Annotated in this window: 217 protein-coding genes, 3 tRNA genes, 1 other RNA gene, 2 pseudogenes and 1 riboswitch (1 of these 224 only partly in view); of the genes and pseudogenes, 108 read left to right on the top strand and 115 right to left on the bottom strand. The window is 70.8% G+C overall.

The genetic code is table 11. The features are described 5' to 3' along the window. Positions 1-553 carry the 3' portion of a TetR/AcrR family transcriptional regulator C-terminal domain-containing protein gene (locus tag IL992_RS15120; RefSeq protein ID WP_319018553.1) on the top strand. Its footprint begins 443 nt before the window's first position, so 553 of the gene's 996 nt are visible here — the last part of the coding sequence; its start codon lies off the left edge, out of view; the stop codon is at positions 551-553. On the opposite strand, the gene IL992_RS15115 is transcribed toward IL992_RS15120, so the two are convergent. The 9 genes from IL992_RS15115 to IL992_RS15075 all read right to left on the bottom strand — a co-directional run bounded on the left by IL992_RS15115 (position 499) and on the right by IL992_RS15075 (position 8,562). Beyond that, positions 499-1,266, bottom strand: coding sequence for an ABC transporter ATP-binding protein (locus IL992_RS15115; protein ID WP_193203975.1), 768 nt, complete (start codon positions 1,264-1,266; stop codon positions 499-501). The two genes, IL992_RS15120 and IL992_RS15115, sit on opposite strands and share 55 nt — an antisense overlap. Further along, on the bottom strand, positions 1,263-2,099 hold the full coding sequence (locus IL992_RS15110; RefSeq protein ID WP_193203974.1) for an ATP-binding cassette domain-containing protein: 837 nt from the start codon (positions 2,097-2,099) through the stop codon (positions 1,263-1,265). Before IL992_RS15110 ends, IL992_RS15115 begins: the two co-directional genes overlap by 4 nt. After that, complete coding sequence (locus tag IL992_RS15105; RefSeq protein ID WP_193203973.1) at positions 2,096-2,926, bottom strand: ABC transporter permease; 831 nt, start codon at positions 2,924-2,926, stop codon at positions 2,096-2,098. Before IL992_RS15105 ends, IL992_RS15110 begins: the two co-directional genes overlap by 4 nt. After that, positions 2,923-3,900: an ABC transporter permease gene (locus IL992_RS15100; protein WP_193203972.1), complete on the bottom strand. Its 978-nt coding sequence runs from the start codon at positions 3,898-3,900 to the stop codon at positions 2,923-2,925. Before IL992_RS15100 ends, IL992_RS15105 begins: the two co-directional genes overlap by 4 nt. 22 nt (positions 3,901-3,922) lie before the next feature. Then, positions 3,923-5,473, bottom strand: coding sequence for an ABC transporter substrate-binding protein (locus IL992_RS15095; RefSeq protein WP_193203971.1), 1,551 nt, complete (start codon positions 5,471-5,473; stop codon positions 3,923-3,925). A 24-nt stretch (positions 5,474-5,497) separates the two neighbouring features. After that, the gene (locus IL992_RS15090) at positions 5,498-6,220 is read right to left on the bottom strand and encodes a DUF1684 domain-containing protein (RefSeq protein WP_193203970.1); all 723 of its coding nucleotides are present in this window, start codon (positions 6,218-6,220) and stop codon (positions 5,498-5,500) included. A gap of 95 nt (positions 6,221-6,315) precedes the next feature. Then, on the bottom strand, positions 6,316-6,651 hold the full coding sequence (locus tag IL992_RS15085; protein ID WP_193203969.1) for a YkvA family protein: 336 nt from the start codon (positions 6,649-6,651) through the stop codon (positions 6,316-6,318). 247 nt (positions 6,652-6,898) lie between these two features. Next, the gene (locus IL992_RS15080; protein ID WP_226872967.1) at positions 6,899-7,888 is read right to left on the bottom strand and encodes an LLM class F420-dependent oxidoreductase; all 990 of its coding nucleotides are present in this window, start codon (positions 7,886-7,888) and stop codon (positions 6,899-6,901) included. Between the two features lie 26 nt (positions 7,889-7,914). Further along, positions 7,915-8,562 carry a TetR/AcrR family transcriptional regulator gene (locus IL992_RS15075; RefSeq protein WP_319018552.1) on the bottom strand — a complete coding sequence of 216 codons (648 nt, stop codon included), beginning with the start codon at positions 8,560-8,562 and terminating at the stop codon, positions 7,915-7,917. 154 nt (positions 8,563-8,716) lie between these two features. On the opposite strand from IL992_RS15075, the gene IL992_RS15070 reads away from it, so the two are divergent. Further along, positions 8,717-9,361, top strand: coding sequence for a hypothetical protein (locus IL992_RS15070; RefSeq protein ID WP_193203967.1), 645 nt, complete (start codon positions 8,717-8,719; stop codon positions 9,359-9,361). 3 nt (positions 9,362-9,364) lie between these two features. Here IL992_RS15070 and IL992_RS15065 read toward each other — a convergent pair whose 3' ends face one another. From IL992_RS15065 to ffs, 7 genes are all read right to left on the bottom strand, one after another. Then, on the bottom strand, positions 9,365-10,432 hold the full coding sequence (locus tag IL992_RS15065) for an aspartate-semialdehyde dehydrogenase (RefSeq protein ID WP_193203966.1): 1,068 nt from the start codon (positions 10,430-10,432) through the stop codon (positions 9,365-9,367). Beyond that, a complete protein-coding gene (locus IL992_RS15060; RefSeq protein ID WP_142652216.1) occupies positions 10,429-11,703 on the bottom strand; it encodes an aspartate kinase in 1,275 nt (424 codons plus the stop codon). Before IL992_RS15060 ends, IL992_RS15065 begins: the two co-directional genes overlap by 4 nt. Positions 11,704-11,801: 98 nt before the next feature. Next, on the bottom strand, positions 11,802-12,332 hold the full coding sequence (locus tag IL992_RS15055; protein WP_142573480.1) for a DUF5063 domain-containing protein: 531 nt from the start codon (positions 12,330-12,332) through the stop codon (positions 11,802-11,804). Continuing rightward, entirely contained in the window at positions 12,325-12,924 is a 600-nt protein-coding gene (gene recR, locus IL992_RS15050; RefSeq protein WP_076439806.1) for a recombination mediator RecR, read from the bottom strand. Before recR ends, IL992_RS15055 begins: the two co-directional genes overlap by 8 nt. A gap of 3 nt (positions 12,925-12,927) precedes the next feature. Further along, entirely contained in the window at positions 12,928-13,278 is a 351-nt protein-coding gene (locus tag IL992_RS15045; protein ID WP_079320096.1) for a YbaB/EbfC family nucleoid-associated protein, read from the bottom strand. Between the two features lie 177 nt (positions 13,279-13,455). Continuing rightward, the gene (locus IL992_RS15040) at positions 13,456-15,624 is read right to left on the bottom strand and encodes a DNA polymerase III subunit gamma and tau (protein WP_193203965.1); all 2,169 of its coding nucleotides are present in this window, start codon (positions 15,622-15,624) and stop codon (positions 13,456-13,458) included. A gap of 42 nt (positions 15,625-15,666) precedes the next feature. Then, an RNA gene (gene ffs, locus IL992_RS15035) (signal recognition particle sRNA small type) lies at positions 15,667-15,762 on the bottom strand. Positions 15,763-15,848: 86 nt separating this feature from the next. On the opposite strand from ffs, the gene IL992_RS15030 reads away from it, so the two are divergent. After that, positions 15,849-15,934, top strand: a tRNA-Ser gene (locus IL992_RS15030). 68 nt (positions 15,935-16,002) lie between these two features. Here the strand turns inward: IL992_RS15030 and IL992_RS15025 are convergent. Continuing rightward, entirely contained in the window at positions 16,003-16,953 is a 951-nt protein-coding gene (locus IL992_RS15025) for a helix-turn-helix transcriptional regulator (RefSeq protein WP_319018551.1), read from the bottom strand. A gap of 63 nt (positions 16,954-17,016) precedes the next feature. Between IL992_RS15025 and IL992_RS15020 the strand changes: the two genes are divergently transcribed. Both IL992_RS15020 and IL992_RS15015 read left to right on the top strand, forming a co-directional pair. Beyond that, on the top strand, positions 17,017-17,397 hold the full coding sequence (locus IL992_RS15020) for a VOC family protein (protein ID WP_193203963.1): 381 nt from the start codon (positions 17,017-17,019) through the stop codon (positions 17,395-17,397). 29 nt (positions 17,398-17,426) lie between these two features. Further along, the gene (locus IL992_RS15015) at positions 17,427-18,083 is read left to right on the top strand and encodes a CatB-related O-acetyltransferase (protein ID WP_193203962.1); all 657 of its coding nucleotides are present in this window, start codon (positions 17,427-17,429) and stop codon (positions 18,081-18,083) included. Between the two features lie 21 nt (positions 18,084-18,104). Here IL992_RS15015 and IL992_RS15010 read toward each other — a convergent pair whose 3' ends face one another. Beyond that, positions 18,105-18,830, bottom strand: coding sequence for an SDR family oxidoreductase (locus IL992_RS15010; protein WP_193203961.1), 726 nt, complete (start codon positions 18,828-18,830; stop codon positions 18,105-18,107). Between the two features lie 105 nt (positions 18,831-18,935). Between IL992_RS15010 and IL992_RS15005 the strand changes: the two genes are divergently transcribed. Beyond that, positions 18,936-19,784, top strand: coding sequence for a LysR family transcriptional regulator (locus IL992_RS15005; protein ID WP_193203960.1), 849 nt, complete (start codon positions 18,936-18,938; stop codon positions 19,782-19,784). Between the two features lie 39 nt (positions 19,785-19,823). Beyond that, entirely contained in the window at positions 19,824-20,681 is an 858-nt protein-coding gene (locus tag IL992_RS15000) for an MBL fold metallo-hydrolase (RefSeq protein ID WP_193203959.1), read from the top strand. A gap of 8 nt (positions 20,682-20,689) precedes the next feature. Here the strand turns inward: IL992_RS15000 and IL992_RS14995 are convergent, their stop codons facing one another. Then, positions 20,690-22,228: a dolichyl-phosphate-mannose--protein mannosyltransferase gene (locus tag IL992_RS14995; protein WP_319018550.1), complete on the bottom strand. Its 1,539-nt coding sequence runs from the start codon at positions 22,226-22,228 to the stop codon at positions 20,690-20,692. Between the two features lie 287 nt (positions 22,229-22,515). Here IL992_RS14995 and ypfJ point away from each other — a divergent pair, with 287 nt between their 5' ends. The 4 genes from ypfJ (at position 22,516) to IL992_RS14975 (ending at position 26,398) form a co-directional block, all read left to right on the top strand. Beyond that, on the top strand, positions 22,516-23,376 hold the full coding sequence (gene ypfJ / locus IL992_RS14990) for a KPN_02809 family neutral zinc metallopeptidase (RefSeq protein WP_079320147.1): 861 nt from the start codon (positions 22,516-22,518) through the stop codon (positions 23,374-23,376). A 56-nt stretch (positions 23,377-23,432) separates the two neighbouring features. Further along, positions 23,433-23,729 carry a type II toxin-antitoxin system VapB family antitoxin gene (locus IL992_RS14985; protein ID WP_142564099.1) on the top strand — a complete coding sequence of 99 codons (297 nt, stop codon included), beginning with the start codon at positions 23,433-23,435 and terminating at the stop codon, positions 23,727-23,729. Between the two features lie 90 nt (positions 23,730-23,819). Continuing rightward, positions 23,820-25,202 (top strand): AAA family ATPase, encoded by a 1,383-nt coding sequence (locus tag IL992_RS14980; RefSeq protein ID WP_193203958.1) that lies wholly within the window; start codon positions 23,820-23,822, stop codon positions 25,200-25,202. Then, positions 25,196-26,398 carry a tetratricopeptide repeat protein gene (locus tag IL992_RS14975; protein WP_193203957.1) on the top strand — a complete coding sequence of 401 codons (1,203 nt, stop codon included), beginning with the start codon at positions 25,196-25,198 and terminating at the stop codon, positions 26,396-26,398. The genes IL992_RS14980 and IL992_RS14975 overlap by 7 nt, the downstream gene beginning before the upstream one ends. Positions 26,399-26,478: 80 nt before the next feature. Here the strand turns inward: IL992_RS14975 and IL992_RS14970 are convergent. From IL992_RS14970 to IL992_RS14955, 4 genes are all read right to left on the bottom strand, one after another. Further along, positions 26,479-26,563: transfer RNA gene (locus IL992_RS14970), tRNA-Ser, on the bottom strand. A gap of 61 nt (positions 26,564-26,624) precedes the next feature. Further along, complete coding sequence (locus IL992_RS14965) at positions 26,625-27,131, bottom strand: nucleoside deaminase (protein ID WP_319018549.1); 507 nt, start codon at positions 27,129-27,131, stop codon at positions 26,625-26,627. Then, positions 27,128-27,610, bottom strand: a complete 483-nt coding sequence (locus IL992_RS14960) for a tRNA adenosine deaminase-associated protein (protein ID WP_079314257.1) — start codon at positions 27,608-27,610, stop codon at positions 27,128-27,130. The genes IL992_RS14965 and IL992_RS14960 overlap by 4 nt, the downstream gene beginning before the upstream one ends. Before the next feature lie 15 nt (positions 27,611-27,625). Beyond that, a complete protein-coding gene (locus IL992_RS14955) occupies positions 27,626-28,114 on the bottom strand; it encodes a tRNA adenosine deaminase-associated protein (protein WP_193203956.1) in 489 nt (162 codons plus the stop codon). A gap of 138 nt (positions 28,115-28,252) precedes the next feature. Between IL992_RS14955 and upp the strand changes: the two genes are divergently transcribed. The 6 genes from upp to IL992_RS14925 all read left to right on the top strand — a co-directional run bounded on the left by upp (position 28,253) and on the right by IL992_RS14925 (position 32,310). Continuing rightward, entirely contained in the window at positions 28,253-28,891 is a 639-nt protein-coding gene (gene upp / locus IL992_RS14950; RefSeq protein ID WP_193203955.1) for a uracil phosphoribosyltransferase, read from the top strand. Between the two features lie 175 nt (positions 28,892-29,066). Continuing rightward, entirely contained in the window at positions 29,067-29,285 is a 219-nt protein-coding gene (locus IL992_RS14945) for a hypothetical protein (RefSeq protein WP_079314255.1), read from the top strand. 73 nt (positions 29,286-29,358) lie between these two features. Continuing rightward, positions 29,359-29,535 (top strand): hypothetical protein, encoded by a 177-nt coding sequence (locus IL992_RS14940; RefSeq protein WP_167748364.1) that lies wholly within the window; start codon positions 29,359-29,361, stop codon positions 29,533-29,535. After that, positions 29,532-30,062, top strand: coding sequence for a PH domain-containing protein (locus tag IL992_RS14935; protein WP_079314254.1), 531 nt, complete (start codon positions 29,532-29,534; stop codon positions 30,060-30,062). Before IL992_RS14940 ends, IL992_RS14935 begins: the two co-directional genes overlap by 4 nt. Before the next feature lie 138 nt (positions 30,063-30,200). Next, positions 30,201-31,523: a helix-turn-helix domain-containing protein gene (locus tag IL992_RS14930; RefSeq protein ID WP_193203954.1), complete on the top strand. Its 1,323-nt coding sequence runs from the start codon at positions 30,201-30,203 to the stop codon at positions 31,521-31,523. Between the two features lie 97 nt (positions 31,524-31,620). After that, on the top strand, positions 31,621-32,310 hold the full coding sequence (locus IL992_RS14925) for a FadR/GntR family transcriptional regulator (protein ID WP_193203953.1): 690 nt from the start codon (positions 31,621-31,623) through the stop codon (positions 32,308-32,310). An 86-nt stretch (positions 32,311-32,396) separates the two neighbouring features. On the opposite strand, the gene dnaN (IL992_RS14920) is transcribed toward IL992_RS14925, so the two are convergent. The 3 genes from dnaN (IL992_RS14920) to IL992_RS14910 all read right to left on the bottom strand — a co-directional run bounded on the left by dnaN (IL992_RS14920) (position 32,397) and on the right by IL992_RS14910 (position 35,691). Further along, positions 32,397-33,488 (bottom strand): DNA polymerase III subunit beta, encoded by a 1,092-nt coding sequence (gene dnaN, locus IL992_RS14920; protein ID WP_193203952.1) that lies wholly within the window; start codon positions 33,486-33,488, stop codon positions 32,397-32,399. Between the two features lie 68 nt (positions 33,489-33,556). Then, positions 33,557-34,204 carry a response regulator transcription factor gene (locus IL992_RS14915; protein WP_193203951.1) on the bottom strand — a complete coding sequence of 216 codons (648 nt, stop codon included), beginning with the start codon at positions 34,202-34,204 and terminating at the stop codon, positions 33,557-33,559. After that, the gene (locus IL992_RS14910; RefSeq protein WP_193203950.1) at positions 34,195-35,691 is read right to left on the bottom strand and encodes a sensor histidine kinase; all 1,497 of its coding nucleotides are present in this window, start codon (positions 35,689-35,691) and stop codon (positions 34,195-34,197) included. The genes IL992_RS14915 and IL992_RS14910 overlap by 10 nt, the downstream gene beginning before the upstream one ends. 132 nt (positions 35,692-35,823) lie before the next feature. Here IL992_RS14910 and IL992_RS14905 point away from each other — a divergent pair, with 132 nt between their 5' ends. The 4 genes from IL992_RS14905 to IL992_RS14890 all read left to right on the top strand — a co-directional run bounded on the left by IL992_RS14905 (position 35,824) and on the right by IL992_RS14890 (position 38,885). Beyond that, complete coding sequence (locus IL992_RS14905; protein WP_193203949.1) at positions 35,824-36,726, top strand: ABC transporter ATP-binding protein; 903 nt, start codon at positions 35,824-35,826, stop codon at positions 36,724-36,726. Beyond that, entirely contained in the window at positions 36,723-37,472 is a 750-nt protein-coding gene (locus tag IL992_RS14900; RefSeq protein WP_193203948.1) for an ABC transporter permease, read from the top strand. Before IL992_RS14905 ends, IL992_RS14900 begins: the two co-directional genes overlap by 4 nt. A gap of 78 nt (positions 37,473-37,550) precedes the next feature. Then, positions 37,551-38,342, top strand: a complete 792-nt coding sequence (locus IL992_RS14895) for a helix-turn-helix domain-containing protein (protein ID WP_319018548.1) — start codon at positions 37,551-37,553, stop codon at positions 38,340-38,342. Positions 38,343-38,420: 78 nt separating this feature from the next. Beyond that, a complete protein-coding gene (locus IL992_RS14890) occupies positions 38,421-38,885 on the top strand; it encodes an SRPBCC family protein (protein ID WP_193203946.1) in 465 nt (154 codons plus the stop codon). On the opposite strand, the gene IL992_RS14885 is transcribed toward IL992_RS14890, so the two are convergent. Together IL992_RS14885 and IL992_RS14880 are read right to left on the bottom strand one after the other, a co-directional pair. Next, positions 38,869-39,582: a helix-turn-helix transcriptional regulator gene (locus IL992_RS14885; RefSeq protein ID WP_193203945.1), complete on the bottom strand. Its 714-nt coding sequence runs from the start codon at positions 39,580-39,582 to the stop codon at positions 38,869-38,871. The genes IL992_RS14890 and IL992_RS14885 overlap by 17 nt on opposite strands. Then, positions 39,579-40,544, bottom strand: a complete 966-nt coding sequence (locus tag IL992_RS14880) for an alpha/beta hydrolase fold domain-containing protein (RefSeq protein WP_193203944.1) — start codon at positions 40,542-40,544, stop codon at positions 39,579-39,581. The genes IL992_RS14885 and IL992_RS14880 overlap by 4 nt, the downstream gene beginning before the upstream one ends. A gap of 140 nt (positions 40,545-40,684) precedes the next feature. Here IL992_RS14880 and IL992_RS14875 point away from each other — a divergent pair, with 140 nt between their 5' ends. Next, positions 40,685-41,419: a metallophosphoesterase gene (locus tag IL992_RS14875; protein ID WP_193203943.1), complete on the top strand. Its 735-nt coding sequence runs from the start codon at positions 40,685-40,687 to the stop codon at positions 41,417-41,419. Here the strand turns inward: IL992_RS14875 and IL992_RS14870 are convergent. Next, positions 41,416-43,350, bottom strand: coding sequence for a family 10 glycosylhydrolase (locus tag IL992_RS14870; RefSeq protein ID WP_193203942.1), 1,935 nt, complete (start codon positions 43,348-43,350; stop codon positions 41,416-41,418). The genes IL992_RS14875 and IL992_RS14870 overlap by 4 nt on opposite strands. Before the next feature lie 189 nt (positions 43,351-43,539). On the opposite strand from IL992_RS14870, the gene IL992_RS14865 reads away from it, so the two are divergent. Beyond that, complete coding sequence (locus IL992_RS14865) at positions 43,540-45,051, top strand: golvesin C-terminal-like domain-containing protein (protein WP_193203941.1); 1,512 nt, start codon at positions 43,540-43,542, stop codon at positions 45,049-45,051. A gap of 22 nt (positions 45,052-45,073) precedes the next feature. On the opposite strand, the gene IL992_RS14860 is transcribed toward IL992_RS14865, so the two are convergent. Both IL992_RS14860 and IL992_RS14855 read right to left on the bottom strand, forming a co-directional pair. After that, complete coding sequence (locus tag IL992_RS14860) at positions 45,074-46,381, bottom strand: carotenoid oxygenase family protein (protein ID WP_193203940.1); 1,308 nt, start codon at positions 46,379-46,381, stop codon at positions 45,074-45,076. Positions 46,382-46,395: 14 nt separating this feature from the next. Then, a complete protein-coding gene (locus IL992_RS14855) occupies positions 46,396-46,953 on the bottom strand; it encodes a hypothetical protein (RefSeq protein ID WP_226872966.1) in 558 nt (185 codons plus the stop codon). A gap of 95 nt (positions 46,954-47,048) precedes the next feature. Between IL992_RS14855 and IL992_RS14850 the strand changes: the two genes are divergently transcribed. Then, the gene (locus IL992_RS14850; protein WP_193203938.1) at positions 47,049-47,603 is read left to right on the top strand and encodes a PadR family transcriptional regulator; all 555 of its coding nucleotides are present in this window, start codon (positions 47,049-47,051) and stop codon (positions 47,601-47,603) included. A 68-nt stretch (positions 47,604-47,671) separates the two neighbouring features. On the opposite strand, the gene IL992_RS14845 is transcribed toward IL992_RS14850, so the two are convergent. The 3 genes from IL992_RS14845 to IL992_RS14835 form a co-directional block, all read right to left on the bottom strand. Beyond that, entirely contained in the window at positions 47,672-48,736 is a 1,065-nt protein-coding gene (locus IL992_RS14845; protein WP_193203937.1) for a serine hydrolase domain-containing protein, read from the bottom strand. Positions 48,737-48,814: 78 nt separating this feature from the next. Next, complete coding sequence (locus tag IL992_RS14840) at positions 48,815-49,459, bottom strand: response regulator (RefSeq protein ID WP_193203936.1); 645 nt, start codon at positions 49,457-49,459, stop codon at positions 48,815-48,817. A gap of 164 nt (positions 49,460-49,623) precedes the next feature. Next, positions 49,624-50,253: a TetR/AcrR family transcriptional regulator C-terminal domain-containing protein gene (locus tag IL992_RS14835; protein ID WP_193203935.1), complete on the bottom strand. Its 630-nt coding sequence runs from the start codon at positions 50,251-50,253 to the stop codon at positions 49,624-49,626. Positions 50,254-50,328: 75 nt separating this feature from the next. Between IL992_RS14835 and IL992_RS14830 the strand changes: the two genes are divergently transcribed. Beyond that, positions 50,329-50,754: an ester cyclase gene (locus tag IL992_RS14830; protein ID WP_193203934.1), complete on the top strand. Its 426-nt coding sequence runs from the start codon at positions 50,329-50,331 to the stop codon at positions 50,752-50,754. A 26-nt stretch (positions 50,755-50,780) separates the two neighbouring features. Here the strand turns inward: IL992_RS14830 and IL992_RS14825 are convergent, their stop codons facing one another. Together IL992_RS14825 and dnaB are read right to left on the bottom strand one after the other, a co-directional pair. Next, entirely contained in the window at positions 50,781-51,980 is a 1,200-nt protein-coding gene (locus IL992_RS14825) for an amidohydrolase family protein (RefSeq protein ID WP_193203933.1), read from the bottom strand. A 43-nt stretch (positions 51,981-52,023) separates the two neighbouring features. Beyond that, positions 52,024-53,346: a replicative DNA helicase gene (dnaB, locus tag IL992_RS14820; RefSeq protein ID WP_143737165.1), complete on the bottom strand. Its 1,323-nt coding sequence runs from the start codon at positions 53,344-53,346 to the stop codon at positions 52,024-52,026. Positions 53,347-53,682: 336 nt separating this feature from the next. Between dnaB and IL992_RS14815 the strand changes: the two genes are divergently transcribed. Further along, complete coding sequence (locus IL992_RS14815) at positions 53,683-55,005, top strand: MATE family efflux transporter (RefSeq protein ID WP_193203932.1); 1,323 nt, start codon at positions 53,683-53,685, stop codon at positions 55,003-55,005. A 1-nt stretch (position 55,006) separates the two neighbouring features. On the opposite strand, the gene IL992_RS14810 is transcribed toward IL992_RS14815, so the two are convergent. From IL992_RS14810 to rpsF, 7 genes are all read right to left on the bottom strand, one after another. Beyond that, positions 55,007-55,750 (bottom strand): amino acid ABC transporter ATP-binding protein, encoded by a 744-nt coding sequence (locus IL992_RS14810; protein ID WP_193203931.1) that lies wholly within the window; start codon positions 55,748-55,750, stop codon positions 55,007-55,009. Continuing rightward, positions 55,747-56,643 (bottom strand): amino acid ABC transporter permease, encoded by an 897-nt coding sequence (locus IL992_RS14805; protein ID WP_319018547.1) that lies wholly within the window; start codon positions 56,641-56,643, stop codon positions 55,747-55,749. Before IL992_RS14805 ends, IL992_RS14810 begins: the two co-directional genes overlap by 4 nt. After that, complete coding sequence (locus tag IL992_RS14800) at positions 56,640-57,518, bottom strand: ABC transporter substrate-binding protein (RefSeq protein ID WP_193203929.1); 879 nt, start codon at positions 57,516-57,518, stop codon at positions 56,640-56,642. The genes IL992_RS14805 and IL992_RS14800 overlap by 4 nt, the downstream gene beginning before the upstream one ends. Before the next feature lie 179 nt (positions 57,519-57,697). Next, entirely contained in the window at positions 57,698-58,144 is a 447-nt protein-coding gene (rplI, locus tag IL992_RS14795; protein WP_079314233.1) for a 50S ribosomal protein L9, read from the bottom strand. Between the two features lie 19 nt (positions 58,145-58,163). Continuing rightward, positions 58,164-58,400: a 30S ribosomal protein S18 gene (gene rpsR / locus IL992_RS14790; protein ID WP_076439843.1), complete on the bottom strand. Its 237-nt coding sequence runs from the start codon at positions 58,398-58,400 to the stop codon at positions 58,164-58,166. Positions 58,401-58,485: 85 nt separating this feature from the next. Continuing rightward, a complete protein-coding gene (locus IL992_RS14785; RefSeq protein WP_193203928.1) occupies positions 58,486-59,022 on the bottom strand; it encodes a single-stranded DNA-binding protein in 537 nt (178 codons plus the stop codon). Positions 59,023-59,123: 101 nt separating this feature from the next. Further along, on the bottom strand, positions 59,124-59,414 hold the full coding sequence (rpsF, locus tag IL992_RS14780; protein WP_030508619.1) for a 30S ribosomal protein S6: 291 nt from the start codon (positions 59,412-59,414) through the stop codon (positions 59,124-59,126). Positions 59,415-59,599: 185 nt separating this feature from the next. Here rpsF and IL992_RS14775 point away from each other — a divergent pair, with 185 nt between their 5' ends. Then, complete coding sequence (locus tag IL992_RS14775; protein ID WP_193203927.1) at positions 59,600-59,932, top strand: hypothetical protein; 333 nt, start codon at positions 59,600-59,602, stop codon at positions 59,930-59,932. A gap of 11 nt (positions 59,933-59,943) precedes the next feature. Here the strand turns inward: IL992_RS14775 and IL992_RS14770 are convergent, their stop codons facing one another. Beyond that, positions 59,944-60,120: a hypothetical protein gene (locus tag IL992_RS14770; RefSeq protein WP_193203926.1), complete on the bottom strand. Its 177-nt coding sequence runs from the start codon at positions 60,118-60,120 to the stop codon at positions 59,944-59,946. Positions 60,121-60,300: 180 nt separating this feature from the next. Between IL992_RS14770 and IL992_RS14765 the strand changes: the two genes are divergently transcribed. Then, positions 60,301-61,092, top strand: a complete 792-nt coding sequence (locus IL992_RS14765; protein WP_193203925.1) for a deoxyribonuclease IV — start codon at positions 60,301-60,303, stop codon at positions 61,090-61,092. A 43-nt stretch (positions 61,093-61,135) separates the two neighbouring features. Here the strand turns inward: IL992_RS14765 and IL992_RS14760 are convergent, their stop codons facing one another. The 4 genes from IL992_RS14760 to IL992_RS14745 form a co-directional block, all read right to left on the bottom strand. Then, a complete protein-coding gene (locus tag IL992_RS14760) occupies positions 61,136-62,371 on the bottom strand; it encodes a glycosyltransferase 87 family protein (RefSeq protein ID WP_193203924.1) in 1,236 nt (411 codons plus the stop codon). Positions 62,372-62,485: 114 nt separating this feature from the next. Beyond that, a complete protein-coding gene (locus IL992_RS14755; protein WP_193203923.1) occupies positions 62,486-63,853 on the bottom strand; it encodes a glycosyltransferase family 87 protein in 1,368 nt (455 codons plus the stop codon). A gap of 103 nt (positions 63,854-63,956) precedes the next feature. Further along, positions 63,957-66,464, bottom strand: a complete 2,508-nt coding sequence (locus IL992_RS14750) for a transglycosylase domain-containing protein (RefSeq protein ID WP_193203922.1) — start codon at positions 66,462-66,464, stop codon at positions 63,957-63,959. 547 nt (positions 66,465-67,011) lie between these two features. Beyond that, positions 67,012-67,395: a DUF5318 family protein gene (locus IL992_RS14745; protein WP_079314225.1), complete on the bottom strand. Its 384-nt coding sequence runs from the start codon at positions 67,393-67,395 to the stop codon at positions 67,012-67,014. 125 nt (positions 67,396-67,520) lie between these two features. On the opposite strand from IL992_RS14745, the gene IL992_RS14740 reads away from it, so the two are divergent. Beyond that, entirely contained in the window at positions 67,521-68,159 is a 639-nt protein-coding gene (locus IL992_RS14740; RefSeq protein WP_030508612.1) for a PadR family transcriptional regulator, read from the top strand. A gap of 13 nt (positions 68,160-68,172) precedes the next feature. Beyond that, complete coding sequence (locus tag IL992_RS14735) at positions 68,173-69,252, top strand: inositol-3-phosphate synthase (protein WP_193203921.1); 1,080 nt, start codon at positions 68,173-68,175, stop codon at positions 69,250-69,252. A gap of 75 nt (positions 69,253-69,327) precedes the next feature. On the opposite strand, the gene idi is transcribed toward IL992_RS14735, so the two are convergent. Further along, the gene (idi, locus tag IL992_RS14730) at positions 69,328-69,924 is read right to left on the bottom strand and encodes an isopentenyl-diphosphate Delta-isomerase (RefSeq protein WP_193203920.1); all 597 of its coding nucleotides are present in this window, start codon (positions 69,922-69,924) and stop codon (positions 69,328-69,330) included. A gap of 101 nt (positions 69,925-70,025) precedes the next feature. Here idi and IL992_RS14725 point away from each other — a divergent pair, with 101 nt between their 5' ends. Continuing rightward, positions 70,026-71,324 (top strand): MFS transporter, encoded by a 1,299-nt coding sequence (locus IL992_RS14725; protein ID WP_193203919.1) that lies wholly within the window; start codon positions 70,026-70,028, stop codon positions 71,322-71,324. A 40-nt stretch (positions 71,325-71,364) separates the two neighbouring features. Here IL992_RS14725 and IL992_RS14720 read toward each other — a convergent pair whose 3' ends face one another. Next, on the bottom strand, positions 71,365-72,636 hold the full coding sequence (locus IL992_RS14720) for an adenosylmethionine--8-amino-7-oxononanoate transaminase (protein WP_193203918.1): 1,272 nt from the start codon (positions 72,634-72,636) through the stop codon (positions 71,365-71,367). Beyond that, positions 72,637-74,073: a CCA tRNA nucleotidyltransferase gene (locus IL992_RS14715; RefSeq protein ID WP_193203917.1), complete on the bottom strand. Its 1,437-nt coding sequence runs from the start codon at positions 74,071-74,073 to the stop codon at positions 72,637-72,639. 142 nt (positions 74,074-74,215) lie between these two features. Here IL992_RS14715 and IL992_RS14710 point away from each other — a divergent pair, with 142 nt between their 5' ends. From IL992_RS14710 to trxA, 8 genes are all read left to right on the top strand, one after another. Continuing rightward, positions 74,216-74,752, top strand: coding sequence for an aminoacyl-tRNA deacylase (locus IL992_RS14710; RefSeq protein ID WP_193203916.1), 537 nt, complete (start codon positions 74,216-74,218; stop codon positions 74,750-74,752). A 46-nt stretch (positions 74,753-74,798) separates the two neighbouring features. Beyond that, a complete protein-coding gene (locus IL992_RS14705) occupies positions 74,799-77,054 on the top strand; it encodes a hypothetical protein (RefSeq protein WP_193203915.1) in 2,256 nt (751 codons plus the stop codon). A gap of 93 nt (positions 77,055-77,147) precedes the next feature. After that, positions 77,148-78,746, top strand: a complete 1,599-nt coding sequence (gene murJ / locus IL992_RS14700) for a murein biosynthesis integral membrane protein MurJ (protein ID WP_193203914.1) — start codon at positions 77,148-77,150, stop codon at positions 78,744-78,746. Positions 78,747-79,160: 414 nt separating this feature from the next. Continuing rightward, complete coding sequence (locus IL992_RS14695) at positions 79,161-80,675, top strand: protein kinase family protein (RefSeq protein ID WP_193203913.1); 1,515 nt, start codon at positions 79,161-79,163, stop codon at positions 80,673-80,675. Positions 80,676-80,735: 60 nt separating this feature from the next. Beyond that, a complete protein-coding gene (gene sigM / locus IL992_RS14690) occupies positions 80,736-81,326 on the top strand; it encodes an RNA polymerase sigma factor SigM (RefSeq protein WP_193203912.1) in 591 nt (196 codons plus the stop codon). Further along, entirely contained in the window at positions 81,316-82,302 is a 987-nt protein-coding gene (locus IL992_RS14685; RefSeq protein ID WP_193203911.1) for an anti-sigma factor family protein, read from the top strand. The genes sigM and IL992_RS14685 overlap by 11 nt, the downstream gene beginning before the upstream one ends. Before the next feature lie 151 nt (positions 82,303-82,453). Beyond that, on the top strand, positions 82,454-83,383 hold the full coding sequence (gene trxB / locus IL992_RS14680; protein WP_193203910.1) for a thioredoxin-disulfide reductase: 930 nt from the start codon (positions 82,454-82,456) through the stop codon (positions 83,381-83,383). Between the two features lie 78 nt (positions 83,384-83,461). Beyond that, a complete protein-coding gene (trxA, locus tag IL992_RS14675; RefSeq protein ID WP_030508599.1) occupies positions 83,462-83,785 on the top strand; it encodes a thioredoxin in 324 nt (107 codons plus the stop codon). Between the two features lie 95 nt (positions 83,786-83,880). Here the strand turns inward: trxA and IL992_RS14670 are convergent, their stop codons facing one another. Continuing rightward, the gene (locus IL992_RS14670) at positions 83,881-84,501 is read right to left on the bottom strand and encodes a GNAT family N-acetyltransferase (protein WP_142573380.1); all 621 of its coding nucleotides are present in this window, start codon (positions 84,499-84,501) and stop codon (positions 83,881-83,883) included. 352 nt (positions 84,502-84,853) lie between these two features. Between IL992_RS14670 and IL992_RS14665 the strand changes: the two genes are divergently transcribed. Further along, on the top strand, positions 84,854-86,086 hold the full coding sequence (locus tag IL992_RS14665) for an aminotransferase-like domain-containing protein (protein ID WP_193204108.1): 1,233 nt from the start codon (positions 84,854-84,856) through the stop codon (positions 86,084-86,086). Positions 86,087-86,372: 286 nt separating this feature from the next. Further along, complete coding sequence (locus IL992_RS14660) at positions 86,373-87,323, top strand: D-alanine--D-alanine ligase family protein (RefSeq protein ID WP_193203909.1); 951 nt, start codon at positions 86,373-86,375, stop codon at positions 87,321-87,323. Positions 87,324-88,766: 1,443 nt separating this feature from the next. Here the strand turns inward: IL992_RS14660 and IL992_RS14655 are convergent. From IL992_RS14655 to rpmH, 8 genes are all read right to left on the bottom strand, one after another. Continuing rightward, positions 88,767-89,753, bottom strand: coding sequence for a ParB/RepB/Spo0J family partition protein (locus tag IL992_RS14655; protein WP_193203908.1), 987 nt, complete (start codon positions 89,751-89,753; stop codon positions 88,767-88,769). Positions 89,754-90,187: 434 nt separating this feature from the next. Continuing rightward, the gene (locus IL992_RS14650; RefSeq protein ID WP_204051130.1) at positions 90,188-90,961 is read right to left on the bottom strand and encodes a ParA family protein; all 774 of its coding nucleotides are present in this window, start codon (positions 90,959-90,961) and stop codon (positions 90,188-90,190) included. Between the two features lie 322 nt (positions 90,962-91,283). Further along, positions 91,284-91,964 carry a 16S rRNA (guanine(527)-N(7))-methyltransferase RsmG gene (rsmG, locus tag IL992_RS14645; RefSeq protein ID WP_193203906.1) on the bottom strand — a complete coding sequence of 227 codons (681 nt, stop codon included), beginning with the start codon at positions 91,962-91,964 and terminating at the stop codon, positions 91,284-91,286. 200 nt (positions 91,965-92,164) lie between these two features. After that, positions 92,165-92,659 carry a Jag family protein gene (locus tag IL992_RS14640; protein ID WP_193203905.1) on the bottom strand — a complete coding sequence of 165 codons (495 nt, stop codon included), beginning with the start codon at positions 92,657-92,659 and terminating at the stop codon, positions 92,165-92,167. A gap of 18 nt (positions 92,660-92,677) precedes the next feature. Continuing rightward, a complete protein-coding gene (yidC, locus tag IL992_RS14635) occupies positions 92,678-93,628 on the bottom strand; it encodes a membrane protein insertase YidC (protein WP_193203904.1) in 951 nt (316 codons plus the stop codon). A 4-nt stretch (positions 93,629-93,632) separates the two neighbouring features. Beyond that, the gene (yidD, locus tag IL992_RS14630; RefSeq protein ID WP_079314210.1) at positions 93,633-93,947 is read right to left on the bottom strand and encodes a membrane protein insertion efficiency factor YidD; all 315 of its coding nucleotides are present in this window, start codon (positions 93,945-93,947) and stop codon (positions 93,633-93,635) included. Next, entirely contained in the window at positions 93,944-94,321 is a 378-nt protein-coding gene (gene rnpA / locus IL992_RS14625) for a ribonuclease P protein component (RefSeq protein ID WP_079314209.1), read from the bottom strand. The genes yidD and rnpA overlap by 4 nt, the downstream gene beginning before the upstream one ends. 61 nt (positions 94,322-94,382) lie before the next feature. Further along, positions 94,383-94,520 (bottom strand): 50S ribosomal protein L34, encoded by a 138-nt coding sequence (gene rpmH / locus IL992_RS14620; protein WP_015772801.1) that lies wholly within the window; start codon positions 94,518-94,520, stop codon positions 94,383-94,385. A gap of 435 nt (positions 94,521-94,955) precedes the next feature. Between rpmH and dnaA the strand changes: the two genes are divergently transcribed. The 9 genes from dnaA (at position 94,956) to IL992_RS14575 (ending at position 107,132) form a co-directional block, all read left to right on the top strand. Then, entirely contained in the window at positions 94,956-96,605 is a 1,650-nt protein-coding gene (dnaA, locus tag IL992_RS14615) for a chromosomal replication initiator protein DnaA (RefSeq protein WP_193203903.1), read from the top strand. A 524-nt stretch (positions 96,606-97,129) separates the two neighbouring features. After that, positions 97,130-98,269 carry a DNA polymerase III subunit beta gene (gene dnaN / locus IL992_RS14610; RefSeq protein WP_193203902.1) on the top strand — a complete coding sequence of 380 codons (1,140 nt, stop codon included), beginning with the start codon at positions 97,130-97,132 and terminating at the stop codon, positions 98,267-98,269. A gap of 104 nt (positions 98,270-98,373) precedes the next feature. Then, the gene (gnd, locus tag IL992_RS14605) at positions 98,374-99,318 is read left to right on the top strand and encodes a phosphogluconate dehydrogenase (NAD(+)-dependent, decarboxylating) (RefSeq protein WP_193204107.1); all 945 of its coding nucleotides are present in this window, start codon (positions 98,374-98,376) and stop codon (positions 99,316-99,318) included. Between the two features lie 136 nt (positions 99,319-99,454). Further along, on the top strand, positions 99,455-100,642 hold the full coding sequence (gene recF, locus IL992_RS14600) for a DNA replication/repair protein RecF (protein ID WP_193203901.1): 1,188 nt from the start codon (positions 99,455-99,457) through the stop codon (positions 100,640-100,642). Further along, the gene (locus IL992_RS14595; RefSeq protein ID WP_319018545.1) at positions 100,632-101,165 is read left to right on the top strand and encodes a DUF721 domain-containing protein; all 534 of its coding nucleotides are present in this window, start codon (positions 100,632-100,634) and stop codon (positions 101,163-101,165) included. The genes recF and IL992_RS14595 overlap by 11 nt, the downstream gene beginning before the upstream one ends. Positions 101,166-101,531: 366 nt before the next feature. Next, on the top strand, positions 101,532-103,478 hold the full coding sequence (gene gyrB, locus IL992_RS14590) for a DNA topoisomerase (ATP-hydrolyzing) subunit B (RefSeq protein ID WP_193203900.1): 1,947 nt from the start codon (positions 101,532-101,534) through the stop codon (positions 103,476-103,478). Between the two features lie 28 nt (positions 103,479-103,506). Further along, complete coding sequence (gyrA, locus tag IL992_RS14585; RefSeq protein ID WP_193203899.1) at positions 103,507-106,008, top strand: DNA gyrase subunit A; 2,502 nt, start codon at positions 103,507-103,509, stop codon at positions 106,006-106,008. A gap of 187 nt (positions 106,009-106,195) precedes the next feature. Further along, positions 106,196-106,903 carry a DUF3566 domain-containing protein gene (locus IL992_RS14580; protein WP_319018544.1) on the top strand — a complete coding sequence of 236 codons (708 nt, stop codon included), beginning with the start codon at positions 106,196-106,198 and terminating at the stop codon, positions 106,901-106,903. A gap of 155 nt (positions 106,904-107,058) precedes the next feature. Continuing rightward, positions 107,059-107,132: transfer RNA gene (locus IL992_RS14575), tRNA-Ile, on the top strand. Positions 107,133-107,198: 66 nt separating this feature from the next. On the opposite strand, the gene IL992_RS46210 is transcribed toward IL992_RS14575, so the two are convergent. The 3 genes and pseudogenes from IL992_RS46210 to IL992_RS14565 all read right to left on the bottom strand — a co-directional run bounded on the left by IL992_RS46210 (position 107,199) and on the right by IL992_RS14565 (position 109,197). Then, complete coding sequence (locus tag IL992_RS46210; RefSeq protein ID WP_319018543.1) at positions 107,199-107,555, bottom strand: tyrosine-type recombinase/integrase; 357 nt, start codon at positions 107,553-107,555, stop codon at positions 107,199-107,201. A 412-nt stretch (positions 107,556-107,967) separates the two neighbouring features. Further along, positions 107,968-108,177 (bottom strand): annotated as a pseudogene (locus IL992_RS48930) (N-terminal phage integrase SAM-like domain-containing protein); the annotation flags it as partial. Between the two features lie 471 nt (positions 108,178-108,648). Continuing rightward, the gene (locus tag IL992_RS14565) at positions 108,649-109,197 is read right to left on the bottom strand and encodes a hypothetical protein (protein WP_193203897.1); all 549 of its coding nucleotides are present in this window, start codon (positions 109,195-109,197) and stop codon (positions 108,649-108,651) included. A gap of 255 nt (positions 109,198-109,452) precedes the next feature. Here IL992_RS14565 and IL992_RS14560 point away from each other — a divergent pair, with 255 nt between their 5' ends. Then, on the top strand, positions 109,453-110,007 hold the full coding sequence (locus IL992_RS14560) for a profilin (protein ID WP_193203896.1): 555 nt from the start codon (positions 109,453-109,455) through the stop codon (positions 110,005-110,007). 915 nt (positions 110,008-110,922) lie between these two features. On the opposite strand, the gene IL992_RS14555 is transcribed toward IL992_RS14560, so the two are convergent. Continuing rightward, entirely contained in the window at positions 110,923-111,495 is a 573-nt protein-coding gene (locus IL992_RS14555; RefSeq protein WP_193203895.1) for a TetR/AcrR family transcriptional regulator, read from the bottom strand. Between the two features lie 81 nt (positions 111,496-111,576). Between IL992_RS14555 and IL992_RS14550 the strand changes: the two genes are divergently transcribed. Together IL992_RS14550 and IL992_RS14545 are read left to right on the top strand one after the other, a co-directional pair. Further along, positions 111,577-112,350 (top strand): oxidoreductase, encoded by a 774-nt coding sequence (locus tag IL992_RS14550; RefSeq protein WP_193203894.1) that lies wholly within the window; start codon positions 111,577-111,579, stop codon positions 112,348-112,350. Positions 112,351-112,385: 35 nt separating this feature from the next. Then, entirely contained in the window at positions 112,386-112,754 is a 369-nt protein-coding gene (locus IL992_RS14545; RefSeq protein ID WP_193203893.1) for a VOC family protein, read from the top strand. 343 nt (positions 112,755-113,097) lie between these two features. On the opposite strand, the gene IL992_RS14540 is transcribed toward IL992_RS14545, so the two are convergent. Together IL992_RS14540 and IL992_RS14535 are read right to left on the bottom strand one after the other, a co-directional pair. Continuing rightward, complete coding sequence (locus tag IL992_RS14540; RefSeq protein WP_193203892.1) at positions 113,098-114,549, bottom strand: dihydrolipoyl dehydrogenase family protein; 1,452 nt, start codon at positions 114,547-114,549, stop codon at positions 113,098-113,100. A gap of 1 nt (position 114,550) precedes the next feature. Continuing rightward, positions 114,551-115,111: a hypothetical protein gene (locus tag IL992_RS14535; protein WP_193203891.1), complete on the bottom strand. Its 561-nt coding sequence runs from the start codon at positions 115,109-115,111 to the stop codon at positions 114,551-114,553. Between the two features lie 358 nt (positions 115,112-115,469). Here IL992_RS14535 and IL992_RS14530 point away from each other — a divergent pair, with 358 nt between their 5' ends. Next, the gene (locus IL992_RS14530) at positions 115,470-116,078 is read left to right on the top strand and encodes a TetR/AcrR family transcriptional regulator (protein WP_193203890.1); all 609 of its coding nucleotides are present in this window, start codon (positions 115,470-115,472) and stop codon (positions 116,076-116,078) included. A 166-nt stretch (positions 116,079-116,244) separates the two neighbouring features. Then, the gene (locus IL992_RS14525) at positions 116,245-116,463 is read left to right on the top strand and encodes a hypothetical protein (protein WP_193203889.1); all 219 of its coding nucleotides are present in this window, start codon (positions 116,245-116,247) and stop codon (positions 116,461-116,463) included. A 205-nt stretch (positions 116,464-116,668) separates the two neighbouring features. Here IL992_RS14525 and IL992_RS14520 read toward each other — a convergent pair. From IL992_RS14520 to IL992_RS14510, 3 genes and pseudogenes are all read right to left on the bottom strand, one after another. Beyond that, a pseudogene (locus IL992_RS14520) lies at positions 116,669-116,821 on the bottom strand (ricin-type beta-trefoil lectin domain protein); the annotation flags it as partial. A 63-nt stretch (positions 116,822-116,884) separates the two neighbouring features. Beyond that, positions 116,885-118,147 carry a COG4705 family protein gene (locus tag IL992_RS14515; protein WP_226872962.1) on the bottom strand — a complete coding sequence of 421 codons (1,263 nt, stop codon included), beginning with the start codon at positions 118,145-118,147 and terminating at the stop codon, positions 116,885-116,887. A 455-nt stretch (positions 118,148-118,602) separates the two neighbouring features. Beyond that, a complete protein-coding gene (locus tag IL992_RS14510; protein ID WP_226872961.1) occupies positions 118,603-119,814 on the bottom strand; it encodes an MFS transporter in 1,212 nt (403 codons plus the stop codon). A 67-nt stretch (positions 119,815-119,881) separates the two neighbouring features. Here IL992_RS14510 and IL992_RS14505 point away from each other — a divergent pair, with 67 nt between their 5' ends. After that, positions 119,882-121,147 (top strand): HAMP domain-containing sensor histidine kinase, encoded by a 1,266-nt coding sequence (locus IL992_RS14505; protein WP_193203886.1) that lies wholly within the window; start codon positions 119,882-119,884, stop codon positions 121,145-121,147. Here IL992_RS14505 and IL992_RS14500 read toward each other — a convergent pair. The 3 genes from IL992_RS14500 to IL992_RS14490 form a co-directional block, all read right to left on the bottom strand. After that, positions 121,092-121,790, bottom strand: a complete 699-nt coding sequence (locus IL992_RS14500; RefSeq protein WP_193203885.1) for a response regulator transcription factor — start codon at positions 121,788-121,790, stop codon at positions 121,092-121,094. The two genes, IL992_RS14505 and IL992_RS14500, sit on opposite strands and share 56 nt — an antisense overlap. Before the next feature lie 10 nt (positions 121,791-121,800). Continuing rightward, positions 121,801-122,010 (bottom strand): hypothetical protein, encoded by a 210-nt coding sequence (locus tag IL992_RS14495; RefSeq protein WP_193203884.1) that lies wholly within the window; start codon positions 122,008-122,010, stop codon positions 121,801-121,803. A gap of 427 nt (positions 122,011-122,437) precedes the next feature. Beyond that, on the bottom strand, positions 122,438-123,400 hold the full coding sequence (locus tag IL992_RS14490) for a GlxA family transcriptional regulator (protein ID WP_193203883.1): 963 nt from the start codon (positions 123,398-123,400) through the stop codon (positions 122,438-122,440). A 180-nt stretch (positions 123,401-123,580) separates the two neighbouring features. Here IL992_RS14490 and IL992_RS14485 point away from each other — a divergent pair, with 180 nt between their 5' ends. After that, positions 123,581-124,210 carry a hypothetical protein gene (locus IL992_RS14485; RefSeq protein WP_193203882.1) on the top strand — a complete coding sequence of 210 codons (630 nt, stop codon included), beginning with the start codon at positions 123,581-123,583 and terminating at the stop codon, positions 124,208-124,210. A 428-nt stretch (positions 124,211-124,638) separates the two neighbouring features. Here the strand turns inward: IL992_RS14485 and IL992_RS14480 are convergent, their stop codons facing one another. Then, positions 124,639-125,457: a helix-turn-helix domain-containing protein gene (locus tag IL992_RS14480; protein WP_193203881.1), complete on the bottom strand. Its 819-nt coding sequence runs from the start codon at positions 125,455-125,457 to the stop codon at positions 124,639-124,641. Positions 125,458-125,617: 160 nt separating this feature from the next. Between IL992_RS14480 and IL992_RS14475 the strand changes: the two genes are divergently transcribed. Continuing rightward, positions 125,618-126,343: an alpha/beta fold hydrolase gene (locus tag IL992_RS14475; RefSeq protein ID WP_193203880.1), complete on the top strand. Its 726-nt coding sequence runs from the start codon at positions 125,618-125,620 to the stop codon at positions 126,341-126,343. A 57-nt stretch (positions 126,344-126,400) separates the two neighbouring features. Here IL992_RS14475 and IL992_RS14470 read toward each other — a convergent pair whose 3' ends face one another. Continuing rightward, positions 126,401-127,360, bottom strand: a complete 960-nt coding sequence (locus IL992_RS14470; RefSeq protein ID WP_319018542.1) for an alpha/beta fold hydrolase — start codon at positions 127,358-127,360, stop codon at positions 126,401-126,403. A gap of 225 nt (positions 127,361-127,585) precedes the next feature. Further along, positions 127,586-127,812: riboswitch (cobalamin riboswitch) on the top strand. A gap of 134 nt (positions 127,813-127,946) precedes the next feature. Between IL992_RS14470 and IL992_RS14465 the strand changes: the two genes are divergently transcribed. From IL992_RS14465 to IL992_RS14430, 8 genes are all read left to right on the top strand, one after another. Further along, positions 127,947-130,391 carry a ribonucleoside-diphosphate reductase subunit alpha gene (locus IL992_RS14465; RefSeq protein ID WP_319018541.1) on the top strand — a complete coding sequence of 815 codons (2,445 nt, stop codon included), beginning with the start codon at positions 127,947-127,949 and terminating at the stop codon, positions 130,389-130,391. 53 nt (positions 130,392-130,444) lie between these two features. Then, positions 130,445-131,464, top strand: a complete 1,020-nt coding sequence (locus IL992_RS14460; RefSeq protein ID WP_226872960.1) for a ribonucleotide-diphosphate reductase subunit beta — start codon at positions 130,445-130,447, stop codon at positions 131,462-131,464. A gap of 125 nt (positions 131,465-131,589) precedes the next feature. Continuing rightward, complete coding sequence (locus IL992_RS14455) at positions 131,590-132,123, top strand: toxin-antitoxin system HicB family antitoxin (RefSeq protein WP_193203879.1); 534 nt, start codon at positions 131,590-131,592, stop codon at positions 132,121-132,123. Between the two features lie 23 nt (positions 132,124-132,146). Next, a complete protein-coding gene (locus IL992_RS14450) occupies positions 132,147-133,052 on the top strand; it encodes a DUF4097 family beta strand repeat-containing protein (protein ID WP_193203878.1) in 906 nt (301 codons plus the stop codon). A 17-nt stretch (positions 133,053-133,069) separates the two neighbouring features. Beyond that, positions 133,070-134,035: an ATP-binding cassette domain-containing protein gene (locus IL992_RS14445; protein WP_193203877.1), complete on the top strand. Its 966-nt coding sequence runs from the start codon at positions 133,070-133,072 to the stop codon at positions 134,033-134,035. Then, a complete protein-coding gene (locus IL992_RS14440) occupies positions 134,032-134,835 on the top strand; it encodes an ABC transporter permease (RefSeq protein ID WP_193203876.1) in 804 nt (267 codons plus the stop codon). The genes IL992_RS14445 and IL992_RS14440 overlap by 4 nt, the downstream gene beginning before the upstream one ends. An 8-nt stretch (positions 134,836-134,843) precedes the next feature. Further along, positions 134,844-135,350, top strand: a complete 507-nt coding sequence (locus tag IL992_RS14435; RefSeq protein WP_226872959.1) for a DUF1707 SHOCT-like domain-containing protein — start codon at positions 134,844-134,846, stop codon at positions 135,348-135,350. Between the two features lie 248 nt (positions 135,351-135,598). Continuing rightward, complete coding sequence (locus IL992_RS14430; RefSeq protein WP_193203874.1) at positions 135,599-137,956, top strand: HAD-IC family P-type ATPase; 2,358 nt, start codon at positions 135,599-135,601, stop codon at positions 137,954-137,956. Between the two features lie 87 nt (positions 137,957-138,043). Here IL992_RS14430 and IL992_RS14425 read toward each other — a convergent pair whose 3' ends face one another. Continuing rightward, positions 138,044-139,066 (bottom strand): zinc-dependent alcohol dehydrogenase family protein, encoded by a 1,023-nt coding sequence (locus tag IL992_RS14425; protein ID WP_193203873.1) that lies wholly within the window; start codon positions 139,064-139,066, stop codon positions 138,044-138,046. A gap of 201 nt (positions 139,067-139,267) precedes the next feature. On the opposite strand from IL992_RS14425, the gene IL992_RS14420 reads away from it, so the two are divergent. Beyond that, on the top strand, positions 139,268-140,158 hold the full coding sequence (locus IL992_RS14420) for a helix-turn-helix transcriptional regulator (protein WP_193203872.1): 891 nt from the start codon (positions 139,268-139,270) through the stop codon (positions 140,156-140,158). 30 nt (positions 140,159-140,188) lie between these two features. On the opposite strand, the gene IL992_RS14415 is transcribed toward IL992_RS14420, so the two are convergent. Then, positions 140,189-140,809: a DUF4240 domain-containing protein gene (locus IL992_RS14415; RefSeq protein ID WP_193203871.1), complete on the bottom strand. Its 621-nt coding sequence runs from the start codon at positions 140,807-140,809 to the stop codon at positions 140,189-140,191. 166 nt (positions 140,810-140,975) lie between these two features. Here IL992_RS14415 and IL992_RS14410 point away from each other — a divergent pair, with 166 nt between their 5' ends. The 4 genes from IL992_RS14410 (at position 140,976) to IL992_RS14395 (ending at position 147,491) form a co-directional block, all read left to right on the top strand. Next, positions 140,976-145,148, top strand: a complete 4,173-nt coding sequence (locus IL992_RS14410; protein ID WP_319018540.1) for a SpoIIE family protein phosphatase — start codon at positions 140,976-140,978, stop codon at positions 145,146-145,148. Beyond that, positions 145,148-145,450 carry an STAS domain-containing protein gene (locus IL992_RS14405; protein ID WP_193203869.1) on the top strand — a complete coding sequence of 101 codons (303 nt, stop codon included), beginning with the start codon at positions 145,148-145,150 and terminating at the stop codon, positions 145,448-145,450. The genes IL992_RS14410 and IL992_RS14405 overlap by 1 nt, the downstream gene beginning before the upstream one ends. Before the next feature lie 153 nt (positions 145,451-145,603). Continuing rightward, positions 145,604-146,809, top strand: coding sequence for a cytochrome P450 (locus IL992_RS14400; RefSeq protein WP_193203868.1), 1,206 nt, complete (start codon positions 145,604-145,606; stop codon positions 146,807-146,809). A gap of 49 nt (positions 146,810-146,858) precedes the next feature. After that, complete coding sequence (locus IL992_RS14395) at positions 146,859-147,491, top strand: TetR/AcrR family transcriptional regulator (RefSeq protein WP_193203867.1); 633 nt, start codon at positions 146,859-146,861, stop codon at positions 147,489-147,491. A 117-nt stretch (positions 147,492-147,608) separates the two neighbouring features. Here IL992_RS14395 and IL992_RS14390 read toward each other — a convergent pair whose 3' ends face one another. Both IL992_RS14390 and IL992_RS14385 read right to left on the bottom strand, forming a co-directional pair. Then, positions 147,609-148,214, bottom strand: coding sequence for a superoxide dismutase (locus tag IL992_RS14390; protein ID WP_193203866.1), 606 nt, complete (start codon positions 148,212-148,214; stop codon positions 147,609-147,611). Between the two features lie 10 nt (positions 148,215-148,224). Beyond that, entirely contained in the window at positions 148,225-149,082 is an 858-nt protein-coding gene (locus IL992_RS14385) for a helix-turn-helix domain-containing protein (RefSeq protein ID WP_193203865.1), read from the bottom strand. Positions 149,083-149,172: 90 nt separating this feature from the next. Here IL992_RS14385 and IL992_RS14380 point away from each other — a divergent pair, with 90 nt between their 5' ends. Continuing rightward, positions 149,173-150,000, top strand: a complete 828-nt coding sequence (locus IL992_RS14380; RefSeq protein WP_226872958.1) for an SDR family NAD(P)-dependent oxidoreductase — start codon at positions 149,173-149,175, stop codon at positions 149,998-150,000. Positions 150,001-150,110: 110 nt separating this feature from the next. Here IL992_RS14380 and IL992_RS14375 read toward each other — a convergent pair whose 3' ends face one another. After that, entirely contained in the window at positions 150,111-151,274 is a 1,164-nt protein-coding gene (locus IL992_RS14375; RefSeq protein WP_193203864.1) for a glycosyltransferase family 4 protein, read from the bottom strand. Continuing rightward, the gene (locus tag IL992_RS14370) at positions 151,271-151,723 is read right to left on the bottom strand and encodes a hypothetical protein (RefSeq protein ID WP_193203863.1); all 453 of its coding nucleotides are present in this window, start codon (positions 151,721-151,723) and stop codon (positions 151,271-151,273) included. Before IL992_RS14370 ends, IL992_RS14375 begins: the two co-directional genes overlap by 4 nt. Positions 151,724-151,825: 102 nt before the next feature. Between IL992_RS14370 and IL992_RS14365 the strand changes: the two genes are divergently transcribed. The 4 genes from IL992_RS14365 (at position 151,826) to IL992_RS14350 (ending at position 156,641) form a co-directional block, all read left to right on the top strand. Continuing rightward, positions 151,826-152,200 carry a BlaI/MecI/CopY family transcriptional regulator gene (locus tag IL992_RS14365; protein ID WP_226872957.1) on the top strand — a complete coding sequence of 125 codons (375 nt, stop codon included), beginning with the start codon at positions 151,826-151,828 and terminating at the stop codon, positions 152,198-152,200. 1 nt (position 152,201) lies between these two features. Then, positions 152,202-153,287 carry a M56 family metallopeptidase gene (locus IL992_RS14360; protein WP_193203862.1) on the top strand — a complete coding sequence of 362 codons (1,086 nt, stop codon included), beginning with the start codon at positions 152,202-152,204 and terminating at the stop codon, positions 153,285-153,287. Beyond that, positions 153,284-153,940 (top strand): phosphatase PAP2 family protein, encoded by a 657-nt coding sequence (locus IL992_RS14355; RefSeq protein ID WP_193203861.1) that lies wholly within the window; start codon positions 153,284-153,286, stop codon positions 153,938-153,940. The genes IL992_RS14360 and IL992_RS14355 overlap by 4 nt, the downstream gene beginning before the upstream one ends. 373 nt (positions 153,941-154,313) lie before the next feature. Beyond that, positions 154,314-156,641: a ThuA domain-containing protein gene (locus IL992_RS14350; RefSeq protein WP_193203860.1), complete on the top strand. Its 2,328-nt coding sequence runs from the start codon at positions 154,314-154,316 to the stop codon at positions 156,639-156,641. Between the two features lie 156 nt (positions 156,642-156,797). Here the strand turns inward: IL992_RS14350 and IL992_RS14345 are convergent, their stop codons facing one another. Next, a complete protein-coding gene (locus tag IL992_RS14345; RefSeq protein ID WP_193203859.1) occupies positions 156,798-157,088 on the bottom strand; it encodes a hypothetical protein in 291 nt (96 codons plus the stop codon). Here IL992_RS14345 and IL992_RS14340 point away from each other — a divergent pair. The 3 genes from IL992_RS14340 to argG all read left to right on the top strand — a co-directional run bounded on the left by IL992_RS14340 (position 157,063) and on the right by argG (position 160,375). Next, complete coding sequence (locus tag IL992_RS14340) at positions 157,063-157,452, top strand: hypothetical protein (protein WP_193203858.1); 390 nt, start codon at positions 157,063-157,065, stop codon at positions 157,450-157,452. The two genes, IL992_RS14345 and IL992_RS14340, sit on opposite strands and share 26 nt — an antisense overlap. 188 nt (positions 157,453-157,640) lie before the next feature. Next, positions 157,641-158,837 (top strand): ROK family transcriptional regulator, encoded by a 1,197-nt coding sequence (locus IL992_RS14335; RefSeq protein ID WP_193203857.1) that lies wholly within the window; start codon positions 157,641-157,643, stop codon positions 158,835-158,837. 89 nt (positions 158,838-158,926) lie between these two features. Next, the gene (gene argG, locus IL992_RS14330; protein WP_193203856.1) at positions 158,927-160,375 is read left to right on the top strand and encodes an argininosuccinate synthase; all 1,449 of its coding nucleotides are present in this window, start codon (positions 158,927-158,929) and stop codon (positions 160,373-160,375) included. 172 nt (positions 160,376-160,547) lie between these two features. On the opposite strand, the gene IL992_RS14325 is transcribed toward argG, so the two are convergent. The 4 genes from IL992_RS14325 to IL992_RS14310 all read right to left on the bottom strand — a co-directional run bounded on the left by IL992_RS14325 (position 160,548) and on the right by IL992_RS14310 (position 163,004). Next, the gene (locus tag IL992_RS14325; RefSeq protein ID WP_193203855.1) at positions 160,548-161,624 is read right to left on the bottom strand and encodes a TIGR04500 family putative peptide maturation system protein; all 1,077 of its coding nucleotides are present in this window, start codon (positions 161,622-161,624) and stop codon (positions 160,548-160,550) included. 1 nt (position 161,625) lies between these two features. Further along, complete coding sequence (locus IL992_RS14320) at positions 161,626-162,612, bottom strand: MvdC/MvdD family ATP grasp protein (RefSeq protein WP_193203854.1); 987 nt, start codon at positions 162,610-162,612, stop codon at positions 161,626-161,628. 65 nt (positions 162,613-162,677) lie between these two features. Next, complete coding sequence (locus IL992_RS14315; RefSeq protein ID WP_193203853.1) at positions 162,678-162,830, bottom strand: hypothetical protein; 153 nt, start codon at positions 162,828-162,830, stop codon at positions 162,678-162,680. An 18-nt stretch (positions 162,831-162,848) separates the two neighbouring features. Beyond that, positions 162,849-163,004 carry a hypothetical protein gene (locus tag IL992_RS14310; protein WP_193203852.1) on the bottom strand — a complete coding sequence of 52 codons (156 nt, stop codon included), beginning with the start codon at positions 163,002-163,004 and terminating at the stop codon, positions 162,849-162,851. Positions 163,005-163,237: 233 nt separating this feature from the next. Here IL992_RS14310 and IL992_RS14305 point away from each other — a divergent pair, with 233 nt between their 5' ends. Next, positions 163,238-165,427 (top strand): peptidase domain-containing ABC transporter, encoded by a 2,190-nt coding sequence (locus IL992_RS14305; protein WP_193203851.1) that lies wholly within the window; start codon positions 163,238-163,240, stop codon positions 165,425-165,427. Between the two features lie 95 nt (positions 165,428-165,522). Here IL992_RS14305 and IL992_RS14300 read toward each other — a convergent pair whose 3' ends face one another. Beyond that, a complete protein-coding gene (locus IL992_RS14300) occupies positions 165,523-166,419 on the bottom strand; it encodes an NAD(P)-dependent oxidoreductase (RefSeq protein WP_193203850.1) in 897 nt (298 codons plus the stop codon). 49 nt (positions 166,420-166,468) lie between these two features. Between IL992_RS14300 and IL992_RS14295 the strand changes: the two genes are divergently transcribed. The 3 genes from IL992_RS14295 (at position 166,469) to IL992_RS14285 (ending at position 169,942) form a co-directional block, all read left to right on the top strand. Next, a complete protein-coding gene (locus IL992_RS14295; protein WP_226872955.1) occupies positions 166,469-166,864 on the top strand; it encodes a winged helix-turn-helix transcriptional regulator in 396 nt (131 codons plus the stop codon). A gap of 214 nt (positions 166,865-167,078) precedes the next feature. Continuing rightward, positions 167,079-168,896: a glycoside hydrolase family 15 protein gene (locus tag IL992_RS14290; RefSeq protein WP_193203849.1), complete on the top strand. Its 1,818-nt coding sequence runs from the start codon at positions 167,079-167,081 to the stop codon at positions 168,894-168,896. Continuing rightward, positions 168,896-169,942, top strand: coding sequence for a glucose 1-dehydrogenase (locus IL992_RS14285; RefSeq protein WP_193203848.1), 1,047 nt, complete (start codon positions 168,896-168,898; stop codon positions 169,940-169,942). The genes IL992_RS14290 and IL992_RS14285 overlap by 1 nt, the downstream gene beginning before the upstream one ends. A gap of 12 nt (positions 169,943-169,954) precedes the next feature. Here IL992_RS14285 and IL992_RS14280 read toward each other — a convergent pair whose 3' ends face one another. From IL992_RS14280 to IL992_RS14255, 6 genes are all read right to left on the bottom strand, one after another. Continuing rightward, on the bottom strand, positions 169,955-170,497 hold the full coding sequence (locus tag IL992_RS14280) for a hypothetical protein (RefSeq protein ID WP_193203847.1): 543 nt from the start codon (positions 170,495-170,497) through the stop codon (positions 169,955-169,957). Between the two features lie 27 nt (positions 170,498-170,524). Continuing rightward, entirely contained in the window at positions 170,525-171,328 is an 804-nt protein-coding gene (locus IL992_RS14275) for an ATP-binding protein (protein WP_193203846.1), read from the bottom strand. Next, positions 171,318-172,187, bottom strand: a complete 870-nt coding sequence (locus tag IL992_RS14270) for an MEDS domain-containing protein (protein ID WP_193203845.1) — start codon at positions 172,185-172,187, stop codon at positions 171,318-171,320. Before IL992_RS14270 ends, IL992_RS14275 begins: the two co-directional genes overlap by 11 nt. A 103-nt stretch (positions 172,188-172,290) precedes the next feature. Next, positions 172,291-173,304 (bottom strand): cytochrome d ubiquinol oxidase subunit II, encoded by a 1,014-nt coding sequence (cydB, locus tag IL992_RS14265; protein WP_193203844.1) that lies wholly within the window; start codon positions 173,302-173,304, stop codon positions 172,291-172,293. Between the two features lie 13 nt (positions 173,305-173,317). After that, a complete protein-coding gene (locus IL992_RS14260; protein ID WP_193203843.1) occupies positions 173,318-174,592 on the bottom strand; it encodes a cytochrome ubiquinol oxidase subunit I in 1,275 nt (424 codons plus the stop codon). 148 nt (positions 174,593-174,740) lie between these two features. Continuing rightward, entirely contained in the window at positions 174,741-175,373 is a 633-nt protein-coding gene (locus IL992_RS14255) for a TetR/AcrR family transcriptional regulator (protein ID WP_193203842.1), read from the bottom strand. 94 nt (positions 175,374-175,467) lie between these two features. Between IL992_RS14255 and IL992_RS14250 the strand changes: the two genes are divergently transcribed. After that, positions 175,468-176,112, top strand: a complete 645-nt coding sequence (locus IL992_RS14250) for an isochorismatase family protein (RefSeq protein WP_193203841.1) — start codon at positions 175,468-175,470, stop codon at positions 176,110-176,112. Here the strand turns inward: IL992_RS14250 and IL992_RS48925 are convergent. Further along, positions 176,042-176,404: an RICIN domain-containing protein gene (locus IL992_RS48925; protein ID WP_226872988.1), complete on the bottom strand. Its 363-nt coding sequence runs from the start codon at positions 176,402-176,404 to the stop codon at positions 176,042-176,044. The two genes, IL992_RS14250 and IL992_RS48925, sit on opposite strands and share 71 nt — an antisense overlap. A gap of 533 nt (positions 176,405-176,937) precedes the next feature. Between IL992_RS48925 and IL992_RS46200 the strand changes: the two genes are divergently transcribed. Beyond that, entirely contained in the window at positions 176,938-177,129 is a 192-nt protein-coding gene (locus IL992_RS46200; RefSeq protein WP_226872954.1) for a hypothetical protein, read from the top strand. Between the two features lie 49 nt (positions 177,130-177,178). Here IL992_RS46200 and IL992_RS14235 read toward each other — a convergent pair whose 3' ends face one another. Then, positions 177,179-177,604, bottom strand: a complete 426-nt coding sequence (locus IL992_RS14235) for a DUF3147 family protein (protein WP_193203839.1) — start codon at positions 177,602-177,604, stop codon at positions 177,179-177,181. Then, positions 177,601-178,047 carry a hypothetical protein gene (locus tag IL992_RS14230; protein ID WP_193203838.1) on the bottom strand — a complete coding sequence of 149 codons (447 nt, stop codon included), beginning with the start codon at positions 178,045-178,047 and terminating at the stop codon, positions 177,601-177,603. The genes IL992_RS14235 and IL992_RS14230 overlap by 4 nt, the downstream gene beginning before the upstream one ends. Before the next feature lie 323 nt (positions 178,048-178,370). On the opposite strand from IL992_RS14230, the gene IL992_RS14220 reads away from it, so the two are divergent. The 9 genes from IL992_RS14220 (at position 178,371) to IL992_RS14180 (ending at position 189,068) form a co-directional block, all read left to right on the top strand. Continuing rightward, complete coding sequence (locus tag IL992_RS14220; protein WP_051762707.1) at positions 178,371-178,460, top strand: potassium-transporting ATPase subunit F; 90 nt, start codon at positions 178,371-178,373, stop codon at positions 178,458-178,460. Then, positions 178,460-180,121, top strand: coding sequence for a potassium-transporting ATPase subunit KdpA (kdpA, locus tag IL992_RS14215; RefSeq protein WP_193203837.1), 1,662 nt, complete (start codon positions 178,460-178,462; stop codon positions 180,119-180,121). Before IL992_RS14220 ends, kdpA begins: the two co-directional genes overlap by 1 nt. A gap of 2 nt (positions 180,122-180,123) precedes the next feature. Beyond that, the gene (gene kdpB / locus IL992_RS14210) at positions 180,124-182,235 is read left to right on the top strand and encodes a potassium-transporting ATPase subunit KdpB (protein ID WP_193203836.1); all 2,112 of its coding nucleotides are present in this window, start codon (positions 180,124-180,126) and stop codon (positions 182,233-182,235) included. Positions 182,236-182,249: 14 nt separating this feature from the next. Continuing rightward, complete coding sequence (locus IL992_RS14205) at positions 182,250-183,113, top strand: potassium-transporting ATPase subunit C (RefSeq protein WP_193204099.1); 864 nt, start codon at positions 182,250-182,252, stop codon at positions 183,111-183,113. A gap of 6 nt (positions 183,114-183,119) precedes the next feature. After that, entirely contained in the window at positions 183,120-185,720 is a 2,601-nt protein-coding gene (locus IL992_RS14200) for a sensor histidine kinase (RefSeq protein ID WP_193203835.1), read from the top strand. Next, positions 185,717-186,385 (top strand): response regulator, encoded by a 669-nt coding sequence (locus tag IL992_RS14195; protein ID WP_193203834.1) that lies wholly within the window; start codon positions 185,717-185,719, stop codon positions 186,383-186,385. Before IL992_RS14200 ends, IL992_RS14195 begins: the two co-directional genes overlap by 4 nt. A gap of 160 nt (positions 186,386-186,545) precedes the next feature. Further along, on the top strand, positions 186,546-186,740 hold the full coding sequence (locus IL992_RS14190; RefSeq protein ID WP_193203833.1) for a hypothetical protein: 195 nt from the start codon (positions 186,546-186,548) through the stop codon (positions 186,738-186,740). Between the two features lie 208 nt (positions 186,741-186,948). Next, on the top strand, positions 186,949-188,151 hold the full coding sequence (locus IL992_RS14185) for an NAD(P)/FAD-dependent oxidoreductase (protein WP_193203832.1): 1,203 nt from the start codon (positions 186,949-186,951) through the stop codon (positions 188,149-188,151). After that, positions 188,151-189,068 carry an RNA polymerase sigma-70 factor gene (locus IL992_RS14180; RefSeq protein WP_193203831.1) on the top strand — a complete coding sequence of 306 codons (918 nt, stop codon included), beginning with the start codon at positions 188,151-188,153 and terminating at the stop codon, positions 189,066-189,068. The genes IL992_RS14185 and IL992_RS14180 overlap by 1 nt, the downstream gene beginning before the upstream one ends. A gap of 59 nt (positions 189,069-189,127) precedes the next feature. On the opposite strand, the gene IL992_RS14175 is transcribed toward IL992_RS14180, so the two are convergent. The 7 genes from IL992_RS14175 to IL992_RS14145 form a co-directional block, all read right to left on the bottom strand. Further along, the gene (locus tag IL992_RS14175; RefSeq protein ID WP_226872952.1) at positions 189,128-190,969 is read right to left on the bottom strand and encodes a right-handed parallel beta-helix repeat-containing protein; all 1,842 of its coding nucleotides are present in this window, start codon (positions 190,967-190,969) and stop codon (positions 189,128-189,130) included. Positions 190,970-191,161: 192 nt separating this feature from the next. Then, on the bottom strand, positions 191,162-191,869 hold the full coding sequence (locus IL992_RS14170) for a (2Fe-2S)-binding protein (protein ID WP_193203830.1): 708 nt from the start codon (positions 191,867-191,869) through the stop codon (positions 191,162-191,164). Between the two features lie 16 nt (positions 191,870-191,885). Then, the gene (locus tag IL992_RS14165) at positions 191,886-192,467 is read right to left on the bottom strand and encodes a GNAT family N-acetyltransferase (protein ID WP_193203829.1); all 582 of its coding nucleotides are present in this window, start codon (positions 192,465-192,467) and stop codon (positions 191,886-191,888) included. Beyond that, the gene (locus IL992_RS14160; RefSeq protein WP_193203828.1) at positions 192,457-194,703 is read right to left on the bottom strand and encodes a penicillin acylase family protein; all 2,247 of its coding nucleotides are present in this window, start codon (positions 194,701-194,703) and stop codon (positions 192,457-192,459) included. Before IL992_RS14160 ends, IL992_RS14165 begins: the two co-directional genes overlap by 11 nt. Before the next feature lie 114 nt (positions 194,704-194,817). Continuing rightward, positions 194,818-195,633, bottom strand: coding sequence for an ABC transporter ATP-binding protein (locus tag IL992_RS14155; RefSeq protein WP_226872985.1), 816 nt, complete (start codon positions 195,631-195,633; stop codon positions 194,818-194,820). Positions 195,634-195,683: 50 nt separating this feature from the next. Further along, a complete protein-coding gene (locus IL992_RS14150; protein WP_226872951.1) occupies positions 195,684-196,679 on the bottom strand; it encodes a FecCD family ABC transporter permease in 996 nt (331 codons plus the stop codon). 41 nt (positions 196,680-196,720) lie between these two features. Then, on the bottom strand, positions 196,721-197,761 hold the full coding sequence (locus IL992_RS14145; protein ID WP_319018539.1) for a FecCD family ABC transporter permease: 1,041 nt from the start codon (positions 197,759-197,761) through the stop codon (positions 196,721-196,723). Between the two features lie 120 nt (positions 197,762-197,881). Here IL992_RS14145 and IL992_RS14140 point away from each other — a divergent pair, with 120 nt between their 5' ends. The 5 genes from IL992_RS14140 to IL992_RS14120 all read left to right on the top strand — a co-directional run bounded on the left by IL992_RS14140 (position 197,882) and on the right by IL992_RS14120 (position 204,153). Further along, positions 197,882-198,907, top strand: a complete 1,026-nt coding sequence (locus IL992_RS14140) for an ABC transporter substrate-binding protein (protein WP_319018538.1) — start codon at positions 197,882-197,884, stop codon at positions 198,905-198,907. Between the two features lie 87 nt (positions 198,908-198,994). Next, a complete protein-coding gene (locus IL992_RS14135; RefSeq protein ID WP_193203825.1) occupies positions 198,995-200,494 on the top strand; it encodes a pyridoxal phosphate-dependent decarboxylase family protein in 1,500 nt (499 codons plus the stop codon). Beyond that, positions 200,481-201,776, top strand: coding sequence for a lysine N(6)-hydroxylase/L-ornithine N(5)-oxygenase family protein (locus IL992_RS14130; RefSeq protein ID WP_193203824.1), 1,296 nt, complete (start codon positions 200,481-200,483; stop codon positions 201,774-201,776). The genes IL992_RS14135 and IL992_RS14130 overlap by 14 nt, the downstream gene beginning before the upstream one ends. Continuing rightward, positions 201,773-202,366, top strand: a complete 594-nt coding sequence (locus IL992_RS14125) for a GNAT family N-acetyltransferase (protein WP_319018537.1) — start codon at positions 201,773-201,775, stop codon at positions 202,364-202,366. The genes IL992_RS14130 and IL992_RS14125 overlap by 4 nt, the downstream gene beginning before the upstream one ends. Continuing rightward, a complete protein-coding gene (locus tag IL992_RS14120; protein ID WP_193203823.1) occupies positions 202,363-204,153 on the top strand; it encodes an IucA/IucC family protein in 1,791 nt (596 codons plus the stop codon). Before IL992_RS14125 ends, IL992_RS14120 begins: the two co-directional genes overlap by 4 nt. A gap of 52 nt (positions 204,154-204,205) precedes the next feature. Here the strand turns inward: IL992_RS14120 and IL992_RS14115 are convergent, their stop codons facing one another. Beyond that, positions 204,206-205,147: an aminoglycoside phosphotransferase family protein gene (locus tag IL992_RS14115; protein WP_193203822.1), complete on the bottom strand. Its 942-nt coding sequence runs from the start codon at positions 205,145-205,147 to the stop codon at positions 204,206-204,208. Positions 205,148-205,308: 161 nt separating this feature from the next. Continuing rightward, positions 205,309-206,460, bottom strand: coding sequence for a LacI family DNA-binding transcriptional regulator (locus IL992_RS14110; RefSeq protein WP_193203821.1), 1,152 nt, complete (start codon positions 206,458-206,460; stop codon positions 205,309-205,311). A gap of 117 nt (positions 206,461-206,577) precedes the next feature. Between IL992_RS14110 and IL992_RS14105 the strand changes: the two genes are divergently transcribed. From IL992_RS14105 to IL992_RS14095, 3 genes are read left to right on the top strand one after another with little or no spacing between them, the layout of a single operon-like run. Next, positions 206,578-206,811, top strand: a complete 234-nt coding sequence (locus IL992_RS14105) for a hypothetical protein (RefSeq protein ID WP_193203820.1) — start codon at positions 206,578-206,580, stop codon at positions 206,809-206,811. Positions 206,812-206,813: 2 nt separating this feature from the next. Then, complete coding sequence (locus IL992_RS14100; RefSeq protein ID WP_193204094.1) at positions 206,814-208,313, top strand: sodium:solute symporter family protein; 1,500 nt, start codon at positions 206,814-206,816, stop codon at positions 208,311-208,313. A gap of 14 nt (positions 208,314-208,327) precedes the next feature. Then, a complete protein-coding gene (locus IL992_RS14095) occupies positions 208,328-209,464 on the top strand; it encodes a class II histone deacetylase (protein ID WP_193203819.1) in 1,137 nt (378 codons plus the stop codon). Here the strand turns inward: IL992_RS14095 and IL992_RS14090 are convergent. The 5 genes from IL992_RS14090 to IL992_RS14070 all read right to left on the bottom strand — a co-directional run bounded on the left by IL992_RS14090 (position 209,445) and on the right by IL992_RS14070 (position 215,069). Beyond that, entirely contained in the window at positions 209,445-209,729 is a 285-nt protein-coding gene (locus IL992_RS14090) for a DUF1540 domain-containing protein (protein ID WP_193203818.1), read from the bottom strand. The two genes, IL992_RS14095 and IL992_RS14090, sit on opposite strands and share 20 nt — an antisense overlap. A 424-nt stretch (positions 209,730-210,153) precedes the next feature. Further along, the gene (locus tag IL992_RS14085; protein WP_193203817.1) at positions 210,154-210,795 is read right to left on the bottom strand and encodes a GAF domain-containing protein; all 642 of its coding nucleotides are present in this window, start codon (positions 210,793-210,795) and stop codon (positions 210,154-210,156) included. Further along, a complete protein-coding gene (locus IL992_RS14080) occupies positions 210,782-211,759 on the bottom strand; it encodes a S8 family serine peptidase (protein WP_193203816.1) in 978 nt (325 codons plus the stop codon). The genes IL992_RS14085 and IL992_RS14080 overlap by 14 nt, the downstream gene beginning before the upstream one ends. Further along, positions 211,756-214,860 (bottom strand): AAA family ATPase, encoded by a 3,105-nt coding sequence (locus IL992_RS14075; RefSeq protein WP_193203815.1) that lies wholly within the window; start codon positions 214,858-214,860, stop codon positions 211,756-211,758. Before IL992_RS14075 ends, IL992_RS14080 begins: the two co-directional genes overlap by 4 nt. Beyond that, complete coding sequence (locus IL992_RS14070; protein ID WP_036409041.1) at positions 214,857-215,069, bottom strand: aroma-sacti cluster domain-containing protein; 213 nt, start codon at positions 215,067-215,069, stop codon at positions 214,857-214,859. Before IL992_RS14070 ends, IL992_RS14075 begins: the two co-directional genes overlap by 4 nt. A 307-nt stretch (positions 215,070-215,376) precedes the next feature. On the opposite strand from IL992_RS14070, the gene IL992_RS14065 reads away from it, so the two are divergent. After that, positions 215,377-216,696 carry an MFS transporter gene (locus IL992_RS14065; RefSeq protein WP_193203814.1) on the top strand — a complete coding sequence of 440 codons (1,320 nt, stop codon included), beginning with the start codon at positions 215,377-215,379 and terminating at the stop codon, positions 216,694-216,696. On the opposite strand, the gene IL992_RS14060 is transcribed toward IL992_RS14065, so the two are convergent. Together IL992_RS14060 and IL992_RS14055 are read right to left on the bottom strand one after the other, a co-directional pair. Further along, a complete protein-coding gene (locus IL992_RS14060) occupies positions 216,643-218,448 on the bottom strand; it encodes an AfsR/SARP family transcriptional regulator (RefSeq protein WP_193203813.1) in 1,806 nt (601 codons plus the stop codon). The genes IL992_RS14065 and IL992_RS14060 overlap by 54 nt on opposite strands. A 38-nt stretch (positions 218,449-218,486) precedes the next feature. Continuing rightward, entirely contained in the window at positions 218,487-219,653 is a 1,167-nt protein-coding gene (locus IL992_RS14055; RefSeq protein ID WP_193203812.1) for an ATP-grasp domain-containing protein, read from the bottom strand. A gap of 467 nt (positions 219,654-220,120) precedes the next feature. On the opposite strand from IL992_RS14055, the gene crcB (IL992_RS14050) reads away from it, so the two are divergent. The 3 genes from crcB (IL992_RS14050) to crcB (IL992_RS14040) are packed head-to-tail and all read left to right on the top strand — an operon-like array spanning position 220,121 to position 221,369. Next, positions 220,121-220,651, top strand: coding sequence for a fluoride efflux transporter CrcB (crcB, locus tag IL992_RS14050; protein WP_193203811.1), 531 nt, complete (start codon positions 220,121-220,123; stop codon positions 220,649-220,651). Further along, positions 220,648-221,001: a DUF190 domain-containing protein gene (locus IL992_RS14045; RefSeq protein ID WP_193203810.1), complete on the top strand. Its 354-nt coding sequence runs from the start codon at positions 220,648-220,650 to the stop codon at positions 220,999-221,001. Before crcB (IL992_RS14050) ends, IL992_RS14045 begins: the two co-directional genes overlap by 4 nt. Continuing rightward, positions 220,998-221,369 (top strand): fluoride efflux transporter CrcB, encoded by a 372-nt coding sequence (crcB, locus tag IL992_RS14040; protein ID WP_193203809.1) that lies wholly within the window; start codon positions 220,998-221,000, stop codon positions 221,367-221,369. The genes IL992_RS14045 and crcB (IL992_RS14040) overlap by 4 nt, the downstream gene beginning before the upstream one ends. A gap of 54 nt (positions 221,370-221,423) precedes the next feature. Here the strand turns inward: crcB (IL992_RS14040) and IL992_RS14035 are convergent, their stop codons facing one another. Next, positions 221,424-222,845 carry an alkaline phosphatase PhoX gene (locus IL992_RS14035; RefSeq protein WP_319018536.1) on the bottom strand — a complete coding sequence of 474 codons (1,422 nt, stop codon included), beginning with the start codon at positions 222,843-222,845 and terminating at the stop codon, positions 221,424-221,426. A gap of 130 nt (positions 222,846-222,975) precedes the next feature. Further along, complete coding sequence (locus tag IL992_RS14030) at positions 222,976-223,809, bottom strand: alpha/beta fold hydrolase (protein WP_193203807.1); 834 nt, start codon at positions 223,807-223,809, stop codon at positions 222,976-222,978. Positions 223,810-224,088: 279 nt separating this feature from the next. Here IL992_RS14030 and IL992_RS14025 point away from each other — a divergent pair, with 279 nt between their 5' ends. Then, a complete protein-coding gene (locus IL992_RS14025) occupies positions 224,089-224,427 on the top strand; it encodes a DUF4260 family protein (protein ID WP_226872950.1) in 339 nt (112 codons plus the stop codon). An 8-nt stretch (positions 224,428-224,435) separates the two neighbouring features. On the opposite strand, the gene IL992_RS14020 is transcribed toward IL992_RS14025, so the two are convergent. Next, the gene (locus tag IL992_RS14020; RefSeq protein WP_193203805.1) at positions 224,436-224,909 is read right to left on the bottom strand and encodes a MarR family winged helix-turn-helix transcriptional regulator; all 474 of its coding nucleotides are present in this window, start codon (positions 224,907-224,909) and stop codon (positions 224,436-224,438) included. Between the two features lie 108 nt (positions 224,910-225,017). Beyond that, a complete protein-coding gene (locus tag IL992_RS14015) occupies positions 225,018-225,308 on the bottom strand; it encodes a hypothetical protein (protein ID WP_193203804.1) in 291 nt (96 codons plus the stop codon). A 170-nt stretch (positions 225,309-225,478) separates the two neighbouring features. Between IL992_RS14015 and IL992_RS14010 the strand changes: the two genes are divergently transcribed. Further along, the gene (locus IL992_RS14010; protein WP_193203803.1) at positions 225,479-225,799 is read left to right on the top strand and encodes a hypothetical protein; all 321 of its coding nucleotides are present in this window, start codon (positions 225,479-225,481) and stop codon (positions 225,797-225,799) included. The last annotated feature ends 203 nt before the right edge of the window (positions 225,800-226,002 follow it).

The following is a 226,002-nucleotide window of genomic DNA, read 5'->3' as shown; positions in this document are numbered from 1 at the left end:
GCAGATGACAGATGAGGTGTTCGGCGAGGCGGAACTGCCGGACCCGGGGCCGGACGGCTGGCGGGCCAAGCTCGAACTGATCTCCCGCCGACAGTGGGAGCTGTGCCGCAGGCACCTCTGGCTGCCTCGGGCGGTCTCGTTCACCCGCCCGCTGCTGGCGCCCAACATGATGGAGCATACGGAGTGGACACTGCGCGCCCTCGACGGACTCGGGCTGCCCATGACGACCCGGATCCGCGAGGCGCTCGCCCTGCACGCGCTGGTCGTCTCCGCCGCGCTGTCGATGGCGCAGGAAGCCGAAGCCGAGCAGGAGACCGGCGTGACGCTCGACCGGTGGTGGCTGGCCCAGCAGGAGCGAGCCGACGCGCTCCTCGGCACCGGGCGGTTCCCTCTGCTGGCCGCCATCGCGGAGGAGACGGTGGCGGACGTGGACGGACTGTTCGAATACAGCCTGGCCCGCCACCTCGACGGGTTCGCCGCCATGCTTCGAAACAGTCCTCAGGGCGCGGGCGGGGGCAGCCGGGGGACGCTGTCGATCAGCCGTCGCGTGTAGGCGTGGCGGGGAGCGCCGAGCACCTGGGCGGTGTCGCCCCGCTCGACGATCCGGCCCCGCTCCAGCACGGCCACCTCCTGGCAGAGGGCGGCCACCACGGCCAGGTCGTGCGACACCATCACGACCGTCAGCGCGCGGGTCTCCCGAAGCTCGTGCAGCAGGTCGACGACGCGTACGCGGGTGGAGACGTCGAGCGCGCTGACCGGCTCGTCCGCGAGCAGCACGCGGGGCTCGCACACGATCGCCCGCGCGATGGCGATGCGCTGCCGCTGCCCTCCCGAGAACTCCTGCGGATAGCGGCTCGCGGCGTCCTCGGGCAGCCCGACCGCGTCCAGGGCCGCCGTGACGCGGGCGGCCATGTCCTCCCTGAGGCCCAGCGATCGAAGGGGTTCCGACACGATCCTGCCCACCCGCTGCCGGGGGTCGAGCGACGAGTACGGGTCCTGGAACACCGTCTGCACGCCGCGCCGGAACTCCCGCATCAGGGCCCGGTCACGCGGCGCGAGATCCCTGCCCTCGTAGAGGACTTGTCCGCTCGTCGGCCTGGCCAGCCCAAGCAGCAGGCGCAGCAGCGTGGTCTTGCCCGCGCCCGACTCTCCCACCAGCGCGAGGCTGCGTCCGGGAGTGACGGCGACCGAGACGTCCGTGAGCACGGGGGCCGAGCGGCCGTAGGCGAAGCCGGCGTCCCGCACCTCCAGGATGGGCCGGGTCATGGCGTCCTCCAGTCGAGCGCACCGTCGAGTGGGCCGTCGAGGACACTGTCGAGCCGCCGCGCGCTGCCCACCAGCTGCCTCGTGTACGGGTGGCTCGGCGCGTTGACGACCTCGTCGATGTTCCCGGACTCCACCGCGGCACCGTTCTTCAGGACGATGACGCGCTCGGCGATGCGCGAGACGACCGCCAGGTCGTGGCTGATGAACAGCAGTGCCATCCCCCGTTCCCGCACCAGGCCGTCGAGCAGCGCGAGGACCTCGGCCTGCACGGTGACGTCCAGGGCGGTCGTGGGCTCGTCCGCGATGAGCAGGGCGGGGTCGCAGGCGAGGGCCATGGCGATCGCCACCCGCTGACGCTGGCCGCCGGAGATCTCGTGGGGGTACGCCCGGGCGATCCGCTGGGGATCGGGCAGCCGCACCTCCTCGAGCGCGGCCGTGACCGCCGCGTCCAGGGCCCGTCCGCGCAGGCCCCTCCTGCGCCGGAGCGGCTCGGCCACCTGACGGCCCACGCGCATGAGCGGGTCGAGGGCGGTGAGCGGCTCCTGGAAGACCGTGCTCGTCGCCCGGCCGCGCAGCGAGGTGAGCCGCCGCTCCCCCGCTCCCACGACCTCGGTGCGGCCAAGCCCGGGCGCGTCGAACACGACACTGCCCGAGACGGTCATCCCGGGAGGCGTGAGGCCCATGATCGCCAGGGCGGTCATGGACTTGCCCGACCCCGACTCCCCGATCAGGCCCAGCCGCTCGCCCGCGTCGAGCGTGAACGACACGTCCGAGACGAGGTCGCGGCCCTCGGGGCTCCGCACGCGCAGCCCCGCCACAGTGAGAAGGGTCACCTCGTCCTCCTCCGGGTCGGGTCCGCCACGTCGCGCACGCCGTCGGCGATGAGGTTGACGCCGACGACGAGGACGACGAGCAGGACGCCGGGGGCGATCACCCCCGCCGGGGCGATGAACACGCTCGCCTGGGCCTCCTGGAGCATCCGCCCCCAGGAGGCGTTCGGGGGCGGTGCGCCCAGGCCGAGATAGGACAGGCTCGCCTCCGCCAGGACGGCCAGCCCGAACTGCAGCGCCAGGTTGACCGACAGCGTCGGCCAGATGTTCGGCAGCACGTGTTCGAGGATGATCCGGGGCCAGGACGTCCCCGAGGTGCGCGAGGCCGTGATGAAGTCCTGGGCCAGGACGCGCTTGACCAGCACCCGGGTGAGCCGGGCCACGATTGCCGACATCGCCAGCCCGATCGCGATGACCGCCGAGCCGAGCGACGCCTCTCGCGCGGCGGTCACGAGCATGGCCAGGAGCACGGTCGGGAAGGCGATGAGGATGTCCAGGAGGGCCGAGATCGTGTCGTCGAGCCAGCGGGTGGCGAAGCCGGCGGCGAGGCCGCCCGCGAGGCCCACGAGCCCGCCGATCAGCACCGACCCCGCTCCCGCCTCCAGGGCGACCCTCGCGCCGATCATGAGCTGGGTGAGCAGGTCCCTGCCGAGCTTGTCGGTCCCGAGCAGGTGGGGCAGGCCCGGGGGCATCAGCCGGTCGCCCGAGGTGTCGTCCGGCGAATAGGGCAGCCAGAAGAACGACAGGACGGCCACGGCGAGGACGAGACCGGCGAGGACGCAGCCGGCGACCAGCGTCGCCGACCGGGGGACGCGGCGGCGCGTGGTCATGCCCTGTCCCCGGAGAGGTTCCCGCCGAGCGAGCGGCGCAGCCGCGGATCGATGAGCCGCTGGACGAGGTCGGCCGCGAACCCGATGAGCAGCACGGCGAACGTGCTCACCACCAGGATCCCCTGGATGACCGGGTAGTCGTGCTGCGCGAAGCCCTTCACGAGCATGCCGCCGAGCCCCGGCAGCGCGAACACGCTCTCCACCACGACCGCGCCGAGGAAGGTGGTGGCGAGCTCGATGCCCAGGATCGAGACGACCGGGACCACCGCGTTGCGCAGGCCGTGCCGCCACATCGCTCCGATGAACGACGAGCCGAGGGCCCGCGCCGTACGCAGGTAGTCGCTGCCCAGCACGTCGAGGGTGGCCGACCGGACGTAGCGGATCAGGGAGGCCGACATGACGAGGGCGATCGTGACGACCGGCAGCGTCAGCGAGGTGAGCGCGTCGCCCGGGTTCGCCCAGTCGTCCTGGGGGAACCCTCCGGCCGGCAGCACGCCGAGGTGGAGCGAGAACACCGTGATCAGCAGCATGCCGACCCAGAAGACGGGCACCGCGATGCCGAGTTGCGACAGCGCGCTGAGCACCGAGCCATACCAGGTGCCCGCCCGGTAGGCCGCGACGAAACCGACCGGTACGGCGATCACGACGGCCAGGAGGAAGGCGAGCAGGGTCAGCGGAACCGTCACGACGAGGCGGGCGGCGATCTCGGGGCCCACGGGAAGCGTGCTGACGAACGAGGTGCCGAGGTCCAGCCTCGACATCTCGCCGAGCCACGAGACGAACTGCACGGGCAGCGGCCGATCCGTCCCGATCTGGTGACGGGCGGCCGCGACCTGCTCCGGGCTCGCCCCGACCGACAGCAGCGCGTTGGTGGGGTCGCCCGGAAGCAGGCGCAGCAGCAGGAACAGCACCACGGCGGCCAGGAACAGCGAGACGACGAGGAACGCCGTCCGGCGCAGCAGGTAGACGGTCATGAGGACGTCACAGACGAGGGCGTCAGCCCCGGCCGCCGCTCTTCTTGATGCCGTACGCGTAGAACTGCGAGTTCAGGCCGTTCACGGGGTAGCCCGACAGCGACGAGGACGCCACGACGATCTGCGGGTAGAGGTAGAGCCAGTCGCTGGCCGCGTCGGCGGCGATCTGCTGGTTGACCTTCTTGAGCAGCTCCGTCTGCCCGTCGGCCGTGTCGGACTGCTCGGCCTGCTCGACCCACTTGGTGACCTGCGGGTTGTCGTAGCCCCAGTAGAAGTCGGGGTTGCCGTACCAGACCACGTCGCGGTCGTTGACGTGCTCCTGCAGCGTCGCCGCGAAGTCGTGGTTCTTGTAGACCTTGGTGTACCACTCGTCGGCCGTGATGACGTTGATGTTCACGGTGATCCCGACCTTCGCCAGCTCCGACTTCACGAACGTCGCGACGGTCGGGTGGGGGTCGTAGTTCGGCGTGTCCAGCGTGAAGGAGAAGCCGTTCGGGTAACCCGCCTCGGCGAGCTCCTTCTTCGCCAGGTTCGGGTCGTACGGGTTGACCGTGGTGAGGTCCTCATACCAGGGGTCGGTGGGCGGCACCATCGAGCCGATCAGCGTGCCGTACTTGCCCCAGATCGAGCTGAGCAGCTTCTTGTTGTCGATCGCCGACGTGATCGCCTTGCGGACGGGCACCTTGTCGAACGGCGCCTTGCGGTCGTTGAACGCCAGCAGCAGCTTGGTCGTCGACTGGCCGTTGCTGACCTTGTAGTCCCCGTTGTTCTCGAAGTTCGCCAGCGCGTCGGGGCTCTGCTCGCTGGTCACGACGTCGACCGCCTTGGTCAGCAGGGCGTTGTTCAGCGCGGTCGCGTCGGTGAAGTAGTGGAACACGACCTGCTTGTTGGTCGCCGGGGTGCCCCAGTAGCCGGGGAAGCGCTCAAGGGTGAGCGAGGAGCCGCGCTTCCACGTCCCCAGTGTGTAGGGGCCGGTGCCGTCCTCCGTGGTCGTCAGGCTCTTGGCCTGGGAGTTGACGATCCACACGTAGCTGAGGTTGTAGACGAGCGAGATCGACTTGCCGGAGAGCTTCACCGTGACCGTGGAGTCGTCCGGCGTGTCGATGCTCTTGATCACGCTGAGGCTGCTCTTGCGGGCCGACTGGGAGTCGGGGCCGGTGACCTTCTCGATGCTGTACTTGACGTCGGCCGAGGTGAGCGGCTTGCCCGAGTGGAACTTCACGCCGCTCCTCAGCGTGAAGGTGTACGTGAGCCCGTCCTTGCTCACCGTGTGGTCCTTCGCCAGCAGGCTCTCGACCTTGCCGTCGTCGGTGAGCCTGAACAGACCCTCGTAGACGTTGCCGTTGAACGCCTCCGTCACGCCCTGTCCGCCCCCGGCCGTGTTGTCGAGGTTCTGCGGCTCGTAGAGCGACCCGATCTCGATCGTCGCGTCCGGGTTGTACGCCGCCGTCGCCCCGGCGCCGCCCGTGGAGCCGGAGGACCCGGCCGAGCCGGAGGAGCCCGACCCGCACCCGGCGAGGGCGAGCGCGAGCACGAGTGCGGCGCCGATCAGCGACGTCGTCTTGCTGTTCACTGTTTCTCCTGGTCGGCGGGGTGATCAGTACGGCCGGAAGCCGTCGCGGAAGACGGGGAGCTTCTCCCCCGCCTCGACGGGCACGTCCAGCCGGTTCCGCGGCGGGGGCAGCGGACAGTTGTAGAAGGGCGAGAAGGCGCACGGCGGCGCGAAGGCGCGGTTGAAGTCGAGGACGATCCGGCCGCCGGGCTCGGGCTCCACCGTCAGGAAACGCCCGCCGCCGTACGTCGCCGAGCCGTTGGTGCGGTCGCCCACGACCAGGAGCAGCGTCCCCTCGTCGTCGAAGGCGGCGAGGTTGTACGGCGTGCCGTCGAGCGTGAAGGTGATGTCGCCGGGAACGGCCTTGTCACGGGTGCCGCCGGCGTCGCGGACGTGCTCGAAGGGCAGCAGCCGCGCATCGGACACCGGTGTGAAGACGGCCTCGATCACCCACTCGGGGGCGAACGGGAAGACGTCGATGGTCTCGAAGTGGCGGATGGCGGGCGCGTCCGCGTCCCACAACCGGATGCCGTGCTCGGGCTCGCCGGTCGCGATGTGGGTCCGCTCGATCCGCGTGGCCGTGACGCTCGGCGGCCGGCCGGCGAGGGCCTCCTCGAGGGAGACCTCCTCGCCCGGGGCCGGCCACAGGGTCTCCACCAGAGCGAGGTTGCCCCGCGGGGCCCGTACGGAGGCCAGCCGCTCCGCCCGCCATGCCTCCCACCCGGCGCGGGCGGTTTCGATCGTGGCTGCGGAGGCGCGTGAAGACATGGCGGTAATGCTCGTTTCGGTCGGTCGTTAAGATCAGCACCGTTGGTGATGTTTGAGCATTACCCTACAGATTAGGTAGGATTTGCGCCAATTGATCACTTGACGGTCGCCCGGGGGTTCCTCTCCCACTCGACGAACTGGCCGCTCTCGCCGAGCAGCGCGGTCGCCAGCCACAGGAACACGCCGAAGTCGTCGACCACACCGATGCCGAGGAGGAAGTCGGGGACCACGTCGATGGGCGACACGATGTACGCCACGGCCATGCCGAGCATCGCGATCTTGCCCTTGGTCAGGCCGGGGTAGTCGCCCTTCACCGCGGCGCGGACCATCCGTGGCACGGCCCGCAGCCGGGCCCCGAGCCCCGGCGAGCCGGGCTTGGAGACCTCGCGGTAGGCGCGCCAGGTGGCCGCCGCACGTCCTGCCTTCACCATGAGGACACCTCCAGGGGGAGACCTCTGCCCGCTTTGCCCTCCGGTTAACGTACGGCGGCGCCCGGCCGGTTCCTCAGCCGCCCGCCATGGGGTGCTCGAACGGCTGCGCCGCCTCGATCTGCGACGCCACCCGGATCAGCAGGTCCTCCCGGCCGGCCCGCCGGTGGAGTCGAAGGCCGAGCGCCGGCCTGCCGCGCTCGGCCGCGAGGGCCTCCAGTTCGGCGGTGTCCCGGTCAGCGGAACGGCGTCAGGCGCCGGGCGCGAGCGCCCGTACGGTGTCGGCGAGCGGCAGGTCCCCACCCGGTAGCGGGGCCAGCACGGGCGTGTCCAGCCCGGCGGCCACGTACTCCCGCACCCGGTCCCGGCAGGTCGCCGCGTCGCCGTGCACGACGAGATCGTCCACGACCTCGTCGGGGATCGCCTTCAGCGCGGCCTTCCGGTCTCCGGCGGCCCACGCCTCCTGCATGGGCCGCAGCAGTTCTCCCCGGCCCAGCCACGCGTGGAACGCCGCGTACACCGGCACGGTGAGGTATGCGGCCAGCAGCCGACGGCCGATCTCGCGCGCCTTCGCCGCGTCCTCGGTCACCACGACGAACAGCCGCGCGATCAGCTCGGTCTCCGGCCCCAGCTCGCCCCGCACCTTCCGTACGTCCCCGGGCGACAGCCAGTTGGTGATGGCGCCGTCGGCCTCGCGGGCGGCCAGGCGGAGCATCCCGGGCCGCAGCGCGGCGAGCACGATCCTCGGCGGCGTCGCGGGGGCCTTCTCCAGCCGGAAGCCCTTCACGGCGAAGGTCTCGTAACTCTCGGTGACCTTCTCCCCGGCCAGCGCCGGCCGCAGGAAACGCAGGGTGTCGCGGACCCGCGCGTACGGCTTGTCGAACTCGCCGGCGTTCCAGTTGCCCACGATAACCGGGGACGACGCGCCGATGCCCAGCACGAACCGGCCGGGGGCGAGGTCCGCCAGCGTGGCCGCCGACATGGCCAGCAGGGCCGGGCCGCGGGTGTAGACGGGGACGATCGCGGTGCCCAGGCGCAGGGACGGCGCCCACTCGGCCGCCAGGGCCAGCGGGACGAACCCGTCCGCGCCGCCCACCTCGGCCGACCACGCGTCGGTGTAGCCCAGCGCGGGCAGCTCGGTGACGAGCTCCCTCGACTCGACCGGCGTCTGCCCGAAGAACGGAATCGTCATGCCCCAGCGGTCCACGGCCACCCCTTCCAAGGTCTCGACCCTGACCATACCAACCGGACGGTATGGAGTCGCGGTCACGCCCGAAGTTCGTGGACCACCTCGATGACCTCCCTGGCCACGCCCTTGATGCCGGGCAGATGCGACAGGCCGACCAGCCGGTCGACGAGCGGGACGACCCGGTCGATCAGCCGGTAGGTGCGCGCGCAGCCGGGCGAGTTGTCGTGGACCCAGAACAACACGACCCCCATCCACAGCAGCCACAGCAGCTCGGGAAGCTCCTCGCGCAGTTCGTCGTCCATGCGCCCGGCCGATCCCTCGACCACCTCCCGGTAAAGCGCGATGGCCGACTCACGGGCGGGCGCCGACTCGGCGCTGAAGGGGCTCAGGGGATTGCTGGGCTCCGCCGCGTGCTTGAAGAACTTCACCGCGAACTCGTGGTAGGGCTCGGAGATCCGCACCCATTCCCGCAGCACACCCCCGAGCCGTCCGGCGAACGACCGCTCGGCGGCGAACACCTCACGGCACGCCGCCTCGTGCGTCGCCTGCGCCCGGTCGTAGTACGCCTGGATCAGTTGCTCTTTGGACCTGAAGTAGTAGTAGGCGTTGCCCACCGACACGCCCGCCTCGGCGGCGATGGCACGCATCGTGGTCGCCTCGTACCCCCGATCCCTGAACAACCGGAGGGCCGTCTCGACGATCAGCTCCCGTGTACTCTCGGCCACGCTCGTCACTGTACGGCTCGGGCCCTCTCCCGGTCATGAACCGACAAGATGATCCACGGGTCGCGGCAAACCGCCTCGTGGCAACGGGCAGGCCGGCCCCCGCGTGTGGCATTGAAGACCTCAGCCCCCGTCGTCGACCGAGGAAACGAGGCACGTGGACGTCCGTCCGTCATGGCGGGGGCTGGCCGGCATCGGCACCGCCGTCCTGATCTCCCTGCCCATGCAGAACGACAGGGACCCCGCCCCACCGCCGTCACCGCCGCCCACGGCCGGTCCCGGCGTCCAGGCGAGCGGGGAGGTCTCCCTCCCGCCGCTGCTGGCCGGCACGTTCATCGCCACGGTGAAGACCTGGGACACCACGGCGGCCGACGAGCGGATCGGCCAGGCGCGGGCGGCCGGCCTGCTGCTCGACGCCGGGGTGCGGTGGAAGTCGACCGGAGACTGCGCCGAACGCCGCCGCCCGTACTGCACGTCGCTGGAGGCCATCCGCTACGGCACGCTGATGCGCACCATCGACCTGCGGAGGGACAGCGGCTGCCCGGTGACGGTCACCGGCGGCACCGAGACCGGGCACGCCGACGGCCGCTACAGCCACGGCAACGGCTACAAGGTGGACCTCGCGCACAACCGGTGCCTCGACACGTACGTCACCCGGACCTACCGCTACTGGCGCACGCGCGGGGACGGAGTCGCGCTGTATCGCCCACCGTCGCCGGACCCGGACCCGGAGGCCGGGCCCGACGCGCGGTTCGCCGTGTGGGCGAACGAGCCCACCCACTGGGACGTGCTGTTCAGGTGACCCTTACGCGAACTCGGTCGCGACCAGCGCGGCGATCTCGGCGGTGTTGAGCGCGGCGCCCTTGCGCAGGTTGTCGCCGCACAGGAACAGGTCGAGCGTGTTCGGGAAGTCGAGCGCCTGGCGGATCCGGCCGACGTAGGTCGGGTCGGTGCCCACGACGTCCGCCGGGGTGGGGAACACGCCGTTCGCGGGGTCGTCGAGCACCACGACGGTCGGCGCGGCGTCCAGGATCGCCCGGGCGCCCTCGACCGTGACCTCCCGCTCGAACGTCGCGTGGACGGCCAGCGAGTGGGTGGTCACCACCGGGACGCGCACGCAGGTCGCCGAGACCTTCAGGTCGGGGATGCCGAGGATCTTGCGCGACTCGTTGCGGACCTTCAGCTCCTCGGACGTCCAGCCGCCGTCCTTGAGCGAGCCCGCCAGCGGCACCACGTTGAGCGCCAGCGGGGCAGGGAAGGGCGAGTCGGCCAGGTCGGGCACGGCCTTGCGCACGTCGCCCGCCACGGTGCCCATCGTCCGGTCGCCGGCGACGGCCTCGATCTCGGCGTACAGCCGCTCGGGACCGGCCACCCCGGCGCCGGACACCGCCTGATAGGAGGCGACGACCAGCTCGCGCAGGCCCCACTCGCGGTGCAGGGCGCCCATCGCGGCCATCATCGACAGCGTGGTGCAGTTGGGGTTCGAGATGATCCCCTTGGGCCGGTTGCGGGCCTGCTCGGGGTTGCACTCGGGCACCACGAGCGGCACGTCCGGGTCCATCCGGAAGGCGCCGGAGTTGTCCACGGCCACCGCGCCGCGCGAGGCGGCGATCGGCGCCCACTCGGCGGAGACCTCGTCCGGCACGTCGAACATGGCGATGTCGACGCCGTCGAACGCCTCGGGCGACAGCGCCTGGACGACGACGTCCTCGCCGCGCACGCTCAGCACCTTGCCCGCCGAGCGCGGCGAGGCGATCAGCCGGATCTCGCCGTACGCGTCGGACAGGTCGGTGCGGTTGGTCAGGATCTCGAGCATGACGGTGCCGACGGCACCGGTCGCGCCGACGACGGCGAGGGTGGGCTTGCGGCTCATCGTCCGGTACCTCCGTACACAACGGCCTCGACCTGGTCGGCGTCGAGGTCGAACGCGCGGTGGGCGGCGGCGACCGCGGTGTCCACCTCGTTCTGCCCCACGACGACGGAGATGCGGATCTCCGAGGTCGAGATCATCTCGATGTTCACCCCGGCGTCGGCCAGCGCGCCGAAGAACTTGGCGGTGACACCCGGGTGCGAGCGCATGCCCGCGCCGATCAGGGAGACCTTGCCGATCTGGTCGTCGTACAGCAGCGACTCGAAGGCGACCTGGTTCTGGATCTTCTTCAGCGCCGTGAGGGCCGTCTGGCTGTCGTTGGCCGGGAGCGTGAAGGAGATGTCGGTGCGCCCGGTCGCCGCGGCCGACACGTTCTGCACGATCATGTCGATGTTGATCTCCGCGTCCGCCAGCGTGCGGAAGATGGCGGCGGCCTCGCCGACCTTGTCGGGCACCCCGACCACAGTGATCTTGGCCTCGCTCCGGTCGTGCGCGACCCCGGAGATGATGGGCTGCTCCACTTCGGTTCCTTCGCTGTAGGGGTCGGAGACGACCCAGGTGCCTTCCCTCGTGCTGAACGAGCTTCTGACGTGGATGGGCAGGTCGAACCTGCGGGCGTACTCCACGCAGCGCAGATGCAGGATCTTGGCGCCGCAGGCCGCCATCTCCATGGCCTCCTCGTAGGAGATCCGCGGGATCTGCCGTGCCGTACGGACGATGCGGGGATCGGCGGTATAGATGCCGTCCACGTCGGTGTAGATCTCGCAGACGTCCGCGCCGAGCGCCGCCGCGAGAGCGACGGCCGTGGTGTCCGAACCACCCCGGCCCAGCGTCGTGATGTCCTTGCTGTCCTGGGAGACGCCCTGGAACCCGGCCACGATCGCGATCTGGCCGGAGGCGACGGCCTCCTGGATGCGGCCGGGCGTCACGTCGATGATGCGCGCCTTGCCGTGCGTCGAGTCGGTGATGACACCGGCCTGCGAGCCGGTGAAGCTGCGCGCCTCGTGGCCGAGGTTGGCGATCGCCATCGCGAGCAGCGCCATCGAGATCCGCTCACCCGAGGTCAGCAGCATGTCGAGCTCGCGGCCGGGCGGCAGCGGCGACACCTGCTGGGCCAGGTCGAGCAGTTCGTCGGTGGTGTCGCCCATCGCGGAGACCACCACGACGACGTCGTTGCCCGCTTTTTTCGTCGCGACGATCCGCTGGGCGACCCGCTTGATGCAGGACGCGTCGGCTACGGAGGAACCACCGTACTTTTGCACAACGAGCGCCACTGGAATCTCCAACGAATCAGGACGTGGAGCTCACAGTGTACTTGGACGCCCCAAACCGAGACCGGACGCGACCAGCATGTGGACGCCCCGCCGCCTGATCAGACCGCCGTGCCCTCTTCGACGACGTCCAGCCGGGTGTGCGCGACGAGCGCCTGCAGGGCCCGCAGCGCCGCGCCCGCGTGGTTGCCCCAGGTGTTGAAGTAGGAGTACTGCCACCACCACAGCGCCTCGAGCGGACGGCCCGCCTGGTAGTGCCGCAGGCCGTGGATGAGGTCGGCCGCAACCGCCGTGAGGTCGTCCGACAGCCGGTAGGGGGTGACCACGGTGTCCTTGTAGGGGTCGAACACCTCGGCGTAGTCGTCCACCGGGCCGAGGCGGGCGGCGAGAGCCGTACGGAGGGGGTCGATGTCGGGGTCCTCGCTCAGCGCGGGTTCGACGTTGCCCTGCAGGATCACGTCCTGGGCGGCCCCGAGCTGGGTGCCCGCGAGGCTGACCTGGGCCACCTCCACCAGGAGCAGCGGCAGCGTGGCATCGCCGCCCTCACCGCCGGCCAGGCGGGTGAGGCCGTCGATGAAGTTCTGCGCGTGTCCTGCGACGCGTGCGGCCAGGTCGTTCCACTCGTCAGACATCCAGCAGCCTCCGTCCTTCGAAAGCGCGGCCCAAAGTGACCTCGTCGGCGTACTCGAGATCACCGCCCACAGGCAGACCGCTGGCCAGTCGGGTCACTTTCAATCCCAGGGGCTTGACGAGCCTGGCCAGGTAGGTGGCCGTCGCCTCGCCCTCGAGGTTCGGGTCGGTCGCGAGGATCAACTCGGTCACCTGGCCGTCGGCCAGCCGGGTCATCAGCTCGCGGATCTTCAGGTCGTCCGGGCCGACGCCGTCGATCGGGCTGATCGCCCCGCCGAGCACGTGGTAGCGACCGCGGAACTCACGGGTCCGCTCGATCGCCACCACGTCCTTCGACTCCTCGACCACGCAGATCACGTGCGGGTCGCGCCGCTGGTCCCGGCAGATCCGGCACTGGTCCTCTTCGGCCACGTTTCCGCACACGCGGCAGAAACGCACCTTCTCCTTCACTTCGAGCAGCGCGTGCGCGAGCCGCTTGACGTCGGCCGGATCGGCCGCGAGGAGGTGGAACGCGATCCGCTGCGCGCTCTTGGGACCGACGCCGGGCAGCAGCCCGAGCTCGTCGATCAGGTTCTGGACGACCCCTTCGTACATGCTCTAGAACCCCGGCAGCTGGCCGCCGAGGCCGCCCCCCAGTCCCTGCGCGAGCGGGCCCAGCTTCTCCTGCTGCAGCTCCCCTGCGGCGCGTACGGCGTCCCGCACGGCGGCGAGCACGAGGTCCGCGATCGTCTGCGCGGTCTCCTCCGGGTCGCTCGCGTCGATGGCCAGCGGGCTGATCTCTAGCTCGAGAAGCTCGCCGCTGCCGTTCACGGTGGCGACGACCAGGCCGCCCCCGGCACTGCCCTCGACCTCGGCGTCGCTGAGCTCCTGCTGTGCGGTGACGAGCTGCTGCTGCATCAGCTGAGCCTGCTCCAGCAACTGCTGGAGGTTGACATCCCCTGGATTCACGATGGTTGCGCTCCTCAGCGTCCAGCGACATGTTCGTCGCGACCGAGCCTACGGCGTCCGCCCCGGTTTCCGCACCGGCGCGGCGTGCGTGTTCCGCGCCGGTCGCGGGCGGACGGACACCGGTTACCCCACCAGTCTCCGTCCATGCGGCGGCCGTCCCTCGGGCGGGGAAGGCGCTCAGGAATGATCGATTTCCTCGATGACGCGGCCGCCCAGCTCGCGCTGGATCAGGGCCATGCCGGACAGCTCGCTGACGTCCGCGTCGTCGTCGTTGAGCGGGTCCACGTCGTCGTCCGGGCGGGAGGCTCCGCCCGCACGGCCGGGCACCGTCTCCGGCCAGGCCTGCCGGGGGCCGGTCTGGGCGGCGGCCCTGGCCGCCGAGCGCGCGGCGGCCAGTCCGGGGCTCGGCGTGGATCGCGGGGCCGGGGAGGGCGCGTCGTAGTCGTCGGACGGCGCGTCGGGCCATGACTCGTCGGTCGTCCCGCCGGACGACACCGCGGGCGCGGCGGCCTTCCGCTCCGGAGCCGGGGCGGCCTTGGGAGCGGCCGGGGCCGGCGCGGGCGTGGCCCCTGCGGGCGGCGTGACCGGGGGAGCCGACGCGGCGGGCGCGGCCGGCGGAGCCGTGGGCGCGGGCGTGGGCGACGGCGTGGGCGTCTGCGGGCCCGACGGACCACGGGTGGCGGGACCGGCCGGCCCGGGGCCCGAGCCGCCGACGACGACCTCGACGCGCCAGGTGCCGCCGAGCACGTCGCCGAGCGCGGCGGCCACCACCTCGTCGCGCTTGCCCTTGAGGAAGCCCTGCACGTCGCCCGGCTTCTCGAAGCCGACGGTCACGACGTTGCCCTCGACGCCGAGCAGCCTGCCCTGGGCGTTGAGGATCATCCAGGCCACCCGCTGGCGGTTCTTGATGGCTTCGAGCACCTGCGGCCAGGCCTGCTGCACCGGCCCTCCGCCCGCGGCGGGCGCCTGGGCCTGCTGCGCCTGCGGGGGCGGCGACGCCGCCCCGGAGCCGGGCCGTACGGGCGTGGGCCAGTCGTCGGCGCTCCGCTCGGCCGCCGGTGCGGCCTGAACCTGCGGGGCCGCGGTGGCGGGTGCGGCGGGCGCGGGCTGCGGAACCGCGTGAGACTGGGGAACGGCGTGAGACTGGGGAGCAGTGGGAGCCTGCGGCGCGGCGGCGTAGGTCCCGGCCGCGACGCCGCGCTCCAGCCGTTCGAGCCGGGTCAGCAGCGCGGCCTCGCCCTGGTCGGCCCCGGGCAGCAGCACCCGGGCGCACATCAGTTCCAGCAGCAGGCGGGGAGAGGTCGCGCCGCGCATCTCGGTCAGCCCGGCGTTGAACACCTCGGCCGCCCTGGTCAGCTCGGCGGGGCCCATCGACGCCGCCTGCGCCTGGAGACGCTCCAGTTCGTCGGCCGGCCGGTCGAGCAGGCCGCTGCCCGCGGCCTCGGGGACGTTGGAAAGGATCACCAGGTCGCGGAAGCGTTCGAGCAGGTCCGTCGCGAAGCGGCGGGGGTCGTGGCCGCCCTCGATCACCCGGTGCACGGCCTGGAACACGGCCGCGCCGTCCCGCTTGGCGAACGCGTCGACCACCTCGTCCAGCAGGTCGCCGTCGGTGTAGCCGAGCAGGGACACCGCCCGCTGGTAGGTGATGCCGGACTCGTCGGCGCCCGCGAGGAGCTGGTCGAGGATCGACAGGGTGTCCCGGGCCGACCCCGCGCCCGCCCGTACCACCAGCGGTAACGCGGCCGGCTCGTACGGCACCGACTCGGAGTCGAGGATCTCCTCCATGAGCCGCCGCAGGGTCGCGGGCGGCATCAGCCGGAAGGGGTAGTGGTGGGTGCGGGACTTGATCGTCCCGATGACCTTCTCCGGCTCGGTGGTGGCGAAGACGAACTTGAGGTGCGGCGGCGGCTCCTCCACCAGCTTCAGCAGCGCGTTGAAGCCCTCACGGGTGACCATGTGGGCCTCGTCGATGATGTAGATCTTGTAGCGCGCCGAGACGGGGGCGAAGAAGGCCCGTTCGCGCAGGTCGCGGGCGTCGTCCACACCGCCGTGCGACGCCGCGTCGATCTCGATGACGTCGAGGTGGCCAGGCCCGGTGGGGGCCAGCGCGACGCAGGACTCGCACTCCCCGCAGGGGTCGGGCGTCGGGCCCTTCTCACAGTTGAGGGATCGGGCGAGGATGCGGGCGCTGGAGGTCTTGCCGCAGCCGCGCGGGCCGCTGAAGAGGTAGGCGTGGTGGATCCGGCCGCTGCGCAACGCCTGGCGCAGTGGGTCGGTGACGTGCTCCTGCCCCTTGACCTCGGCGAATGTCCCGGGCCTGTACTTGCGGTACAGCGCAAGACTCATGCCGCCTCCTCGGAGGGTCGACCCGGCCGGCGTACCCGCTAACTGAGAGACCCCTCGCACACCCGCCAGAGCCCGCTTATCCTTGCTGCCTTCCGGCCCTGGGGAGGTTCACAGGATGACGCCGCGCGAGGGGTCCGCTGGACAGTCTAGCCACTCGATGGGTGTGCGCGGGCCGTCGATACAACAGTCGAAACCACGCCGGAAGTTGGGCTAAGCTGTCCGACGGAGGATTCGCCTAGTTGGCCTAGGGCGCACGCTTGGAAAGCGTGTTGGGGGCAACCCCTCAGGAGTTCGAATCTCCTATCCTCCGCGCTTGGTTGAGCAGCAAGAACGCGAAAGGCCCGGTCGATCCAACCGGGCCTTTCGCGTGTCCGGGCCTCACTCGTTGTCCTCGTAGAGCTCCCGGGTGAGGCGCAGCAGGGCCTGCCGTACGGGCTCAGGTGAAAGGACGCGCAGAGGTGTGGCCAGGCCGATGAGGTACTTGGCGAGCCCGTCCGCGTCGGGACCGCCGACCTCGACGATCGTGGCGTCGGGACCGTCGGGGCGATGGGCGCCGACCGTCGACGGGATCAGTCGCAGTGCCTGGCCCATGGGCACCGGGAGACGGATCGTCGCGTACAGCGCGTAGGGGCCGGTCGCGACGGAGCGGGAGACGAGCAGCGCCGGGTCGGGCGGGTCGGCGAGTTCCACCGGGAGCCCGGTCGGCTGCAGCCGGTCGACCCTGTCGGCCCGGAAGGTCCGCCATTGCCCCTGCGTCACGTCCCGCGCGACGAAGTACCACCGGCGTCCGGTGTGGACGAGGCGGTACGGATCGACGTCCCGGACCGTGGTTCTTCCCTGCCAGTCGCGGTAGGACAGACGGGCGCGCTCACCGCGGCGGCACGCGGCGGCCAGTTCCAGCAGCATCCCGGACGTGATCTGCGGCTCCTCGGGCCTGGGGGTCTGAACGAAGGCGGCGTCCATCTCGCCGAGCCGGTCCGCGATCCGCTGCGGCAGAACCTGCCGCAGCTTCAGGAGCGCCGACAGCGCGGCCTGGTCCCCGCCGAGGGCGCCGCTCAGCGCCGCCTCGCGCAGGCCGACGGCCACGGCGAGCGCCTCCTCGTCGTCGAGGATCAGCGGCGGCACGCGGGACCCGGCCCGAAGACGGTAACCACCCCATGGTCCGGGGTCGGATTCGACGGTGTAGCCGAGCTCGCGGAGCTTGGCGATGTCCCGCCGCACGGTGCGCTCGGTGACCGCGGTCCGCTCGGCCAGCTCGGCGCAGGTCCACGAAGGCCGGGCGACCAGCAGGGAAACCAGTCGCAGCAGGCGGGCGGAGGCGCTGAGCACTTTTTGAAGTGTTCCATACGACCAGGACCGAATCTGTCCTGGTCTCGTCATAGCGTCTCCTCCATGGAAAACACCTCCGCCCCCGCGTTCCGCTACTCCGCCGTCACCTTCGACTGCCCGGACCCCGCAGAACTGGCCCGCTTCTACGGGGAGGCCCTCGGCCTGCCCGTCGTGTTCTCCACCGACGACTTCGTCCTGCTCGGCCAGGAGGGCGCGGCCGGGCTGGGATTCAACCGGCTGGCCGACTACCGCCGCCCCACTTGGCCGGATCCCTCACAGGAGAAGCAGGCCCACATCGAACTGGGCGTGGACGACCTGGACGCCGCACAGGCCCGGCTGCTCGCGCTGGGGGCCGTCAAGCCCGAATTCCAGCCGGACCCGGACCGGTGGCGGGTCCTGCTGGACCCCGCGGGCCACCCGTTCTGCATCTCCACCCTGGTCTGAGAGTTGACGATTCCGGAAGGACACGCCGTATGACATCCGCCATCCCCGACCCGTCGGTGCTGCACCCGATGCCTGAGCACGAACGGGTGGTGTTCCTCAAGCCCCTGGTGACCGACCCGCGCATCGAGGTCGGGGAGTTCACCTACTACGACGACCCGGAGACCGCCCGCGAGTTCGAGCAGCGCAACGTGCTGTACGCGTACGGCCCGGAGCGCCTGGTGATCGGCAAGTACTGCGCGATCGCCACCGGCACCCGCTTCCTGATGGCCGGCGCCGAGCACCCCACTTTGGGAGTCTCCACTTTTCCTTTCACGATGTTCGGAGGCGTGTGGGCCGAGCGCACTCTCGACATCGTCACGACCATGCCCAGCCGGGGCGACACCGTGGTCGGCAACGACGTGTGGTTCGGCCGGGGCGTCACCGTCATGCCGGGTGTGACGATCGGCGACGGGGCGATCATCGCCACGGGCGCCGTGGTCACCGCCGACGTGCCGCCCTACACGATCGTCGGTGGCAACCCGGCGCGCACCATCCGCCGCCGCTACGAGGACGCCGACGTCGAAAGGCTGTTGCGCGCGGCCTGGTGGGACTGGCCTATCGAACTGGTCACCGAGCACGTACGCACGATCATGACCGGTTCCCCGGCCGACATCGAGGCCGTCGCCACCCAGGCCGGACGCGTGTGATGCCGCCCGGAACGCCATGTGTCACCAGGGCACCACCCCGGAATCGTCGAAGAACCCGCCGGTCGGGCCGTCGTCGGGCAGGGTCGCGAGCCGGATCCCGATCGCCGCGCCCTGTTCGGGCGTACGGACGCCGCGGAAGCCGTTGAGGTCGGTCGCGCAGAAACCGGGGCAGCCAACGTTGATCAGGATGTTCGTGTCGCGCAACTCCTTGGCGTACTGCACGGTGACGGCGTTGAGGAACGTCTTCGACGGCGCGTACGCGGCGGAGATCGGGCCCGTTTCGGCGCCGGGAGTGGTCTGCCGGGTGAGAGAGCCGACGGTGCTGGACATGTTCACGATCCGCGGCGACGCCGAGCGGCGCAGCAACGGCAGCATCGCGTTGGTGACGCGGATGACGCCGATCACGTTGGTCTCCACGGCCGCCCGCATCGTGGCGGGATCGACCGTGGTGGGCGTCTGCGGCATGCCCCCGGTTACCCCGGCGTTGTTGACGAGAACGTCGAGGCGTCCCGCGCGCTCCTCGATCAGCCCGGCGGCGGCGGCCACGCTCGCGTCCTCCGTCACGTCGAGCGGCACGCCGAACGCGTCGACGCCGGCGGCCCGCAACTTCTCCACCGCGGCCTCCCGGCGCTCATCGTCCCGGGCGCCGACGCCGACGCTCCAGCCGAGGGCGCCCAGGCCGGCCGCGATCTCGTATCCGATCCCCTTGTTCGCGCCGGTAACCAGCGCGATCGTCCGTTCGCTCATGTGTCTCATCCTGTCCGCGCCCACTGCGGAACCTCCAACACCGTTTGGGTGGGCGGCGATACCTCCCAGGTATCGATTCCGCGCTCCCGGCGATACCGTGACGGCATGGAGACGCGTGAGCTGCGGTACTTCGTCGCCGTCGCCGAGGAGTTGCACTTCGGGCGTGCCGCGCAGCGGCTCGGGATCGCGCAGCCGCCGCTGTCGCGGGCGATCGGGCAGCTCGAACGGCGGCTCGGGGTGACGCTGCTGGAGCGCACGAGCCGCACCGTCACGCTGACCGAGGCCGGGGCGGTGCTGTTGCGCGAGGGCCGGGCGGCCCTCGACGCGGTCGAGGCCGCCGAGCGCCGCACCCGCCGCGCCGCCCTCGCCGCGACCGGCCGGCCCGGCCTGGTCCTCGTCACGAAGGCCGGGGCCTCCGGCGATCTGCTGCCGAAGCTGCTCGACGCGTACGCCGCCGAGCCCGGCGCGGTCGCCGTCGACGTGCTCCTGTGCGGGCCCGGCGAGCAGGAGCGGCTGCTGCGCGACGGCCGGGCCGACGTGGGTCTGCTGCACCGGCCGTTCGACTCGACGGCCGGCTTCGACGTCGAGGAGCTGTGCACGGAGGGGCAGGTCGTGGTGCTGCCCGCGGCGCACCCCCTCGCCCGCCGGGCCCACCTGCGGATGGCCGACGTCACCGCGCTGTCCGGCCTGCCCATGCCTCGCTGGCCCCGCACCGACGGCACCTACCCGGACGGCCCCGGTCCCGAGGTCCGGGACAACGCGCAGCTTCTGCAGTTGATCGCGCTCGGCCGGGCCTCGGCGGTCCTGCCGGAGTCGTGCCGGGCTCATCTGCGCCGCGACCTCGCCGCCGTGCCGGTGCTGGACGCTCCGGCGGTGACGACGGTGATCGCCTGGCCGCCGCACAGCCGGTCGCAGGCCCTCGCCGGCCTGGTTCGGACCGCGACCCGCCTCTAGCCTGGACAGCCGGCGGACGGAGAGAGGAGGGTGGGCCGAATGGAACAGATCGACTTCCCGGCGATCCCGAGTGCGGGGGACCTCGACGTCCGGTGGATTCACGGCTCGGAGTCGGCCAAGCACAACACCGACCCCGACATCCAGGTGCACCGATACGACGAGCACACGTACGTCCTGCGCCAGAACAAGTCGATCCACTACGAGGCGCCCTTCATGTTCCTGATGTTCGGGAACGCCCGGGCCCTCCTGCTCGACACCGGCGCGACGGCGTCACCCGCCTACTTCCCGCTGCGCCGGACGGTGGACGAGATCGTGGCCCGCTGGCTGGCGGATCACCCCCGCGAGGGCTACGGGCTCCTCGTCGCCCACACGCACGGCCACGGCGACCACATCGCGGGCGACGGCCAGTTCCGCGACCGCCCGGACACGATGATCGTCGATCCCGCGCCGGAGCGCGTACGCGAGTTCTTCGGGCTCGGGGACGATCTCGACGTGCCCGGAGCCGTCGATCTGGGCGGCCGCGTCCTGGACGTAGTGGCGAGCCCCGGGCACCACAGGTCGGCGGTGACCTTCTACGATCGGCCCACCGGCCTGCTCCTGACCGGTGACACCGTTTACCCCGGGCGGCTGTACGTCGCGGATTGGCCGGCGTTCGAGCAGACCGTCGACCGCCTGGTGAAGTTCGCCGAGGCCCGGCCCGTCACCCATGTTCTCGGCTGCCACATCGAGATGACGAGCGCGCCTGGTGAGGACTACCCGATCCGCACCACTTACCAGCCGGACGAGCCGCCGCTCCAGATGACGGTGGAGCACCTGCGGCAGATCCGCGACGCGGTGGCGGAGATCGGGGGCCGGCCCGGCGTCCACGTCTATCCCGAGTTCATCGTCTACAACTAGCGATCAGATCAGATCCAGCTGCGCAGCAGCATGCGGCTCAGCCAGACGTCGTACGGCACGGGCACGCCGGTGAGCACGGGCGACAGCCACCAGAAGTTGACCAGTGCGAGCAGCGTGAACGCGCCCACCACCGCCGCCCCCGTGGCGCGCCGCGCGGCCGGCGCGCCCGGCGGCCCGAGGACGAGCCCGCACGCCAGCACGATCGCGAGGACCATGAACGGCACCGCCGGGAGCGCGTAGAACAGGTACATCGTGCGGTCGTCGGCCAGTGCGAAATAGAACCACGGCAGCCATCCCGCCGCGTAGGCGAGCAGGACGCCGCCCGCCCGCCAGTCGCGGGTCCTCAGATACCAGACCACCATCGCGATCAGCGCGAGCAGCCCGCCGTACCAGATGACCGGGGTGCCGGTCCCGAGGATCTCCTGCGAGCAGGAGGGCGCGCCGCACGTGTCGCGGGACGACCGGTAGAAGAACGCGACCGGCCGCAGCAGCAGCGGCCACCCCCACGGCTCCGACTGGTAGTCGTGGTGCGCGCTCAGCCCCTGGTGGAAGCCGAACACCTGGCTCTGGTAGTCCACCAGCGAGCGAAGCGAGTCGAAGACGAAGTAGGCCCAGCCGTTCGAGGTCGCCCGGTCCCAGTTGCGGCCCCACCCGCCGGCCGAGGCGAACCATCCGGCGAACGACGCGACGTACACGACGAGCGGCACGGCGCCGAGCCAGGCGAGGCCCAGCGGCCAGTCGAGGCGCACGGCCTGCCGGTACGGCCGGCGCAGGCCGACGGCGCGCCTGGCCCCGCAGTCCCAGACGAGCGTCATGATCCCGAACGTCACGACGAACAGCAGGCCGGTCCACTTGGTCGCCGTCGCGGCGCCCAGGCACAGCCCGGCCGCCAGCCGCCAGGGCCGCGGGCCGAGCCGGGGAGCGGGCCCGTCCAGCGCGGAGGTGCGATACCACTCCGTCAGGCGGGTGCGGGCCGCGTCGCGGTCGACGACCAGGCAGGCGAAGCCCGCGAGCACCCAGAACGTGAGGAAGACGTCGAGCAGCGCGGACCGCGACAGCACGAGGTGCAGGCCGTCCAGCGCCAGCAGCAGACCGGCGAGGCAGCCGAGGAGGGTCGAGCGGGTCATCCGGCGGGCGGTCCGCGCCAGGACCAGCACGCTGAGCGTGCCCGCGAGCGCGGCGACGCACCGCCACCCGAAGGGCGTGAGGCCGAAGAGCCACTCTCCCGCGCCGATCAGCCATTTGCCGAGCGGCGGGTGGGCGACGTAGGCGGCGCACTCCTCGAACGTCCCGCACGTCTTGAACACGTCCGTGCCGCCCCGCAGGATCGCCTTTTCCGCGCCGTCGGCGAACTGCCGCTCGACGCCGTACGTGATCAGCGAGTAGGCGTCCTTGGCGTAGTAGAGCTCGTCGAAGACGAACGCGTGCGGCGCATCGAGACGGTCGAACCGGAGGAACCCCCCGAAAGCGGCCACGGCCAACGGGCCGAGCCACCCCCGCCCGCCCGGCATCGGCGGCACCAGCCGGGGTAAGGCGCTCCGAGGCACCCGATGATCCTAACCCGGCAAAACGCGAAGATCACGGCAAGACGGATCCGGCATGACGGACCGACAGGCATGATCACCGCCGTCCTGGGCAGTAGGCGGCCAGCAAGCGAAGCGGGAAACACCGAGCGAGCCGGAGGGGCGCGCCGCCGATCTGGACTGAGGAACGCGCGGGAGCGAAGCGACCAAGCGTGACGAGGGAGGCGTTCATCGCGCGCCTCCGGCACGACCAGGCGGGGGCGACGCCCCGACGAACGAAGCGGGAAACACTGCCATCGGGAGCGTCGCAGATGGATTTCGATGACCGAGCGCAACTCGACGCCTCGCAGGTCGAGGACGTCGGCGGTGGAGGCGGGTTCCGCGGCGGAGGTCTGGCCATCGGCGGCGGAGCCGCCGGCATCATCGCCCTCATCGTGGCCCTGATCTTCGGCGTCAACCCCGGGAACATCACGGGCGGCGGCGACGAACCCGCCGGCCTGCAGCCGACCAGCGACCTGAGCGCGCAGTGCAAGACCGGCGCCGACGCCGACCAGTCGGAGAAGTGCCGGGTCGTGGGCGTCGTCAACAGCATCCAGAAGTACTGGAGCGAGCAGATCCAGGGGTACACCGGCGCGAAGACCACCCTGTTCTCCGGCGGGGTGCAGACCGGCTGCGGCGCGGCCGACTCCTCCGTCGGCCCCTTCTACTGCCCCAATGACAAGCACGTCTACCTGGACCTGTCGTTCTTCGACGAGTTGCAGTCGCGGTTCGGGGCCAAGGGCGGCCCGTTCGCCCAGGCGTACGTGATCGCCCACGAGTACGGCCACCACGCTCAGGACCTGCTCGGAACGATGAACCGCGTCGGCCAGGACCAGGGCGCGGAGAGCGGCTCGGTGCGGCTCGAACTCCAGGCCGACTGCTACGCCGGCGTGTGGGCCAAGAACGCGGTGGACACGGGCTTCTACGCCAAGCCGTTCACCGACGCCGACATCCAGGAGGCGCTCGACGCCGCCGCGGCGGTCGGCGACGACCACATCCAGGAGCAGGCCCAGGGCAGGGTCAACCCGGACGCGTTCACCCACGGCACCTCCGCCCAGCGGCAGAAGTGGTTCACGAACGGCTACTCGTCGGGCGACCCGGCACGCTGCGACACCTTCTCCGGGAGCGTCTGAGACCCCCGGCAGAGCCTCGGGCGCGAACCTTTGCGTCGTCTCCTAAACTACATACCGTGATCTTTAAGTTGGTCGGTGACGGACGGCCCTATCCCGAGCACGGACTGTCGTCCCGCGAGTGGGCGCAGATCCCGCCCCGGCAGGTCCGGCTCGACACACTGGTCACCACGAAGGCGGTGCTCGACCTGCACTCGTTGCTCGCCAAGGACTCGACCTTCTACGGCGACCTGTTCCCGCACGTGGTGCAGTGGAAGGGCGAGCTGTACCTGGAGGACGGCCTGCACCGCGCCCTGCGCGCCGCCCTCCACCAGCGCTCGGTGCTGCACGCCCGCGTGCTGGAGCTGCAGGACTAGCCGCTCCCCGGGCGAGATCGTCTGTCTGACTGCTTCGGTAGCCTTACGGTCATTTGACTTGACCAGCCTTCGACAGAAGGGAGCCGGGCAGTGCTCGACGACGCCGGACTCCACGCCCTCCGCGAGGCGGCTCGGCTGTCTCCTGACAACCTTCCCCTGCGGCGCCACCTCGCCGAGCAACTTCTGTCCAAGGGCTACCTCGCCGAGGCCGAGGCCGAGTTCCGCGCCGCCCTCGTGCTGTCGCCCCAGGACCCGGACGTCATCGCCGGTCTCGCGGAGGCCTTCGTGCGGCAGAGTGCGTACGGCGCCGCGCTGTCGGCGCTGGAACCGCTCCTGGCGGCTCCCGGCCACGCGCCGCGCGTCGGAGTGCTCGCCGCCAGGGCGCTGCTGGGCGAGGGCGACGTGGCCGGGGCGGCGCGTCGCTACCACGACGCGGTCGCCCGCGATGCCTCGCTGGCCGACCCCGACCTGGCCGCCCGGCTGGAGCCCCAGCCGGCCACGCCGCAGCCCGCCCCGCCTCACCCGCCGCAGACCGCCCCTTCCCGCACGCCGTACTCGCCCGGAGCACATCCCGACGCCCCCGAGGCCGAGCGCTCCCGCGTCACGTTCGCCGACGTGGCCGGCATGGAGGCGGTCAAGGAGGCGTTGCGGATGAAGCTCCTGCTCCCCGTCCAGCAGCCCGAACTGTTCGCCGCGTTCGGCAAGCGGGCGGGCGGCGGAGTGCTGCTGTACGGCCCTCCGGGCGCGGGCAAGACCCACCTGGCCAGGGCCGCGGCGGGCGAGCTCGGCGCGGCGTTCATCAGCGTCGGGCTGGCCGACATCCTGGACATGTACATCGGCTCGAGCGAGCGCAACCTGCGGGCCACGTTCGAGATGGCCCGCCGCAACCGGCCGTGCGTGCTCTTCTTCGACGAGGTCGACGCGCTGGCCGCGCGCCGCTCCGACATGCGGCAGGCGCACACCCGGCAGCTGGTCAACCAGTTCCTCGCCGAGCTCGACGGCGTGGACGAGAACGCCAACGAGGGCGTCCTGGTGCTGGCGGCCACCAACGCGCCCTGGTACATCGACGTGGCGTTCCGGCGCCCCGGGCGGTTCGACCAGATGGTGTTCGTGCCCCCGCCCGACGCCTCGGCCCGCGCCGCCATCCTGCGCATTCTGTGCCGCGACAAACCGCTGGCCGAGATGGACTTCGACGCGGTCGCGAAGGTCACGGACGGGTTCGTGGGAGCCGACCTCAAGGGCGTGGTCGACCGCGCGGTGGAGACCAAGCTCCACCAGTCGATCAGCGCGGGCCGTCCCCTCCCGCTGACGACGCACGACCTGCTCGCGGTGGCCCAGGCGACGAGGCCGACGGCCGTGAAGGAGTGGCTGGGGACGGCGCGCAACTACGTCCTGCACGCCAACGACTCCGGCGCCTGGGACGAGCTCATGCCGTGGATCGACGGCAAGAAGGGCGGCAAGGGCAGATGGTGACCGCCGCTGCGCCGATCGAGCGCGCGCGGACGCTGCTGGCGCTGCGCCGCCCGGCGGAGGCCGAGCGGGAGCTGCGGGGCCTGCTCGCGCAGGATCCGCAGAACGTCGACGGGCACGCGTTCCTCGCGGTCGCGCTGACGGAGCAGCGGAGGCCGGGCGAGGCGATCGACGCGGCCGCGGAAGCGGTACGGCTCGCGCCGGACCGCTCGTATCCGCACTATGTGGCCGGGCAGGCGTACCACCGGGCAGGCCGACCCCGGGAAGCCGCCGACGCCACACGGGCGTGCCTGGCGCTCACCCCCGAGTACGCACCGGCCTGGGAGCTGCTGGCCCGGGTGCACGTCCACGTGGAGCAGTGGCCGCAGGCGGCCGACGCCGCGCGCCAGGGGCTCGCCCTCGAACCCGAGGACGCCGACCTGGCAAGCCTGCTCGCGGTGGCCCTCACCATGCTCGGCGACGCCGCCGGGGCGAAGGAGGCCGCCGCGCGGGCGGTGGGGCTGGACCCCGAGAGCGCCATAGCCCACCTGGCGTACGGACGCGCACAGCTCGCCTTCGGCTCGCCCGGCGAGGCCGCCCGCGCGTTCCGCGAGGTGCTTCGCCTGGCTCCGGGGTTCGACCAGGCCAGGGACCTCCTGGTGGCGGCGCTCAAGCGGCGCAACCCCGTCTATCGCCTGCTCGCGCGGCTGCGCGGCACGTTCTTCGGCGGGTGGCGGATGCTGTTCCTGCTGCCGGTCGTGCCTCCGGTCATCACCCTGTTCGTGCTCATCGCGCTCCTGCACTGGGCGGCCTGGGTCGCCGAGGCGGTCACGACCCTGCGCCTGGCCCGCGCCGGGGCCACGCGGCTGCTCTTCGAGGGCACGCAGGCGCGGGTGGCCCTCGTGTGCTGCTGCCTGCTGGCCGCCGGCGCGGCGCTGCTCGTCACGGGCGTGGCGGCCGGTCAGGAGGTGATCGGAGTGGCCGGCGCGGCGGTCATGGCGCTGATCACCCCCGTGCAGGAGGCGGCGCACACGAGCGCGCCCCGAGGCCGCGCCGTCCTGTACGGCTGGGCGATCCTCCTGGGGCTGGCCGCCGCCCTGGCGGTGCTCCTGTCCTCCCCCTCCGCCGCGCTGCTCGCCGCCTATGCCGGGCTGGCCGGGATCTGGGTGGCGGCGGGCGTGCGGCGGCTGACCGGAACCCGGGCGACGAACGCGCTCTGACCGGCCCGTGCAACGCGGATACCCTGGACGCGAAAGAGCCGCCGACCCCTGTGATCAGGACCGGCGGCTCTTCAGTCGAGCGGTGGAGGTGGGATTTGAACCCACGGTAGGTTGCCCTACACACGCTTTCGAGGCGTGCGCCCTCGGCCACTAGGCGACTCCACCGCGCAGCAGCTTACCGGACGAACACCACTGCACGCGCATCCGTTTCCGCCCGCCGGCCGGCTCAGGCGCGGCGGCCCGAGAAGAACTCGGTCAGCACGGCCGCGCACTCGTCGGCCAGCACGCCCATGACCACCTCGGGCCGGTGGTTGAGCCTGCGGTCCCGCAGGACGTCCCACAGCGATCCGGCGGCCCCGCCCTTCTCGTCCACCGCGCCGTACACGACGCGGTCCACGCGAGCGAGAACCGCGGCGCCGGCGCACATCGTGCAGGGTTCCAGCGTGACGACGAGCGTGCAGCCCGTCAGCCGCCAGTCGCCGATCCGCGCCGCCGCCGCGCGAAGGGCGAGCACCTCGGCGTGGGCCGTGGGGTCGGCGCTCGCCTCGCGGTCGTTGCCCGCCGCGGCCAGCACCCTTCCCGGCTCCGGAGAGCCGGGCGGCGAGACTCCGGATTGGGGCGGGCCGAGCACGACGGCGCCGACCGGCACCTCGCCGCGCCCGCCCGCCCGTACGGCCTCCGCCAGCGCCAGCCGCATGGCGGCCTCGTACGTGTCCGGCGGCGAGCCGGTCACCGCAGGCGGTCGAGCTCGTCGGCGAAGCCGAGCCGTTCGGCGATGAGGGAGAGGATGTCGGCGGGCAGCACGCCCTCCTCCATGCTGAGCTCGACGAGCTCCTCCGCGCTCAGCGAGAAATCGCCGAGCAGCTCCAGGTCGCCGACCGGACGGATGCCGAGGTCCGGCGCGTCCTTGTCCACCACGACGCCGGCCAGCTCGGCGAAGATCTCGCCCAGAGGGTCGTTCTGCACGGCGTGCGCGTCGGAGATGAACACGCGGGGGTCGAGGTCGTCCTGATAGCGGACGATCGCGAACCACTCGTCCTCGACCTCGACGCACAGCAGCGCGAGTTCGTCGCCGCTGAGCCCGAGGGCCTCCTGCAGGGCGTCGCTCAGGTCGTCGGCGATCTCGGCCTCGCCGAGGTCGACCTCGGCGCCGGCCCAGCGGCCGTCGATGCGGGCGAAACCGGCGGAGAAAAGGTTGGATCTGGAGGGCATTGCCGTCTCCCCAGGTCAGCCGATGGCGGCGTCGACGGCGCGTTCGAATGGCTGGGAGAAGCCCAGCCGCGCGGCGATGCTGGACAGGACCTCGTCGGGCAGCAGGTCGAGGTCGCCGGACAGCGCGCCCAGCTCCATCTCGTCGAGCCCGAGGTCGGCGAAGATGGACAGGTCCCCGGCGGGAAGCACGCTGTCGAGCTCCTCCTCCTCCGGCACGGGCACGTCGAGGTAATCAAGGACCTGCTGCGCCAGCGGCCACTCCCAGGCGGCCGTGATGTCCGAGAGGAAGACGTCCACCTGCTCGCCGAAGACCCGTAACGCCACGAAGAAGTCATCCCCTACGGCGACCATGCCAATCGTGGTTCCCATGCTGGGGGTCTGGCGAAGGGCGTGAATGAGTCCGTCCAGGTCGGAGGTCAGCGCCACCGGGAGCATCTCCGCCTCCCAGCGGTCCTCCTCGCGATAGACGACGATGGCGAAGTCAAGAGTGTCCACGTCTGTCATCGTCTTCCCCACCGCACGCTCTTCACGCAGGCAATGGTCGCAGAATCGGAGTCGTACCGTACGGTCCTCACTCCAAATCGTGATCAAAGACTCAGCCGACGTCGAGGGTTTGCCCAGGAGACGGTAACTTCTCTTCCCATGGAGACCCTCGTCGTCGACCACCCGCTCGTCGCCCACAAGCTCACGACTCTCCGCGACGTGCGGACCGACTCGCCGACGTTCCGCCGCCTGGCCGACGAACTGGTCACGCTGCTCGCCTACGAGGCCACCAGGGACGTCAGGGTCACCGACGTGACGGTCGACACACCGCTCGCGCCCACCCGCGGCGTACGGCTGGCGCGCCCCGCACCGCTCGTGGTGCCGATCCTGCGCGCGGGGCTGGGCATGCTCGACGGGATGACCCGGCTCCTGCCGACCGCCGAGGTGGGCTTCCTCGGGATGATCCGCGACGAGTCCACGCTCAAGGCCCAGACCTACGCCACGCGACTGCCCGAGGACCTGTCCGGCCGGCAGTGCTACGTGCTCGACCCGATGCTCGCGACGGGCGGGACCCTCGCCGCGGCGATCCACTTCCTGTTCGACCGGGGCGCCCGGGACGTCACCGCGATCTGCCTGCTGGCCGCCCCCGAGGGCATCGCGTACCTGGACGAGGCGTTCCGCGGCGGCGACCGGCCGATCCGGGTGGTGACGGCCGCCCTCGACGAACGGCTGAACGAGAACGGCTACATCGTGCCCGGCCTCGGTGACGCCGGCGACCGCCTGTACGGCGTCGTCTGATTTCCCTTCCGTCCGGTTCCCAAGGGGCCTGATTTCCCCGGGGTCTGATTTCCCTTCCTTTCCGCGCGGTCCGTCCGCATCTCACCTCTGGTTACAGTGCGCGCCCGGTAGGGTACGCAGTGTGATGACGACGTCACCTCGCGCTCTCGCGAGCGGCGCGCCACCAGGGAGAGCGATGATCCAGCATCCGGCCGGCGAGCACTACGAACAGCTCGAGGCCCTGCTCAGGGACGAGTTCGCGGGGGTGCATCCTCCCGCGACGGTGACCCGGTGCGTTCAGGCCGCCCACCACGGCGCCATCGAGGTCACCGGACACGCGCATCCCGCACTGGTCGAGCGCATCGCCCGCAAGCATCTGCGGGTCCTGGCGACCGCCGCGGCGGAGCGGGGCTGACGCCGTCGCGATCATGAAACCCGTTGGCGGTTAGCCGCTTTACCAAACGGGGCGTCTGGGTAATGTATTGGTCATGGGAGTGGTGACGGCGGTGCAGGCGAAGAAAGTCATCAAATGGACGCTCATCGTGTCAGCAGGCTTCTACCTGCTCACGAGACCGACTGACGCGGCCCACACGGTTCACGGGGCCTTCACCGGCATCGTCAGCGCGGCCGACTCGATGGCGCAGTTCTTCGCCACCCTGACATGAGACTTGTGACCCACGGGGATTCGGCCCCGTCGTCGGTCAACCGTTACCTCCTCCCCCACGAACACCAAGTCATCATGGTCCGGCGCCATCCCGCCGTTCTCCTGCGCCCGGTCGCCGAGATCTTCGGTGGGCTCATCCTCGCCGGAGTCCTCAGCAAGTTCCTGAGCGACAACGGTGCGAGCCAGGCCCTCGCCCTCGTCTGGTGGGCCTGGCTCCTCCTGCTTGTTCGATTCGTCTGGAAGGTCGCGGAGTGGTCGGTCGACTACTTCGTCGTCACCTCCCAGCGCATGCTTCTCACCACGGGCCTCATCACGCGCAAGGTCGCGATGATGCCCCTGAGCAAGGTCACCGACATGAGCTTCCAGCGCTCGCTCCTCGGCCGCATGCTCGGCTATGGCGAGTTCGTGATGGAGTCGGCCGGCCAGGATCAGGCCTTGCGTACGGTCCCCCACATCCCCTATCCGGAGACCTTGTACCTCGAGGTCTGCCAGATGATCTTCCCCAGCAAGGACGGGGACGACGACTGACCGGCGGCGGCCCGTCCGTTATCTCGACACCGTGATCGAACCTTCATCGTCGTGATTCTTGACGGAGGGTTACACGATTCGGTCGCTTCGTGCCATTATGGCGACACTATTGACCCTTCCCCCGCCCTGAGAGACCAGATGCCGAGTCAGGGAACCATCGGCGACCGCGTCCGCGGATTGCGGTTGAGCAGGCGCATGTCACAGGCCCAGTTGGCCGGACCCGACCTGTCCGACAGTTACGTCTCACTCATTGAGTCCGGAAAGCGGACGCCCACACCGGTCGTCGCCCGGCTGCTCGCCGAGCGGCTCGGTTGCACCACCGAGTTCCTGCTCCACGGGATAGAACCCCGGCAGCGCATCGACACCGAGCTCGGCCTCCGACATGCCGAGCTCGAGCTGTATCACGGCGACCCCGCCGTGGCGGCCGACCGCTTCGGCGAGATCGTCAAGGCGGCGGGCGAGGACAACGCGATGCTGGCCGCCCACGCGCGGCTCGGTGTGGCGCGGGCGCTGGAGGCCCAGGGCCGAGTCGGCCGGGCCGTCGAGGCGTACGAGCGGCTGCGCCGCGAGGCCGCCGCGCACCCCGAGCGCCTCGCCGACCTGCCGCTGACGGTCGCGCTGTGCCGTTGCTACCAGCGGGCCGGCGACCGGCTGCGGGCGCGCGACCTCGGCGCCAACGCGCTCGGCCAGATCGACCGGCTCGGCGTGATCGAGGGCGAGCTGGCCATCGAACTGGCGCTGGCGCTGGTGGAGGCCGAGACCGGCCTGCCGTACGTCGAGCGGGTGCTGTCGACCGCGGGCCCGGCGCGCGCGAGCGACCGCAGCGCGGAGATCCTCGCGCTGTGGCAGGCCAGCGTCACGGCGGCGGAAGGCGAGGACTCGGCCCTGGCCGTGCAGCTCGCCGAGGACGCCCTCGCGGCAGGCCGTCCGGCCCGGATCGCCGTACGGCGCGCCCGCATCGCGATGCACTGGGCTCGTATCACCGCGGCGGATCCCGAAGGCGCCGATTTGGACCGAGCCAACGATCTGGCGAAGTCCGCGGCGGACGTTTTCGCGGGGTTCCCGGCCGAACGGCAGGAGCACGCGCGGAGCCTCGTGGTGCTGAGTTTCGTACGGTTCCGGACCGGAGACGCGGAATCCGCAGCCGAACTCGCCGGTCAGGCACTGGATCTGTTGGACGGCGCCAAGGGGACCACCGCGGCGAGCGCGAACATGGTTCTGGCCGAGATCGCGTTGGCACGGTCCGAAGATCCGGTCGCCGTGTTGGACCGGGCCCACGACCTGCTGGACGGCGAGGCGCACGACCGGGAGACCGCCCGGGCCTGGCGCATGCTCGGCGACCTGTGGGGCCAGGCCGGTGCCCTCGACCGGCAGTCAGGGGCATATCGTAGAGCCCTGGAAGCGGTCGGAATCCGCGTGAACATACCGGGCTCCATGACCACTGCGGTGCTCGCTCGATAGCCTCCTGGGGTTCCGGACTTGTTCTGGAGGCTCTGGAATAATGAGGGTCTACCACTCATTCCATCATCGGATGATTGGCAACCCAAAGGAGGCTGACGTGAGCCTGCGGACGGCGCAGCGGGCGTCTCTCGTGGACCAGGTGATCGACCAGCTCAAGGAGCAGATCACCTCCGGCTCCTGGCAGATGAATGCCAAGATTCCCACCGAGACCGTGCTCGCCGAGCACCTCGGAGTCGGCAGGAACACCGTCCGTGAGGCGGTCCGCGCGCTGACCCACGCCGGGCTGCTGGAGTGCCGCCAGGGCGACGGCACGTACGTGCGGGCCACCAGCGAGCTTTCGGGTGCGATGGCCAGGCGACTGCGCGCGGCCGAGCAGCTGGAGATCCTGGAGGTCCGGCGCGCCCTCGAGGTCGAGGCGGCCCGGCTCGCCGCGACGCGGCGGACCGACGAGGACGTCGCGTCCATCGAGGCCGCGCTGGCCGCGCGCGAGAAGGCATGGTCGGACGGCGACCCCGACGCGTTCGTCGAGGCCGACCTCGCCTTCCACGTGGCGGTCGTCGAGGCCACGCACAACAGGGTGCTGATCGACCTCTACGTCGACTTCTCCGCGGCACTGCGGGCGAGCATCGCGGCGGCCGGCGGCTCCCTGGAGCAGAACTACATCCCCCACGACGCGATCGTGCGCGCGATCGCCGCCGGCGACGCCACCGCGGCTGAGCGGGCCGGTCACGCGTGCATGGAGCACATCCTCATCGCCCTCACCGACTCGGCCACCCTCACCTCCTGAGCCCCCGCCCGGCGGGTCCGGCGCGAACGGCACCCGCGGGGCCCATCAGGCGAGCGCGGGAGGCGAGCTCAGTAGGCGAGCAGGGCTCAGCCGAGCCGCAGGGACATGACGAGGTAGCGGAAGCCGGGGTCCTCGCCCTCGTCGGTGATCAGGGCGGGACGGGTCGGCGAGTCCATGTGGATGCGCGCCCGCTCGGTTTCGACGCCCGCCAGCCCGTCGAGCAGGAAGTGGGGCTGGAAGGCGATCTGGATGTCCGGACCCTCCAGCTCGGCGTCGACGACCTCCGCGCCCCTGCCGATGTCACCGCCCCCGGCCTGGATCAGCACCTGTCCCTGGGAGAACGACAGCCGGACCGCGGCGTTGCGCTCGGCGACGAGCACGACGCGCTTGACGGCCTCCACGAACGGCCCCACCTCCACGTCGGCGTGGATCGTCCACTCCGCGCTCAGCCGGGACCGGTAGTCGATGAATTGGTCGTCCAGCAGGCGCACGGTCGTCGTGCGCCCCTGACTCTCGAAACCCGCCACGTTGTCGCCCAGGCCGATCGCCACCTCGCCGCCGCGCAGCGATCGGGCCACCTCGACCAGCACCCGCGCCGGCACGACCACGCCGTGCCGCGCGTCCTGCCGCTCGGGATGCCACAAGAACTCACTGGCGGCGATGCGGTAGCGGTCGGTGGCGGCCATCGACACCCGCACGCCCTCGATGTCCACCCGGATGCCCGTCAGCATGGGCAGCGTGTCGTCGCGGCTCGCGGCGGCGGCCACCTGCCCGACCGCGGTGGCGAAGGCGCCGCCGCCCACGGCACCGACCTTCGGCGGCATCGGCGGCATCGCGGGGAAGTCCTCGTCCGGCATCGTGATCAGCCCGAACTCCGCGCTGCCGCAGGTGAGCACCGCCTCCGACCCGCTTCTGACGATCTCGACGGGCCGGGCGGGCAGGCTCCGGGTGATCTCGGCCAGGACCTTCCCCGGGATCAGCACCCGCCCCGGCTCGGCGACGTCGGCCTCGACGTCGGCACGGGCCGAGACGTCGTAGTCGAAGGCCGACACCCGCAGGTCGTCGCCCGCCTCCAGCAGCAGGCCCGCGAGAACGGGCACGGCGGGCCGGGCGGGCAACACCCGGGCGGCCCACGCCACCGCGTCGGCCAGAACGTCGCGGTTAACCTGGAATTTCATCCCGACCTCCTGCCTACGCCACGACTCGACGTCAAAAGTAGCGCCCGGCACCGACAATCCGGCCGGTTCTACTTGCTGTTCAGGAAGGCGAGCACGGCGAGGACGCGGCGGTTGTCGTCATCGGACGGCGCCAAGCCGAGTTTGGTGAAGATGCTCGCCGTGTGCTTGCCCACCGCGCTGTCGCTGAGGAACAGCCGCTGCCCGATCGCGGCGTTCGACCTGCCCTCGGCCATCAGTTCCAGCACCTCGCGCTCCCGGGGGGTGAGCCGGCCGAGCGGTTCGTTGCGCGCGTTGCTCGCCAGGAGCCGGGCGATCACCTCGGGGTCCATGGCCGTCCCTCCGGCCGCGACCCGGCGTACCGCGTCGACGAACTGCTCGCCGTTGAACACCCGGTCCTTCAGCAGATAGCCGACGCCGCCGGACCCGTCGGCCAGCAACTCCCTGGCGTACAGCTGCTCGACGTGCTGGGAGAGCACGAGGACCGGCAGGCCGGGCACCTGCCGTCGCGCGCCCAGGGCGGCCTGCAGCCCCTCGTCGGTGAAGGTCGGCGGGAGCCGCACGTCCACGACGGCCACGTCGGGACGCTCGCCGACCAGGGCGGCGAGCAACTCCGGGCCGGACTCGACCGCCGCGACCACCTCGAAGCCGTGCGCGCGCAGCAGGGCGACCAGGCCCTCCCGCAGCAGGTGCAGGTCTTCGGCCAGCACTACCCGCACGCGCCGCCCTCCGCTTCCCTGGTCCGCACCGTCGTCGCCAGCGCGACGGCCAGGAGGCCGCCACCGAGCAGAATCATGCCCACGATGACCGGCCACTGGAAGGGCTCGGGCACGTGCAGGCCGAGGAACCAGGACTTCACCGGTGATCCCACCAGCTTCAACACCATCGCGACCAGCCCCTGCGGGAACAGCGCGATCGGCCACAGCCCCCAGCACAGGCGGCCGAAGTAACGCCACGGGGTCAGCGGCGCCGGCCGCACCCGCAACGCACGGGGCAGCTCGATGACGGCCGTGGTCGGGCCGCCCACCGGGCTGCTCACCGCGAGAACGCCGTCGAAGGCCCCGAGCCTGCGCTCGATGCCCCGCAGGCCGGTGCCCTGCTCGGGGTCCGCGCCGCCGTGACCGTCGTCGGTCACCGTCACGCGCAGCGCCGGACCCTGCGTGCTCACGTCCACCCACGCCTCGGTCGCGTCGCCGTGCCGGGCCGCGTTGGCCAGCAGCTCGCTGACCGCGAAGTACGCCGCGGACTCCAGCGGGGCGGAGGCGCGCTCGGGCAGGTCGACCGTGACGTGGGTGCGCAGCGGGCTGTCCAGGGCGAGAGCGCGTACGGCGTCGCCGAGGCCGCGCTCGGCCAGCACCGGGGGATGGATGCCGCGCACCAACCGCCGGATCTCCTGCAGCGCGGTCGCCGAGGCCTCCCTCGCCTTGCCGAGCAGCGCCCGGGCGGCCTGTGGGTCGCTTTCCAGCAGTTGCTCGGCCGCGCCGATGGTCATGCCGATCGCCACCAGGCGGGCCTGGGCGCCGTCGTGCAGGTCGCGCTCGATCCGGCGCAGCTCCGCCGCCTGCGAGTCGACGGCCTCGGTGCGGGCGGCGTCCAGTCGGCTGACCCGCTGGGCCAGCCTGGCCTTCTCGGTGGGCCCCAGCAGCGCGGCGGCGACCTGGCCGTGCAGGCGCACGGCCCACGGCGCGTACCAGCGCACGACGATCACCGCGAGCAGGATCCAGACCAGGCCCACGGGGTCGCCGCCCGCCACGCGGACGAGGCCGTACGCGGTCGCGAGCAGCGGAGCGGCGGCCACGAGCCCGCTCGTCAGCGGCGCGGCGAGCAGGTAGGCGAAGTCGCGCCAGGTGGCCGGGTCCTTCGTCATCCAGTGCCAGCGCAGGTTGAAGGCCGGGATCGTCGGCCGCTTGTACAGCGTGCGGCCGTCGCGGTACCACCCGTCGTGCTGCGGCACCGGCGGGGGCGGCTCGGGCCGGTACGGCTCGTCGACCGGTATGCCCGACCAGCGCGCGGCCAGCCGGCGTTGCAGCCGGACAACGGCCCGCGCGAGCCGTACGGCCGGGGGAAAGACGATCACCAGGCCGACCGCGAAGGTGAGCAGCACCGCCGCCAGCATCACCAGGCCGGCGGCCAGGCCCACCAGAGCGAGGCCGGCGAGGGCGGTGCTCCGTGCCAGGGCGGTGAGGATCGAGCGAGCCGAGGTCATGGGTTCAGTCTGGAGGCTGCCGCCGGGCCGGCACAGTGGCCCGAGCCGCCCGATGGGGGTGGAGAAAAGTGCACCCCCACCGGGTCCGCAGCCGCATTCTCCGCGGATCGCCCGCTTCCTAGCGTCTTGGCCATGGCAATCATCACCGTGGACCACCTACACAAGGCGTACGGGACGAAGGTGGCGGTCGAGGACGTGTCGTTCTCCGTGGAGGAGGGCGAGGTCTTCGGCATCGTGGGCCGCAACGGAGCGGGCAAGACGACGACGGTCGAGTGCGTGGCCGGGCTGCGCACGCCCACCGCGGGCACCGTCACCGTGGAGGCGGACCTGAAGGAGCAGGTCGGCGTGCAGCTCCAGGAGTGCTCGCTGCCCGACAAGATCCGCGTCGGGGAGGCGCTGGCGCTCTACGCCTCGTTCTACTCCCGCCCGGCCGACTGGCGGGCCCTGGCCGAGGAGGCCCGGCTCGACCTCCGCGCGTCCTTCGGCAAGCTGTCCGGCGGGCAGCGCCAGCGGTTGTCGGTCGCGCTCGCGCTGGTCGGAAGCCCGCGCGTCGCGATACTCGACGAGCTCACCACCGGCCTCGACCCGCGGGCCCGCCGCGAGACGTGGGACCTGGTCGCCCGGATCAGGGAGCGCGGCGTGACCGTCCTGCTCGTGACCCACTTCATGGAGGAGGTGGAGCGCCTGTGCGACCGGGTCGCGGTCATCTCCCGGGGGCGCGTGCGGGCGGTGGACACCCCCGCCGGGCTGGTCGCCCGCGCCGGCGGCGAGCAGCGCCTGGTCTTCGGCACCGACGAGCCCGTCGACGGCCTGCGGGCGCTGCCCGAGGTGGCCTCCGTCACCAGGAACGGCGCGGAGGTCACCGTCACCGGCACCGGCGACCTGCTGAGCGCCGTCGCCGCCGTGCTGCCCCCGTCCCGCACCCGTGGTCTGCGCATGGAGCGCACCACCCTCGACGACGCGTTCCTCACCCTCACCGAGCCCCCCGCCGAGCCCGTCACCGGGCCCCTCACCGGCACCCAGGAGGAGTCATGACCAGAGCTTTGACGAGACTCACGGCCGTGGAGGCCCGGCTCTTCCTCCGCGAGCCGATGGCGGTGTTCTTCGCGATCGTGCTGCCGGTGGGATTGCTGCTGGGGCTCGGCACGACGATCCCCGGCTTTCGCGACGCGGATCCGTCGCTGGACGGCCAGCGGTTCGTGGACGCGCCCTTCACCGCGATGATGGTGCTGCTGTCGATCGTGACGCTCGGGCTGAGCGTGCTGCCGGGCAGCCTGGTGATCTACCGGGAACGCGGCGTGCTGCGGCGGCTGTCCACCACGCCGGTGCGTCCCGGCGCGCTGCTGGCGGCCCAACTGCTGATCAACGTGGTCGTGTCCGTGGTCGCCACCACGCTGACGCTGGCGCTGGGTCACCTGATCCTCGGGGTGCCGCTGCCCGGCTCGCCCTGGGCGTTCGTGGCGGTCTTCGTCCTCGGCACGCTCACCATGCTCACCATCGGCCTGCTGCTGGCCGCCGTGGCGCCGAACGCCCGGGTCGTCCAGGGAGTGGGCTCTGCCCTCATGTTCCCCCTGCTGTTCCTCGCCGGGATGTGGCTGCCCCGGCCGCTCATGCCCGAAATCCTGCGCCGGATCAGCGACTTCACGCCCACGGGCGCCTTCGGGCAGGGGCTGATGGACAGCCTCGGCGGGCACGTCCCCCAGCCGCTCCACCTCGCCGTACTGGCGGGCTGGGCGCTGGCCGCCGGTCTCGCCGCGGCCCGGCTGTTCCGCTGGGAGTAGCCGATGCCGCCCGGGCGGCCCGGCGCCTACCTGAGGGGTAATCGCCGGGCCGATCGGCGACCGGATAGCGTCCGGGGCGTGACCGTTGCCACGCTTCACCAGCGGCCGTTCGGGGAGCTCCTGCGCCAGTGGCGCGAGCACCGGCGGCTGAGCCAGCTCGAACTGTCGAACCAGGCCGAGATCTCCACCCGGCACATCAGCTTCCTGGAGACCGGCCGGGCCACGCCGAGCCGCGACATGGTGCTCCACCTCTCCGAGCACCTGGACCTTCCGCTCCGCGAGCGCAACCACCTGCTGCTGGCCGCCGGATATGCCCCCGTCTACACCGAGTCGCCGCTCGACTCGCCGGGGATGGCGGCGGTGTGCGAGGCGATCCGGCGGCTGCTGTCGGCCCACGACCCCTATCCGGCCGTGGTGGTGGACCGCACCTGGGAGCTCGTCGACGCAAACGAGGGCATCGCACTGCTGGCCGAAGGCGTGGACCCCGACCTGCTGAGCAACGTGCTGCGGGCGAGCCTGCACCCGGAAGGGCTCGCCCCGCACATCCTGAACCTGGGCGAGTGGCGGGCGCACCTGCTCGGACGGCTGCGCCGGCAGATCACGCTCACCGCCGACCCGCGGCTCACCGAGCTGTACGCCGAGCTGCGCGACTACCCCTGCGACCAGCCGGAACCCGAGGTGGAGCTGCCCGGTCCCGGGGACATCCTCGTGCCGCTCCGGGTGCGGCGGGCCGGGCGGGAGCTGTCGTTCTTCAGCATCGTGGCGACCTTCGGCACCCCGCTCGACATCACGGTCTCCGAGCTGGCGATCGAGTCGTTCTACCCGGCCGATCCCGCGACGGCGGCTTTCCTGCGCGACACGTCTCCGTGACCGTCCAGAGATCATCCGGCGTCCGTGCGGCGATACGGCCCTGCCAAAATTCCCTCAAGCACGATCAGGGGAGGCCGGGTGCCCGCACGGGTGCTGACCAACACGTTCCACGTGGACGCCGCGCCGGAGGAGGTCTTCGAGCACCTCACGACGCCCGAAAGTTACATCGGCCTGTCACCGCTCGTGGTCGCGGTGCGCGACGTCGACCGATCCGAGCCGGGGGTGGTGCGTTACACCTCGATCGAGCGGTTCCGCTTCCTCGGCCTGAAGTACGACAACCCCATCGCGGTCACGCTGCTGACCGAGCGCCTGGCCGAGAAACTGTCCGTACGGGGACAGGTGCGCAGCCCCGGCGGCGTCCGAATGGGCTACCGGTTCGACCTGTCCCCGGAGGCCGGCGGCACGCGGATGGACGACCGGCTGGACCTGAGCGCACCGTGGCTCGTCATGGGCTTCGCGGCGGGCCAGGCGCGGAAGGTGCAGCTCGCCAGGGCCCGGATCCTCGCCGAACGGCTGTCCGGGCGGCCTACGAGCGGTTCGTGAACGACTCCAGCGACTCGGCGTGCGTCGCGGTCGCGAGCGCCGGGTCCAGGGCGGCGAGCTCACGGACCGGCGCGGCCTCGGCGGTGACCTCGGCGTGCCGGATGCGGTCGAGCCGGAAGCCGCGCCCGGCCTCGCGGACCCGGCAGTAGCCGACGAGATACCAGCGGCCGCGGGCCGTCAGCAGCGCCGCGGGCTCGACCTCGCGCTCGGTCTCCTCCCCGGCGGCGTCCGCGTACCTCAGGCGGATCACCCGCTGCTCCAGGATCGCCCGCGCCACCGCCTCGCGCACGGTCTCCGCCCGCGGCTGCGGCAGCACGAAGATCCGGCGGCTCGCCTCGGCCGCCCGGGCGGCCGCCCCCGCCGACATGGCGGCAGCGAGTTTGGCCATCGCGCCGCGTGCGGCGGCGGCGAACGGGGTCGTGTGCTCCGCCGCCGCCACCGCCGCGGCCAGGGCGAGCGCCTCCTCCGCGGTCAGGTTGATCGGGGGCAGCGTCATCACCGGGTCGACGAACCACCCGCCGTACGGCCCGGCCTGGTCGCGCACCGGGACTCCCGCCTGCAGCAGCGCCTGGAGGTCGCGCTGGACCGTCCGCCGGGACACCTCGAAGCGCTCGGCCAGCCACGCGACCGTCCGGGGCCGGGGCGCCACGGCCCGCAGCTCCTCGACCAGCGCGTAGAGGCGTTCGGTCCGGTTCATGCCGCCGTGGCCACCGCCTTCCGGACGAACCCCACCTGCTGCCTCCGCTCCCGTTCGGCGATCGCGATCGGGAAGAGCGTGAAGCCGTGCGCCGCCTCCGCGACGACCTCCAGCTCGGCGGCGTTGCCGGCCGCCCGCCAGCGCGCGGTCATGAACAACGTATCGTCGAGCGCCGGATCCATCGTCCCCACCACGAACCTGGCCGGGGGCATGCCCGACAGGTCGGCGTACAGCGGGGAGATCTCAGGGGATCGGCGCTCCTCCGAGGTCGTGCCGGGCGTGTACTGCTCCCTGAACCAGGTGATGATCGGCGTGGAGACCAGCAGGTTGCGTTCACCCCAGTGGCGGACGCTCGGCGTCATCGACAGGTCGTAGGAGCCGAAGCTGAGATGGGCGGCGCGGAACGCGCCGGTGACCGCGTGGCGGTCGCGCAGCCGCAGGAGGGTGAGAGCCGCCAGGCAGGCGCCGGCCGACTCGCCGCCGATGACCAGCCGGTCGGCGCCGAACTCCGCGGCGGCGTGCTCGGCCAGCCACAGGGCGGCCCGTTCGCAGTCGTCGGGGCCGCAGGGGTAGGGGTTCTCCGGCGCCAGGCGGTAGTCGACGCTGGCCACGGCCACCCGCGCCTCGCGGGCCAGCCGCCACAGCCAGGGGTCCTGGCCGTCCGCGGAACCGATCACGTAGCCGCCGCCGTGGATGTGCAGGAACACCCCGTCGACGACCGGAGGGACGAAGACGCGTACGGGGACCCCGCCGACAACGCGGTCGACGGCCTCGGGGACGCGCTCGTGCCCGCCCATCAGGGTGCGGGTCTTCCTGCTGGCGGCCGGGTCGTTCAGGATGTGTATCGGGGGCTCCGCCGCGAGCCGCCGCTCCAGTTCCTCGTTGAAGGCCCGGGTCTCCGAGACGTCCTCGGCGCCGGTGGTGACGATGCCGTACGTGTCGAGCTCGATGTCGTCGCGCATGCCGTCATGCTGGTGTCCGGCCGCGACAGCCCCCTGTCACGGTCTCGATGAGAAACGTGTCACACCGCGGTGTTCGGCGTCCTGACCGCCGCCGTCTCGCGTGAGAAGCTGGAGCCCCATCATCGCCCCGGAGGTACCCCATGCTCGTGCTGGCGCACGTCAGCGACATCCACATCGACGGAAGCGAGCGGAACACCTCGCGCGCCGCCCGCGCGCTCACCTACGCGCGGTCGCTGCGGCCCGACGCCATCGTGCTCACCGGTGACCTGGCTGACCACGGCGCAATGGAGGAGTACGAGACCGTCCGCGAGCTGATCACCGGCGACGACGTGCCGCTCGTGCTGTGCCCGGGCAACCACGACGCACGGGAGAACCTCCGCAAGGTCCTGCTGGAGCAGGACGGAGACCACCCGGTCAACCAGGCGCTCAACCTCGACCACGCGACGATCGCGCTGTGCGACTCCAGCATCCCCGGCCGCCCCGAGGGCGCGCTCGACGACGACACCCTGGCCTGGCTCGACTCCGTGCTCGCCGCCACGCCCGGCGTTCCCGCCTTCGTCGGCATGCACCACCCGCCCGTCGCGCTCGGCATCCCGTACGTGGACGAGATCCGGCTCGGGCGGCCGGAGGGCCTGGCGGAGGTCCTGGGCCGCCATCCGCACGCGATCGCGGTGCTGGCCGGGCACGCCCACACGGCTGCGGCGACGACGTTCGCCGGGCTGCCGCTGCTGGTCGCGCCGGGAGTGGTCAGCACCGCACTGCTGCCGTCCGAGACCTCGGCGCACCCTCCGGTGGACTACGACCTGCCACCGGCCATCGCCCTGCACGTGCTGGACGACGGCCGGATCACCACGCACTACCGGCCCGTGCCCTAGACCTTCGTGATGCGGACGGCGTCGGCGACGACGTAGCCGGTGGCGGAGGTCCACCGGCTCACGCCGACCACCTTGGAAGTCCCGGCGGACAACGTGAACGTGCCGAGCGAGCGCCACTGGCCGCCGCCCGTCCGCTGGTCCACCGCGACCGTACGGTTGCCGCTCGACGTCGCCACGATGTACGGCGTCGCGCTGTTGTAGCCGGGGTCGGACGGATACCAGACCTCGACCCGGTAGCTCCCGGCGCTCGGGATGGTGGCGGTGAACCAGGCCGGGTCGCTGGCCGCCACGGGGGTGGCGAAGCGGTAGTCGGCGCCGTACCGCTGGGCGGAGTAGGCCGAGACGCCCCAGGCCGAGCCGGCGGTGAAGGACGCACCGGCGTTGTCGACCACGATCGCGGACGCCCCGGCGGCGGTCGCGCCGCTACTGGGCGCGCTCTCCTGCCGCCATCGGTCGAGCGCGGTGACGTAGTAGGTGACGGTGCCCGTCGCGGTGGTGTCCGTGTAGCTCGTCTGCCTGGTCGTGGTCAGCAGGTTGCGGGCGTCGGCCAAGGAGCACGGATCGGCCGTCGAGACCGCGCCGTCGACCCGGTAGACCGCGTACGAGGAGCCGCCGCCCTGCCAGGACAGGGTGACGCCGGTCGAGGTGCGGACGGCGGAGGTGATCGAGGGGGCCGCAGGCGCCGCACCGGTGCCCCGCGCGGGCGGGAGCGCCGGCTTGGAGTAGTGGGCCGCCACGAGGGCCGAGAAGCCGCCGATCCGGTCCGCCCTGACGTCCTTGGCGCTGAAGTAGACGTCGCCGGTCACCTCGGGGTGCTTCCTGTTGTCGTAGAGGTGGTCGCTGAGCTCGGCCGGGTCCTGCCAGGCGGCGTCCTGGCCGCTCGCGCCGACCCGGTAGGCGGCCTGGCCCACGAACAGGCCGACGCCGGTCCCCCTGACGACGTCGGACCACCACGCGGTGAGCACCTCGTACGCGGCCGGGCCGTAGCCGATGTTCCAGTAGATCTGCGGCGCGACGTAGTCCACCCAGCCCTGCTTCACCCACAGCCTGGTGTCGGCGTAGATCGCGTCGTACGACTGCAGCCCGGAGGTCCGGGAGCCGAGAGGGTCGGTGGTCGAGTTGCGCCAGATGCCGAACGGGCTGACGCCGAAGGACACCCACGGCTTGGCCGCGTGGACGCGCTGGTCCAGCTCCCGCACGAGCCGGTTGACGTTGTCGCGGCGCCAGTCGCCGATGTCGGAGAAGCTTCCGCCGTACCGGCTGAAGGTGGCGGAGTCGGGGAGGGCCTGGCCGCTCACCGGATAGGGGTAGAAGTAGTCGTCGAGGTGGACGCCGTCGATGTCATACCGGGTGACGGCGTCCATGATCGCGTCCTCGATGAAGGCCCTGACCTCGGGGATGCCGGGGTTGTAGTAGAGCTTGCCGCCGTACGCCAAGCGCCACTCGGGGTGCACGCGGGCCGGGTGGGTGGAGACCAGCGTGGCCGGGTCGTCGTCGTTGGCGACACGGTACGGGTTGAACCAGGCGTGCAGCTCGAGGTCGCGGGCATGGGCCTCGGCGACCAGGAACGCCAGGGGGTCGTAGCCGGGGTCGCGGCCCTGGGTGCCGGTCAGCCACTGCGACCACGGCTCGTACGGCGAGGGCCAGAATGCGTCGGCGGTGGGCCTCACCTGCACCATCACCGCGTTCATGCGCTTGCTGACGGCCAGGTCGAGCCAGGAGCGCAGCTCGGCCTGCTGCGCGGAGACGCTCAGGCCGGTGCGGCTGGGCCAGTCGATGTTGGCGACCGTGGAGATCCACATGCCGCGCAGCTGCCGCTTGGGCGTCGCGGGGTCCGTGGCGCAGGCCGCCGCGGCCTCGGGCCGGGGAGTGACGAGAGTGACGACCAGGACGATGAACGTGGCCAGGAGGGTACGCGGGAGCGTGGTCACGAAGGGAAGTTTCAACGCCTTCCCTTAACCACGCAATAGTTTTCACCCGATCGGAGGGGGCCCAAATCCGGTCACAGCACGACGACGAAGGCGGAAAGTTTCTTCTTACACGGCTGTGATGTCAATTATCGACATCGTGTCAGAAGTGGCATACGGTGCAGCCGTCACCCCCCTCACCAGGAGCCCCGCATGAGTCTCCCCCTCGCCCGATTAGCCGCCCTCACCGCCACCGCCCTCGCCGCCCTCGTCCTCGTCCTCACCGGACGGCCCGCCATGGCGGCCGGGCCCACCCCGCTCCCCGCCGCGTTCGAACGCGCCGCCGCCGCGCACGACGTGCCGCGCGACCTGCTGGTCGCCGTCGCCTACGCCGAGACCCACCTGGACGACCACGCCGGCAAGCCGAGCGCGAGCGGCGGCTACGGCGTCATGCACCTGGTCAGCAACCCCACGGTCCACGCCCTGGAGAAGGCCGCCGAGCTGACCGGGCTGCCGGTCGAGACGCTGCGCTCCGACACCGAGGCCAACGTCATGGGCGGCGCGGCCCTGCTGCGCGCCCACGCCGACGAGCTCGGCCTCGACGAGGCGGCGAGGAAGGACGCCGGCCGCTGGTATCAGGCCGTGGCCAGATACTCCAACGCCGCCTCACCCGAGGTCGCCCGCCTCTACGCCGACTCCGTCTACGAGCAGCTCGGCCTCGGGATCAAGGCCCGCGGCGTCACGGTCGCGCCGCGGGAGGTCACCGCGGACCGCGGCGCCTACGCCCGGGTCCGCGACCTGAACTCACCGGTGGAGACGCTCAGCACCGACTACGGCCCCGCCGCGTGGGTGCCTGCCAGCTCCGCCAACTACACCGCCTCGAGCCGCCCGTCGAGCTACGCCATCGACCGGGTGGTCATCCACGTGACCCAGGGCTCGTACGCCGGCACGATCTCCTGGTTCCAGAACTCCGCCGCCCAGGTCTCGGCGCACTACGTGGTCAAGTCGTCGAACGGCGAGATCACGCAGATGGTGCGGGAGAAGGACATCGCCTGGCACGCCGGCAACTGGTCCTACAACACCCGCTCCATCGGGATCGAACACGAGGGCTACATCAGCGACGCCTCGTGGTTCACCGACGCCATGTATCGCGCCTCCGCGGCGCTGACCCGCGCCATCTGCGACAAGTACGGCATTCCGAAGGACCGCGCGCACATCATCGGCCACAACGAGGTGCCGGGCGCCACCCACACCGACCCCGGCTCCTACTGGAACTGGACGACGTACATGAACTACGTGACCGGCGGCGGCACCCCGTCATGGTCGGCCACGGTGGACAATTCGAGCAGCCAGTTCACGGCTAGTGCGAACTGGGGCACCTCGTCCTACTCCGGCCAGCGCTACGGCGCCGACTACCGCTTCGCGAACCCCGTGGCCGCCAGTGACCCGGCCTGGTATCAGGTCGCCGTCCCCAGCGCGGGCACCTATCGGGTCGAGGTCTGGTATCCGTCCGACCCCGGCTACAACTCCTCCGCGCCGTACATCGTGGCGACGTCGGGCGGCAACCAGACGGTCTACGTCGACCAGCGCTCCGGCGGCGGCACCTGGCGCAGCCTGGGCACGTTCTCCCTCAACGCCGGCACCTACAACGCCGTCGGCGTCAGCCGCTGGACCTCCGGCACGGGCTACGTCGTGGCCGACGCCGTCCGCGTCACCCGGGTCTGACGCTCCACCCCGTCCGTACGGCTCACGCGCCGGGAGCGTCGTCGGGAATCCACGAGCCGTGGAATCCGGCAGGCACCCGGCGCGGCAGCCGTACGGACGCCACCTGGGCCAGGTCCGACGCGTCGAGCACGAGCAGTTCGGCGCCGTGCTCGGTGCCCGCGATCGACAGCAGCCAGCCCTCGTCCTCGGCCGTGGCGCCCGAGGCGGGGACGAACACGGCCTCGCCCGGCGAGCGCTCGCCCGTCTGGTGGGCCCGGCTCGTGCCGTTCGCGGTGTCGTACTTCACGATCGCGCCCTTGCTGACCGCGTAGATGTAACGGCTGGTCAGGCCGGTGCGCGTCTCGTTGATCGTCGGGAACTCGACGTCCAGGTCGTCGAGCGGCTCGGCCCCGGCGACGCCGGTGGCGGGGTCGAGCGTCCAGCGGTGCAGGGCCGCGCCCCCGGTGTGGGCGGCCGGGTTGGCCGCGCCGCCGATGGTCGGCCAGAAGCCGCAGAAGGCCCCCGGCGAGTAGCGCACCGCGTCGACGACGACGCGCCCGTGCGCGTCCTCGCTCGCGTTGCCCACGTGGAAGACGTAGCAGGGGTCGATCTCGAACCACCGCACGTCGCCGGTCCCGCGGTTCATCACGCCGAGGCGCGCGCCGTACGCGTCGTCCCACCGGTAGGGCATGCCGCGGCCCACCAGGGCGAAGTCGAAGACGACCGGCAGGTCGAGCCACACCACGTGGTGCCGGGTGATCGCGAAGTCGTGGGCCATGGTGGGCCCCGGCACGTCCACCGGCCGGCTCTCCACCAGCTCGCCGTCGGCCGACAGCCGGTGGTAGGTGAGGTAGGGCGCGGCCCAGCCATATCCGAAGAAGTGCAGATCCCCGGTGATCGGGTCCTCCTTCGGGTGGGCGGTCATCGCCGTGGCCAGCCGCCCGCCGAAGTCGCAGGCGCCGACCGTGTCGAGCTCCGGCGTCATCTCGTACGGCAGGCCGTTCTCCACGAGCGCGAGGATCTTGTCGGCGTGCCGGATCACATGGGTGTTGGCGGGGACGGCCGCGAGGTCGACGCCGCGCTCGTGCACGTACGGCGCGCCGGCGAAGCGGGTGGTGCGGACCCAGCGGTTGCGGTACCACTCGGCCCGCCCGTCGCGCAGCCGGATGCCGTGGATCATGCCGTGGCCGACGAACCAGTGCCCGCCGTCCTCCCCAGGGCGGGGGTTGGGCCCGTTGCGGAAGTAGCGGCCGGTGAGCTCGGGCGGCAGCGCGCCCTCGACCGGCAGGTCGATCGCGTCGATCTCGTCGGGCACGGGGGCGAGGCGGCCGGTCAGGTAGGAGGCGGTCATGCCGGTGATTCCCTTCAGGCGGCGTAGCGGGCGCGGACGATCTGGGGGTAGCGGATGGTGAACAGGGCGGGGAGCGCGAAGCCGCAGACCTTCACCGCGATGATCGCGGCGGTGGCGTGCGGGGCGAAGGCGAGCAGCAGGGCGAGGCCGACGGCGTTGAGGGTGAAGCCCACCGCCCACACGGCGGTGATGACGGCGTTGACCCGGTAGAACAGCGGGGTCGCCTGCACCTCGGCCGGGGTCGTCCGGCGGGCGATGCCCAGCGTGAACGGCTTGCGGATGGCCAGCGACCCCCAGGCGGTGAGGGCCAGCCAGGCCACCGAGACGGCCGGGCCGTACTCGCCGAAGGGCGCCGGCGTGACCGTGAACGCGGCGAGCGTCAGACCGGCGAAGAACACCCCAGAGCTGAGCTCGATGACCATCTCGTCCCAGCCGCGCCCCGCCCTGCGGTCGACGGCAAGCAGCACGATCGAGACGAGGAGCGCGGCCGCGGCTCCGAATCGGGCCTCACCGTTCGTGCTGAGAACGGCGAAGGCGATCCAGGGGAGAAAGGTCAGGACGTAACGGAGCACGGGGGGTTCCTTAGGTTTCAACATTCCATGAGTGACATGTCGAAAGTAGAACCTCCACTCGCGACATGTCAACACAGGAATGTACGATCGGACCCATGAGCCTTCGTCATGCCATGCTCGGCCTCCTGTCGGCCGGGCCCGCCAGCGGGTACGACCTGCTGAAGACCTTCGAGCTGTCCCTGGAGAACGTCTGGCCCGCGACTCAGAGCCAGCTCTACGCCGAGCTCGGCCGGCTGGCCAAGGAAGGGCTGGTGCGGGTCGCGGCGGAGGGCCCGCGCGGGCGCAAGGAATACGAGATCACCGAGGAGGGCCGGGCCGAGCTGCGCCACTGGCTGGTCGAGGTGCCGCCCACCCTGACCCGGCGCAGCGACATGCTGCTGCGCGTCTTCTTCCTCGACCAGGTCGGCGCCGACGCCGCCCGCGGCTACCTGGAGCGGCTGGCCGAGCGGGCCGTCCACGAGCACGACCAGCTCCGCGGCATCCGCGAGTTCGTGACCAGCCAGGGCGACGACGCGCTGCGGCTCTACGGCGACATCGCGCTGGAGTGGGGCCTGCGCCTGACCGCCGCACAGCGCGACTGGGCCGAGTGGGCGGCCGGGCGGGTGGGGGCACTCGAACACGAGAAGGCCGGGCAGGCCGGGGCCGAGTGACCACGTCCGGGGGCCCGGCGGCGGACCTGCGTGCCCGACGTGGCGTACCGGGACGTGTGCGCCACGTTCTAGTCCGCCGACCCGCAGAACACCTTGACGGCGATCCCCATGACCTCCGCGGTGGTCGGGTTGCGGGTGGAGGGGTTGAGCGACAGGGTCAACGACGTGCCCGAGTCCGACCGGAACGCGAAGGTCAGATAACCGATCAGCTCCCCGCTGTGCCCCCACACCGTGCCGCACGGGAGCCGGTAGGCCTGCAGCCCGAGCCCGTAGCCGAATCCGGCTCCCGTCTCCACCGTCGTGCGCATCGCCGTCAAGGACGCGTTGCTGATCAGTTTGCCGCCGAGCAGCGCCGACACGAACCGCTCCAGGTCCGCGGCGGTCGAGATCATCTCACCGGCGGCCCAGTCCAGCGAGGGGTTCATCCGCGTCGCGTCCACCAGGTCGGGCAGGGGCTCGTACCCCTTGGCGTGCGGTGACGGCAGCCCTGCCCGGTCGCCCGGCACCACCGTGTGGCGCATCCCCAGCGGGCGCAGGATTCTGCGTGTGACCTCCTCGCCGTACGAGTGGCCGGTCAGCTTCTCCACCAGGAGCCCGAGCACGACGTAGTCGGTGTTGGAATAGTGCCACTTCCCGTCGTCGGGGAGCTTCTTGGCGAAGGCCACCTTGAGCAGCTCGCGCGGCGTGTAGGAGCGGAACCGGGCGTCGCCGCGCCAGCGGTTGGTCGAGTATCCGGGCTCGCTCATGTAGTCGTACAGGTGGCTGGTGTGGTTGAGGAGCCGCCGGACGGTGATCTGCTCGCCGCCCGGCACCAGACCGGGGAGGTACTCGTCAATGGGGTCGTCGAGCCGCACCTTGCCCTCGTCCACGAGCTGGAGCACCACCGTCGCGACGAAGGTCTTGGTGACGCTGCCGATCCGGAAGTAGCCGTTGGGCGACGGCCGTCCACCGCGCTCGATGTCGCGCACGCCCGCGGTGCCCGACCAGGTGCGGCCGCCATCGGAGACCCGCGCCAGGGCGGCCGTCGCCCCGCCGCCCGCCACGATCTTCTCCAGGTCGGGGCGTACGTCCACGGCCTGGCCGCCCGCCGCGACGGTCATCGCCACCAGCACGTTCATCATCGTCTGCATCATGTGATCAACGCTATGGAGATCGACTTCGCGGAGGAATGCGGTGCGCCGCCCGCTCCACCTGCGGAAAACCGCAGCGGTTCAGGAGCCGAGGTAGCGCAGCACGGCCAGGACCCGGCGGCTGTAGCCGGTGGTGTGCGACAGCCCGAGCTTGTCGAACAGCGCGTTGACATGCTTTTCCACCGCGCTCTGCGACACGTGCAGGGATTGGGCGATCGAGGCGTTGGTCAGGCCCTGGGCCATGAGCTCCAGCACCTGGCGCTCGCGGGCGGTGAGCTGGGTCAGTGGGTCGGCGTGGCTGGTGCGCGCGAGCAACTGCCGCACCACCTCCGGGTCGAACGCCGTCCCGCCCGCGCCCACCCGTTCAAGCGCGTCCAGGAAGTCGCCGACCTGGGCCACGCGGTCCTTGAGCAGGTAGCCGACGCCGTCGATGCTGCCGCTCATCAGCTCGGTGGCGTACTTCTTCTCGACGTACTGCGACAGCACCAGCACCTTGACCTCCGGCCGGCGCCGCCGGATCTCCAGCGCGGCGCGCAGGCCCTCGTCGGTGTGGGTGGGCGGCATCCGTACGTCGACCACCACCGCGTCGGGCCTGTCGCCGTCCACCGCCTCCAGGAGCGCGTCGGCGTCGCCCACCGCTGCCAGAACGTCGTGGCCTTCCTCCTTCAGCAGCCGCACCAGGCCCTCGCGCAACAGCGCCGAGTCCTCGGCCAGCATCACACGCACGGCAACTCCGCTTCGATCACAGTGGGCCCACCCGTCGTCCTCCGCTCGCACGACGACCATCGTGCCTGAGACTAGGAATGATCAGGCATGCCCACCATGAGGCGTGTGGCCGTTCAGGGGTGTGGATAACCACAGCCGCCGTGCGTACGCGTAGTCGGTGTGATCTAGAGGGGTGTGCGGGGAGCCAGGCCCCGGAGCAGGGCGTCGAGCGCGCGGTCGAAGCGCTCCTGGTGATCCTCGGGAGTGCCGAGCCCGGCGCGCAGCGCCTGGGCCAGCACGGGATACTCCCCCGGGTCGAGGCTCTCCATCACGCCGGCGACGTCCGGCTCGTCGTGCCCCGGCGTACGTCCGGCCTCGGCCAGCGTGTGCCCCACGACGAACGTCGCCACCGCGTTGACGAGCTGGAGCCCCTCCAGCGCGCCGAACCCCTCGGCCCGCAGCGCGGCCGCCATCCGTTCCACGGTCGCGAGACCGCCGGGCGCGAGCACCGGCCGGGTGGCGACCAGCGGCAGCAGGGCGGGGTGCGCGAGCAGCTCCCGCCGGATCGCGACCGCGAAGGCGCGAAGCCACTCCCGCCACGGGCCCACCGGCTCGACCGTGACCCGCGAGACCGCCACGTCGATGAGCCCGTCCAGGACGGCGTCCTTGTTCGGCACGTAGTAGTAGAGCGTCATCGCCTCCACGCCCAGCTCTGCGCCGAGCTTGCGCATCGACAGCGCCGTGATGCCCTCCCTGTCGACCAGCGCCAGCGCGGCGGCGAGCACCTTCTCCCGGGACAGTCCCGCTCTCGGCATCGGTCCTCCACTTGACCTCTCTTACGTCGTAAGAATATCGTCCTCTTACACCGTAAGAAACGAAGGGAAGCAATCATGAGCACCGCCGCGAAGACCGTCGTCCAGGGGCTGTTCGACGCCATCGACGACCGGCGGCTGGGCGACCTGCGCCGCTACATGACCGACGACGTGATCGACCACAACAAGGTGATCCACGGGGAGCCCGACGAACCGGGCGCGGCGTTCGACGCCATCGCCCAGCAGCTCGACGCGTTCGACCCGTTTCACCTGAAGGTCGAGGAGATGATCGGCGAGGGCGACCGGGTGGCCGTGCGGCTCACGATGTCGGGAGTGAACTCCGGCTCCCACCCCCGGATGCCGGAGCCCACCCACCGTTCGTTCACCGTGGAGGCGATCTTCATCGTCACCCTGCGGGACGGGAAGATCTCCGAGATGCGCGCGGTGAGCGACCGCCTGGGCTTGTTCCTCCAGCTCGGCTGGGACTGGCCCGAGGTCGACTGACCAGCGACGCCTTCGGCCCGAAGGCCTCAGGTTCCCGTCCTGGCGGCCTCGCGGTCGAACGCGTGCCCGCCGCGCCAGATCGCCGTAATCCTCCGTGTCGCGGTGATGTCCGTGAGCGGGTCACCGTCGAGCAGCACGAGATCGGCCCGGCGGCCCGCCTCGATCCTGCCCCGGTCGGCGAGTTCGAAGACCTCGGCGGGCCCCGCCGTGGCGGCCGCCAGGGCCTCCGCGGGCGTCAGACCCGCCGCGACCAGCAAAGCCAGCTCGTGGTGGAGGCTCGCCCCGTGGGCCGTGGTGGGACACGAGGCGTCGGTGCCGGCAAGAACGCGCACCCCCGCTTCCCGCAGCCGCGCCAGCACGTCGAGCTCGTGCCGCGGGCGGGGCGGCAGACCGGGAGGCGCGAAGCCGCCGGCGGTCAGCATGGCGTGGGAGGTGGCGTCCAGCCACGGCGCGATCGACGGGTCCTCCGCCAGCGCCGCCGCGTCCGCACCGTCGCCCCACATGCCCAGGAGCGCGCACAGCGTGGGGATCACGAAGCCGCCGAACGCGAAGTCGCCGACGGGGGCGCTGTCCACGAACAGGTGGGCAAGGCCGTCCACGCCACATTCCGCCGCCGTCCGGGCGGCCGCCTGATCGACGGCATGGGCGACCACCAGCATTCCCCGGGCGTGCGCGGCGACGGTCAACGCGGAGACCGTGGCGGCTGACAGGGCCGGCAACCTGGCGTGCCGGGCGCTCCCGTCGTCGATGACGACCTTCAGATAGTCGGAGCCCTCGCGGGCGCGGGCGTCCGCGAACTCCTCGGCGCGATCCGGCCGGTCTATCGTCGGAAAGTCGGGGTAGATGCCGCGCGGGTGGCCGCCGGGGGCCGTTGCCCCGGTGCCCGCGGACAGGATGTCAGCCATGTCAGCGCGCTGGGCGGCCTGCCTTTTCAGGTCGGCCATCGCGGCGGGGTCCGCGAACATGTCCAGCTCCGTTGTGACCCCGAAGGCCAGCGCCTGCTCGAGGCGGCCAGGGAAGGCGTGGGTGTGGGCGTCGATGAGCCCCGGGATGAGGGTGGCGCCACGGCCGTCGAACGATTCGCCGTCCGCGTCCAGCCCGTGGCCCACGGCGTCGATCAGACCGTCCCGGAGGATGACGCTGTCTGCGTCGAGCAGCTGGACGCCGTCGAAGATCCTGACGTTGGAGATCGTCGTGATACCGGGAGAGATGTCATGATTCCTCATGACTCATACAACATAACACGAGATCTCACAAATGATCAAGATGTCAGTGAGTGGCCATGTCCACGAAGCGGCTGTAGTGACCCTGGAAGGCCACCGTGACCGTGGCCGTGGGGCCGTTTCGGTGCTTGGCCACGATCAGGTCCGCCTCGCCCGCGCGTGGCGACTCCCGCTCGTACGCGTCCTCCCGGTGCAGCAGGATGACCATGTCGGCGTCCTGCTCGATGGAGCCCGATTCACGAAGGTCTGACACTTGCGGACGCTTGTCCGTACGCTGCTCGGGACCACGGTTGAGCTGGGAGATCGCGATGACCGGCACCTCCAGCTCCTTGGCCAGCAGCTTCAGGGCCCGGGACAGCTCCGAGACCTCCTGCTGGCGGCTCTCGGTCTTCTTGGGTGAGCTCATGAGCTGGAGATAGTCGACGATCACGAAGCGCAGGTCGTGACGCTGCTTGAGGCGGCGGCACTTGGCCCGGATCTCCATCATCGACATGTTCGGGGAGTCGTCGATGAACAGCGGCGCCTCGGCGACCTCGCCCATGCGGCGGGCCATCCGCGTCCAGTCGTCGTCGCTCATCATGCCCGAGCGCATCGTGTGCAGCGCCACCCGCGCCTCGGCGGACAGCAGACGCATGGTGATCTCGTTGCGCGACATCTCCAGGGAGAAGATGACCGTGGTCATCCCATGCTTGATCGCCGCAGATCGGGCGAAATCCAGACCTAGGGTGCTTTTTCCGATCGCGGGGCGGGCGGCCACGACGATCATCTGGCCGGGGTGGAGGCCGTTGGTCAGGGCGTCGAGGTCCTGGAAGCCGGTGGGGACGCCGACCATCTGGCCGCCGCGGCTGCCGATGGCCTCGATCTCGTCGAGCGCCGACGGCATGATCTCCGACAGCGGGAGGTAGTCCTCGGAGGTGCGGCGCTCGGTGACCTTGTAGATCTCGGCCTGCGCGCGGTCGACCAGGTCGTCGACCTCCTCGCCCTGGCCGCCGTAGCCGTAGGAGACGATGCGGGTGCCGGCCTCGATGAGGCGGCGCAGGACGGCCTGCTCCCGGACGATCTTGGCGTAGTAGCCGGCGTTCGCGGCGGTGGGCACGATCGCGGTCAGCGTGTGCAGGTAGGCACCACCGCCGACCCGGGCGACCTCGCCGCGTTTCTGCAACTCGTCGAACACGGTCACCGAGTCGGCGGGCTCGCCCCGGCCGTACAGGTCGGTGATCACCTCGAAGACGATCTGGTGGGCCGGCCGGTAGAAGTCGTCGGCGCGCAGCACCTCGATGACGTCGGCGATGGCATCCTTGGACAGCAGCATGCCGCCCAGCACCGACTGCTCGGCCTCGATGTTGTGCGGCGGCGTCCGCTCGAACATCGAATCGGAGCCTCCCGGTCCCCCCGGGAAGTCGAGCACGCTCACCCTCACACCCCCTGCCCAGCGGTCACGTCAACCCCAGCCCGGTGCGCAAGTCTCCCCAACCCCAGGGCCGGGCGGCAACTTGACCAGTGGACAACCCTGTGGACAACGTGTGCAGTCCACTCCCCGGACATGTGAAAACCCTGGGGACGACCCTGTGGACAGCGATGTGGCCTCCTCGGGGATGTCCGCTCCCACCTGGGATTTCGATATCCACGGCCTGTGGAGGAAAGAAAGTCGCCGGAGATCCGCGATACCGATCGAGCATGGCTCCGTAAGCCGCAAAATAGGCTTATGCCACTTACCTCCGGAACGGGACACGGCCGTGCCCACGACAGGGAGATCCTCAGGCTCGCGATCCCGGCGTTCGGGGCACTAGTGGCCGAGCCGCTCTTCCTGCTCACCGACTCCGTCATCGTCGGCCACCTCCCCGATCCTGCGCTCGGCGCTCTCGGCGTGGCCAGCGCGGCCCTGTCAGCTCTCGTCGGGCTGTGCGTGTTCCTCGCGTACGCCACCACGGCCGCGGTCGCGCGGAGGCTGGGGGCGGGGGACGTCAGGCAGGCGATGCGCCAGGGGATGGACGGCCTGTGGCTGGCCGCGATCATCGGCCTGGCCGTCAGTGTGGCGTGCTGGCCTCTTGCTCCATTTATCGTACACCTGTTCGGAGCGACGGGCCAGCTCGCCACGCAGGCCGTCACCTATCTGCGCATCAGTCTCGTCGGCACCCCCGCGATGCTGCTGGTCCTCGCCGGCACCGGCGTCCTGCGCGGGCTGCAGGACACCCGCACGCCGCTGGCTGTGTCCGTGGCGTCGTTCGGACTGAACGGGCTGCTCAACATCTGGTTCGTGCTCGGCCTCGGCTGGGGGATCGCCGGGTCGGCCTGGGGCACGGTCGTCGCGCAGTCCCTGGCCGCCGCGACCTACCTCGCGCTGGTCGTGCGTACCGCCCGCGCGCACGGCGCCTCGCTGCTGCCCGACCTCGCCGGAGTGCGGGCCGCCGGCGCCGCCGGGTTCGCCCTGGTCGTCCGTACGGCATGCCTGCAGGCCGTGCTGCTCGTCGCCACCTCGATCGCCACCCGGATGGGCGACGACCAGATCGGCGCGCACACGATCGCCGCCCGGATCTGGACGTTTCTCGCCTTCGCCCTCGACGCCATCGCGATCGCGGGGCAGGCCATCACGGGCCGCGCGCTGGGCGCGGGCGACACGTCGGGCACCCGGGCGGCCACCAGGCGCATGGTGATGTGGGGCGTCGGGTGCGGCGTCGTGTTCTGCGCGGCCGTCCTGCTGGCGCGCCCGCTGGTGCCGGCCCTGTTCGACGCGCGAGGCGAGGCGGCCACCGAGCTGCTCGCCGTGCTGTGGCCGGTCGCGCTCCTGCAGCCGATCGCGGGCGTCGTGTTCGTCCTGGACGGGGTCCTCATCGGTGCAGGCGACCAGCGCTACCTCGCCTGGGCGGGGCTGTGGACGACGCTGGCCTACCTGCCGCTCGCCGCCGTCGCGGGCACCCTGGTCGCCCTGTGGATCGCGCTCGGCGTCTGGATGGCCGCCCGGCTCGTCACGCTCACCCTCCGGGCGTACGGCACCGCCTGGATGGTCACCGGCGGGACGGCCACCTGACTCACATGCGGCGGGCCTCCAGCACGCGCTGGAGGAACGCCTGGGTGCGCGGATGCTCCGGCGCGCTGAAGATCTGCTCGGGCGGGCCGCTCTCCAGCAGCACGCCGCCCTCCAGGAAACAGACGGTGTCGGCGATGTCGCGGGCGAAACCCATCTCGTGGGTGGCCAGGATCATCGTCATCCCGGTCTCCTTGAGCTCGCGGATCACCCCGAGCACCTCGGTGACCAGCGTGGGGTCGAGCGCGGAGGTGACCTCGTCGAGCAGGAGCAGGCGGGGGTTGGTCGCGACCGCGCGGATGACGGCGACGCGCTGCTGCTGGCCGCCGGACAGCCGGTCGGGGTACTCCCCCGCCTTGTCGGCCAGCCCGAACCGGTCGAGCAGCTCCCGTGCCCGCGCCTCGGCCTCCTCCGGCCGCACACCGTGCACCTTGCGCGGCGCGAGCGTGATGTTGTCGAGCACGGTCATGTGGGGGAACAGGTTGTACGCCTGGAACACCATGCCGATGCGGCGGCGCACGTCGTCGGCGTCGGCCCGCACGTCGGTGATCTCCACGCCGTCGAGGTGGATGGCGCCGTCGTCGATCGTCTCCAGCAGGTTGACGCAGCGCAGCAGCGTCGACTTGCCCGAGCCGGAGGCCCCGATCAGGCAGACCACCTCGTGCGGGGCGACCTCCAGGTCGATCCCGCGCAGCACGCTCTGCCCGTGGTAGTGCTTCCAGACGCCCTCGATCGTGAGCAGGCTCATGCCGTGCCGCCTCCCGTTCGGCGCCGGTCGACCCGCGCGGCGAGATGGTCAGTGAACCGCGCCATCGGCACGGTGAGCGCGATGAACAGCAGCGCGGCAACCAGGTAGGGCGTGTAGTTGAAAGAGGATGCGACGTGGATCTGCGCCTGCCGCACCGCCTCCAGCGGGCCGAGCACGGAGACCAGCGCGCTCTCCTTCTGCAGGGCGACGAAGTCGTTGAGCAGCGGCGGGACCACATTGCGGACGGCCTGCGGCAGCACCACGTAACGCATGGTCTGCCCGTGTGTGAGCGCCAGCGACCGCGCCGCCGCCCGCTGACTGGGGTGCACCGACTCGATTCCCGCCCGGAACACCTCCGCGACGTACGCGCTGTAGGACAGCACGAGCGCGATGATGCCGAGCGTGACCGGGTCACTCGGCGCGCCCTGCAACTGGAGCGCGGGAATGCCGAACCCGACCAGATAGATGAGCAGGATGGTCGGGATGCCACGGAACACGTCGGTGTAGAGCACGGCGAGCGCGCGCAGCGGGAAGAACACCGGCGAGCGCAGGCCGCGCACCAGCGCGACGAGGAGCCCCAGCACCAGGATGAACACCTCGGCGATGAGGAAGATCTTGATGTTGAGCAGGAATCCGCGCAGCACGTCGGGCAGCGCCTCGACGAACGCCTCGGGGCTGAAGAAGGTCTCCTGCACCCGCGGCCAGCCGGGCGACGTGGTGATCACGACGACCAGGGCGACCACCACGACGATCGTGGACGCGGTGGCGATCGACATCGATCGCCGCCCGCGGGCACGCAGCTCCGCCTCTCGGCGGAGCTGCCGCTCGCTCTTCACCCAGACGGGCCCCGCCTGCTCCGGCGTTCCCGGCGGCGCGGCCTCCCCGTCGGTCACTTCAGCTCCGGCGCGCCCGCGGCGGCGGTCAGCCACTGGCTCTCGATCTTCGCCAGCTCGCCGGACGACTTGAGGTCGCCGAGCGCCTTGTCCACGCAGCTCACCAGCGGGCTGCCCTTCTGGAACAGCAGGCCGAACTCCTCGGGCTGCCCGCCGTTCGCGGCGAACTGACCGACGATCTTCGAGCCCTCCACCTGCGCGGCGGTGACGTAGAAGGCGGTGGGCAGGTCGACGACGATGGCGTCGATCTGCTTGTTTTTCAGCGCGTTGACGGCGTCGACCTGCTGGTTGAACACGCTCGGTTCCTTGCTGGGCTGGATGACCGAGCGCACCGCCTCCAGTGCGGTGGTGCCGGCCTGCACGCCGATCTTGGCGTCCTTGAGCTCGGCGAGGCTCGTGGCGGAGGCGAACTTCGTGCCGTCGAGCGCTACCACGCCCTGCTTCACCGTGTAGTAGCCCTGGCTGAAGTCGACGGCCTTGGCCCGCGCGGGCGTGACGGAGATCTGGTTGATGTCGAAGTCGAACTGCTTGGGCCCGGGGGCGAACGACGAGTCGAACGGCACGACCGTCCAGGCGACCTCGTCCTTGGTGAAGCCCATCTTCCCGGCCACCGCGTAGGCGACCGCGCTCTCGAAGCCCTTCCCGTTGGAGGGGTCGTCGCCGGAGAACCATGGATCGTACGCCGGCTTGTCGGTACCGATCGTGAGCTTGCCGGGGGTGGTGAGCTTCAGGCTCTCCTTGGCGCACGCGTTCGCGGCGGCGGAACCGGCCGGGCTCGCGGCGCTCGCGGTGGTGGAGGTGTCGTCCGCCGGAGCGCAGGCGGCGGCCGCCAGCACGAGGGCGCCGGACGCCAGCAGGAGTGAGGGACGGCGCATCACAGCCTCCATCAGGGGGTCTTTCTACGAAATCCGCTAAATCGGACGGCAAGATACTAGCGTTCCGTATAACCCCTGTTTACCTGAGGGGAATCGCCTCTTCTCCGGGCGGCTCGGAGAAGCGCGAAGGGCCCCTCTCCGGCGTACGGAGAAGGGCCCTCGACGGACTGCGACGGGTGTCAGCCCGCGACCACCTCGACATCGAGGGTGGCGGCGACCTCCGGGTGCAGCCGGACGCTCACCTTGTGGGTGCCGACGCTCTTGATCGCGTTGCCGATCTCGATGCGACGGCGGTCGAGCTGCGGACCACCGGCGGCCTTGACGGCCTCGGCGATGTCGCCGGTCGTGACCGAGCCGAACAGCCGGCCCGACTCGCCCGCGCGGGTCTTGAGCCGCACCTTGAGGGCGCCGAGCTGGCCGGCGACCTCCTTGGCGGAGCCCAGGTCGCGGATCTCGCGGGCCGCACGCGCCTTCTTCAGCGAGGCGACCTGCGACTCGGCGCCGCGGGTCCAGCGGATGGCGAAGCCGCGGGGAATGAGGTAGTTGCGGCCGTAGCCGTCCTTGACCTCGACGATGTCGCCGGGAGCGCCGAGGCCGGAGACCTCAGTCGTGAGGATGAGCTTCATTTGTCCTGAGTCTCCTTTCTCAGCGCGCGGTGCTCGTGTACGGCAGCAGGGCCATCTCACGGGCGTTCTTGATAGCGGTCGCCACGTCGCGCTGGTGCTGGGTGCAGTTGCCCGTCACCCGGCGGGCACGGATCTTGCCGCGGTCGGAGATGAACTTCCGCAGCAGCCCCGTGTCCTTGTAGTCGACGTAGGAGATCTTGTCGTGGCAGAAAAGGCAAACCTTCTTCTTGGGCTTGCGAACTGCCGGCTTCGCCATCGTGGTGCTCCTCTCAGAGCCCCGCATGTCGCGGGAATGGTCGCTCGGTTGTGTTTACGGTGGTGGGACCGAAGGCCCCGGTGACCTAGAAGGGCGGCTCGTCGCTGAAGTCGCCGCCGAAGCCGCCACCGCCCTGCGGGCCGCCGAAGCCGCCGCCGCCACCGCCGGAGCCGTAGCCCCCCTGCGGGGCGGGCGCCGCGGTCGCCCACGGGTCGTTGGCCGGTCCGCCGAAGCCGCCGCCGCCACCGCCCTGGCGGGAGGTCTTGTTGACCTTCGCCGTGGCGTTGCGCAGCGAGGGGCCGACCTCGTCGACCTCGACCTCATAGACGGTGCGCTTCTCGCCTTCCTTGGTCTCGTACGACCGTTGGCGCAGCCGTCCCTGCACGATCACCCGCATGCCGCGCTGGAGGCTCTCGGCGACGTTCTCCGCCGCCTGCCGCCAGACGTTGCAGGTGAGGAACAGGCCCTCGCCGTCTTTCCACTCGTTGGTCTGCTTGTCGAGGAACCGCGGAGTGGACGCGATACGGAACCGGGCCACGGCCTGCCCCGTCGGGGTGAAGCGCAGCTCCGGGTCGTCGACAAGATTGCCGACGATCGTGATCTGGGTGTCGCCTGCTGCCATCGGTCGCTTTCGCCTTCCTATCCCGTCAGCTGAGCCGTCAGAGGCTCAGAGTACGGCCCGGGCCCGACAAACCGCCGGGCTTCGGGTTCTGCCTGTGGAGCTCAGTGGAGCTCGGGGCGGATGACCTTGGTGCGGAGGATGCCCTCGTTCAGGTTGAGCTGGCGGTCCAGCTCCTTCACGGTGGCGGGCTCGGCGGTCAGGTCGACCACGGCGTAGATGCCCTCGGACTTCTTGGCGATGTCGTAGGACAGGCGGCGACGGCCCCAGACGTCGACCTTCTCCACGGTGCCGCCGTCGTTGCGGACGACGGTGAGGAACTGGTCGAGCGACGGCTGCACGGTGCGCTCGTCGAGGGACGGGTCGAGAATGACCATCATCTCGTAGCGACGCATGTGTGATCCAACCTCCTCTGGACTCTTGCGGTCACGACGCCTTGCCGTGACAGGAGGACCCTGCGCTTCGCGCCGGGCGGCCATGCCCCCCGGCCCTTATCAGACGCAGTCGAATAAGGCTACCAGCCACTTGGCCGTACCCGTCCCGGAGAGCGAAACTGGAGGTCGGAGAGGGGGTAGGCGCGATGCGACACGCCATCGGCCGCAAGAGGAGGCACCCCGTTCATCTCACGCTGAACACGGACGGCAGGCCGCACCCGCGGGAGAACGCGATGACGATCGCGACGCTGGTGTGCGGCCTGGTGGCGTTCGTCACGGGCTTCATCGTGATGGCTCACATGATCGCGTCATGGGTGGGCGCGATCGGGTTCTGGGGCGGCCTGTACGCCCAATTCGTCTCGTCGACCTCCAGACAGCGGTCGCTGATCATCGTGGGGATCGTGGGGTCGTTCGTGGGCGCCGCGCTGGGCATCGCACACGGGGGCTTCTTCCCCCGCGGATTCACGCTGCGCAGTTGAGAAGTGCCGGCTCAGCCGCCGATGTGCAGGTCCACGCCGAGCAGCACGAGGAACCACAGGAAGACCGCGATCAGGGCCTGGGCGACCTGCTTGAGGAGGGTGGGGGTGATGTAGTCGTGGAGCCAGGCCACGTAGAGGCCGACGAGGATGTAGATGAGAAGGATGAAGCTGCCTAAGCGATATCTCATGCTCGTCTCCTTGACGACGAAGTAGTATCGCGCGCGGGTTTCGGGGGCGCGCGACACGCGACTGCCCTGGTTCGCGCTTTTGAAACAGCGTGTCCTCTTGAAACGCTCTTGGAGAGCGCATAGAGTTCGCCCTCCGCGTCCGGCAGCCCCTTGGCACGCAAGCAACGGTGGAGGAACGGCATGGACAGCCACAGCGGCTCCCGCCCGCGGATCGGGGCCCACGTCGACCAGGACGACCCGCTGGCGCACGCGGCGGCCCGCGACGCCGACGTGGTGCAGTTCTTCCTCGGCGACCCCCAGGGGTGGAAGGGCCCGGTGACACCCGCCACCGCCGACGCCCTGCGCGCCTCGGACGTGGACGTCTACGTGCACGCGCCGTACGTCATCAACGTGGCCACCGCGAACAACCGCATCCGCATCCCGAGCCGCAAGCTGCTCGACGCGCATCTCAAGGCGGCGGCGGCCATCGGCGCCAAGGGCCTGATCGTCCACGGCGGGCACGTCAACGCGGGCGACGACCCGCAGACCGGCTTCGACAACTGGCGCAAGGTCTTCGAGCGCACCGAGTGCCCGATCCCCGTGCTGATCGAGAACACGGCGGGCGGCGACAACGCGATGGCGCGCAAGCTGGAACGCATCGCCCGGCTGTGGGACGCGGTGACGGCGGGCGCGCCGGACCCCTCGGTCGTCGGCTTCTGCCTGGACACCTGTCACTTCCATGCGGGCGGCGAGGAGCTCGCCGGGCTCGTGGAGCGGGTGAAGGCGATCACCGGCCGCATCGACCTCGTGCACTGCAACGACTCGCGGGACGCGTTCGACTCCGGTGCCGACCGCCATGCCAACCTCGGCAGCGGGCAGATCGACCCCGAGTCGATCCTGGAGGTCTGCCGGACGGCCGGGGCGCCGATCGTGGTCGAGACGCCGTTCGAGGGCCAGGCCGACGACATCGCGTTCCTGCGCAAGCACCTGTAGACACTCGTCCACACCCTGTGGATAACTCTGCGGATTGAGATACTCAGGAAGCGGGTAGGGCCGTCTGAAGGCCTCGCTCCTCTCTCACCCGCCCGGGCCTGCGCGTGGCACGCCACAACTGCACGTACGACGTGACGGCCGCGGCCAGGAAGACCAGGTTGCGCAGGACCAGGACGAGCGTCCCCGGCAGGGCGCCCGTCCAGCTGTAGTCCTGCTCCACCCAGGGATACATGATCCCCGTCAGCAGGGCGGCGACCATGACGAGCAGGGCGGCCGGCCGCTGCGTCGGGCCCGGCCGGTCGCGCCGCACCGACAGGATGACGGCGGCGATGCCGATCACCCACACGAGATACTGCGGTGACAGCACCCGGCTGGTGGCGACCAGGAAGAGCACGGTGGTGAGCGCGGCGTCGTAGTACGACCGCGGGCTCGGGGCCGCACGCAGCCACCACAGGCCGACCAGCGCCAGCGCCACGGGCGTGGCGGCCAGGCTGAGCATCGTCGCGACGCCCACGCCGCCGCCCACGGCCTCCATCGCGCCGTGCTGGTAGGTGGTGTAGCCGTCCCACCAGCCGAGGGCCCGGGCGAGCGCGAACGGCGTGGCGGCCAGCGACTCGATCTGCAGCCCCCGCTCCTCCTGGGCGGTCAGGAAGTCCAGCGCGTGCGGCAGGATCAGGGCGGCCGCGCCGCATCCCGCCACCGCGACGACGAGCGTGAGCCCCGACGCGGTCAGCAGTTCCCGCCATCGCCGCAGTCCGGCGAGCAGCGCGACCGGCCACACCTTCACGAGGAGCCCCACGCCGATGAGCGACCCGCGCACCGCCGGGTTGGCCGACGTCGTCAGCGCGAGCACCGCCACCAGCGTGACCATGAGGTCATACCGGGAGACGAGCACCGGGCCGAGCAGGGCCGCGCCCACGATCCACGCCCACGGGCCCGTACGGCCCCCGCCCCGACGGGAGGTCGAGAACCGCCACAGCAGGAGCAGGATCGCGAGGTCGCACAGCACCGCCAGCAGGGAGAAGGCGACGTGGTAGTCGAGCGGCAGCAGGCGGGGCGCGAGCAGCGGCAGCGCCGCGAACGGCGGATACTGCCACTTCTCGTCATCCGCCGGGAATTCCCCCTCCATGAGGACCTCGGACCAGTGGCGATAGAGGGTGACGTCGTTCCTGAACGACTCGCCATGCCCGGTGGGGATGGTCTGGGTCGCAACGAGGAGGAGCATCCCCCTGGTCGCGGCCCACACCAGCAGCAGGAGCCATGGTGGCCTCCGGCGCATCGCGTCTCCCCCGTTCGTCGCGCACACTCTCACGCGACGCTACGCGATGTCCTCGCTCGGACGGCTCACGGCCGCGCCGCGACGGGCGCGAAATCCGATGTAAGTTTCACGACCTCACGCCGCCTCCGGCTGCTGCCGCGCGCCACGTGCGAGGAGCGAACGGCGCAGCACGAGACGGTCCTCGGCGTGGTCGAACACCCCGCCCGACGGGTCGTCGGCCTCCCCTTGGCGTACGACGTCGTGCTCCGGCCGCAGGATGTCGCGGACGACGAGCGCCATGAGGATGACGATGGTCAGCGCCCGGGCCCAGACCGACAGGAAGTACGGGTTGTCGCCGATGCCGAGGGAGGCCTGGTCGGGATACTGGCTGACCAGGTAGAGCCAGATCGAGAAGAAGTACCAGCACTCCGCGACCTGCCAGGCGGCCAGCGCGCCCCACCTCGGCCGGGCCAGCACCGCGAACGGCACCAGCCACAGGACGTACTGCGGCGACCAGACCTTGTTCGTGATCATGAAGGCGGCCAGCGCCAGGAAGCACAGCTGCATCAGGCGCGGCCGGCGCGGCGCGGCGAGCGCCAGCACGGCGACGCCCAGCAGCAGCACCGCCAGCGCGGCCATGGCCATCGTGTTCAGCTTCTCGGCGTCGCCGAGAAACGCCAGGAAACCGGGCCTTTCCATGCCGAACCACTGGGTCTTCTGGAAGAAGAACCACAGCCCGCCCCAGTCGGCGCCGCGCTCGCTGCTGAACGCGTAGAACCTCTTCCAGCCCTCGAAGTTGACCAGCATGATCGGCACGTTCACCAGCAGCCACGCGGCCGCGGCCGCCGCGACGGTCTTGAGGAACGGCACCCACTTCGCCGTACGCACCGTGAGCAGGAACAACGCGCCGAAGAACATCAGCGGGTAGAACTTCGTGGCCACGGCGAGTGCCAGCAGCACGCCCGCGAGCCACGGCCGGTGGCGGGCCCAGGCCAACAGGCCGCCGAGCGCGAGAGCTCCCGCGGCCAGGTCCCAGTTGATGTACGCGCAGAGGATGACGGCCGGGCCGACGGCGTACCAGAGGGCGTCCCAGCGGCGGGCGGGGCCGGCGAGCGCGGCCGTCAGCAGTACGCCCACGACCAGCGCGATTCCCATCAGGACCACGGTGACGTCGTAGAACACGACCCCGTCGCCGTGCGCGAGCCTGCGGGCGAACTCCATGATCCCGCCGATGCCCACCGGGTATTCGACCGGGTAGTCGACGTACGGGACCTTGCCCTCGTTGAGCTTCTCGGCCCAGAACAGCGGATAGATGTCGGTGTAGCAGAAGTTCGTGAACTGCCCGACACCGCCGTTCCAGGCTCCGCCGAACCGGCAGGGATACTTCCACAGGTATGCGAGAACGGCGCCGAGCCCTGCGAGAAGCCCGAGAGGCAGGTACGGCACCGCCCGCGCGGCGACCCCGGGGAGCGGGGCGGAGTCGTTCGTGGTCCGGGTCGTCATGCTCGGTATTGCACCATTCAACGCCTCGGATTGGCGACTCCTGGCACAGAAAGGGCCCACGGCGGGAGTCGCCGCGGGCCCCTTCAGGACACCGGATCGTGGATCAGGCGCCGCTGCCGTCCTTGCCGTTGCCGGACCCCGACGGCATGGCGGCCGGAGCCCCCGCGGGGTCCTGGTTGATGTTCAGCGGAACGTCGCCGCCCCCGGGGCCGCCGTCCTGGCCGTGGCCCTGCCCCGGGTCGTCGCCGAAGCCCCTGCCGTTGCCGCCGCCGTTGTCGCATCCCGGGCCGCCGTCGTAGCAGCCGCCGTCGTCGGGGAAGTCGGTCGGGAAGTCGGTGGGGAACCCGGCGTCGTCCGGTTCCGGACTGGGGGTCGGCGTCGGGCTCGGCACGATGTTCTCCGGACTGCCCAGCCCCGCCTTCGGCGGGAACTGCTCGACCGGCTTGCCCGCGAGCGCCTCCATCATGAAGTTCCGCCAGATCGTGGTCGGGTAGGTCGCACCCTCGATGCCGGCGCCGAGCGATATCTCACGGGGTTTGGAGTACGGGTTGTTCTTGCCGTACTTCTTGCTCGGCTTCCCTCCGGGGGTCTCCGGACAGTTCGCGTTGATGGGCTGGACGATCTTGCCCTTCTTGGTGACGCACTGCTCGCGGTACATGCCGACGGCGGTGGAGATCTGCGGCGTGAAGCCGACGAACCACGCTTCCTTGTTGTCGTTGTTCGTGCCGGTCTTGCCCGCGGCCGGGCGGCCGATGCCCCTGCCCCGCGCCGTACCGGACTTGAGGACCTCCTCCATGGCCGCCACGGAGTCGGCCGCCGCCTCGGGTGTGATCACCTGCTTCACGTCCCGCCGCTCGGGGAAGACGACCTCCTTGTCCTTCCGGACCTCCTTGACCACGTGGTAGTCGACGTGCTTGCCCTCGTTCGCGAAGATCGAGTAACCGGCGGCCTGCTCGACCGGGGTGACCAGGGCGCTGCCGATGGAGAACGCGTACTTGTGCTCCTTGACGTCGTCCTCCATGCGCTGCTTGCCGAGCCCGGCCTCCTCCGCGATCTGCTTCACCGCGCTGAGCTGCCCGACCGTGCCGTTGTCCTCGTCCAGCTTGTACGCCATGGAGGCGAAGGCCGTGTTGACCGAGTCGGCGGTCGCCGTGGTGACGTTGATCGCCGACCCGACGTTGTGGCTGTTGCCGATGGGCTTGGTGCCCGGGAGTTCCTCCGGCACCGTCTTGTTGCCGGGCACGAAGCTGTTCAAGCTGTAGCCGGCGTCCAGCCACGCGGCCAGCACGTACGGCTTGAACGCCGAGGCGGCCTGTTTGTAGGAGTCGAACGGTTCGTTCCAGTTGTCCTTGACGTAGTCCTCACCCCCGTAGAAGGCGAGCACCCGTCCCGTCTTGGGGTCCACCGCGGCCAGACCGGCGTGGATCTCCTTCGGCAGGCTGGAGGTGGTGCCGATGACCGCCTTCCTGGCGGCCTGCATGAGCTTCTTGTCGAAGGTCGAAATGATCTTGTAGCCGCCGCTCCTGACCTGGTCGGGCGACAGGTTCATCCGGGTCTTCAGCTCCTGCATTACCTGAACGATCATGTAGCCCCTGAGGCCGCCGTACTCGTCTCGGGTGTTCGCCGGGACGGTCTTGGGGAACTTGGCCGTGCTCGGCAGATTGCCGTACTTGGCCGGGTCGAGCTTCGCCATGGCGTTGACGACGTCCTTGAACCGGCTCTGCAATCGCGGAGCGTCGGCGTCCAGGGCGGGCGTCTGGATGCGCGCGGCGAGGTAGGCGCCCTGCTCCGGCGTGAGCTGTTCGACGTGCTTTTTGAAGTACGCCTGCGCGGCGGCCTCGATGCCGTACGCACGCCCGAAGGGCACCGTGTTGAGGTACTGCAGCAGGATCTGGTCCTTGGACATCTCCTTGTCGAGCTTGACCGCGACGAAGATCTCCTTGATCTTGCGCTTGAACGACACCTCCTGGCTGAGGCCGTCGTAGTAGTTGCGGGCCATCTGCTGGGTGATGGTCGAGGCGCCTTGGAGCTGCTGGCCGGTCGCCGTCATCCAGACCGACCGGATCATGCCGGGGATCGAGATGCCGCTGTCCTCGCGGAAGGTGTTGTTCTCGATCGCGATGACGGCGTCCTGGACGTGCCGCGGCACCTTGTTGATGTCGTCCAGGATGACGCGCGGAGTGCCCACCTTGCCGATCAGCGTCTTGCCGTCGTTGTAGTAGATGGCGCTGCCCTGCGCCACGGCTTCCGCCTGGGTCGCGGTCGGCGTCGGGGTGTTGGCGTAGGCCACCGCGATCATGCCGAAGGTGCCGGCGGCCAGCACGGTGAAGGCCGCCACGAGGATCTTCCAGCTCGGCAGGAAGCGCTTCCAGCCCGTACGGCGGCGCGGCTTCTCGTCGTCCTCGTCGAAGTCGTCGAAGTCGCGCGGATCCCGGGGACCGCGCCCGCCGGGACCTTCCGGACCCCCCGGGCCGCCGGGCCCGCGGCCGCCTCGGCCCGAGGGCCTGCGACGGCGGCCGCCGGTCTGGATCGCCTCGGTGCTCTGCCCGTCCGCGCCCCCGCGGGCGTCCCTGCGGGCGTCGCCGCGGAAGCCGCCCGTCGGCATGCCCATCGCCTGGGTGCGCTCGTCCCCACCGGGAACGCCGGGACGACCGGGCCCGCCGGGACCACCTTGACCGGCCGGGCCACCGGGGCCTGCCGCGTAGCGCGGGTCACGGCCGGCCGGCGGGCGTCCGCCGTCGGCCGGTCCGCGGGATCCCTGCTGCTGTCCCCGTGCCGGTCTCTGCGGCGGGCCCTGCTCCGGTCTCTGTGCCGGTCCCTGGGGCACCGCGTTCATGGCCGCCGTGTCCTCGAAGGCCGCCGCCTCCCGGCGGCGCTGCTCGGGTCCGGCCGGCCGGGCGGCCGGGGGCGGCTGTGGGGCGGGTCCCCTGCCGGGCTGTCGCGGCGGAGCGGGCTCGCCGTACGCGTCGGATTCCCGGGGCGAGCGACGACGGCGCCCAGGGCGGGATGATCCACCGGAGCCCGAGGCGTCCTCGGGACGGCCGGTCGGCTCCGGTCCATAGCTGCTGTAAGTCACGCGTCCTCGTCAGATGTTTCGGGGAATTGATCGACGTCGGCCGGCAGGCCGGCGGGCGGTCCTCCTGGAGGTGGAGGTCGCCCTACAGAGAAGGGCCCGGGGGATCGGCTGTTCCGAGGACGAACGACACCGCCAGGTGGTTCCAGGAACAACCTTGGCAGACCTCCACCACGTAGACCCGGAATTCGCGGTATTCCCGGGCCATCGCGGTGAGCTCGGCCATCCCTTTTGCCTGGCCGGCTACTCGTCCTAGTTCATCCCCATATACGTATGTGACGTTGGTCACGTTCCTTCGTTCGCATATGGGGCACATGCGACTCGTCGGCTCTCCGTGGTACCGAGCCGCGCGCAGCAGGTATGGGTGGGCGTCGCACACGTCCCGCGCCCGCATGCGGCCGGCGCGGACGGACTGCACGGCCGCCCGCTTAGCGAGGCCGTAGTCCACGACCGACCGCTGTGACCACATGCGGCCAGATTACGACCCTTTGCCAAATCTTGCCCAACCGTTGACCCGTTGCCATCTATGACGCCCCGACGTATCCTGCGGATGTATCGAGTCGATACATCGGTCGGACACAGGGGGTGGTTCCAGTGACGGGCTCTCGTGGAGGTGTGCTGGAGCTCGCCGTCCTGGGATCGCTGCACGAAACGCCCTTGCACGGATACGAGCTGCGCAAACGGCTCAACACGCTGCTCGGCATGTTCCGTGCGTTCTCCTACGGCTCGCTGTATCCCTGCCTCAGGGGTCTGCTCAACGAGGGCCTCATCGCCGAGGAGGAGCCCCCTGAGGACACGGTCCTCGGCCGCAGGTCGAAGATCGTCTACAAGATCACGGCGGAGGGTAAGGAGCGGTTGCAGGAGCTGCTCAGCCAGTCGGGCCCGTCCTCCTGGGAGGACGAGAGCTTCGGCATCCACTTCGCCTTCTTCCGCCACACGGAGGCGGAGGTGCGGCTCCGAATCCTGGAGGGCCGCCGCAGCCGCCTGGAAGAACGCCTCGACCGCGTCCGTGAGGCTCTCGCCCGTACGAGAGAGCGACTGGACAGCTACACGCTTGAGCTCCAGCGCCATGGGCTGGAGTCGGTCGAGCGCGAGGTCCGCTGGCTGAACGAGCTGATCGACTCGGAACGGCGGAGCCGTTCGGCTCCCGGCGAGGGGGATCACCCCCCGGATCCCGCGCAAGCCGTGCAGGAAGAGACCCAGAGGGCGGACACGCCCGAGGCAGATAGGTAAAGGAGCGAGTGCTATGGGTTCGGTGCGCGTAGCCATCGTCGGTGTGGGCAACTGCGCCTCATCGCTGGTGCAGGGCGTCCACTACTACAAGGACGCGGATCCGGGCAGCCGTGTGCCGGGCCTCATGCACGTGCGGTTCGGTGACTACCACGTCGGTGACGTGGAGTTCGTCGCGGCCTTCGACGTGGACGCCAAGAAGGTCGGCCGCGACCTGTCGGAGGCCATCGTCGCCTCCGAGAACAACACGATCAAGATCTGCGACGTGCCGCCGCTCGGCGTCACCGTGCAGCGCGGCCCGACCTTCGACGGGCTGGGCACGTACTACCGCGAGATCATCGAGGAGTCGGACGAGCAGCCGGTCGACGTCGTCCAGGCGCTCAAGGACGCCCGGGTCGACGTCCTGGTGTCCTACCTCCCGGTGGGCTCGGAGGAGGCCGACCGCTTCTACGCGCAGTGCGCGATCGACGCCAAGGTGGCCTTCGTCAACGCGCTGCCGGTCTTCATCGCCTCCGACCCCGAGTGGGCCGCGAAGTTCACCGAGGCCGGCGTCCCGATCGTGGGCGACGACATCAAGTCGCAGGTCGGCGCCACCATCACGCACCGCGTGCTGGCCAAGCTGTTCGAGGACCGCGGGGTCGAGCTGCTGCGCACCTACCAGCTCAACTTCGGCGGCAACATGGACTTCATGAACATGCTGGAGCGCACCCGCCTCCAGTCCAAGAAGATCTCCAAGACTCAGTCGGTCACGTCGCAGATCCCGCACGAGATGGCCAAGGCCGACGTCCACATCGGCCCGTCCGACCACGTGCCGTGGCTGGACGACCGCAAGTGGGCCTACGTCCGCCTCGAGGGCAGGTCGTTCGGCGACACCCCGCTCAACCTGGAGTACAAGCTCGAGGTCTGGGACTCGCCCAACTCGGCCGGCATCATCATCGACGCGGTCCGCGCGGCCAAGATCGCCCTCGACCGGGGCATCGGCGGTCCGCTGCTGTCGCCCTCGTCCTACTTCATGAAGTCGCCGCCGGAGCAGTACTCCGACGACGACGCCCGCGAGGCCGTCGAGAAGTTCATCCGCGGCGAACTCGAGCGCTGACGCCCGTCGTCCACCGCGTGTCCCGCCCCGGCTCCGCTCGATGCGGACCGGGGCGGTTGCGTGTCCGCGCGCGTCTCAGCGGTTGCTGAGCGGGCGCGCTGCAGGCGGCAGGGCCGCGGCGTCGGCCACCGGCCAGGCCAGCGGGTCCGGCCCGAGCGCGACGAGTTGCGGCACCTGCTCCCGGGCCCAGGGCGAGATGTCCAGCTCCCCGCTCATCACCTCGGCGGCGAAGCGCGTCCAGGGCTCCCACCGGACCTCGCCCACCTCCTCGGCGTTGGGCGCGGCCTCTTCGGTCACGACGGCTCGGTAGACCGGGCACAGCTCGTTCTCCACCGTGCCGTTGTCCATCACGGCCCGGTAAGAGAAGCCCGGCAGGATCAGGTCGACGGACTCGACCGCCAGGCCCAGCTCGAACGCGAGGCGGCGGATCACCGCCGACGACAGCGGCTCGCCCGGCAGCGGATGCCCGCAACAGCTGTTGGTCCACGCGTCGGGCCAGGTCAGCTTCGAGCCCGCCCGCCGCGACAGCAGCACGCGGCCCCTGTGGTCGAAGACGTAACTGGAGAACGCCAGGTGCAGCGGCGTCTCGGCGCCGTGGACCGTGGACTTGGGAGCGGTGCCGATCGGGTTGCCCTCGCCGTCGACCAGCACGACATGTTCCTGTGAGGTCACTCTGCGAGAGTACGTGATCACCTTGATGCGAGTGAGACGTAGGGGGCTTTATCAGGGTTGATCCTGATGCCCGGCCCTGATCGTCCGCGTAGGCTGTCGCCGTGTCCTACGTCTCCGATCTGCGGGTGGTCCTCCGGGGCCAGAACTTCCGACGGCTTTTCGCCACACGGCTCGTCTCGCAGTTCTCGGACGGGATCTTCCAGCTCGCCGTCGGCGGCTACGCGTTCTTCAGCCCGGACCGGCAGGCCAGCGCGACCGCCATCGCGGCGGGCCTCGCGGTGCTGCTCCTGCCGTACAGCGTCCTGGGGCCCTTCGTCGGGGTGTTCATCGACCGCTGGTCGAGGCGGCAGATCCTCGTCATCGCGCCGATCGTGCGGGGGACGCTGCTGGTGCTGGCCGCCTGCCTCATCGCGGCGGGGGCCCCCGACGCCGTCTTCTACGCGGCGGCGCTCGGCGTCCTCGCGGTCAACCGCTTCTTCCTCTCGGCACTCAGCGCGGCGCTGCCGCACGTCGTGCCGTCCGAGCACCTGATGATGGCCAACGCGGTGACGCCCACCTCGGGCACGGTGGCGACGTTCGTCGGGATGGGCGCCGGCGTCGGGCTCCGCGCGATCGCCGGGTCGGACGACAGGGGCGTGGCCGTGCTGCTGGTCTGCTCCGGCCTCGTCTTCGGGCTGAGCGCGCTGATCGCGCGGACGATGGAGCGCTCCCTGCTCGGCCCCGCCTACGACCCGGACCGGCCCCAGGCCCGCGAGGCCGTACGGAACGTGCTGACAGGGCTGGTGGACGGCGCGCGGCACCTCGCGCACCGGCGTTCCGCGTCGGCGGCCCTCGGCGGCATGGCCGCTCACCGCCTCATGTTCGGCATCTCGACGGCGGCGGTGGTGATGCTGTACCGCTACAGCTTCACCTCGAACGCCGACGACGCGCTCAAGGGCATCGCGCTCGTGCTGGCCGCCGTCGGCACCGGGAGCTTCGCCGCGGTGCTGGTCACCCCGTGGGCCACCGACCGGTTCCGGATCGAGACCTGGGTCCCGATGATGCTGGTCACCTGCGGGGTCCTGGAGTTCGCGCTGTGCGCGACGTTCCAGCAGTGGGCGTTCGTGGTCGCCGGGCTCGTCATCGGCGTCGCGGGACAGAGCGTGAAGATCTGCGCGGACACCGTCGTGCAGCGCGACGTCGAGGACGCCTATCTGGGCCGCGCCTTCTCCGTGTACGACATGCTGTTCAACGGCATGACGGTGCTCGGCGCGGTGCTCGCGGCGGCGCTGCTGCCGCCCGACGGCAGGTCCTATCTCGCGCTCTCCGTGATCGGTGTCGGCTACCTGCTCGGCGCGGTGGTCTACCGGCTGATCCTGCCCTCCGCCGTACGCAGGCCGCCGGTCCCCGCCACCGAGTGACGTCCGCGACCGACTTCCGCGACCGACGTCCGCGACTGACTCAGAGCGCCGCCGTAGCGGCGACCATGGCGCCGGTGATGCGGGCGACGTCCTCCGGCGTGCAGGCGTACGGCGGCATCGTGTAGATCAGGCGGCCGAAGGGGCGCAGCCACACACCGTGCTCCATCACGATGTCCTGAATCTTCGCGACATCGACGGGCTGGTCGGTCTCGATCACGCCGATCGCGCCCAGCACCCGCACGTCCCGTACGCCGGGGGCGTCGACGGCCGGGGCGAGACCGTCGAGCAGGGCGGCCTCGATGCGCGCGACCTCCTCCCGCCAGGGCCGCTCGGCGAGCAGGTCGAGCGAGGCGCCGGCCACGGCGCAGGCGAGCGGGTTGCCCATGTAGGTCGGGCCGTGCATCAGCACGCCGATGCGGTCGGCCACCCGCGCGGTGCACAGCGTGGCGGCGAGCGTCATGTATCCGCCGGTGAGCGCCTTGCCCACGCACATGATGTCCGGCCTGATCCCGGCGTGGTCGCAGCCGAACATCTCCCCCGTACGGCCGAAGCCGGTGGCGATCTCGTCGGCGATCAACAGGACGCCGTGCTCGTCGGCCAGGTCGCGCAGCCGCCGCAGGTAGGCCGGGTGGTAGAACCGCATGCCGCCTGCGCCCTGCACGACCGGTTCCACGATGATCGCGGCGAGCCGGTCCGCGTGGGCCTCGACGACCGCGGTCAGCTCCGCCAGGTACGCCTCGTCGGGGCCGGCTTCCGTACCCCGGACCGGGGCCGGGCGGCGGCCGTAGTCGTGCGGCGGCGCCGGCGCGAAGACGTGCCGCGGGAGCATCCCGGTGAACAGGTGGTGCATGCCGTTGACCGGGTCGCAGACCGACATCGCGGCGAACGTGTCGCCGTGGTAGCCGCCCCGCACGGTCAGCAGGGTCGAGCGCCCGCTGTACTGGACCGCCATCTTGATCGCGACCTCGACCGCCACCGAGCCCGAGTCGGCGAGGAAGACGCGGTCGAGCCCGGTCATCCCGGTCAGGCGGTGCGCGAGCCGTACGGCGGGCTCGTGGGTCAGACCGCCGAACATGACGTGCGCCATGTCGTCGATCTGGTCGCGCGCGGCCCGGTTGAGCCGCGGATGGTTGTAACCGTGGATGGCCGCCCACCAGGAGGCCATGCCGTCGATCAGCTCACGGCCGTCGCCGAGCGTGATCCGCACGCCCTCCGCCCGGCGGACGACGTGCACGGGCACGCCCGACGGCACGGCCGTGTACGGGTGCCAGACGTGCTCCCGGTCCAGCCGGAGGACCTCCCCGGCGTCCACCTACGAGACGATCCCGTTGTCGTGCGCCCAGGCGAGCAGGGCCTCCCGCGCGGCTTCCTTGCCGATCATGCCCTGGTCCATGCGGACCTCCAGCATGTGCTTGTAGGCCCTGCCGACGACCGGGCCCGGCGGCACGCCGAGGATCTCCTGGATCTCGTTGCCGTCCAGCTCGGGCCGGATCTTGGCCAGCTCCTCCTCCTCGGCCAGCCGGGCGATGCGCTCCTCCAGCTGGTCGTAGGTACGCGACAGGGCCTGCGCCTTGCGCCTGTTGCGGGTGGTGCAGTCGGCCCTGGTCAGCTTGTGCAGGCGTTCGAGGAGATGTCCCCCGTCGCGGACGTAGCGGCGGACGGCGCTGTCGGTCCACTCCCCCGTCCCGTAGCCGTGGAAGCGCAGGTGCAGCTCCACGAGCCTGGACACGTCGGACACCACGTCCTTGGGGAACTTGAGCTCGGTGAGCCGCTTCTTGGCCATCTGCGCGCCGACCACCTCGTGGTGGTGGAACGACACCCGGCCGCCGGGCTCGTTGCGCCGGGTCTTCGGCTTGCCGATGTCGTGCAGCAGGGCCGCCCACCGCAGCACCCGGTCGGGGCCGGCGGTCTCCAGCCCGATGGCCTGCTCCAGCACGATCAGCGTGTGCTCGTAGACGTCCTTGTGCCGGTGGTGCTCGTCGATCTCCAGCCGCAGCTTGGGCAGCTCCGGCAGGACGTGGGCGGCGAGCCCGGTCTCCACCAGCAGCGCCAGCCCGGCCCTCGGGTGCGCGCCGAGGATCAGCTTGTCGAGCTCGTCGCGGATGCGCTCGGCCGAGACGATCTCGATGCGGCCGGACATCGCGGTCATGGCCTCGACGACCTCGGGGGCCACGGTGAACCCGAGCTGGCCGGCGAACCTGGCCGCCCGCAGCATCCGCAGCGGGTCGTCGTCGAACGACTGCTCGGGCCTGCCCGGCGTCCGCAGCGTCCTGGCGGCGAGGTCAGGCAACCCGCCGTACGGGTCGACGAACTCGTGGCTGGGCAGGCGGACGGCCATGGCGTTGACCGCGAAGTCGCGCCGGGCGAGGTCGCCGTCGAGCGAGTCGCCGTACATCACCTCGGGCTTGCGGGAGGCGGGATCGTACGACTCGCTGCGGTAGGTGGTGATCTCCAGCAGCCAACCGCCCTTGCGCACGCCGACCGTGCCGAAGTCGATCCCGATCGTCCAGACGGCGTCCGCCCAGTCCTTCACGATCTCCAGCACCCGCTCGGGGCGGGCGTCCGTGGTCAGGTCGAGGTCCTTGCTCGCGCGGCCGAGGAGGACGTCGCGGACGGAACCGCCGACCAGGGCCAGCTCGTGCCCTCGGGCCGAGAACAGCTCACCGAGCTCATCGGCGACCGGGGCGATCCGGCGGAACAGTTCGTTCACGGCGCGCTGCTGGCTGTCGCTCAGATTTGAAACGGACAAGGCTGGGTAGGTCCTTCGGTCACGGAACAGAAACTCTCCCCCGACGGCCCAGGTGTTCGGGTGTCACCCAGGGGAGACACACTTAGCGATCACCAGGCCACGGACGGTTCGGGGGCGCTGGACGACGCAAGGAGCACAAGAGATGAAAGACGCTCTCGCGATTCACCGCTGGCTCCTCGCCCACCAGATCCACCATGAGATCGTACGTCTTCCGCGCCCGTTGACATGCTCGGACGAGCTTCCCGAGGTGCTGGGGGTCACTCCCGAGACGTGCCTGTGCGTGTCGCTGTTCGAGGTGTCGGCGCGCGGGCGGACACACGAGGTGGCCGTGGTGAGCGCGGTGAACTCCTGTCCCGGGCCGGCGGCGGTGGGCGCCGTCCTGCGCGCCCACAGGGTAACCCCCGCGTCCGCCTTCACCGTCAACTCCGCCACCGACTACGCGCACGGCCTGGTCTGCCCACTGCTGCTGCCCGACGATCTGACCGTCCTGGTGGACCAGCGCCTGATGGAGCGCATCGATCCCGACGAGGTCGTCCACACCGCGACCGGCGAGCGCCGCACCGCGTTGCGAGTGCGCGCCATCCACCTGTTCGACCTGGTGGCGGCCAAGCCCGTCGACCTGACCGTCACCCAGCGGAGGGGTCTGGCGAGCCTGGCGAGTCCTATGCGGACCGCGTAGCCAATAGCATTCTGGACGTGCGCCGTACCTCACCGCCGGCCGGCACATGATCCGTAAGGCCGCGCTGCTGACATTGCTGACCGCCCTGCTCGCCTCCCCCGCGGGCATGGCCGGTACGGCTGTCGCGGCTCCTCCTCCGGGTCGTGTCGCGGCCGCGGCTCCGGCCGATCCGCTCCTCGTCAGCGAGATCACGCCGGAGGTCGTGCGCGTCGCCGCCGCCCCCATAACGGTCTCGGGGTCCTTCTCAGGCACGCCGGGGTCCTCCGTGCGGGTCGCCGTCCGTTACTCCAGCGGCCGGCCGTTCGCCTCCCGCGCCGAGATGGCGGCCTACCTGTCGGAGCAGGGGTATGCCACCACCAACTGGAGCACCAGAGTCCAGGCCACGGCGCTCGACCAGTCGGGAAAGCTTCCCTTCCGGTTCACCGTGACCCCCGTAGAGCTGGGCATGCCCCGGCCCGGGGTCTATCCCTTCGAGATCGAGGTGACGGACGCGGCGACCGGGCAGCGGCTCGGAATCGAGCGGACCTTCCTGACGTACGCCCCCAAGGGCGAGCAGATCCCCAAGGTCAAGCTGGCCGTCGCCCTGCCGATCGTGGACCGGCCCCATCGCGCCGACGACGCGACGTTCATGGACGACGACCTGTCCGCCTCGCTCGCCTCCGGCCGCCTGGCGTCGCTGCTCCAGACCGCACAGGACACCGGCGACGGGGTGACCTGGTTCGTCGACCCCGCCCTGCTCGACGACGTCCGCGTCCTGTCCTCCGGCACCAGGAGCGTGCGCGGCACGCGCAAGAACGCCGACCCGGCCGCCGGCCAGTGGCTGAACGGCCTGCGCAGCGCGCTGACGGACAAGACCGTCCTCGCCACGCCGTACGCCGACCCGGACGTGGCCGCGCTGGTCCACCACGGCCTCGACAAGCAGGCCGCGGCGTCCATCCAGCGCGGGGCGTCGCTCGCGAGCGAACTGCTCGGCCGGCAGATCCGCGGCACCACGGCGTGGCCGGCCGGCGGCAAGATCGACCGCGACGCGGTGGACGAGCTGGCGATGTCGGGCGTGACGTCCGTGCTGCTGTCGGCGGACGCGCTGCCGCCGCGGGCCACTGGGCAGGACACAGGGCAGGAGGCGCTGCAGAACGGACAGCCCGTTCCCCCGCCCGCGCAGACCACTCCCGACGGAGCGGCCAGGCTCGACACCGTCGCGGACAACCCGCTCACCGCGCTGCTGGCCGACCCCACGCTCAGCGAGGTCCTCGGCGGGAACGTGTCCGCCCCCGGCGCCGCGATGCTCGCGCGGCAGCGGTTCCTCGCCGAGACCGCGATGATCGCCTTCGAGCAGCAGAACCAGCAGACGGGCCAGTTCGGACAGGCCGGCCAGAGCGGGCAGACCGGGCAGGGCCCGACCGCGAAGACGGCCACGCGCACAGTGATCGCGGCCCCCGAGTCCCACCTGTGGACTCCCGACCCGGCGTTCGTCTCCAGCCTCCTGCAGGCCGCCTCCAGCGCCCCCTGGCTGCGCATGACCTCGCTCGAATCGGTCAAGCCGGGCCGGGCCGGGGTGCCGCGCGGCGACCTGACGTACACCGAGCGCGACCGCCAGGCCGAACTGAGCCGCTCCTACCTCGCCACCGTACGCAAGCTGGAGCGCAAGGCCGACGCCGTGGCCACCGTCACCGAGGAGCACACGGACGTCTTCCACACGGCCATACTCCGGCTGGCCTCGGCCTCCTGGCGGAGCGACGGCAAGCGGGCGCTGTCCTTCGCCGGGCAGGTGCAGAAGGCGATCGACGAGCGCATCGACGACGTGTCCGTGCTCGACACCCCCCGCGCGGTCGCGGGAAGCAACGGCCAGGTTCCGGTCAGCGTGGCCAACAACCTGGACAAGGACATCGAGATCAAGATCCGGGTCACCTCGGGCAGCAAGGCCCGGCTGGCCATCGACTGGGACAAGGGCGTCTACACGACCCCCACCACCAAGATCCTCGCGGGCCGCAGCCAGCTCGTGAACGTGCCGGTGATCGTACGCAACGGCGGCGGGGACGCGAGCATCGCGGTGCAGCTCCTGACCGCCGACGGCGCGAAGTACGGCGGGCCGGTGCGCGTCGTCGTGCGGGCGACCGGCTACACCGGCATCGCCCTCGTCATCGTGGGGGCGGCCGTGGTCATCATGCTGGCCGCCGTGGTGATGCGCATCCTGCGCCGCAGGTCGCGCAAGGCGTTCCCGTTCGACGGGCCGAATGACGAGGAGGGCCCGCCCGGCGACCGGCAGGGAGCCGTCCCGGCCGACCGGACCCAGTCGCCGTAGTCTGGGTCGCCGTAGTCTGGACCACCCTCAAGTCCGGGACCACTGGAGGAAGGCGGCCACCCGATTCCGGCCGCCGTGAACCGAAGGACAACCATGAGCAGGATGCTGCGGGCCAGCGCGATCATGGCGGCCGGGACGATGGTCTCGCGGCTCACCGGCTTCGTCCGCACGGCGATGCTCGCCGCGGCCATCGGCACCGTCGCCCTCGGCGACGCCTACAACGCGGCCTACCAGATCCCCTACATCCTGCTCGACCTGCTGCTCCAGGGCGTCCTCAGCGCCGTGGTCGTGCCGGTGATCGTTCGGGCGCAGAAGCGGGACCCCGACGGAGGCCAGGCGTTCGAGCAGCGGCTGATGACGCTGGCCGTGGTGGTGCTGACGGCCGTCGCGGTGATCGGCGTGCTGCTGGCCCGGCCGATCATGGAGCTCTACACCGCCTCGAACTGGTCCGATGACAAGGTGGAGGTGGCCACCACACTGGCCAGGTTCCTGCTCCCGCAGATCGCGTTCTTCGGGATCGGATCGCTGGCCGGCGCGATCCTGAACACGCGGGACAGGTTCGCCGCGCCCATGTGGGCACCGGTGCTCAACAACATCGTGGTCATGGGAGTCCTGGCCGCCTACTACGTCGTCGGGACGTCCGACATCGAGAAGGTGAGCGAGCGCGACCTCATGCTGCTCGGGCTCGGCACCACCGCGGGCATCGTGGCCCAGGCGCTGGTCCTGATCGTCTCGCTGCACCGGGCCGGGTTCCGGTTCCGCCCGCGGTTCGGGGTGCGCAACACCGGGCTCGGGGAGGCGGCCAGGACCGCCGTGTGGACGTTCGCCTTCGTCGGCATCAACCAGATCGGGTTCTGGGTCACCACCAAGCTCGCCACCGGCGCCGGCGACCGGGCGCCGGGCGCCGGCAACAGCGCGTGGGCGTACGCGTTCCAGCTCTTCCAGCTCCCGTACGGGATCATCGCGGTGTCGGTGATCACGGCGATGCTGCCCAGGATGAGCAGGCTCGTGGCGGACGGGGACTTCGCCACGGCCCGCGGGGAGTTCTCCTCCGGGGTGCGGCTGGTCTCCTCCGTCATCGTCCCGGCGGGACTGCTGCTGATGGTGCTCGGCCCGGCGGTCACCACGCTGATCTTCTCGTGGGGCCACATGACGACGGCCAACGCGATCTACATCGGCCATGTCCTGCAGGTGTTCGGCGTCGCACTCGTACCGTTCTCGATCTTCCAGCTCCTGCTGCGGGTCTTCTACAGCTTCGGCGACACCCGCACCCCCGCGATCATGGCGGCGGTGAACGTGGTCATCAACGCGTCGCTCAGCCTCGTCGCCTACTTCACGCTCCCCGACCGGTACATCGTCATCGGACTGGCGTTCGCCTACCTGGTCACGTACGTCGCGCTGACCGGGGTCGCGTGGGTGCTGGCGAGCCGGAAGATCGGCGGGCTCGGCGGCCGGGAGATCACCGCCGGCCTGGGCCGGATGTACGCGGCGGCCATCCCCGCCGCCGCGCTGGCGCTGGCGGTCCTGTGGCTGGCCAGGGAGGTCACCTCCATCACTCCGGTCACCTCGGCCGTGGTGCTCGTGGTGGGCGGCGGCGCCGGGCTGATGCTGTACATGCTGGCCGCGCACCGGCTGCGGGTGCCCGAGGTCCGCTCCATCATTGGACTTGTCGCAAGCCGGGTAGGACGGTAAGAGTCCTCAAGAACGACCGGCAACTGGAAGGTAACCCGAAAGTCCGATTCGGACGTCTTCGATCGGGAAGGCGGGCACAAGCGGCACGGCACTAGCATGGTGCGCCAGGGAGTGTTGAGACACACCCAGGGAACGTCCCGCAGACCTTGCCCTACCGATGGATTCGGCCGGGCGGGCGACGCGAGGCGGAGGAGGACCGGGCGGCGGCGCCGCGCGGGCCGATTCCGGCCCCGCGGATGCTCGTCTCCGGGGTCTCGCCGACCCGGCGGTGCTCCGCTCGGCGACCGCGGCAGGCAGGAGGTCTTAGGGGCGCGATCTGGAGTTTCGGACCGGCGAGCGGAAGCGGGAAGGCGTGGGCGGAACCACCCGGCATCGGCTGATGCATGCCGACGGGCCGCGGAGCGGGGCGGCCGCATGAGCATGTCCACGGTCGAACCGGGGACCCGGCTGGCGGATCGGTTCCGCCTGGAGGACAGGGTCCACGAATCCGGCGGCGCGACCCTGTGGAAGGCCCTGGACGAGATCCTCGCCCGCCCGGTCGCGGTCCACACGTTCGCGCCCGATTTCTCCCGGGTGCAGGAGGTGGTCACCGCCGCCCGCCTGGCGAGCCGCCTGACCGACCCCCGCCTCACCCAGGTCTTCGACGCGGCCGACGAGGACGGCACGGCGTACGTCGTGAGCGAGTGGGTCAGCGGAGACTCGCTCCTCGACCTGCTGGAGAGCGGGCCCATCGAGCCGGAGCGCGGCGCGGCCCTGGTCGCCGAGGCCGCCGAGGCCCTGGCGCACGCGCACGCGGCCGGGCTCACCCACCTGCACCTGACTCCCGGCCGTCTGGTCTGGACGAGCGGCGGCACGGTGAAGCTCCTCGGGCTCGCCGTCGACGCCGCGATCCTCGACCTCAGCAGCGACGACCCCGCCCGGGAGGACGCCGAGGGGCTGGGCCGCCTGCTCTACGCGGCGCTGACCGGCCACTGGCCCGGCGACTCCGACTGCGGGCTGCCCGCCGCGCCCCTGGACGACGGCAAGATCTGCACGCCCCGGCAGGTCACCGCCGGGGTCCCCGGCTACCTGGACGCCATCACCTGCCGCGCGCTGCTGCAGGAGCCGCGACGAGGGCAGCCGCCGCTGGCCACCCCGGCCGACGTGGCCGAGGCGCTCGCCGAGGTGCCCCGCCCCGCGCCGGCCCCCGTCACCACCGCGCCGCCCGCGCTGAACCTGCGCAGCGAGGCGCCGGACGGGCTGGGCGGGTCCACCATGGCGCCCCACATGCCCTCGCATATGTCGCCCCAGATGACGATGGCCCCTCCGCCGCGCCCGCAGACCGGCACCGCGAGCAAGATCCTGCTGACCGTCATCGTCCTGCTCGTGATGGCGGCCGTCGGCGTGGGTGCCTGGACCGTGGGCAAGAACCTCGGCAACACCCCGAGGGGCGTGGCCCAGTCGGACTCCGCCGCGTCTCCCTCCCCCTCGCGCAAGCCGGTCACCGTCAAGCCGGTGAGCGCGACCGGCTTCGACCCCCTCGGTCCGGACCGCGCCGAGAAGCCGGAGTTCGCCCCGCTCGCCATCGACGGCAAGCCGTCCACCGACTGGCACACCGACAGTTACAGCAGCGCCGACCTGGGACGGCTCAAGGACGGCGTCGGGCTCATCCTCGACATGGGCAAGCCGGTCCCCGTCGCCGACGTGGTCGTCTCCCTGGGCAACGCGGGCGGCTCGACGGTGCAGCTCAAGGTGGGCGACGCGGCGGAGCTGTCCTCGTTGAAGACCGTGGCGGAGAAGAAGGGCGCGTCGGGTTCGGTGACGCTCACCCCGGAAAAGGCCACTACGGGTCAGTACGTTTTGATCTGGTTCACCCGGCTTCCCCCCTACAACGGGCAGTATCGTGGCACTATCTACGAAGTAACGGTGCATTCCCCAGGATCGGCATAGCAGGGACTTGTGAATTCCCCACCAGACAATCCCCCGACGGCTGAGCACGCGCGACGCGCGATGCCCGATGCCGATCTGCTGGCCCGCCATCTCGGCGGCGACCCCCACGCGTTCAGCGAGATCGTCAGGCGGCACCGCGACCGGATGTGGGCGGTCGCCCTGCGTACGCTCGGCGATCCCGACGAGGCCGCCGACGCGGTCCAGGACGCGTTCGTCTCGGCGTACAGGAAGGCGGACAGCTTCCGCGGCGAGGCGGCGGTCACGACGTGGCTCCACCGCATCGTGGTCAACGCCTGCCTCGACCGCATGCGCCGCAAATCCGTGCGCCCCGTCGCCGACGACGAGCTCATCGAGGCCGCGGAGCGCGAGGTCCCGGCCACCGACCAGGCGGGCGAGCGCGAGGTCTCCCTCGAGGTCACGGCGGCGCTCAAGCTGCTGCCGCCCGACCAGAGGGCGGCGCTCGTGCTTGTCGACATGATGGGGTACGCGGTGGACGACGCGGCGGCGGTGCTGGGCGTCCCGCCGGGCACCGTGAAGAGCCGCTGTGCGCGGGGCCGCGCCAAACTCGCCCCGATTCTTTCGCATCTGCGGAACCGATCTGACCTCACTCGCGTCTCATCCGGGAAGGGAGCAGAACTTCGTGACGGGTGACACGCACTACGACCTGGAGGTTCTCGCCGAACTGGCAGAGGGTCTCCTCGACGACACCACGGCCCGGCGGGTCCGCGAGCATCTCGCGGTCTGCGACCCCTGCGGGGAGAGTCTCGCCGACCTGGCCGCGGTCCGCGAGGTCCTGGCGGCGCTGCCGGTGCCGGCGATGCCTCTGGGCGTCGCCAGGCGCATCGACCAGGCGCTGGCCGCCGAGGCCCCGGACTGGGACCGCGTCCTGCGGGACGCCCCATGGGACGCTCCACGGGAGACTGCCCCGTGGGACAGCGCGCCATGGGAAAGCGTTCCGTGGGAGACGGTCGATCCTCCGGTCGCGACCCCGGTGGGAACCACCGCGGAAACCGCTCTGGAGACGCACGTGGAGCCGGAGCGCGAACCGGCGCCTGTCGCCGCGACCGCGGCTCCACTGGGTGTCGTCGCCGACGACGGGACGATCGTGCCGGCCAGGCGCCGTTCCGGGACGCGTACGGCGGGCCGCAAGGCGTCCAGGCGGCGCACGTGGGCGCTACCGGCCGCGGTCGCCGCGGCGGCGGCCGTCGTGATCGGGAGCGGCGGTCTCGCGACCGGCCTGCTGTCGTTCGGCGACTCGCCGTCCCAGCCGGTGGTGAGCCAGGCCGAACCCGGCCAGAGCCCGGCCAAGGTCCAGGCGCTGACCTACTCGACCTACGCGAGCGGCCACAACTACACCAGCCGGGAGCTGCGCGGGCCGCTGCTGGGTTACTTCGGCGTGGCGCCCGGCTCGGGCACCAACGACGACGAGGACCTCGACACCTGCGTCAAGCGGTTCTCGACTGAGCTCGACCGCACGCCGATCGGCGTCGACAAGGCGCTCTACAACGGCAACGAGGCCACGGTGATGGCGTTCTGGGAGGACAAGAGCAGCAACGCCGTCCGGGTGGTCGTGGTGGACTCGCAGTGCCACAAGCTGCGGCCCGAGGTTCTGGCCTCCTGGAAGTGACCACGCGGCGCGAGCCATACCATCAGCAGTGACGAAGCCCCCCGCGACCTCCGGGGGGCTTCGCCGTATCGGGGACAGGCACGGGAATGACCGGGGCCTAGGATCTGTTGACGGCACTGCACATCAACCGGGAGCGAAGAAGGCGGGTCCGTTGAGCGACGTTCGTAACGTGATCATCATCGGGTCGGGGCCGGCCGGCTACACGGCGGCCGTCTACACCGCGCGCGCGGACCTCAAGCCTCTCGTCTTCGAGGGGTCGGTCACCGCCGGCGGGGCGTTGATGAACACGACCGATGTGGAGAACTTCCCCGGGTTCCCCGACGGCATCATGGGCCCGGACCTGATGGACAACTTCCGCAAGCAGGCCGAGCGGTTCGGCGCCGAACTGGTGGCCGACGACGTGGTCGAGGTGGACCTCGAGGCGAACCCGAAGGTCGTCAAGACCTACACCGACACCTACTACGCCAAGGCGGTGATCCTGGCCACCGGGTCGCGCTACCGCGAGCTCGGGCTGGAGAACGAGAAGCGGCTGTCGGGGCGGGGCGTGTCGTGGTGCGCCACCTGTGACGGGTTCTTCTTCCGCGACCAGGACATCGTGGTCGTCGGCGGCGGCGACACGGCGATGGAGGAGGCGATCTTCCTGACCCGGTTCGCGAAGTCGGTGACGGTGATCCACCGCCGCGACTCACTGCGCGCCAGCAAGATCATGCAGGATCGGGCGTTCGCGAACGAGAAGATCCGCTTCGTCTGGGACAGCGAGATCGCCGACGTGCTCGGTGAGGAGCGGATCTCCGGCGTACGGGTGCGCAACGTCAAGACCGGCGAGGAGTCCGACCTGCCGGTGGGCGGCCTGTTCGTCGCGATCGGGCACGAGCCGCGTACCGAGCTGCTCAAGGGCCAGATCGATCTGGACGAGCAGGGGTACATCGTGGTCGATTCGCCGTCGACGCGGACGAACATCGACGGGGTGTTCGCGGCCGGGGACGTCGTCGACCACATCTATCGTCAGGCGATCACGGCGGCCGGGACCGGATGTGCGGCGGCGCTGGACGCCGAGCGCTGGCTGACGCTGAACGCCTGAGTCCCGACATCGGGAATGCGGGGACTGTCCCCGCGGTTGTCTGCACCGCCACACCACTCACGCAAGGGGAGAGATACCGTGGGCGCGATCAAGAGCGTGACGGACGCGAGCTTCGAGGCCGAGGTCCTCAAGAGCGACAAGCCGGTTCTGGTCGACTTCTGGGCCGAGTGGTGCGGTCCGTGCCGTCAGGTCGGGCCGATCCTCGAGGAGATCGCCGCCGAGAACGCCGACAAGCTGACCATCGTCAAGCTGAACATCGACGAGAACCCGGTCACGCCGCGGGACTACGGTGTGCTCCAGATTCCGACGATGAACGTCTACAAGGGTGGCGAGGTCGTCAAGCAGATCATCGGCGCCAAGCCGAAGGCCATGCTGCTGCGCGAGCTCGACGGGGTCATCTGACACCGTTCCCGCCGGCACCACCCGAAGAGCCCCCCGTGCGTGCGGCGCGGGGGGCTCCCGCGTCCTCCGGTGCTTGTGGGACCCCTGGAAGCCCCTCAGACGGGCCGCAGGGCCCGCTCCGGGGACATCGACCCCAGCAGGCGCTCCAGCGCCACCTCGACGTCCTCACGCCACGACACGGCCGTCTTGAGCTCCAGCCGGAGCCGGGGGAAGCGCAGATGCGGGCGCACGGTCTTGAACCCGACCGACAGCAGGTAGTCCGCCGGTAGCACGCAGCCGCCCGGCTGCTCCCACTTCAGGTCGCCGAACGCCTCGATCGCCCGTACGCCACGGCGGGTCAGGTCCTTGGCGACGCCCTGCACGAGCATCCGTCCCAGCCCGCCGCCGGTGAACTCCGGCACGATGTGCGCGGTCATCAGCAGCACGGCGTCCGAGCTGACCGGGGACGTGGGGAACGCGACCGAGCGCGGGACGTACAACGGCGGGGCGTAGAGCACGAACCCGGCCGCCACGCCGTCGACGTAGGCGATCTTCCCGCAGCTCCCCCATTCAAGAAGGGTCGCCGAGATCCACGCCTCCTTCTCCAGGCCCGGGTCGCCCGCCTCCACGGCACGCTCGCCACTGACGGGGTCGAGCTCCCAGAACACGCACCGCCGGCACCGGCGCGGCAGGTCATCGAGATTGTCGAGGGTGACATTGACCAGCCGACGCGACACGTGATGCCCCAATCCCCGTCAGGAGTCCTGCCAGAAAAGCGCGCGAATACGGCGTCTCCAGCTCGCATCGTAACTCAGCGGAAGGGCGGGAGCGGGTGCGCCACAACGGCCGCCGGCGACCAATAAAGGGGTTGGCCAGGCCGAAACCAGTGGTGCGGGAATGCAAGAAAAGGGGCCCTTGATGGTCAATACCCTGTTGTGATCGGAGTGGCGCGTTACCGTACTCTGGATTTCTCGGCTACGTGATCGGAGGTGGACCGTGGCACAAGAGCTTGATCACGGTCGGACGAACGCGACCCATGGGTCGCGCATTGACGCCTACGTCGACAGGTACGCCGCCCGCGCCGCCGGGATGGTCGCCTCCGAGATCCGAGCTCTCTTCGCCGTCGCGTCGAGGCCCGAGGTGGTCTCGCTCGCCGGCGGCATGCCGTACGTCAACGCGCTCCCCCTCGACCTCGTCAGCGAGCTCGTCGCCGACCTGGTCACCTCGCGCGGCTCGGTGGCCCTGCAGTACGGCTCCGGGCAGGGCGACCCCGCCCTGCGCGAGCAGATCTGCGAGGTCATGCGCATGGAGGGCATCGAGGCGAACGCCGACGACGTGGTCGTCACGGTGGGCTCGCAGCAGGCGCTCGACCTGATCACCCGGATCTTCATCGACCCCGGCGACGTCGTGCTCGCCGAGGGACCCTCGTACGTCGGGGCGCTCGGAACGTTCAGCGCCTACCAGGCCAAGGTCGTGCACATCGCCATGGACGACCAGGGCCTCATCCCCGAGGCCCTCGCGCAGACCATCTACGCGCTCCATGCGGCCGGCAACCGGATCAAGTTCCTCTACACGATCCCCAACTTCCAGAACCCGGCCGGCGTGACGCTGAACGAGGTGCGCCGCCGTCAGGTGCTGGAGATCTGTCGCCGCGCCGGGGTCCTCGTGGTGGAGGACAACCCGTACGGCCTGCTCGGGTTCGACGGGGAACCGATGCGGGCACTGCGGGCCGACGACCCCGAGGGCGTGGTCTACCTCGGCTCGTTCTCCAAGACCCTCGCCCCCGGCTTCCGCGTCGGCTGGGCCCTCGCCCCGCACGCCGTACGCGACAAGCTGGTCCTGGCGATGGAGTCGGCGGTGCTGTCGCACTCGTCCTTCACCCAGCTCGCCGTCGGCCAGTATCTCGCCACCCAGCCGTGGCGCGAGCAGATCAAGTCGTTCCGTGAGCTGTACCGCGAGCGGCGTGACGCGCTCCTGGGCGCGCTCGAAGTGCTCATGCCGCCCGGCTGCACGTGGACCCGCCCCGCCGGCGGGTTCTTCGTCTGGGTGACGCTCCCCGAGGGGCTCAACTCCAAGGCGATCCTCCCCCGTGCGGTCGCCGAGCGGGTCGCGTTCGTGCCGGGCACCGGCTTCTACTCCGACGGCGGCGGCTCGCGGAACATGCGTCTGTCGTTCTGCTACCCCGAGCCCGACCGCATCAAGGAGGGCGTGCGCCGCCTGGCCGGTGTGATCGAGCAGGAGCTCAGGCTGCGGGACACGTTCGGCACGGGCTCCATGCCGGGGCACGCCGGCGTCGACACCCCCGGCCCGGATCTCGCCTAGACACGTACGGCCGCTGCCCCCAACGTGACGGAGGAGCCGCCCATGGCACCGCTCATGGGCGGCTCCGGCGCAAGTACGACCTTGTCTGAGACGTGACGCGGCGACGCGGCGGCGCGGACGGGGCACTAGCCTGTTCAGGCTGGCCGTACTGACTTCTCGAGGCGAGAAAGGCCCTCTTCGTGAGCGAGCGAACGATGACCCAACAATCGCCCCCCGCGCGTCCGTGGAGGGGGACGCGAATCGGGCCAGGCGAGACCGTGGCGGAGCGCATCGGTGGTGAGGCGTCATGAGCGATCTGGGCCACGTGCTCATCCTCGCGGGAGGACTCTCCTACGAGCGTGAGGTCTCCATCCGGTCGGGACGTCGTGTCGCGGAGGTCCTGCGCGCGGCCGGTGTGGACGTGGAGACGCGCGACGCCGACGCCACCCTCGTGCCCGCCGTGCTGGCGGACCCGCCGGACGCGGTCTTCGTCACCCTGCACGGCGGCGCCGGAGAGGACGGCGCCATCCGCTCGGTGCTCGAACTCCTCGACGTGCCCTACGTCGGGGCGACCCCGGACGCCTGCCGGGTCGCCTTCGACAAGCCCACGGCGAAGGCGGTCGTCCGCTCCTGGGGGCTGAACACGCCCGACTCGGTGGCGCTGCCCAAGGAGACGTTCCACGATCTCGGCGCCACGGCCGTGCTCGCCCGCATCATCGACCGGCTCGGCCTGCCGCTCTTCGTCAAGCCCTCGCGCGGCGGTTCCGCGCTGGGCGCCTCCATCGTGCGCACGGCGGAGGAACTGCCCGCCGCGATGGTCGGTTGCTTCGCCTACGGTGACACCGCGCTCATCGAACGGTACGTCCAGGGCGTGGAGGTCGCGGTCTCCGTGGTGGATCTCGGCGACGGACCGGTCGCCCTGCCGCCGGTGGAGATCGTGCCCGACCGAGGCGTGTACGACTACGCGGCCCGGTACACGGCCGGGCAGACGGAGTTCTTCGCGCCGGCCCGGCTCTCCCCCGAGGCCACCGAGGCGTGTGCGGGTATGGCGGTCGCCGCCCACACCGCGCTCGGCCTGCGAGACATCTCCCGCACCGACCTCATCGTCGACGCCGACGGGAAGCCGTACTTCCTTGAGGTGAACGTGGCGCCCGGCATGACGGAGACCTCTCTGCTGCCGATGGCGGCCGAGGCGGCGGGCCGGGACCTCGGCACGTTGTGCAAGGGACTCTTGGAGCTCGCCGCCACCCGAGGCTGATCCCGCCCCCGTTTCACGTGAAACACTCCCCTCCAGGCTCGCCTGGAGGGGGCTGCTCCGACGAGTAAGCACCCGAGCAGCGAGGACGCTCAGACGCCAGCGTTCGGCGACCGAGCGCCACCAAGAAGCCGTGATCGATCTACAGTTCCGGGCGCCTAGTGGGGTCTCCACGATCCTTGGCCGGGTCCGGTCACTGCGCAGGAAGGAACCTCCGGTCCTCGCGAAGCCCGCTCCGCTGGGCCTTCGCTGCGGTCCTCGCTCCCTTCCGCTCCGCTCCTTCGGCCACGGCGACCGTTGGTGCAGCACACCAGGGGCGCCAGACGAGCATGACGCGCTCCCGCCGCCACGGCACGGCCGCCCCAGAAGGTCTATCTCCTCCCGATCGCCGCTTGCCGAGACGAGCGTGGCATTGGCGCTCACGCAGATGCCGTCGGGCGGACAGATGCCGAACTCGGTCGCAGCGGGCCATCACATCGGCGCGGCAGCCCCATCAGTAGCCCCCTCGGCCGCGATGTTTCACGTGAAACCGGCGGCTGATCGCCTGTGCTACCGCAGGCTCTGCGGTTACTCCGCCGTGATGCCCCTGGTGCGCATCGCGTGGGCCGCATCGGGGGCCATCGTGTCGGTGATGCGCTCCAGCGCTGATCGCTAATGCAGGCACACGATGCCCCCGGTTCCCCAGCTTCAATGGGGCCGAAGGAGAACATCCCGATGAGTCGCAGACGGCGAGGGAAGAAAGGGCTCGCAGGCCTCGGCGATTGGAGCCCGCTCGTGATCCGGGCGGCACTGATCGTGATCGACTATTGGCTCAATGACAGCGGGCCCAGGTAGGTGCACACCTGACCCAGGCCAGCAGCCACGCGCACAGCCAGGGCTCCGGGTTTCCATAGCAGGACCGGAGCCCTTCGCGACCGTCGCAAGCGTAGCGAAGAGCGTGGTGAACGATTTCTTGTCCGGAGGGTTTCCGATCCGGCCCCTCATAAGCCCGACCCTGTATCACGTCGTCGTCCAGCACGAACCCCCACCCCGCGCCTACGGCACGCGCTGCGCGCCCTGGCCGCCGGGCTCGGCAAACACACCTCCGCCGGCCGGACTGGAGGGCGAGGCCGACGTCGACCCCCTGACGTCCTGGTTCACCCCCCGCAGGGCGGCGGGCGCCGGATTCAGATCGGTGGACCGACGCCGCGGGCCTTACTGGCCTCCGCTGAACACTGCAGGAGACGGCCCTTGCGGAGAGACGGCGGATCTGAACCTACGGAGTTGGCTTGTGGGTCGATCGACGTTGTGCAGCGATCCGGGCTGGGAAGACGGGAAGAGCTTGCAACGAGCATGGGAGCGGGGCCCAAGGGCCCGCCCGTGTCCGCCCCGCTCTGCGCCGTCGACAGGGACGATGTTTCACGTGAAACCGGTGGCTGATCGCCTGTACCACCGCAGGCTCTGCGGTTACTCCGCCGTGATGCCCCTGGTGCGCATCGCGTGGGCCGCATCGGGGGCCATCGTGTCGATGATGCGCTCCAGGTCGTCGATCGTGGAGAACTCCACGACGATGCGCCCCTTCCGGCTGCCGAGGTCGACCTTCACCTTCGTCTCGAAGTGATCCGAGAGTCGATCGGCCAGGTCGCGCAGCGCCGGGGCGGTCGGCTTCTTCGCCCGGGGCTTGCGTGGAGCCGGCCCCGCGGTCGCCTCGCCCAGGGCCACGATCTCCTCGACGGTCCGGACCGACAGCCCCTCGGCCACGATCCGGGTCGCCAGCCGCTCCTGGGCGGCGGGGTCGTTCAGCGTCAGCAGCGCCCGCGCGTGCCCGGCGCTGATGACCCCGGCCGCCAGCCGGCGCTGCACCTCGGGAGGAAGGTTCAGCAATCGCAGGGTGTTGCTGATGTGCGAGCGCGACCGTCCGACCTTCCTGGCGAGCACCTCGTGGGTGGCGCCGAAGTCGTCCAGAAGCTGCTGGTAGGCCGCCGCCTCCTCCAGTGCGTTCAGCTGCTCCCGCTGAAGGTTCTCGATCAGCGCCTCGCGGAGCATCTCGTCGTCCTGGGTGCTCCGGACGATCGCGGGGATGCGGTCAAGCCCCGCGATCTGTGAGGCGCGCCACCTCCGCTCCCCCATGATGAGCTCGAAGCGGCCGTCCTCCACGGCGCGGACGACGACCGGCTGCAGCAGGCCGACCTCCTTGATGGACGCCGCGAGCTCGTCGAGCCGGTCCTCGTCGAACACCTCCCGAGGCTGCCGCGGGTTCGGGGAGATGGAGTCGACCTCGATCTCCTGGAAGTAGGCGCCCTCCACCGGACGCAGGCCCGCCACGTCCGTCCCCAGCGCGGCCGACAGCGGACCGGCAGGCGGAGCGCTCGCCACGGACGCCGGATCGACGATCGGTCCTGTGGGGATCAGAGCCCCAAGACCCTTGCCCAGTCCCCGACGCTGCTGGCTCACCGCTGCTCCTTCATACCCACACCCGCACAGAAGGCGGTGCCCAGCGACTCGGGGTCACTGGGCACCGGCACGCACACACCAGGAGAGAGTACCGCTGCGAAGCCCCGCCATGAGTCTCCGTGCATCCAGGCGTACACGTCCCACCGCCAGACCCTGGCACGGGCCGGGCGTAAGGAGCGGAGCGGGCTTCGCGAGGACCGGAGCTTCTGCCCGGCGCAGTGACGTCCGAAAGCCGTGACGCCCCGAAGTCGTGGCGTGTCAAAGCCGGCACTTGCGGAGGCCGTGACGTCCAAGCTGTCACGGCCCAGCCCCATCACGCCCCGACGCCACGACCTCCAAGCATGACGCGTCCCCGACGGCCGAAACCTGTGACGGGGTACCTGTGTGACGTCTCGCCGCACGCCCGCCGTCTCCCCGGCGTCGGCGTGGCTCGGTCAGGCGCCGGTGAGGGCCGCCGCCCGATAGGCGATCTCGCGAGCGGCGCCCATGTACGCCAGCGCGCCGCTCGATCCCGGGTCGTACGTCATGACCGACTGGCCGTAGCTGGGCGCCTCGGAAACGCGGACGCTCCTGGGAATGACGGCGTCGAGCACGGTGTCCCCGAAGTGGGAGCGCACCTCCTCGGCCACCTGGGAGGCAAGGCGGGTCCGGCCGTCGTACATCGTGAGCAGGATGGTCGAGACCGACAGCGTCTGGTTGAGGTGCGCGCGCACCAGTTCCACGTTCTGCAGAAGCTGCGTGAGCCCCTCCAGGGCGTAGTACTCGCACTGGATGGGAATCAGCACCTCCTGGGCCGCCGCCATGGCGTTCACGGTCAGCAGGCCCAGCGACGGCGGGCAGTCGATGAGGATGTAGTCGAACTCCATCGCGTCGAACGAGGCGAGCGCCCGCCGCAGACGGGTCTCCCGGCCGACCATCGGAACCAGCTCGATCTCCGCGCCCGCGAGGTCGAGGGTCGCGGGAGCGCAGTACAGGTTCGGCATGTCGGGGACCGGCTTCACGATCTGCGACAGCGGCATGTCGTCCACGAGGACCTGGTACACCGACGGCATCCCCGACCGGTGTTCCGTCGCCAGCGCCGTGGACGCGTTGCCCTGGGGGTCGAGATCGACCACGAGAACGCGCTGATCGTGCATGGACAGCGCCGCCGCGAGGTTGACGGCCGTGGTGGTCTTCCCCACGCCGCCCTTCTGGTTGGCCACCGTCATCACGCGACACCGGGAAGGCCGGGGCCAGGCCCCCTCGTCGCGCGTCGAGTAACCGACGGAAGGCGCAGCCGCCTGCGGGGGCGCGGCGGCTGTTTCACGTGAAACCACAGAACTCAGTGCCTCTCGTACCAGCGGCGAATCGCCAGAGTTAAGGGGGGTCTGGGACACGGTCGTCGTCCTTTCGACCGGCGAGACAGGGGGACGAGGCCAGCCCACCCCGGAGGACCGGCCTGCTGTCGCGATCTCCCAGCGTAGGGGGAGCCGAGTCTCCGGCCAACCCAGGCCCGCTGTCACACCGCCTGATCCGGCGTCCGCCACCGGCTCACCTCTTTCGTCGCCTCCGCGCGTCCGTTCGCGGAGACCGTCCGGCGACGACGCGAACGAGGGTCGCGGGCGGCTCGACCTTACCGCGCCCCACTGTGACCAACTCGACGTGCCTCACGCCGAACGACTCCAACTGGGGGCGGGTGGCGTCCAGTTCCTCCTGTGCCCGCTCCCCCTTCATCGCGAGCAACTCTCCGCCCTCGTGCAGCAGCGGCATCGACCACGACAGCAGACGGTCGAGCGGCGCGACCGCCCGCGCCGTCGCCACGTCGAAGACGCGCTTGCGGGCGAGCTCCTCGGCCCGCCCGCGCAGCACCTCCACGTTGTCAAGCTTGAGCGCCTCCACGCACTCGGACAGGAACACGGTGCGGCGCAGCAGCGGCTCCAGCAGCGTCACCGTCACGTCGGGGCGGACGATCGCGAGCACGAGGCCGGGCAGACCCGCGCCCGAACCGATGTCGACCAAAGTCGAGTCCGGCCGGACCGCCTCCTCCACGACCGCGCAGTTCAGCAGGTGTCGGTCCCAGATGCGGGGCACCTCGCGTGGCCCCAGCAGTCCCCGCACCACACCCGGCCCGGCGAGCAACTCGGCGAACACCCGGGCCCGCTCCAACGCCTCACCGGTGAAGATTTCCCGCGCCACCGGGGGCGCCTCGGGCAGCTCGTTGCTCTCCGTCATCACTCACTCATCCAGGAACGCTCTCGGCCAAGGGTAACCGTCCTTTCCCCTCGGCGACGGCCGGCCGTACATCCGGCGGCCGGCGGCCGTGCGGACCCGGCCGAAAGGGCAGGGCGAGAAAGGGACGTATAGGACGGAAAAGCCGCCGGTCCCAGAGGTCGGGACCGGCGGCTTCCCCGCGTCGGAACTGTGAAAAGCGGTCAGGCGGGCAGGACCACCACGAAGCGGCGGGGCTCCTCGCCCTCGGACTCGCTGCGCAGGCCCGCCGCGGCCACCGCGTCGTGAACGATCTTGCGCTCGAACGGCGTCATCGGCTTGAGCGCCTTCGGCTCGCCGGTGCGCTTGACGTCGTCGGCCGCCGCGGCGCCCACCTTGGTGAGCTCGGCGCGGCGCCGCTCCCGATAACCCCCCACATCGAGCATGAGCCGCGAACGCTCCCCCGTCTGGCGGTGCACGGCCAGGCGCGTCAGCTCCTGCAGCGCCTCCAGCACCTCCCCGCCGGGACCCACGAGCTCGTCGCCCTTGATGCCCACGATCGAGACCACCGCGCGGTCTCCCTCGACATCCATGTCGATGTCGCCGTCCAGGTCGGCGATGTCGAGCAGGCCCTCCAGGTAGTCCGCCGCGATCTCGCCCTCCTGTTCCAGGGCTTCGATGTCGGGAGCAGGCTTGAGGGTCTCCCCAGCTTCGGTCACGTCCGGACTCTCCTTCTCCTACGACTTCTTGCTGCCGGTGCGCTTGCTTCGAGGCTGGCGTGTCGGCTGCTGACGGACGATCTTGGGGGCCGGTTCCGGCTCAGGCTGCGCCGGCGCCTTGGGCTTTCCCACCAGCTTGGTGAAGATGCCGTTCGTCGGCTCGGGAGTGGTGACGTTGCCCTTCTCGTCCACGACCGGCATGGGATGACGGCTGTAGAACCAGTGCTGCTGGCCGAGCGTCCACAGGTTGGTGGTCACCCAGTACAGGATCAGACCGAGCTGGAAGTTCAGGCTGAAGACGGCGAACAGCGGCGAGATGTACATGAGGATCTTCTGCTGCTGCGCCATGGGGTTGTCCGGCATCTGCGCCATCGAGCGCTTCACGCTCTGCCGGACGGTGAGGAACGTGGTGCACGAGCTGATGGCCACGAAGCAGGCGAGAACGATCTTCGTCATCACCGGCTGGGCGCCGAGGCTCCTGATGACCTCGGAGCTGTCGAAGAACTTCGCCGCCAGCGGCGCGCCGATGACGTGCGCGGCACGCGCGCTGTTCACCAGCTCCTTGGTCATACCGAAAACGGCCCGGTCCTCGGCGATGGCCCGCAGCACGGTGAACATCGAGATGAAGATCGGGAACTGCGCGACGATCGGGAGGCAGCCCCCGAGTGGGTTGGCGCCCCCCTCCTGGTACAGCCGCATGACCTCCTGGTTCATGCGCTGCTTGTCGTTCTTGTACTTCTTGCGCAGCTCCTGGACCTTGGGCGCCAGCTCCTGCATCTTGCGCGACGAGCGCATCTGCTTCATGAAGAGCGGGAAGATCAGCAGACGCATCAGCACGGTCAGCGTGATGATGGTCAGCGCCCAGTTGAGACCGCTGCTGGAGGGGATGAAAGTGCTGTAGCCGGCGTGGATCTGGGTGATCACCCAGGCCACCGCCGTATACAGCCAATTCAGGAATGGCAGCTCCACCGAGCTAGCTCCCTTGCGTTTCGTCGTGAGACCGGACTCGGCGTGGGGGCACCGGGTCGAAACCTCCAGGATGGAACGGGTGACACCGTCCGATACGCCTGACGGTCAGCCATACCCCGCGCGCCGCTCCATGAACGGCGACGGCTTCCAGACCATAGGCGCTGCAGGACGGCTCGAACCGGCACCTCGGCCCCAGCATCGGGCTGATGAAGGCGCGGTAGAACCGGATGATCGCGAGCAGCACGCGAGCGACCGGCCCGGTCGCGGGCCGATCGGCCTCCCCGGGCACCACGGCCGGGGTCGGTTGCTGCGCTGTCATGACCGTCCATCCGTCGGGGTCCGGGAATCGGACCCGCGCCGCCGGAGTAAACGACTCAGCGCGACGTCGAGTTCGGCGGCCAGGTGCTCGCTGCGCGCGGACGCGGCCGGTGGATTGGCGCGTACCACCAGAAGGCTACCTCTCGGCAGCAGCGGCAGGCGGCTCCGCACGAGGTGTCTCAACCTGCGCCTGACCTGGTTCCGCACCACGGCGCCGCCGACCGCCTTGCTCACGACGAAGCCGACCAGCGGTGGCTCGTCGGCGTCACGCAGGTTCAGGTGTGCGACCAGGGTGGGACGCCCGGCGCGCCGCCCACGGCGAATCGCGTCGGCGAACTCGTCACCCCGCCGCATGCGGGACGCGGACGGCAGCACCAAGCCTTCCTCGACGTACGGCCGCCCGCTCCGCTCGGCACGGGCGGGCGGCGTCTGATCGTCAGACCGTCAGCTCGGCGCGGCCCTTGCGGCGGCGCGCGGCCAGGATGGCGCGGCCGGCCCGGGTGCGCATGCGCAGCCGGAAGCCGTGGGTCTTCGCGCGGCGACGGTTGTTCGGCTGGTAAGTACGCTTGCTCACGGGTGGGCTCCAGGCTTCAGGTACGTCCGCGGGATTCCGCGGGCGCTCTACATTCCATGGTCACGGCTCGTCAGATGCGCGGGCATGCGGAATAGCCGTCGCGTGATTAGCCGACCGGGACACGTTACGGGTCCACCGTACGTCAGGTCAAACCGGCACCCGTGACGGCAAGCGAGTACGGCGAGCGACCATGGCCCGTTAGGCTGTGGACAACGCCTTGAACGCAGGTTGCGCACACCGCTACCGTCGGCCGTCCGGCCCTTCCCCCCATCAGCGTGAATGTGCCCGGGGAGGATGCACGGGCTGTGCACATCATGTGGATCATATGTGGATGGCAGCCGGACGAGGGCCGGTGCGGCGAGGCGTACGGGACTGAGAAACGACACGGATCGCGGCGGGCGAGCGGGGCCGCGTAACGAGAGGAGGGGCCGAGCCATGGAAGGCGTCGATCTCAACGCTGTATGGGCTCGGGCGCTCAGGACCCTGCTCGACGAGGGCGTCTCGGGACAGCAGCGAGCGTTCCTCCAGATGACGCAGCCCTCCGGTCTCATCAACGACACGATTCTCCTGGCGGCCCCCAACGACTTCGCCAAGGAGGTCATCGAGGTACGGTTGCGCCCGCTGATCGTGCACGCGTTGTCGCAGGAGCTCGGCCGGCCCGTGCGGATCGCCGTGATGGTGGATCCCGGCGCCGGCCTGCCCGCCGCCTCCGACCCCGCCGCGGCGCCGCCGGCCGACCATCGTCCACAGGTGCCGTCCACAGATTATCCACAGGCTCGTCCCCAGGCTCCGCGCTTCCCCTTAGGCGAGGACGGCCCGATCCGGCGCGACGCCGAGCCGCACGTGCCGCACTATCCACAGGGCCAGCAGTATCCACAGCCGCCGCAGCACATGTCGCCGCCGGACCACCCGCAGCGGCCCGGCGGCTACCCCCCCGAGCCGCCCGCCGCGCCCAAGCCCGAGCCGGTGCCCGGCCCGGTGCCCGGTCCTGTGCCCGGCGCGGGACAGAACCGCTGGGACGCCCGCGGCGGCCGCGCCTCCGGCGAGCCGGCCCGGCTGAACGCCAAGTACACGTTCGAGACGTTCGTCATCGGCGCGAGCAACCGCTTCGCGCACGCCGCCGCCGTCGCGGTCGCCGAGGCCCCCGCCAAGGCGTACAACCCGCTGTTCATCTACGGCGACTCGGGGCTGGGGAAGACCCACCTGCTGCACGCGATCGGCCACTACGCGCAGAGCCTGTACGACGGCGCCCGGGTGCGCTACGTGAGCTCCGAGGAGTTCACCAACGACTTCATCAACTCCATCCGCGACCACAAGGCCGACGGGTTCCGTTCCCGCTTCCGGGCTGTGGACATCCTCCTCGTGGACGACATCCAGTTCCTCGAGGGCAAGGAGCAGACGCAGGAGGAGTTCTTCCACACCTTCAACACCCTCCACAACGCCAGCAAGCAGATCGTCATCTCCAGCGACCGGGCGCCCAAGCAGCTCGTGACGCTGGAGGACCGGCTGCGCAACCGGTTCGAGTGGGGCCTGATCACCGACGTCCAGCCGCCCGAGCTGGAGACCCGCATCGCGATCCTGCGCAAGAAGGCGATCCAGGAGGGCCTGGCCGCGCCGCCCGACGTGCTGGAGTACATCGCCAGCCGCATCGCGACCAACATCCGCGAGCTCGAGGGCGCGCTGATCCGGGTCACCGCGTTCGCCAGCCTCAACCGGCAGTCTGTGGACATCCAGCTCGCCGAGATCGTCCTCAAGGACCTCATCAGCGAGGACGCGAGCCCGGAGATCACCATCTCCCTCATCATGTCCACAACCGCCGAGTACTTCGGCGTCTCGCTCGACGACCTGTGTGGAAGCTCACGCTCGCGCGCCCTGGTCACCGCCCGCCAGATCGCCATGTACCTGGCCCGCGAGCTGACCGACCTGTCCCTCCCCAAGATCGGCCAGCAGTTCGGCGGGCGCGACCACACCACAGTGATGCACGCGGAGCGTAAGATCCGGTCGCTCATGGCCGAGCGGCGCTCGATGTACAACCAGGTCAACGAGCTGACGACACGGATCAAGCAGCGCGCACGCAACGCTTAGTACACAGCTGTGGATAACTCTGTGGATCAAAAATGCCGCCCTCGGCGGTCGCGCCGTGCGTTACCCCCACCCTCTCCGGCCCGCCAACGCGCCGTCCCCACTTGGGGAAAACTTTGGGGAGAAGCTGGGGATGGCTTAGGGAATACCCGTGGACGAGCTGGGGACGCCCTGTGCGTACTCGTCACACACAGCTCGGCTGTCCCATTTACCCCGTGGACAACCGGTGGAAACATCGTGGATTACTCGTGGACAGATGGCCCTTCGCCTGGGGAACGGGTGTGGGGACAGCGGGACCACCCACAGTCCACAGGGGGTCCGTCCACGTTTCCCCCACACCGGCAGTGGATGAATCAGCTCCGCTGAGCTGCGAAAATGCTCGACATCCACATATCCACACTGCCTAATGAGACGACTTGTATCTCTCTTCCTAAGGAACTCAAGAACCATAGAAGGGGTTCTGGAGGCGCACAGGTGCGGGAGAGTGAAGACTTGACGAAGCAGCGACACCCAGGAGGCTGATCCACGTGATGTTCCGGATCGATCGCGACGTGCTCGCCGAGGCCGTGGCGTGGACGGCACGGAGCCTTCCGGCCCGTCCCTCGGTGCCGGTGCTCGCCGGCATGCGGCTGGAGGTGACCGACGACCAGCGGTTGAAGCTCTCCGGCTTCGACTACGAGGTCTCCGCCGAGGTGACCCTCGAGGTGCAGACAGGGGAGCCGGGCGTGGTGCTCGTCTCCGGCAAGCTCCTCGCCGAGATCACCCGCGCCCTCCCCGCACAGCCGGTGGAACTGGTTGTGGACGGAGCCAAGGCCGTCGTCACCTGTGGCAGCGCCCGGTTCACACTTCTCACCATGCCTGTGGAGGACTACCCCTCCCTGCCGGCCATGCCGCCCGCCGCCGGACGGGTCGGCAGCGACGTGTTCGCCTCCGCCGTCGGCCAGGTGGCCGTCGCCGCGGGCAAGGACGACACCCTCCCGATGCTCACCGGCGTGCGGATGGAGATCGAGGGCGACACCGTGACCCTCGCCGCCACCGACCGCTACCGCCTCGCCGTACGCGAACTGAAGTGGCAGCCCGAGCAGCCCGACTTCCAGGCCGTGGCGATGATCCCCGGCCGTACGCTGGCGGACACGGCCAAGGCCCTGGGCGGCAGCGGCGCGGAGGTGGAGATCGCGCTGAGCTCGGCCGGCGGCACCGGCGAGGGCATGATCGGGTTCTCCAGCTCCGGACGGCGGACGACGACCCGGCTGCTCGACCCCGAGTTCCCCAAGTACCGCTCGCTGCTGCCCACGGAGTTCTCCGCGCGTGCGGATCTGTCCACAGCCTCGTTCGTCGAGGCCGTCAAGCGCGTCGCGCTCGTCGCCGAGCGCAACACCCCCGTACGGCTGGCCTTCCGCGGCGGAGAGGTCGTCCTGGAGGCCGGGAGCGGCGACGAGGCGCAGGCTGTGGAGGCGCTGCCGGTCGAGTTCGACGGCGACGAGATCAACATCGCCTTCAACCACCAGTTCCTGCTGGAGGGCCTGGGGGCGATCGACTCCGATGTCGCGCGACTCCAGTTCACCACTCCCACCAAGCCCGCCATCCTCACCGGGGGCAAGCCTGTGGACGACGGGGGGAGCGAGGACTACCGCTACCTCATCATGCCCATCCGCTTGTCCAGCTGACGCGGCCCCGGCACCCCGGGCGTACGATCTCCTGCGGGCATGGACCCCTGATGCATGGGTACGCGTGCCTCGGTGGACGACGCAGAGGTTGAGGGGTGGCTCAGATGCAGATCGGCATGATCGGGCTCGGCAAGATGGGCGGGAACATGGCCGAGCGGCTGCGGCGCGGCGGCCACGAGGTCGTCGGTTACGACCGCGATCCCTCCATCAGCGACGTCGGCAGCCTGAAGGACCTCGTCGAGAGGCTTCAGGCGCCGCGCGCGGTCTGGGTCATGGTCCCCGCGGGGGCGCCGACGCGGAGCACGGTCGAGCAACTGCGTGACCTGCTGTCGGAGGGCGACATCGTCATCGACGGCGGCAACTCGCACTATCTGGACGACCAGCGGCACGCGGCCGAACTCGGCGCCCACGGCATCGGCTTCGTCGACGTGGGCGTCAGCGGCGGCGTCTGGGGCCTGGAGTACGGCTACGCCCTGATGACCGGGGGCGACGAGGAGCACGTCCGCCGGCTCATGCCGATCTTCGAGACGCTCAAGCCCGAGGGCGAGGACGGCTTCGTCCACGCGGGCGGCGTGGGCGCCGGCCACTTCGCGAAGATGGTCCACAACGGCATCGAGTACGGCATGATGCAGGCCTTCGCCGAGGGCTGGGAGCTGCTGGAGGCCAGCGACGTCGTCACCAACGTGCCCGAGACGTTCAAGAGCTGGCGGCACGGCACGGTCATCCGGTCCTGGCTGCTCGACCTGCTGGTGCGGGCGCTGGAGGAGGACCCCGACCTCACCGAGCTCAAGGGCTACGCGGAGGACTCCGGCGAGGGCCGGTGGACGGTCCAGGCCGCCGTGGACCACGCCGTGCCCCTGCCGGCCATCACGGCCGCGCTCTACGCCCGCTTCGCCTCGCGCCAGGCCGACTCCCCGTCGATGAAGATGGTCGCGGCGCTGCGCAACCAGTTCGGCGGGCACGCGGTCGCCTCGGCCGAGGGCCAGACCGGCAAGGGCGCCGACGCCCCCGGAGCCGACGTCACCCCGCCGGTGGAGGCCGAGCGCTGACGCGCGGCCGGACCTCGGCGGTCGGGCGGCGCCGGCGCGGAGAAGTCCCGTAGCCGGCGGCGCCGATTCTCCACAGGCTGTGGACGAATCGGCGCGCATGCCCGCGCTCGACGGGAGGGGCACTAGCCTTGCGGGCGTGCACGTGGCGAGCCTGTCCCTCACCGACTTCCGGTCCTACCCCGAGGTCGAACTCGTGCTGGAACCGGGGGCGACGGCGTTCGTCGGGCCGAACGGACAGGGCAAGACCAACCTGGTCGAGGCGCTCGGCTACGTCGCGACCCATTCGAGCCACCGCGTGGCCACCGACGCGCCGCTCGTACGGCACGGTGCGCAACGCGCGATCGTGCGCGCGGCGGTGGTCAGGGACGACCGCCGCGCGTTGATCGAGATCGAGATCAACCCGGGCCGGGCCAACCGCGCCAGGGTGAACCGCTCGCCCGTCCCCCGGCCGCGCGACGCCCTCGGCCTGCTGCGGACCGTGCTGTTCGCCCCGGAGGACCTCGCGCTGGTCAAGGGCGACCCGTCCGAGCGCCGCCGTTTCCTGGACGACCTGCTCGTCGCCCGCGTCCCCAGGTTCGCGGGCGTGCGCGCCGACTACGAGCGCGTGCTCAAGCAGCGCAACGCGCTCCTGCGTACGGCCGCGGCGACGCGGGCGGGACGGCGGCGCGGCGGCCGCAGGCAGGAGGACGACGCGGCCTTCGCCGCCGCCGGCGCGGGAGACGTGCTGAGCACGCTCGAGGTCTGGGACTCCCACCTGGTGAGCCACGGGGCGGAACTGCTGGCGGCGCGGCTGCGCCTGGTGGACGCGCTGCGTCCGCTCGTGGCGAAGGCGTACGCCACTCTCGCGCCGTCGTCGGGACTCGCCGATCTCGAATACCGGCCATCGGGGTTATCCACAGATATCCCCACCCTGGGGACAAATCGGGAACTACTGGCCGAGCACCTGCGGGCGGGCCTCGCGGAGGCGCGCCAGGCGGAGCTCGAACGCGGCGTGACCCTCGTCGGCCCGCACCGCGACGACCTGCTGCTGCGGCTGGGCGAGCTGCCGGCCCGGGGCTACGCGAGCCACGGCGAGTCGTGGTCGTTCGCCCTCGCGCTGCGGCTGGCCGCCTACGACCTGCTGCGAGCCGACGGCGGCGACCCCGTCCTGATCCTGGACGACGTCTTCGCCGAGCTGGACGGCCAGCGGCGCAGGCGGCTCACCGAGATCGTCGCCCCGGCCGAGCAGGTGCTCATCACGGCGGCGGTGCCGGACGACGTGCCGCCCGAGCTGGCCGGCGCCCGGTTCGACGTGATGGAAGGGAACGTGACCCGTGTCCGATGAGATATCCACAGGCGGTGGACAGTCCCCGCAGGGCGCGGTCGCGCGGGGTGCCGCGCTGGCGCGGGAGAAGCTGGCCCAGGCGAAGGCAGACGCGCTGAAGCGGGGGCAGCTCCCGCGCACCGAGCCGCGCCGCCGCTCCGGCTCGGGCGCACCGCGGCGCGATTCCGGCGATCCGCTGCCGTTCGGCCGGGCGATCCGCGACCTGCTCGCCGCCCGGGGATGGGAGCAGCCGGTCGCGGTGGGCGGGGTCTTCGGCCGCTGGGCGGAGATCGTCGGCCCCGAGCTGGCCGTGCACACCAGGCCGGAGAGCTTCGAGGACGGCGAGGTGGTGGTCGCCGCCGACTCGACCGCCTGGGCGACCCAGGTCAGGCTCCTCGCGTCCACCCTGGTCAGGCGACTGAACGAGGAGCTCGGCGACGGCACCGTGACCCGCGTCAAGGTGCACGGCCCCGGCGCGGGTCACCGCCCGGAGGGCGGACTGCGCGTACGCGGGAGTCGCGGGCCGGGCGACACGTACGGCTGAGCGCCAGGTGGCGAGTGCCTCCCTGGGGCCCGCACCGGTCCGCGGGATCTCAGAACCGACCCGAGGGGACCCCGAACCGGCCCAAAATCGCGTCTGAGGCTCCCACCCCCATTCCGTGTGGGGGGTGCTCGGAAACATGATCGTCAAGCGACAGGGCATCACAGCCCCCGTGAATGCCACCTGATGTCCGTCGGACCGGTAGAATACAAACGGACTCAAGGACACGTCCGGTTTGCGTCACCCCGGTCCCATGGGCCGATTCCCCTGGGTGTGCGCATCGGGGCACTCACGACGGTGACGGGCACGGCAGGGGCAGCCAATCCACGGTGTCGCCCGCCGCGTGTCCGCGGCAGGAGGATTTCGCACTTGTCCTACGACGCTAGCTCTATCACCGTTCTCGAAGGGCTGGAAGCGGTCCGCAAGCGCCCCGGCATGTACATCGGTTCCACCGGTGAGCGCGGGCTGCACCATCTCGTCTACGAGATCGTCGACAACGCGGTCGACGAGGCGTTGGCCGGCCACAACGACCTGATCGAGGTCACCCTGCTCGCCGACGGCGGCGTGCGCGTGATGGACCACGGACGCGGCATTCCCGTGGGCATCGTCGCCGCCGAGGGCAGGCCCGCCGTCGAGGTCGTCTTCACCGTGCTGCACGCCGGCGGCAAGTTCGACAGCAAGTCGTACGCCGTCTCCGGCGGTCTGCACGGCGTGGGCGCCTCGGTCGTCAACGCGCTGTCGACGCGCCTGGAGGTCGAGGTCCGCACCGACGGCCACGTGTGGCGGCAGAAGTACCTGACGGCCAAGCCGACGGCCCCGCTGGAAAAGGGCGAGCCGACCGACGAGCACGGCACGACGATCAGCTTCTGGCCCGACCCGGACATTTTCGAGACGACCGCCTGGAACTTCGAGACGCTGGCGCGCCGATTCCAGGAGATGGCCTTCCTCAACAAGGGCCTGAAGATCACGCTGACCGACGAGCGGCCCGACCACATCATCGACGGCGCGCCCAAGGTGCTCACCTACCACTACGAGGGCGGCCTGTCCGACTTCGTCAAGCACCTGAACTCCAAGAAGGAGCCGATCCACAACTCCGTGATCGACTTCGAGGAGCACGGCGACGGCATCTCGGTCGAGATCGCCATGCAGTGGAACGCCTCCTACGCCGAGTCGGTCTACACGTTCGCCAACACGATCAACACGGCTGAGGGCGGCACTCACGAGGAGGGCTTCCGCGCGGCGCTGACCACCATCGTCAACCGGTATGCGCGCGAGCAGAAGTTCCTCAAGGAGGGCAAGGACGACAACCTCAGCGGCGACGACGTCCGCGAGGGCCTGGCCGCGATCATCTCGGTGAAGCTGGCCGATCCGCAGTTCGAGGGCCAGACCAAGACCAAGCTGGGCAACACCGAGGCGAAGTCGTTCGTCCAGAAGGCCTGCAACGACCACCTGCGTGACTGGTTCGAGCGCAACCCGGGCGAGGCCAAGGAGATCATCAACAAGTCGCTCCAGGCGGCCCGCGCCCGCATCGCGGCGCGGCAGGCCCGCGACCTCACCCGGCGCAAGTCGCTGCTGGAGAGCGGCAGCGGCCTTCCGGGCAAGCTGGCCGACTGCCAGTGGTCGGAGCCGGAGAAGTGCGAGCTGTTCATCGTCGAGGGCGACTCGGCCGGCGGCTCGGCCAAGGGCGGGCGCGACCCCAAGTTCCAGGCGATCCTCCCGCTCCGCGGCAAGATCCTGAACGTCGAGAAGGCCCGGATCGACAAGGTCCTCAAGAACAACGAGGTCCAGGCGCTCATCACGGCTCTCGGCACCGGCGTCCACGACGAGTTCGACATCTCGAAGCTGCGCTACCACAAGCTGATCCTGATGGCGGACGCCGACGTGGACGGCCAGCACATCACCACGCTGCTGCTGACGCTGCTGTTCCGCTTCATGCGCCCGCTGATCGAGGCCGGGCACGTCTACCTGTCCCAGCCGCCGCTCTACAAGATCAAGTGGGACCGCAAGGGCGAGGACGCCTCGTACGCGTACTCCGACCGGGAGCGGGACGCGATCATCGAGGACGGCGTCGCCCGCGGCCGGCGCGACCCCCGGCTCCACGACGGTGTGCAGCGGTTCAAGGGTCTGGGCGAGATGAACGCCTCCCAGCTGTGGGACACCACGATGAACCCCGACACCCGGGTGCTGCGCCAGGTCACCCTCGACGACGCCGCCCAGGCCGACGACCTGTTCAGCGTGCTGATGGGTGAGGACGTCGAGGCCCGCAGGAACTTCATCATCACCAACGCCCGCGACGTCCGGTTCCTCGACGTCTGAGCAGCGCGGCCAACCAGAAGGACTTTTCGTGACGGAAGTGAACACGCCGCCTGGGCCCCCCGCCGATCGCATCGAGCCGGTCGACATCCAGGCCGAGATGCAGCGCAGCTACATGGACTACGCGATGTCCGTCATCGTGTCCCGCGCGCTGCCCGACGTCCGCGACGGCCTCAAGCCCGTGCACCGCCGCGTGCTGTACGCGATGTTCGACGGCGGCTACCGGCCCGACCGCGGCTACTTCAAGTGCTCCCGCGTCGTCGGCGACGTCATGGGCTCCTACCACCCCCACGGCGACACGTCGATCTACGACACCGTCGTACGGCTCGCGCAGCCGTGGTCGCTGCGCTACCCCCTCGTCGACGGCCAGGGCAACTTCGGCTCGCCGGGCAACGACCCGGCCGCCGCGATGCGGTACACCGAGTGCCGCCTCGCGCCGATCGCCATGGAGATGCTCCGGGACATCGACAAGGAGACCGTCGACTTCCAGCCCAACTACGACGGGCGGTCGCAGGAGCCGGTCGTCCTTCCGTCGCGGTTCCCGAACCTGCTGGTCAACGGGTCCGCCGGCATCGCCGTGGGCATGGCGACGAACATCCCGCCGCACAACCTCCGTGAGGTCGGCGAGGCCGTCAAGTGGGCGCTCGACAACCCCGAGGCCACCGACGAGGAACTGCTCAACGGGCTGCTCGCGCGGGTCAAGGGCCCCGACTTCCCGACCGGCGCGCTGATCGTCGGCCGTCGCGGCATCGAGGACGCCTACCGCACCGGCCGCGGCTCGATCATCATGCGGGCCGTCGTCGAGGTCGAGGAGGACGCCAAGGGGCGGCAGTGCCTGGTCGTCACGGCCCTGCCGTACCAGGTGAACCCGGACAACCTGGCGCTCACGATCGCCGAGCTGGTCAGGGACGGCAAGATCACCGGGATCGCGGACGTCCGCGACGAGACGTCCTCGCGCACCGGCCAGCGGCTGGTGATCGTGCTCAAGCGTGACGCGGTCGCCAAGGTCGTGCTGAACAACCTCTACAAGCACACCCAGCTCCAGACCACGTTCGGCGCGAACATGATCGCGCTGGTGGACGGCGTGCCGCGGACGCTGCGGCTCGACCAGTTCGTCCGGCACTACATCACGCACCAGATCGAGGTCGTGGTCCGGCGGACCCGGTTCCTGCTGCGCAAGGCGGAGGAGCGGGCCCACATCCTGCGCGGTCTGCTCAAGGCGCTCGACCGGCTCGACGACGTCATCGCCCTGATCAGGCGGTCGCCGTCGGCGGCCGAGGCGCAGGGCGGCCTGATGACGCTGCTGGACATCGACCAGGTCCAGGCGCAGGCCATCCTGGACATGCAGCTGCGCAAGCTGGCCGCGCTGGAGCGGCAGCAGATCCAGGACGAGTACGACGGCCTGATGGCGCAGATCGCCGACTACCAGGACATCCTCGCCTCCGAGCCCCGGCAGCGCCGGCTCGTGTCGGACGAGCTCGGGGAGATCGTCGCCAAGTACGGCGACGAACGCAAGACCGAGATCACCGCGTACGAGGGCGACATGTCCATCGAGGACCTGATCGCCGAGGAGGACGTGGTCGTCACGATCACGCGCGGCGGCTACGCCAAGCGGACGAGCACCGACCTCTACCGGGCGCAGCGGCGCGGCGGCAAGGGCGTCAGGGGCGCGCAGCTGCGCCAGGACGACATCGTCGAGCACTTCTTCGTCACCACGACGCACCACTGGCTGCTGGCCTTCACCAACAAGGGCCGGGTCTACCGCTTCAAGGCGTACGAGCTGCCGGACTCGGGCCGGGACGCCCGCGGCCAGCACCTGGCCAACCTGCTCGCCATGCAGCCCGACGAGCACGTGATGGAGATCCTCGACCTGCGGGACTACAACGTCGCGCCCTACCTGGTGCTGGCGACCCGCAGCGGTCTGGTGAAGAAGACGCGGCTTTCCGAATACGATTCGCCGCGATCCGGTGGCCTGATCGCGATCAATCTGCGCGAAGATGACGAGGTGATCGCCGCCCGTCTCGTCTCCGAGGGTGATGATCTGCTGCTCGTGTCCAAGAACGCGCAGTCGATCAGGTTCACCGCCTCGGACGATGCGCTGCGCCCGATGGGCCGCGCCACCAGCGGTGTGATCGGCATGCGGTTCGTGGACGGTGACGAACTTCTCGCGATGAACGTCATGAGCGACGGCGATGACGTGTTGATCGCGACCGAGGGTGGGTATGCGAAGCGGACACCCGCCGACCAGTACCCGGTCCAGGGCCGGGGCGGCAAGGGCGTACTGACGGCGAAGATCGTCAGTGCTCGTGGCAAGCTGGTCGGAGCCGTCATGGTGCGTCCCGAGGACGAGGTCTTCGCGATCACCTCTGCCGGCGGGGTGATCCGTACCAGCGCCGGCGAGATCAAGCAGTCGGGCCGCCAGACCATGGGCGTCCGCCTGATGAACCTGGCCGAGGGTGACAGCGTTGTGGCCCTCGCTCGCAACGCCGAGTCGTTGGAGACCGAGGAGAACGGGGCAGGAGGCGAGGCATGAGCGAGCGAATCGTCATCCGCGAATGCGCACCAGGTGAGGGCGTGGCATGAGCGACACCGGTGGGCCGCGGACACCCGGCAGCAAGCAGAGACCCACGGGCGCCCGCCCGGCGTCGTCCCCGAACGGGGTTACCGCGCGGGCGCACGATGGCGGTAGCGTCGCCAAGGTGGCTTCCGAAGGAGATGACGTGACCGCCGCCGACAAGGCGAAGGCCGACGACACCATGCGCATCCGGACCTCGGCCGCTGACCAGCCGTGGAAGCGGCAGGCGGCCACGGACGGCGCGTCCGACAACGGCAGCAGGTCCGACGGCGGCGGGGCGACCGCGCAGTACCCCCGGCCCACCGGCCTCGGTGCGTCCACACCCGCTGTGGACAACGCCCGTCCGTCTGTGGACAACGGCCGGCCCTCGGCGGACGGCGGTTCCGTACGCGGCCTGAGCTTCGGCCCGGCCGGAGACCGCGCCGAGTCCTCCAAGAAGGACAAGGACAAGGACAAGAAGCTCGGCGTGCGTCCGCCGCGCAAGGCCCACCTGGTCCTGCGCAGGATCGAGCCGTGGTCGGCGATGAAGTTCAGCTTCGTCGTGTCGCTGGTGTGCTTCGTCGTGCTGTTCGTGGCCGTCGCCGTGCTGTACGGCGTGCTGTCGGCACTCGGCGTCTTCTCCTCGATCACCGACACCGTCAACCAGCTCACCAGCGGCGCCGGTGGCGCCGGGGCCGGCACCATCGACATCGGCAGCTGGTTCGAGCCGGTCCGCATCCTCGGGTACGCGGCCCTGCTGGGCGCGCTGAACGTCGTGCTCATCACCGCGCTGTCCACGCTCGGCGCCGTGATCTACAACATCTCCGCGGACCTCGTGGGCGGTGTTGAGGTCACGTTCAGCGAAGCCGAGTGACCCTACCGGTACGGCAGGCCGCCCACACGAGCGGCCCGCCGTACGGATGCGCCTCGATGGCACGACCACGGGCCCGGACACGGTAAGCTTTTCCTCGTTCGGAACGACGGATTCGCCACCGGAAACGGGATGCGGTAACGTTCGTTGCGCGGTGCGGGGCTATAGCTCAGTCGGTTAGAGCGCTTCCCTGATAAGGAAGAGGTCCCAGGTTCAAGTCCTGGTAGCCCCACCTCGATAAACGCCCCGAAGCGATCAAGCTCCGGGGCTCTTTGCTGCAACGGGTACTGCAACAGAGTCACTCGAATAGTCCCGTCACCCTCTTGAGGGCATTCTCCCGGCTCTCACCGTCCCCGTGCGTGTAGATCTCCATCGTCACCGAGATCCGGCTGTGCCCGAGGATTTCCATCGCGTCACGCGGCGCGACGCCGAGCTTCTTGAGCAAGGACGCGGCGGTGTGCCGGAGGTCGTGAACGCGGATCGGCCGGAGCTTGTGCGTCTCCACGATCCGGGCGAAGGACCGGGCGAGGTTGCGCGGCTCGATCGGCTTGCCCGATCTGGTCGTGAAGACGAGTCCGGTGTCCGTCCAGTCCTTCCCCGCCTCCTCGCGGAGGATCTGCTGGCCGTCCCGCTGGATCTCCAACGCCTCCCGCACGACGCCAAGGAGAGGCAGCGACCGGTTGCCTGGCCCTCGTCTTCACCGGCCCGTGGTGCAGCTCCTTGCCGACCCGGACGAGCTGACGCCGGATGTGGACGTGGCCCTCGTCAAAGTCGACGTCCACCCAGCGGAGCCCCAGAGCCTCGCCACGGCGCAGGCCGTACACGAGGAGGAGCACGAAGGCCGGGTACAGCGGGTCATAGCGCGCGACCCGCAGGAAGGCCCTCGCCTCGTCAGCCGTCCAAGGCTGATTCCGCTTGGCGTCAACTGCCGGAAAAGTCGCCAGCCGAGCGACGTTCCGAGAGATGATCTCTTCCCGCATGGCCCTCGTCAGGGCCGCACTCAGCACGTTCCGCATGACGTGAACCGTGCCGATCGCGTGACCCTCCCCATTGAGCTTGCTGTTGAGGAAGGTCTGAACCTCAGCGACGGTCAGCCGGTCGAGCTTCTTCCGGCCCAACGCAGGCTTGAGGTAGAGACGGACCATGGTCTCGTACTTCGCGTAGGTGGTTTTCCGGATCGAGTGGCGGGCGACGTCCTGCAACCAGTAATCGAGGTAGTCGCCGACCTTCCACGTACGATCAGCCGCAGGCACACCGCGCCGAGACTTGATCTTCATTTCCTCGATCTTGGCTCGCGCCTCGTCGGCCGTCTTGCCGTAGACGGTCTTCCGCTTCTCCGTGCCGTCAGCGGTGAGTACGTAGACCTGCCCGCACCACTTACCGTCCGCCCGCTGATAGACGGTGCCCTCGTTGTTGGCCCGCTTGCGACGGGTCTTCTTCCGGGGTTGATCGCCGGAGGTTCCGGCCGTACGGGTTGCCATCAAGGCGGCGGCGCGGCGCGCCGCCGCACCGCGGCGCATCGCCCGCCCGCCGTCCGGGCGTGCGGCCTGGGGGCCGGTCCCGGCCGGCAGCGGCTCGCGCCGCCCGCCGCACACCAGCCCGCCGTACCCAAGCCTCCCTCGGACGAGCGCCGCACCGCCGCCCGACGGCACGTTGCCCTCTACTTTTCACCGGTCAAGCACTGTCGGCCACACCGCCGCCTCCTCACCGTCAGCCGTAATCCGATCGGTGGAGCGGGCAGACTCACCTTAGTCCTTGGACCAGGTGAGGGTGATGCGGTAGCCCAGGTGGTCGGCGGGGACCTTGACCGGGTACATCACCCACATGTTCCCGAAAGCCTTGGCCTTCTTGACGTAGAGGGTCACCCCGACCAGGCCCGTGACGTGGGTCCTGGAGATGGGCATCACTTTGGTGGTGTGCTTGCTGTCTTGGGTGTAGTCCCCGTCCAAGGCGAAATTGGCCCCTTGGTCGGGATCGTTCCAGTAGCTCGTGCCGGTGGGGGTCGAGTCGCACGCCATGGCGCACAGCACAAGCTCCTTCCTCCAGGTGACCTGGGATGCGGTGGTGAGCACGAACTCCACCACGTCCTTGTTGGCGATCGGGACGGCCGAGGCGGTGACGACGTCTTCGCTGTCTTGGCTGTTGGGGGCGTTGTAGATGGTGAAGTTGGGTGCCGCAGCGGTCGCGGAGGGGGCCGCCAGGGTCACCGGGGTCGTCGGGGGCGCTGCGGCGGCGGGCGGAACCAGGGCGGCGATCGTCGCGACGGCTGCGGCGAAGGCTCGGGCGGGCTTGGCCATGGATGGTCCTCTCTCGGGGTGGCTGCCTGGATCGAGTGCCGATACGGGAGACGGTGGGCCCACAAAGAGAAACACTCAGAGTCACCATGTGATAACTCTCTGCATAGACAGGCAACTGTGGCCTATCGATGCCGGGCAGGCCACCACGGGGTTCGCGGGGATCAGACAGGTCGGCGCTACCCCTGGGCCACTTGTGGCGCAACATCCGCGCGACAAGAGTGGCGACGTCACCGTCAGTAATTGAAGGGAAACTCTATGGATACCAGTGCGTCGCCCCACCCCCGTCGAGCGGCCTGGAAGGTGACCGGCCTGCTGGCCGGAGCCTGCACGGTGGCCCTGGCCGCCCCCTTCGCTCCGGCCGCTGCGAGCACGAGTTCCGTCGCTGCGCCAGCGGCCGCCCCGGCTGCGGGGGCCGTCGCGCGCCGTGTGCCCGACTGGCATGCCATCACCGACAGCATGGTGTCCTCCGGCACGTTCACTCAGGCGGCGATCATCACGCGCGACGGTGCGCACAACCTCGCCCAGACCGGCGGCCTGTACATCACCGAACGCCAGACCCTGGCCCACGCCTTCGACTACCCCGGCTCGTACCAGGGCGACCTCATCACCATCGGCGGCAGAAGGTGGTACGTCCTCAAGGCCGACGCACAGGCGATGGCCGCGGAGGGAAACAACAAGATCTACTTCTGGGCCGAACCGACCGCGCAGACCATCGTCGTCGCCGTGTACGACGCCAACAAGACCAAACCGCTCGTCGCCAAGGCCGAACTCGACAAGGCCACGACCTCGATCCGCAACCAGGGGTACTAAGAGGCCCTCTTCACTCCTCCCCGCAATCGCGGGGAGGATCGAAGACAGCCCCTGAGCTGAACGATCGCTACCTCTCAAGTCGGCAGCAGGGTGGATGCGACAGCCTTTCGGCCCTGCCGTCGTGCATCAGCATCGCCTCACCGGCGCAGGCCGACTCAGCCTCGCGACTGTCCATAGCCGTGCTGTTAGCGGGTGACGCGCCTTCCTGCCTCCGGCGGGGGCCTCCGGCTCCAGGATGATCTCCCGTGCACAAGTGAGATCCGTGGGTGGTTGCGGTGCTGATCGTCCCGCCGCCGTCGCCCCCAGGACAAGCCGAGCAGACCAGGGCCACGGGGCCAAGGTCGTTCGTCCAGTGGGGCGCTCCACCTTGGCCCCGTGGCCCTGGCCCGCTCCCCTGACGGGTGGGACGACGGCGACGGGAAGATCAGCAGGGAGTACGTGCGGGCATCTGCCCAGGGCAGCGCAGTACTGCAACGGCTACTGCAACAGAGGTACACGACGGCTCACACCGACGACCGTCCAGCACTGGTCGAGAGCGCAACCCGAGCCCCTGATCGGGCAGTGAACAGTCCTGATAAGGAAGAGGTCCCAGGTTCAAGTCCTGGAAGCCCCACCACGAAGTACCAGCTCAGAGGCCAGTTCCCAAGACCAGGGACCTGGTCTTTTGATCGTTTGACCGTCATCTGACCGTCGCGCTGTCCGTCACCAACGGGCACCGACGCGTTCAAGTGAGTTTCCGGGCGGCATCTTGATCAGACGACAACTGCGTCGTAAGCGCAGAGGACAAGGACAAACCTCACGTCGCCCCGCGCGTGTGCAGCGACAAGCCAGGCGAGCAGAGCTTCGGCCCGAGGAGTGCTGCGATGGCGCGGCTGAGTTGCCTCTCGAAGAGGGGAAGCGCCTGGCAACCTCGCGCTAGCCGTGGTTCACTGCGCCGTAGCGCAACCCGTCGTACAGAAGCGTGGCGATGCGTAGCGCATCGTCCTTCCAGCCTTTGGCGCGCATCCCGCAGATGCCGCCAAGGGCGCGCAGCACGACGCGCCCGCTGATGCCATTGCGGACGAGGCCGGCTGCAACACCTGCGGCGAGAAGTTCGTCGAGGGCGCGGGCCATCTCGTCGCGCGCGTCGTCGAAGACCGGCGAATCGGTTGCCATGATGCTCTCCAGCGCCTCACCCATCCCTCTGCCTACTGCCGCATGCTCCACGAGCAGCAGCAGGAAGGTGCGCAGTGCTTCGTCCGGGGCGTGTTGCGCGAGCAGCCGGGCGGGGCTTGCGCAGAGCTCGGCGACCTCCTGGCGGTACACCTCCGCGACGAGCGCCTCGCGCGTCGCGAAGTGGCGGTACAGCGTGCCGACGGCCACGTCGGCTCGGCGGGCGATCTCCTCCACATGGGTGTCGTCGTCGGCGAGGAACGCCTCACGCGCCGCGGCTAGGAGCGCTTCGCGGTTGCGGCGGGCATCTGCGCGCAGTGGACGTGATGACGGCAACGGTCCTCCATAAGGTGAATCAGACTCCGTTTAAGTGTACAGTTTCCGGAGTCGGATTCACCTTACTGAAGGAGTACGCCCATGACGATCGAGCACGAACAGCTCGCCGGCCTGCGAGTGCTGGTGACCGGCGGTAGCCGAGGGCTCGGGGAGGCGACGGCCCGTCGCTTCGCCGCAGCCGGCGCCATCGTGCTGACGGCCTCGCGAACCGCGCCTCCGGAAGACCTGCCCGCCATCTTCATTCCCGCCGACCTGCGGTCGGAGGAGGGGGCGACGGAGCTCGGCCGACGAGTAGTGGACAGCGTCGGAGGCATCGACGTCCTGGTCAACAACGCCGGAGCCGCAACCGGACCGATGCCGACCCTGGAGCGGTCGGACGCGTCCTGGCTCGCCGACCTGGAGATGAACCTGCTCAGCGCGGTCCGGCTTGACCGGGCCCTGGTGCCCGGGATGGTCGAGCGTGGCTTCGGCGTCGTGGTGCACGTCTCCTCCATCGCCAGCCACCTTCCCCAGCCCGCCGAGGCGTCGTACGCGGCATCGAAGGCGGCGCTCAACGCCTATAGCCGCGAGTTGGCGACGGCGGTGGGCGAGCACGGCGTACGTGTGGTGTGCGTTCTGCCGGGCTTCGTCGTCACCGAGGGAGCGGTCGATCATCTTCAGCAGATGGCCGACAGCCAGGGCGTGGGCATCGACGAGGTCAAGCAGCAGATCGTGCACCACCTGAAGGTGCCGATGGGGCGCCCCGGCGAACCCGAGGACGTCGCCGAGATGATCGCGTTCCTCGCTTCCGACCGCGCTAAATGGCTCACGGGTGCTCAGTTCCGGGTCGACGGCGGCATCATCCCCGTGGTCTGAGCCGCACCCCCGTAGGCGATTCGAGGAGAAACACCATGACCTTCAGCCTGACGTCATTGATCGTAGACGCTACGGACCTGGACAGCGAGAGCTCGTTCTGGCACGGGCTACTCGGCGGCTTGATCACGAGGACGCCGACGCACCACTTTCTGCAGATCGACGGCTTCCCCGTGATCGTGATCCAGCACGCTCAGGGGCATGTGCCGCCGCAGTGGCCCGACGGCGCCCCCCAGCAGATGCACTTCGACCTCGCCACGGACGACGTGGCGACCGCGGACAAGCGGGTGCTGGACGCCGGCGGTCGACGGCTGCGACCGACTGACGATGTCGTCGCCTCCGCTCAGCAGGGCTCGCGGGTGTACGCCAGCCCGGCGGGACACCCCTTCTGTGTTCGCTCGGCCTGACCCCGAAACCGAGCACGAACAACCGCGCCAGCGCTGTTTCCGAGACCCGCTTTGCCGACGCCGCGCCGACCGAATCGTCGAAGCACGCGGCGACGTGAAGGCCTGATGCGGATGAGAAGGGCTGTGGAAACCCGACCGGCCGTCCAGTACGGGCAAGCCAGTGCGACCGGGTGCCGATTCCGAGGCCCCGAAAGTTGGCAAACCAAGTACATCGAGGTCAAGCAATAAGAGGCGACCGACGGCGGCCCGCTCTTCTTGGTGCCCGTGTCACAGCCTGATGGGTCGCCGTGATCATGCGGTTTCAGTTAAGCAGCCGCGACAGGAACAGCACACGGCCCGGCGGTCAGCGGCCGTACGCCTCCAGCAGGCGCAGCCACACCTCGCTGACGGTGGGGAACGACGGAACCGCGTGCCACAGCCGGTCCAGCGGAACCTCGCCGACGACCGCGATCGTCGCGGCGTGCAGCAGTTCTGCGACATCCGGACCCACGAGCGTGAAGCCGACGATCACTTTCCTGTCCTCATCGACGACCATGCGGGCGTGCCCCCGGTATCCGTCGGCGTGTAGGGCGGATCCGGCGATGGCGCCCAGGTCGTAATCGACCACGCGGATCCGTATCCCGGCGGCCTCGGCCGCGGCCGCGGTCAGTCCCACCGACGCGATCTCCGGTTCGGTGAAGACCACCTGGGGCACCGCGCGCTCGTCGGCCGTGGCCACGTGCCGGCCCCAGCGGCCGTCCTCGACCGCTTCGCCCTTCGCCCGTGCCACGATGACGTCGCCGACCGCGCGGGCCTGGTATTTGCCCTGGTGGGTCAGCAGCACTCGCCGGTTGACGTCACCGGCGGCGTACAGCCACCCATCACCGATCGGCGCCCCGTCCTCCCCGACCACGCGCAGCGTGTCGTCCACCGTGAGCCAGGCACCCGGTGTCAGGCCGACGGCGCCGAGACCGATGTCCTGGGTGTTCGGTGTCCGGCCGATCGCCACCAGCACCTCGTCGGCCTCGACCTGCTCGCCGTCGGTCATCGTGATGTGCACCGTTCCGGCCTCGTCGCGGTGCACCGATGCGGCCTCCGCACCGAGGCGTACCGACACACCGGCCTCCCGCAACGACTCGGTGACCCGCTCGCCGGCGAACGGCTCGGCCAGCGGCAGCACACCGTCGCGAGCCAGCATCGTCACCGAGGACCCCAGGGCGGCGAAGGCGGTCGCCATCTCCGACGCCACCACGCCACCACCGATGACAGCGAGCCGACCGGGGACCGCGCTCGCGGCGGCCGCCTCCCGGCTGGTCCACGGCGCGGCCTCGCGCAAACCGGGAACGTCCGGCAGCAACGCGCCGCTTCCGGTCGCGACGACCACCGCATGCCGGGCCGTCAACGTGACCGGGACGCCGTCGTCGCCGGTCACCTGGACCACGCCCGCGGCCACGATCCGGCCCTGACCACGGTGCAGAGCGATCCCGGCCGAATCGAGCCAGCCGACCTGACCATCGTCCTTCCAATGCGAGGCGAAGGAATCCCGGCGGCCCAGCACCGCGGCCGCGTCGAGACCATCGGTCACCGCCTCGCGCGCCCCGGGCACCTGGCGTGCCGCCCGCAACGCCGCCGCGCTGCGCAGCAATGCCTTGGTCGGCATGCAGGCCCAGTAGGAACATTCCCCACCGACGAGCTCGCGCTCGACGACGGCGGCGCTCAGCCCACCCTGCACCACCCGGTCGGCGACGTTCTCCCCGACCGGACCGGCCCCGATGACGACGACGTCGTAGGTGTCGTCGTAAGTGTTGCTGTCCATGTCAGTTTCCCTTCGCGGCGCGGCCGAGGCGGAAGGCCGAGATGAGGAAGAAGATGCCGCCGGGGATGGCGTAGCCGGCCGCGTTGGTCAGCGTCGGGTTGGCTGCGGAGGCACCAAGGATGAACGACGCGCCGGCGAGTACCGAGATGGCGCCGCTGATGATCATCGGCCACTGACCGCCCATCTTGCGGCGGGTGACGCCCACGATCAGCTGGACCAGCCCGGCCACGATTGCCCAGGCGCCCCACACGCGCAGCACAGCCGGGATGCCGGACGCGCAGGCGATGGCCACACCGATGGCGGTGATCAGGCTGACCGCGATGTTGACGTACAGCAGGGCAGGTGATCCGGTGGCGCGCGACGCGCGGGCGTCGATGACGGCGGCGGCCACGTCGAACAGCGGATAGAGCACAAGCAGGGTGACCGCGAGCGAACCCAGGTTCGAGGCGGTCGTGAACATCGCGAGGGCCCAGACGATGGCGAACGCGAACCGGACGAAGTACAGCCGCCGCAGTGCGGACGCGGTCCCGGAAATGCCGGGCGAAGCAGCGATGGAGCTCATAATGATCCTTCTCGGAGTTTGAGTGACGAGGAGACCGCCTCGCTCGTTCCGGGAAGGCACTCCCGGCGCACCGGCGCTACTGACGGCCATGGTCGCGGCAGATGCTCGACGGAAATCCGGGCCGGCTTCACGAAGGACGGAAAGTACGAGGTCCTCCGTGCCGCGGACGCCGGACCCGCCGCCGACAGGCCGACCGCGGCGACCACGGCCGTACCGATGAACAGCGGGGCGGTGCGTACGTAAAGACGACGACCCACTGGAACAACTCTCCCGCAAGACAGAACGTTCTACCTCGCATAGCCTGCAATCTGCGGCGCGAACTGTCAAGACCGAACGTTCTACCTACTAGGATGGTCGCATGCGTAGCGAACCCGAAGGCCGGCCGTCCGAAGCGCGGTCCCGGCTGCTCGACACGGCCACCCGGCTCTTCTACGCGGAGGGCATCCACGCCGTCGGCATCGATCGCATCGTCGCCGAAGCGCAGGTGACGCGGGCCACCCTCTACCGGCACTTCCCCGGCAAGGAAGACCTTGTCCTCGCCTACCTGAACGAGGTCGACCGGGCCATGCGGGGTCAGGCGGACGAGGCCGTCGCCGCCGGACTACCGGCCGCCGACGCCATCCGGGCCCTCAGCAAGTCCATCGCCCAAAACATCCAGTCCCCCGGCTTCCGGGGATGCGCCTTCCTCAACGCTGCCGTCGAGTATCCCGACCCCGAGTCCTCGGTGCACAAGGCCGTGCTCGCCCACCGCCAATGGTTCCTGGAAACCATTACGGAACTGCTGGCCAAGATCCAGGAGACCGGCGCCGAGCCCGCCGCCCGCCACTTCGTGATGATGCGCGACGGCGCCATGGCCGCCGGCTGCCTGTTCGACCCGGTGCTGATCTGCGAGACCTTCCTACGCGGAGTCGAGAGGCTCCTGCAGGTCTATGCCGCCACCGACTACAGCGGACCGGCGGGCGCCTGAAGCCCCAGGCGCCTCCGCTCAGGAATGAAGCGGTCGAGCCCTTGCCGCCGATTGCCGGCCGGACGTCTCGGCCGACACCTCTTGTCTATGATCACGAAGTCGGCGATGTCGCCGATCTTCTTCAGGATCCGCATGAGCGCCATGAAGTTCGCCGTCCGCCACGCTCGTGGCCGCCCTGCTCGCCGTTGTCACGCTCGCGTCCCCTGCCGCTGCCAACGGCCCGGACTGGCGCGACGGCGACAACCGGTACCGCTACGTCCAGGTAACCGCCGACCGCAAGCACATCACCGTCTGCGACAGCTACGCCGACAAGACGTCCGTCTACGCCGAGTACGCCACCACGTGCGAACGGCGTCCGGCTGGTCGCCGGCAAGCTGCGCTTTGATGTTCTTCACCACGATGTCGGCACGTGTCATCTTCGGCGCGCTGCACGGCTTTCTCCCACCTATGGCATCGATGCCGCAATACAACCGTTTCGTGCCTTGCGGGCAGAAGCCCGTTCCGGGGAGCCGTAGCCCCACCAGATGTCCGGCCTCCGCCCAGGGCGTTTCCACCCGATCGCCCTCATGCCCGGAACCAGATGGTCAGAATCAGCTGCGCAGGGTCCACCGCTGGTTGGCCTGGCCGTTGCAGTCCCAGATGATCACCTGGGTGCCATTGGCGGTGCCCTGCCCGTAGGCGTCCAGGCACTTGTTGCCGTACACCTGCAGGCTCTTGCCCGAGGTGTAGGTGAACCGCTGGTTGGTGCCGCAGTCAGCGGCCGACCGGTACGGGCGGCGGCGTCCGGTTGAGTGCGGTGGAGCGGTTCAGCCCTGCTGTTGGTTCAAGGTCTTCTCAAGGGTTTGTAGCGCCGCGACACACCGTGCCTGGGTCGGGTTGCCGGCGCGCAGCGCGGTTAGCGCCCCGTCGATCGCGTTGTCCAAGGCGTGCCAGTCCTGTGGGGAGCGGGGCTTGAGGCCTGCCTCTGCGGCGTCCCAGGCCACCTCGAGGTCTTTGATCCGCGTTTTCGCGCCGGCGAGGTCGCCCTTGGCGATCAGCGCGTTGACGTCGTCGACGATGACCGCGAAGGAGGACAGATCCCCGAGCTTGGCTGACACCACCCGCCGTGCCTTTGCAGCCCCCGCCGCTGTCGAGTTCCCTGCTGCCGCACCAGGGGAGCCAGCGGATCCGGTCGCCGCCACCTTTGAGCCCGGAGTCTGGCCGGCGGCTCCGGCCGATAGCCAGCTGCCGATCCCCACGACGGCGGCGATGCCGGCGGCAGCCCACATCAGATCCGACGGCCGGCCCAGGCTCGCCCGGCCCGACTTGCCCCCGATATCCGCCGAGTGCGCGCCCGCGCGGCGGGCCCTGGTTGTGGCCACCTGCTCGCGCCCGACAAGCACGACGATAACGGCGAAGAACAACACGCTGGTCCGGGTGGCGCCGAGACCCAGACCACCGAGCGAGTGGTCCTGGGTGAGCAGATCACCGACCGCGGCGCCCAGCGGGCGGGTCAGGATGTAGGCGGCCCAGAACGCGGCCACCTGCCAGGCCTCGATCCGCCACAGCACCAGCGTGACGAGGAAGGCGCCGCCGAAGATCAGCGCACCGTTGCGGAACCCGAGACTCAACGCCTCGGTGGACAGGTCGCCGGCCGCGGTGCCCAGCGCGAAGGTGGTCAGAATGGCGCCCCAGTAGAACGCTTCCCGCCGGGGCGTGTTGATCGCCGTTATCGACAGAGTCATCTCCTGCCGGTACCAGACGGTGAAAACCACGGCGAGGAGCACCGCGAACAGCGCCGTGCTGACGTACAGACTGACCCCGAGGGTGTCGGTGAGGAAGTCGGTGATCTGCGTCCCCGAGATGCTCACCAGTACCACGGACAGCCAATAGATCCACGGGGTGTAGCGGCGGGTGGAGGCCTGCAGCACCAGGGCCGCTGCCAGGACGACGGACACCAGACCATCGGTCACTACCGGGCCCAGCCCGACATTGACTGACAGGTAGTCCGCGAACGTCTCCCCGACCGTCGTCGAAAGAATCTTGATGACCCAGAAGGTCGCGGTGACCAGGGGCACCTTGTTCGTCATTTGTCGCAGCCGAGGGGGAGCAGAGATGGTTACCATGCGCACGCTCCAGACAGGAAAGTGGACGCCGTCATCGGCAGGGTTCGTTGGTACTGCACCCAGCAGGACTCGCCAGACCAGATGCCGTTCGCGCGAGTAGTGGTAAGCGAGTGGAAGCCGCCTCGTGTTTCTCCGGTGAGCAACTCGATCCGCTTCGCGTCAGGGCGGAGGAAAGTAGCTGAACGACGAGGCTTTCTGGCCGCGGTTCCGGTTTTCTTCACGATCGAGCACCGTGGCGCCTGGCACGAGTGCCGAGCGAGTTGGTCAAGGTGCCCACTCTGACGATGCCCGCCAGGACGCACAGTGTCAGAAAGCACAGTGTCAGGCATTGGCGTGAACGCATGGGGCAACGGTAGGAGGGCGATGATTAACGCCCGCTTAGCGCGAGATAAGCCGCGTTCTTACCCCATGGGTGCCGTTCAGGCCGGCGTCAGCAGTCGCCGGCGGTTGAGGAGGGCCACTCCCAGGGCACACCCGCATCCCAGCGCCACGAAGGCCGTCCACGGCAGCCATCTGTACGGGGATTCCCAGATCAGACCGGTGAGCAGGTTGCCCACGGCGGTCGCGACGCCGGACACGGTCGAATAGAGGCCGTAGTGCGTGGCGACGAGACGCCCGCGCGACAGCCGTACGATGACGTCCATCTCGAACGGGCAGATCAGCATCGTGCCCACGGCCAGTAGGGCCGCGCCGGCCAGCATCGGCAGCATCGCGAGATGTTCGGCCACCTCCTCGTCGAGGACGGAGGGCACGACGGGCTGCGGAAACGCGACCAGAGGCACGAACGCCAGCGCCATCACCACGAGACCGGCCGCCAGGCAGCGCGGCGGTGACCACCGCTTCGCCGCCCACGCACCCACCCGTCCCTGCAACGCGATCGCCAGCACCGCCGACAGCGCGAACAGCTCGCCCATCCCGAAGTCCTGTTCGGGCCCGAGCGTGCGGCCCATGACCAGCGGCACTGTGACGTAGATCTGAAACGGCAGCAGGTACGATCCGGCCATTGCGAGGGAGAAGACGAGGAAGCGGCGATCCCGCAGGACGCTTCGCCATCCGGCGCGGTCCTCCCTGGGGGCCGTGGCGGCGACGGCGGGTAGCGCGACCGCCTGGACCATGGTGAGGACGGCGAACACCGCGGCGGCGACGAGCGCGACCAGGCGGAAGTCCAGCGTGGCCAGCACCAGCCCGGCCAGCGGGCCGAGCAGCAGCCCGGCCTGCCCAGCCACGTTGAAACGGCCGAACAGGATGGTCCTGCGGTCACCGGCGACCGTCGCCAGCATGGTGCGTATCCCCGGGTCGAACAGCGCGCCCGCGAATCCGGTCGCCGCCGAGGCCAGCACCAGCGCCGGCACCCTGTCGGCGAACGCGAGCAGTCCGAACCCCGCGGACCTCAACGCGCAGCCGGTCACGACGGCGGCTCGGCACCCGAACCGGTCGGCCAGATGCCCGCCGACCAGCGCCAGCCCGCGCTGGCTCGCGTTGCGGATCCCCAGGATCAGTCCCACCGCCGACGCGGTCAGGCCGAGGCCGTGTGTGAGGTGCCCCGCGAGGTACGGCATCAGCAGGGTGAAGCCGAACTTGATGGAGAACTGGCTGGTCAGCAGGAGCCGGACAAGATTGCTGTCACTCATAGTGATAGGGAGGTTACTCATCGTTCGGTTAGCGTCCCGCTTACCTTCGCGGGGCCACCATGGGCGGATGAGGTCGTTGCGCAGCCGTCTGCTCACCACGATCACGGGTGTGGCCGTGCTGGCCGTCTCCTTGTTCGCGGTGCCGCTGGCCGTGGCCGTCGCCCGGCTCTACCACGACGGAGCGATCGAGTCACTGGAAATGGAGGCGACGTGGGTGGCCTCCACCTTCTCCGGCCCCGCCCCGGTTTCGCTCCCCACCGGTCTTCCCTCCGATATGACCGTCGGCGTCTACACGACAGATGGACGGCGGATCCTGGGCTCGGGCCCTGCCCGGTCGCCGCTCAAAGAGGGTGTCGAGGGTGATGCCCTCATCGCCACCGCGCCCATCCCGTTCGACGAGACGCCGGGGGTGGTGAGGGTCGCCACCTCGTACGACACGGTGGTCGGCAAGACGCACATCGCGTGGCTCGTCATGGCCGGGCTGGCCGTATTCGTGATCGGGTTGGCCGTCGCGTTCGCACGGCGTCAGTCGGCGAGGCTCGCCGCGCCGCTGGAGGATCTGACACGTTCCGCGCAGGCCCTCGGTGACGGCGACTTCACGATCCGGGCGCCGCGATCCAATGTGCGGGAGGCCGACCAGGCCGGGCTCGCGCTGGAAGCCACCGCCCGCAGGCTCGGTGACGTGCTCGATCGTGAGCGCGCCTTCAGCGCCAACGTCTCCCACCAGCTCCGCACCCAGCTCACCGGGATGATGCTCGGGCTGGAGGCGGCCCTGGCCCGGCCGGACGCCGCCCTCGCCGACGCCGTCCACACCGCTCTCGGGCGAGGCGAGCGGCTGCAGACCGTGATCGACGACCTCGTGCGGCTCACTCGTGACAACCGGACCGGGTCGGCGCCGCTCGACGTCCCCGCCGTGCTCGATGAAGTCAGGGAGTGCTGGCAGGGCCCGCTCGCCGCCCAGGGGCGCCGGCTGACGGTCAGCGTGCCGGATGACCTGCCCCCCGTCGACGCCTCCGCCGCGGCGGTGCGGCAGATCTTGCGCGTGCTGCTCGACAACGCTCTGGTCCACGGCGAGGGCGAGGTCACCGTCGAGGCGACGGACCTCGCCGACGGCATCGCGATCGAGGTCGCCGACCGCGGGCCGGGAGTCCGCGAGGGTGTGGACGTGTTCGCCCGGCGCGCGGCCGACGGGCACGGCATCGGCCTGGCGCTGGCCCGCTCACTGGCTGAGGCCGAGGCGGGCCGCCTGGTCCTGCGCAGGACCGCTCCGCCGGTCTTCAGCCTTCTGCTGTCTCCGGCAGCTCATACCGGTAGCCCCGTCCCCGTACCGTGACGATCCGCTGCGGATCCTCGCCGTGATCGATGAGTTTGCGGCGGAGCGCGAACACGTGCACGTCGAGCGTCTTGGTCGGCCCGAACCAGTTGACGTCCCACACCTCGTCCATCAAATCCTCGCGGGAGACGACCTCACCGGCGCGGGATGCCAGCGCCGTCAGCAGGTCGAACTCCTTGGGCCGCAGCGCCACCTCGTCGCCCGCGACGTACGCCCTGCGAGCCGGCAGGTCGAGACTGAGCCGCCCCACCTTCAAGGTCCGATCGTCGTCCCGAGGCGCCGCCTGACGACGCAAATGGGCTCGAATCCTGGCCAGCAGCTCGGTCAGCCGGAACGGCTTGGTCAGATAGTCGTCCGCCCCCGCGTCGAGCGCCACGACCACCTCGAACTCCTCGGTGCGCGCAGTCAGCACCACGATCACCGCCTGCGGCAGAACCGCCCGCAACCGGCGGCACACGGTGACACCGTCATCGTCCGGCAGCCCCAGGTCCAGCAGCACCAGATCGGGCATCACCGCAACGCCCAGATCGAGCGCCCTCGCCCCCGTGGCCGCGAGGTCGGTGCGGTAGCCCGCGACGGTCAGCACCGACTCCAGCTCCGGCCCGATCACCGGATCGTCCTCCACCACAAGCACCCGTGCCATGCACCCAGCCTTACACCATGTCAGACGCCGATGAACTCCAACAGCAGGTGTAGGTCATCCAGGGCGGCTCTGCCGACAGTTCGTGTTCGATGACGACCAGGTCGTCATGGGCGGGCATACAGGCGGCCCGCTGGGCCGCGGCGGCCAGTGAGCGGGCGCGGGTCCACAGCATGCGGCCGGCGGCGAGTACGGCACCGCCGAGCAGAAGACCTGCGACCACGGCGACCGACGCCTGGGTGGGGTCGTCCCGCTGGACGGTGTTGACAGACCAGTGCCCGAGGTCGGCGTCAGCCCTCGTAGGGCTGCATCAATGCCGAGCAGCTCTACCAGGAGATCAAGACCATGGGCTACCGCGGCAAGGCCACCATGGTGCGCCAGCTCGTGCGGCCCTGGAGGTCTCAGACCACCTTGCCCTGCCGCCGCCATCCCCGCCGACCGTCCGCCAGGCCACCGGCTGGTTCCTCCGCCACCCCGACACCCTCGAGGTCGACGAGCACCAGCACCTGCAGACCTTTGCAGACGCCTGTCCGGGGGCGCGTCGCGCCGGTAGCGCTGCCCCCAGTTCCCGCCTCGTTGTCGTCCTTCGAGTGCAGGCGGGCGGCGTACGGGACTGCGGGTTCCGGTTGCTGCGGCGATCACCTTCATCGCTACCGCATGGTTTTGGTCAGGCGGTAGCGCGAGGGCGGGATGCCGTACCTATCGAGGAAGTTCTGACGGAGGCTTTCCGTCGTGCCGAAGCCGCAACGGGCCGCGATGGCGGCCATGGGCAGGGAGGTGGAGACGAGGAGATGGGCGGCGGCCTCGGTGCGGGCCCGGCGTACGAACCGGCCCGGGCTCTGGCCCAGGTGCCTGAGGAACAGGCGGGTGAGATGCCGCTCGCTCACGCCCGCATCGGCCGCCAGGGAGGCCGTGGTCAGGTCGCCGTCCAGGTGGCCCGTGATGTGGTCCACGACGCGCTTGACCAGGCTGTCGCTTGGCGGCGGGCCTTCTGTGAACATACTCATCTGGGCCTGGTTGCCGGGTCGCTGCAGGTAGGCCACCAGGTAGCGGGCCACCTCCCGGGCGAGCGGGGTCCCGTGATCCTCTTCGATGAAAGCGAGGGTGAGGTCGAGGGCGCTTGTGACCCCGGCGGCCGTGACGATGTTGCCGTCGCGGATGAAGATCGGCTCAGCGTCGACGGTGATTTCCGGGTGACGGGTGGCGAGCACGTACCCGTACTTCCAGTGAGTGGTGGCCCGACGCCCGTCGAGCAGGCCCGCGGCGGCCAGTACCGCCGCGCCCGTGCACACCGAGGCGACGCGGCGACTCTCCCGGGCCAGGCGGCGGACGTGGCCGACGATCACTTGGCTGGCGGCGGCGTCTTCGTGCCCGATTCCTCCCGACACCACGAGTGTGTCCAGCGGTCCGGTGATGTGCTCGAGGGCCTGCTGCCCCTGCAGCGTCAACCCGCTCGCGCACGTGATGGGCAGGCCTGACGGGGTGGCCAGGCACACGTCGTAGAGCGGTACGGCGCCGTGCAGGTTCGCCATTATCAGGCTGGACGTCACGCATGAAATGTCCAGCAACTCCGCCGCATGGTATCCGAGCACGACCACACGTCGTTGCGTCATGGCATGACTCTACGTCGGAAAGACACACAGCCAAGACTTCCGGACCTGTTACCGGCGCCCTCATTGGCGCTTTCTCAAGCCGCCGGGAGAGTTGAGCCAGGCCTCGGACGGAGCCCAATACGCGCCCTGGTGCCGAGTCTCTGGAATGGGAATTCCAAAACCCTCCGAGAAAGGACCGAAATGTCAGCTGAGTCGCGATTCCAGGTAAGCACTGGATCCGCACGCCGCGCTCTTCGTTCGAGTGTCGCCGCCGCGCTGGGACTGGCCGTACTCCTCATCGGCCCTCCTGCTGCCGCAGCGCAGGGCGACCCGATCGCGGATGCGCTCGCCCGAGTGGCGGACGGTACCTACACGAACGAGGATCTGGAGTTGCTCAAATCCGATCCGGAGATCGCCGCGCAGGTCCCGGATCCCACGAAGCCTGACGAGTCCAGTACATCCACGAACGACGACGCGAGCACGCACGCCATTTGCGGTGCGTACGCGGACGTCTGGTTCCGCAAGCGGAGCCTGCTCGGGTCGACCATATACGTGTGGCATCACCGCGTCGTCTACTGCCGCGACGGCTCTCGGGTGACCTCCTGGCAGAATCGCTACGACTACCTGAGCGATGCTCAGAGCATGGTTTATATGCGGGAGTTGCAGGTCAACCAAGCGGGTGGGATCGGGACGACATCGGCATGGTCGCATCTGCAGCGCCATCTGGAGTACTGCGTGATCAAGTACGGATGCTATGCCAGCATGAAGCCGTGGTCGCGTATCACCGTCCACGGGAACGCGACGTACAGCTACACGGGTTCGGCGGGATGAGCCGGCGATCGTCCGGGCGCGACGGGGTGAGCGTCCGGCTCTGAGCGGCGCTCCTGGCGGAATCGCGACCGGTCAGGACATCAGGCGCAGGTGAACGCCGGCTGCCTTTGTTCGCTTTGCAGCGGACCTCGGCAGCCGGCGTTTCCGCTCGTCCCGGGAATGCTCCGCGCCGACGTCAGCCGGCTTTCGAGGAAGCTAACGGCGGCCCGGAGGACTCGCCGTGGTCGGTGTGGCCGGCGCCGGTTAGCGGCCGAGGGCGGGTAAGGTCGGCCCACTGCAACGGCCACGGCGGGTACGTGGACTCGCTGGGGTGGTGCTCGTTGCAGCGACTACGGTGCCCGTGATGGAACTGGAGCGTGGCCAGGCGAGGAAACAGAGCGCCTCGGCGGTCTGCGCGGGCTGGGCCACCCGGCCGAGCATGGGTGGGGTCATGTCCGCACGATGCACGCGAGGAGCGCCAGCTTGTCGGCACTGTCGGTGCCGGGGTCCGGGTGGAGGACGACGAGTGTCTGGCCTGTCGCGCCGCTGACGCCCAATCTCTCCCGGTTCAGCCACAGGCCACCGACCTGGGGGTGGTCGATGTGCTTGGGTGTGCCTTCGCACGTGTTCACGTCGTGGCGGGCCCAGAGCCTGCTGAAGCGAGGGCTGGCGAGGGAGAGTTCGCCGACGAGTTCGATGAATCGGGGGTCGTCGGTGTCGGTGCCGACGGACTCGCGGAAGCCGGCGACCATGCCCTGTGCGGCGTCCTCCCAGTCCGGGTAGAGGGCCTGCTCGGCGGGGTCCAGGAACACGTCCCGCAGGCGGTTGCCCCCCGCCACGAGTCGCGGCGACAGAGCGGTCGCCAGCGCATTGGCGGCGAGGACGTCGAAGTAGCGGCCCTCGACGTACGCGGGGAGCGGGAGCGTGGCGACGAGCTTGGCGATGCCGGGAGGGACGGTTTCCTTCCGGGGCCGCCGTCGCCGCCGGGGTTTTCCCGCTCCAAGGCGTAGCAGGTAGGCCGTCGCGTCGTCGTCGAGCAGCAGCACGCGGGCGAGGGACTCGAGGACCTGCGCGGAGGGGTTGCGGTCGCGGCCCTGTTCCAGGCGCAGGTAGTAGTCGGCGCTGATGCCGGCGAGCATCGCGACCTCCTCCCGGCGCAGGCCCGGCACGCGCCGTACGCCCACGGAGGGGATGCCGGCCTGTTCAGGAGTGACGAGCTCCCGGCGGGCGCGTACGTAATCGCCCAGAAGGTTGGATTCGTCGCTCATGTCCTCACTGTAATTCGCGCACTTTCGTCGTGCCTGGTCCTGTCACCCCCAGGATCGTGGGGGCTCTGGCTCTGTCGGCGGGTGAGCGGAAACCTCACTTCCCGGGACGAACGCCGGCGAAATCGGCTGGTGGTCCCTTCGGCAAACGAGGAGCTACACCATGTCAACATTTCTGCTCGTACACGGGGCCTGGCACAGCGGGCAGTGCTGGGAGCGGGTGGTCCCGTTGCTGGCATCGGCCGGGCATCGGGTGGTCGCGCCGTCGCTGACCGGCTTCGGCGACAAGGCGCATCTGCTCGGCCCCGAGGTAGGGCTGGACACGCACGTCGACGACATCGTCAGGCTGATCACCGAGGAGGACCTCGCCGACGTGATCCTGGTGGGCCACAGCTACGCCGGGCTGGTCATCTCGTCCGCCGCCAACCGGATCCCGGATCGGATCGCCCATCTGGTCTATCTCGACGCGATGGTCCCGGAGGACGGCGAGAGCGCGGTCGATGTGCATCCCATGACCCAGGCCCTCATCGACCGCGCCGCGGAGTCCGAGGTCGGCTGGCGGATCCCGCCGATGCCCGAGTTGCCGCCGCCCCTGGGCCTGTTCGGGGTCACCGACCCGGCGGACATGGCGTGGCTGCGGACGATGTTGTCGGATCAGCCGGTGCTCTGCTTGCGGCAACCGGTCCGGCTGGACAACCCGGCCGTGCACACGATTCCGCGGACGCACATCCACTGCGTCGCCGGCGTGCCGGAGGGCATCGAGCGGCGGCCCGTCCCGGCGATACAGCCCAACGGCAGCCCGGCACAGGTGTGGGAACTGGAGACGGGCCACGACTGCATGATCACCATGCCGGCCGAGCTCACCGAACTGCTGCTCAAGCTGGGCTGACCCGCCCGTTCGAGCCGCGCGGGCCGCTTCCGGCAGCCCCGGCCCGGGTCGGTGTGGTCACTCACCCTGCGCCTGACGTGCGGCCTGCTCGGTGACGCGTTCGATGGCCTGTACGGCGACGTCGGGCTGGTCGACGTAGATGTAGTGGCCGCTGTTCTTGGCCGTGCTCAGCTTGCTGTCGCTGGACAGCGCGAGCCACTTGTGCTGGCCCGCGGCCCACGCCTTCTCCAGGCGCGGCCCGTACTTGGGGACGGCCGCGAGGTACTGCTTGCCGTGCTGGATCACCTCCACCGGGATGTTCCCGGCGGAACGGACCTCGCCGTCGGTGACGACGAGCTTCTCCGGGTTCTCACCCTTGAACACCGCGAGGTTCTGTGCGCGCAACTCGGCCGCCGGGCCCGTGGCGGACTCGGGGATCGCCTTCGTGATGTCGTCCAGCATGGTGGACGGGGTGGCGTCCATCAGGACCAGCCCCTTGACCCTGTCCTGGTGGTCGGGCGCGTACCTGGCGGCGATCAGCCCGCCCAGCGAGTGCCCGGCCAGGACGACCGGGCCGTCGCCGGCGACGCGGTCGAGCACCCCGGTCAGGATCTTCCCGGTGCTGGAGAAGCTCTGCGGGCCCTCGGGCTGGTCGCTCGCGCCCGCGCCGAGCCGGTCGTAGGAACAGACCCGGTTCTGCTTGCTCAGCGTCTTCTGGATGGCGGCCAGCTTGTCCAGCCCATCACCTGCCCCGTGCATCAGGATGATGACCGGCCTGCCCTTCTCCGGGGTGCCCGAACAGGACACGTTCACCGACCGGCCCGCGACATCGATCTTCTCGGTCCCGGAGATCGGGGCGGCATCGGCCGTCCGCGTGGCGGGGGCGAGGGGATCCCAGTTCTCCAGCGAGTCGCCGTCGCAGCCCGCAACCGCCACACCGAGCACGGTGCAGCACAGCGCGGCCACAACGGGTGTCTTGATCCTGCCGAGCATGAGGTCCTCCAGTGAGGGGGTCGACGCCGGGGTGATGATGCGCACGGCGGTGTAGCGGGAGAAGTGAACGGGGCGCCGTGGCTGCGTCGTAACGCTACGGATCGGGGCGGTCCGGGATCGTCCCCGCACGGTGGACATTCGCCGGTAGCTCGCGCGGGGGACAAGCGTGGTCTGCCGGGGAGGGCCCGGGGCCCTTCTTGCCGGACACACACCGGGTGCGTTACCAGTGTGACGCGACATGTTGGGTGTGACTTTTCCTCGCCCCCTATATATGGTGGTCGCTGCAGCTGGTTCGTCCGTCCATCCAGGGCGGCCGAGGCAAGAGGGAACCCGGTGGGAGTCCGGGACTGCCCCGCAGCGGTGAGTGGGAACGACCGTTGTCACACGCACTGGATCCGGCCTACGAGCGGATCTGGGAAGCGACAACCAGTAGGCAATGCGGCAACCTGGCCGCGCCGCCCACGAGTCCGAAGACCTGCCAGCGCGCCGCGCACCGCGTGAACGGGTGTGCGGCTGGTCGGAGGCCGCGCGGGACGGCCGATGGCTCTGGCGCGCCGCTTTCGCGTGCTCGCGCCGGCATGCCTCCTGCGCGCTGCCTCGGACCTTGGGGACCGAGCGCGAGGAGAGAGCTGTGACGGTCACAGGGGTGTCACCGGACGGGGTGTCGTCGGTGGACGCCGAGCGGCAGGTGTCGATGCCGCGACGAGTGCAGATGCACGTACGCAAGCGCAACGGGGCGAGCGAGCCGGTCGACGTCAACAAGATCGTCCGAGCGGTGGAGCGCTGGGCGGACGATCTCACCGACGTCGATCCGCTCCGTGTGGCGACCAAGACGATCAGCGGCCTGTACGACGGGGCCACCACCGCCGAGCTGGATCGGCTGTCCATCCAGACCGCGGCGGAGATGATCGGCGAGGAGCCGCAGTACTCGCGGCTGGCCGCCCGGCTGCTGGCCGGCTACATCGACAAGGAGGTCCGCGGCCAGGGAGTGGCCTCCTTCAGCCAGGCGATCCGGCTGGGACACGCACAGGGGCTGATCGGCGATGCCACGGCCGACTTCGTGGCCGCGAACGCCCGCAAGCTCGACGACGCGATCGACCCCAGGGGCGACCTCCGGTTCGAGTACTTCGGCCTGCGCACGGTGTACGACCGTTACCTGCTGCGCCATCCCTCCACCCGGCTGGTGCTGGAGACCCCGCAGTATTGGCTGCTGCGCGTGGCGTGCGGCCTGGCGACCACACCGGCCGAGGCGATCGGGTTCTACCGGCTGATGTCGTCGCTGGCCTACCTGCCCAGCTCGCCGACGCTGTTCAACTCGGGGACGCGGCACACCCAGATGTCCTCCTGCTACCTGGTCGACTCCCCACGCGACGAGCTGGGCTCGATCTACGAGCGGTACGCGCAGGTGGCGCACCTGTCGAAGTTCGCCGGAGGGATCGGCATCTCCTGGTCGCGGGTGCGTTCGCGGGGGGCGCTCATCCGGGGCACGAACGGGCACTCCAACGGCATCGTGCCGTGGCTGCGCACCCTCGACGCGTCGGTGGCCGCCGTCAACCAGGGCGGCCGCCGCAAGGGCGCGGCCTGCGTCTACCTGGAGACCTGGCACCCCGACATCGAGGAGTTCCTCGAACTGCGCGACAACACCGGCGAGGACGCCCGCCGCACCCACAACCTCAACCTCGCCAACTGGATCCCGGACGAGTTCATGCGGCGGGTCGAAGCCGACGCGATGTGGTCGCTGTTCGACCCGGACGAGGTCCCGGAGCTGCCCGATCTGTGGGGAGAGGACTTCGACGCCGCCTACCGTGCGGCCGAGGCCGCCGGCCGGTACGTCCGTCAGGTCAAGGCCAGGGACCTGTACGGCAAGATGATGCGCACGCTGGCCCAGACCGGCAACGGCTGGATGGCCTTCAAAGACGCGTCCAACCGGCTGTGCAACCAGACCGCCGAGCCCGGCAACGTGGTGCACCTGTCCAACCTGTGCACGGAGATCCTCGAGGTGTCCAGCGACACGGAGACCGCCGTGTGCAACCTCGGCTCGGTCAACCTCGCCGCGCACCTCGCCACGCACCGGGCCGGAACCGAGATGGACTGGGAGCGGCTGCGCGCCACCGTGCGCACCGCGGTCACCTTCCTCGACCGCGTCATCGACATCAACTACTACCCGAGCCCGCAGGCCGCGGCCAGCAACCCCCGCTGGCGCCCCGTCGGCCTCGGCGTGATGGGCCTCCAGGACGTCTTCTTCGCGCTTCGGATGCCGTTCGACTCTCCCCAGGCGAAGGACCTGTCCACCCGCATCGCCGAGGAGATCTATCTGACGGCGTTGGAGACCTCGGCAGACCTGGCCGCGAAGGCGGGCCCTCATCCGGCCTTCCAGCAGACCTGGGCCGCCCGCGGGCTCCTGCAGCCCGACCTGTGGAAGGTCACCGGTGCTCAGGACGAGCGCTGGACGGCGCTTCGTGAGCGGATCGCCGAGCACGGGCTGCGCAACTCACTGCTCATCGCGATCGCGCCCACCGCGACCATCGCGTCCATCGCCGGCTGCTACGAGTGCATCGAGCCGCAGGTGTCCAACCTCTTCAAGCGCGAGACCCTCAGCGGCGAGTTCCTCCAGATCAACAGCGCGCTCGTGGCGGAGTTGAAGGCGCGCGGCCTGTGGAACGAGGAGATCAGGACCGCCATCAAGCGGGCCGACGGCTCGGTCCAGGGGATCGAGGCACTCCCGGCGGAGCTGCGCGAGCTGTTCCGCACGGCGTGGGAGCTGCCGCAGCGAGCGCTCATCGACATGGCCGCCGCGCGGGCGCCGTACATCGATCAGAGCCAGTCGCTCAACCTGTTCATGAGCGCGCCGACCATCGACAAGCTCTCCTCGATGTACCTGTACGCCTGGAAGAGCGGCCTGAAGACCACCTACTACCTGCGGTCGCGTCCCGCCACACGGATCCAGCAGGCGACGGTGTCCCTCGCGTCGCAGAAGGCGCAGCCGGAGCGAACGGTCTCCGGGAAGGCGGCGATGACCGCTGAGGCGCTCGCCTGCTCGCTGGAGAACCCGGAGTCGTGCGAAGCGTGCCAGTGAGCACGCCCCCTGGAAATCCAGAACCGCCACGCATTACCCGAAAGGCGAGAGTCATGACCACCAACCCCGAGACTCTGATGCTGCTCGACCCGGGAATGAGCCTCACCCTGAGGCCGATGCGCTACCCGCGCTTCTTCGACCGCTACCGGGACGCGATCAAGAACACCTGGACGGTGGAGGAGGTGGACCTGCACTCCGACCTCAAGGACCTGGACCGGCTCTCCCCCGCCGAGCGGCATCTGGTCAGCCGCCTGGTCGCCTTCTTCGCCACCGGCGACACGATCGTGGCCAACAACCTGGTGCTCAACCTCTACCAGCACATCAACGCCCCCGAGGCCCGCCTCTACCTGTCCCGGCAGCTGTTCGAGGAGGCCGTCCACGTCCAGTTCTACTTGAACCTGCTGGACACCTACGTACCCGACGAGGACGAGCGGTTCGCGGCGTTCGCGGCGGTCGAGAACATCCCCTCCATCCGGCGCAAGGCCGACTTCTGTTTCCGCTGGATCGACTCGATCTTCGAGCTGCGCGAGCTGCGTACCCGGGAGGACCGGCGGGCCTTCCTGCTCAACCTGATCTGCTTCGCCGCGTGCATCGAGGGTCTGTTCTTCTACGGGGCCTTCGCCTACGTGTACTTCCTGCGCTCGCGTGGCCTGCTCAACGGTCTCGCCTCGGGCACCAACTGGGTGTTCCGCGATGAGTCCATGCACATGGCCTTCGCCTTCGACGTGGTGGAAACGGTCCGCCAGGAGGAGCCGGGGCTGTTCGACGAGGAGATGGCGAACCAGGTCCGCGAGATGCTCGCCGAGGCGGTGGAGTGCGAGGTCCAGTTCGCGGAGGACCTGCTCGGCGGCGGAGTGCCCGGCATGTCGATCGCCGACATGCGGGCCTATCTGGAGCACGTCGCCGATCGCCGGCTGGCCCAGCTGGACATCCCGCCGCTGTACGGGGCGAAGAACCCGTTCGCCTTCATGGAGTTGCAGGACGTCCAGGAGCTCTCGAACTTCTTCGAGCGGCGGGTGTCGGCGTATCAGGTGGGCGTGACCGGCACCGTCAGCTTCGACGCCGACTTCTGATCGCCTCAAGGCGCGCGACGCCACGTGGCGGCGCCGCTGGCGCAGCGCTTGTGGCGTCTCTATGGCGTCACATCAGTAGGCATATCGGGATTGATATGACGCCATCGTGATGTCATGATGGCGTCATGGATCTTGCGCCTTATGTCGATCACCTCCGGCGCGAACTCGCGATGGTTGCCGGAGCGGGCGGCGAGGAAGCTCGTGCTCTGGCCGAGCGCCTCGCCGCGACGCTCGAATCGGCCACCCGGCTCGCGCTGTTGGAGGCTCTGTCCGCCGCGGCGGACGAGATCACCCAGGACCTCGCACCGGGCTCGGTCGAGGTGCGACTGCGCGGGCGCGACCCTGGTTTCGTCGTGACGCCGCCCCCACAGAGCGCCCGCTCGTTCGAGGGGGAGGGAGAGACCGGGCAGGTCGAGAGAGCGCCCGCCCCTCCACCACCGCCGGACGCCGACGAGGGCGGGACGTCCCGGATCTCACTCCGGATTCCCGAGCACCTCAAGCCGCGCATCGAGGAGGCGGCGACACGTGAGGGGCTGTCGGTCAACGCCTGGCTGGTCCGCGCCGTCGCCGCCGCCCTCGATCCCGGCAACGCCGGTCGCCGCTCCGGCCGGCGCCCGGCACAGCAGACCGGCAACCGCTACAGCGGTTGGGTGCGCTGATGACCGGCGACAAGGAGGCCCGAATGCGGACCTTCGAGACAGCACGCCCCATCCTCGCCGTCCTCGACATGGCGACCGGCACCGTCCGGATCAACGCGAGCGACCGCACCGACACCGTCGTCGAAGTCCGCCCGAGCGACGAACTCAACGACGCCGACGTACAGGCCGCCCGGCATACCCAGGTGGACTACGCCGATGGCAGGCTCCTCGTGCGGACCGACAAGGAGCACGCGGGCTCCGCCTCCGGCTGGGGCCTCTCGCTCGGCAAGCTCGTCGAATCGCCCACGAACTGGGCGCGTTCGCTGCTGCTCGGCCCGGGCTCGGCCGACGTGACGATCGACCTGCCGGCCGGGTCCCGTCTTGACGCCAAGACGGCGGGAACCGTCCTGTGCCGGGGACCGCTCGGCGAGGTGACGCTCACCACCTCCTACGGCGACATCCGGATCGAACAGGCCGGTCGGCTACGGGTGAAGAGCACCCACGGCGACATCTCGGTCACCCGCGTGTCCGGGCACGCCGAGGTCACCACGACCCACGGCAGTATCCACATAGGCGAGGTCGACGGCACCGCCGCGGTCAGGACCTCCCACGGCGCCGTCCGCATCCGCGAGGTGACCGGCGAACTGCGGCTGAACAGCGCCCACGGCGACATCACCGTCGACCGCGCCCTGGCCGGCGTCGCCGCCAAGACCGCGTACGCCGGTGTGCGGATCGGCGAGGTGGTGTCCGGCTCGATCGTCATGGAGACCACCGGCGGCGGCCTGGATCTCGGGATCCGGGAGGGCACCGCCGCCTGGCTGGACGTGAGCTCCACGTACGGCGCCGTGGACGTCTCCCTCGACCCCAGCGACGGCCCCGGCCGGACAGACCGGATCGTCGAGGTGCGGACCCACACCACCTACGGCGACGTCGTCATTCACCGTTCCTGACAACCGAGGAGATTCCCATGCCAGACGCGATCGTGGCCGAGGGCTTGGTCAAGAGATACGGCGACGTGGCCGCCCTCGACGGAATGGAGCTGACCGTTCCCGAGGGGGCGGTGTTCGGGTTGCTCGGCCCGAACGGCGCCGGCAAGACCACCACGGTGCGAATCCTCACCACGCTGCTCAAGCCGGACGCCGGACGCGCCATGGTGGCCGGGTTCGACGTCGTCCGTGACGCCCACCGGCTGCGTGCGCACATCGGTGCCTCCGGCCAGTACGCCGCCGTGGACGACCACCTCACCGGCGCCGAGAACCTGGAGATGGTCGGCCGCCTCTACCACCTGGGCACCAGGAACAGCAGGCAGCGCGCCCGCGAGCTGCTGGACCGCTTCGATCTGACCGACGCGGCCGACCGGCCCGTGCGAGGCTACTCCGGCGGCATGCGACGCCGGCTCGACCTGGCCGGCGCGCTGGTCGCCAACCCGCCCGTGCTGTTCCTCGACGAGCCCACCACCGGCCTGGACCCCCGGGCCAGGATCGGACTGTGGGACGTCATCGCCGAGCTCGTCGCGGGAGGCACGACGGTTCTGCTCACCACCCAGTACCTGGAGGAGGCCGACCGGCTCGCCGACCGCATCGCGGTGGTCGACCACGGACGCGTGATCGCACTCGGCACGGCCGACGAGCTGAAGGACCAGGTCGGCGGCGACCGGATTCAGCTGTCGGTGACGAGCACGGCGAACCTGGAGAGCGCCGCCAGGACGCTGGCGCCGCTGGCCGTCGGGGACATGCAGATCGACGCCGCCGCTTTGCAGGTGACGATTCCGGTGGCCGGTGGCGCGGCCACACTGACCAAGGCGCTCGGCCACCTGGCTGCCGAGCGGATCGCCGTACGCGATGCCGGCCTGCGCAGGCCGACCCTGGACGACGTGTTCCTGAGCCTCACGGGACACCAGCCCGACGAGAAGACCAAGGAGACCGCTCGATGAACACCCTGCGGCTGGCCGTCGCCGACGGCGTGACGATCACCAAGCGCAACGCCCTGAAGATCCGGCGAGCCCCCGACCTGCTGGGCGGCGTGGTCATGCTCCCGATCGTGTTCGTGCTGCTGTTCACCTACGTCTTCGGCAGCATGATCAGCCTGCCCGGTATGTCGTACGGGGAGTACCTGCTCCCCGGGATCTTCGTCATGACCATCGTGACCAGTGCCCAGATCACCGGCTACACGCTGACCCAGGACCTGCAGAAGGGCGTCTTCGACCGGTTCCGTACCTTGCCGATGTCGCCCACGGCAGTGCTGACCGGCCAGACCGTCAGCGACGTGATCATGAACGTGACCAGCATCGCCACCATGGCGCTCGTGGGGCTGCTCGTCGGATGGCGCGTCCACAGCTCGCCCTTCGAGGCCGCCCTCGGGTTCCTGATGCTGCTGCTGTTCGCGTACGCCTTCTCCTGGGTGACGGCCACGGTCGCGCTGGCCCTGCGTACGCCCGAGGTCTTCAACAACATCGCCACCATCATGTCGTTCCCGCTGGTCTTCCTGTCCAACGCCTTCGTCGACAGCACGCGGCTGCCCGGACCGCTGAAGCCGATCGCCGAATGGAACCCGGTCTCCACACTCGTCCAGGCCGCACGCGAACTGTTCGGCAACACCAGCCCGGCCATCCCCGTGCCCGGCGCATGGCCGCTGCGGCATGCGGTGCCGGTGTCGCTGCTGTGGTCGGTCCTGCTCCTGGCCGTGTTCGTGCCGCTGGCCACGCGGCTGTACAAGAGAGCCGTCAGTCAATGAGCCACGCGATGGGACACGTCCCCGACCGGGAGCGTGACAGGGCGGTGGAGCTGGTCCAGCAGGCGTACGCGGACGGCCGGCTCGGTCCCGCCGAGCTGGAGCAGCGGCTCGAACTGGCGCTCACCGCCATCTCCTCCCACGAGCTGGAGCCGGTCGTCGCCGACCTGCCGGACGAAGTGGTCCACATCGCTTCCACGGGTGGGCGCATCATGCGGACGGGCGACTGGCACGTCCCGCGCCGGCTGCGCATCGACTCCGAGTACGGCAAAGTACGGCTCGACCTGTCCCGGGCCCACATCCCGTATACACGGATCGACATCGAGCTCTGGCTCGCGTACGGCGGCGCCACGATCACCCTGCCCGCCGGCGCGAGCGCGAACGCCGACGGGGTGCGCATCGGCTGGGGCAAAGTGACCTGCACGGCAGCGGGCCGCCAATATCCCGGCAGGCTGCACGTCCAGATCACCGGCGAGCTCCCCTACGGCAGCCTCACCATCCGCACCGCGCGGAGGTGACGCGGCACCCGTGCCAACGCGGAGTAGAGACGATTTGGGGTCGTTCGGCTCTATCGGTCGGTAGGGCAGGGCGGTCGTATTGAGGGCAGCACTCTCATCGTCTCGTCATTGTGGAGGCGCGACATGCTGCGCTCTCTTGGCGCCGTGAGTGATCGGTGGCGCAAGCCGGTGTTCCTGGCCGCGACCGGTGGCGCGCTGGTCGGCCTGCTACCCCAGCGCGGCGGACCGGTTACGCGCCGGAGGAAAGCATGGCGGGGCTGACCACAGCCGAGGTCGCCGAGCGGATCGCCCGCGGCCAGGTCAACGACGTTCCCGCCCGGTCCTCCCGGTCCACCGGGGAGATCGTGCGGGCCAACGTCTTCACCCGATTCAATGCGATCATCGGCGCCTTGTTCGCCGTCATCGTGGTCGTCGGCCCACTGCGGGACGGTCTGTTCGGCCTGGTGGTCATCGCCAACACCGGGATCGGCATCCTCCAGGAGCTGCGCGCCAAGCGCACCCTCGACGCCCTGGCCCTCATCGGGCAGACCAGGCCCGTGGTCCGCCGCGACGGCGTGCGCGTCACCGTTCCCGTCTCACAGATCGTCCTCGACGACCTGATCGAGATCGGCACCGGAGACAAGTGCGTCGTCGACGGCACCGTCACCCAGGCGGACGGGTTGGAGATCGACGAGTCGCTGCTGACCGGCGAACCGGAGCCGGTGCCCAAGCAGCCCGGCGATGCCGTGCTGTCCGGCAGCTTCGTGGTGGCCGGCAGCGGCGCCTTCATCGCCACCAAGGTCGGCCGCCACGCCTACGCCGCCCAGCTCGCCGAGGAAGCCAGCCGCTTCACTCTGGTCCACTCCGAACTGCGCTCCGGCATCAGCCGCATCCTCAAGTACGTGACCTGGATGATGGTTCCTGTCGCGGTCGCGCTGATCGTCAGCCAGCTGTATCTGCAGCACCACGACTGGCCCGAGGGGGTGCGGCGGATGGTCGCCGGCATCGTGCCCATGGTCCCCGAGGGGCTGATCCTGCTGACCTCAGTGGCCTTCGCCATCGGAGTGATCAGGCTCGGCCGCAAAAGGTGCCTGGTCCAGGAACTGCCCGCCATCGAAGGACTGGCCCGGGTGGACATCGTGTGCCTGGACAAGACCGGCACCCTCACCCAAGGCGGCATGCGCGTCAGCGACCTCATCACCTTCGACCGCGCACGTTCAACGCACCCGGCCCAGGCCCTGGCCTGCCTCGCTGCCGCCGACCCACGACCGAATGCCAGCCTGCAGGCCATTCTCGACGCCTACGGGACCAGTGAGCACAATGGCTGGCGCTGTATTGCCGTGCTGCCGTTCTCCTCCGCCCGAAAGTACAGCGCGGCCGTACTGGACAGCCCGGACGGCGCGCGCGGCACCTGGCTGCTCGGTGCTCCGGACGTCCTGCTGCCGGCAGGCGATCCGCACCTGGCCACGGCCGACACCCTCGCCGCGCGGGGCCTACGTGTCCTCCTCCTGGCCACCAGCGGCAACGACCTGAACCATCCCGCACTCACCCAGCACACCAACCCCGTCGCCCTGGTCGTGCTCGACCAGCGTCTGCGCTCCGACGCGGCCGCAACGCTGCGCTACTTCGCCGACCAGGGCGTCGCCGCGAAAGTCATATCGGGTGACAGCGCGGTCTCGGTCGCCGCCATCGCCGCCCGGCTCCACCTGCCCCACGCCGAGCATCCCATCGACGCCCGGCGGCTCCCCACCGAACCGGACCGGCTGGCCAGGACACTGGAGGAGACGACGGTCTTCGGACGCGTCACCCCTCGGCAGAAACGCGAGATGGTCGCCGCCCTGCAGGCGCGCGGTCACACGGTCGCCATGACCGGTGACGGGGTCAACGACGTCCTCGCGCTCAAAGACGCCGACATCGGTGTCGCCATGGGCACCGGCAGTGACGCCACCCGCGCCGTCGCGCAGATCGTGCTACTCGACAACGACTTCGCCGTCTTGCCGGCGGTGGTCACCGAAGGCCGGCGCGTCATCGGCAACATCACCCGCGTCGCCAACCTCTTCCTCACCAAAACCGTCTACTCGGTCCTGCTCGGCCTGCTGGTCGTCATCTGGCGGGTGCCCTACCCGTTCCTGCCCCGCCACTCCACCCTGCTGTCCGCCCTCACCATCGGGCTGCCCGCGTTCTTCTTGGCTCTGGCTCCCAACACAGAACGCGCCCGGCCCCACTTCGTCCGCACCGTCATGCGGTTCGCCCTGCCCAGCGGGCTCATCGCAGGGACCGCCACCTTCGCCACCTACATGATCGCCCGCCATCACTACGGCGCCCCGAGGCTCGGCGCCGCGACCAGCGCGGCCACTCTGACGCTCTTCCTGATCTCCTTGTGGGTCCTGGCCATCATCGCTCGCCCCTACACCCGATGGCGGGCAACCCTCGTGATCGCGATGGCCGTGTTCTTCATGGCGGTGCTGGCCACCCCATGGCTCCAACATTTCTTCGCCCTGAAACTGGTCGGCTTCCCGATCCCCTGGACTGCGGTCGGCGTCGCCGTCGTCGCCGCAGCCGCGCTCGAACTGGCCTGGAGACACACCCGCACAACCCCGACGAGTCGCCCTTCCCCGCCCACGTGACCCGGAGGGCAGGCTGGTCAGAGTCCAGGGCAGGTGCACGCCGTCGGCGCCCGCGCCCGGGGCGGCTCCTCGCCACGGTAGATCACGTCACACGCGCAGCAGGGCCTTGATGGCATGGCGCTCGTCCATGGCCTTGTACGCGTCCGCGGCCTGGTCGAGCGGGAGGTGGAGGTCGAAGACCTTGCCGGGGTCGATCCGGCGGTTCCAGATCAGGTCGATCAGCTCGGGCAGATACCGGCGCACCGGAGCCGGGCCGCCGTGCAGGTGGACATGGGAGAAGAACAGCTCCGCGCCGTCCAGCAGGACACCGTGGGCCACTCCCACGTAGCCGACGTGCCCGCCCGGGCGGGTGGAGCGGATGGCCTGCAGCATCGACTCCTGGGTGCCGACCGCCTCGACGACCGAGTGGGCGCCCAGCCCGCCGGTCAGCTCCTTGATCCTCGCCACGCCGTCGTCGCCGCGCTCGGTGACGATGTCGGTCGCCCCGAACTCCAAAGCGAGCTTCTGCCGCGGCTCGTGGCGGCTCATGGCGATGATCCGATCCGCGCCGAGCTGCCTGGCCGCCAGCACCGCGAGCAGGCCGACGGCGCCGTCGCCGACGACCGCCACCGTCTTGCCGGGGCCGGCCTGGGCGGCCATCGCGCCGAACCAGCCGGTGCCGAGCACGTCGGACGCGGCCAGGAAGCTCGGAATCAGGTTGTCGCCGGGGACCTCCGGCGTCGCGACGAGCGTGCCGTCGGCGAGTGGGACGCGCAGCCGCTCCGCCTGGGCGCCGAGTGGCCCGATGAGTTCCCGCTGGACGCAGGAGGGCTGGTAGCCGGCCCGGCAGATCTCGCAGGTGTTGTCCGAGGCGAAGAACGAGCCGACCACGAACTGGCCGGGTCTGACCGACGTCACCTCGCCGCCGACCTCCTCCACGATGCCCGCGTACTCGTGGCCCATCGGAGACGGGCCGTCGACGGCCTGGATCCCGCGATAGGGCCACAGGTCGGAACCGCAGACACAGGTCGCCGACAGGCGGATGACCGCGTCGGTCGGGGCGATGATCCTCGGGTCCTCGCGCTGCTCCACCCGGACATCGCCGGGGGCGTGCATCACGACACCACGCATTCGATTGCTCCTTACGTGCCGGGGTCGTACGGGTCCGTCACGGCGGACCGGATCGGGCATCCCTTCGCACTGCGGTCACGGCAGGGAGGGAAGTGCCACGCCATCCAGGTAACCGGCTTCCCGCCTGGCCAGGGAGTGCCTGGTGAGGGGTGTACTGGCAGTACATCCCTTCCACCGGGCGCGAGCGCGTACGGTCGAAGCGTGGACAACCGCGAAGAAATCCGCGAGTTTCTCGTCTCGCGGCGCGCCAAGATAACCCCCGAGCGGGCCGGGCTGCCCGCCGGCACCAGGCGCCGCGTACCCGGGCTGCGCAGGAGCGAGGTCGCGGCGCTGGCCGACGTCAGCGTCGAGTACTACGCCAAACTCGAGCGCGGCAACCTCGCCGGCGTGTCCCCCAGTGTTCTCGAAGCCGTCGCCCGCGCGCTCCAGCTCGACGACGCAGAGCGGGCCCACCTGCTCAATCTCGCACAGGCGGCCGACGGCTTCGACGCGCTCGCCCGGCCCCGGCAGCGCGCCGGCAGGCAGTGGGCGCCGCACCGGAGCCTGCAGTGGACCCTGGACGCGGTCACCGCCGGGCCGGCGTTCGTCCGCAACGGCCGGATGGATCTGCTGGCCGCCAACCGGCTCGCGCGTGCCTTCTACTGCGACATGTACGCCACCGGCCAGCGGTCGCCGAACCTCGCCCGATACACCTTCCTCGACCCGGCCTCCCGCCGCTTCTACCCGGACTGGGACCTGGCCGCCGACATGACCGTCGCAATTCTTCGCACCGAGGCGGGCCGCGATCCTCACGACAAGGAGCTCCACGACCTGGTCGGCGAGCTGTGCACCCGCAGCGACGCGTTCCGCACCCGCTGGGGCGCCCACAACGTCCGCCACCACGGCACCGGTGTGAAGAGGTTCCACCACCCCGTCGTCGGCGACCTCACCCTCGCCTACGAGGGTCTGGCAATGGTCGCCGCTCCGGGCCTCACCCTCACCGTCTACACCGCCGAACCGGGCTCGTCATCGGAGGAAGGACTGCGCCTGCTCGCCTCCTGGTCCGCCACCCAGGAAGCCGGCTCCCGCACGCAGCCGCTCCCCTCCGGCTGAACGGCCGGCTTTCCACTACACGCTCCGGGGCTAGGCGTCCGACTCGTCGAAGAGCTGAGTCATGTACCGGTGAACGCGCGGGAGCCTTCGGGCCGTTTCCTCCCAGGAGTCGAGTTCCCACTCCTCGTCGGTGGGCCGAGGATCCGAGTAAAGCCGGTGGCCACGCGATTCCATCGCGTCGTACAGCCCTTCGCGGTCCGTTCCTGTCGCCTGCTCCCAGGCGTCGCCGGCGACGTAGTCCAGGCATTCGAACTCCGGCCAGTCATCGGCGGTCCAATACGGGAGGTCCATGTCAGGCGACCGCAACCCCTCTCGCTGCTTCATGACCAGCCGCCGGACCTCGGGGAGATCGGCGAGAGCGTCCGGCTCGCTCGCCACCCGTTCGAACGCCTCGCGGCCCAGGCCGACGAGCCACATCTGGAAGTACCAGAAGCCGTCGTTGGAGCCGAAGAAGAAGAGGGCTCGCATGGCACCCCACATCAGCCAGGTGTCCACCTTCATACGAGCCCTCCAGAGCCATTCCTCGAAGTCGGCGATCTCTTCGGCGGAACGCCGCGCCAATCTCTCCCGAAGCCAGGCCAGGCGAGCTTCCTTTCCCTCGCTCTCACGCCCGGACTGCTCGATCAGGTGCCAGAACTCGTCGATGTCCACGAGCCGTGAGCCTGTCAGGCGGGTGACAACCCGCCAAGAGCCCGCGAGACAGGTGCGCCGCCGTACGATTCATCCGGTTCGCCTGGCGGAGTATCCTGCTGCGCACGTGTCACCGACCTTCCCCCACGCAGCTCGGGGCCCGCCGTGTGGAACGAAAGGGTGTCAAGTGACCCGCTGTGAGGACGCTGAGCAGGGGCCGCTGACGGCGCCCAGAGCCGGGGTGTTCGCCGCCGACGACGAGATCGGCCGGCACCTGGCGCTGGTGGACTGGCGGGCGACCCCGCTCGGGCCGCCGGAGGAGTGGCCGCAGAGCCTGCAGACGGCGGTGAGCATTCTGCTGTCGTCCCGGTTCTCCATGTGGATGGCGTGGGGGCCGGAGCTGACCTTCTTCTGCAACGCCGCCTACCGCCGCGACACGCTGGGACGCAAATACCCATGGGCGTTGGGCCGGCCCGCCAGCGAGGTCTGGGCGGAGATCTGGGACGACATCGGCCCGCGGATCGACACCGTGCTGGCCACGGGGAAGGCGACCTGGGACGAGGCGCTCCTGCTGTTCCTCGAACGGTCCGGCTACCCGGAGGAGACCTACCACACGTTCTCCTACAGCCCCCTCCGGGACGACTCCGGCACCGTTGTCGGCATGTTGTGCGTCGTCAGCGAGGAGACCGAGCGGGTCATCGGCGAGCGGCGAATGGCGACCCTGCGGGATCTCGGTTCCGATCCCAGCGTGGTCCGCACCGAGCAGGAGATGCTGGCTTTCGCCTGCCGGCAGCTCGGCCGCAACCTGCACGACCTTCCGTTCACGGTGACGTACCTGTTCCAGGACGGCGGCGGCGCACGACTGGCAGGGGTGACCGGGATTTCCGCCGGGCATCCTGCCGCCCCTCTCACGCTGCCGGTCGACGACCGGGACGCGGTGTGGCCCGCGGCGGCGCTGGCTCGCGGAGAGTCGGCGATCGTGCCGCTCGAGGGCACGCCGTTCGCCGGTCTCCCGACCGGAGACTGGCCGGAGCCGCCCACGCAGGCACTGGTGGTGCCGCTGCTCCAGCAGGGCAGTGCGCCGTACGGGTTCCTGGTGGCCGCGCTCAACCGATACCGCTCACTGGACGAGGCGTACCGCGGGTTCGTCGAGCTGGCCGCGGGGCACGTCGCGGCGGGCGTCGCGAGCGCGCGCAGCTACCAGGCCCAGCAGCGGCGGGCGGAGGAACTGGCCGAGCTCGACCGCGCGAAGACCGTCTTCTTCTCCAACATCAGCCACGAGTTCCGCACCCCGCTGACCCTGATCATGGGGCCGGTCGAAGAACTGCGCGGCCGCCTGCAGGGAGCCGACACGCAGGTGCGCGAGGAGCTGGAGGTCATCCGCCGCAACGGGTTGCGGCTGGGCAAGCTGGTCAACACCCTGCTGGACTTCTCCCGCATCGAGGCCGGCCGCATGCAGGCCAGCTACGAGCCGGTCGACCTGGCCGCGGTCACCGCCGAGCTGGCCAGCCTCTTCCGCTCCGCCATCGACAAGGCGGGCCTGGCCTTCCGGGTCGACTGCCCTCCCATGGACAAGCCGGTCTACATCGACCGCGGCATGTGGGAGAAGGTGGTGCTCAACCTGCTCAGCAACGCGCTGAAGTTCACCTTCGAGGGCTCGATCGGCGTCACCGTGCGCGGGGAGGACGACCACGCGGTGGTGACGGTCACCGACACGGGCATCGGCGTCCCGGCCGACGAGGTGCCGCGGTTGTTCGAGCGGTTCCACCGCATCGAGAACGCGCACTCACGGTCCAACGAGGGAAGCGGCATCGGGCTGGCCCTCGTGCAGGAGCTGGTCGGCCTGCACGGCGGCACCATCACCGCCGACAGCACCGAGGGCGAGGGCACCCGCTTCACCATCCGCCTGCCGTACGGCTCCGCGCACCTGCCCGCCGAGGCGATCACGACGGCCCGAACCGGCGCAGGCGCCACCGCCGCGGACCCGTACGTCGAAGAGGCGCTGCGCTGGCTGCCCGCGGACGACGGCCGCGAGCCCGCCGGGGACACGATGGGCATGCCGTCCCACGACGGCTCCGCCGCCCGGTCCGGCGGCTCGGCCGCTCCGGCGCGTGTGCTGGTCGCCGACGACAACGCCGACATGCGTGAGTATCTCGTGCGTCTCCTCAAGGGCGCCGGCTACCTCGTCAGCACCGCGGTCGACGGGATGGAGGCCCTGGACGCCATCCGCGAGGACGCCCCCGACCTCGTGGTCAGCGACGTGATGATGCCGCGCCTGGACGGCCTGTCCCTGGTCGCGGCGCTGCGGTCCGATCCACGCACCGCCGCCGTGCCCGTGGTGCTGCTGTCGGCCCGGGCGGGCCAGGAGGCGTCCATCGAGGGCCTGCAGGCCGGAGCCGACGACTACCTGGTCAAACCCTTCGCCGCCGCGGAGTTGCTCGCGCGGGTGAGGGCGAACATGGACATGGCGCGGCTGCGCCAGCACCAGGCGCGCTGGCGCAGCGCATTGGTGGACTCGCTGCAGGAGGCGTTCTTCGTCTGCGACGAGCAGGGGGCCGTCGTCGAGATCAACAGCGCCTTCACAGACATCCTCGGCTACGGCCCCGAGAACCTGCCCTACACTCCGATCCACCCGTGGTGGCCGGACGCCGCCACCGATCCCGAGGCATACCAGCAGGTCGCCGACGCCTTCGGCGGCCTTCTCGGCCCCGGCCAGGGCAGCTACACCATCCCCGTCACTCACCGCGACGGGCACCGGATGTGGGTCAGCGTCACCTTCAACCAGGCGCAGGATCCCGACACCGGGCGCCGGGTCGTCGTCGGCACCTTCCGCGACGTCACCGCCGAGCATTACGCCATCCAGCGCGAGAGCGCCCTCGCCTCGCTGAGCACCAGCCTGTCCCAGGCCGGGAGCCTCTCCGACGCGCTGACCGGCGCCCTGCGGGAACTGCAAAGCCTGTGGCGCGCCCAGTCCGTACTGGCCGCCGTCTTCGACCACGGCGACGAGCCGACCCTGACCGCCGCCGGTGAGCCGGTGGACTGGCACGGGCTGCCCGGCGAACGCCGCCGTATGCTCACCGATCTGCGGCGGCGGCCTCTGCTCACCCCGGTCGCCGGCGACGACGGGGTCGGCATCATGCTGGAGCACCCCGAGGGCCAGCTGGCCCTGTGGGTCGACCTGGGCGACCACCGGCCTTTCACCGGCGAGGACCAGGTGCTGCTGTCGCTGCTGGCCGGGCGTCTCGCCCAGGGACTGGTGCGCGCCCACCAGATCGACCAGCAACGCGAGACCGCCATCGCGCTGCAGCGCGCCATCCTCGGCCCCGCCCAGCTGCCCGAAGGGTTCGCCGTACGCTACGAACCCGCCACCCGGCCCCTGGAGGTCGGCGGCGACTGGTACGACACCATCGCCCTGCCCGGCGGGCGCATCGGCATCGTCGTCGGCGACTGCGTCGGGCGCGGGGTGAAGGCCGCCGCCGTCATGGGACAACTGCGCAGCGCGTGCCGCGCGCTGCTGCTGCAGGACGACAGCCCGGCCCGCGTGCTCATGGCACTGGACCAGTTCGCCGCCGGCGTCCCCGGCGCCAAGTGCACCACCGTCTTCTGCGCCGTCCTCGACCCGGAGACCGGGCGCCTGTCCTACTCCAGCGCCGGGCATCCGCCGGGGATCCTCGCCCACCCCGACGGCAGCACGGGCCTGCTCGACGGCGGACGTTCCGTGCCCCTTGCCGTACGCCCGGGCGCGACCCGGCCGGAGAGCGAGACGATCATCCCCGCCCGCGCCACGCTCATGCTGTACACGGACGGCCTGGTCGAGCGTCGCCGCAACTCGCTGTATTCGGGCATCGACCAGGCCAGTCAGGCCGTACAGGACGGCAGGAACGTGGCCGTCGACGACCTCGCGACCCAGGTGATGATCCGCCTGGCGCCCGCCGACGGCTACGACGACGACGTCGCTCTGCTGCTCTATCGGCATCCGGCCCCGCTGGAGGTGACCTTCCCCGCCGAGTCGTCCCAGCTGGCGCCCGTCCGGAAGGCGCTGCGGAGCTGGCTCGGCCAGTGCGACCTGCCGGCCCAGATCGTGCAGAACATCCTGGTCGCCGCCGGTGAGGCATGCGCGAACGCCATCGAACACGGCCACCGTCACACCCCCGGCGACATCGTCCGCCTGCGTGCCGAGGCGTCGGTCGACAACCTGCGCCTCACCGTCGCCGACACCGGCCGCTGGAAGTCTCCCGAGCCCGAGGCCAACGCCCACCGCGGGCGTGGGGTCGCGCTCATGCGCGCCATGATGCAGCAGGTCACCATCACCCCCGGCCCGTACGGCACCACCGTCGACATGCAGATGAGGATCGCCTGATGACCACGCCCCTGACCCTTACTCCTGGGGTTCGCCCGGACGGCGTCGCTCTCCTGATCGCGGCGGGTGAGATCGACATGAGCAACACCGACACCCTCGCGGCCGCTCTCGAGAGCACCCCGGGGCCCGTCGTCATCGACCTGACCTCCGTCGAATACCTCGACAGCGCGGGCCTGAGCGTCCTGTTCGCCCACGCCGACCACATCACCCTCATCGCCAACCCGCTGCTGACTCCCGTCCTGACCATCTCCGGGCTCGCGGACCTCGCCACCGTCCACGACGGCGACCCCGACGTCCGTTAGGGCAGGCGTTTCGGCCTCCTCCTGCGGTCACATCGCCTCAGGTGAGATTTTGCTCTCGCTTGCGTTGATCTCTTTACACGAGTCATGTGATAGTTGACTATCAAGTGGCGACTCGACGGCTCGTGCTTAACGACGATCCGCTCTGGAGGCATCATGACCACTGTCGAACCCCGGACCTTCCCCTTCGGACAGGTGGAGCGGCTGGAGGTGGACCCGCTCTTCTCCCGGTTGCGACAGGAGGAACCGCTGTGCCGGGTCCGGCTGCCCTACGGTGAACCCGCCTGGCTCGCGACCCGTTATGAGGACGTCAAGGTCGTGCTGGGCGACGCGCGGTTCAGCCGGGCCGCGGCGATCGGCCGCGACGAGCCGCGGATGCGGCCCCACCGGTCCCGCTCAGGGAGCATCCTGAGCTTCGACCCGCCCGAGCACAGCAGACTGCGCAGGCTGGTGTCGAAGGCGTTCACCGTACGGCGGATCGAGCTGCTGCGGCCACGGACCCAGGAGATCGCCGACGGTCTCGTCGACGCGATGCTGGCCAAGGGCGCTCCGGCCGACCTCGTCGAGGACTTCGGGCTGCCGCTGCCCATCACGGTCATCTGCGAGTTGCTGGGCGTGCCCGTCGAGGACCGGGCCGACTTCCGCACCTGGTCGGACGCGCTTCTGTCCACCACGCGGTTCACCCCCGAGCAGGTGGTGCACTGCATGGACCTGCTCCGGGAGTACATGGCGGGGCTCATCGCCCAGCGCCGGCAGACCCCGAAGGACGACCTGCTCAGCGCGCTCGTCGCGGCCCGCGACAACGAGGAGCGGCTGTCGGAGGAGGAGATGCTGTCGCTGGCCGAGGCGCTGCTGGTCGCCGGTCACGAGACCACGGCCACGCAGATCCCGAACTTCGTCTACGTGCTGCTCACCCACCCCGAGCAGCTCGCGGCGCTGCGCGCGGACCTCGACCTGATACCCAGGGCGGTCGAGGAGCTGATGCGCTTCGTCCCGCTCGGGAACGGCGCTTCCATCGCCCGCTACGCGCTGGAGGACGTCGAGCTGGGCGGCGTCACGGTGCGCGCCGGAGAGCCGGTGGTCGTGAGCCTGGTCTCGGCCAACCGCGACGAGTCGGTCTACACGAACCCCGACGACCTCGAATTCGACCGTCAGCAGTCCTCGCACGTGGGGTTCGGGCACGGGGCGCACCACTGCCTCGGCGCGCCGCTCGCCCGTATGGAGCTGCAGGTCGCCTTGCGTACGCTGCTCACACGGCTGCCGGGACTCCGCCTCGCCGGCTCGCCGGACGACGTCGTGTGGAAGACGGGGTTGTCCACCCGGGGACCCGAGCACATGCTTGTCACCTGGGACCAGCCCTGACGGGCGTTCGGAGCTAATCGATAGTCACCTATCACTTGGTTATCCTGTGATGGTGACCACCGAGACCTCGCGGCGGCTGCGCGCCGACGCCGCACGCAACTCCGGCAGGATTCTGCGCGCGGCCCGGGAGGTCTGGGCCGAGCAGGGGCCCGACGCGCTGCTCGAAGACATCGCCCGCCGCGCCGGGGTCGGCATCGCGACGCTCTACCGTCACTTCCCCGACAAGGCAGGCCTGGTCAGGGCGGCCCTCGACCAGAGCTTCGCCGAGGACATCGCCCCCGCCATCGAACGGGCGCTCGGCGACGACGATCCCCGGCGAGGCCTGGCCACCGTGCTCGAGGCGGCGATGTCCACGGCGGCCCGCGAGCACAACACCCTGGCCGCCGCACGAAACTCCGGCGCCGTCACCGCGGAGGCCAGCAGTCCGTTCATCGAGTCGCTGACCCTGCTGGCCCGGCGCGGGCAGCAGGCCGGAGTCATCCGTGCCGACCTCGTTCCCGACGACCTGCCCAGGATCATGGTCATGCTGATGGGCGTGCTGTGGACGATGGATCCCGGCAGCGACGGCTGGCGGCGCTACATCGCGCTCGTCCTCGACGCCCTGCCGCCTGACGCGGCTTCCCCGCTGCCGGCCGCCGTGCCGCTCGGGTCACCGCGCAAGCGGGGCGGCTGGCCCGTGTGACGCGCGCACGGGCGTAGGGTGCGTGAGCGACGGCCTGTGTCGGAACAGTGCTCGGAAGGACTCCGGGTACCCACAGGCCGTCGCCGGTCGCGGATGGCCCCAGCCGGGGCCGGCGGTTCAGGCCGCGGCGCGGGCGGCCTCGAACCGGGCGATGACGTCGTCCCAGTTGACCAGGCTCCACAACTTCTCGACGTAGTCCGGCCGGACGTTGCGGTACTGCAGGTAGTACGCGTGCTCCCAGGCGTCGAACACCAGGAGCGGGGTGGTGTTCATGCCGACGTTGCCGTGGTGGTCGTACACCTGCTCGATCACCAGGCGCCGGCTGAGCGGATCCCATGCCAGCACACCCCAGCCCGAGCCCTGGACCGTGCTCGTCGCCGTGGTGAGCTGCTTCTGGAATGCCTCGAACGAGCCGAAGTGCTCGTCGATCGCCTCGCCCAGCGCGCCGTCGGGCCGGTCACCGCCGTCCGGCGACAGGTTCTGCCAGAAGATCGAGTGCAGGACGTGGCCGGACAGGTTGAAGGCGAACGTCTTCTCCAGCCCGACCAAGCCGCCGAACTCACCCTTGTCCCTGGCCTCGGCGAGCCGTTCGAGGGTGTCGTTGGCGCCCTTCACGTACGCCGCGTGGTGCTTGGCATGGTGCAGTTCCAGGATCTCGCCCGTGATCGCGGGCTCGAGTGCCGCGTAGTCGTAGGGCATGTCCGGCAGCGTGTACCGAGTCATCAGACGCTCCTTATTGCAACGTCAGCCGGAAGCTCTCGCCGTGATGCGGCACGGGGGCGGTGAGCCTGGAGAGGGCGGCGGCCGAGGGGGTGCCCGGCTCGGCCTGGTAGGCGATGACGACCTGGCCGTCCGTCCCGCCGACCGTCAGGCTGTGACGCCGTAGCACGAGCGGCCCGACGACGGGATGGCTGAACTCCTTCGTCTCGTCGCGCGTCGGGCGGACGTCGTGGCGTTCCCACAGGCGGCGGAAGTCGTCCGAGGCCGCCGACAGCTCCCCGACCAGCTCGCGGAGGGCCGGGTCGTCGATCTCGGCGCCGGCCACGGCCCGCAGCGCGGCGACCGAGTCGGCCGCGACGGCGTCCCACTTGGGGAACAGCGCCCGCGCGCCGGGGTCGAGGAAGACGTCTCTGACGAGGTTGCGGCCGGGCCGATACATGGGCGCCAGCGCGATCGCCGTCGCGTTGGCGGCCAGCACGTCGAACCGGCGTCCTCGCAGGTAGGCGGGCGTGCCCACCCACGTGTCGAGGAGCCGCTGGGTGCCCGGGGCCGGTCGTTCCTCCGGCCGGTGGGGTGGCCCGCCGTTCCGTCTCGGCGCTTCGCGCGCCAGGGCGTGCAGGTGGGCCGTGAGGTCGGCGTCGAGGCGCAGGGCGGCGGCGAGCGCGTCGAGCACCTGCTCGGAGGGGTTGCGGTCGCGGCCCTGCTCGAGCCGGGTCAGGTAGGGGAGGCTGACGCCCGCGAGCGCGGCGAGCTCGTCGCGGCGCAGCCCGGCGACCCGGCGCCGCCCGGTCTCGGGAAGCCCGGCGTCCTGCGGGCGTACGAGCGCGCGGCGGGCCTTGAGGAAGCTGCCGAGAGCGTTGTTGCCGGCCATGTCATCCGCCACTCTAGGCAGGGCCCGCACGCGATGGTGACCCTGTCACGGTGATGGCTGTTCCGTCCCGTGCCGGGCACAGTCGTAGGCATGAGTACTGAACACATGCTCACCTGGTTCATCACGGGAGCATCCCGCGGCTTCGGGAACGTGTGGACGCGGGCGGCGCTGCGGCGCGGCGACCGGGTCGTCGCGACGGCCCGCGACGTGTCCGCGCTGAAGCCGCTCGCCGACGAGTTCGGCGACGCGGTCCTCCCGCTGACGCTCGACGTCACCGACCGGGAGGCGGCCTTCGACGCGGTGGCCCGGGCGGCCGAACGCTTCGGCGCTGTCGACGTCGCCGTCAACAACGCGGGGTACGGCCTGTTCGGCGCGGTGGAGGAGGTCACCGAGGCGCAGGCGAGAGCTCAGCTGGAGACCAACCTGCTCGGCGCGCTCTGGGTCACCCAGGCCGTGCTGCCCGGGATGCGGGAACGCGGACGCGGGCACATCCTGCAGGTGTCGAGCATCGGCGGCGTCGCCGCCTTCCCCATGCTCGGGCTCTACAACGCGTCGAAGTGGGGCCTGGAGGCGTTCAGCGAGTCGCTCGCCCAGGAGGTCGCCGCGCACGGGATCAAGGTGACGATCGTCGAGCCCGGTCCGTACGGCACCGACTGGAGCGGATCGTCGGCCGTCCACGCCGAGCCGCTCCCCGCGTACGACGACGTCCGGGAGGCCCGCCGGGCCGCCGCGGCGGGCAGGGTCCCGGTCGACCCCGAGGTCACGGCCGAGGCGGTCCTCGCGGTGGTGGACGCGGAACGGCCCCCGCTGCGCCTGTTCCTGGGCGGCTACTGCCTGCCGATCGCGGAGCGGGTCTACACCGAGCGCCTGGACACCTGGCGGGAGTGGCGCTCCCTCTCCGAGTCCGCCGACGGCTGACCCCCGACGGCTGACCTCCGGCGGCTGGGCCTCGGCCGCGACGAGGTCGACGCGATGGTCGAGTACTGGGTCCGCAATGGGCGCCTCTCGTCCGACGACATCGCGGCCGCCTACCCGGCTCTGGCCGCTTCGGTGTGCAGTTCGGTGAACAACCGCTCCCAGGCCAGACGTATCCCGTCCATGTCGTACCGCGTGACCGACGTCCTGGCCGCCTCGCCCAGCGCGTGCCGTAGTGACGGGTCGCCGATCAGCGCCTTCATGGCGGCGGCGAGCGCGCCGACGTCTTCGGGGGGAACCAGCAGCCCGTCCCGGCCGTGCGTGACGATGTCCGAGGGCCCGTGGGTGCAGTCGAAGCTCACGACGGGCAGCCCGTGGGCCATCGCCTCGATGAGCACCATGCCGAAACCCTCGTATCGCGAGCTGAGGACGAACATCGCCCCCTTGGCCAGCTCCTGTTCGAGCGTGGTGGTGCCGCCCATCAGGAAGGCGTGGTTGTAGAGATGCAGACGGTGGATCAGGCGCCGTAGCCTGCCGTGCTCCCTGCCGTCGCCGTGGATGCGCAGCTGCCAGTCGGGGTGTTCGGCGACGACCTCGGCGAAGGCCTTGAGCAGCAGGTCGAACCCCTTCTGCCGGGTGAGCCGCCCCGCCGCCACGATGATCCTGCCGTCGAGCGCGGCGGGAGGCCGGTCCGCGGGCGTCAGGCCGTTGGGGATGGTCGCCAGGCGGGTCCGCGCGCCGTCGAGCAGTGCCGCGTACTCGCCCAGGTCGGCGTCGGTGAGGCTGACCACGGCGTCCAGCCGCGGGTACCAGCGGGCGATCTCGGCGACGAGTTCGGGCTTGTGGGAGCGCAGATACATGTGTTCCTGGGCGACCCGTACGACGTTCCGCGGAGCGTAGCGGGCGGAGAGCAGGTTGAGCGCGGGGCGGGTCGTGACCAGAACGCCGCCGTCGAGCGAGCGCAGATATCTCACGACCTTCTGGTCGCTCAGCCGGTTGAAGGCGGCGTAGCGCACCTCGGTGGGAGGAACGAGCAGGCTCGGCCGGTGCCGGAGCCAGTCGCGGGCGGGATGCCGCCAGCGCGGGCCGCGCAGGTCCGCGAGGGCGCGCACGCGGACCCGGGGATCGATGGGGAACCTGGGCCGGTCCCTGGTCTGGAAGACGCTGACCAGTTCCACGTCGTGTTCGGCGGCGGCCATGACGTTGACCTGGTTGATCACGGTGCGGATGGTGCCGCCGACCCCGTAGGCGTTCATGATGAGGTAGCGAAGTTTCATGCCGGGACCGGCCTGGAGATCAGCGACAGGTTCTGCATCACCGTGTAGTACGGCTTGACGCTGACGGCGCCCGTCCGCGCCTCGCCCGTCTGCGCCGGGAAGGTCATGACCTTCTTCTTGTCGGGGATGTCGTCCAGGTGGCGTCCCAGCCGGAGCGGCTCCGGATCGCCGGGCAGCCTGAGATGGAGATCCCAGACCTGGCGGCCCTCGATCCGGCGGGATGTCGCGGCCGAGACGACCAGTTCGACGGCGAAGGCCGCCTGGAACCGGCCGTCGTCCACCGTCGCCGGGCAGCTCAGCACGAGACCCGGGCGGTCCCGGTTGGTGAGGGTGAGGGTCGCGGTCGTCCGCCCCGGCGGAGCGGGGGCCGTGCCGACGATGCGGCCGATCACCAGGACTCTTCCGTCTCGCGGCCAGACCTGCTCCACCTCGGCGTGCCTTGATGTCATCGGCCCTGCTTCCTGTGCGTTCCGCTTTCGCGGGGTAGCCTCGACCTACTAGCTCGATAGTAACTACTACTGTGATAGTAATTCGTGCTCAGGGAGGTTGGGTTGACCGACACGGGACATGGCGACAGACGCCCGGCGGGCATGCTGGAAGACGAGGTGCTCGCGGTGTTGTGGTCGAAGACGGCGCCCGTGAGCCCGGCCGAGGTGCAGGCCGAGCTCGGGGGCTCCCTGGCGTACACCACGATCATGACCACGCTCGCGCGCCTGGAGCGCAAGGGCCTGGCCAGCCGGCGGCGCTCGGGCCGGGGGTTCGTTTACGCCCCGGCGGTGGACGAGGCGTCGCACACCGCGGAGGCGATGAACGAACTGCTCGCCCGCAGAAGCGACAGGGCGGCGGTGCTCGCCCAGTTCGTGTCACGGCTCAGCGCGGACGACGAGCAGATCCTGCAGCGGTTGCTCCGGGAGATGGACGACTGACATGCGAATGATCGTCTACCTGCCGTTCGTCGTGTCGGCGCTGCTGGGTCTCGCGATTCCGCGATTCGGGCGCCGGCTCGCGCCGGCCACCGCCACCCGGCTCCTGGTCGCGGCCGGCGTGGCGTGCGCGGCCAGCTCGGTCCTCGCACTCGTCTTCCTGGCCAGCACCTACCTCGGTCAGGTGCCGCTGGTCGCGTCCTTCGGCGACTGGTCCGTGGGCCTGTTCGAAGCGCTCGACCCGGTGCCGCGGCCTGCCGCGCAGCTCGCGCTGCTGGCGCTCGCGGTCGTGGGGGCTCTCGCGGTCAGGACCGCGGCGCGGCAGGCCCTCGCGTTGCGGCGCGCGTCGCGGACCTGCCGCCGCGCGTCCGCCGCCTCCGGCGGTCTGGTGGTCGTCGACGACCCGGTTCCGCACGCGTACGCCGTGCCGGGGGGCTTCCGCGATCCCGGTCGTGTCGTGGTGACGACGGGGATCCTGCGTGCCCTCGGCGCCGAGGAGCGAAGGGTCCTGCTCGCCCACGAGCGTGCTCATCTGCGCCACCGCCATCACCTCTACCGGACGGTGGCGGCCGTGGCCGCAGCACTGAACCCGCTGCTGGCGTCCCTGCCGCGGGCGGTGGAGTACACCACCGAGCGCTGGGCCGACGAGCGGGCGGCCGAGGAAGTGGGCGATCGGAGGGTCGCGGCCCGCGCCATCGTCAAGGCGGCGCTGGCCGGCGGGGAGCGTCAGCGGCGGTCAGGCCTCGCCGCCCTCGCCTTCGGCCATGGCGACGTGCTCCCCCGGGTCAACCATCTGCTGACCGCGCCGCCGCGCCGCCGTCCTTTGACGGCGGCCGCACTGATCGTGGCCGTGGCCGCCTGTCTCGTCGCGACCAACGAGTCCCGCGCCGATACGGAGTCCCTGTTCGAAGAGGCGGAGACCTCTCCACCGGTCGTGCACGTGGTCACCGGCGGGCACCACGCGGACGCGGCGCAGGTGCCGGCTCTGCGTGGTGCGCCGCTTCGGACGGGATGCCCGGCCGGAGCCGGAGCCGGGGTCGACGCCGCGGCCGGACGTCCGTGCGTTTCGCTGATGGAAGGAGTCCCGTGATCCTCAGGCGCCTTCGCCTGCCCGCCCTGCTCGTCGTCGTCACCGGCCTGCTGGGAGCCGCCGCGAGGACCGCCACGGTGACGGGCGCGGACCTGAACGCCGACCTGGCGGTGGAGGCGCTGCGTACGCCCGACCTGACCCGGGTCGCCGACATCCTCGACGTCGTCTTCGGGCCGGTCGCGGGTGTCCTGATCATCGCGCTTCTCGCGGCCGTGCTCACCCTTACGGGACGCGTGCGCGCGGCCGTACTGGCGACCTTGGTGGTCGCGGCCGGCTGGACCACCAGTGCGATCTTCAAGCAGATCATCGCCCGGCCCCGGCCACCGGTCGCGGACCAGCTTCTGTTCGAGACCGGCCACGACAGCTTTCCCAGCGGGCATGTCGCGCTGACGCTGTCCCTGGCGGTCGCCGCCGCCTTCCTCGTCGCCCGCACGCGTTGGTTCGCCCTTGTGGTGTGCGCCGGAGGCGTTCTGGTCGTGGCGCAGGCGTTCGCCCGCATGTACCTCGGGGTCCACTACCCCACCGACGTGGTCGGCTCCATGCTGGCGGCCACCGCGGGCACCTCGGCCGTCATCGCTCTGCGGAGGCCTATCGGCAGCGTTGTCGACCGCCTCCCGTTCCTCTCTGCACGTGGCGCTCGCGACCACGGGTGAAGGGCCCCACGGGGGCCGGACCGCCTGTCCTGGCGTCGCCGAAGTCCTCATCCCTTCGTACAGGCAGCTCTGGCTGCGAAGGTACGCGACTTTTACCGAAAGTGGAAGGAGTAACTTCGTACTTGAGTTGAACTGTGGACCTCCGGTCGAGCTCTTTTGTCGATTCATATGGAAAGTCAGGCTGATCGTTGACAAAGTTCCAAGGTCAAGCTCACACTTCCCAGAGTCATCGCGTTGGGCTGGGATGGGGCTCGTGGGTCGGCGTCGCAGCGCGATGGGCTTCTGTCCGACCGACAAGAGGAGTGACATGCCATCCTCTCGACCACGTCCCAGGCCACGATCTCGTTCCGCCCTGGCCTCCGCCGTGCTCACGGTGCCGGCCCTGTTGCTCGGCGCGCCGGGTGTGGCACTCGCCGCGGAGTCCGGAGCGGCGCCCGTCCTCGACACGGCCACGCTGTCGCCGGTCGCCGAGGTGCTGAACTACAACGGCGCGACCACCACCGCGTACACGCCGTCGAGCACGACCGGGACCAACGGCTGGTTCACCGGCGACGAGGTGACGTTGCGTCTGTCCGCGACGGACGACGACGCCGTCGCGTCCTTCCGGGTGACGGTCGGGTCGGACCCCGCCGTGGAGGTGCCGGCCGTACGGAACGGCGCGCGCGGAACGGCCGACTTCGTCATCAAGGGCGATCGCAACAGCACCGTCCGCTACAGCGCCGTCGACGCGGCCGGCAACGCGTCGGCCGTCAAGACGGTCACGGTGAGGATCGACACCAAGCCGCCGGTCGCCGCCTGGCCCGGTGTCGCGAACGGCAAGGTGCCCCACAGTGCGCTCGCCTCCTCCATCACGCCGACGCGTACCGACCCCACCCCGGGCTCGGGCGGCGCCGCGGTGCGGGACATGTGGATCGACGGCACGTGGACCTACCCGCTGCCCCTGGACCCGGCCACTCTGTCCGTCGGCGGGCACACGTGGGCGGTCAACCTCGGCGACTCCGCCGGCAACGGGGCCAAATACACCCTGACCTTCCAGATCACCACTTCGGTCGCGGACCTGCGCGCCCTGGTCCAGCGCTACGTCGCCGCGGGCAAGGTCTCCTCGCCGAACGGCGACCGCCTGCTGGCCCTGCTCGCCGAGGCGGACGGCGGCGACGCCCAAGCCGCGCTGACGCGCTTCGGCCGGCTCGCCGGCGAGGTCGTGCCCGAGGGCTACATGCGCGACTCCCTCGTGAAGGACGCCGCCTACCTGGTGGAGGAGCTCCGGGGAGTCGAGCACCCCGACATCGCCACCGGCGTCACGGTGAGCGAGGGGCAGGGCATGGCCCGGTATCCCTTCCGGGTCCCGGCCGAGCCGGTGCGCAACGAGAAGCCGAAGTTCAAGATCCTTCTCTTCGGGCCGAAGCCGGGCGCCTTCCGGCACGAGCACATCCCGCTGACCATGTCCGTGATCCAGGACATGGGCCGGGCCAACAACTTCGACGTCGACGTGTACGACTACCTGAGCCCCGACGTGTCGGTCCCGAACCCCTTCGAGAGCATCGAGCGCCTGTCGCGGTACGACGCGATCGTGGGCGTCTCCAGCGTCGGCAACGACACGTTCTCCACGGCGCGTCCCTCGGCGGCCGATCCGAACGTCAAGGTGAACGAGCAGGCCGTCCTCAAGCAGTACATCAACGACGGCGGCGGCTTCGTCGCCCTGCACGGCGCCACCGACTCCATGCACCAGTGGGACTGGTACAAGGGTCTGGCCGGCGGCGAGTTCGACAACCACGGGTCCAACGGCGGCGGCATCCAGAACACCTGCGGGGCCTGCAACATCGGCGAGCTGGTGACCGAGGACGGCACCAACCCGGCCACCCGGCAGTTCCCGGAGAAGTTGAAGATCGTCGACGAGCTGTACAACTGGACCTTCCTGCCGCGCGAGAAGGTCCACGTCCTGCAGACGCTGAACGAGTCGACTTACGTCGGCAGCATCGGCGCCGGTGCCGGCCGGATCGAGGGCGCCGACCACCCGATCTCGTGGTGTCAGAACTACGACGGCGGACGCTCGTTCACCCAGGCGCTCCTGCACAACTGGGAGAACACCCTCGACCCGTTGTTCCAGAAGAACATCCTGGAGGGCGTCAAGTGGGCGGCCGGTCAGACCGAGGCGAACTGCGTCACGCATGAGGAGCTGCGCAAGCTCGTCGCCGCCGGTGCGGCGGACGGGTCCGTCGGCGCCGATCTGGCCTCCGGGCTGAACCAGGCGCTCGGCGCGTCGTACGACGCGTACCGCGTCAAGGACTACGCCGACGCCCTCGCGCAGGCGAAGACCTTCCGCCATCTGGTCGACGCCAACCTCCACGGGCCCGGCCAGGCCACGCTCCGCAAGCGGGCGGACGAGCTGGTCTCGTGGATGAAGGTGCTCGACGACAAGGGCGCGGGGCTGCGGTTCACGTCTCAGCCGAAGTCGAGGGCCGTCGGCACCGGCGAGGACGCGGTGTTCTCCGCCCCCGCGGAGGGCCGGAACGTCGCCTACCAGTGGCAGGTGAAGTCGCCGGGCTCGGCGGAGTGGACCGACGTGCCCGGGCAGACGTCCTTCGCGATCGTCGTCACGGCGGCGCCTGAGCTCTCCGGTTCGGAGTACCGGGTCCGCGTGTCCGACCCGACCGGCGAGCTGTTCTCCCGCTCGGCGTCCCTCAAGGTCAGCGGCCGCTGACCCGGACCGGTCGCGGTGGCCCGGGCGTGATCGGCGCCCGGCCCATCGCGACGGCGGTTCCGCCGGCTTGGGCCGGCCACGGAAGGCCGGCCCGAGCCGCCGAGTGAGCCCGGGCGGGGTGCCCGCCCGCCGACCGGACAGGAGTGGATCGATGCGTCATGCCCTCGCACGGGCCGCACTCGCCCTGACGTCGCTCGTGTGCTGCGGCGCGTGCGGTGCGACGTCCGCCGCCGCACTCGGCTCCCGGCCGGACGGCTCACCGCAGGCGGCCGTGTCGTCGGCGATGCCGTCGCTCCCGGCCCCTGTGTCGGGCTCTGTGTCGGACTCTGTGTCGGACTCGGCGTCGGACTCGGCGTCGGACTCGGCGTCGGACTCGGCGTCGGACTCGGCGTCGGACTCGGCGTCGGACTCGGCTGGGACGGTGTCGTCGCCGGTCGACTGCCGCACCGGGCCGCGCGCGCCCGCCGGCGGGGCCGGTCCGTGGACGCATCCGGCCCAGTCCTTCTACGGCCCGTCCGACAAGGACAGGCCGACGAGGGCCAGCCTGGAACACCTGCTGGTCAGTGACAACGCCGTAGTGATCGAGTACTCGCCGCGGCTGCCGGAGGCGTCGATCCAGGCGCTTCGCGAGTGGACGTATCTGCAGACCGCGACGGTGGCCGTGCCGGGCGGACGCGAACCGGCCGTGCGTGCCGTGACCGCCGCGGCAGAGCTCACGTGCGACGGCGTGGACACGATCCGGCTCTCGGCGCTGGCCGGGACGAGAACCTTCGGCCGGGTGACCGAACACGGCGACGCCGATGAAAAGTGATCCGGCGCCTTCCACGAGCCGCTGAGTTCGGCCGAGTTGTCAATGAAAGTTTCATTACCGGGCGGTGCCAGGATCCGGCCGGGCTTCCGCACAAATCCTTCTCCGATGAGTGGGAACGGCGAAATTCGGGCCGGTGCCGGGTTCGTAAGGATGACGGATCGGGCGTCACCCGGTGAGAAACTTGGGAGATGGAGACTTCGGTGCCAGGGCGAGCCGAAACGCGGCTCCAGGCCAAAATACTTACGCGATTGCGTGACAGCGGTCCGCAATCTCGCATTCAGCTGTCGGACCACTTCGAAGTGTCACGTACGACGATCGGGGTGGAACTCGGCCGGCTCGTGGCGCTTCAACTCGTCGAGGAAATCGGCCCGGCCGCGTCTCGTGGAGGCCGCCGGTCGACCGTCATCGATCTCGCCGGCCGGGTTCGATTCGTCGGCATCGCCATCGGCGCGACCTCGGTGTCCACGGCGGTGACCGACGGCAGGCTGCGCGTCCTCGCGTTCGAACGCACGGAATACGACGTACGCCAGGGCCCCGAGCCCGTGCTCGAACTCGCCATGGAACAGAGCCGCCGACTGCTCCTGAAATTGGGAGTGGACCAGCCGATGGGAGTCGGCGTCGGCGTGCCCGGCCCGGTGGACTTCTCCCGCGGTATCCCGGTGTCGCCACCGATCATGCCGGGGTGGGACGGTTATCCGGTCCGCGATGTCCTCGGCGGGCAGTTCGATTGTCCGGTCGTACTGGACAACGATGTCAATGTAATGGCCCTGGGCGAACAACACGCCGGTGCGGCGAGCACGGTCGAGAACTTCCTGTTCGTCAAGGTCGGCACGGGCATCGGCTGCGGAATCGTGGCCAAGGGTGAGCTCTATCGCGGCATGGACGGGTGCGCGGGGGATATCGGACACATACCGGTCGCCGACTCCGGCGAGATCTGCACCTGCGGCAACACGGGATGCCTGGAGGCGTCCTTCGGCGGCGAGGCGCTGGCCCGCGAAGCGCTCGCCGTGGCCCGGTCGGGGGGCTCGCCCCTGCTCAGGGAACTCCTCGAACGCGATGGCACGCTGACCGCCGCGCAGGTGGGCGAGGCGGTCGCCGCCGGTGACGCGACGTCCGTCCAGATGGTGCGCGACGGCGGACGGCGCGTGGGCGAGGTGCTGGCGGGCCTGGTGTCGTTCTTCAACCCGAGCCTCATCGTGCTGGGCGGTGGGCTCACGTTACTGGGTCACGTCCTGCTCGCCGAGATCCGCGGCGCCATCTACCGCCGCTCGCTGCCCCTCGCCACCAGGAATCTTCCGATCATGATGAGCGACCTCGGCCCGCAGGCCGGTGTCATCGGCGCGGCCAGGCTCGTGAGCGAAGAGGTCTACAGCTTCCCCCGGTGATCGGCGCTCGCCCCCGGACGGCCCGCCGATGAGGACATCCGGCCGGACGGGATTGCATGATCATGCATTCCCGTGTATATATTCTACTCGTGTCCAAGGTGCTCACTTCTCTGCCTGTCGGCGAGCGTGTCGGGATCGCCTTCTCCGGTGGCCTCGACACTTCGGTAGCGGTCGCGTGGATGCGGGAGAAGGGTGCAGTGCCGTGCACCTACACCGCCGAAATCGGCCAGTACGACGAACCTGACATCGCCTCGGTGCCGGGGCGTGCCACCGCGTACGGCGCGGAGATCTCCCGGCTGGTCGACTGCCGGGCGGCCCTGGTCGAGGAGGGACTCGCGGCCCTGGCCTGCGGGGCGTTCCACATCAGGTCCGGCGGCCGCACGTACTTCAACACGACCCCGCTCGGGCGGGCCGTCACCGGCACCCTGCTGGTGCGCGCGATGCTCGAGGACGGCGTGCAGATCTGGGGAGACGGCTCCACCTTCAAGGGCAACGACATCGAGCGGTTCTACCGCTACGGCCTGCTCGCCAACCCCTCCCTGCGGATCTACAAGCCGTGGCTGGACGCCGACTTCGTCAACGAGCTCGGCGGGCGCAAGGAGATGTCCGAGTGGCTGCTCGCCCACGGGCTGCCCTACCGGGACAGCGTGGAGAAGGCTTACTCCACCGACGCGAACATCTGGGGCGCGACCCACGAGGCCAAGTCGCTCGAGCACCTCGACACGGGCATCGAGATCGTCGATCCCATCATGGGTGTGCGCTTCTGGGACCCGGCCGTCGAGATCGTCACCGAGGACGTCACGATCGGCTTCGAGCAGGGACGTCCGGTGACGATCAACGGCAAGGAGTTCCCCTCCGCCGTCGATCTGGTGCTGGAGGCCAACGCCATCGGCGGCCGCCACGGACTGGGCATGTCCGACCAGATAGAGAACCGGATCATCGAGGCCAAGAGCCGGGGCATCTACGAGGCGCCGGGCATGGCGCTGCTGCACGCGGCCTACGAGCGGCTGGTCAACGCGATCCACAACGAGGACACCCTCGCCAGCTACCACATCGAGGGGCGGCGGCTCGGCAGGCTGCTCTACGAGGGCCGCTGGCTGGACCCGCAGGCCCTGATGCTGCGCGAGTCGCTGCAGCGCTGGGTCGGCATGGCGGTGACCGGACAGGTGACCCTGCGGTTGCGGCGCGGTGAGGACTACTCCGTGCTGGACACGTCCGGACCGGCGTTCAGCTACCACCCGGACAAGCTCTCCATGGAGCGCACCGAGGACTCCGCCTTCGGCCCCGTGGACCGCATCGGGCAGCTGACGATGCGTAACCTCGACATCGCAGACTCTCGCGCCAAGCTGGAGCAGTACGCCCGGCTCGGCATGGTCGGCAGCCAGCAGCCGGCGCTGATCGGCGCCGCCCAGGCGGCCTCGACCGGGCTGATCGGCGCGATGCCCGAGGGTGGGGCCGAGGCGATCGCCTCTCGCGGCGAGGCCTCCACCGAGGAGGAGCTCCTCGACCAGGCCGCCATGGAGCTCGGCACCGACTGACAGCCACGACCGGGGCGCCCGGCCCGCCGGGTGCCCCGGCGGATGAGGAGACGCACCTCCCGACCGCGGCGGCAGGACGGCGCCCCTCCGGTGGCGGTGTTGTCGTCGCGGGTGGCCAGGGCACGGAACTGTTCGAGCCGGTTGAAGCAGCGATGCGTCCGCCGACGCTCGCTCAGGGGACCTCGGACGCGGCCGGCGCGGACGCGCGGAGCGCCCGGGTGACCGAGTCGGTCCGCCGCGCGGTGCCCCACATCCACTCGACGCTCGCCTCACGGCGCCGAGCGGTCAGCCAGCGATCGAAGATCCGCTGCTCGATCGCCCGCCGGGTCTCGTCGTCGAACACGGCGGGCCGGACCCCGAGCACGCAGGTGACCACCGGCTCCCCTCCGGCCCGGTGGAGGACGTCCCCGGCCCCGGCCTCGGCGGCGTCCGGTCCGAGGTCGCAGCGGTACGTCGGCGCCAGGCGGACGTCCGCGCCGTGCTCGAACGCCTCGGCGGCGGCCACGGCGAGCAGATCCTCCGTCGGTGCGGACCGTCCCGCCTCCCGGAGCCGGGCGACCCCGGCCTCGGCGTCCTCCGGGCGGGCGTAGCGCGATCGCACCACACGCAACCGGTCGTAGTCGCCCGGAGCGGCGGCGAACAGCTCGGCCGCGTCGCCGGTCACGCGCCGGCGCAGTCCGGCGATGGCGGCCTCCTGGCGGACGATCTCCTCCAGCGCGGCGTGGTCGAGCCCGCGTTCCGCCATCCACTCCCGCGTGGCCTCCACCGTGAGCAAACCCCGGGCCCGCCGGAAGGCGTCCACGGCGTTCTGGAGTTCCTCCGCGGGCAGCTCGACCGGATCGCGCTCCAGCTCCTGTTCGACCAGGGCGGCGTTCACGAGCCGGACCGCCAGGGAGGAGTCGCCCCAGAGCCCGTCCAGCACGGCCATGGCCTGCTCCATCTTGACGTCCACACCGTCGACGCGGACCACGACCTGCTCACCCGCGTTGTGGCTGCCCCGCAGCGGCCACGGGATCGCGCGGGCGGGCGCGAAGGCGACCGACACCGTGCCGTCCGGCGCGGAGATCAGCATGTCGTAGTGGCGGCTCCCGCCGGGGAAGTCGCGCTGCCACACCAGACGCATGGGCACGCCCGGGTGCTCGGCGCGCAGGCCGCCGAGCAGCCGCTTCGCCTCGGCCGGCTCCGCATCGCCGATTCGCCACAGGAAGGCCAGGACGTCGGTCAGCAGGTGGTCGGAGAAGATCGGCACGTCAGGCTCCTTGGAGGAGGTGGTCGCAGACGGCCTCGCTGATCGGCAGGCCGGTGAGGTACTCCACCCACAACCACTGCGCGTTGGGGTTCACCTCGAGGAACACGTGGCGATCGTCCGGGGTGAGGATAAGGTCGATCGCGCCGTACTCGAGGCCGAGACGCTCCATGAGGGCGAGGCAGCGGGCGGCCACCTCGTCCGGCAGGCGGTGCGGGCGGTGCGGGGTGACTCGGGTGTCGTAGCGCCGCCAGTCGACGCTGGACCGGTTGGACACCTGGGAGTGGATCTCGGCGGCGAATATCCGGCGGCCCACGATGGTGACGCGCAGTTCCAGACGCTTCGGCACCTGCTCCTGCACGATCATCGGGCAGAACCGCAGCCCGTCGGCGTACGCCAGATCGCGCGGCGACACGGGATCGCTCAGCCGCGTGACGGTGAGGCCGTCCCCGACCCCCTCGATGAAGGGGATGTGGAACGACTTGGTGATGATCCGGCCCTCGTGCCGCTCGTGGAAGTCGAGGAACGACTCCGGGTCCGTGGTGATCAGGGTCTCCGGTATGGCGAAGCCGAGCTCGGCCGCGAGGGCGAGCTGGGACGCCTTCTGGCCGGATCGGCGCCAGACCGACTCGCGTGCGGGCAGCTGCGGGCACGGCAGGTGCTCCCACAGGTCGCCGAGCAGGCTCTGACACTCCTTGCCCGCATGCGCGGCGACCGCCGGGTCGGCTATCTCGGGGTGCGGCGCGGGCGGGGTGGGGCGGCGCCACCACACCGCGGTGACCGTGTCGAGGGCGATCTCCCGTTTCCCGTCGCGCAGGACGCGCCGCAGGAGGCCGTCCGCCGCGTACGTCAGGTCCACCCGCCAGGTGACGGGGAAGTCGCCGGGGTCGAAGACGGTGACCCGCGCTCCGCGGCCGGTGAGCATCGCGCCCACCCGATCGGCGTGGGGGTCGTCCGCACCGGTGAGGATGAGGACGTGCGGGGAGGGCATCGCGGGGCCTTTCGTGGTCGTCGGGGAGGGTGGGAGCACCACAGGGGTGCTCCCACCGCCGGTGCTCAGAGGGCGATGTCGTCCCAGGAGCACATGTTGTTGGCGTACGAGCCCGTGTTGTATTCGGGCCACATGCCGCCGCTGATCCCCCGCAGGGACTCCTCGTTCAGCTCGGCGCCGATCGCGTCGATGTCGGCGAGTACGGTTCGCGTGGTCATGTCGATGTCTTCCCCGTCCTAGCAGTACACGTCGTCGCGGGTGCCGGCCCAGCCGGTGAGGCTGAACGCCCCGTCCGAGTACATCCCGCCGTTGATGCCCTGAAGCCGGCTCTCGTCGAGCTCGGTGCCGATCTCCGAGATCTCGCGCAGTTCCGTGCGCGGCGCCTTGCCCATGCGGGCCACCTCCTTTTCCCCGGGAGCCGGGCGGCTCCCGCCGATCTCAGGCTCGGCGGAAGATCTTGTGATCGCCTTGCGGGCAGGCTGAGTGTGGCTTGCGGGCGACTGCAATCCGAGGTGGAGTCCGGTTTCCGGACCTTCACATCGGGCCGCGCCGGTGCGCGGACCGTGAATTTCCCGCGAGGCGATGCAAGCGGATCCCCAGTGGGCCGGGGAACACTCCGGGGTCCATGAGGTTCATTCGCACGAGAGTTCCGCTGAAGTATCAGGACTCCATGACCGAATGCGGCGCGGCCTGCCTCGCCATGATCCTCGGGACGTACGGGCACCACACCACGGTCCGCGCGCTCGCCGACGAGATGGGCGTCGGGCGAGACGGCGCGAACGCCCTGTCGATCATCGAGGCGGCGCGCCGGCGGGGCCTCACCGCCCGGGCGTTCTCCCTCCCGGCGGACAGGATCCGGCACGTCCCCCTCCCCGCCGTGGTCTATTGGGAGTCGCGCCACTTCGTCGTCCTGGAGGGCGTGCGGCGCGGCCGTGTCGAGGTCGTGGACCCGGGAGCGGGACGTCACCGGATCAGCGAGGAGGAGTTCGCCGAGTCCTTCGGCGAGGTGGCGCTCGTCTTCGAACCGGGGCCGGGATTCGCGCGCGGGCGGTTCGGCGACAGGCCGGGCCGCGCGTGGTTCCAGCTCGTCCGCACCGCCTTCGCCGCCCGGCGGTCCCTGGTCGCCCTGCTGGCACTGCTCAGCGTCGTGGTGCAGGGGTTCGGGCTCGCGCTTCCCATCCTGACGGAACTGATCGTCGACCGGGTGGTCCTCGCGGGCGAGCGGGACCTGATCGCCGCTCTCGGGGCGGGCGTGGTCGCGGTCTTCGCCGCGCACGCGGCGATCGGGGTCCTACGGGCGGTCACGCTCGCGGCCCTGCGCGTCCGTGCGGACGCCGACCTGCTGGAGACCACTGCGACGCGGCTGCTCGCGGCGCCGTTCCGGTTCTTCGCCGGGCGGAGCTCGGTGGACCTGTCCAACAAGGTCATGGGAACCGTGCTGATCCGGGAGATCGTGATCGGCCAGGCCCTCCTCGCGGTGTTCGACGGGCCGCTGGCCCTGGGATACCTGGCGACGGTGGCCGTGCGCAATCCGCTGACCGGCGCCTGCCTCCTGGCCTTCGCGGCGGCCCAGGTCACCCTGTTGCTGGCGACCCGGCAGCACGTGGGCGACCTCGCGCGCCGCGAGGCGGACACGCGCAGCGACGTCCAGGGCCGGCTCGTCGAGGTGGTGCGGGGCATCGAGACGGTGAAGGCGTCGGGCTCCGAACCCCGCATCCGGCATCGGTGGGCGAGGCTGCTCGGGACGTACGTGAACCGGGCCAGGCGCAGCGGCCGGGCCCAGGGCCTGCAACAGGCGGTGCTGGACGCGCTCAGGTTCACGGCCCCGCTGGTCCTGGTGTGGGTCGGGGCCCGGCAGGTCGTGGCCGGGGAGATGTCCCTGGGAGAGATGCTCGCGCTGCAGGCGCTGGCGGCCGTCGCGCTGTCCCTGCTGTCCTCGCTCGTCGGCGGCCTCCAGGGGCTCCAGTCCGCGCGCCCGTACGTCGAGCGCCTGGCCGGCGTCTGGGGGGCCGAGGCGGAGCCCGTCCCCGCGAACCCGGTGACCGCCCGGGTGAGCGGCCGCGTCAGCGCCGGAGGCGTGGGCTTCCGCTACGCGGCCGGGGCGCCGTGGGTGGTGCGGGACGTCAGCCTGGAGGTGGCGGCGGGCCAGAAGGTCGCCCTGGTGGGCCGGTCCGGCTCGGGCAAGACGACCCTCGCCCGGCTGCTGCTCGGGCTCTTCACCCCCGACGAGGGGGAGATCCGCTACGACGGCCTCCCCGCCTCCCGGTTCGACCCCGGCGCGCTACGCCGCCAGTTCGCGGTGGTGCCGCAGGATCCCGTGCTGTTCACCGGCACGATCGCCGAGAACATCGCGCTCAACGCGCCCGACGCGTCGGCGGAGGACATCGCCGAGGCGGCCCGGCTGGCGTGCGTCCACGACGACGTCATCGCCATGCCGATGGGCTACGGGACGATGCTCGCGGAGGGAGGCGGCCTGTCCGGGGGGCAGCGGCAGCGCGTCGCCCTCGCGCGGGCTCTGCTGTCCCGGCCGAAGGTGCTGCTCCTGGACGAGGCCACCAGCCACCTGGACACGACGACGGAGGCGGCGATCGAGGCCAACCTCGCCCGGCTGGACATGACCCGCATCGTGATCGCGCACCGGCTGAGCACCGTGCGGGACGCCGACCTCATCCTCGTCATGGACGGCGGCCGGGTCGTGGAGGCCGGCACGCATGCCGGCCTGCTGCGCGCGGGGGGACCGTACGCGCGTCTGGTCGGTTCCGACGCCGCCTCGGGCGTCCCACACGGCTTCGGCCTGTCCCACCTCGGCGACTGACGCAGTCCCCGTGGTGCGGGATGGTGGGAGGGAGGAGAGGAGAACCGCCGTTGACGCTCCCTACGGCCCGTCCGGCGTAACGGCGGGAAGCCGGGTCAGGCGCGGGCGCGGGGGTTCAAGATCTCGGTGATCCGGATGAACCCGTCGGCGCCGTGGCCCTGCGCGATGACGCGGCGGGCCCAGCCCTCGGCCGCCCGCATCACGCCCGCGTCGATGCCGTGGGCCTCCGAGGTGTGGACGATGTGGGCCATGGACGAGGCCGCCGAGGTGATCGGGTTGCCCTCGCCGGAGAACCCGCCGCTGTCCACCTCCTCCGCCGCCTCCTCGAAGATGGGCGGCAGGATCGCGCCGATGCCCTTGGCGTACGGCGCCAGCTCCCGCGCGGTCACTCCCTCGGCCCGCGCCACCGCCAGCGCGTGCGCGTAGCCCGCCATCGCGGTCCAGAAGACGTCGAGCAACGCGATGTCGTAGGCCGCGGCCCGGCCGGCGTCCTCACCGAGATGGGTGTGCGTGCCGCCGAGGGCGTCCAGCACCGGCCGGTGCCGCCGGTAGAGCTCCTCCGGGCCGCTGTGCAGGAACACCGCGGCCGGGGTGCCGATGGTCGTGGTCGGCGTCATGATCGCGCCGTCGAGATATCCGATGCCGTGCTCGGCCGCCCAGGCCGCGGTGCTCCGGGCGCGGTCGGGGGTGTCGGCGGTCAGATTCACGAGCGTGCGTCCCCGGAGCGCGCCGGCGACCACGTCACGCCGCACGACGGCGTCCGCCGCGTCGTAGTTCACCACGCAGATCACGGTCAGCTCGCTCGCGGCGACCGCCGCCTCGGGCGTGGGGGCGACGTACGCGCCCCGCTCGGCCAACTCTCGATCTCTGCCCGGCGTCCGGTTCCAGACCGTGGTCCGGATGCCGGCGTCCAGGAAGGCCCCGGCCAGGGCCCGGCCCATCGGCCCCAGGCCGAGCACCGTGACGGCAGACTGGTGGGCGTGCTGGCTCATGTCTCAACTCCTGCGTGCATGACGGCGATGGCGCTGAACGGGATGGAAAATGACGCGTAGCCGTGCCAGAGACCTGAACGTCTGCGGGGTCACCGCCGCGATCGCCGTGATCGACGGCAAGTGGAAGACGATCCTGCTCTGGCTCCTGGAATCCGCTCCGCGTCGTCCCGGCGAGCTGGTCCGGCGGCTGCCGGGCCTCACCGAGAAGGTGCTGACTCAGACGCTCCGGGAGATGGAGGCCGACGGGCTGGTGCACCGTGAGGTGCACGACGGCCGTCCGTTGAAGACCGTGTACTCACTGACCGATTTCGGCCGTGAGCTCTCCGAGGCGCTGGCGCCGCTGTCCGACTGGGGACATCGCCGTCTGGAGAAGCTGGCCCGGGAGACGCCGGCCCGGGAGACGCCGGCCGGGGAGGCGCAACCAGAGCCCCTGCCGGTCTCCTGACACACCGCCGTCACCCCCGTTCCCGCCTGAATCCGGCGGCCTTCCGGCCGCCCGGAACCAAGCTTCACGCCGCTCGGGCCCGGCGGACAAGTACCCACAAAAAGGTGGGTATCCGCGAAGCCGGCGGACGACTTCTTTGCACAGTGCATACGTTTCCTTTGCTCGGGTAGCGCGGCCCTTGTTCGCGAGATCGACCGCCGGAGGGGGAGGCGCGGTGGCACTGCGGATCGAGGACTACGGGCTGCTCGGCGACCTGCACACGGCGGCGCTGGTGGGGCGCGACGGGTCGATCGACTGGTTGTGCCTGCCCCGTTTCGACGCCCCCGCGTGTTTCGCCGCCCTGCTGGGCGACGACCGGGCGGGGTTCTGGCGCCTGGCCCCCGCGGCCGGCGGGCTCTGCGCGCGCCGCCGCTACCGCGGGGACTCCCTCGTCCTCGAGACGGAGTGGGACACCCCCGAGGGATCCGTACGGGTGATCGACGCGATGCCGCCGCGCGGCGCGGCGGCCGACGTGGTGCGGGTCGTGGAAGGCGTCAGCGGACGGGTGCCGATGCGGATGGCGCTGCGGTTGCGGTTCGACTACGGGCACATCGTGCCCTGGGTGCGGCACCAGGACGGACGGCTCGCGGCGGTCGCCGGGCCGGACGCCGCCTGGCTGAACACACCGGTGCCGCTCCGCGGCGAGGACATGACGACCTACGCTGAGTTCGAGGTGGTTGCCGGGCAGCGGGTGCCGTTCGTGCTGACCTATCGGCCCTCGCACGAGCGCATGCCGCGTCCGGTGGACGCGGAGAAGGCCCTCGCCGACACGGAGGCGTTCTGGACGTCGTGGATGCGCGGCTTCCGATACGAGGGCCGGTGGGAGGAGGCCGTGCGCCGATCGCTGGTCGTGCTGAAGGCGCTGACCTACGCGCCGACCGGCGGCATCGTGGCCGCGGTCACCACGTCGCTGCCGGAACAGCCGGGCGGGCCGCGCAACTGGGACTACCGGTTCTGCTGGCTGCGCGACGCGACGTTCACGCTGCAGGCGCTGCTGGGCACCGGCTTCGTCGCCGAGGCCAGGGCCTGGCGGGAGTGGCTGCTGCGGGCCGCGGCCGGAGACCCGGCCGACCTGCAGATCATGTACGGCATCGACGGCACGCGCCGTCTGCCCGAATACCCGCTCGACTGGCTGGCCGGCTACGAGGGCTCGGCTCCGGTGCGGGTGGGCAACGCGGCGTCCGGGCAGTTCCAGCTCGACGTGTGGGGCGAGGTCCTCGACGGGCTGCACCTGGCCAGGACGGCCGGCATCCACGCCGACGAGCCGGCATGGGACCTGCAACGGGCGTTGCTGGACTTCCTGGAGGGCCACTGGGACGACCCGGACAACGGGCTGTGGGAGGTGCGCGGTGACCGCCGCCACTTCGTGCATTCCAAGGTCATGGCGTGGGCGGGCCTGGACCGGGCCGTGCAGGCCGTCGAACGCTTCGGCCTTGACGGGCCCGTGGATCGGTGGCGCGCCACCCGCGACAAGATCCACGCGGAGGTGTGCGACCGCGGCTACGACCCCGAGCGGGGCACCTTCACCCAGTTCTACGGATCGAAGGGGCTGGACGCCGCCCTGCTGCTGATCCCTCGGGTGCGGTTCCTGCCCTGGGACGACCCCCGGGTGGCCGGCACCGTCGAGGCGGTGCGACGCGAGCTGTGCTCCGACGGGTTCCTGCTGCGTTACCAGCCACGGGCGGACGGCAAGGTGGACGGCCTTCCCGGCACCGAGGGGGCCTTCATCACCTGCACGTTCTGGCTCGCCGACGCCTTGTACGGCATCGGCCGCCACCGGGAGGCGTACGAGCTGTTCGAACGGCTGCTGGGACTGCGCAACGACCTCGGCCTGCTGAGCGAGGAGTACGACCCCGTCACCGGACGGCAACTCGGCAACACCCCGCAGGCGTTCAGCCACGTCGGGCTGGTGAACGCCGCCCGTCACCTGTCCGGCACCCGGCCGGCCGAGCACGTCGCGCACGGCCACGAGCACGTTGGAGGTGAGCGCTGATGCGCGCTCTCACCGTCATTCCGCTGCAGAAGGACTCCCTGGCCGTCACGGAGGTCCCCGATCCCGAGCTGGGCGAGGGGGACCTGCTCGTCGACGGTCTCGCCGTCGGCGTGTGCGGCACCGACAAGGAGATCGCCGCCGGGGAGTACGGCTGGGCCCCGCCCGGCCGCGACCGCCTGGTCATCGGCCACGAATCGCTGGGCAGGGTGCGGCAGGCGCCTTCCGGCAGCGGCTTCGCCCCCGGTGACCTGGTCGTCGGGGTGGTCCGGCGGCCCGACCCGGTGCCGTGCGGCGCCTGCGCGCACGGGCAGTTCGACATGTGCCGCAACGGCCGCTACACCGAGCGCGGCATCAAGGAACTGGACGGATACGCCAGCCAGAGCTGGGTGATCGAGCCCGGTTACGCCGTCAGGCTGGACCCCGGACTGGCCGACGTCGGAATGCTCCTCGAACCCACCAGCGTCGTCGCCAAGGCCTGGGACGAGGTCGAGAAGGTCGGCGCCAGGGCCTGGTTCGCGCCGAAGACCGCGCTGGTCACCGGCGCCGGGCCGATCGGCCTGCTCGCCGCGTTGCTCGGCGTGCAGCGCGGACTGGAGGTGCACGTCCTCGACCGGGTCACGGAGGGCCCCAAACCGGCCCTCGTGCGGGACCTCGGCGCGGTCTACCACGCCGAGGACGCCGGCGAGGTGGCCGCGAAGGTGCGTCCCGACGTGGTCATCGAGGCGACCGGCGCCGGACCTGTCATCTTCGCCGTGGCCGCCAACACCGCGCCGTACGGCATCGTCTGTCTCACCGGCGTCTCCTCGGCCGGGCGCCGGATCACGCTCGACGCGGGCAGCCTCAACCGCGACATCGTGCTGGAGAACGACGTGCTCATCGGCTCGGTCAACGCCAACCTCGGCCACTACGCCGCCGCGGCCGACGCCCTGGCCAAGGCCGATCTCGCCTGGCTGAACCGGCTGATCACCCGCAGGGTGCCGCTGGAGTCGTTCCGCGACGCCTTCACCGCCGGGCCGGAGGACGTCAAGGTCGTCGTCGAGCTGTGACGGTTCTCCCGCTCACAGCAAGACGACCAGCATGACGGTGAGGCCGAGGGTCACCGCCACGAAGCCGGCCGTCCTGGGCTGCCGGGCGGCCTCCCGGCGCGAGGAGATCACCAGCACGGCGCCCACGGCGAGCGCCGCAAGGAGGTGCAGGCCGTACCAGACGGGGATCGGCACCCTGGCGAGGAAGGTCCCGGACAGCAGGTCGTCGGCCGACCCGTAGCCGCCGAGTGCGGCGACCGCGGCCAGGCCCAGCACCGGGAGCGCGTACCGAAACCGGCCGAGCAGGGCCCAGACGACGATCCCCAGGCCGAGCAGGATCGCACAGCGGTGGTGCAGTTGCCGTGCGAGCAGGCCGCCGCGAACGTCGAAGCTGATGTCGAGGATCGAGTGGTAGGCGGCGCTCGTCCGCACGCCCCGCAGCGGCTCGTAACTGCCGGTGTAGGCGACCGTCTCGCCGCTCGGCACGTAGGAGAACGCCAGGACGCCGCCGGTGATCAGGAAGACCGCGAAAAGGTAGACGAGCATCTCACCCATCGCCTGCCTCGCCCGATCCATCGGCATATTTCAGCACATGCGCCCGCTTCAGGGAGGTGGAAACAGGTGAACCGCCTTGTCGGGTGTCTCGCAGATCGTGAACGGAACCGGGCTGAGGGCGTCGAGGCGCTCGGCGAACTCGGCCGCGAGGCCGGTCAGGATCAGCATGCCCGACGCGGTCTCCGATACGCGTTGCTGCGCCGCGATCAGGGCGGTGATGCCGGTGCTGTCCCAGTAGGTCACCGCGGAAAGATCGATCACCAGCCCCGGCGCCGGTGTGCCGGAGGCGAGCTCGCCGACCGTCGCGGTGAGCTCCGGGGCCGCCTGCTCGTCGAGAGCGCCGTCCAGCTCCAGGACGGCGTGCGACTCGAGACGGCGCAGCCGCGGAGTGGCGGGCCGGCGCGACGCGGGCTTGGGGAGGGTGAAATGGGCCGTGGCGACGGTGCCGTCCGGGCCGGAGTCGATCGTGAACCGGTCCGACAGGTAGCGGGCGAGCCACAGCCCGTGCCCGTGCCTGACCGGCCATTCGGCGGCGTCGTGCCGGGACGAGCCGGGGTCGGCGACCTCGCACCGCAGCACGCCGTCGAGCCGCCAGATCCTCGCCCGTCCGGTTCCCGAACCGTGGAAGATCGCGTTGGTGGCGAGTTCGTGGACGGTGAGCACCAAGTCCACGGCCCGGCCGTGGGGAAGCCCGGCGTGGACGGCGTGTGCTTCCAGCGTCTCCCGCAGGGGGTAGAGCGAGCCGCGGTCGAACGGCTGGTCGAGGATCAGCACCGGCGTCGCGGCGCTCCGCTTCCCGCTGCCGGAGCCCGAGGCGACGTGGGAGGCGTGGTTGGTTCCGTCATCCTTCATGCGCGGTCACCAGGCTGATCCCGGGAATGCCCTGAGCGCCGAGCAGCACGAATCGCGGCACGATGGCGGGGTTGCATCGCAGGACGACCGTACGGGCCGGCGCCAGGCTCCGCGCCACGTCGATGATCGTCCGGGTGCAGGAGAGGTCGATGAAGGACAGCTCGGCCATGTTGATCACGAGCGGGCCGTCCGTCCTGATCGCCTCGCTCAGCGCCAGGGCCAGGGCGTCCTCGGCCGCCCGGTCGATCTGCCCCGCCATCCGAATGCCGGGCGGCGCGTACTGGCGGCAGATCCGCAGCAACGGGTCGTCGTAGTAGGTGGCCGCGGCGACCGCCCGCGTGTGGAACGGGGAGACCGACGCGAGGGTGACCGGGTCGAAACGTTCCCGGTCGTACTGGCACAGCACCGACACGCTGCCGTCCGGCAGGATCGTCGCGATCTTCTCCTCGAAGGCGGGCAGTTGCTCCACGCCGTGGACCGGCCGCAGCGCCCAGCCCATGTCGAGGGCCACCCGCAATCCCGAGTAGCCCTCGTGCGAGGTCAGCTCCATCTGGGAGCTCAGCCACCCCATGGCGTGATCCACGTCGAAGACCTGCCCGGACAGCAGGCCCTCCTGAGATGCGACGACGTCCATCCGGCCGCTCGCGGTGGCGGACTGCACGGCGATCCCGCGGCGGCTCAGTTCGGCCAGCGCCCCCTGCGGCTCCTCGCACAGCCAGACGACGCGCAGCCCTCCCGCCAGCCCGTCCCGTACGAACGCGGCGGTGAGGTCGAGCAGTTCTTCCGGCTCGCAGAACGTCAGGCACGCGTGATCGTTGATCGCCAGATCCGTGATCTGAACTTCAGCACTGACGGTCACCACGCCACCATCCCCGGGCGGTCCCCGCCGCCCACCGCCTCATCGGGGTACCCATCCTAGTGACGGGCATTCGTCAAGAATCGGTCTCGGATGGTGGGAGGAGCTACAGATACGTCGGCGTACGGCCGGCCCGGCCGCGGAACATCCACCAGCTCCAGATCTGGGAGAGCACCATCAGCGGCACCATGACCGCGGCGAAGCCCGCCAGAAGCCGCAGAGTGCCCGCCTCCGCCATCGCCTCCGTCAGCCGCAGGCCGGTGCCCGGAGCGCTGGAGGAGACCAGTACGAAGGGGTGCAGGCCCGCGCCGAGGGCGACGACCGGCAGGGCGGCCGCGCACGAGGTCGCGGCGAAGGCGCGGCCCGTACGGCCCGCGCGCAGCAGAGCCGCCCCGGCGAGGAGCGCGACCACCAGGGCCGTGCCGGCCGCAAGGGCGAGCCAGGGGTTGACGAGGGCGTGCCGCGCCGCGGAGAGGAAGCCGGTGACGAGGACGGCGGCCGCCGCCACGGCCGCCACGAGCAGGGCGCGACGGCCGGCCCTCGCCGCCCGCGCGCTCGGCTCGCCGTCGGTCCGCCAGGCCAGGAAGGACGCCCCGTGCGCGAGGAACACCGCGACGGTCGTGGCGCCGCACAGCAGCACGAAGGGGTGGAACAGGTCGGCGGCTCCGAGCGAGAAGGCGTTCCGGGCGTCCAGCGGCACCCCGGCGAGGAGACGGCCGGTGACGAGCCCCCATCCCACGGCGGGCACCAGCCCGCCCAGGAAGATCAACCCGTCCCAGAGCCGACGCGCCGGGGCGCCCCGGTGTCGGCTGCGCAACTGCACGGCGGCGTTGCCGACGACGATCCCGGCCAGGATCGCCGCGAACAGGAAGTACATCCCGGACAGCAGTCGCCCTTCCAGGAAGGGGAAGGCACCGAACAGCACTCCGGCCGCGGCCACCAGCCAGACCTCGTTGCCGAGGAAGAACGGGCCGAAGGCGTTGAGCAGCGCCCGCCGCTCGCGGTCGTCACGGCCGAGCCAGGGGGTGAGCATCTGCACGCCGTAGTCGAAACCGGCCAGGACGAAGTAGCCGGCGAGCAGCAGCCCGAGCAGGGCCGGCCACACGAGTTCGAGAGTCACGGGGGCTCCTCATTCACAGGGCGAGCGACGCGGTGGGCCGCTCCGCCTGCCCGTCGCCGGGTGATCCGCCGAGGTCGGTGTCGGCCGGGCCGCGGCGGGCGTACCGGGCGATCAGCGCCCAGTCGGCGACCGCCAGCGCGAGGAACACCCCGCAGAACAGGACCAGGGACGCCGCCATCGAGCCGACTGGCGACCGCGCGGCGGCCGTCGTGAGCTCGCCGTACACCGCCCACGGCTGGCGTCCCACCTCGCGTAGCAGCCATCCGCCGAGCGCGGCGACGAAGGGCAGGGGAACCGCGACCAGCATCAGGTATGCCGCCGGGCGGAACCGGAGGTACCAGTCCCTATAGAGCAGGACGAGGGCCACGACGACCAGCAGGAAGATCAGATAACCGACGCCCTGCATGACGTCGAAGGCGGTGGCGATCCAGGAAGGTGGCCGGTAGTCGCCCGCGCCGAACCGCTGCGCCAGTTGCGCCTGCACGTCCTCGACCCGCAGCGAGCCGACGTCGTCGATGTGGCCCCGCAGGGTCGCCGCCTTCATCGGCTGGGTGTCCACGAGCGTCGGGATCTGGACGAACCCGTAGTAGAGCGCGACGAACGCCGCGGGGGTGGCCACGAACAGGCCGAGCCGCAGCGACGCGCGGAAGAACTCCCGCTCCGCCGTCCGCTTGAGGAAGTGGTAGGAGCTCACCCCCGCCACGAACACGCCGCCGGTCATCAGCGCGGCGGTGCCGGCGTGCACCAGCGCGTTGATCGCGTTGGGGTTGGTGAGCATGGCGCCGAAGTCGGTGAGGTAGGCGACGCCGCCGCGCACCTCGTACCCCACCGGGTGCTGCAGGAAGCCGTTGGCCACCATGATCCAGTACGCCGAGGCGTAGGCGGTGAGGGTGACCAGCCAGATCAGCGTGACGTGCACGGCCTTCGGCAGCCGCCCCCAGCCGAAGATCCACATGCCGAGGAAGGTGGACTCGGCGAAGAAGGCGACGATCGTCTCGAGTGCCAGCGGGGCGCCGAAGACGTTGCCCGCGTACTCGGCCAGCCCGCTCCAGGCGAGTCCGAACTGGAACTCCATCACCAGGCCGGTGACGATGCCCAGCACGTAGTTCACGACGTAGATCTGGCCCCAGAACCGGGTCATGCGCTCCATGAGCGGTGCGCCGCCGAGGGCGTGCCGGGTGTGCATCACCGCGATCAGCGGGGCGAGGCCGAGGGTGAGCATCACGAACAGCCAGTGGAAACCGGCCGTCGTCGCGAACTGGAGGCGCGCCAGCGTCTCGTCCGTCATCGGCGTCCGCCCGTCACCCGGCGAGGAGAGGTCCGGGGCGCGTGGTGGAGCGACAAATCAGCCCTTTCCTCGCAAAGTCCGCAAGAGTGGACGGATCATATCCTCACAACCACGTCGCCCGGCAGGCGATCGGGGGCCACCGGCTCGATCAGGAGGATGAGAGGGTCGCCCCGGCGGAGCCGAACAGGATGCCGTCGAGCGTCATGGTGAGGTAGCGGGTCAGTTCGTCGGCCGACATGGCCGCGATGGGACCGTCGGCCAGGACGTACCGGCTGAACGTGATCCCGATGAGGTGCGCGCCGAGCAGGTCGACCCGCAGCGCGACGTCCTGGCCGGTGAGCACGGTGCGGTAGGTGGCGATGCTCTCCTCGCGCATGGCCCGCAGCAGTGCCTTGGCGGCCTCCTGATCGCCGGCGGCGCTGCGTACGAGGGCGATGAAGGGATCGGCACTGTCGGCCGACTCCATGCGGGCGACGTAGGCGCGGGCGACCCGCTCGGCCAGGCCGTCGGCGTCCCCCCGGACGCTGTCGCCGAGGTCCCGCGTCCCCGGCACGGCGGCGAGGAACAGTTGCTCCTTGGACGAGAAGTGCATCACCACGAGCCCGTGGGTCACCCCGGCCCGCTGCGCGATCTCCCTGATGGTCGCCTTCGCGTACCCACGCTCGGCGAAGACCGAGCGGGCCGCGGCGAGGATCGCGGCTCGTCGTGCCTCGGGGTCGCGCACCCGCTTCCTCGCGGGCGCCGGCTCCGCGGCGTTCGCCTGTGACGCGTCAGACACCATGCCGCTTACTGTACACGTGGACAGTAGCGGCGATGTGGACGTACATTACTGACCAGATGGTCATTAGAGACCTCGCACACCAGGAGTGATCGCGATGAACCTCGCCCCGCTTTCCCCCGACGACACCACCGTGGTCCTGGTCGACTACGCCGTCGGTTTCGCCAACCTGCTCCGCTCGCACGACCTGCGCGAGCACATCGCCAACGTCGTGGGCCTCGCCAAGACCGCCACGTTGTACGGCAGCGGCCTGGTGGTGACCAACGGCGAGGCGTCCAAGCCCTCGGGCCCGCTCTACCCGGAACTGCTGGAGGTCATCGGCGACCGGCCGGTGATCGAGCGCACGACGGCGTTCAACTCCTTCCTCGACCCGGCCTTCGGCGAGGCCGTCCGTGCCACCGGCCGCCGCAGGCTGGTCATCGGCGGCATCGCCACCGACGGCTGCGTGCTGCAGACCGCGCTGGGCGCGTTGCGCGAGGGCTACGAGGCGTACGTCGTGGTGGACGCCACGGCGAGCCTCAGCAGGGAGGCGCACGACGCGGCGGTGCAGCGGATGGCGATGTCCGGCGTCGTGCCGGTCACCTGGTGGTCGCTGGCCGCCGAGTTCCAGTTGGAGCCGCGCTTCGCCGACGCGCCGTACCGCACGCAGTTGATGACCGAGTTCCAGCCGGCTATGACGATGGCGGGCCGCACGTTCTTCGCCGGTGTGCACCAGGGGAAGCTCGCGCCCACGGCGGCCTGAAACACGGGGCCTGAAAAACACGGGGCCTGACAAACACAGGGCCGAAACACGGGGGCCGAAATCGGAGGCTGAGGCGCGGCGGGCTATTCGGAGTCGATGAGAAGGTCTGTCCGGCCGCGGAGGCGCAGGGCCGTTCGACGGCCTCCGCCCCGGGCTCGCCGTCGTCCCCGTTGACAGCGAGGCACCGGCCGCTCGACGCCGGGCGGATGCGGTAGCCGTCCCCGCCGGTCGGTTCGAGCCGGAAGCGCTGGTCGGGCCGGACGCCGGTGCAGTCGTTCCAGGGCTCCAGCATCGTGGTAGCGGTCCGCGGCCGCGGCCGGCTGTCGGTCACGCTCTCTTCCTCCCGTAGATCCCTGCGCTTCCACGGCAGCCTATGCACGCTCCGAGGTGTCCGAGATCGTCCGGAAGTGTCCGGGACACCGTCCAGGTGTGGACGTGCGCCCGCATCCCGGGCCACGGTGGCCTTGCACAACGGCCTGTCGGCGCCGGAGCACCCAGGTGCTCGGGATGGCGTCCGGGGGCGGGCCGTGGCGGCGGACGTGATCGCCCATCGCGGCAGCGGGTGGCGGCGCACGCATTCTCCGCGGGCGACTGGCGCACGTCCGCCGCCGCATCTCACTCGACATGAGGGAAACGCGCCATGGGACGCATAGTTCTGTCTGTTTTCACCACCCTTGACGGCGGCATCGAGAACCCGCACGAGTGGGCTTTCGGATTCGTCAGCGAGGACTCGATGCAGGCCGGTCTCGACCAGACGATCCGCGGGGCGCGGCACTGCTCCTCGGACGGGTCATCTACGAGGGCTTCGCGGCCTCCTGGCCGTCGATGACCGACGAGGGGGGCTACGCCGACGCGATGAACACCCTGCCGAAGTACGTCGTGTCGACCACGCTGACCGAGGCCATCTGGAACAACAGCACGATTGGCGTGGTCCTGCTCACCTACGAGCCGACCGGCGAGGGCCTCGCCGACCCGGCCGCCGCGCGCCGGGCGGCCGAGGCGAACGCCGGGGGGTGAATCGAGCGCCGTCGTGACCGGGCGCCGCCACGATCGGGCTCGGGAAGACCTAGCGGCGGAGCCGGGTCACTGCGGCGTACAGGGCCAGAGAGAGGACCGCCCAGGTCAGGGTGGCGATCGTGAGGGACAGCCACAGCGGCCAGAGGGTCACCGTGAGCGCCACGACGACGGCGAAGCCGATCAGGCCGAGTGCGCCGAAGGTCGCACCCCCCACGTCCTGTCCGGCCTGGCGCACGCCCTCCTCTTTGGCGATGAGGGTGACGCTCGCCAACAGGATCGCCGGGAACGCGAGGAAGAGCCCGCCCGCGCGCGGGCCGGCCAGTACGGACACCATCCCGGCGAGCGCCGACACCCCGGCGCCGAACGCGAACCGGACCACCCAGTCGCGCCTGGGTGGTCGCCTCAGCTCACTGAGCCGCAGCCGCACCTTCCGGCCGTCGCCGGGAGCCGGGCCGTCGTCACGACGGGCGCTCATGACAGGCGCGCCGGTGGCGGGGAGAGTTCCGAAGCCGCCGGCCGCGGGAGCGGAGCGGGGACCGCCGTGGCCCGGACACCGAGCAGGCCCTGAGGCGCCAGCGCGTACCCGGCGGCCACGGCGACGCCCCAGACGGAGAGCGCGGCCAGCGCCCCCCACCAGGCACCCCACCTGCGCAGCAGGGGAACGGCGATCAGGCAGTAGAGGGTGAAACCGACAGCGCCGATCTGCATACCCAGGGCCGAGGCGAGGACGTCGGAGACGCCGGCGATGCCCGCGGTGACGATGAGGCTGGCCAGGGCGACAGAAGGGGCGGCGGAGAACACCCCGGCGAGCCGTTTCGGCGTCAGCATCTCGGCCAGCGCCGCGAAGGCCAGCACGAAGACGCCTCCGGCCAGCGCCTTCAGGACGACCTCCACGATCTGGTCGGTCACCTCGCCCACGCCGTGTCCCCTCCCCCGAGCCGACACAGATGTTCGGGGGGCGCCACTCGCCGGTTGAACCGCGTTGATTTCCGGCGCGGGAACGCCCGAAACCCCCGGCGTGGGCCGTGTACAGAGCCCGTCAATACTCGGTTCAAACCCGTATGGAACCCGTCAAGAGCGGCCAAATGCCCACGATCCCGGACTTTGCTTGTGTTGAGACCGCCGTAGGCCGGCGGACGTAATCACAACCGAGGAGTGGGGATGGCGGACGTCATCTTCGTCGCTCTGACGATCGCGGTGTTCACGATTTTCGGGCTCGTCGTGAGGGCGGTGGAGCGCCTGTGAGCGTGATCAACGCCGTCGGTCTCGGCGTGGCCGCGGCGCTGCTGGTCTTCATGGTCGCGGCCCTGTTGTTCCCGGAGCGCTTCTGATGGGCGCGGCAGCGGCAGGGGCCGTGCTCGTCCTGTCCGTCGTCGCGGTGCTCGCCGTCGTCTACCTGCTGCTTGGCGACTACCTCTACCGGGTCTACACCGGTACCCGCCACAGCGCGGCCGAGCGTCTCGTCTACCGTGTGATCGGCGTGCGGCCGGACGCCGAGCAGCCCTGGGCGGTCTACGCACGCGCCCTGCTGGCCTTCTCCGCGGTCTCCGTGCTCGTCGTGTACGGCATGCAGCGCCTGCAGGACAGGCTGGTCCTCGCCCTCGGGCGGCCACCGGTCCCCGCCCACGTCGCCTGGAACACGGCCGTCAGCTTCGTGACGAACACGAACTGGCAGGCGTACCCGGGCGAGACCGTCATGGGCCACCTGGTGCAGATGGCCGCGCTCGCGGTGCAGAACTTCGTGTCGGCGGCGGTCGGCATGGCCGTGGCTGTCGCGCTCGTTCGGGGCTTCGCCCGCAGGCAGGCCGACACGATCGGCAACTTCTGGGTGGATCTCGTGCGCGGCACGTTCCGCGTCCTGCTGCCGATCGCGTTCGTCGCCGCGCTGGTCCTGGTCGCCGGGGGCGTGGTGCAGAACCTCGCGTCGCCGCACGAGGTGACGACGCTGACCGGCGGCACCCAGGCGATCACCGGGGGCCCGGTGGCGAGCCAGGAGGCCGTCAAGGAACTCGGCACCAACGGTGGCGGCTTCTACAACGCCAACTCCGCCCATCCCTTCGAGAATCCGGCGGGGTGGACGAACTGGCTGCAGATCGTCCTGCTCCTGGCGATCCCGGTCGCGCTGCCGCGCACCTTCGGCCGCATGGTCGGCCAGGTGCGGCAGGGACACGCGATCCTCGCCGTCATGGCGCTGATCGCCCTGGCGAGCGTGCTGCTGACGAACGTCTTCGAGGTCTCCGGCGGCGCCACGGTCCCCCGGGCCGCCGGGGCGGCGCTGGAGGGCAAGGAGGTCCGCATCGGCGTGCCCGGCTCCGCGACGTTCGCCGCCGCGACCACGCTGACGTCGACCGGCGCCGCCGACTCCGCCCACGACTCCTTCACGCCCCTGGGCGGCATGATGACGATGCTGAACATGATGCTCGGCGAGGTCGCGCCGGGCGGCGCCGGTTCGGGCCTGTACGGCATCCTCGTGCTGGCGGTGATCACCGTCTTCGTGGCCGGTCTGATGGTGGGCCGTACGCCGGAGTATCTGGGCAAGAAGATCGGCTCGCGCGAGATCAAGCTGGCCTCGCTGTACTTCCTGGTCACCCCGGCCCTCGTGCTCGCCGGCACGGCCGCGGCGATGGGCAACCGGGCCGGTCTCGCGGCCATGCTGAACGGCGGCCCGCACGGGCTCTCGGAGATCCTCTACGCGTTCACCAGCGCGGCCAACAACAACGGCTCGGCCTTCGGCGGGATCTCCGCGGGCACGCCCTGGTGGTGTGTCGCGCTCGGCCTGTGCATGGCCTTCGGCCGGTTCCTGCCGATCGTCTTCATCCTCGCCTTGGCCGGATCGCTGGCCCGGCAGGCGCCGGTGCCGGTCTCCGCCGGGACGCTGCCCACCCACCGCCCTCAGTTCGTCGGAATGGTGGCGGGCGTCACGGTCGTCCTCGTCGCCCTCACGTTCCTGCCGGCCCTCGCGCTCGCGCCGCTCGCGGAAGGACTCTCCTAGCCATGTCGACGTTATCACGGCGCACGAACGGCAGGATCGGCGGTGGTCTGCTCGATCCCCGGCAGCTAGTGAGGTCGCTGCCCGACGCCGTACGCAAGCTGAACCCGGCGACGCTGTGGCGCAACCCGGTCATGTTCGTCGTCGAGATCGGCGCGGTCCTCACCACGGGCCTGGCGATCGCGAACCCGTCGGCGTTCGCCTGGGCGATCGCGGTCTGGCTGTGGCTGACCGTGCTGTTCGCCACCCTGGCCGAGGCGGTTGCGGAGGGTCGCGGCAAGGCCCAGGCCGCCACGTTGCGGGCGGCCAAGCGCGACACCATGGCCCGGCGCCTGGCGGACCCGCGCGACCCCGCCCGGTGGGACGTCGTCGGCGCCCAGGAGTTGCGACAGGGCGACCACGTCGTCGTCGAGGCCGGGGAGGTCATCCCTGGCGACGGCGACGTGGTCGAGGGCATCGCCAGCGTGGACGAGTCGGCGATCACCGGGGAGTCCGCGCCGGTGATCCGCGAGTCCGGCGGCGACCGATCGGCCGTCACGGGCGGCACGAAGGTGCTGTCGGACCGGATCATCGTACGGATCACCCAGAAGCCCGGTGAGAGCTTCATCGACCGGATGATCGCCCTGGTCGAGGGCGCCGACCGGCAGAAGACCCCCAACGAGATCGCCCTCAACATCCTGCTGGCCGCGTTGACGGTGATCTTCCTGATCGCCACGGTGACCATGCAGCCGCTGGCGATCTACTCCAAGGCCCAGAATCCCGGCGTACCGGACACGACCGCGCTCGGCGCCGACGGGGTGAGCGGAGTGGTGCTCGTGTCGCTGCTGGTCTGCCTGATCCCGACCACCATCGGCGCGTTGCTGTCGGCCATCGGGATCGCGGGCATGGACCGCCTGGTGCAGCGCAACGTGCTGGCGATGAGCGGGCGGGCGGTCGAGGCCGCAGGTGACGTCACCACCCTGCTCCTCGACAAGACCGGCACGATCACGCTCGGCAACCGGCAGGCGTCGCAGTTCGTCCCGGCCGAGGGCGTCTCCGAGCTCGACCTGGCCGAGGCGGCGCAGCTGGCGAGCCTCGCCGACGAGACCCCCGAGGGGCGTTCGATCGTCGTCCACGCCAAGCGGGCCTACGACCTGCGCGAACGCCAGCCGGGCGAGCTGGCTCACGCGGACTGGATCGCCTTCACCGCCCAGACCCGGATGTCCGGGGTGAACGTGGACGGCCGGCAGGTCCGCAAGGGCGCCGCGACCTCGGTCATGAAGTGGGTGCGCGACAACGGCGGCCATCCCACAGGCGAGGTCGGGCAGCTGGTGGACGGGATCTCCGCCTCCGGCGGCACGCCTCTCGTCGTCGGCGAGGTGTCCGGCGGCAAGGCCCGGGTGCTCGGGGTGATCCACCTCAAGGACGTCGTCAAACAGGGCATGCGGGAGCGGTTCGACGAAATGCGCCGGATGGGCATCCGCACCGTGATGATCACCGGGGACAACCCGATGACCGCCAGGGCCATCGCCAGGGAGGCAGGGGTGGACGACTTTCTCGCGGAGGCCACACCCGAGGACAAGCTCGCGCTGATCCGCAAGGAGCAGGAGGGCGGGCGGCTGGTCGCCATGACCGGCGACGGCACCAACGACGCCCCGGCGCTGGCGCAGGCCGACGTGGGGGTGGCGATGAACACCGGCACCTCGGCGGCCAAGGAGGCCGGCAACATGGTCGACCTCGATTCCAACCCCACCAAGCTCATCGAGATCGTCGAGATCGGCAAGCAACTGCTGATCACCCGCGGGGCGCTGACCACCTTCTCCATCGCCAACGACATCGCGAAGTATTTCGCGATCATCCCGGCCATGTTCGCGGCGGTCTACCCCGGGCTGGACACGCTGAACGTCATGCGGCTGCACAGCCCCCAGTCGGCCATCCTGTCCGCGGTGGTCTTCAACGCCCTCGTCATCGTCGCGCTGATCCCCCTGGCCCTGCGCGGCGTCCGATATCGCCCCTCCAGCGCGTCCAAGCTGCTCGGCCGCAACCTCTACATCTACGGCCTCGGTGGGGTCGTCGCGCCGTTCGTCGGCATCAAGCTCATCGACCTGTTCGTCCAATTCCTTCCGGGGATGTCCTGATGGCTGGGAACGTGATGGAACGCCTGCCGAACACGCTCCGCCGGCACCTCGCAGCGGTCCGGGCCGTCGCCGTGCTCACGGTGATCCTGGGCGGGCTGTATCCCCTGCTGGTGACCGGCATCGCCCAGGTCCTCCTGCCCCACAGGGCCGGCGGCTCGATCCTGCGCGAGGACGGCAGGGACGTGGGCAGCGCCCTCGTCGGGCAGAGCTTCACCGACCGGAACGGCCGCCCGGTGCGCAGATACTTCCAGAGCCGCCCCTCCGCGGGCGGCTACGACCCGCTGGCCTCGGGCGCGAGCAACCTCGGCCCGCAGGACGTCGTCGATCGGCTGCCCGATCCCCGCGGGAAGGACGAGGCCGCGAGGAAGGGCAGGGTCTCCCTGCTCACACAGGTGTGCGCGCGGTCCAAGGCGGTCGGTGAGTTTGAGGGCGTCAGCGGGGCCAGGCCGTACTGCACGGCGGACGGGGTGGGCGCGGTGCTCAAGGTCTTCCCCGCCGTGGGCAGGCCCACGAGGGTGGTCAGCGTCAACCAGGCGTGCCCGGCCGCGCCGTTCGTCGCCGCCTACGAGGGTGTGAAGGTCGAGTGTGGCAGGCCCGGCGAGGACTACGCGGCGGGGCGTACGGTGCCGGTGCGCGGAAACGCCCACGCGGTCGTCCCGCCGGACGCCGTGACGGCGAGCGGCAGCGGGCTCGATCCGCACATCTCCGTCGCGTACGCCGAACTGCAGGCCCCCAGGGTGGCCAGGGAACGGGGGCTCGACGTGGGCAGGGTGCGGACGCTGATCAGGGAGCACACGACCGGCCGCGCCCTCGGCTTCCTGGGGGAGCCCGGCGTGAACGTGCTGGAGCTCAATCTGGCTCTCGACAGGGAGAGGTGAGCGGTCATGCCACGCGGGCGGCTGCGGATCTACCTTGGCGCGGCACCCGGGGTCGGCAAGACGTACGCCATGCTCTGCGAGGGGCACCGCCGCAGGGAACGCGGCACGGACGTCGTGGTCGGCCTGGTCGAGACCCACGGCCGCGTACGCACCGCGCAACTGCTGGAGGGACTGGAGATCGTCCCCCGCAGGACCTTGGCGTACCGGGGGGCGACCTTCACCGAACTGGACGTCGACGCGGTCATCGCCCGGCGTCCGCGGGTCGCCCTGGTCGACGAGCTGGCGCACACCAACGTGCCGGGCTCGCGCAACGCCAAACGATGGCAGGACATCGACGAGCTCCTCGACGCCGGGATCGACGTGATCTCCACGGTGAACATCCAGCACCTGGAGTCGGTCAACGACGTCGTCCAGCACATCACCGGAATCCCGCAGCGCGAGACCGTGCCCGACGAGGTCGTACGGCGGGCCGACCAGGTCGAGCTGGTCGACATGACCCCGGAGGCACTGCGGCGGCGGCTCGCGCACGGCAACGTGTACATGCCGGAGAAGGTGGACGCCGCCCTCGCCAACTACTTCCGCGTCGGCAACCTCACGGCGCTGCGCGAGCTGGCCCTGCTGTGGCTCGCCGACGAGGTGGACGAGCAGCTCGACCGCTACCGCGCCGAGCACGGCATCGCCGACACGTGGGAGGCGCGCGAGCGGGTCGTCGTCGCGCTGACCGGCGGGCCGGAGGGCGACACTCTCGTCCGGCGGGCGGCCCGCATCGCCGCCCGCACCAAGGGCGCGGACCTGCTCGCCGTCCACGTCACCCGGGCGGACGGGCTCGCCGGAGGCGACCCGGCGCTGCTGGCACGCCAGCGCGCCCTCGTGGAGAGCATGGGCGGCACCTACCACCAGGTGGTGGGCGACGACGTGCCGCGGGCGCTGCTGGAGTTCGCCCGCGGCGTCAACGCCACCCAGCTCGTGCTCGGCGCCTCCCGGCGCGGTCGGATCGCCCAGATCTTCAGCAGGGGGGTGGGCGTCGAGACGACCGCCAGGTCCGGCTCGATCGACGTCCACATGATCACGCACGAGCAGGTCAAGAAGGGACGGGAGCGCCCGCAGCGGTCGCGGGCGGCGCTCACCCGGCGGCGCAGGCTCGCGGGATGGGCGGTCGCGCTCACCGGCCTGCCGCTGCTCACCGCCGTCCTGCTCCCCTTCCGGGGCATGCTGGCGCTGCCGAGCTTCATCCTGCTGTTCCTGACCACCGTCGTGGGCGTGGCGCTGATCGGCGGCATGTGGCCGGCGATCACGGCGGCGGTCGCCGGGTCGCTGCTGCTCAACTTCTTCTTCACCCCGCCCCTGCACACCCTGACGATCGCCAACCCGGAGAACCTCTTCGCCCTGGTCGTCTTCGTGTTCGTCGCGGCGGCGGTCAGCATGATCGTGGACGTGGCGGCCCGCCGTACGAGGGAGGCGGCTCGCGCCGGTGCGGACGCGGAGATCCTGTCCGCCCTGGCCGAGCACGTGCTGCGCGGCGAGGCCGCCGTGCCCTCCCTGCTGGCGCGTACGCGGGAGACGTTCGGCCTGGTCTCGGTCACCCTGCTGGAACGGCGTCCCGAGGCGGGACAGGGACCGGACGACCGGTCCGACCCCGCCTCCTGGCGGATCGTCGCCGCCTCGGGGGGAGAGCCGTGCACCTGCCCGGACGCCGCCGGCACCGACGTGGACATCGACGGCGACCTCGTGCTCGCCGCGCGCGGGCGGCTGCTCGACGCCTCCGAGCGGCGCGTGATCGAGGCGTTCGCCGCGCAGGTGGCCGTCGCCCTGCGGCAGGAACGGCTGGAGGAGGAGGCCGAGCAGGCCAAACCGCTCGCGGAGGCCGACAGGATGCGCACCGCGCTGCTCGCCGCGGTCAGCCACGACCTGCGCACCCCGCTGGCCGCCGCGAAGGCCGCGGTGGAGAGCCTGCGCGCCACCGACGTCGAGTGGTCCGAGCAGGACCGCGCGGAGCTGCTGGAGACCGCGGACGAGTCGCTGGCCAAGCTCGACCGCCTGGTGGCGAACCTGCTCGACATGAGCCGCCTGCAGGCCGGGGTGCTGGGCGTGGCCGCCCAGCCGGTCGCCGTCGAGGAGATCGTGCCCCGGGCAATCGACGACCTCGGGCCGCTCCCCGCCGAGGTGAAGATCGACATTCCGCACGACCTGCCCGAGGTCGTCGCCGACCCGGCGCTGCTGGAGCGGGTGCTCGCCAACGTCGTCGCCAACGCCGTCCGCTACACCCCCGCAGGAGAGAACGTGCTCGTCACCGCCAGCAGGTACGGCGATCGGGCCGAGATCCGGATAATCGACCGTGGGCCCGGTGTGCCGCGCGACGCGTACGACCGGATCTTCCTGCCCTTTCAGCGACTGGGGGACCGGGACAACCACACCGGGGTCGGGCTGGGCCTGGCCCTGGCGCGCGGACTGACCGAGGCGATGGGAGGAGAGTTGACACCCGACGAGACGCCCGGGGGAGGGCTCACGATGATCGTGGCCCTGCCCGTCGCCGTGCACACCCATGACGTGCTGAGGAGCCCGGTGGAGCTCGGCGGTCCTCTGGATCTCGGCGGTACGGCCCCGTGAGCCGGATCCTCGTCGTCGACGACGAGCCGCAGATCCTGCGCGCGCTGCGGATCAACCTGGCCGCGCGCGGATACGAGGTCGCCGTCGCGGTGGACGGCGGCTCCGCGTTGCGCGAGGCCGCGGACCGGCGTCCCGACCTGATCGTGCTGGACCTCGGGCTGCCCGACATGGACGGAGTCGAGGTCATCCACGGCGTACGCGGCTGGAGCAGCGTCCCGATCATCGTGCTGTCGGGGCGCACCGGCAACCAGGACAAGATCGACGCGCTGGACGCCGGGGCGGACGACTATGTCACCAAGCCCTTCGGGGTGGACGAGCTGCTGGCCCGCGTGCGCGCGGTGACCCGGCGCACCGGCTCCCGGGAGAGCGAGCCCGCCCGCGTACGGATCGGGGAGCACGAGGTGGACCTCGCCGACAAGACCGTCTCCGGCGACGTACGGCTGACCCCGACCGAGTGGCACATCCTCGAACTCCTCGTCCGCAATCCCGGCAAGCTGATCAGCCAGCGGCAGCTGCTGAGCGAGGTGTGGGGCGCGCAGTACGTCAAGGAGACGCACTATCTGCGGCAGTACATGGCCCAGCTCCGGCGCAAGCTGGAGAGGGAGCCCGCCCACCCCGTCCATCTGATCACCGAGCCGGGCATGGGCTACCGGTTCACCCCCTGATGCCCGCCTCTGCCAGCGGGCGTGCCCTTCGAGCCCTCCGGCACGCACGCCCGCGGCGACGCCTCGGGACGGCGCCTCGGGACGGCGCCTCGGGACGGCGCCTCGGGACGGCGGCGCGGGCGCGGAACTGTCGGTCGGGTGCGGAAGAATCGCCTTCATCATGACCACCACCGCACCGACCATCACCGCGCCGGCAGACGTGCCCACACGTCCCCTGCCGGTCGAGCTCGTCGACGGCCCGGGAGGCAGGCTCTACCTGCTCCCCTTCGCGCCGCTCACCCCGGACGACTGCGAGGCCCTGTCCGTGCTCCTCGCCGCCCGGGCCGCCGCCGTACGCCGCAACGAATCCGCGTGATCACCTGGCTGAACGGGATGTTCGGCGTGGGGAAGACCACCACGGCGGCGTAACTCGGCGCTTGATCCCGGGAACCCGCCGTCAGGCGTTCCGCTGGGTCAAGTCCTACTCCTGCCGGCTGTGGCGGGCATCACATCGGGCGCATGTCACGTATGGGCGGGCCGCTTCCATCTGCTGGTCGTCAACGGCGAAACGAGGAGGCGGGACGATGAGCGCACAGCACGAAGCCGGTGTGGCGACCACACACCGGGTGGTGATCCTGGGAGCGGGGTACGCGGGCCTGTCCGCGGCGATCCAGCTCGCGTGCCGGGTCAAGCGGAGCGAGAAGGTGCAGGTGACCCTGGTGAACGCGCAGGAGCGGTTCACCGAGCGGCTGCGACTGCACATGACGGCGACCGGGCAGCGGCTGGCCGAGCTGAGCATCCCCGAACTGCTGGAGGGCACGGGTGCCCGCTTCGAGCGCGGGTGGGTGACGGCGGTGGACGCGGACGCGAAGACCGTGCGGATCGACGACGAACGCGTCCTGCCCTACGACACGCTGGTGTACGCGTTGGGCGGCGTGGCCGACACCGCGGCGGTTCCGGGCGTCGAGGACCACGCGTACACCCTGAACACCGCGCAGGACGCCGAGGTACTGGCCGGCCGGCTGTCGCGGCTCGGCGGCGGCACGGTGGTGGTCGTCGGCAGCGGGCTGACCGGCGTCGAGTCGGCCGCGGAGATCGCCGAGCGGCACCCGGAGCTGAACGTCGTGCTGCTGGGCCGCAGTGAACCGGGCGCGGCCATGAACCCGAAGGCCAGGGCGTATCTGCGGTCCGCGCTCGACCGCCTGGGCGTACAGGTCCGCAGCGGGGTCGCGGTGGTGAAGGTGCTGCCCGGCACGGTCGAGCTGGCCGGCGGGGAGAGCGTGGCGGCCGACGTGGTCCTGTGGACGTGCGGTACGCGGGTGTCGCCGCTGGCGGCCGCCGCCGGGCTGACCGTCGACGAACACGGCCGCGTCGTGACCGACGCCACGCTGCGGTCGGTGTCCCACCCCGAGGTGTACGCCGTGGGCGACGCGGCCGCGATCCGCCAGGGCTACGGCGTCATGCACGGCACCTGCCAGGGCGGGATGCCGACCGGTGTGCACGCCGCGGTGTCGATCGTCCGGGAGCTGAAGGGCAAGCGGCCCAAGCCGTTCCGCTTCGGCTACTACCACACGCCGGTCAGCCTGGGCCGGAACGACGCGGTCGTGCAGTTCACCCACCCCGACGACAGCCCCCGGCGGCTGCACCTGACCGGCCGCGTCGCGGTCCGGTACAAGGAGACGGTGACCGCTTCGCCCTGGCCCACGTGGGGCCGCATGAAGAAGATGCCCGCCTCGGGTGCGTTCTGGCCCCGCGGGGGCCGCTTCACCCGGGTGCGGGAGGCGTGATGACCCAGCCTCCCGACCACGACCAGCAGGTGTTCGTGCAGCATCGCAACCTGCTGTTCTCGGTGGCCTACCGCATCCTCGGCACCGCGGCAGATGCCGAGGACGCGGTCCAGGACGCCTGGATCAACTGGGCGGCGGCCGACCGCTCGCAGGTGGCCGATCCGAAGGCGTACCTGACGCGGATCGTGTCGAACGTGGCGCTGGAACGGCTGCGCTCCACCCAGCGCAAGCGTGAGGCCTATGTGGGGCCGTGGCTTCCGGAACCCATCCTCACCAGCGGAGACACCGCCGAGACCGTCGCGGACGCCGAGTCGGTGTCGATGGCGATGCTCGTGGTGCTGGAGACGCTGAGCCCGCTCGAGCGCGCGGTGTTCGTGCTGAAGGAGGTCTTCGGCTTCAGCCACGCCGAGATCGCGGAGGCGGTCGAGCGTTCCGAGGCGGCGGTGCGGCAGGCCGCGCACCGCGCGCGCGAGCATGTGCGGGCCCGCCGGCCGCGCTTCGCGACGGACCGGTCGCGGCAGCGTGAGGTCACCGAGCGGTTCTTCGCCGCCGCGACCGGCGGTGACATGAACGCCCTGATGGAGTTGCTGTCCCCGGACGTCACCCTGTGGACCGACGGCGGCGGCAAGGTCCGCCAGGCCCTGCGCCCGGTCGTGGGCGCGGCGACGGTGGCCGCCTGGTTCGCGGCCATCGGCACCGTCGCCTACCAGGGCATCGAACCCGCCGACATGAACGCGGAACTCGTCGAGATCAACGGTGGTCCCGGCATCGTCTTCAGCGGCCCGGGGCGTGTGATCGCCACCGTCACCTTCGATTTCGACACCGACGGCCGGATCACCACCATTCACAACGTCGCCAACCCGGACAAACTCCAGGCGGTCGCCGATGGCACCACCCGCAGCCTCGGGACGCGGTGAGCACCCGTCCCCGGCGGGCGCGGCGTGACGGCCGCCGCGCCCGCCGGGCTGCCGGCGGGTCAGAGGCGGGCGCCCACGTCGGCGCCGTTGCGGGGCCGCAGGAAGTCCGAGGGCGGGATGGAGCCGTCGGCTCGCCGGGGTCCGGTCAGCGTCGAGGGATCGGTGCTGACCAGGGCGGCGTCGCTCCAGGTGCCGCCGATGTCCCAGGAGTTGCCGCCGCCGGTGGCCGCGGAGCCGAGGACGGCGGCGGTGCCGTTGCCGACGGACAGGTTGCGCGTGAGGGTGGCCGCGGCATCGGAGGCGTCGAAGCCCGTCTTGACGTTGTGCCAGGCCGTGCTGTGGTCGATCGTGATCGCGCCGGGGTTGGCGTTGTCGATGAAGCCGCCCGCGGAGTTTCCGTAGGCGATGCTGTTACGCACCACGTGCGCGGCGGGCGGATCGGTGTCGCCGCCCCCGCCCAGCTTGAAGCCGTTGCCGTCGCCCGTGTAGTCGGGCAGGCTCCAGCGGTTGTAGCCGTTGCCGTACGCGACGCTGTCCTCGATCGTGATCGGGGACAGGAACTCCCAGGCGTCGAAGCCGTCGTCGGAGTTGTTCCACAGGCGGGCACCGCGCACGACGTTCCCGGACCCGCTGCCCTCCTTGATGCCGAGACCGTCGGCGCTCTCGCCGTTCTTGCGGGGGTCGCGGTTGCCGTAGCTGTCCAGATCGAGGACGAGGTTGCCGCTCGACGCACCCTGGATCTGCATACCGGTCTCGTAGTTGTCGTGCGTGGAGAGCCGCTCGAAGACGTTGTCGTCGCAGCCGTCGCAGTACAGCGCGTACGGGCTGTTGACGATCTCCAGGCCGACCAGGCGCCAGTGGGAGGCCTCCATGTGGATCGCACCGCGCTGGGCCCTGGGGATGCTGCCGCCGACAGGGGCGGGCGTGTTCGGAAGCGGCTCGCCGTCGATGACCACGCGCTCGGTCCCGTACGCGGTCATCGTTATCGGCCTGTCGGCGGTGCCGCTCTTGAGGATCTGGATGTTCGCGGTGAGCGGGTAGGTGCCGCCCCGGATCGCGATGACAGTGCCCGGCTGCGCGAGGTCGACGGCCTTCTGGATCGTGGCCAGCGGCCGGTCGGGCGTGCCCGGGTTGGTGTCGGAGCCGTTCGCCGCCACGACGAGCGTCCCGGTCCCCGGACCGGCACTCGGCGACGGCGAGGCGGAAGGCGAGGCGGACGGGGACGGTGAAGGCGACGTGGACGGTGAAGGCGACGTGGACGGTGAGGGCGAGGGCGAGGGTATGTCTCCGGCCTCGACGTCGTCGAAGGACGCGGTGGCGCCGAACGTCTGCAGGCCGATGCGGCCCTTGCCCGACTGGCTCGCCCCTGAGCCGACCGCGGCGCCGTTCATGTACCCGCGCACGATGCCGCCGGACTCCTCGATCCTGAGCGTGTACCAGCTTCCGGGCGCCACGGCGAGGGGAACCGAGGCGAGCACGCTGACCGCGCCACTGCGGACGGCCTGCAGTTCGACGCGTCCGTCGCCCGTCAGGACCAGGCGGTCGAACGTCGTGGACGAGGTCGAGCGGGCGGCCAGACCGGCGAAGGACGTGGCCCCGCTCAACGTGATCGGCCGCACCCGGGCCTGTACGGCGTAGTCGGTCCAGTCCGTCGAGCCGGCGAAGACCCGGGCCAGGTCACTGGGCAGCTTGCTCTGGCGTAATGCGGCCGACCCGTCGGACACCACCGACCAGGTGCCGCCCGACTTGGACCAGCCGCCCGCGTCGCCGTCCTCGAAATCGTCCCCGAACAGGGTGGCGGCCAGCGCTCCCGGGGCGGTGGCGAGGGCCGCCAGCGTGGCCAGCACCGCGGCGGTGAGCCAGGGCAGGCGTGTTCGCCGTCTTGCCGTTGTCGATCGCATCGTGTCTCTCCCATGCGGCGGAACTTCGAGAGAGCCGGGCACACGTGCCGGCCCTCAGGCAGTCGCCATGCACGTCAGGAGTCCCTGACCATTGACCTTCCGGCGCGCATGGAAAAGCGTGAAACCCTGGTGGGCCACGCATCCGGAACGCTGACACAGCGGCGGCGAGACTGTCAAGATCTCATGTGCGGGTCAGCGCACGCAGCAGGTGGAGCAGGGGTCGGCGTCCGGAAGCGTCACCCACAGGCAGCACGTGCGGCGGCGGTATCCGTCACCGTCGGGCGCGAGCAGTCCGGCCACCGGCGGCCCGATCTCGTCCAGCAGCCGGGCCGCCTCGGCGTACGACCCGAGCGTGAGCAGCGGGTGAGCGAACGCCTCCGCGGTGGAGCCCCACAGGGTGCGCTCGCCCACCTTGGTCACGGCGCTGAGCGCCCTGACGAACGGATACTGGCTCTCCAGGAGTGCCTCCCTGATGGCCGCCGCGAGATCGGGGACGACGACGGTGCCCTCGGTCCCGGCCAGCGGGTCGCCGGGGAGCACGGCCACGGTCACCCGGGACGCCGCCACCGTCACCCCGGCCGCGGACGGCTTGACCAGCGTGTCCTCCAGGCGCATCAACGGCACCCGGCGGCCGAGACCCCAGCCCAGGGCCAGCGGCATCGTGTGCCAGTAGCCGTACGTCTTCCACAGCAGCGCCGCCGCCACGTGACGCGGCGCGCTCCAGCGTTCGGCCGTCTCGTCCACCAGCGCGAGCAGACCCTCGTACGGCTCCCGGACGAGGTCGGCGGCGGGGAACCAGCCGGGGGAGTCGTCGGCGACCAGCCTGGGCAGGACCCCCAGCACGCCGCCCCGCTCCGCCGCGAGGCCTTCCAGATGGTCGGAAAGGGCGTCGAGCAGCACTCCGCAACTCCTTGTGTCAGCGGTGGTCTCTGGTGAGGAAGAGCAGCCGGGCCCGCTTGTCCGGCAGGTCGATCTCGGGCCCGAGGGTGAAGCCGGTCCGCAGCATCCGGTCGATCACCTTGTCGTTGCGGGTGTCCGGCTCGGCCACGATGCGGGTGTGGCGCGGGTCGGAGAACGCGTACGCGAGGAGCACGGACAGCAGGGCGGCGGTGAAGCCGCGCTCACCCTCCCCCGTCGCCGGCCCGAGGAGCAGGTGGACGCCGAAGTCCCCCGGCCGGACGTCGTAGCACTCCCCGACCGGGTCGGCCTCGGGCTCGTACGTCTGGAAGAGCGCCACCGGCCGGTCGTCGCGATGGACGAGATAGGCGTGGTGGGTGGCGAGACCGTCCAGGTAGTCGTAGATCTCCAGAACTCGTTCGCGGCTCGCGTCGAGCATGCCCCAGAACCGGGCCCGCTCCTCGGTGACCCACGAGTGGATCAGGCCGGTGTCGGCCTGCGGGTCCACCGGCACGATGCGGAAGACGCCGAATCCCTCGACCGCCTGCTCCCACACGGCCTCGCGCCGTGCGGGGGCCGTGGTGTCTGCGTCAGGGGTCATGTCGCTCCTCCGTCAATCGGTTCCAGTCCGTGATCACCGGCACGAGTTCGCCGCGTAGCCACAGCGGGTGCTGGTCACGCCAGTGGGGGTCGCCGGGAACGCCGCTCGCGCCGAACGGGACTATCCACAGGCTCCCGTCGCGCCGCGCGAGGTCCCACACGTAGCGCGCCGCCGGGCCCCGGGCGCAGTGATGGGTGACGCCCGGCACGCTCGACGTGGACAGCACGCAGTCGTGGTCGCCCGGCAGGCCCGCCTCCACCGGCGCCGCGCCCGGGATCGCCGGGGCCGGCAGCGCCCGCCAGGGGGTGAGCCGGTGCAGGTCGCCCCAGCGGAGACCGGTCATCTCGTCGCGTGTCGCCACGTCCTCCAACGCCGCCCGGACCGGTTCCGCGAGGGCGGCCCGGTCCAGCCCGGGCAGCAGGTCGGTCGTCAGCAGGCTCTCCAGGGCGTACGCGACACGGGGAGTCAGCGCGAGCCACGGCCGGAAGACCTCGGGAACCGCGGCGTCCAGTCCGGCCAGGGATGTCAGGGCGGGGTGGGTCGCCAGGCGCCGCACCACCTCGGCCCGGACCGCCGCGTACGCCGCCGCGTCGGTGCTGCCGGCGTCCATGCGCCGGTCCCAGGCCGACAGCCGGTCCCGCAGGCGTACGGCCTCGGGGGTGAGCCCGTCCAGCCCGGCCAGCAAGTCGAGGAGAGGGCCCGCGCTCGGCAGCAGGGTGTCGGTGTGGACGGCCGCCATGTCCCCGGCCGACCAGCGCGGCGAGGCGTCGAGCAGGCGCCTGATCCGGTCGGCGCGGTAGGGCGGGGCGAACTCGACGCCGAGCGGCGCGGCGATCCCCCGCTCGTTGGCCATGACCGTGATGCCGCCGATCGCGCGGCGGGGCATCGGTGCGTGCCGGTCGGCCCACTCGTGGCCGGGCTCCCAGGCGGGCACGACCCGCAGCGCGTTGTCCGGGGGGCGGACGGGCACCACCCCGGCGACCCGGTGCAGCAGGCCGCCGCCGGTGTCCGCGGCGAGCACGACGTTGACGGGCTCGGCCCAGCGGCCGAGCGCCCGGTCCACGTCGGCCACGGTCTTCGCCCGCAGCAGCGCCGGCAGCGCCGCGAACCCCAGGTCACGTCGCACCCGGGGCGGGTATCGCAGGCTCACCGCCTCCCACACAGGTCCGTGGCCGGTCTCCCCCCGGACGCGGGCGTCCACCATGACGACCGGGCCGCGCTCGGTCTCGACGACCTCGACCTCGACCGGGGCCTCCCCCGCCACCTCGACGACCTCGACATGGGCTTCGCAGGGTCGCCAGCCGTCCGGTCCGAGCGCCTCGACGCGGCCGTCCCCGCGCCGGAGCCGTTCGCGGTAGAGGTCCTGGTAGTCGGCCATGGCGTTGGTGATCGCCCAGGCGACCGAGCCGGCGTGCCCGAAGTGGGCGATGCCCGGAACGCCCGGCACGGCCAGCCCCACCACGTCGAACTCCGGACATGCCAGGCGGATCTGCTGATAGAAGCCGGGGTCCTCGATGAACCGGTGGGGATCGCCCGCGATCAGGGCCGCGCCGGTGGCGGTGCGATCACCGGGAACCAGCCAGCCGTTGCTCCCGCCGGAGCCCGGCCCGTCGGCCGCGAACAGCGCGACCGCCTCGGGGCCCAGCCGTTCGGCCACGGCCTCGCGCCACAGCTTGGCCGGGAAGTGCGCGAAGAGGATGTGGTGGGACAGCCAGATCGCCATCGGCGTCCACGGCTCCCACCGGCCCGGTGCGAGCCCGCGAGCGCCCGGCCCTGTCGCTGCGTGCCCTGTCGCTGCGTGCCCTGTCGCTGTGAACCCTGCCGCGCCGAGACCGGCCGCGTCGGGCCCTGTCGCGGGCCCTGTCGTTCTGGGCCCTGCCGCCTCTCGCGGTGCCGCTTCCGTCGCGGCGAACTCCGGTGCGCGGCGTGCCCCCTCGGGCAGCCCGGCGTTGACGCCGTCCACGTAGGCGCCCACCCAGCGCGCCGTGTCGCCGTCCAGGGCGTGCAGGCAGCGCTCGGCGGTGTCCGCGAGCCGGGCCTGCCGGGCGAAGCGGTCCCATGGGACGGCGTCCGGCCCGAGGATCTCCGCCGACGTGCCGGTGGCCCGGCGCCGCTCGACCTCGATCTGCCAGGCCCGGTCGAGGGCGGTGACCCGTCCCTGGGCGAAGGCCAGTTCGTACGGATCGCCCGCGCGCAGGTGGGGGATGCCCCAGGCGTCCCGGTACACCCTGCTCACGACGCCGTCTCCGACACCGAGATGCTCACGACGCCGCCTTCCGACACCGGGATGCTCACGACCCAGCCTCCGGCACCGGGATGCTCACGACGCCGTCCCCGGCGGAAATCCTCATCACCGCGTGGCCGATTCGGTACGGCGGCGGGCGGCGGGAACGACCAGGGGAGTGCCCGTCTCCGGGTCGTCGATCACCCGGCAGGGCAGCCGGAAGACCTCCTCCACCAGGTCGGCGGTCATGACCTCTCCGGGCGCCCCGGCGGCCACGACCCGGCCGTCGCGCATCGCGATCAGATGAGTGGCGTAGCGGGCGGCGTGGTTGAGGTCGTGGAGCACCGCCACGAGCGTGCGTCCGCGCTCCTCGTGCAGGCGGGCGCACAGGTCGAGGACCTCGATCTGGTGGGCGATGTCCAGGTAGGTCGTCGGCTCGTCCAGGAGCAGCAGCGGCGTCTCCTGCGCCAGCGCCATCGCGATCCACACGCGCTGGCGCTGCCCACCGGACAGCTCGTCGACCAGGCGTCCGGCCAGGTCGGCGACCCCGGTGGCCTCCATCGACTTGCGCACCACCCGCTCGTCGTCCGCCGACCACTGGCGCAGCAGCCGCTGGTGGGGATAGCGCCCCCGGCCGACCAGTTCGGCGACCGTGATGCCGTCCGGCGCGACGGACGTCTGGGGCAGCAGGCCGAGGGTCCTGGCGACCTTCCTGGCGGGCAGGGAGGTGATGTCCCGCCCGTCGAGCAGCACGGTCCCGGCGGCGGGCCGGAGCGTGCGCGCCAGCGCCCGCAGCAGGGTGGACTTGCCGCAGGCGTTGGGCCCGATGATCACGGTGAAGGACCGGTCGGGAATGGCGACGTCGAGGCCCTCGGCGACGACTCTCTTGTCGTAAGAGAGGGTCAGCGCGCTGCCGCTCAGGCGCGGCCCGTCGTCGTGCATGCCCGCCACTCCGTTTCCATGCCCGCTGATTTCGTGCTCGATCGTCTGGGTCATATCCGTCCCGCCTTCCGCTGGGCGGCGAGCAGCCAGACGAGGTAGCCGCCGCCGAGCACCCCCGTCACCACCCCGACGGGCAGTTGGTGGCCCCCGAACAGCCGCTGCGCGGCCAGGTCGGCGCCCGTCAGCAGCGCCGCGCCCGTGCACGTCGCGGCGAGCAGGTTCGGCCCGGGCGCCCTGGTCATCCGCCTGGCCAGGTGCGGGGCGGTGAGCGCGACGAACGACACCGGCCCGGCGGTCGCCGCCGCCAGGGAGGTGAGCAGCACGGCCGCACCCAGCAGGACCAGCCGCAGGCCCTGCACCCGTACGCCGAGGCCGCGCGCCAGGTCGTCGCCCATTTCCGTGATCGCCAGCGGGCGGGCGCAGCCGAGCAGCACCACCGGCGCCAGCACCGCCATCGCGACGAGCAGCGGGAGGACGTCCTCCCAGCCGCGACCGTCCAGGCTGCCGGTGAGCCACAGCATGGCCCGCGCCGCCTCCATCAGCCGTCCCCGGGTCAGCAGGTAGCCGTTGACGCCGGTGAGGATCGCGGTGGCGCCGATGCCCACCAGCACGAGACGGTGCCCGTGCAGGCCGCCGCGCCAGGCCAGCGCGTAGATGACCGCTCCGGTGACGACCCCGCCGAGCACCGCGCCGCCCGCGAGTGCCGCGCTGCCGCCTCCCGTGATGACCACGAGGAGCGCCCCGGCCGCCGAGCCCTGGGTGAACCCGAGCAGGTCGGGGCTGCCCAGCGGGTTGCGTACGAGCGACTGGAAGACCGCGCCGGCCAGCGCGAGGGCGGCGCCCACGAGCAGCGCGGTGACCACGCGGGGCAGCCGGAGCTCGTGCACGATGAAGTCCTCCGCCGGGCTGCCGCCGCCCAGGATGGTGCGCACGACGTCGGAGGGGCTCATCGGATAGTCGCCGCCGCCGACCGCGAGCACGCCGAAGACGAGCGCGAGCAGCAGGCAGCCGGATCCCACGGCGACAGCCCTGAACCGCGGGGTCATACCACCGGCGATCCTTCCAGCCGGCATCGGCCGTACGGCGCTCACACCCTGACCTTCCTTCGCACGAAGTACAGGAACAGCGGGCCGCCCAGCACCGCCGTGACGATGCCCGCCTGCAGCTCGCCGGGCCTGGCCACCAGTCGCCCGAGCACGTCGGCGCCGAGCAGCAGCACGGGCGCGAGCAGCGCGCAGCAGGGGAGCATCCAGCGCTGGTCGGGGCCGGTCAGCGCCCGGACGAGGTGCGGCACCATGAGCCCGACGAAGACGATGGGCCCGCAGGCCGCCGTCGCCGCCCCGCACAGCAGCGTCACCGCCACGATGGCGCCCGCGCGGACCCGGGCGGGATGCGCGCCGAGCGAGCGCGCCGAGTCGTCGCCGAGCGCGAGCGCGTTGAGCGGCCTGGCCAGAGCCAGAGCCAATAGCAGGCCCGCCGCGATGAACGGCGTCATCATGGCCGCGGTCTCGCCCTGTGCGCTCGCCAGCGAGCCGACCGTCCAGAAGCGCATGGTCTCCAGCGAGGCCGAGTCGAGCAGCATCGTCCCGTTCACGTACGAGTAGAGCGCCGCGTTGATGGCGGCTCCCGCGAGAGCCAGCCGCGCCGGGGTGGCCGCCCGCCCGCCGCCCACCGCGTACACCAGCACGGACACGGCCGCCGCCCCGGCCAGGGCGAACCAGACGTAGCCCTGGAACGACGCCACGCCCAGCAGCCCGGCGGCCGTGGCCACCGCCGCCGAGGCGCCCGCGTTGATCCCCAGCAGGCCGGGGTCGGCCAGCGGGTTGCGGGTCAGCGCCTGCATGACGCCGCCCGCGACCCCCAGCGCGACTCCGGCGAGCAGTCCGAGGAGGGTGCGCGGCAGCCGCATCTGGTGGACGACCGTGTAGGCGGCGGAGTCGGCGTCGAGGAGTCCGTGCCAGACCTCGGCCGGGGAGAGCTGCCGGGCGCCGAGCCCGAGGCTGAGCACGAGGACGACGGCCAGCGCGATCGCCGAGCCCAGCAGCGCCGCGGCGCGCCGGGCGTTTTCCGCGCGTTTTCGCGGCACCGGCGCAGGCGCGCTGATCTGCGAGGACTCTGTGACGACCACGAACTGCTCCGGTGGGGGGCAGGGGGCGATTTCCACCGCCCCTCTGGACAAGAACTTAGGTAAGGGTAACCTAACTAGCGATCAACCCCAAGGCCTCGGCCCGCGAGAGAAAGACGAACCGTGCGAAACCTGAACTCCCCCATGTCCCGTCGCGGCCTTTTCGCGGCGGGCGGAGCCGCCGTACTCACCCTGGCGCTGGCCGCCTGCGGGTCGAGCGATCCGGCGCCCTCCACCGCAGGTCAGAGCGCGAAGTCGTGGTCCTTCACCGACGACAGGAAGGAGACGGTCACGCTCGGGGCCGTCCCGTCGCGGGTCGTGGCGTTCACCGGGACGGCGGCGGTGCTCGCCGACTACGGCCTGCAGCAGAAGGTCGCGGGAGTCTTCGGCGAGACGAAGCGCGCCGACGGCTCGCCCGACCCGCAGGCCGGCGACCTGGACGTGAACAAGGTCACGATCCTCGGCAACGTCTGGGGCGAGTTCAACATCGAGAAGTACGCGGCGCTGCGCCCCGAGCTCCTCGTCACGCACATGTACGACCCCGGCGCCCTGTGGTACGTCCCGGACGAGAGCAAGGACAAGATCGTCAAGCTCGCTCCCACCGTGGCCATCAGCACGGCCCGCGTCCCGATGACCGAGCCGATCGAGCGGTACGCCGCCCTCGCCGAGTCGCTGGGCGCGGACCTCAAGGCCCCGAAGGTCGCCGAGGCCAAGGCCAGGTTCGAGGCCGCCGCCGAGAGCGTGCGCAAGGCGGTCGCGGAGAACCCCGGGATCAAGGTGCTGGCCGCCTCGGGCAGCCCCGACGTGCTGTACGTGTCCAACCCGGAGGTCAACACCGACCTCATGTACTTCGCCCAGCTGGGAGTCGACGTCGTCAAGCCGGAAAAGCCCGGCGAGGGCGGCTACTACGAGAACCTGAGCTGGGAGAACGCCGACAAGTACGACGCCGATGTGATCCTGCTCGACAACCGCAGCACCGCGCTGCAGCCCAAGGACCTGACGTCCAAGCCGTCCTGGGCCAAGCTGCCCGCCGTCAAGGCCGACCAGGTCGTCGCCTGGGACCCCGTGCCGCGCTTCTCGTACGCCGGAGCCGCGCCGATCCTGGAGAACCTGGCGACGGCGATCCGGAACGCCAAGAAGCTCGGCTGACCACGCTTCAGAGAAATCACCCGGGGACACGTGTCTACTCCCACAAGTTAGGTTTGCCTCACCTAACTCTTCACGGTAAGGATGACAATGACCTATCCCCATGCCGGGGCCGCGCGGCCGTACCTGTTCAACGACCGCACAGTGGAGGGGTACCGGCGGGCGATGGCCGCGGGAACCGAGCGGGTGGCGGAACGGATCCGGCGCGCCGACCGGCCGTTCAGCGGCGTGTCCCCGGAACGGCTCGCGCCGGAGATCGCCGCGATCGACCTCGAACGGCCGTTGCACGACCACGCCGCCGCCCTCGACGAGCTCGAACGGGTCTACCTGCGCGACGCCGTCTACTTCCACCACCCCCGCTACCTGGCGCATCTCAACTGCCCGGTGGTGATCCCCGCCCTGCTCGGGGAGGCGGTGCTGTCGGCGGTGAACTCCTCACTCGACACGTGGGACCAGAGCGCGGGCGGCACGCTCATCGAGCGCCGCCTGATCGAGTGGACGGCCGGCAGGATCGGCTTCGGCCCCGCCGCCGACGGTGTCTTCACCAGCGGCGGCACCCAGTCGAACCTCCACGCCCTGCTGCTCGCCCGCGAGGAGGCTCATGCGATCGCCGGCGCCGCCTCGTCGCGGCTGCGCGTGATCACGTCGGAGGCCGGGCACTTCAGCGTGCGCAAGGCGGCGAACCTGCTCGGTCTCGGGCCGGACGCCGTCGTCACCGTGGAGACCGATGCCGATCGGCGGATGCGCCCGGCCGCGCTCGCCCGCGAACTCGACCGCTGCCGCCGCGCCGGACTGGTGGTCATGGCCGTGGTGGCCACCGCCGGCACCACCGACTTCGGCTCGATCGACCCCCTGCCGGAGATCGCCCGCCTGTGCGAGTCGGCCGGGGTGTGGCTGCACGTGGACGCGGCGTACGGCTGCGGGCTGCTGGTCTCCCGCAGACGGCGGCACCTGCTCGATGGGATCGAGCGGGCCGACTCGGTCACCGTCGACTTCCACAAGTCCTTCTTCCAGCCGGTCAGCTCGAGCGCCGTACTGGTGCGCGACGGCGCGGTGCTGCGGCACGCGGCCCACCACGCCGACTACCTCAACCCCCGGCGGATGGCCGAGCGGGGGATTCCCAACCAGGTGGACAAGAGCCTGCAGACCACCCGCCGCTTCGACGCGCTCAAGCTCTGGCTGACGCTGCGGGTGATGGGCCCGGACGCGGTCGGCGAGCTGTTCGACGAGGTCGTGGACCGCGCGGCCGACTCGTACGCCCTGGTCGCGGCGGACCCGCGTTTCGAGGTCGTCACGCGGTCGCCGCTGAGCACCCTGGTCTTCCGCTACCTGCCGCCGGAAGGTCCTAGCAAGCTCGCCGACGACGCGAACCTGTACGCCCGCGAGGCCCTGGCCGCCTCCGGCGAGGCCGTCGTCGCCGGGACCACGGTCGACGGCCGCCACTACCTGAAGTTCACCCTGCTCAACCCGGAGACCACGCTGGACGACGTCGCGCACGTCCTCGACCTCCTCGCCGGACACGCCCAGCGGTACGTGGACGACCTCGCCCCGCTCGCCGACCACTCGGAGGTAACGCATGTCCACTCATGACTTCGTCGCGATCGGGCTGGGGCCGTTCAACCTGGGCCTGGCCTGCCTCGCCGAGCCCATCGCCGAGCTCGACGGCGTGTTCCTGGAGGCGAGGCCCGGCTTCGCCTGGCACCCCGGGATGATGCTCGACTCCGTGACGCTGCAGACGCCGTTCATCGCCGACCTCGTCACGCTGGCCGACCCGACCTCGCCCTACTCCTTCCTCAACTACCTGAAGGAGACCGGCAGGCTGTACCCCTTCTACATCCGCGAGAGCTTCTACCAGCTTCGCGCCGAATACGACGCGTACTGCCGCTGGGCCGCCGCCCGGCTGCGAAGCGTCCGCTTCGGCCACCGGGTGACCTCGGTGACGTACGACGAGGCCGACGGCCACTACGTCGTGCGCGCGGTAACCGAGGGCGGTGAGGAGACCGAGCACCGGGCCCCGCACCTCGTGCTCGGCACCGGCACCCCGCCGTACGTGCCGGAGGCCTGCCGGGGCCTCGGCGGCGACCTCGTCCACAACGCCGGCTACCTCGACGCCAAGGCCGCGCTGCAGACGAAAGAGAGCATCACGATCGTCGGCAGCGGGCAGAGCGCCGCCGAGATCTACCGCGACCTGCTGGCCGACATCGACACGTGCGGCTACCGGCTGAACTGGGTGACCAGGTCCCCGCGGTTCTTCCCGCTGGAATACACCAAGCTGACGCTGGAGATGACCTCCCCCGAGTACGTCGACTACTTCCACGCGCTCCCGGAGGACACCCGCTACCGCCTCGAAGCCGAGCAGAAGGGCCTCTACAAGGGCATCGACGCGGCGCTGATCAACGAGATCTTCGACCTGCTGTACGCCAAGACCGTCGGCGGCCCGATCCCCACCCGGCTGCTGACCTGCACCGAGCTGCGCGAGGCGGCCTACGACGCCGGCCGGGGCGAGTACACGCTCGGGCTGCGCCACGTGGAGCAGGAGCGCGACTTCACGCTCGTCACCCAGGGGCTCGTGCTGGCCACCGGCTACCGCTACGAGCCCCCCGCCTTCCTCGATCCCGTACGCGACCGGATCCGGTGGGACCGGCACGGCCGGTTGGACGTGGCCAGGAACTACAGTGTCGACGTCACCGGCCGGGGGATCTTCGTACAGAACGGCGCCACCCACGCCCACAGCGTCACCTCCCCCGACCTCGGCATGGGCCCCTACCGCAACTCGTGGATCATCAGCCAGATCCTGGGCCGGGAGCACTACCCCATCGAGAAGGCCATCGCCTTCCAGGAGTTCGGCGCGCCCGAGGGCGTGGTCGCGTGAGCGAGCGAATCAGTAGGCACAGCGACGTCCTCTTTCGCCGCAGGGACGACCGGGTCGGCGAGCTCGCCGTGCGCCGGCTCGACCCGGAGGCCGACGCGCCGGTCGTGCACGCCTGGGTCACCCACCCCAAGGCGGTGTTCTGGATGATGCAGGACGCCGACGTCGCCCGCGTGGAGAAGGAATACCGCGAGATCGTCGAACACCCGCATCGCGACGCGTTCCTCGGGCTGGTGAACGGCCGCCCGGCCTTCCTGGCCGAGAGCTACGACCCCGCCCGGGTCGAGCTGGCGGGGCTCTACGACGCCGAGGAGGGCGACATCGGCATGCACTTCCTGTGCGCGCCCGCCGACACCCCGATCCACGGCTTCACCCTGGCCGTGATCACCACGGTCATGGCGTCGCTGTTCGCCGATCCCGCGACCCGGCGGGTCGTGGTCGAGCCCGACGTGCGCAACACGGCCGTGCACGCGCTCAACGCGGCCGTCGGCTTCGAAGTCGTCGGCACGGTCACCAAGCCGGAGAAGGACGCCCTGCTGAGTGTCTGCACCCGGGAGAGGTTCCTGGCCGCGACCCGGAAGGTGATGCCGTGAACCCGATCGAGGCGGTCTCCCACCTCACGCCCGAGCTGTGGGAGCGGGCCAACCGGCGGCTGGTGCGCAAGGCGCTCGCCGAGTTCGCCCACGAGCGGCTGCTCACCCCTCGGCCGCTCGGCGACGGCCGTTTCGCCGTGCCCGGCGGCTGCGGGTGGGGCGAGGTGGAGTATCGCTTCACCGCGACCGTGATGTCCCTCGACCACTGGCACATCGGCGAGGTCACCCGCCACCGGCTCTCCGGCGAGACCCTGCCGCTGGACGCGCTGGAGTTCGTCACCGAGATGCGCGGCCCGCTCGGGCTGAGCGACGAGATCCTCCCGGTCTACCTGGAGGAGATCACCTCAACGCTGGCGAGCCTCGCGTACAAGCTGAGCCGCCCGCCGGTCGGTGTGGCCGAGCTGGCGAAGGCCGGCTTCCAGGAGATCGAGGCCGCCATGACCGAGGGCCACCCGTGCTTCGTGGCGAACAGCGGCCGGATCGGCTACGGGATCGACGACCACCACCGGTACGCCCCGGAGGCCGCCGCGCCCGTACGGCTGATCTGGCTGGCCGCCCACCGCGACCACACCACGTTCACCTGCTCACGCGACATCGACTATGAACGGCTCACGCGCGGCGAACTCGGCGAGGAGGTCCTGGCCCGCTTCGCCGGCACGCTGGCCGGCCTGGGGCTCGACATGGCCGACTACCTGCTCGTCCCGGTGCACCCCTGGCAGTGGTGGAACCGGATCTCGGTGACGTTCGCGGCCGAGGTCGCCGAGCGGCGGCTGGTCTGCCTGGGCCCCGGCGACGACGAGCACCTCGCGCAGCAGTCGGTGCGCACGTTCTTCAACGCGAGCGCGCCGTCGAAGCACTACGTCAAGACGGCGCTGTCGGTGCTGAACATGGGCTTCATGCGGGGCCTGTCGGCGGCGTACATGGAGGGCACCCCCGCGATCAACGACTGGCTCGCCGACCTGATCTGGGACGACGAGGTCTTCCGCGCGACCCGCCTGACAATCATCCGTGAGCGGGCGGCCGTCGGCTACCGCAACCGCCTGTACGAGGCGGCCACCGACCGCTACTCGCCGTACCGGAAGATGCTGGCGGCGCTGTGGCGGGAGAGCCCGGTCGCCGGCCTGGAGCCGGGCCGGCGCCTGGCCACGATGGCATCCCTGCTGCATACCGACCAGGAAGGGCGGTCGTTCGCGGCGGCGCTGATCGAGCAGTCGGGCCTCGCCCCCGAGGTGTGGCTGCGGCGCTACCTCGACGCGTACCTCGTCCCGCTGCTGCACGCCTTCTACGCGTACGACCTGGCGTTCATGCCGCACGGCGAGAACGTCATCCTGGTCCTCGACGGCGGCGCGGTGGAACGGGTGATCTTCAAGGACATCGCCGAGGAGATCGTGGTGATGGACCCGGACGCGGACCTGCCGCCCGAGGTCGCCAGGATCCGCGCCGAGGTGCCCGAGGAACACCGGCTGCTGTCGATCTTCACCGACGTCTTCGACTGCTTCCTGCGCTTCCTCAACGCGGTGCTCGCCACGGACGCCGTGCTGGACGAGGACGCCTTCTGGCGGACCGTCGCCGAGTGCGCGGCGGCCTACCAGCGGTCGGTCCCGCACCTCGCGGACCGGTTCCTGCGCTACGACCTGTTCGCCGAGACGTTCGCCCTGTCGTGCCTCAACCGCCTGCAACTGCGCAACAACCGGCAGATGGTGGACCTGGCCGACCCGTCGGCTGCGCTGCAGATGGCCGGCGAGCTGGTCAACCCCATCGCCCGCTTCGCCCCCGTGGACCGATGACGACCACCTCGGGCGGGGCCCTCGCCGCGTGCCGGGACCGTGAACGGGCTCGTTATGGCCTGCCGCGCGCCCGATGGCGCAGAAGGGCGGTGGCGATGGCGACCTGGGCCGGCTGCAGCGCGGTCTCGCCGTCCTCGACGTCCCACAACGCGTTCTGCAGCACGCGGCCCAGCGTCCAGCCGGTCGCCCGGCGCCGGTCCAGACCGAGGGCTTCGGTCAGCAGGTCGAAGCGGCGGAGTACGGCGCGGGTGACGTCACCGGTCGCCACCACCTCGTCCCACCGGTTGTCCAGTGCCGGCAGCAGGTCGAAGCCGGGGTCGCCGGCGAGTGGTTTGGGGTCGATGGCCAGCCAGGGTTCTCGCCCTCCGGCGAGGATGTTGTCGTAGTGCAGGTCCCAGTGCAGCAGGCGGTCACCGGGTTCACCGATCAGTTCGGCCACGGCGGACGCGCAGGTCCGCACCAGTCGTCGATCGGCCGGGTCCACCAGCGAGAGCACGGCGCGTGGCGCCTGGTCGAGCATGGCGGCGGCGATGTCGGCCAGGCGGCGCAGGCCCTCCGGCGCGGGCACCGCGACCAGGCGCTCCAGCAGCCCGGCCAGGATCCGCAGGGCGGCGCTGTCGTCGGCCACCGACGACAGCGGCCGGGTCGCGTCCAGGCGCTCCAGGAGCATGGTGCCGGTGTCCGGGTCGTGGTCGAGCAGGCGTACCGCCCCGTCGCCGTCCCAGACGCGCAGCCCGATCGGTTCAGTGGCGTGCTCCTCGCTGACCGGCTGGAGCTTGAGCGCGGCGGGCGTGCCGTCCGCGCGGGTCACCGGTAGCACGAGCGATGCCATGCCGTGCCGCCCCGGGCCGTCCAACCGCAGCGTCCACCGGTCCAGGAAATCGGTGGCCAGCCTGGGCAGCGCGGCGATCCAGGCGCGACCGGACGCACCGCCGTACTTGCTGTGTGAGGCGGCCAGCGCCTCGGGGACGTCGATGCGAATCGACGCGGGCATGGTGAATGTCTCCTTCGTGAGTTCCGGATTCGATCGCGTGACACGAAGGAGACGATGGCGGTGCCCGGCTTCCGGGCAGGACTCAATGCATAGCCGAAGCCTACCCAAACGCGATCAGCGGCCCGCGTCGTCGCGCGGGATGCGAGGGGGCGGCGACTTCGTCATGGACGAGCGGGTCCGGCGGGTTCGGAGCCGGTCGAGGCGTGAATCCGTAGCTCGGCCGGGTGCACCCGCGTGATGGGCTCGTCGTCGGCCGCGTCCGCCGCCAGGATCTCCGCGAGCAGTTCGGCGGCGCTCGCGCCGTAGGCGCGCGGGCGCAGGTCGACGGCGGTGATCGGCGGGTCGCACATCTCCAGGCTCTGGCTCGCCACGCACGACGCGAGCAGCAACTCCTCACCGACCCGCCGTCCCAGCGACCGCAGCGTGCCGAGCGCGCGCAGGGCGCTGCCGTCCGGGGCGCAGACGAGGGCGTCGAGGTCGGGGCGGGAAGCCATCAGGTCGCGGACGACCGCGTCGAGCGTCTCTGGCGAGGCGTCCACCGCGACACCTCTGGTGGCGGGTTCCACGCCGTGCGCCGAGCACCACCTCTCGTAGGTCTCCTGCAGCGTCAGCGACCAGTCGGTGAGGAAGTCCCCGTCCGGCATGATCAGTCCGGGCATCGTGGAGCCGCGGGAGCCGAGATGTTCGAGGAGCAGGTTGGTCGTCTCCACGTGGTCGGCGCTCAGGACGCCACGCGGCGCGGGACCGGAACCCCGGTGGTAACCCACGGTGACCACCGGAACGCCCCCACCGAGCAGGTCCGCGACGACCGGATCGTCCAGGATCGGGTCCAGGATGATCAGACCGTCCACCCGCAGCCGAGGGGCCTTGATCCCGCTGGAGTCGGGTCCGAGCAGGGTGAGGTCGAGCCCGGCCGCCCGGGCACGCTCGGCGACCCCGAAGGCGAACTCCATGTAGAAACCCGTCCCCATCACCTGGCGCGGCAGGTAGAGGCCGACCGCGCCGACGCGGCTGTTGCGCAGATGGCGGGCGGCCGTGTTGGGGTGATAGCCGAGCCTCGCGGCGACCTCCTCGATCCGGGCCCGGGTCCGCGCCGAGACCCGGCCGGCGCCGGACAGCGCGTCGGAGGCGGTGGTCTTGGAGACCCCGGCGTGGCGGGCCACGTCGACGATCGTCACCGAACGGGCAGGCCCCGGGACGGGCGCGGATGACGCCCCCGGCGCCCCTTCGGACGGCGGCGGCGCGGCCCCCTGCTCGTCGGCGCCCTGCTGCTCGCCGGTGCGCCGCTTCGGGTGCCCCTCGACATTTTTCACGACGTTAACTCCGAGGTCTTGCCGGAACGTTCCGACTGCATTTACTTTAGCGACGCCGGAACGTTCCGGCATCTTCAACGTGGTCCACCTCATCGCACTACGGCACTAAGGACCGCCATGAGCCAAGCCCCCCGTACCCGTCCCCGGCCGCGCGGCCTGTTCGCGGCCCTGCTCATCCTCGACGTCGTCCTGACGCTCTGCCCGCCCGTGTACTGGTTCGTCGGGAACCGCGCGAACCCCGCGCTCTCCCTGCTCTACTTCGTCGGCGGCGGAGCCGTCGTGCTCGCCGGCATCCTGGTCATGTACGCGCTCGACCGCCCGCGCGCGACCACCCCCGGAGGCCGGTCGTGAACATGCTGGTCGGATACGGCGCGATCGCCCTGCTGCTCCTGCTGATCGTGGTCGTCCTCGAACGCTCCAAGCGGGCGAACCACGACTTCAGCGACTACGCGGTCGCCGGACGCTCCTTCGGCTCCTGGTATCAGACCATGTCGTTCCTGAACACATGGCTGCCCGGATCGATCTTCATCTCCTTCACCGGCCTGGCCGCAGGCTCCGGGGTGCTCGGCTTCTACTACCTGCCCTATTCGCTGCTCGCCGTGGTGCTGATGTTCTTCATGGCCCAGCGCGTACACGACTGGGGGCGCCGCTTCGACCTGCGTACCCAGGCGGACTTCCTCGGCCTGCGCTTCGGCTCCCGCCACGTGCGGACCGTCGCCGCCGTCATCGGCATCGTCGCGTCGTTCCCCTGGCTGGTCCTGGGGCTGCAGTCGCTCGGCCTGGTGTTCTCGTACCTGTCCTTCGGACGGGTGTCGGCGAACGCCGCCATCCTGATCGGCATCGGCTTCCTCGCGCTGCGCCAGATCTGGACGGTCCGCATGGGAATGCGCGGCGTCGTGGTCAGCGACATGGTCCAGGGCCTGGTGGCGTACGTGCTGGGGTTGTGCGTCATCCTCGGGCTGCTGGTGTGGCTGCTCACGAACGGGCACACCCTGGACAAGCTCCCCGGCACGTTCTTCTCGCTGCCCGGACCCGGCAGCGAGACCGGCCCGCTCTACCTGATGTCGATCGTGCTGACCGGCGCGCTCGGCGGCTGGTGCTGGCCGGACATCTTCGTACGGCTGTTCACGGCGCGCAGCGCGGCGGTCATCAAGCGGTCGGCGGTGCAGATCGCGCCCTACGTCCTCGTCTTCGCCACGGCGCTGAGCCTGCTGGGCATGCTGGCCTCGACGGTCCCCGGCGTCTCGGCCGCGCCCGACCACGTCTGGTTCATCACGGCGGGCGTCGGCGGCACGGTGCTCGTGGCCCTGGCCGGGGTCATCGTCCTGGCCGCCACCATGGGCAACGTCGACGCCAACATGCAGGCCTGTGGCGCGCTGATCAGCAACGACGTGCTGCCCCGCCGGGCTGACGGCCGCCCCGACGACGGGCGGGAGACCACCGCGGCCAAGACCGCCGTGATCGTGCTGACCGTGCTCGCCGCGGCCGCCGCCGCCGCGACCTCGAACAGCCAGGGCCTGGCCAGCCTCGCGATCATCTCCTACCAGGGCATCTGCCAGCTCGCACCGGCGCTCTTCCTCGGCATCTTCTGGAGGCGAGGCACCGCGGCCGGGGCGATCGCGGCCATGCTGACCGGGTTCGCCGTCGCCGCGGTGCTCCAGGCGGTGTACGAAACCTCGATTCCCTGGCTCGGCGGACTGACCTCCGGCGTGGCCGGTCTGATCGTCAACACCGCCGTCTACGTCGGTCTCGCGTTCCTCGGGCCGCGCTCGCAGGCCGAGGAGGCCCGGATCGCCGCCCTCTTCGACGACGTCGCCGGCGTGACCCGGGCCGAAACCCTACCCACTCAGTGAGGAGCCTGGAATCCATGACCACCGGATACGTCTGGCACGAGCGCTACGCCTGGCACGACACGGGCACGCACGCCGGGTTGCTGCCCGCGGGCGGGGCCGTCCAGCCATTCCGGAACTTCGAGAGCCCGGAGTCCAAGACCCGGTTCGCCGGGCTCGTCGAGGTCTCCGGGTTGCTCGACCACCTGCTGCGCGTCCCGGCGCGACCCGCCACGGAAGAGGACCTGCTGCGCGTGCACAGTCCCGCGCACGTGGCACGCATCCGGGCCCTCAGCGAAGCGGGCGGCGGTGACGCGGGTGACGGACAGTCCCCCTTCGGGCCGGGCTCGTACGAGATCGCCCGGCTGGCGGCGGGCGGGACGATCGCGGCGACCGAGGCGGTGCTGACGGGGGCGGCGGACAACGCGTACGCGCTGGTCCGCCCCCCGGGACACCACGCGGAGCGCGACCGAGGGATGGGCTACTGCCTGTTCGCCAACATCGCGGTCGCCGTGGAGTGGGCGCGCGCCAACCACGGGGTGCGCCGGGTCGCGGTCGTCGACTACGACGTGCACCACGGCAACGGGACGCAGTCGGCGTTCTACGAGGACCCCGGCGTGCTGACCGTCTCCATTCACCAGGAACACCTGTTCCCGCAGCACAGCGGCACGTTCGCGGAGACCGGCACGGGAGCGGGCGCGGGGACGGCGCTCAACATCCCCCTTCCGGCCGGATGCGGCAACGGCGCCTACATCGAGGCGTTCCGCCGCGTGGTGGTGCCCGCCGTACGGGCGTTCGCGCCCGAACTCATCATGGTGGCGAGCGGGTTCGACGCCTCCGCGGCGGACCCGCTGGGGCGGATGACCGTGACGGCCGCCGGATACCGCGCGCTGACCCGGCAGTTGATGGACGTCGCCGAGGAGGTCTGCGAGGGCCGCCTCGTCATGTCCCACGAGGGCGGCTACTCCCCGGTGTACGTTCCGTTCTGCGGCCTGGCGGTGCTGGAGACCCTGTCGGGACACGAGACCGGCGTCGGAGACCCCTTCGACGAGGTGTGGGCCTCCTCTCCGCAGCACCCGCTCACCTCATGGCAGGACGACGTGCTGAAGAAGGCCGAACAGCTCGCCCACGGCCTTGGCCTGCTCGCCGGCGGGCCTACGCCGGGGCGTACGTGAGGCAGTCGGCCTCGTCCTGGGAGTAGCCGATGTCGATGCCGGGCGCCTGGCATTCCAGCGCCACGTTGTGCTGACAGTCGGACATCTTGCAGGCGCCCACCCGGCCCACGGTCTCCTGGTCGCCTCCCTGCGTGGGCGCGGTGAAGAACGTGTCGCAATGCGCGTGTGACGCGTCCCCGACCGTGATGGCGGTGGCGTGGCACATGCGGTCGCGGTTGTACGCGCACGAGGTGGCCTCGCAATGGTTGACTACGGGCATCTCCATGAGCGGCTGTTCCCCCCTGACGATCGTGGCTTTCGTCCTGGCTCATACCGCCTTCGACCAGGTCGGCAATCTCCGCCGCGGTCCCAGACTCCGCCAAAAACGCTTCCCTGATCCGAGGTTGTGAAAGCACGGAACGCTCATCGCCACCGGCAGCGCCGGCTACGTCGCCGGTGCAGGCCAAGGCCGCCAAGCGGCTGCTGAAAGGCGCCGCCGCAAGGAGGCGCGGTTCGCCGCGAACACCCACCACGCCGTCGCCAAGCAGATCGTGACCGAGGCAGAACACACCGGACGGGGCATCGCCCTGGAAGACGCGGCCCGCAACATCGCCGCGCGCGGTGTCGCGGGCCGGCAGTGAGTCACGCTGCCGACGACGCGGCCTGAACCGTCGAATCCACCGATGGCGAGGAGCCGCAAGCTCGGTCGTTTACGGCCGAGAAGCTGACTGCAGCAGCTCCTCGGCCGCGGCGAGGAGCTTCAGGGCGGTCGGGTCGGCGGCCCCGCCGCCTCGCGGCACCCGGTCGGAGATCCGCTGCAGCAGCACGTGGACGTCGTCGCCGCCCGGCGCGGCCGGGAGCGCCGCCTCGGCCCGCCGCAGCCGCAGCAGAAGCTCCAGGCCGTACGCGGCCTGGGCGGCGAGCATCGCGAGGAGGTCCACGTCGGCGAGGTCCCCCCGCCAGGTGGCGGACCTGTCGAGCACCTCCAGCACACCGATGCAGCTCTCCTGCCGGATCACCGGCGCCGCCATGATGCTGCGGGGGACATACCCGGTGGACTCGGCGGCGTCGTGGGCGAACTGCGGCACCGCCGCCACCTCGTCGGCGATCATCGGCTGGCCGCTCGCCGCGACCCAGCCCGCGATGCCCGTGCCGGCCGGGAAGCGCGTGCCGACCAGGTGCTGCTCCCCCTCGCCCGACACGGCCTCGAAGACCAGCTCGCCGGTCTCATGGTCCACCAGGAAGACCGACGCCGCGGCCGAGGCGAACACGTGCCTGGCGACCTCGACGGTGGACTGCAGCAGCTTGCGCTCGGTGATCTCGCTGTCGGAGCGCCGTTCATGCACGGACATGCGTGCCTCCCTTGGATGCGACGACGTTGCTGGCGGCCAGGTAGAGCACAGACTTGAGCTGGAAGGGAGTCATCCACCGGTGCCTGCTCAGGATGAGCGCGCAGATCCCGGTGATGTGCGGCGCGGCGAAGCTGTTGCCGGTGCTGCGTATCTCCCTGCCGCGGCGCCAGGCCACCGGGACCCGGACGCCCCGGGCGAGGAACTCGGCCGGCGGCGCCGGGTTGTAGTAGTAGGTCATCGGGTCGGGTTCGTCGTGGCTGGCCACCGAGATGACCGAGGAGAAGGTCCAGGGGAAGCTGACGACCGGCATGTTATGGGCCGAGGCCACCAGCAGGCAGCGCCGGAAGTACGCCCGGTCGGCCAGCTCGTGCAGCTCGGGCAGATACTGGCTTCGGGTCGTGGACAGGCTGAGGTTGACGAGGTCGAACCCCTCCTCGACGGCCCAGCGCAGCCCGGCCAGGAGGGCGGCGCCGCTGCCGGAGCGCCCGTCGGTCAGCACCCGCACCGAGGTCAGCGAGACGGCCGGGGCGATCGAGCGGATCACGCCGGCGCATGCGGTGCCGTGCCCCACGGGGTCCTCCGGGTCGCAGTCGGCGACCGTCAGGTCGTCACCGTCGGCGGCGACCACCAGCGACCGCTCCAGGCCGCCGACCCGCGGGTGACCGGCGTCCACGCCGGTATCGAGCACGCAGACGCGCACGTCCGCCCCGTCGGCGCGGCCCGCACCGCCGTCACCCGTGCCGCCCCCACCCGCACCGTCACCACCCGTGCCGTCACCACCCGTGCCGTCATCACCCGCGCTGCCATCACCCGCGCCGTCCCCACCCCAGGCCCACTCCCTGGTGACGTCCTCCAGGCGGCTCACGCCGAACTCCTCCGGGGCCAGCCGGGAGGTCGCCAGGCTCCAGGCCGGCACACCGGGGAAGTGCTCACGCCGCTCCCGGCGCCATGGGGGCTGCGTCACAGTCGCCTCTCCTCCTCGATCCACCGGCGTACGCGCCGGGCGGGCAGCTCCGCTCCCTTGTCCGCGTAGTCGCGCAGCGCTCGGGCCGCGGCCCGCGCCGCGGCGGCGGTGCGCCCGGCCGCGCGGTGCACCTCCGCCAGGTCGGCCAGCACGTCCCCGCGCAGGCAGGGGTCGTCGGTGCGGGCCAGCAGCTCCTCCGCGAGAGCGGCGACGGCGCCCGCCGCGCCGTGGTCGCCGTCGAGGGACGCGACCCGGGCGCTCAGCGCGAGAAGGGTCAGCTCGCCGCGGGCCTGCAGCCGTCCGCCCGCGGCCCGCACCCGGTGCAGCTCCCTGGCGGCCTCGGGGTGGCGCCCCTGCCGGAGCAGCTCGCGCGCCGCGTAGAGCTCCAGCGTCCTGGCCGGCTCGGACTGGCCCGCCCGGTGCAGGTCCGCCGCCGCCCTGCGGAACAGCGCCTCCGCCTCGGCGTGCCGGTCGACGAGCGACTCCACCAGCCCGCGCACCTGGAGGACCGCGGTCGCCGCGAGGTCGAGATGAAGGTCGCCGGCGTGCCGCTCGGCCTTGTCGAGGACGGCCCTGGCGGCGGTGACGTAGCCCGCCAGCGCGAGCAGCCGCGCCTCGGTGACCAGGACCGGCAGGAGCATCGCCCGGTCGGCGCGGAACCTGGCCGACACCCCGACGCACAGGCTCAGCCCCTCGGCCAGCGGCGTGGGGGACCACTGCGCCAGCTCACAGAGCCCGCTGAGCAGGCGGTTCTCCTCATATCTGTCGCCGAGGGAACGGGCCCGGGCCAGGGCGTCGCGCAGCGCCGCCTCCGCCGCCCCGAACCGGCCCTCGCCGATGCGCACCAGCGCCTCCAGATGGTGGAAACGGCACCAGCCGAGGTCGTCGCCGGGGTCGGCGGCCAGCAGGTCGCGGAACGGCTCGGCCGACGCGGGCCGGGTGCCGAAGCGCACCGCCAGCGTCTCGCGCTGGATGGCGCAGATGAGCCGGCCCCGCCGGTCGTCCGGCAGCATCCGCTCGGCCACGTCCAGCGCGTCGTACGGCCGGTCGGCCTCGCCGCGGGCCAGCCCGGCGTCGCAGATGCGCACCGCCAGCACCCGGTGCTCGGCGTGGCCGACCGGCAGCAGGTCGCGTCCCCGCTCCAGCAGGGCGATGGCGGCGGGCAGGTCCTTGCGGTGCAGCGCCTGGGTGCCCTCGCCGACGAGGGCGCGGGCGGCCCGCTCGGTGAGCGCAGGCAGCAGCGGGTCGTCCGGCCGCACCTCGCGCTTGAGCAGGCAGGCGGTCTCCAGATGGTGGGCCAGGTCGCCGTGCGAGCTCTCCTCACCGGCACGGGACGAGAGGGCGGCGCGGGACGGGACGGCAGCGCCGGCCTGGTCGGCGATCCGGTCGGCGATCCGGTCGGCGAGGGCCAGGTGCCAGGTGGCCCGCAGGTCCTTGCGGGTCATGGCGTAGACCGTGTCCCGGGTCAGCGTCTGCGCGAAGTGGAACGAGCCCGGCGCCTCCCCGCGCCGGACCATGCGCGTGCGGATGAGGCGTCCGAGCAGCTCGTCGACGTCGAGCCGGGCCTGCGGCTCGGCCGCGCAGAGCACGCCGAGCTGCTCGCGGGTGAAGACGTGGCCGATCGTCGCGGCGCGTTCGAGCACGTCGCGCTCCCCCTCGTCGAGCCGGTCCAGGCGCGCGCCGAGCAGCGCCTGGATCGTGGGCGGAAGCGGGGCGTCCTCTCCCTCCTCGGCCAGCGTCTCCAGCAGCAGCTCGGCGAACAGCGGGTTGCCGTCGGAGCTCCGCGCGACCCGCAGGCACAGGGCCGGGCCCGCGGCCATGTCGTGGGCGACCACCTCGGCCTCCGGCAGCCGGTGCGCGGCCAGCTCGGCGACCAGCCGTTCCATGTGCGCCGTGTCGAGCGCCCCCAGCTCGAACGCGACGGCACGGCCCCTGTCGTCCCCCCAGGCGGGCCGTGCCTCCAGCAGCTCGGGCCTGGCCACCCGTACGACCAGGACGGGCACGTCGGCGAGCCACGCCGCGAGATCGTCGATCAGGTCGAGCAGGGTCGGCTCGGCCCAGTGCAGGTCCTCCCAGACCGCCACCAGCGGGCCGCGCCGGGCCAGCGCCTCGAACAGCGCGCGCACCGCCCGCGAGATCTCCTCGACGCCCGCGTCCTCCCCGGCGCGCGGCGCGCGCGAGGCGTCGGCCGTCGCCAGCCCGCGCAGGGTGGAGCGGCTCGACGCCTCCAGCGCCGGCTGGATGTGCCGCCAGTCGTCGCCGAGCGACTCGACCATCTCCACGATGGGGCGATAGGTGATCCCCACGCCGTAGGAGCGGCACCTGCCGGTGATCACGGTGACCTCGGCGGGCAGCTCGTGGACGAAGTCGCGCACGAGCCGGGACTTGCCGATGCCCGGCACGCCGAGCACGGTCACCACCCGGCACCGGCGGTCCCGCACCGCCTCGCGGTAGGCCGCGCGGAGCCGCCCGATCTCGTCGGCGCGGCCGATGAGCGGGACCTGGTCGTCGTCCTGGCCGGTGTCCGGCTCCAGGGAGGTCACCCGCCAGGCCCGTACGGGGTGGCTCTTGCCCTTCAGCGTGAGCGGCGGCACGGGCTCGAGCCGCGCCTGGGCGCGGACCATGCGCGCGACCTCGTCCCCGACGAGGATCTCGCCGACGCCCGCGACGGACTGCAGGCGGGCGGCCGTGTTGACGGTGTCGCCGATGACGCGCAGGTCGGTTCCCGGAGTGGCGATGACCACCGCCTCCCCGGCGCTCACGCCGCAGTGCACGTCGAGCCGGATGCCGTGCGTGGGGGCCAGGCCGTCGCTCAGCTCCCGCACCCGCTGCAGCGCGGCGTGCGCGGCGCGGACCGCCCGGAGCGCGTCGTCCTCGCGGGACGCGGGGATGCCGAAGGCGGCCATGATCGCATCCCCGATGTACTTCTCCACCACCCCGCCGTGCTCCTTGATGCCGGAGGTGCACGCCTGGTAGTAGCGGTCGAGTACGTCCCGGAGGAGCTCGGGGTCGAGCCGTTCGGCGAGCTCCGTCGAGCCGACCAGGTCGATGAACACGACGACGACGTTCCGGCGCGCAGGCCGGGCCGCCCCTGCGCTCATACGAGTTTCAGTTCCTGTCCCTCGACCTCGCCGGCCGCCGCGTCCAGGCGGGTCTTGATCGAGTTGAGCAGTTCGACCTCCGGCCTGCTCAGCTCGGCGAACACCTGCCGCTGCCGCTCGTTGAGCAGGTCCACCGGGTGGCCCGCCTCACGCAGGGCCGTCAACGGGTCGAACGGCGCCGGCCCGCCCTGAACCTCGCGGCTGTTCATGGGCCACCTCCTGGTCGTGCGGGGACCTGTCGGCCACAGTGGTACGCCGCCAACGGTAAGGACGGAGGGTTCAGGGCCAGTATGGCGACGCCATGCCGTCGCCATACTGGCCCCGATCAGGCTGGCCCGGCCGCGCATACCGGCCCCATACCGCGTTCCTACTGGGCCCCAACCACCGGTTGGGACGCTCCGGACATGAGCGAGCGAAGCGAGCGAAGCGGTAAGCACAGTGCGAGCGAAGTGAGCGAATCGGTAAGCACAGTGCGATTCGCTCATGCGACCCCGAGCCGTCAGGCGAGGGGGTGGCATGAGCGAGCGAAGCGAGCGGTTCGGCAAGCACAGTGAGCTGCCGCCGCTGCGCCGTAACTCCCGGTTCCAGATGCTCTGGATGGGCGCGGCGGCATCGGAGCTGGGGACCACGCTCACCTGGGTGGCCTTCCCGCTGCTGATCCTGGCCGTCACCGGCTCCGCCGCGCTGGCCGGGCTGGTCGGCGCCTGCCGGATCACGGCCAATCTCCTGTTCTCCTTGCCCGCGGGGGCGTGGGTGGACCGGTGGGACCGGCGCCGCATCCTGATCGGCGCGGAGGTCGTCCGGTGTCTCGCCCTGGCCGCGCTCGCCGTCGCCGTTCTCGCCGGCCGGGTGGCGCTGTGGCAGATCGTGGCGGTCGCGGTGGTGACCGGCGCGGCCGACTCCTTCTTCGGCCCGGCCAGGGCCGCCGCGATCCGCGCCGTCGTGGCTCCCGGGCAGCTCCCCGAGGCGTACGCCCAGGAGGAGGCGCGCGGGCACGCGGCCTCCCTCGCCGGGCCGCCGCTCGGCGGTTTCCTGTTCGGCCTGGGCCGGGCCCTCCCGTTCGCCGTGGACGCACTCAGCTACCTGGTCTCGCTGGTGTGCGTCGTGCACGCGCGGGTGCCGCGCCGGCCGGCGGAGGCGGCGGAGCGGCGCGAGACCGGGATGCGGGCCGACCTCATGGAGGCGGCGGGCTGGCTGTGGCGCCACCGCGGCCTGCGGGCCGGGCTGGCGTTCGCCCTGGTCGCCAACCTCGTCGCGAACGCGCTGCTGCTGCCCGTCATCGTCATGGTGGAGGCGCGCGGCGGCGATTCGGCCGCGACCGGCGTCGTGCTGGCCGGGCTGGGCCTCGGCGGTCTGCTCGGCGCGACCCTGTCGGCCAGGATCGGACGCCTGCTGCCGCCGGGCACGCTCATGCTGGGCGTGGTCGGGTTCTTCGCGCTGGCCGTCTGCGCGACCGCCCTGCCGTTCGGGCCGTACTGGCCGGTGGTCCCGCTCTTCCTCGCGATGGTCGCGGCGCCGGCGCTCAACGTGGTCCTGCGCGTCCTGCTCGCCAGGCTCGTCCCCGACGCGATGACGGGCCGGGTGGTCTCCCTGTTCACCATGGCCACCATGGGCCTGACCCCGGCCGGGCCGCTGCTCGGCGGCCTGCTGGCGGAGTACGTCGGCGGTGCGGGTGCGCTGGTGGCCGTGGGCGGTCTGCTCGCGGCGGCCTGCGCGCTGGCCTCGATCAGCCCCGCGCTGCGCGGCCTCGACGTGCCGGCTCCCGCCGGCACCGAGGCGCCCTCAGCGGTTCCCGGCCCGGCCGAGCTCGGCCGCGAACCGGTGGGCGAGCGGTGACATCGCGTACGACAACGAGTGGGCGACCACCTCGGCGTCGGTCTCGATCTGCGGAATCGACAGGACGCCGGCCTCCAACAGGGACTCGACGACCCGCTCGCCCGGCCCTTCGGTGCCGTCCAGCGCCGCGACGAGTTCCTCGTGCCCGAAGACCGGGCCGTCGAGCGTGCCCAGGGCGAGGAACGCGGCGCGGTGCGGCCACGACGGGTGGGCGTAGAACTCCTCGAACCGCCGGCGCAGCGACACGTCCCCCGCGACGAACTCGTCCAGCACGTTCTCGGTTCGCTCGAGCCGCTCCGCCAGCAGGCCGAGCGGCAGGTGCCGCAGCCCGGCGAGGCGGCACCCGAGCAGGCGCAGGACCAGGGGTGACAGCCCGCAGCTACGGAAGATCCGCAGGACGGCGGGCAGGTCCCCGGCCACCCGGTCGCGGCCGATCGACCGGCTCAGGAACTCCACGCCCTCCCTCGAGGACAGGTCCTCCAGACCGATCCTGGCCACCGACTCCAGCCCGCTGAGCCTGCTCCGGCTCGTCACCAGGACCCTGCTCGACGTGGTGCCGGGAAGCAGCATGCGGACGCTCGACTCGTCCGGCGAGTCGTCGAGGACAAGCAGGACCTTCCGGTCGGCGAGCCACGACCGCCAGACGGAGGCCAGCACGTCGTCCTCGCGCACGCCGGCGACCTCCAGCCCGACGCCCTCCAGGATCTCCCGCTGGACGTCCGCGGCCGGCCTGGGGACGCCGTGACGCCGCAGCGGGATCACCACGGCGCCGTCCGGGTAGCGGGGGGCGAGCATGTGCGCGACGTGCACGGCGAGGGCGGTCTTGCCGGCGCCGAGGTCGCCCGTGATCACCGTGACGGCCGCGGGCTCGTCCAGGATGCGCCGCACCTCCGCCTCCCGGCCCACGAAGTCGTCGATGTCGCGGGGCAGCCGGTTGGCCAGGGTGCGTACGGGCCGGGGGCGGGCGCCGCCGGCGAGGCCGGGGAGCCGCGCGGGCGGGGGCCCGTCGCCGCGGAGGACGGCCTGGTAGAGCTGCCTGATCATAGGGCTGGGATCGATGCCCATCTCGGCGGCGAGGTGCCGGCGCAGGCCCTCGAAGTGCGCCAGGGCCTCGGCGGCCCGCCCGCACCGCGACAGCGCGGTCATCCTGGCCGCGGCGACGCGCTCACGGGCGGGATACCGCGCGGCGACGACGTCGAGGGAGCCCAGGGCCTCGACGTGGCGGCCCAGCTCGATCTCCAGCTCGACCCAGTCCTCGTAGATCGACAGGAAGAGCTCGGTGAAGCGGCCCACCTCGGCGGCCACGAGCGGGACATGGCAGAACTCCTCGAGCGGCCGTTCCCGCCACATGTGGACGGCGTCGCCCAGCAGCGCGGCGGCGTTGGCGAGGTCTCCGCTCCGGACGGCGGCCCGCCCCGACCTGCCCAGTTCCAGGAAGCGCAGCAGGTCGAGCTCCTCGCGATCGGCGCTGATGCGGTAGCCCCACCCCTGGAAGCTGATCCGGTCGCCCACGATCTTGCGGAGCGCGGACATGTAGACCTGCAGGTTCTTGCGTGCCGTACGCGGCGGGGTCTCGCCCCACAGTGAGTCGATCAGCTGGTCCGACGGGATGACCGCGTTCGCGTGGCACAGCAGTATCGCCAGGAGGAGCCGTTGTTTCGGAGCGCCGATGACGGCCCTGCGGCCCGCGACGCGGACCTCCAGCGAACCGAGTACAGAACAGTGCAGTCGCGGCGAGCTCACGTCACCCATGGCGCTTTCCTTGGTCCGGGTCCGCGCGGCGACCTCGGTCACCGGCGGGAGCCGCGTGTCCGGGTGCCCAGCAGGAGGAAGTCGACGAGTTCGAGCGGCGATGGAGGTCCGGCGTTCCCCAGGGCCGCCAGGTGGAGCGTCCTGATCGCGAGCGCGGCGGCCGTGGAGACCGCGCGTCCCCCGGCTTTCGCCTCGAACCAGCGCCAGTCGCCGTCGGCGTTGACCTCGAGGAACACCACCTCGCCCGCGCTGAGCAGCAGGTCGAAGGCGCCGTAGGTCAACCCCCACAGGCTCGCGAGCCTGCGTACGGTGTCGGTGACCGCGGGCGGGGCGGCGACCGGCGTGACCGTCACCTCGGCCTCCTCCCGCCACGGCGAGTCGGGGGCGCGCTTGCCGACGGCGTACGCGTGCACGGCCCCGGCGACGTGGTAGACCCGCAGCTCGGCGTCGTGCTCGACGTGTTCCTGCACGATGACCGGGTAGTCGAGGGCGGGCCGGCGCAGAACCTCCGTACGTGCCCCGATCTCGGGAAACACCCCGGTCAGGAGGCCGGGTGAGGTCTCGACGAAGTGCTCCCCGACGACCTTGACCACGACCCTGGGGCCCGGCATCGCGGCGGCGGCCTCCGCCGGGGCGGTGGTGACGACCGTCCGGGGGACGCGGATCCCGGCCGCTGCCGCCCCGGCGAGCTGCTCCAGGCGGCCGGGACGGTTGCCGGGCAGGCTCGCCGGCGCGAGCGAGCAGAGCTGGCGGACGAACGCGTGCCAGGACTCGGCCCGCAGGAGGGTCTGTGCGGCGCTCGCCGACGCGGGCATGGCCCGGGGGGAGAAGTGCCGCGCCCAGACGACGGTCGGAGCGATGCGGCGGCCGCCCAGGTCGAGCACGCCACACGGCCTCCCTCCGATCGCCCCGTCGTGCCCGGCCCCGCAGGTCACCGCGGTGGACAGCCGCAGCGCGGCCACGCTCTCGGCGTCGACGCGTACGCTCGGCACGCCGAGGTGGTGCAGGGTGTCCTGGAGGACGGCGAACTCGGCGCAGCCCGCACGGTCGGCCAGCACGACGCAGGGTGCGGCGTCCGTGGCCGGCCCGGTCTCCGGGAGCCGCCACGACACCGAGCCCGGCGATCCACGCAGGTCGAGGGTGAGATGAGGGCCGCACGACCGGCCGGGTCCGGCCTGGCCAGGGACGCCGGTGGCGCTCAACAAGGCGTGACCGCAGCCGTGCGCGGTCCGAATCCGTCATTTCGCGCCGGTGATACTTCCACCAGCATCGTTTTCGTGATCACGCCCATATCCCACAAGTCAACGGTGGACCCGGTTTGCTGTCAATAGAACCTAATATGGTTAGTCGATAGATTTATTGTGATATGTGCGAGTTGCGTGTCTAGGCAGGTCACCCTCTATTTATGTGCGGAAAGCGGCGACTTCCGGAAGCCCTTTCTGCTGTTCTGTCCCCGGCGCGCAATTTGTGGTCGGCAGCAATTCCTGAATAGGGGCACATCGCTGATGATCGAGAATTGTCCGGCCCGCGACGGACGCGGCGCCCGGTGGCCGTTCCGGTGCGGCACCTAAACTGGGATGCGCTCGTGCGGGATCCGCTCCCTCCGCGACCGTAGTGCGGACCTGCGGACAGGCCGGGCGGCAGGCCGGGTGGCGAGGATGAGGAGGACGGCGTGAGCCGGCGCGTACGCGGCGATCGGGAAGAGGCGGATCTGCCGGTCGACCCCGACGTGGACCTCCGCCACGAACGGGACCTGTTCCGCCGGCCGGCGGCCCCCGCCCGCCGCCGGACCTGGGACATTCTCGCGGTGATCGCCTTCGGCGGCGGAGCCGGCGCCGTGGCCAGATATCTGGTCGGCCGGGCGTTCCCCGCCTCGCCCACCGGATTCCCCTGGGGGACGTTCCTCGCCAACGTCACCGGCTGCTTCGCGCTCGGGGTCCTGATGGTCTTCGTCCTGGACGTCTGGCCGCCGCGCCGCTACGTCCGTCCGTTCCTCGGGGTCGGCTTCCTCGGCGGATTCACGACGTTCTCCACCTTCACGACGGAGATCGTGGACAGGTCGTGGCACGGCGCGTGGCCGGTGGCCGGTGCGTACGCCGCGGGCAGCCTGGTCGCCGGACTGGTCGCGGTCTGGTGCGGCATCGTCCTCGCCCGCGCCCTGGCGGGCCTCCCCGTACGCCGAGGCGGGAGGAGGGGCGAATGAGACTGCACGGCCCCGCGCAGAGACTGACGATCTTGATAGGCGAGAGCGACCAGTATCGGCACCGGCCGCTGTACACCGAGATCGTCCATCGGGCGCGCACGATGGGCCTGGCCGGGGCGAGCGTGTTCCGGGGCATCGAGGGCTTCGGTGCCTCCTCGCGCATCCACACCAGCCGCCTGCTGTCGCTCAGCGAGGACCTGCCCATCGCCGTCGTCATCGTGGACGTCCCGGAGAGGATCAGCGCGTTCGTGGCGGAACTGGACGAACTGGTGACCGAGGGCCTGGTGATCGTCGATCCCGTGGAGGTCTACCGCTACGTGGGGCGTGAGCCGGGGCGGGCGGAGTCGTGACCCTGCTGCTCATCTTCCTCGGCGGCGTCGTCGGCGCTCCCGCCCGGTATCTGGCCGACCGGCTGGTGCAGCGCCTGCACGACAGCGTGTTCCCCTGGGGCACGCTGGCGGTCAACGTGTCCGGGTCGCTCGTGCTCGGGCTGCTGCTCGGCGCCCGGGACGACCTCGGGCTGCCCGCCGCGCTGGTCACCCTGCTCGGCACCGGCTTCTGCGGCGCGTTCACGACGTTCAGCACGTTCGGATTCGAGACCGTACGGCTGCTGGAGGAGGGCTCGGTCCTGGAGGCCGGGCTCAACGCGCTCGGCAGTCTGGTCCTCGGCCTCCTCGCCGCCGCCGCCGGATTCGCGCTGGCCGCCCTCCTCGCCTGAAACCATCATGACCGCCCCACCGGTGCCGGTGGAGCGGTCGTGACGGCGTGCGGCTCAGTGGTGCCCGTGGCCGTTGTGCTTCTGGGTCCAGGGACCGATGATCGCGAAGACGTAGCCGGGGGTCTGGATGTTGGCGAACAGGATGCGGCCGTCGTCGCTGAACGTCGGGCCGGTGAACTCGCTGTCGTTGAGCTCGTTGCGGGCCATCGGGTAGGGCGTGCCCTTGTCGGTCACGCCGACCAGGTGCGACAGGCCCTCGCCGTCCTCGGCGAGGATGACGCCGCCGTACGGCGAGACGGTGATGTTGTCCGGCCCGTCGTAGTTGGTGTCCTGCTCCGGGTCGGGGTTGACGCCGAAGATCGTCTTGAGCGTGACGGTCTCCGACTCGGGGTCGTAGAACCAGACCTGGCCGTCGTGCTCGTTGACGCTGCCGTCGTCGTGCCGGGCGTAGCTGGCGACGAAGTACGCGCCGCCGTCGCCCCACCAGGCGCCCTCCAGCTTGCGGCTGCGGGTGATCTGGTCGTCGGTGAACTGCTTGCGCACCGAGGTCGTCTTGGCGTCCCGGTCCGGCACGTCGACCCACTCGACCTTGTAACGGGTGCCCGGCTGGGTCGCCTCGGACAGGTCGGCGATGTGCCTGCTGCCCTTGCGGCACCGCATGGCCTGCAGCTTCCCTGCGGTGTCGCCGCCGGGGCCGAGGGCGAGCGCACGCAGGGCGCCCTTGCGGCCGTGGAAGCCGTGGGGCGGGGTCCAGCGGAAGTAGAGGCCGTGCGGGCCGCTCGCGTCCTCGGTCAGGTAGATCTCCGAGTTGCGCGGGTTGACCGCGACGGCCTCGTGGGAGTAGCGGCCGAGGAACTTCAGCGGCACCGGGTTCTTGTTGGCCTCGCGGTCGAACGGGTCCACCTCGAAGACGTACCCGTGGTCCTTCTGGAAGGCGCCGCCGGCCCGCTGCTCGGTCTCCTCGCAGGTCAACCAGGTGTTCCACGGCGTGATGCCGCCCGCGCAGTTGTTGTGCGTGCCGGCCACGCTGACGTACTCGCGGATCCGGTTGCCGTTCCTGTCGACCTCGATGGTCGTCGTGCCGCCCTTGGCGCCCGGGTCGTAGGTGAGTCCGGGCAGGGCGGGCACGCCGTAGGGCTCGCCGCCGCCGATCTCGTGGTTGTTCACCAGCACCCAGCCGTCACGGCCGCGGAAGCAGCCGGTGCCGTCGGCGTCGCTGGGGGTCGGCTCGCCCGACTCCAGCACCGTCTTGCCGGCCTGAGCGACGACCTTGTAGGAGAAGCCCGCGGGCAGGGCGAGCAGACCGGCGGGGTCGGCGACGACCGGGCCGTACCCGGTCGTCTTACCGGCCCCCGCCTGGGCGGCCTGGGCGGCGGCGGGGCCGGCGATGGCCTCGATGCTGCCCGCGATGGCGATGCCGAGGCCACCGGCGGCGGCCGAGCGCATGAGGTCGCGGCGGGAGAGGGAGGAACTCACAGACGTACCTTTCGGTGCATACGGCAGGCCCTGTGATCCCATTTCCTCGTCCTGAACCCCTCCTTCCGTGAAACGGACGTGGGGGTGAACACCCGACAACGATCTCAGGACGGGATATCCCGCTTGCGCGTCACTTCGCCAGGAACGCGAGGAGCGCGTCGGTGACCTCCTGGGCGTGGGTCCACAGCAGGCCGTGCGGGGCGCCCTCGATCTCGACGTACTCGGCCTGGGGGAGCGCCCGGTGGAACGGGCGGCCGGTGGACTCGATGGGCAGGATGCGGTCGGCGGTGCCGTGCACGATGAGCGTGGGGATGTCGATCTTGGGGATGTCGGCCCGGAAGTCCGTCGTCCAGGTGGGGACGGCGGCGGACGAGGCATACCACGAGGCGCCTGCGGCGGTGTTCCAGTTGGCCCGGACGACCTCTTCGCTGAGACGGGTGCCGAGGTTCTCGTCGGTGTTGTAGAAGGCGTTGTAAAAGTCGGTGAAGTAGGCGTAGCGGTCCTTGGTGACGGCCTCGAGGATGCCCTCGAACACGCTGCCGTCCACGCCCTCCGGGTTGTCCTCCGTCTTGAGCAGGAACGGCTCGAGAGAGGCGAGGAAGGCGGCCTTGGCCACCCGCGCCGAGCCGTACGTGCCGAGGTAGCGGCCGACCTCGCCGGTGCCCATGGAGAAGCCGACGAGGATCACGTCGCGCAGGTCGAGGGTCTCCAGTAGCGTGTTCAGGTCGGCGGCGAAGGTGTCGTAGTCGTAGCCGACGGTGGGCTGGCTCGACTGGCCGAAGCCGCGGCGGTCGTAGGTGATGACGCGGTAGCCGGCGCTGAGCAGGGCGGGGATCTGCTTCTCCCACGAGTGGCCGTCCAGCGGGTAGCCGTGGATGAGCACGATGGGCTGCCCGCTGCCGTGGTCCTCGTAATAGAGGTTGATGTCGGTGCTGTTCTCCTGGCCGACGGTGATGTACGCCATGACGCGCTCCTTCTGATCTCCAGTGCGGGACCCGGCCTTGCAACCGGTTTCCTCCTACGCGCTAGAGACTAGGGGACAATTAAGTTGTGCGCAAGGTAATTGCCCTTGCCGTACCTCACTCGGGGCCTCCTGCCGATAAGGTCACGGTTGTGCGGATCGTCGAGGGTGCACGTTGACCGGCCTGCGGTTCGCGCGTGGACTCCCGGGTTTGACCCCGCGCTCAGCGGGTGACACCTTCCCGATTCAGCGATGCGGTCGGTGCGGAAAGGCGGTGGCCGGTTGCGAAAAATCGGCTGGGCGGTGATCGCGCTCTTCCTGGCCGCGTTCGCGGTCTTCGAGAGCGTCAAGTACGGCTTGCCGACCACCGTCGCCACGCTCGTGTTCTTCGCGCTGGCCGACCTGGCGCGGCTCGCCGGGGTTCGTCCGCCTGGCGTGCTCTACCAGGCCGTCCACCGCGTATGGATCCCGCTCGTGGTGCTGGTCGCCTACAGCTTCGGCCCGATCGTGTGGCCGCCGCTGTTCACCGCCGCCCTTGGCTGGCTCACCCGCATCGCCCTTGAACGAGCGCTCGGGCGGGGATTTTCGCGTAGCGCGGCGGGGGTGCCGGCTGGGCGGTGAGGGCGCCCTCAGCTCCGCCGGTTCGCGTAGGCGGTGACGTTGGCGGTCAGGCGGCGCAGCGTGGCGAGGGTGCGGGTGAACTCCTCGGGGTCGAGCGCCATCGCGTCGCCGACCGCGGTGAAGATGTCGTCGCTGCGTTCCCGCAGCCCGGCGCCCTTCTCGGTCAGCGTGATCTGCACTGTACGCTCGTCGTCGGCGCGGCGCTCCCGGCGCAGCAGGCCGTTGGCCTCCAGGCGCTTGAGCAGTGGCGTCATCGTGCCGTAGTCGAGGTGGAGCGCGGCGCCGAGTTCCTTGACCGTGACGCCCTCCGCGGGGCCGTCCCACAAGACCAGCAGGACCAGGAACTGCGGGTAGGTGAGACCCATCTCGTCGAGCAGGGGCCGATAGAGGCCGGTGACGGCGCGGGAGGCGGCGTAGAGCGCGAAGCACATCTTGTCGTCGAGTATGCGGGGAAGCCGCTGCTCACTCGTGGTGCTGGTCATCCTTCCACTTTAGGATCCTGACCCGCCATCCGCACGTGAACGGTCCAATCGTGCACGAGGTTTTTCCGGGTGGCGTGACCCGGCGCCGGCCGGGTCACGCCCGCCCCGTCAGCGGCAACGGCGCAGCACCACGGGCTTGCCGCAGCTCATGGTCCCCGCGCCCGTGCCGACGCCGGCCTTCGCGTTCAGGTCGAGGTCGACGTCCAGGCCGAGGGTGACGCCGAGGCTGACGCCCAGATCGAGGCCCGCGTCGACCTTCGCGCCGAGATCCAGGGCGGCGGCCGAGGGCGTGGCGGCCTTCGGCGTGTCACACCCACAGTCCGCGTACGCGGGCGCGGTGGCGAGCAGCCCCGCACAGGTCAGGGCGGCCAGGGACAGAAGGCGGAAAGGGCGGTGCATGAAGATTCCTCATCTCGGATGTAACTAATCGTGTTTGATCGTTACTCTTCGTATCCGTGTCCAGGTTGTGACAAACTCAGGCCGCTCCCGGCGAAGCACCAAAAGCGCGGCGAGAACCGACGGCGAAGCGGCCATTGCCCGCCGTGAATTCCGGACGTACCTTCGATCACGTGGCCGTCATCCACAGGGAACGTGTGGCGTGGGAGAGCGCCAGGGTGTTCGTCGCGGCCGCGACGGGCGACACCTACTGGTGGCTCGGTGAGAGGCTCGGACGCCATCTTGGGCAGACGTACGAAGATGCCCTGACCCGCACCCGGATGCGCCTGCAGCGAGGAGAGGTCCGGCCCGCGCGGGGCCCTCACGAGGACGCGCTGTCCGCCGAGGTCGGCGCCTGGCGTGCGCGAATCGAGGACGTTCTGACGGAGCGTCCGGAACTCGCGGAGGTCCTGCGGCAGGTGACCGAGGAGACCGGTCGCCGTCTGCGCCGCTGACGCCCACCGACCGGGCACTCGCATACTGAGGCCGGGCCTTCCACAGGCTGTGGACGACCCGGCCGCGGAATCCGTCAGCGGAAGCGGCGGAGCCTGAGGCTGTTGCTGACGACGAAGACGCTGGAGAACGCCATCGCCGCCCCGGCGATCATGGGGTTGAGCAGTCCCGCGGCGGCCAGCGGCAGGGCCGCGACGTTGTAGGC

Source organism: Microbispora sitophila (assembly GCF_014892245.1).
In the GTDB taxonomy this organism is placed as follows: Bacteria; Actinomycetota; Actinomycetes; order Streptosporangiales; family Streptosporangiaceae; genus Microbispora; species Microbispora siamensis.
Note: the sequence above shows the minus strand (reverse complement) of the source record. Positions and strands in the feature narration are given on the sequence as shown.

Excerpts from the sequence above, each read along its gene's own strand:
- IL992_RS15115 (WP_193203975.1), bottom strand. The coding sequence starts at position 1,266 with ATGACCCGGCCCATCCTGGAGGTGCGGGACGCCGGCTTCGCCTACGGC.
- IL992_RS15105 (WP_193203973.1), bottom strand. The coding sequence starts at position 2,926 with ATGACCACGCGCCGCCGCGTCCCCCGGTCGGCGACGCTGGTCGCCGGC.
- IL992_RS15100 (WP_193203972.1), bottom strand. The coding sequence starts at position 3,900 with ATGACCGTCTACCTGCTGCGCCGGACGGCGTTCCTCGTCGTCTCGCTG.
- IL992_RS15090 (WP_193203970.1), bottom strand. The coding sequence starts at position 6,220 with ATGTCTTCACGCGCCTCCGCAGCCACGATCGAAACCGCCCGCGCCGGG.
- IL992_RS15085 (WP_193203969.1), bottom strand. The coding sequence starts at position 6,651 with ATGGTGAAGGCAGGACGTGCGGCGGCCACCTGGCGCGCCTACCGCGAG.
- IL992_RS15080 (WP_226872967.1), bottom strand. The coding sequence starts at position 7,888 with ATGGTCAGGGTCGAGACCTTGGAAGGGGTGGCCGTGGACCGCTGGGGC.
- IL992_RS15065 (WP_193203966.1), bottom strand. The coding sequence starts at position 10,432 with ATGAGCCGCAAGCCCACCCTCGCCGTCGTCGGCGCGACCGGTGCCGTC.
- IL992_RS15055 (WP_142573480.1), bottom strand. The coding sequence starts at position 12,332 with ATGTCTGACGAGTGGAACGACCTGGCCGCACGCGTCGCAGGACACGCG.
- recR (WP_076439806.1), bottom strand. The coding sequence starts at position 12,924 with ATGTACGAAGGGGTCGTCCAGAACCTGATCGACGAGCTCGGGCTGCTG.
- IL992_RS15040 (WP_193203965.1), bottom strand. The coding sequence starts at position 15,624 with ATGAGTCTTGCGCTGTACCGCAAGTACAGGCCCGGGACATTCGCCGAG.
- IL992_RS15020 (WP_193203963.1), top strand. The coding sequence starts at position 17,017 with ATGGAAAACACCTCCGCCCCCGCGTTCCGCTACTCCGCCGTCACCTTC.
- IL992_RS15015 (WP_193203962.1), top strand. The coding sequence starts at position 17,427 with ATGACATCCGCCATCCCCGACCCGTCGGTGCTGCACCCGATGCCTGAG.
- IL992_RS15010 (WP_193203961.1), bottom strand. The coding sequence starts at position 18,830 with ATGAGCGAACGGACGATCGCGCTGGTTACCGGCGCGAACAAGGGGATC.
- IL992_RS15005 (WP_193203960.1), top strand. The coding sequence starts at position 18,936 with ATGGAGACGCGTGAGCTGCGGTACTTCGTCGCCGTCGCCGAGGAGTTG.
- IL992_RS15000 (WP_193203959.1), top strand. The coding sequence starts at position 19,824 with ATGGAACAGATCGACTTCCCGGCGATCCCGAGTGCGGGGGACCTCGAC.
- ypfJ (WP_079320147.1), top strand. The coding sequence starts at position 22,516 with ATGGATTTCGATGACCGAGCGCAACTCGACGCCTCGCAGGTCGAGGAC.
- IL992_RS14975 (WP_193203957.1), top strand. The coding sequence starts at position 25,196 with ATGGTGACCGCCGCTGCGCCGATCGAGCGCGCGCGGACGCTGCTGGCG.
- IL992_RS14960 (WP_079314257.1), bottom strand. The coding sequence starts at position 27,610 with ATGCCCTCCAGATCCAACCTTTTCTCCGCCGGTTTCGCCCGCATCGAC.
- IL992_RS14955 (WP_193203956.1), bottom strand. The coding sequence starts at position 28,114 with ATGACAGACGTGGACACTCTTGACTTCGCCATCGTCGTCTATCGCGAG.
- upp (WP_193203955.1), top strand. The coding sequence starts at position 28,253 with ATGGAGACCCTCGTCGTCGACCACCCGCTCGTCGCCCACAAGCTCACG.
- IL992_RS14945 (WP_079314255.1), top strand. The coding sequence starts at position 29,067 with ATGATCCAGCATCCGGCCGGCGAGCACTACGAACAGCTCGAGGCCCTG.
- IL992_RS14940 (WP_167748364.1), top strand. The coding sequence starts at position 29,359 with ATGGGAGTGGTGACGGCGGTGCAGGCGAAGAAAGTCATCAAATGGACG.
- IL992_RS14935 (WP_079314254.1), top strand. The coding sequence starts at position 29,532 with ATGAGACTTGTGACCCACGGGGATTCGGCCCCGTCGTCGGTCAACCGT.
- IL992_RS14930 (WP_193203954.1), top strand. The coding sequence starts at position 30,201 with ATGCCGAGTCAGGGAACCATCGGCGACCGCGTCCGCGGATTGCGGTTG.
- dnaN (WP_193203952.1), bottom strand. The coding sequence starts at position 33,488 with ATGAAATTCCAGGTTAACCGCGACGTTCTGGCCGACGCGGTGGCGTGG.
- IL992_RS14910 (WP_193203950.1), bottom strand. The coding sequence starts at position 35,691 with ATGACCTCGGCTCGCTCGATCCTCACCGCCCTGGCACGGAGCACCGCC.
- IL992_RS14905 (WP_193203949.1), top strand. The coding sequence starts at position 35,824 with ATGGCAATCATCACCGTGGACCACCTACACAAGGCGTACGGGACGAAG.
- IL992_RS14900 (WP_193203948.1), top strand. The coding sequence starts at position 36,723 with ATGACCAGAGCTTTGACGAGACTCACGGCCGTGGAGGCCCGGCTCTTC.
- IL992_RS14885 (WP_193203945.1), bottom strand. The coding sequence starts at position 39,582 with ATGAACCGGACCGAACGCCTCTACGCGCTGGTCGAGGAGCTGCGGGCC.
- IL992_RS14880 (WP_193203944.1), bottom strand. The coding sequence starts at position 40,544 with ATGCGCGACGACATCGAGCTCGACACGTACGGCATCGTCACCACCGGC.
- IL992_RS14875 (WP_193203943.1), top strand. The coding sequence starts at position 40,685 with ATGCTCGTGCTGGCGCACGTCAGCGACATCCACATCGACGGAAGCGAG.
- IL992_RS14865 (WP_193203941.1), top strand. The coding sequence starts at position 43,540 with ATGAGTCTCCCCCTCGCCCGATTAGCCGCCCTCACCGCCACCGCCCTC.
- IL992_RS14860 (WP_193203940.1), bottom strand. The coding sequence starts at position 46,381 with ATGACCGCCTCCTACCTGACCGGCCGCCTCGCCCCCGTGCCCGACGAG.
- IL992_RS14850 (WP_193203938.1), top strand. The coding sequence starts at position 47,049 with ATGAGCCTTCGTCATGCCATGCTCGGCCTCCTGTCGGCCGGGCCCGCC.
- IL992_RS14845 (WP_193203937.1), bottom strand. The coding sequence starts at position 48,736 with ATGATGCAGACGATGATGAACGTGCTGGTGGCGATGACCGTCGCGGCG.
- IL992_RS14835 (WP_193203935.1), bottom strand. The coding sequence starts at position 50,253 with ATGCCGAGAGCGGGACTGTCCCGGGAGAAGGTGCTCGCCGCCGCGCTG.
- IL992_RS14830 (WP_193203934.1), top strand. The coding sequence starts at position 50,329 with ATGAGCACCGCCGCGAAGACCGTCGTCCAGGGGCTGTTCGACGCCATC.
- IL992_RS14825 (WP_193203933.1), bottom strand. The coding sequence starts at position 51,980 with ATGAGGAATCATGACATCTCTCCCGGTATCACGACGATCTCCAACGTC.
- dnaB (WP_143737165.1), bottom strand. The coding sequence starts at position 53,346 with ATGTTCGAGCGGACGCCGCCGCACAACATCGAGGCCGAGCAGTCGGTG.
- IL992_RS14815 (WP_193203932.1), top strand. The coding sequence starts at position 53,683 with ATGCCACTTACCTCCGGAACGGGACACGGCCGTGCCCACGACAGGGAG.
- IL992_RS14810 (WP_193203931.1), bottom strand. The coding sequence starts at position 55,750 with ATGAGCCTGCTCACGATCGAGGGCGTCTGGAAGCACTACCACGGGCAG.
- IL992_RS14800 (WP_193203929.1), bottom strand. The coding sequence starts at position 57,518 with ATGCGCCGTCCCTCACTCCTGCTGGCGTCCGGCGCCCTCGTGCTGGCG.
- rplI (WP_079314233.1), bottom strand. The coding sequence starts at position 58,144 with ATGAAGCTCATCCTCACGACTGAGGTCTCCGGCCTCGGCGCTCCCGGC.
- rpsR (WP_076439843.1), bottom strand. The coding sequence starts at position 58,400 with ATGGCGAAGCCGGCAGTTCGCAAGCCCAAGAAGAAGGTTTGCCTTTTC.
- IL992_RS14785 (WP_193203928.1), bottom strand. The coding sequence starts at position 59,022 with ATGGCAGCAGGCGACACCCAGATCACGATCGTCGGCAATCTTGTCGAC.
- rpsF (WP_030508619.1), bottom strand. The coding sequence starts at position 59,414 with ATGCGTCGCTACGAGATGATGGTCATTCTCGACCCGTCCCTCGACGAG.
- IL992_RS14775 (WP_193203927.1), top strand. The coding sequence starts at position 59,600 with ATGCGACACGCCATCGGCCGCAAGAGGAGGCACCCCGTTCATCTCACG.
- IL992_RS14770 (WP_193203926.1), bottom strand. The coding sequence starts at position 60,120 with ATGAGATATCGCTTAGGCAGCTTCATCCTTCTCATCTACATCCTCGTC.
- IL992_RS14765 (WP_193203925.1), top strand. The coding sequence starts at position 60,301 with ATGGACAGCCACAGCGGCTCCCGCCCGCGGATCGGGGCCCACGTCGAC.
- IL992_RS14760 (WP_193203924.1), bottom strand. The coding sequence starts at position 62,371 with ATGCGCCGGAGGCCACCATGGCTCCTGCTGCTGGTGTGGGCCGCGACC.
- IL992_RS14755 (WP_193203923.1), bottom strand. The coding sequence starts at position 63,853 with ATGACGACCCGGACCACGAACGACTCCGCCCCGCTCCCCGGGGTCGCC.
- IL992_RS14750 (WP_193203922.1), bottom strand. The coding sequence starts at position 66,464 with ATGGGCATGCCGACGGGCGGCTTCCGCGGCGACGCCCGCAGGGACGCC.
- IL992_RS14745 (WP_079314225.1), bottom strand. The coding sequence starts at position 67,395 with ATGTGGTCACAGCGGTCGGTCGTGGACTACGGCCTCGCTAAGCGGGCG.
- IL992_RS14735 (WP_193203921.1), top strand. The coding sequence starts at position 68,173 with ATGGGTTCGGTGCGCGTAGCCATCGTCGGTGTGGGCAACTGCGCCTCA.
- IL992_RS14710 (WP_193203916.1), top strand. The coding sequence starts at position 74,216 with ATGAAAGACGCTCTCGCGATTCACCGCTGGCTCCTCGCCCACCAGATC.
- IL992_RS14705 (WP_193203915.1), top strand. The coding sequence starts at position 74,799 with ATGATCCGTAAGGCCGCGCTGCTGACATTGCTGACCGCCCTGCTCGCC.
- murJ (WP_193203914.1), top strand. The coding sequence starts at position 77,148 with ATGAGCAGGATGCTGCGGGCCAGCGCGATCATGGCGGCCGGGACGATG.
- IL992_RS14695 (WP_193203913.1), top strand. The coding sequence starts at position 79,161 with ATGAGCATGTCCACGGTCGAACCGGGGACCCGGCTGGCGGATCGGTTC.
- sigM (WP_193203912.1), top strand. The coding sequence starts at position 80,736 with ATGCCCGATGCCGATCTGCTGGCCCGCCATCTCGGCGGCGACCCCCAC.
- IL992_RS14665 (WP_193204108.1), top strand. The coding sequence starts at position 84,854 with ATGGTCGCCTCCGAGATCCGAGCTCTCTTCGCCGTCGCGTCGAGGCCC.
- IL992_RS14660 (WP_193203909.1), top strand. The coding sequence starts at position 86,373 with ATGAGCGATCTGGGCCACGTGCTCATCCTCGCGGGAGGACTCTCCTAC.
- IL992_RS14650 (WP_204051130.1), bottom strand. The coding sequence starts at position 90,961 with ATGACGGTGGCCAACCAGAAGGGCGGCGTGGGGAAGACCACCACGGCC.
- rsmG (WP_193203906.1), bottom strand. The coding sequence starts at position 91,964 with ATGACGGAGAGCAACGAGCTGCCCGAGGCGCCCCCGGTGGCGCGGGAA.
- yidD (WP_079314210.1), bottom strand. The coding sequence starts at position 93,947 with ATGACAGCGCAGCAACCGACCCCGGCCGTGGTGCCCGGGGAGGCCGAT.
- dnaA (WP_193203903.1), top strand. The coding sequence starts at position 94,956 with ATGGAAGGCGTCGATCTCAACGCTGTATGGGCTCGGGCGCTCAGGACC.
- gnd (WP_193204107.1), top strand. The coding sequence starts at position 98,374 with ATGCAGATCGGCATGATCGGGCTCGGCAAGATGGGCGGGAACATGGCC.
- IL992_RS14565 (WP_193203897.1), bottom strand. The coding sequence starts at position 109,197 with ATGGCCAAGCCCGCCCGAGCCTTCGCCGCAGCCGTCGCGACGATCGCC.
- IL992_RS14560 (WP_193203896.1), top strand. The coding sequence starts at position 109,453 with ATGGATACCAGTGCGTCGCCCCACCCCCGTCGAGCGGCCTGGAAGGTG.
- IL992_RS14550 (WP_193203894.1), top strand. The coding sequence starts at position 111,577 with ATGACGATCGAGCACGAACAGCTCGCCGGCCTGCGAGTGCTGGTGACC.
- IL992_RS14545 (WP_193203893.1), top strand. The coding sequence starts at position 112,386 with ATGACCTTCAGCCTGACGTCATTGATCGTAGACGCTACGGACCTGGAC.
- IL992_RS14540 (WP_193203892.1), bottom strand. The coding sequence starts at position 114,549 with ATGGACAGCAACACTTACGACGACACCTACGACGTCGTCGTCATCGGG.
- IL992_RS14535 (WP_193203891.1), bottom strand. The coding sequence starts at position 115,111 with ATGAGCTCCATCGCTGCTTCGCCCGGCATTTCCGGGACCGCGTCCGCA.
- IL992_RS14530 (WP_193203890.1), top strand. The coding sequence starts at position 115,470 with ATGCGTAGCGAACCCGAAGGCCGGCCGTCCGAAGCGCGGTCCCGGCTG.
- IL992_RS14515 (WP_226872962.1), bottom strand. The coding sequence starts at position 118,147 with ATGACGAACAAGGTGCCCCTGGTCACCGCGACCTTCTGGGTCATCAAG.
- IL992_RS14510 (WP_226872961.1), bottom strand. The coding sequence starts at position 119,814 with ATGAGTGACAGCAATCTTGTCCGGCTCCTGCTGACCAGCCAGTTCTCC.
- IL992_RS14505 (WP_193203886.1), top strand. The coding sequence starts at position 119,882 with ATGAGGTCGTTGCGCAGCCGTCTGCTCACCACGATCACGGGTGTGGCC.
- IL992_RS14500 (WP_193203885.1), bottom strand. The coding sequence starts at position 121,790 with ATGGCACGGGTGCTTGTGGTGGAGGACGATCCGGTGATCGGGCCGGAG.
- IL992_RS14490 (WP_193203883.1), bottom strand. The coding sequence starts at position 123,400 with ATGACGCAACGACGTGTGGTCGTGCTCGGATACCATGCGGCGGAGTTG.
- IL992_RS14485 (WP_193203882.1), top strand. The coding sequence starts at position 123,581 with ATGTCAGCTGAGTCGCGATTCCAGGTAAGCACTGGATCCGCACGCCGC.
- IL992_RS14480 (WP_193203881.1), bottom strand. The coding sequence starts at position 125,457 with ATGAGCGACGAATCCAACCTTCTGGGCGATTACGTACGCGCCCGCCGG.
- IL992_RS14475 (WP_193203880.1), top strand. The coding sequence starts at position 125,618 with ATGTCAACATTTCTGCTCGTACACGGGGCCTGGCACAGCGGGCAGTGC.
- IL992_RS14460 (WP_226872960.1), top strand. The coding sequence starts at position 130,445 with ATGACCACCAACCCCGAGACTCTGATGCTGCTCGACCCGGGAATGAGC.
- IL992_RS14455 (WP_193203879.1), top strand. The coding sequence starts at position 131,590 with ATGGATCTTGCGCCTTATGTCGATCACCTCCGGCGCGAACTCGCGATG.
- IL992_RS14450 (WP_193203878.1), top strand. The coding sequence starts at position 132,147 with ATGCGGACCTTCGAGACAGCACGCCCCATCCTCGCCGTCCTCGACATG.
- IL992_RS14445 (WP_193203877.1), top strand. The coding sequence starts at position 133,070 with ATGCCAGACGCGATCGTGGCCGAGGGCTTGGTCAAGAGATACGGCGAC.
- IL992_RS14440 (WP_193203876.1), top strand. The coding sequence starts at position 134,032 with ATGAACACCCTGCGGCTGGCCGTCGCCGACGGCGTGACGATCACCAAG.
- IL992_RS14435 (WP_226872959.1), top strand. The coding sequence starts at position 134,844 with ATGGGACACGTCCCCGACCGGGAGCGTGACAGGGCGGTGGAGCTGGTC.
- IL992_RS14430 (WP_193203874.1), top strand. The coding sequence starts at position 135,599 with ATGGCGGGGCTGACCACAGCCGAGGTCGCCGAGCGGATCGCCCGCGGC.
- IL992_RS14425 (WP_193203873.1), bottom strand. The coding sequence starts at position 139,066 with ATGCGTGGTGTCGTGATGCACGCCCCCGGCGATGTCCGGGTGGAGCAG.
- IL992_RS14405 (WP_193203869.1), top strand. The coding sequence starts at position 145,148 with ATGACCACGCCCCTGACCCTTACTCCTGGGGTTCGCCCGGACGGCGTC.
- IL992_RS14400 (WP_193203868.1), top strand. The coding sequence starts at position 145,604 with ATGACCACTGTCGAACCCCGGACCTTCCCCTTCGGACAGGTGGAGCGG.
- IL992_RS14395 (WP_193203867.1), top strand. The coding sequence starts at position 146,859 with ATGGTGACCACCGAGACCTCGCGGCGGCTGCGCGCCGACGCCGCACGC.
- IL992_RS14390 (WP_193203866.1), bottom strand. The coding sequence starts at position 148,214 with ATGACTCGGTACACGCTGCCGGACATGCCCTACGACTACGCGGCACTC.
- IL992_RS14385 (WP_193203865.1), bottom strand. The coding sequence starts at position 149,082 with ATGGCCGGCAACAACGCTCTCGGCAGCTTCCTCAAGGCCCGCCGCGCG.
- IL992_RS14380 (WP_226872958.1), top strand. The coding sequence starts at position 149,173 with ATGAGTACTGAACACATGCTCACCTGGTTCATCACGGGAGCATCCCGC.
- IL992_RS14375 (WP_193203864.1), bottom strand. The coding sequence starts at position 151,274 with ATGAAACTTCGCTACCTCATCATGAACGCCTACGGGGTCGGCGGCACC.
- IL992_RS14370 (WP_193203863.1), bottom strand. The coding sequence starts at position 151,723 with ATGACATCAAGGCACGCCGAGGTGGAGCAGGTCTGGCCGCGAGACGGA.
- IL992_RS14360 (WP_193203862.1), top strand. The coding sequence starts at position 152,202 with ATGCGAATGATCGTCTACCTGCCGTTCGTCGTGTCGGCGCTGCTGGGT.
- IL992_RS14335 (WP_193203857.1), top strand. The coding sequence starts at position 157,641 with ATGGAGACTTCGGTGCCAGGGCGAGCCGAAACGCGGCTCCAGGCCAAA.
- IL992_RS14320 (WP_193203854.1), bottom strand. The coding sequence starts at position 162,612 with ATGCCCTCCCCGCACGTCCTCATCCTCACCGGTGCGGACGACCCCCAC.
- IL992_RS14315 (WP_193203853.1), bottom strand. The coding sequence starts at position 162,830 with ATGACCACGCGAACCGTACTCGCCGACATCGACGCGATCGGCGCCGAG.
- IL992_RS14310 (WP_193203852.1), bottom strand. The coding sequence starts at position 163,004 with ATGGGCAAGGCGCCGCGCACGGAACTGCGCGAGATCTCGGAGATCGGC.
- IL992_RS14305 (WP_193203851.1), top strand. The coding sequence starts at position 163,238 with ATGAGGTTCATTCGCACGAGAGTTCCGCTGAAGTATCAGGACTCCATG.
- IL992_RS14300 (WP_193203850.1), bottom strand. The coding sequence starts at position 166,419 with ATGAGCCAGCACGCCCACCAGTCTGCCGTCACGGTGCTCGGCCTGGGG.
- IL992_RS14295 (WP_226872955.1), top strand. The coding sequence starts at position 166,469 with ATGACGCGTAGCCGTGCCAGAGACCTGAACGTCTGCGGGGTCACCGCC.
- IL992_RS14285 (WP_193203848.1), top strand. The coding sequence starts at position 168,896 with ATGCGCGCTCTCACCGTCATTCCGCTGCAGAAGGACTCCCTGGCCGTC.
- IL992_RS14280 (WP_193203847.1), bottom strand. The coding sequence starts at position 170,497 with ATGGATCGGGCGAGGCAGGCGATGGGTGAGATGCTCGTCTACCTTTTC.
- IL992_RS14275 (WP_193203846.1), bottom strand. The coding sequence starts at position 171,328 with ATGAAGGATGACGGAACCAACCACGCCTCCCACGTCGCCTCGGGCTCC.
- IL992_RS14260 (WP_193203843.1), bottom strand. The coding sequence starts at position 174,592 with ATGACGGACGAGACGCTGGCGCGCCTCCAGTTCGCGACGACGGCCGGT.
- IL992_RS14255 (WP_193203842.1), bottom strand. The coding sequence starts at position 175,373 with ATGGTGTCTGACGCGTCACAGGCGAACGCCGCGGAGCCGGCGCCCGCG.
- IL992_RS14250 (WP_193203841.1), top strand. The coding sequence starts at position 175,468 with ATGAACCTCGCCCCGCTTTCCCCCGACGACACCACCGTGGTCCTGGTC.
- IL992_RS48925 (WP_226872988.1), bottom strand. The coding sequence starts at position 176,404 with ATGCTGGAGCCCTGGAACGACTGCACCGGCGTCCGGCCCGACCAGCGC.
- IL992_RS46200 (WP_226872954.1), top strand. The coding sequence starts at position 176,938 with ATGACCGACGAGGGGGGCTACGCCGACGCGATGAACACCCTGCCGAAG.
- IL992_RS14235 (WP_193203839.1), bottom strand. The coding sequence starts at position 177,604 with ATGAGCGCCCGTCGTGACGACGGCCCGGCTCCCGGCGACGGCCGGAAG.
- kdpA (WP_193203837.1), top strand. The coding sequence starts at position 178,460 with ATGGGCGCGGCAGCGGCAGGGGCCGTGCTCGTCCTGTCCGTCGTCGCG.
- kdpB (WP_193203836.1), top strand. The coding sequence starts at position 180,124 with ATGTCGACGTTATCACGGCGCACGAACGGCAGGATCGGCGGTGGTCTG.
- IL992_RS14205 (WP_193204099.1), top strand. The coding sequence starts at position 182,250 with ATGGAACGCCTGCCGAACACGCTCCGCCGGCACCTCGCAGCGGTCCGG.
- IL992_RS14200 (WP_193203835.1), top strand. The coding sequence starts at position 183,120 with ATGCCACGCGGGCGGCTGCGGATCTACCTTGGCGCGGCACCCGGGGTC.
- IL992_RS14190 (WP_193203833.1), top strand. The coding sequence starts at position 186,546 with ATGACCACCACCGCACCGACCATCACCGCGCCGGCAGACGTGCCCACA.
- IL992_RS14185 (WP_193203832.1), top strand. The coding sequence starts at position 186,949 with ATGAGCGCACAGCACGAAGCCGGTGTGGCGACCACACACCGGGTGGTG.
- IL992_RS14180 (WP_193203831.1), top strand. The coding sequence starts at position 188,151 with ATGACCCAGCCTCCCGACCACGACCAGCAGGTGTTCGTGCAGCATCGC.
- IL992_RS14175 (WP_226872952.1), bottom strand. The coding sequence starts at position 190,969 with ATGCGATCGACAACGGCAAGACGGCGAACACGCCTGCCCTGGCTCACC.
- IL992_RS14165 (WP_193203829.1), bottom strand. The coding sequence starts at position 192,467 with ATGACCCCTGACGCAGACACCACGGCCCCCGCACGGCGCGAGGCCGTG.
- IL992_RS14155 (WP_226872985.1), bottom strand. The coding sequence starts at position 195,633 with ATGCACGACGACGGGCCGCGCCTGAGCGGCAGCGCGCTGACCCTCTCT.
- IL992_RS14150 (WP_226872951.1), bottom strand. The coding sequence starts at position 196,679 with ATGACCCCGCGGTTCAGGGCTGTCGCCGTGGGATCCGGCTGCCTGCTG.
- IL992_RS14135 (WP_193203825.1), top strand. The coding sequence starts at position 198,995 with ATGACCTATCCCCATGCCGGGGCCGCGCGGCCGTACCTGTTCAACGAC.
- IL992_RS14130 (WP_193203824.1), top strand. The coding sequence starts at position 200,481 with ATGTCCACTCATGACTTCGTCGCGATCGGGCTGGGGCCGTTCAACCTG.
- IL992_RS14115 (WP_193203822.1), bottom strand. The coding sequence starts at position 205,147 with ATGCCCGCGTCGATTCGCATCGACGTCCCCGAGGCGCTGGCCGCCTCA.
- IL992_RS14105 (WP_193203820.1), top strand. The coding sequence starts at position 206,578 with ATGAGCCAAGCCCCCCGTACCCGTCCCCGGCCGCGCGGCCTGTTCGCG.
- IL992_RS14100 (WP_193204094.1), top strand. The coding sequence starts at position 206,814 with ATGCTGGTCGGATACGGCGCGATCGCCCTGCTGCTCCTGCTGATCGTG.
- IL992_RS14095 (WP_193203819.1), top strand. The coding sequence starts at position 208,328 with ATGACCACCGGATACGTCTGGCACGAGCGCTACGCCTGGCACGACACG.
- IL992_RS14090 (WP_193203818.1), bottom strand. The coding sequence starts at position 209,729 with ATGGAGATGCCCGTAGTCAACCATTGCGAGGCCACCTCGTGCGCGTAC.
- IL992_RS14085 (WP_193203817.1), bottom strand. The coding sequence starts at position 210,795 with ATGTCCGTGCATGAACGGCGCTCCGACAGCGAGATCACCGAGCGCAAG.
- IL992_RS14075 (WP_193203815.1), bottom strand. The coding sequence starts at position 214,860 with ATGAGCGCAGGGGCGGCCCGGCCTGCGCGCCGGAACGTCGTCGTCGTG.
- IL992_RS14070 (WP_036409041.1), bottom strand. The coding sequence starts at position 215,069 with ATGAACAGCCGCGAGGTTCAGGGCGGGCCGGCGCCGTTCGACCCGTTG.
- IL992_RS14065 (WP_193203814.1), top strand. The coding sequence starts at position 215,377 with ATGAGCGAGCGAAGCGAGCGGTTCGGCAAGCACAGTGAGCTGCCGCCG.
- IL992_RS14060 (WP_193203813.1), bottom strand. The coding sequence starts at position 218,448 with ATGGGTGACGTGAGCTCGCCGCGACTGCACTGTTCTGTACTCGGTTCG.
- IL992_RS14045 (WP_193203810.1), top strand. The coding sequence starts at position 220,648 with ATGAGACTGCACGGCCCCGCGCAGAGACTGACGATCTTGATAGGCGAG.
- IL992_RS14030 (WP_193203807.1), bottom strand. The coding sequence starts at position 223,809 with ATGGCGTACATCACCGTCGGCCAGGAGAACAGCACCGACATCAACCTC.
- IL992_RS14020 (WP_193203805.1), bottom strand. The coding sequence starts at position 224,909 with ATGACCAGCACCACGAGTGAGCAGCGGCTTCCCCGCATACTCGACGAC.
- IL992_RS14015 (WP_193203804.1), bottom strand. The coding sequence starts at position 225,308 with ATGCACCGCCCTTTCCGCCTTCTGTCCCTGGCCGCCCTGACCTGTGCG.